Consider the following 225557-nt stretch of genomic DNA (forward strand, 5'->3'; position numbering starts at 1 on the left):
CTCGGTCAAGCCTTCACCCTCTCGTGCGACGGCACGGTGCGTCCGGCCTGATCATCGCAAAGCATATGCGAGGCATACGCCTCGTCTGCCCCCGCCCGGAAGAGCGGACGGCACGAAGCCGCCCGCCCGGAGGGGCGGACGGCTTCGGACTCGGGACGGGACCCGAACGGTGTGCGGGATCTCACGCCTCGACGCTCATACCCTTGCGCAACTGCTGGACGATCCGGCTGAGCAGCCGGGACACATGCATCTGGGAAACGCCCAGCTCAGCCCCGATCTGCGACTGCGTCATCTCCGCCCCGAACCGCATCTGCACGATCCGGCGCTCCCGGTCGTCGAGCTGCTCCAGCAGCGGGGCCAGGGTGTGCAGGTTCTCGACGGTCTCCATGCCCGGATCCGCCTCGCCGAGGACATCGGCGTACGCGCGCTGCTCCTGGCCGGAGTCACTGTCCGCGGACGGCGTGTCCAGAGAGCCGGCCGAGTAGCCGTTGGCGGCCACGAGCCCCTCGATGATCTCCTCCTCGGGGAGGTCGAGGTGGGCGGCCAGCTCCTTGACGGTGGGGTCGCGGTCGAGCTTGGCGGAGAGCAGTTCCTTCGCCTTGGCGAGGTCCACGCGCAGCTCCTGGAGTCGCCGCGGCACGTGCACCGACCAGGTGGTGTCGCGGAAGAACCGCTTGATCTCCCCGACGATGTAGGGCACGGCGAAGGTGGCGAACTCGACCTCGCGCGAGAGGTCGAACCGGTCGATCGCCTTGATCAGGCCGATCGTGCCGACCTGGATGATGTCCTCGGTGTCGTCGCCGCCGCGGTTGCGGAACCGGGACGCGGCGAAGCGCACCAGGGAGAGGTTCATCTCGATCAGGGTGTTGCGCGCGTACTGGTGCTCGTGCGTGCCCTCCTCCAGCGTCTGGAGGCGGTCGAAGAAGATCTTGGAGAGGGCGCGGGCGTCCTGCGGGGCCACCTTCCCGGCGTCCTCGATCCAGGGCAGCTCCCCCGTGACGTCCGTTGTCTGCGTGCCGATCCGGCCGTCGCTCAACGGCGTCGTGGTTCCGGTGGCTCGCGCCGACATCGTCGTCATGGTGACGCCCTCCCTGTTGACCAATGCATGTGTGTCGGATCAGCGCCTGCCCCGCCATCGCGAAGTCATGCGCATCTTTTTCGGATTTCTTCGATCGCCCTCCGGACGCCCCTCCTGCGGCACCCGTTCGCCCGAACGGAGCAGTGGCCCGCGCATGGCAAACTTGAGCGGGGTGTTTCGGCCTGCGGTGATCCACGACCCGCGGCGAGAAGATGACAGAGGAACGGCAATGACGGTGACAGAGGACAGCCCGGAGTTCGCTCCCGGGATCGAGGAGTTCGGTCCCGGAATCGACCCGGAGCGGCTGGCCGTCTGCCTGAGCGTGCTCGACGAGCTCGACAAGATCGAGGTGGACCACCCGGACGCCATCCTCGTCCGCCGCGCCACCGCAGGGATCTACCGCACCGTGAAGCAGCGCCGCCGCCAGGAGCGCCGCGCCGCGAAGACCGCCCACGACCGGGCCGTCACCGAGGCCACGGCGACCGGCTCGGCCGAGCGCATCGACGACGAGACGCAGGGCGTGCTGCCCTCCTCCTCCGCCCAGGCCGAGATCGCGGGCATCCTCCAGCGGCCCAGGTCCTGCTACATCTGCAAGACGCGGTACGTCGAGGTGGACGCGTTCTACCACCAGCTCTGCCAGCCCTGCGCCCAGGAGAACCGCGCCCGCCGCGACGCCCGTACGGACCTGACCGGACGCCGGGCGCTGCTCACCGGCGGCCGGGCGAAGATCGGCATGTACATCGCGCTGCGGCTGCTGCGCGACGGCGCGCACACCACCATCACCACCCGCTTCCCCAACGACGCGATCCGCCGCTTCAAGGCGATGGAGGACAGCGGCGAGTGGATCCACCGGCTGAAGATCGTCGGCATCGACCTCCGTGACCCGGCCCAGGTCGTCGCGCTGGCCGACTCCGTCGCCGCCGAGGGTCCGCTGGACATCCTGATCAACAACGCCGCCCAGACCGTGCGCCGCTCCCCGGGGGCCTACAGCGAGCTGGTGAGCGCGGAGTCGGCGCCGCTGCCCGCGGGCGAGCTGCCCGCCGCCGAGGTCATCGGCACGTTCAACAGCGGTTCGGTCGACCGGGTCGCCGCCCTGCCCAGCGCCCGCAAGGAGGGCCTGAGCGCTCAGGAGGTCACCGACCTCGCCCTGGTCACCGGCTCCGCATCACCGGCCCGGATCGCCGCGGGCACCGCGATCGACGCGGGCGGCCTCGTCCCCGACCTGCACGACACCAACAGCTGGATCCAGACGGTCGACGAGGTCGAGCCGATCGAGCTCCTCGAAGTCCAGCTCTGCAACTCCACCGCACCGTTCATCCTGATCAGCCGGCTGCGCCCGGCGATGGCGGCGACCGCCGCGAAGCATGCGTACGTCGTCAACGTCTCGGCGATGGAGGGCGTCTTCAGCCGTGGCTACAAGGGTGCGGGCCACCCGCACACCAACATGGCCAAGGCCGCGCTCAACATGCTGACGCGCACCAGCGCCCAGGAGATGTTCGAGAAGGACGGCATCCTGATGACGGCCGTGGACACCGGCTGGATCACCGACGAGCGCCCGCACCCGGACAAGATGCGCCTGGCCGAGGAGGGCTTCCACGCCCCGCTCGACCTGGTCGACGGCGCGGCCCGGGTCTACGACCCGATCGTGCGCGGTGAGGGCGGCGAGGCCCTCTACGGCTGCTTCCTCAAGGACTACGCCCCGGCGAACTGGTAATCCCGACGGCCCAACCGGCCCGACGGTCTCCGCGCGGCGGCAGGGAACCCGGCCCAGGATGATTCCTGGGCCGGGTTTTCGCTTACCCGGTGGCCGAAAGTGACCTACCGCACACGGTCTATCGAGCGTGGAGGCGCTCATTTGGTTACGCTGATGCGAACGGACGTCATCGAGGGGCCCACGAAGGTTCCTCGACCGTCCTGGGACACGGTCGGTAACCCGGCCGCTGTTCCGCCCCGAACCGGCGCCACCGCGACCGACATATCACCATCCCTGCCACGCTCGGGGCGGTCGTGCTCCGGCATCGGTGCCGGAGCGTCGGCGACGCCCTGGGTGACGCGACACAGAGGAGTGCGCGGTGACGACACCGGAACTGACCGAACGCGAAATGCGCCCCGCCGAACGGACCTCGGGGCGCCCCGGCCGCCCCGAGAAGCTGCGGAACATCGAGGTCTGGGCCAGGTCCGCCCCGATCCGGCTCGCCGGATACGAGGACGATCTCGCCGAGCCGCACATCCTGCCCGGCATCGACTGACCCCCGAGGCTCTCCAGCGCGTCCCGCGGCCCGTCCCTCCGCTCTACCGCTCCGGCGGCAGCGGCCGGGAGACGGGCCGCAGGAATTCCCGGACGTAGGTGCGGTGCCACCAGCATCCGCCGGCCCGCAGCTCCCGGAGCCCGGTGAACCGGTAGTGGAACACCCGGGCGCGCACCTGGCGGGGCGGTCCGTCCGGGAACGGGTTGTGGCCGAGCAGGCGGAGCGTGTCCCGGTCACCCTCCAGCAGCCGGTCGACGAAGGGCCCGAACCAGGAGCGCGCGTACGCGGGGGAGAGCGCCGCGAACCACATCATCCAGTCGAGCCGCAGGTGGTACGGGGCGAACAGGCGCGGCAGCCTGCGCGGGTCGCCCGGCTTGCCGCGAAAACCGTACTCCCGCCACTCGGTGCCCTCGTGCACCACCGGATCGGCGCTGCCCTCCACCACGACCTCCAGCCGCATCCGGCTGATCGAACCGAACGCGCCATAGGTGTTGACCAGGTGCAGGGGATCGTAGGACCGGTTCATCGCCTGCCGCCGCGAGACCAGATTGCGCGCCGGGCGGTAGCTGAGCACCAGCACCAGGGCGGTCACGGCGATGACGACCACCTCGTACCAGAGGGGCGGGGCGGCCTGGGCGGGCGGCGGCCCGGCCAGGGGAGTCCAGTCGATCACGGAGAGCGCCAGCGCGATCGTGAGCCAGTTCAGCCAGGCGAAGTTCCCCGAGAGGACCAGCCAGAGCTGGGTGAGGACCATCAGCCCGGCCGCCGCGCTCGCCACCGGCTGCGGGGTGAACAGCAGGAAGGGCACCAGCAGCTGGGTGACATGGTTGGCCGCCACCTCCACCCGGTGCACGGGCCGGGGCAGATGGTGGAAGAACCAGCTCAGCGGCCCCGGCATCGGCTGGGTCTCGTGATGGAAGTCCAGGCAGGTCAGCTCCCGCCAGCACGCGTCGCCCCGCATCTTGATCAGCCCCGCGCCGAACTCCACCCGGAACAGCAGCCACCGCAGCAGCCACAGCACCAGGACCGGCGCGGCGGTGTCCCCGGTGCCGAGGAAGACCGCCAGGAACCCCGTCTCCAGCAGCAGCGACTCCCAGCCGAACCCGTACCAGACCTGCCCCACCTGGACGATCGACAGATACAGCACCCACGGCAACGCCCAGAGCAGCATCCCGCCCCACAACGGCAGCAGACCGTCGAGACCGGCGATCAGCGCCACCGAGACGGCGCAGCCGCTCCAGGCGACGGCGGCAAAGAGGCGGTCCGAGTAGTGCAGCCGGAAGAGCCCCGGAGCGGCTCGCCACGGGGTGCGCCGCAGCAGGTCGGGGACGGGCAGCATGCCGCGCTCGCCGATCAGCGCCCGGAACTGGAGCGCGGCGGAGAGGAAGGCGACCAGATAGACCACGGCCAGGGCCCGCTGGAAGATCAGCCGGCTCAGCCAGTAGCCGTCGGCGGTGAACCATTCCATCCCTGCCAGTATCGGCCCGGGGGCGGCCTGGGGCTCCCCGCCGGTGCGGAGCGGGCGGTCCCGGGCCCTCGGTCTCCGGCTCGGGCGGCTCACCCCGCGGCGACGATCCGGCGGAGCGTACGGCCGAGCCTGCGCGCGTACCAGTGCTGCACGACCGGCACCAGCGGCCCGCCGAGCCGGGCGTACCAGGAGGCGGGGCGCGAGAATGCCAGGACGGTGAACCACACCGTGCCGTCGTCCGCGAGGTCCACCACGAAGCACTCCTCGCCGTGCTCCGGATGCCCGGCCAGGGTGCCGTAGCCGAAGCCCGTGCGGCCGTCCTCCCCGTACGCCGTCCAGATCACCTCGCACGGGGCGGTGAGGCGCAGCGGGCCCAGGCCCAGGGAGACCCGGACGCTTCCGCCGGGCTCCGCGCGCCGGGCCGAAGCCTCCACCCGGGCGCCCGACGCACGGTGCATCCGCCACTCGGTGATCGCCGCGCCGGCGGCCGCGAAGTCGGCCGGTCCCCGGCCGACCGCGCTGCGGTGGTGGAGGTGGTGGTAGCCCCGGGGAAGCGGGCCGAGCCGGGTCGCGCCGACCTCCGGGTAGGTGAGGGTGCTCATGCGGTCCTGCCTTCGGTGTGGGTGCGGACGACGGTGCGGGAGGCGTCGTGGGTGTGGATGCGCCGCCAGGCCAGCAGCGAGCCGAGCGCGAAGCCGAGCGCGTTGCCGAGACCGTGGGTGGCGGCCATCCAGGTCAGGGTGGGGTGGGGGAGCCCGGTGGCCTCACCGAGCGCCCAGCTCAGCGCGAGCAGCATCGTCGCCACCAGGACGGCGGCGGTGGAGAGCAGCAGGAGCCGCGTCGTCCGGTCCCGTCCCTCCTCGTGCCCCATGCGCCAGGTCAGCAGGCCCACCGTCCACATCCCGGCCGTCAGGACGACGGCCCCGGCGAGTTCGGCCCAGTCGCCGATGAAGTACCCGACGAGGACGAGGAGGGTGCCCAGCGGCACGCTCAGCGCGGCGAAGCCGCCCGCGGGACCGTGGGAGACCCGGCATACCAGCCCGGTGATCAGGGCGGCGGCGAATCCGGCGAAGTGGAAGTGCGGCACGGTCAGCGCCAGGATGCCGAGATCGAATCCGAACAGCTCGTGCCCCGAACGCTCGGCGACCAGGGCGGTCGCGGCGACGGCCGGGGTGACCAGCGCGGTGAGCAGGGCGATCCCGGCCGGGTCGAGGCTCCGGCCCCGGGCCGCCCGGCGTGGGGCGTGCAGGGCGAGCAGCGCGGTCCCTACGGCGTAGACGCAGGCGAGCGCCGTGGCCGTGGCGCCGCGCGGCAGCCAGAGGGCGAGCGCGCCCGGCGCGGCGAAGAGTGGCCAGAGCCGGCGGATCCGCTCCAGCTCCCGTTGCTCGGTCAGCCGCAGACCCGCCGGCACGACGACGAGCATGCCCAGCATGACGATGGTGTTGACCAGTGCGGACATGACTTCCCCCCCTCATTTGAACGTGTTCAACTCACTGGTGTGAGCGTAGAGGAACAATTGAACGCGTTCAAGACGGGGGGTGGCGGCCGCCTGTCCGCTTGCGGGTCCGTGCCCGGTGCGGCACAGATGGTGACACCGAACCGTTCCCCGGGACAGGCAGGAGAGCTCTGTGCGCTCACAACGACGTTTCCGGCGTACCGCGCTCGCCGCGCTGTCCGCCGGGGTGCTGCTCGCCGTCGCCGGCTGCGGCGAGGGCGGCGACCGCACGGCGAAGGGCACCACGGGCACCGCGGAGGCCACGGACGTCCTCCTCCAGCCGATCGCTTCCCCCGGCCCCGGACCGTTCACCGCGTCCACGGCGCGGGCGGCGGACTCCCCGTCCGCCACCGGCGCACCGGACGGCGAACCGGACTCCGGCACCCGTACGGTCCATCCGGTCTCCGGCGCTGTCCCCGGGCTCTACGGCGGCACCCGATCGGTCGCCGCCTGCGATGTCGAGAAGCAGACCACCCTCCTGACGGACGACAAGAAGAAGGCGAGCGCCTTCGCCGAGGCGGCCGGCATCGAGGCCGTACAGATCCCGGGCTATCTGAAGTCCCTCACCCCGGTCGTCCTGCGCGCCGACGCCCAGGTCACGAACCACGGCTACAGCGCCGGATCGGCCACCGCCTTCCAGGCCGTCCTCCAGGCGGGCACCGCCGTCCTCGTCGACAGCCGCGGAATGCCCCGGGTCCGCTGCGCCTGCGGCAACCCGCTGGGCCCGCCCGTGGTCGCCGACGGGAAGGTCGCCCACCGGGGCGAGCGCTGGCCCGGCTACGACCCCGCGCGCATCGTGGCCGTCGAACCGGGCGTCAAGGCGGCCACGAGCCTGATCATCGTGAACACCGACGACAACAGCTGGATCGAGCGGGCCATGGGCGACAGCGGCGGCCGTGACCGGGACCCGGACGACCCGCCGCCCTTCGAGCCCGACGCCGACCTGCTCTTCCCGTCCCCGGGCCGCCCCTCCGAGCCTCCGTCCCCGGACTCCACCCCGTCCGACCCGGCCCCCACCGAACCGGAAGCGCCGACAGACCCCGGACCCGACGAGTCGTCCGACGACTTCGGCGACACGCCGCCCGAGGAGCCGTGGGAGTACGAGGAGGGCGTCCCCGAGGAGGTGGCGCCGGAGCCGACCCAGGTCTTCCCCGCCGAGCCGGAGGAGCCGGACGGGCCGGACGCGCCCGCGGAGCCGGACGTGCCCATGGAAGCGGATCTCGGCGACGTGTTCGCGGGCTGACGGTCGCGGTCCGAGCGGCGGAATCGGACAAGAGGAATAGGAAAAATGGTGGCAGAGTGGCCCACATGGATGATCGGGTAGCGGGTGCCCTGTCGCTCCCCGAAGACTGGCCCGCCCACCCGGACCTCAGCCTCGCCCTGAACCGTATGGGCAGCTTCGACTGGGATCTCGACACCGGCCTCATGCACATGGACCGGACCGCTCTGGACGTGTTCGACCTGACCCCGGACGAATACGACGACCGGCCGGCCTCGCTGTCACCGCGCGTACCGACGGACGAGGCCCAGCGTCTGGACGGGCTGGTCTCGCACGCCCTGAAGAGCGGGCGCACCAACTACGGCGCGTACTTCCGCATCCAGCGGCGCGACGGCACCCTGCGCTGGACCCACACCCAGGGCTTCGTCCGCCGGGACGGGACCGGACGCCCCCGCCGCATCATCGGGATCGTCCGCGACGCCACCCAGGAACTGGCCGACTCCACCGCCCGCCGCGAACTGGACGAGGAGCGCCGCCAGCGCACGAGTCTGGTCGAGGGAACCACCGCCGCCCTGGCCCACGCCCGTACGGTCAAGGACGTCATCGCCGTCCTCAAGAACTCCCAGGGCCTCGCCCACCTCGGAGCCACCAGCCTCGTCATGGGCCTGCTGGAATCCGGCCGCATCCACCTGGTGGCCGACGGCCCCGAGGGCGCGTACGTCCCCGGCACCCGGTACACCCGGGTGGACGAGCAGTACCCGATGAGCGAAGTGGTCCGCACGCTGTCGCCGCGCTTCATCGAGTCCGCCGAGGACTTCGCCGCCTCCTATCCGATCCTGTGGCCCGACATCAGCCACCTCGGGATCACCTCCGCCGCCTACATGCCGCTGATCGCCCAGGCCCGCCCGATCGGCGCGCTCGGCCTGCTCTACCGGGACAAGGGCGGCTTCACCGCCGACGAACGCAACCTGCTGATGGCGCTCGGCACCTCGATCGCCCAGAGCCTCCAGCGCGCGATGCTCTACGAACAGGAGCACGACCTCGCCGAGGGCCTCCAGCAGGCCATGCTGCCCCGCCGGATCCCGTCCGTGCCCGGGGCGCAGGTCGCCGTCCGCTACCGCTCGGCCCGCCTCGGCCGGGACATCGGCGGCGACTGGTACGACCTCATCCCGCTGCCCGGCGGCCGGGTCGGCGCCGTCATCGGGGACGTCCAGGGGCACGACACCCACGCCGCCGCCGTCATGGGACAGCTCAGGATCGTGCTGCGTGCGTACGCCGCCGAGGGGCACAGCCCCGCCACGGTCGTGGCGCGCGCCTCCGTCTTCCTGCATGAACTGGACACCGACCGCTTCGCCACCTGCACCTACGCCGAGGTCGACCTCACCACGGGGGTCGTGCAGGTGGTCCGGGCCGGGCATGTGGACCCGGTGGTGCGGGACGTCGACGGGAGCTGCCGCCGCGTGGTCTCCGAGGGCGGTCTGCCGCTCGGCCTCTCGGCGGAGTTCGGCCGGCTGGAGTATCCGGTCTCCACGGTCGAACTGGACCCCGGCCAGACGATGATCCTGTTCACCGACGGTCTCGTCGAACTGCCGGGCTCCGACCTCGACGAAGGCATGCAGCGGCTCACCTCCCTCGTCGCCAACGGCCCCCAGGACCTGCAGAAACTGGCCGACCAGCTCTGCGACGCGGTCGACGGGCGCGGCGGCCAGGACGATGTCGCGGTCCTGCTGCTGCGCCGCCGGGCCGCGCACGCCCCGCAGCCGGGCGGCCGGCTCCAGCAGCACGTCGCCCAGAACGACCCCGAGGCGCTGAGCTCGTCCCGGCACATGATCCGGGCCGCGGTCCGGGCCTGGGGCGCGAAGGACCGGGCCGACGAGATCGAGCTCGCGGCCGACGAGCTGATCACCAACGCGCTCATGCACACCGACGGTGGGGCCGTCGTGACGATCCGGGTGCTCGCCGGAACCGAGCGACGGCTGCGCGTCGACGTCGAGGACCGCTCCAGCGCTCTTCCCCGGCGCCGCGACGCGGGGGAGGACGGGGTGTCGGGGCGCGGCCTGATGCTGGTCGACCGGCTGGCCGACGTCTGGGGCGTGGATTCGCGGGGCAGCGGCAAATGCGTGTGGTGCGAGTTCCTCATCCCGACCCGCTGAAGGCCGCCCCCCGGGCATTCGGTACGCGCGTGACCGACGCGCCGATGTAACAGTGCGTAATATGTCTGTGCTTGACCGTGACCGATCGCGAACGATTGACTGCGAGGGGCCCGCCCACCCGGCCCCGCCGCTTCGACGACATGAGGCCCCCGTTGAGTACCGAGCTTCTCGCCCCGCTCGACCTTGCTTTCTGGCACCTCGAATCAAACGCCCATCCGATGCACCTGGGCGCGCTCGCCGTCTTCGCCCCGGCCCCCGGCGTCGGCCCGGAGCTGATCCTCGACCTGCTCGGGACCCGCGCCGCCGCGATCCCCCGGCTGCGCATGGGCGTGCGGGACGTCCTGCTGCCGGTCGGCGGCAAGGCCTGGACGGTGGACAAGGACTTCGACGTGCACCGGCACGTCGAGCGGGTCGTCGTGGTCGACGGCGACTTCATGGCGGGGGCCACCCGGCTGGCCGGCGAACTGATGGAGCGGCCGCTCGGGCGCGGTCTGCCGCCCTGGCGGATGTACCTCATCTGCGGGGCGGAGGGCGGGCCCTTCGCCGTCCTGGTCAAGCTGCACCACGCCCTGGCCGACGGGATGCGGGCGGTCGCCATCGGGGCCGGGATCTTCGACGAGATCGCTGCCGCCACCAGCGCCCGCACGACCGCCCGGGGCCGCACCGCCGTTCCTCCCCGCTCCTGGCTGCCCGACCCCCGCGAGATGGCGGGCATGGCGCTCGGGCGGATCGGCGAGGTCGGCCGGGCGCTCGGCGTGGGGGCCTCCGTCGTCCGCGCCGGCCGCCTCGACCTGTGGGGTCCCTCCGCCCTCACCGCACCCTCCAGCGGCACCCGGCGCCTGGCCACCGCCGACCTCGACGCCGGGGACCTCCAGCGGATCCGGCGCGCCGAGGGCGGCACGGCCAACGACATCCTCCTGGCCGTCGTCGCCGGGGCCCTGCGCCGCTGGATGGCCGAGCGCGGCGAGTCCCTGCCCGCCGCCGACCCACGCGCCCTGGTGCCCGTCTCCCGGCGCCGGCCCGGCGGACCCACTGCCTCCGGTAACCGGCTCTCCGCCTATCTGCTGGGCCTGCCGGTCACCGCCGCCGACCCGCGCGAGCGGCTCCGGGCGGTCCGGACCGCGATGGACCGCAACAAGGCGGCGGGCCCCCTGAAGGGCGCCGGAGCCGTCGCCGTACTCGCCGACCAACTGCCGCCGCTGGCACACCGGTTCGGCGCACCGCTGGCGGCCAACGCCGCCCGCATGCTGTTCGACGTGCTGGTCACCAGCGTGCCGCTGCCCCGCTCCGCGCTCTCGCTGGGCGGCTGCCCGCTGACCGCCCTCTACCCCATGGCGCCGCTGGCCCGGGGCCAGTCCCTGGCGGTCGCCCTGTCCACCTACGGCGGGCGGGTGCACGTGGGCCTGGTGGCCGACGGCAAGGCCCTGCCCGACCTGGACCGGCTCGCCGCGGCGGTCGAGGACGAGTTCACGGAGCTGTACGCCCTCGTCGCTGGACCGGACCGCACACCGGTGTCCTGACAGGCAGCGGCGCACCGGCTGCGGCAGGCTTGAGCCATGCCCGAACTGCCCGAAGTCGAAGCCCTGCGGGTCTTCCTCGACGACCACCTGGCCGGCAAGGAGATCGCCCGTGTGCTCCCCCTGGCGATCAGCGTCCTGAAGACGTACGACCCGCCGCTGACCGCCCTGGAGGGCACGAGGGTCACCTCGGTCGCCCGGCACGGCAAGTTCCTCGACATCGAGGCGGGCGGACTCCACCTGTGCACCCACCTCGCCCGGGCCGGCTGGCTCCGCTGGAAGGACTCCTTCCCCGCCGCCCCGCCCCGGCCCGGCAAGGGCCCGCTCGCCCTGCGCCTGGTGACCACGGAAGGCGACGGCTTCGACCTGACCGAGATGGGCACCAAGAAGAGCCTCTCGGTCCACCTCGTCCACGACCCCATGGACGTCCCCCGTATCGCGACTCTCGGCCCCGACCCCCTCGCCGACGCCTTCGACCGCGACACGTTCGCCGCGCTGCTCGCCGGGGAACGCCGCCAGATCAAGGGCGCGCTGCGCGACCAGTCGCTGATCGCGGGCATCGGCAACGCCTACAGCGACGAGATCCTGCACGTCGCGAAGATGTCCCCGTTCAAGCGGACCGCCGACCTGACCGAGGACGACGTCACCCGGCTGTACACGGCGCTGCGCACCACCCTGCGGGACGCCGTGGACCGCTCCAGCGGGGTGGAGGCGGGAAAGCTCAAGGCGGAGAAGAAGACCGGGATGCGGGTCCACGGCAGGACCGGCGAGGCCTGCCCGGTCTGCGGGGACACGATCCTGGAGGTCTCCTTCAGCGACTCATCGCTCCAGTACTGCCCCACCTGCCAGACGGGCGGGAAGCCGCTGGCCGACCGCAGGCTCTCCAAGTTCCTCAAGTGACCCGGGGGCTCACCGCGTCACCGTCACCAGCCGCCGCCCGTCCGCCGTGCGCACCTCGAAGTGGTCGATGCCCTCCGGCCGCAGCGCCGCCCCGCCCGACATCTCCACCGGACCGTCCTCCGTGCCCCCGGCCGACCAGCTGCCCACCGTCTCCTCGCTGCCGTCCCGGCCCACCGCGACCAGCGCGCACACGCCCACCACCGGAACCCGCGCCACCTCCAGCGCGACCGCCGTCCCCCACTCCCGCCCCGCCGCGGTCACCACCGCGGCCACCCCCGACGCCCCGTCCGTCCCGGACCACCGCTGCGTGCCCGCCCCCTCCGCCGGACCTCCCGACAGCCCGGCCACCGCCGCCGGGCCGGACACCGCCAGCACCACCGCGGCCGCCACCAGGGCGAGCCGCCGCCGGCCCGCCCTGCGTCGCCCCGCCGCCACCGCGGCCGTCAGACGCTCCGCGAGCCCGGGCCCCGGGGCCACCGGCGGCCCCACCACCGCCAGACCGTCCCGCACCCCGGCGAACTCGCCGGCCCGCACCCGGCACCCGGGGCAGTCCGCCAGATGCTCCTCGAAGCGGAAGGTGTCGGCGCTCCCGAGCACACCCAGCGCATAGGCCCCCACCCGGACGTGGGGTTCGGTCGTCTGCATGTACTGCGGTACGGGAACAAGCCGCGCATCACTCACGCCATCGGCCGCCACAGGTCCTAAACTCCGGCCCATGCTGCGCGTACTCGCCGTCGACGACGAACAACCCGCCCTGGAGGAGCTCCTCTACCTCCTGCGCGCCGACCCCCGTGTCCGCAGCGCCGAGGGCGCCACCGGTGCGACCGAGGCACTGCGCCGCATCGGCAGCGCGGTGGACGCGGGCCCCGACGACCCGTCCGCGATCGACGTGGTCTTCCTCGACATCCACATGGCCGGTCTCACCGGGCTCGACGTCGCCCAGCTCCTCGCCGGATTCGCCGCGCCCCCGCTCATCGTCTTCGTCACCGCGCACGAGGGCTTCGCCGTCCACGCCTTCGACCTCAAGGCCGTCGACTACGTCCTCAAACCGGTCCGCCGCGAACGCCTGGCCGAAGCCGTCCGCCGGGTCGCCGAACAGGTGGGGGACCGGTCCGCACCCGTCCACGACACCGCGGGCGACCAGATCCCGGTCGAGCTCGGCGGCGTCATACGCTTCATCCCCATCGACGAGATCGCCTACGCCGAGGCCCAGGGCGACTACGCCCGCCTGCACACCGCCGGCGGCAGCCATCTCGTCCGCATCCCGCTGACCACCCTGGAGGAGCGCTGGCGCTCCCGCGGCTTCGTGCGGATCCACCGCCGCCACCTCGTGGCGCTGGGCCGGATCGACGAGCTGCGCCTGGACGCGGGCAGCATGAGTGTGCGCATCGGGGAGGCCGAACTCGCCGTCAGCCGCCGCCACACCCGCGCCCTGCGCGACCTCCTGATGCGCCAGGGCGGCCGCTGACCTGGGGAGACCTTCCGACAGCCCTTCCCAGCACCACCCGGCGACGCCTACACTCCGAGCCCATGTCCGCAGAGCCAACCCCCCGGCGCGAAGTGGTCACGGGAGAGCCGCGGCGGGTGCGCCCGCTGCCCCGCTACCGCACCCAGTCGGAGATCGACGAGCAGACCGCCCTCGGCGGTGCCTACGTACGCTCGCTGATGCGCGGCCAACTGCGTGCCGGGCTCACCGTCTTCGGAGTCCTCGCCCTCGTCGCGGGCACCCTGCCGCTCCTGTTCGCCGCGCTGAACAGCTCCACCCTGGTCTGGGCGGTCCTCGGCTTCGCCACCTACCCGCCGCTCACCCTCGCCGCCTGGTGGTACGTCCGCCGGGCCGAGCGCAACGAACGCGACTTCGCCCGGCTGGTGGAGGGCCGCCCCGCCCCGTGAGCGCCCCCGACCACATGGCGTCCTGGGTGGCGGTCGCCCTCGTCGTCCTCGCCACCGTCCTCGTCGGCGGCTTCGGCCTGCGCATCTCCCGTACGACCTCCGACTTCTACGTCGCCTCCCGCACCGTGCGGCCCCGCCTCAACGCCGCCGCGATCAGCGGCGAATACCTCTCGGCCGCCTCCTTCCTCGGCGTCGCCGGGCTCGTCCTCGTCCACGGCCCCGACATGCTCTGGTACCCGGTCGGCTACACCGCCGGATATCTGGTGCTCCTGGTCTTCGTCGCCGCACCGCTGCGCCGCTCCGGGGCGTACACGCTGCCGGACTTCGCCGAGGGCCGGCTCGAATCACGGCAGGTCCGCCGCCTCGTCAGCGCCCTGGTCGTCGGCGCGGGCTGGCTCTACCTCGTACCGCAGCTCCAGGGCGCCGGGCTGACGCTGAAGATCCTCACCGGTGCTCCGGGCTGGCTCGGCGACGTCCTCGTCGCCACCGTCGTGGCGGCCGCCGTCGCCGCCGGCGGCATGCGCTCCATCACCTTCGTCCAGGTCTTCCAGTACTGGCTGAAGCTCACCGCCCTCCTCGTCCCCGCCCTCTTCCTGGTCCTCGCCTGGCAGGGCGACGGCCGGCCCCGGGTCAGCTTCGACGACCAGCTCGCCGTCTTCCGCGCCGACCACCCGCTGTACGCGACGTACGGGCTGATCGTGGCGACCTTCCTCGGCACGATGGGCCTGCCGCACGTCGTCGTCCGCTTCTACACCAGCCCCAACGGCCGCGACGCCCGCCGCACCACCGTCGCCGTCCTCGCCCTGGTCGGCCTCTTCTACCTGCTGCCGCCGATCTACGGGGCGCTCGGCCGGCTCTACACCCCCGAACTGCGGTACGGGGGAGACGCGGACGCCGCCGTCCTGCTGCTGCCCGCCCGGGTCATCGGCGGTATCGGCGGCGACTTCCTCGGGGCGCTGATCGCGGGCGGGGCGTTCGCCGCCTTCCTGTCCACCGCCTCCGGGCTCACCATGGCCGTCGCCGGGGTCATCACCCAGGACGTCCTGCCCTCGCGCGGGGTACGCCACTTCCGGCTCGCCACCGTCCTCGCCATCGCCGTGCCGCTCGTCGGCTCCCTGCTGGTGAGCCGGGTGCCGGTGGCCGACGCGGTGGGCATGGCCTTCGCGGTCTCCGCCTCCTCTTTCTGCCCGCTGCTCGTCCTCGGCATCTGGTGGCGGCGGCTCACCCCGCCCGGGGCCGTCGCGGGGCTCCTGCTCGGCGGCGGGTCCGCGCTCCTCGCCGTGGCCATCACCGTCAGCGGCGCCGTACGTCCACCGGGCTGGCCGCACGCCCTGCTCGCCTGGCCCGCCGTCTGGTCCGTCCCCGTGGGCTTCCTCGCGATGATCCTCGTCTCGCTCGCCACCCCGGGGCGCATCCCCCCGGGCACCAACGCCGCCATGACCCGCTTCCACCTCCCCGAAGCCCTCTCCTCGGCGCGGGCCGCCGCGGGGAGGGAGCGATGACCGGGGCAGCCGTCGCCGTCGTGGTCGTCCTCGCCGCACTGCTGGTCGGCGCCGGCTATCTGCTGGGGCGCCGCACCGCCCGCCCGGTGCGCCCCAGCGATGTCGGCACGCCCGTCGAGCACGCCACCTTCGAGACCCTGCACACCGCGTCGCTGGCCGCCCCGCCGCTGCGGGCCGGGCTCACCGAGGAGAGCGCCCGGCGGGCCGCCCGCAGACTGCGCTCCCTCCTCGGCACCGACGCCCTCTGCCTCACCGACCGGGAGCGGGTGCTGGTCTGGGACGGGGCCGGGCACCACCACGGCAAGGACGTGATGGAGCATCTGAAGGTGCTCCTCGACAACGGCCGCGACACCGCCTTCGACAGCGGCTGCGGCGATCTCGACTGCCCGTTGCGCTGGGCCGTCGCCGTCCCGCTCACCGTGGAGAACCGGGTCCTGGGCGCGCTCGTCGCCTACGCCCCGCGCGAGTCGGCGGTACTGGCCCGGGCGGCGGGGGAGGTGGCGCGCTGGGTCTGCGTCCAGCTGGAACTGGCCGAGCTGGACCGCTCCCGTACGCAGCTGATCGAGGCCGAGATCAAGGCCCTGCGGGCGCAGATCTCCCCGCACTTCATCTTCAACTCGCTCGCCGCCATCGCCTCGTTCGTCCGCACCGACCCCGAGCAGGCCCGCGAACTGCTCCTGGAGTTCGCCGACTTCACCCGCTACTCGTTCCGCCGGCACGGGGAGTTCACCACCCTGGCGGACGAACTGCACTCCATCGACCAGTACTTGGCCCTCGTTCGCGCCCGTTTCGGCGAACGCCTCTCCGTGACCCTCCAGGTCGCCCCCGAGGTGCTGCCGGTCGCGCTGCCGTTCCTGTGTCTCCAGCCGCTCGTGGAGAACGCCGTCAAGCACGGACTCGAAGGGGCGATCACCCGCAGCCGGATCACCATCAGCGCCCTGGACGCCGGCTCGGAGGCCGAGGTGGTCATCGAGGACGACGGGACCGGCATGGACCCCGAGCGGCTGCGGCAGATCCTGCGCGGCGAGGGCGGCACGTCCACCGGCATCGGCCTGCTCAATGTGGACGAGCGGCTGCGCCAGGTCTACGGGGACGACTACGGGCTCGTCATCGAGACCGGGGTCGGGGCGGGCATGAAGATCACGCTGCGGCTGCCCAAGTACCGTGCGGGCGTGCACGGTTCCTGAAGAAGCCCGTCAGCACAGATGGACGGCCAGATGCCCCAGCGGCAGCCCCAGCTGCCAGGCGGGCGTCCAGATCCGGACCTCCTGGTCGTCGTCCGCCGGGTCGGCCGGGGCCTCCCAGGGGGCGGGGCCGATCGCGTCGAGGTCCGCCGCGAGCAGTTCGGTCTCCTCCAGCCAGCGCCAGGCGGCCCGGGCCAGCGCCAGATCGGGGTCGCCGGGCTCGGCACACCGCTCCGACTCCGCAAGACGCTCGCAGATCCAGCTGCGCCAGGTGCCCTCGTACGCCGTGAGCACGCGCAGTTCGTCGACCCGCGGCTCGGGCAGGGCCCGCGGGGCGGGCGCGTCCCGGGGGAACTCGCACAGGAACATCGTCAGGGCCAGGGCGTCACGCCCCGCCCGGAACTCCAGCGTCGTCGGCTCCATCAGATCGCCGGTGCGTAACAGCTCGTCGGCCAGATACTCGGTGGTCAGCCAGGTCATCGGCACCCGGAGCCCGTTCCCACCGGCCTCATCCGTATCCTCGGGACGCATCCCGTCTCGCCTCTTTCCTTGCTCGGTACCGGGCTTCACGCAGCATTGAACCGGGGGCGGGCGCCCCGCGTGGGCAGAAGGGGAGGATCGCCCAGGAGATGCGAGGCTGCGAATGAGTGCCGACCCCGGCGACGACCCGCATGTGCGCCTGCTGCTGGGGGCGTACGTCCTGGACGCCCTGGACGCCGAGGAGACCTGCCGGGTCGCCCGTCACCTCCAGGGCTGCGACGGCTGCGCCCGGGTCTATGTGGAGGTGGCCGAGGCCTCCGCCCTGCTGGCGCTGCTCCGGGCGGAGGACCTGCGGGAGTAGCCGGGCAGGGTGCGCGCGAGAACCCGCAGGGCGTAGTACGAACGGGACTTGACGGTCCCCGCCGGGATCCCGAGCACCTGGGCCGTCTCGCCGACGCTCAGCCCGCGGAAGTAGATGTGCACCAGCACCGCGCGGTGCTCGGGGCTCAGCGTGCGGACCGCCTCCCGTACGTCCAGGGTGCGCACCGCGCGGTCCGCGGTGTCCAGGGCGTCCGGGGTGGTCTCCAGCACCGTGTCGCTCACCTCGACGGGGCGGGCCCGGCGGGAGCGCCGTGCGTCGATGGCGAGGCGGCGGCCGACGGTGAACAGCCACGGCCGCATCGAGTCGTAGGGCGCGTCGAACGCCTCGGGGTGCTGCCAGGCGCGTACGAGGGTCTCCTGCACCAGGTCCTCGGCCCGCTGCCGGTCCCCGAAGGTGAGGCCGAGGAGGAAGTGGAACAGGGCGGGGCCGTGTTCCCGCTGCAACTCCGCCAGGGTCCGTTCGTCGGTCGTCGTGGTGGTCTTCATGAACGTCCTCTCCCGCCGAGGCCCCTGACGGCCGCGTTGCCGACTGGCGTATACGAACGCATTCGACGGCGCGGGAACAGGCGGTGCACCGAGGCGTGCGACGAGCGGTCGCTCAGTGCGGCGAATGGTGCGGTGAACGGTCGAGGGGCCGTCAGGGTCGGCCGGTACGACCAGTTCAGCTAGGTATGCGGCAATGCTCCTTGCTTATCCGGTATGAAAATCTGTGTAGTCGGATGGTCGTAATCATCCGAACATGGAGTCGAGCAGATGACGCAGCGCATCCGACCGGGCACCGTGGCCGCCATCGCTCTGCTGCTCGCCGCGGCCACCGGCTGCACCGGGCAGCAGCCCACGGCCCCCGCGCCGAGCGGACCGCCCGCCGCCCGGGGCGCGGGCGGCCAGGGCGCCGACGGGCCCCGCCCGTTCACGCTCCTCGCCGCGGGCGACGTTCTGCCGCACTCCTCCGTCATCGACCAGGCCGCCGCCGACGCGGGAGGCGCCGGCTACGACTTCGCCCCGATGCTGGCCGGTGTCGCCCCGGTCGTCTCCGGCGCGGACCTGGCGTTCTGTCATATGGAGACGGTGTACGGGCAGGAGGGCGGCCCCTACACCGGCTACCCGAGCTTCAAGTCGCCCCCCGAGATCGCCACCGCCCTGCGCACCACCGGGTTCGACTCCTGCTCCACCGCCTCCAACCACACCCTGGACGACGGGGCCGAGGGGGTCCGGCGCACCCTCGACGCCCTGGACGAGGCGGGCGTCCGGCACGCCGGATCCGCCCGCACCGCCGCCGAGGCCGCCCGGCCCACGATCCTGCCCGCCGGGCCGGGGAAGGGCGCGGCCAAGGTCGCCCACCTCGCGTACACCTACGGCACCAACGACATCCCGCTGCCCGCCGGCCGGCCCTGGACGGTGAACGTCACCGACGAGCGGAAGATCGTCGAGGAGGCCAGGGCCGCCCGCCGGGCCGGCGCCGACGTCGTCGTCCTCTCCGCCCACTGGGGCACCGAATGGCAGGACGAGCCCGACGCGCAGCAGCGGGAGCTCGCCGAGCGGCTCACCGCTTCCACGGACCAGGGCCGCCCCGACATCGACCTCGTCATCGGCACCCACGCCCATGTGCCCCAGGCGTACGAGAAGGTCAACGGCACCTGGGTGGTCTACGGCATGGGCGACCAGATCGCCGGAGCGATGATCAACTACGAGGGCGCCCAGGATCCGCGGGGCAACCAGAGCTCGATGGGCCGCTTCACCTTCACGCCGCCCGCGAAACCCGGTGAGCGCTGGAAGGTGAAGAAGGCGGAGTTCGTCCCGCAGTGGTACGACACCGTCACCGGACGCGCCGTCAACCTCAACGCCTCCCTCGACGAGGGGGCCGGGCATCTGCGCGAGGTCCGCGACCGTATCCGTACCGTCGTCCTCGGCCGGGGAGCGGACGAGGACGGGCTCCTCATGGGCAAGTAGCGGCAAGTAGCGGTCGTCGGCGGGGCCCTACGGCACCACGGTGACCGGCCAGCGCCCCGCCTTCACCAGACGTACGGCCACCGAACCGATGAAGCGGTGCCCGGCCGACTCCGAGGCCCCGACCACCACCGCGTCCGCCTTCAGCTCGTCGGCCGCCGTCACCAGCCCGTTGTAGGGGTCGCCCCGGAAGGTGTGGAACTCCCACCGCACGTCCCACGCGTCCCTGAAGCGCTCCGTCGCCTCCCGGATCTCGGAGACCAGGGCGTCCGCGACCTCCCCCGTCGCATCGCCGACCGGTACGCCCAGGGCGGCGCCCGCCGTCATGACCGGCTGGACGTACACCAGGGCCAGCATGGCGTTCTGGCGACGGGCCAGTCCGGCGGCGTAGGCCGCCGCGCGCATCGACGAATCGGAGCCGTCGAGCCCCGCGACGATCACCTTGGGGCCGTCCGTACCGCGTTCGAACTGATGAGGCTGCTGCTCTGTCACGGCTCCGAGGCTATCGGCTCGTCCGGAGGGGGAGTCGCCGGGCCGTCGGCGGGCACCGGCGAATATGAACATAATGCGTCGATCGGGTGCAAAACGGTCGGCATGCGGTGTCGACGGGCGGGGCGGACGTCCGGCCGTGCGAGCAGTTGGCCATGACACGTGATCACACCGGACCCGAGCGCCGCACCCTGCTGAGGATCGCCCTCGGCCTCGGAACCGCCGCCGCCGTGCACCTGGCCGTCGCCGATCCGGCGTCGACGCCCAGCCGCCCCGCCCGTACCGCGGGCACCCCGCCCGCGGGGGCCGCCGGGCCTCCGGCGAACGTCCGGGGCCGGCCCTCCCCGTACCGGCTCGACCCCATGACCGCGGGCACCCCGGCCCGGTTCAGGCCGGCCAGGCCGCCCGTGCGCACCCGGCCCTTCGAGCACCTTCCCGACCTCGGGCACTCGATGGTCCTCAGCTTCGACGACGGCCCCGACCCGAAGTACACCCCGGACATCCTGGCCACCCTGCGTGAGCACCGGGTCCGCGCGATGTTCTTCGTCTGCGGCGAGATGGCCGACGGCAACCCGGACCTGCTGCGCGAGATGGCCGACGACGGGCATGTGGTGGGCAACCACTCCTGGTCCCACCCGCTGATCCCGAAGCTCTCCCGCCCCGCGATCCGCGACGAGCTGGGCCGTACCAGCGACGTGGTGGAGCGGGCGCTCGGCGCCCCGCCGCTGTGGTACCGCGCCCCCTACGGCGCGTGGAACCGCAACTCCTTCGAGATCGGGGCCGAGTTGGGCATGGAGCCGATGGCCTGGACGGTGGACACCCTCGACTGGAAGGAGCCCGGAACCGGCACCATCGTCCGGAGGGTGCTGGACGGTGCGGCGCCCGGTGTCGTCGTCCTCTCGCACGACGCGGGAGGCGACCGCTCGCAGAGTGTCGCCGCCCTGCGCCGCTATCTCCCCCGGCTGCTGGAGGCGGGTTACCGCATCACGGTGCCGCAACGCGTCTGAGCGCGCACGCCCATGGCTGTGTCCCCGGCGATCCACCGGGGACACAGCCATGTCGGGACGCGTTCGGTCAGCGGGTGTCGACGAGCCGGGCGAAGACCACCACGTTGCCGTCGTAGCCGCCCGCCTTGGAGTAGCCTCCGCCGCAGGTGATCACGCGCAGCTCCGCGTGGCCGGTGTCGCCGTAGACGCGGGGGCCGGGGAAGTCGTTCTTGGCGAAGACCTCCACCCCGTACACCTCGAAGATCCCGACCCGGCCGTCGTAGCGGGAGACCTCGACGCGGTGTCCCTTCTGGAGCGAGCCGAGGCCGTAGAAGACCGCGGGTCCGGACATGTTGTCGACGTGGCCGACCACCACGGCGGTGCCCCGCTGGCCGGGGGCGATGCCGTTCTGGTACCAGCCGGCGAGGTTGGGGTCCTCGGCGGGCGGGGCGTCGATCCACCCGCCGGCGTCCAGGTTGACGTCGATGATCGGCGCGTCCACGTCGATGGAGCCGATCTTCACCCGGGAGGCGGGGGCGTAGGGCAGCGGCTGCACCGGCTCGCCCTCCACCGGCGGGCCCGGGGCGTCCTTGCTCAGATCCAGCGAGGCGGCGGCCGCGGGCTGCGGCGGGCCCTCCTCCGAGAACTCCGTGCCGTTGCGCATGAGAGCGAGGCCGCTGAGCATCACCAGAGCGATCGCACCCCATGGCACCCGTCTGGTCCGCTCGCCCCCGGTGTGGTCCCGGCCCATGGTTCTCCCTTCGTCGCGACGCTGTGAACGTTAAGGGCGTCGCGACGGGACGGCGATCAGGGAGAGGCGAACGGGTGGCGGCGGGCCGGTCCCCGCTGGGTTCCCCTGATGGCTGACTGCCCATCGGAGTAATGAGCAGATAAAACTTCTGACGGCCCGTGACCTGCGACTCCGTCAGATGCGGAGGCTTCCGTACGGCGTGTCGCGTCACCGGGGTGGAGCAGTGCCGAAGTGCGAGCCGCCAGTCCACTGGTGAGTGTTCGTCATGGGAGACGTTCTCGTCGATCCACCGGGGGACCAGCCCCCGGGGGCGTTTCCCGCTGGAGGTTCACACGATGCGTGCTTCACGCGCTCTCGCGGTCACCGCGACCGCTTTCGCGGCCGTCGGGCTCGCGGCCCCCATGGCCGCCGCCACCAACGGCCCGGTCAACGTCGCCGTCAACCCTCAGTCCGTCCACCAGGGTGGCACGCTGAAGATCACCGCGCAGGGCTGCGGCCACGGCGGCAAGGTCTGGTCGAACGCGTTCCCGACGACCACCCTCTCCGCGGGTGACAGCACCAACTACGCCCACGCCCGGGTCCGGGACAACACGACTCCGGGGCAGTACCACCTGTCCGTGAAGTGCAACGACAACAACCGGATCGCGACGCAGAAGTTCACCGTGCTCGCCGGCAACGGCGCGCAGGGCGGGCTCGGCGGCTCGATGGGCCCGAGCTCCGTCGAGATGCAGGTCGGCGGCGGTCTCGTGGCGGCCGCGGCCGTCGGCGGCGCGGTCTTCCTCGTCCGGCGTCGGCGGACCGGCCATGCGGCGTTCTAAGGCGTCGAATCTCCCGCCCGGCCCGATACGCCCGTCGCCCCGAGTCCTGGATCAGGACCCGGGGCGACTGCCGTGCGCCACATGCTCGCGGTCAGTGGCGGCGGTCGGCGTTACGGCGACGCGCGAAGTAGAGGGCTCCCGAGGCCGCCGCGACCACCAGGGCCCCGCCGGCGGCGACCTCCACCGTGTCGGTGGTGCCGGAGCTGCCGCCGAGGCCACCGCGCACCCCGCCCGGCACGAGCGCCGTCGAGCTGGCTGTCGGGACCGTGGTGGGCGTCGGGGTCGGGGTGGGCGTGGGGCTGCTCGTCGCACCGCCGGTGATCGTCAGGTTGACGTTCCGGGAGGTGCCGGTGGAGCCGCACGTGAACGTCACCGCGTAGACGGCGCCCCGCCGCGCGTCGGAGTCGACGGTGGCGGTGGCCGTCGTGCTGCCGCTCGGGATGGTGGTGGTGTCGAAGATGCCCGAGCTGACGGTCGTCTCGCCCGTGCAGCCACCGGCGCCGAGGGTGACCCGCCCGCCCGGTGCGATGACCGAGGGGGTGATCGTCGGGTTGAACGTGCTGGAGGCCCCGTCCGGGGCGGCGAAGGCGGCGGACGGGGCGAGGAGCGTCAGGGCACCGGCGCCGAGCAGGGCGAGCGGTGCGACACGTATCGCGCGCATGGTGGATCCTCCGGGTTCCCCGAGGGGCAGCTGCGGAACCAATTTCCACATAGCAGGAAAAATGCACCTCGATGCCCGACACGCTAGGAGGGGCCCCCCCGACCCGCGATCGGGGTCCGGCGAATGGGTCACGCTGTCCCCCGACCGGCGCACCGGCCCGCTGGTCGGCCGGGGGAGCGGCGCTCAGCGGGTGATGCCCGGGAACGTGTCGATGAAGGGGTCGGCGGTCGCCGAGATGCCCCGGCCGAAGGGCGCGTCGAAGTCCCAGATAAGGAAGAGCAGGAAGGCGATCAGCGCGCTGAACAGGCCCGCCAGGAGCAGTTCGCGGAACGTTCTGCGGATCTGGAGCGTGAAGATCAGTCCCACGGTCACCAGCGCCCCGATGATCAGCCCGAACCAGACCACCCCGGGCATCGTCGCCCCGGCGTTCTGCCCCCGAGAGCTGCGGGCGTCGTCCGCAGCCGCCACCTGGTCGACCAGCGGCTGGTAGGCCTGCCCCTCGTGGTCGGTCTTCGGCTCGTAGTCGGTGACGTCCGCCCGCACCTGGTCCAGCAGTTGGGTGCCGCGCTCCGTGAGCGTGTTCCGCTCCGACATCACCTTCCACTCGTCGTTCACGACATGGCTGACATAGGCGTCGACGTCCGCCCGGATACGGTCGCGGACCTCCGCCGGGTAGACGGACGCCCGCGCCTTCACCTCGTGCAGCGCCTGCGCCTCGATGCGTACGGACTCCTGGGCGGCGCTGCGCCCCTCCCAGACCCCGGCGATGGCGAGCCCCAGGACGATCGCGTAGACCACTCCGATCATCATCGTCATGTACTCGATGACGTCGGGGGTCTCGGAGGGATCGTCGTCATCCCCGACCCGCCGGTTGTTCAGGATGACGATGATGAGGACGACCGCGCAGGCGGACGCCATGGCAATGCTCAGTACGAGCCATTCGGACATGCATCTCTCCTGGTCAGCGGGATGACCGCGGCCGCAGAACGGCAACGGCGAACACCGCCGGGGCGGTGATGAGCAGCGTCAGCGACACCAGTGACGGTCCGTTCCGCGGCTCCTTGCGGGTCGGTTTGCGGTACGTCGGCAGCGCGACGGGCCGGGGTTCGGGCGGCTCGGTCCGCACCGGGGGCTTCGGTGAGGGCGAGGGCTTCGGTGCCGGTGCCGGTGCCGGTGCCGGGGACGGAGGGGGCGCTGGTGCGGGAGGCGGAGGAGGTGGTGGAGGCGGCGGTTCCGTCACCACGGGCCGAGGCGGCGGAGGCGGCGGAGGCGGTGGTGGTGGCGGGGGAGGGGGCGGCGGAGGCGGTGGTGGCGGTGGAGCCGGTTTCGGCGGGGGCGGCGGCGGAGGCGGCTCCGGCTCGGAGACCGCGACGCAGCCCCCGTCGCCCGCCACGGCGACCGCGGAAACGCTCCCGTCCTGCCCGATCGACGCCACCGCGCAGCTGTCGGCGGTCGCGGGCGGCGGCAGGGCCGTCAGCCAGAGGAGAGAAGCGACTGCCGTGAGTCGCGCGATGCGTGATGCGTACACGACGGGCAGCATGATCGACGTTTCCGGGGAACACGCGGTCGACGCAGGGGATTCGCCTGATCGTGGGATCAATAGGCCATCCGTGTTTACCGGGTCGGCCCGACCCGCCGCATTCTTCTCGCGGTTCCTTTGAACGCGACCCCGTCGGCGTCCCGTACCTAGGGCCACGAACGGCGCGGTCCCGCGCCGGAATCACCAGCGCTACGACGAAGCACCACGGGAGTCGACATGAACACCTGGCGCAACGCCTCGCTCGCGGTCACCGCGGCGGCTCTGTTGACGCTCACGACGGCGTGCGGTCAGGAGCAGGGCACGTCGCCGAACGGCCAGGCGGTGGGCAACGCCGCCCCGGCCCAGCAGCCCGCCGAGAGCGGGTACGGATCGGCCGGCGGGGGATACGGCTCCGGGGCCGACGCCGAGGCGGCGGAACCGAAGGAGGCCGGTCAACTCGCCGTGCAGGGAAGCAAGGAGCTCGGAAAGGTGCTCACCGACAGCGAGGGCTTCACGCTCTACCGCTTCGACAAGGACTCCGCGAACCCGCCGAAGTCGAACTGCGACGGCGACTGCGCCACCGCATGGCCGGTGGTGGCATCGGGCAACGCCGTCGCCGCCGCCGGCACCGACGAGGAACTGCTCGGCGAGGTCAGCCGCCCCGACGGCACCAGCCAACTCACCGTCGACGGCTGGCCGATGTACCGGTACGCCAAGGACACCGCACCCGGCCAGGTCAACGGACAGGGAGTCGGCGGCACCTGGTTCGCCGCGGCCCCGGACGGGAAGAAGGCGGCGAAGAACGCCGACAGCGAGGGGGTCGCCGAACCGGCCGATCCCGCGGGACTTTCCGTCCGCAAGGATCCGGAACTCGGCGACATCGTGGTGGACGGCCGGGGCATGACGGTTTACCGCTTCACCAAGGACTCCGCCTGGCCCATGAAGACGGCCTGCACCGGCGAGTGCCTCAAGAAGTGGCCGGTGGTCGAACCCGTGGCCAAGAATGCGGTGGACGGTGTCACCACGAAGGGATTCGTCACCTTCGACCGCCCCGACGGCATCAAGCAGCAGACCATCGACTGCTGGCCGATCTACACCTTCGCGGGCGACAAGAAGCCCGGAGACACCAACGGGCAGGGTGTCGGCGGAACCTGGTACGCCGTTTCACCGGATTCCAAACTCGTCGGCGCCACCAAGTAATCACGGACTCCGCAGAACAATCGCCCAGGAGCCCCAAGTGGCCCCGAACCACCGGGAAACGGCGCCCGGAGTGCCGGTCCGTCGCTGTCCGCACACGCGCAGCGACGGACCGGCCGGGTATGCCACCTGAGTGTGACCAATAACGGATCGCTAATTTCCGTTTCCACTCGCTCTCTTGGCGGCCGATCAGTAGCCTCTGGTCAACACTGACCATGAACATGGCCGGATCGCCGTGGCGAACTTGTTGGAGACATCGATGGAGCGTCCCGCCTGGGCACCGCAGGGCATAGACATTTCGGTGCCGAGCGTGTCCCGCATGTACGACTTCTATCTGGGCGGATCGCACAATTTCGAGGTGGACCGGGAAGCCGCGCGCAAGGCCATGGAGTTCCTCCCGGGCCTTCCCAAGATCATGCAGGCCAATCGCGCCTTTATGCGCCGGGCCGTCCGCCACGCCGTCGACTCGGGCATCGACCAGTTCCTGGACATCGGCTCCGGCATCCCGACGTTCGGCAACGTCCACGAGGTCGCCCAGGCCGCCGACCCCGGCGCCAAGGTGGCCTACGTCGACCACGACCCGGTCGCCGTCGCCCACAGCCAGGCCGTCCTGGAGGGCAACGACCGCGCGGTCATCGCCGCCGCCGACCTGCGCCGCCCCAAGGAGATCCTGGCGAACCCGGAGATCACCGGACTGCTCGACCTCGACCGGCCGGTGGCCCTGCTGCTCGTCGCGGTGCTCCACTTCATCGAGGACGCCGACGAGCCGTACGCCGCGGTCGCCGAACTGCGTGAGGCACTAGCCCCCGGCAGTCTCCTCGTCCTCACCCACGCCTCGTACGAGGGCATCCCGCTGCCCAAGGAGGAGGCGGCCGGCACGGTCGGCGTCTACAAGAACATCCGCAACCCGCTGATCATGCGCTCGCACGAGGAGATCGGCCGCTTCTTCGAGGGCTACGAGATGGTCGAACCGGGACTCGTGTCGATGCCCGAATGGCGGCCCGACACCCCGCAGTCGCCGGAGCAGGAAGACCCGTACGCCTTCTCGGGCTTCGGCGGGGTCGGGCGCAAGGCGTGAGCATTCCCGCCCAGGCGTCCGGAGAGCCGGACGCGGAACCCGACGGCCCCGAGGGCCGGCTCCGGAGATTCGCCAGAATCTGGAGCCGGGCCATCTTCCCTCTGACGGCCACCTCCCTCACCCGGCCGGAGTTCGAACAGCATCTGCTGCCCCTGGCACGCGAGCTGAACGACATCCTGCACGCGCACCCCTTCGACGCCTCGCCCGCCCAGCGGATCGGCGCGGCCCTGATCGACGCGCACTGCACCGATCCGGACGCCCTCAGCTCCACGCTCGGCGTGGTCGACTCCTACCTCGTCCTCTACTGCGGCGGCAACGGACCCGGCCCGCTGTCCACCGAGGACGGCCGGGCCCGCTGCGCCCGGATCCAGCACACGCTGGCCGCCGGGTTCACCGGGGCCCTGCGCGAGCGCACGCTCGCCGAGCAGGAGGCCATCGCCCGCTCGGCGCTGACGGCCCGCTCGCACGCCGAAGAAGCCCTGCACGCCACCGAGGCCCGGTTCCGCGCGGTCTTCAAGGACGCCGCCATCGGCATCGGCATCGCGGACCTGGACGGCAACATCCTGGAGATCAACGACACGCTCACCAGGATGTTCGGCGGTCTCGAACACCACGTCCGCAGCCACAAGGTGAACGAGTGGGTCCACCCCGAGGACTCGCCGCAGGTGTGGAAGTACTACGACGAGCTGGTACGCGGCGAACGCGAGCACTACCGGGTCGAGAAGGCGTACTACCGCAACGACGGCACCGTCCTGTGGACCAACCTCACCGTTTCGCTGCTGCGCGACTCCGAGGGCCGCCCCGAGTACCAGCTCGCGCTGATGGAGGACACCACCGAGCGCCGGCTGCTCAACCTGCGGCTGCGGTACGAGGCCACCCACGACGCGCTCACCGGCCTGCCCAACCGGACCCTGTTCTTCGAGCGCCTGGAGAAGGCCCTCGCCGCCCAGGAGGGTGTCCGCTTCGGTCTCTGCTACCTCGACCTCGACGGCTTCAAGGCCATCAACGACAGCCTCGGGCACGCCGCCGGCGACCGCCTGCTGGTCGAGGTCGCCGACCGGCTCCAGAGCTGCGCCACCGCGCCCGGCGAGATGGTCGCCCGGCTCGGCGGCGACGAGTTCGTCGCCCTGACAACCGGACCGGACACGGCCGAGGAGGTGCACGAACTGGCCGGCCGGATCCTGAACGCACTCGCCACCCCGATCCGCCTCGACGGGCGCGAGCTCTCCGTCCGGGGCTCGATCGGCATCGTCGAAGGGCCGTCCGGGGAGCGCAGCGCCGCCGAGGTGCTGCGCAGCGCCGACATCACGATGTACCGGGCCAAGGCGGCGGGCGGCAACCGTTTCCAGCTCGCCGACGCGGAGGCCGACGCGCGCGCCATCACCCGGCACGGGCTGACCACCGCGCTCCCGGCCGCCCTGGACCGGGGCGAGTTCTTCATCGAGTACCAGCCGCTCGTGCACCTGGGTGACGGCACGGTGCACGGCGCGGAGGCGCTCGTACGGTGGTGCCATCCGCAGCACGGGGTGCTCGGCCCCGACCGGTTCATCCCGCTCGCCGAGCACACCGGCCTCATCGTGCCGCTCGGCCGCTGGGTGCTGGAGGAGTCCGTACGGCAGGCGAACTTCTGGCAGGAGCGGCACAGCGACGGCGGCCCGCTGCGGATCAACGTCAACCTGTCGCCGACCCAGCTGCACCACCCCCGGCTGGTCGCGGAGACGGTCGACGTGCTGGAACGTTCCGGTCTGGAGCCGGGAGCGCTCTGCCTGGAGGTGACCGAGTCCGCCCTGATCGGGGCGGACGACGATCTCCTCAAGCCCCTGCGGCAGCTCGCGGAGATGGGCGTCGACATCGCGCTCGACGACTTCGGCACGGGCTACTCGAACCTGGCGAACCTGCGCCGGCTGCCGGTGAGCGTGCTCAAGCTGGACCGTTCCTTCACCCGGGGTATGCAGCAGCATCCGGCGGACCCGGTCGATCTGAAGATCGTCGAGGGCATCGTGTCGCTGGCCCACAGCCTGGAGCTGGCCGTCACGGTGGAGGGCGTGGAGACGGGCGCACAGGCCGAGCAGCTGCGCCGGATCGGCTGCGACACCGCCCAGGGCTGGTACTACGCCCGCCCCGGGGCTCCGGACCGCATTCACTCCCTGCTGCTGGCGGACGCGGTCTGATCCGTCGGCCGGGCGGGGACCCGCGCCGGGCGACGACCGCGCGCCCGGCCGCCGCCCGGCAGGCCGTGCGCCCGGTGCCGCCCGGTCAGCCGGGCACCGGCCGGTGCTCCAGCAGCATCCGCTGGAGCTCGCGCGAGGCCCGGGGCGGGTCCACGTCGCTGCGGTGCGCCAGCGCGATCGTGCGCCGCAGCCCGCCCCCGGCCAGCGTGGTCCTGCGCAGGTCGTGGCCCGCCCGGGCGGCGACCATGCTCGGCACCACGGCGATGCCGAGCCCCGCCCGTACGAAACCGAGCACCGCGTCCATCTCGCCGCCCTCGACGGTGAACGTCGGCTCGAAGCCCTCCGCGCGGCATGCGGCGAGTGTCAGCTCCCGCAGGTTGTACCCGTGCCGGAACATCACCAGCGGTGCTCCCTCCAGATCCGCGATCCGGATCGAGCCGTCCCGTCCCGGCGGAGGCTCCGTCGCGGCGGAGACCACCACCAGGTCCTCCCGCAGCAGCTCCACCGTGGTCAGCGCGGGCGAGGCGGCCGGCAGCGGCAGCACCACCAGCGCCAGATCGAGCGCCCCGCGCGCCAGCTGACGTACGAGATCGTGCGAGCCGCCCTCCTCCAGCAGCAGCCGCACCCCCGGATGCCGGTCGTGGAAGGCGCGCAGCAGGTCCGGCAGCAGCCCGGTGCACAGGCTGGGCGTCGCCCCGAGACGCACCCGGCCGCTGCGCAGCGAGACCAGCTCCTGGACCTCGTGGCGCGCCGTCTCCGCGTCGGCGAGGATCCGCCGGGCCAGCGGCAGCAGCGCCTCGCCCGCGTCGGTGAGGGTGATGTTGCCCCGGGCCCGGCTGAACAGATCCGCGCCCAGCTCCGCCTCCAGCGCCCGGATCTGCTGGGAGAGCGAGGGCTGCGACACATGCACCGCCTCGGCGGCCCGGGTGAAGTGCCGGGCCTCGGCGACGGCCACGAAGTAGGTGAGCTGCTGGAAGTGCATACGCCGACGATAAGCCTCACCGATAGGCGCTGCCTATGGAGATCAGCTGGACCATGTCTTGGACTGATCGGGCCTTCCGCCCCTACCGTCGTGTCCATGGCATTGGCAACGCGGACGGACCGACGGCCGTCGATGACGCGTACGCTCTGGGACTCGACCGTCGGCAAGAAGACGATCATGGCCGTGACCGGTCTGGTCATGCTCGGATATCTCGTCGCCCACATGGTGGGCAACCTGAAGATCTTCTTCGGACCCGGTGAGTTCGACGGGTACGCCCACTGGCTGCGCACCATGGGCGAACCGATCCTGCACTACGAGTGGGCGCTCTGGCTCGTCCGTGTGGGGCTCGTCGCCGCCGTCGTGCTGCACGGCGTCTCGGCTTACCAGCTGAGCCGCCGCGACATCAGGGCGCGCCCGGTCAAGTACGTCCACAAGAGGCCCCGCGCGAGCTACGCCACCCGGACCATGCGCTGGGGCGGAATCATCCTCGCGCTCTTCATCGTCTGGCACATCCTCGACCTGACGACCGGCACCGTGCACACGAGCTTCGAGGCCGGGCACCCGTACCAGAACGTCATCGACACCTTCTCCACCTGGTACGGCAACGTCATCTACATCGTCGCGGTGCTCGCCATGGGCCTCCACGTCCAGCACGGATTCTGGAGCGCCGCACAGACCCTCGGCGTCGGCAACGCGACCCGCGACCGCATCCTGAAGACCCTCGCAGGCGTCCTCGCGGCGGTGCTGACCCTGGGCTTCGTCTCCGTACCCGTCGCCGTCATGACCGGAGTGGTGAGCTGACATGCCCGACTACACGCAGTACCGCACGGGCGAGCCCGCCGTCGACACCAAGGCCCCCGAGGGCCCCGTCAACGAACGCTGGGACACCCGCCGCTTCCAAGCCAAACTCGTGAACCCCGCCAACCGGCGCAAACACACCGTCATCGTCGTCGGCACCGGGCTGGCCGGCGGCGCGGCCGGCGCCACCCTCGCCGAACAGGGCTACCACGTCGTCCAGTTCTGCTTCCAGGACTCGCCCCGGCGCGCCCACTCGGTCGCCGCCCAGGGCGGCATCAACGCCGCAAAGAACTACCGCAACGACGGCGACTCCATCCACCGGCTGTTCTACGACACCGTCAAAGGCGGCGACTTCCGCGCCCGGGAGTCCAACGTCCACCGGCTCGCCCAGATCTCCGTCGAGATCATCGACCAGTGCGTCGCCCAGGGCGTCCCCTTCGCCCGCGAGTACGGCGGCCTCCTCGACAACCGCTCCTTCGGCGGCGTCCAGGTCTCCCGTACGTTCTACGCGCGCGGCCAGACCGGACAGCAGCTCCTCCTCGGCGCCTACCAGGCGCTCTCCCGGCAGATCGCCACCGGCGGCGTCGAACTCCACGCCCGCACCGAGATGCTGGACCTGATCGTGGTCGACGGAAAGGCACGCGGCATCGTGGCGCGCGACCTCGTCACCGGAAAGATCGACACCTACTTCGCCGACGCCGTCGTCCTGGCCACCGGCGGCTACGGCAACGTCTTCTACCTGTCGACCAACGCCATGAACTCCAACGCCACCGCGATCTGGCGGGCCCACCGGCGCGGCGCCTACATGGCCAACCCCTGCTTCACCCAGATCCACCCCACCTGCATCCCGCGCACCGGCGACCACCAGTCCAAGCTGACGCTGATGAGCGAGTCGCTGCGCAACGACGGCCGCATCTGGGTCCCCAAGGCCGAGGGCGACACCCGCCCGGCCAACCAGATCCCCGAGGACGAGCGCGACTACTACCTGGAGCGCATCTACCCCGCCTTCGGGAACCTGGTGCCCCGCGACATCGCCTCCCGCGCCGCCAAGAACGTCTGCGACGAGGGGCGCGGCGTCGGCCCCGGCGGGCAGGGGGTCTACCTGGACTTCGCCGAGGCCATCCAGCGCATGGGCCGCAAGACCGTCGAGGCGAAGTACGGCAACCTCTTCGACATGTACCAGCGGATCACCGACGAGGACCCCTACACGGTCCCCATGCGGATCTATCCCGCCGTGCACTACACGATGGGCGGCCTCTGGGTCGACTACGACCTCCAGACCACCATCCCCGGCCTCTTCGCCATCGGCGAGGCCAACTTCTCCGACCACGGGGCCAACCGGCTCGGCGCCTCCGCCCTGATGCAGGGCCTCGCCGACGGCTACTTCGTCCTGCCCTCCACCATCAACGACTACCTCGCCCGCAACCCGCACACGGAGAACGTCGACGCCGAACACCCCGCCGTCGCCGAGGTGGTGGCGGAGACCGAGGACCGCATCAACCTGCTGCTCTCCGTCGACGGCGACCGCACCCCCGACTCCTTCCACCGTGAGATCGGTGAACTCATGTGGGAGTACTGCGGGATGGCCCGCACCGAGGACGGCCTGCGCAAGGCGCTCGCGAAAATCCCCGAGATCCGCGAGGAGTTCTGGCGCCGCATCAAGGTCCCGGGAACCGGCGAGCAGTTCAACCAGTCGCTGGAGAAGGCGAACCGCATCGTCGACTACCTGGAGCTCGCCGAGCTCATGTGCCTCGACGCCCTGCACCGCGCCGAGTCCTGCGGCGGCCACTTCCGCGAGGAGTCCCAGACCCCGGACGGCGAGGCCGAACGGCGCGACGAGGAGTTCTCCTACGCCGCCGCCTGGGAGTTCACCGTCACCGGCGGCGCCCCCGTCCTGCACAAGGAAGACCTCGTCTTCGAGTACGTCCACCCCACCCAGCGGAGCTACGCATGAAGCTCACCCTGCGCGTCTGGCGTCAGCGCAACGCCGAAGAGCCCGGCGCCATGGCCACCTACGAAGTCGACAACATCTCCGCCGACATGTCGTTCCTGGAGATGCTCGACACCCTCAACGAGGAACTCACCCTGGCCGGGGAGGAGCCCGTCGCCTTCGACCACGACTGCCGCGAGGGCATCTGCGGCGCGTGCAGCCTCGTCATCAACGGCGACGCCCACGGCCCGGAGCGCACCACCACCTGCCAGCTCCACATGCGGTCCTTCTCCGACGGCGACACGATCGACATCGAGCCCTGGCGCGCCTCCGCCTTCCCGGTCATCAAGGACCTGGTCGTCGACCGCTCCTCGTTCGACCGGATCATCCAGTCCGGCGGCTACATCTCCGCTCCCACCGGCACCGCCCCGGACGCCCACGCCACTCCGGTGCCCAAACCGGACGCCGACTTCGCCTTCGAGCACGCCGAGTGCATCGGCTGCGGAGCCTGCGTCGCCGCCTGTCCCAACGGCTCGGCGATGCTCTTCACCTCGGCGAAGGTCAACCACCTCAACGTCCTGCCGCAGGGCGCCCCCGAACGCGAGACCCGCGTCCTGGACATGGTGGCCCAGATGGACGAGGAGGGCTTCGGCGGCTGCACCCTGACCGGCGAGTGCGCCACGGCCTGCCCGAAGGGCATCCCGCTGCCGTCGATCGCCGCGATGAACAAGGAGTGGCTGCGGGCGACCCGCAAAGTCCGCCGCTGACCAGGTGAGTCGATCCCGTACGGCTCCGATCGCGTCCGGAGCCGTACGGGATCCAAGCTGTCAGCTGCCCAGCGCCTTCGCCAGATACGGGGCCGTACGGCTCCCGGCGCTACGCGCCACCTCGGCCGGGGTGCCGGCCGCGACGATCCGGCCGCCCCGGTCCCCGCCCTCCGGGCCCAGGTCGATGACATGGTCCGCGCCCGCCACCACGGCCATGTCGTGCTCCACGACCACCACCGTGCTCCCGCCGTCGACCAGCGCGTGCAACTGCCGCATCAGCACCTCCACATCGGCCGGATGCAGCCCCGTCGTCGGCTCGTCCAGCAGATACAGCGTGTGCCCGCGCCGGGTGCGCTGGAGCTCCGTCGCCAGCTTGATGCGCTGCGCCTCGCCGCCGGACAGTTCCGTGGCGGGCTGGCCGAGCCGCAGATAGCCCAGCCCCACGTCCAGCAGGGTCCTCAGCGCGCGCTCGGCGGCGGGCGTCCCGGAGAAGAACGACGCCGCCGACTCCACGGTCAGATCGAGGACCTGAGCGATCGTCAGGCCGTCCAGGGTGACGCCCAGGGTCTCCGGGTTGTAGCGCGCACCATGACAGTCCGGGCAGGGCGCGTACGTGCTGGGCAGGAACAGCAGTTCCACCGAGACGAATCCCTCGCCCTGGCAGGTCTCGCACCGCCCGCCGCTCACGTTGAACGAGAACCGCCCCGCCCCGTAGCCGCGCTCCCGAGCCTTCTCCGTGCGCGCGAACAGCTTCCGTACGGCGTCGAACAGGCCGGTGTACGTCGCCAGATTGGACCGGGGCGTACGCCCGATGGGCTTCTGGTCGACCTGGACGAGCCGGTCCACCGCATCGAGGCCGGTGACGGAAGCGCAGAACCGCTCGCCCGCCCCGGTCGCCTCCTCGCCCGGCTGCCGGTCCGCCAGCACCCCGGCGAGCACCTGGCCGACCAGGGTCGACTTGCCCGAGCCGGAGACCCCGGTCACCGCCGTGAACACCCCGAGCGGGAACGCCGCGTCGACGCCGCGCACATTGTGCCGCTCCACTCCGGTGAGCCGGATCCACCCGGACGGGGTGCGCGGCTCACGTACCGGTGCCGGGTCCCGGCCGTCCTCGGGGAACAGGAAGCGGCGGGTCGCCGACTCCGGCACCTGGGCGAGTCCCTGCGGCGGCCCGCTGTGCAGCACCCGCCCGCCGTGCTCCCCGGCCAGCGGGCCCACGTCCACCAGCCAGTCCGCCCGCCGCACCACGTCCATCTGGTGCTCCACCACGAAGACCGAGTTCCCGGCCTCCTTCAGCCGCCCCAGCACCCCGAGCAGCGCCTCCGTGTCCGCCGGATGCAGACCGGCCGACGGCTCGTCCAGGACGTACACGACACCGAAGAGCCCCGATCGCAACTGCGTGGCCAGCCGCAGCCGTTGCAGCTCACCGGAGGACAGCGTCGGGGCCGTCCGGTCCAGGCTCAGATAGCCGAGGCCCAGCTCCGTCACCGTCCCGATTCGCGCCAGCAGATCGGCCGTCAGCACCCGGGCCGTCTCCTCGCCGCCCGCGCCCGCCCCCGCCAGCACTTCCGCCAGCACGGACAGCGGCAGCCCGGCCAGTTCCGCGATGGTCCGCCCGGCGAACGTCACCGCCATCGCCTCGGGCCGCAGCCGGCTCCCGCCGCACACCGGGCACGGGGCACTGGTCAGGAAGCGCTCCGCCTTCGCCCGCAGCGACCGGCTCTTGGTGTCGGCGAAGGTGTGCAGCACATAGCGCCGCGCACTCATGTACGTGCCCTGGTACGGGCGTTGGATCCGGCCCGCGTCCCGCACCGGATGCACCGTCACCACCGGCTGCTCGTCGGTGAACAGGATCCACTCACGGTCCTTCGGATCCAGCTCCCGCCACGGCCGGTCGACGTCGTAGCCCAGCGCGTCCAGCACATCCCGCAGATTCTTCCCCTGCCACGCGCCCGGCCAGGCGGCGATCGCCCCCTCCCGGATCGACAGCGAGGGATCCGGGACGAGCAGCTCCTCGTCCGTCCGGTGGATCCGCCCCAGACCGTGGCACTCCGGGCACGCCCCGACGGCGGTGTTGGGGGAGAAGGAATCGGAGTCCAGCCGCTCGGCCCCCGGCGGGTAGTCGCCCGCGCGGGAGAAGAGCATGCGCAGCGAGTTGGAGAGCGTCGTCACCGTCCCGACGGACGACCGGGCCCCCGGGGCGGAGCGCCGCTGCTCCAGCGAGACGGCGGGCGGCAGCCCGGTGATCTCTCCGACGGCGGGCGCACCCACCTGGTGGATCAGCCGCCGGGCGTAGGGCGCCACGGACTCGAAGTAGCGGCGCTGCGCCTCGGCGTAGATCGTGCCGAACGCCAGTGAGGACTTCCCCGATCCCGACACGCCCGTGAAGACGGTCAGGCTGTCGCGCGGGATGTCGACGTTCACGTCCTGGAGGTTGTGCTCGCGCGCGCCGAGCACCCGGACGTACGGATCGTGGGGGGAGTGCATGAGGCTCGGCTCCGTACGGGTGGGGTTCTGACACCTTCGGACAAACAGTTCGATCCTAGGCGTCGGCCCCGACGGCGGCCGCCCGGGATCCGGCGGCCGTGCCTCACGGGGTGCAGGCGCGGACGACTGCGTCGGTGTCCCAGTAGAACGGCCGCACCTCGGTGATCCGGCCGTCCCGGACGGTGAGGGTCTGGAGGATGGGGAACGTCAGCTCCCGCCCGGTCGCCCGGGACCTGGCGCGGACGATCGTGCGCACCACCGAGGTCTCCCCGGTGGCCAGGAAGTCCTGGGCCACCAGCTCGAACTCGGCCCAGGTGTCGCTCATCGCCCGGAAGAACCGCTCCATGCCCCGGTGTCCGCGCCAGTCCCCGCCGTACGGGAGCGCGGCCGCCTGATGCAGGACCACATCGGGTGCGAAGCAGGGGGCCAGCAGGTCGAAGGAGACGGTGCCCGGCCCGCCGGCCGCCAGATAGCGGGCTTCGGCTGTGTACATGGCGGCGAGGACCGCCCGGGAATCCGTCGTCGGAGAGTGGGTCATGCCTCCCAGCGTTCCCGCTTCTCGTCGTTGGGTCCGGCGGCTATCGGACGTCGAGGCCCCGCTGCGGCGTCCGCTCGTCGCCCCGGGCCTGCGGGCGGGTGATCCGGGCGAGCCGCCGCAGTGAATCCACCAGCGCCCCACGGTCGTACGTACTCGTCGTCACGAGCACCTCGTCCGCCCCGGTCTCCTTGATCGCCCGCTCCAGTTGCTCGGTGACCTGGTCCTCCGTGCCGTGGATATGACCGTCGAGCCCGCGTTCGTAGAGCTCCCGCTCCTTCGCCGTCATCGCGCGGCTCTCGATCGCCTCGGCAGGGGCCAGCGGCGGGAAGTCCCCGTGCGTACGGGAGTACGCCATGGCCCACGCCTCCGGTACGAGCAGCCGACGGGCCGCCTCCTCGGTGCCGGCGACGGCCACCGTGCCCGCGACGATCACCTCGGGGCGCTCGGCGCGGGCCGACGGGCGGAAGTCGCGGCGGTAGACCTCGATGGCGCGCAGCACCTTGTCCCGGCCGCGCAGGTCGCCGATGACGAGGGGAAGCCCGGCGGCCGCGGCGACCGCCGCGCCCTCGCCGATCGCGAGCACGTACGCGGGGATCCGCAGGCCCTCCGCCGGATGGGCGTGCACCCCGGGGTGGGCCTGCTGGGTGCCGTCGATCCAGCCGAGCAGTTCGGTCAGCCGTCCGGGGAAGTCCTCGGCGTCCTCCTTGCCGTGGCCGAGCGCCCGGCGTACACCGTCGGTGAAGCCCACGGAGCGGCCGAGACCCATGTCGATCCGGCCGGGGAAGAGAGAGGCGAGCACCCCGAACTGCTCGGCGACTACCAGCGGCCGGTGGTTGGGCAGCATCACTCCGCCGGTGCCGACCCGGATGGTGGAGGTCGCGGCGGCGACGGCGGCGGCCAGCACCGTCGGCGCGGACCCCGCGACCCCCGGCACGCCGTGGTGCTCGGAGACCCAGAAGCGGTGGAAGCCGAGCGCCTCCGCCTCCCGGGCCAGATCGACGGTGTCGCGCAGCGCCCCGGCGGTCTCGTGCCCCTCACGGGTGCGGGAGCGGTCCAGGACGGAGAAGCGGGCCGACGCGATCACAGAGCTCACGTTCTGTTCAACGCGCTCGTTCCGCAGGGATTCCCGAGATGCTTCCTAAGCTGGGGGAGTGAGCAACGACGCACGGCCGCTGGCCGTATTCGACCTGGACAACACGCTCGCGGGCACCGCCCACCGGCAGCACTTCCTGGAGGGCGCCAAGCGCGACTGGGCCGGCTTCTTCGCCGCGGCCGTGGACGACCCGCCGCTCCCGGAGGGCGTACGGATGGTCCTCGCGAACGCCGAGGAGTGCCGGATCGTCTATCTGACCGGCCGGCCCGAGCGGTGCCGTCGCGACACGGTGCGCTGGCTGAGCCGTCAGGGGCTGCCCGAGGGCGAGCTGTTCATGCGGCGCAACGACGACCGGCGCCCCGCGCGCCGGACGAAGCTGGACATCCTCCGGCGGCTGGGGCGGACGGGGCAGGTGCGCATGCTCGTGGACGACGACGAACTGGTCTGCGATGCGGCCGAGGTGGCCGGATTTGCTGTGGTGCGGGCCCGTTGGGCCGACCCGTCGGACGCGCTGAAGGAGGCCCAGGAGCGCGAGGGGCGTACCTGATCAGCTGTTTTCGTCGAGCCGAAAGCCCACCTTCAGGCCGACCTGGTAGTGCGCGATTCGGCCATCTTCGATATGGCCGCGAACTTGATTAATCTCGAACCAATCGAGATTGTGCAACGTTTCCGCCGCTCTTGCGACGCCGTTCCGGATCGCCGCGTCGACGCCCTCGTCGGAGGTTCCTACGATCTCGGTGACCCGATAGGTGTGATTCGCCATTGTTTGTCTCCTCTCCTGTGACCACGGTGCCCCAATCCGCGGCGTCCCGCGAGGGGGACGGTGGGGTGAATCGGGAGAGGCGTCCGCCTTGACCTACCCATTGGTCCATACCAAAATTCAGCCAACCACCCGTGCGAGCGCCGCCCGCAATCCCCCCACACCGGGTCCGATTTCGTTGTGCCGTTTCGCAGAAGGTGACCACGTGAAGAACCGCATACTGGCTGGAGCCATCGCGCTTGTCTCGACCGTCGCACTCGGTGGATGCGGCTACATTTCGGGATCGGGCGGCGGTGACCGCACAGTGACGGTCTGGCTGATGAAGGACAGCGTCTCGCCCGGCTTCCTGGACAAGTTCACCCGCTCGTACGAGGAGGAGAACCCCTCGATCGAGCTGGACTTCCAGATCCAGGAGTGGAGCGGCATCGGCCCCAAGGTCATCTCCGCGCTGGAGGGCGACGACGCCCCGGACGTGATCGAGGTCGGGAACACCCAGGTCGCGCAGTACGCGGAGAGCGGCGGCCTGCGGGACCTTACCCTCGAATCGATGCGCGACCTCGGCAGTGAGGACTGGCTGCCCGGCCTGGCCCAGCCCGGCAGCATCAACGGCGTGCAGTACGGCATCCCCTGGTACGCGGCCAACCGCGTGGTGATCTACAACAAGGACATCTTCCAGGAGGCGGGCATCGACGGCGTCCCGAAGACCCGCGCCGAGTGGATCGCCGCCACCGAGAAGCTCAACAACAGCCAAAACCAAGGCATTTACCTGGCCGGCCAGAACTGGTACGTGCTCGCCGGATTCATCTGGGACGAGGGCGGCGAGCTCGCCGACGAGAACGGCGGCGACTGGCAGGGTGCCCTGGACACCCCGGAAGCCCTGGCGGGCATGGAGTTCTACCAGAAACTCCAGGCGCTCGGCGACGGCCCCAAGGACGCCGACGAGGAGAAGCCCCCGCAGACCGACGTATTCGCCAAGGGGGACGTCGCCCAGATCATCTCGGTGCCGGGCAGCGCCGCGCTCATCGAGCAGAAGAATCCCGAGCTCAAGGGAAAGCTGGGCTACTTTCCCATTCCCGGCAAGACCGCGAAAGTGCCCGGTTCGGTATTCACCGGCGGCTCCGACCTCATCGTCCCGAAGAACGCCGACGAGCGCAGCGCGGGCATCGCCGTCGTCAAGGCGCTGGCGAGCGAGAAGTGGCAGACGGAGCTGGCCCGGGGCATGAGTTACGTCCCCAACAAGCCGAGCCTCGCCCACGTCATCGAGGGCGAGGAGGGCACCGCGGCGATGGCGGAAGGCGCCACCCGGGGCCGCGCCACCCCCAACTCGGCCCAGTGGGCCAGAGTCGAGGCGGAGAACCCGATCAAGCCCTACATGACGGCCGTGCTCCAGGGCGGCGACCCGGCCCGCGAGGCCAAGTCCGCTTCCGAGCGCATCACCGCTCTGCTCACCGGCACCGGCACCGGCTGATCCCGCGCCCGGGGAGGCTGACGGCGGCTCACGCACCATCCGGACGGCGGCCCGGCGGACGCTCCGTCCCGGGGATTCAGCCGTCGCACATCCGCGCTCCCCGCTGCGGTCACGTCGAATCCAGCCGGTGACGGAAGAAGTAAGGGGTCGGTGCGTCGCACCCGCGACGGCCCGGCCCCTTACCGCTCCCGTCCCCGGAGACCGCCATGACCGTGCTGCCCGTCGCCCCGCACCACGCCGCCGCTCCCGCCTACGCCCCGAACCCCGCCCCCGAGCCCGCCACCGCCCCGAAACCGGCCTACCGGGTCTCCCTCGCCACCTCCCAGGAAGACGTACGCGCGGCGCAGCGACTGCGCCACCTCGTGTTCGCCGGGGAGCTCGGAGCCCGGCTGGAGGGACCCGAACCCGGTCTGGACAGCGACGTCTTCGACGCGTACTGCGACCACCTGCTGGTCCGGGAGACCGCCACAGGGGACGTCGTCGCCACCTACCGGCTGCTCCCGCCGGACCGGGCCCGCACAGCCGGACGCCTCTACGCGGAGAGCGAGTTCGACCTCGGCAACCTCGCCCCGATCCGCCACGACCTCGTCGAGGTCGGCCGCTCCTGCGTCCACCCCGCCCACCGCGACGGCGCGGTCATCGCCCTCGTCTGGGCCGGACTCGCCCGCTACATGGAGCGCACCGGCCACACCTGGATCGCGGGCTGCTGCTCCCTCCCGCTGGCCGACGGCGGCACGTCGGCCGCCCGCAGCTGGAACACCGTACGCGCGGCCCACCTCGCACCCCAGGAGTACTGGGTCACCCCGCTCCGCCTCTGGGACTCCTCCGCGCACGGTCCGGAAGCAGGCTCCCGGACCGACCTCCCGCCCCTGCTGCGCGGCTACCTCAGGCTCGGCGCCCAGGTCTGCGGGGCCCCGGCGTACGACCCCGACTTCAACGTCGCCGACCTGTACGTCCTGCTCTCGCTGCGCCGGACCGACCCGCGCTACCTGCGCCACTTCCTCTCCCTGGCACCGCTGCGATGACCGGCTGGCTGCCCGTCGCCCCGTGCACCCCGGACGGCTGCGCCCGGCACACCGGGACCGTACGCGCTCCGCTGTCCGCCGCGCTCCTTCTGCTGTCCGGCTGCGCCCTGGTCCTGCTGGGGGTGGCCTGCGTCCCGCTGGTCCGGCTGCTCGGGGCCGGTCCCCGCCGCCGGCTGACCCGGCGCTGGGCGGGCGCCGTCCCGCAGGCCTTCGGCGTACGCGTCAGGGTCCGGCTGCACGCGCCGGACCGGGCCCCGGGCGGCGGCGAACTGGTCGTCGCCAACCACATCTCCTGGCTCGACATACCGCTGGTCGCGTCCGTACTGCCCGGCCGGATGGTCGCCAAGCGCGAGATCCGGTGCTGGCCGCTCCTGGGGTCCCTCGCCGCGCTCGGCGGCACCCTGTTCATCGACCGCGACCGGCTGCGCGCGCTGCCGGCCGCCGTTCGGACCATCGCGACGGCCCTGCGCTCCGGCTCCCGGGTCGTGGTGTTCCCCGAGGGCAGCACCTGGTGCGGCCGGGGAGCCGGCGGCATGTTCCGGCCCGCCGTGTTCCAGGCGGCGATCGAGGCCGGAGCGACGGTCCGGCCGGTCCGCATCACCTATCGCACGGCGGCACACAGCACTGCGGAACACCCCGCAGGTTCCGCCGCGGGCGCGGTCGCGTTCGTCGGGGCCGACCCGCTGGCCGCCTCCTTGTGGCGGGTTGTCCGGGCGTCCGGGCTCACCGCCCACGTCGACGTGCTCGCGCCGATCCCCGCGGACGGCGAGGACGGTCGCCGCGCCCTGGCCCGCAGGGCGCGAACGGCCGTCCTCGGCCCCGAAGAGCCCCGTCAGACCGCCGTGGCCAGCGACAGGGCGAACCGGCCCGCCGAGTCCGTCCACCACTGAGCCAGCCGCATCCCGGCGGCGGCCAGCTCCTCACGGACGTCCTCCTGCCGGAACTTCGCCGACACCTCCGTACGCAGCTCCTCACCGGCCTCGAACGGCACCACGAGGTCCAGCTCCCGGATCTTGACGCTCAGCGCCCGCCGGGCCCGCAGCCGCATCTCGATCCACCGTTGTTCCGGATTCCACACCGCGCGGTGATCGAAGCCGTCGAGCGGGAAATCGGCCCCCAGCTCACGGTTGACCACGCTCAGGACGTTCTTGTTGAAGGCCGCCGTCACTCCGGCCGCGTCGTCGTACGCGGCCACCAGCGTCTCCTCCTCCTTCACCAGGTCCGTGCCCAGCAGCAGCGCGTCACCGGGGGAGAGGAGCGAACGCACCGACCGCAGGAACGTCACCCGCTCCTCCGGCAGCAGATTGCCGATCGTGCCGCCCAGGAACACCACCAGCCGGGGGCCCGGCGTCCCCGGCAGGACCAGGCCGGTGGTGAAGTCCGCGATCAGCGCGTGGACGGACAGACCGGGGTGCTCGGCGAGCAGCGATTCGGCCGCCCCCGTCAGCGCGCTCTCGCTCACGTCCACCGGGACGTAGGCGTGCAACTCGGGGAGGACCTCCAGGAGATGGCGGGTCTTCTCGGACGACCCCGAGCCCAGCTCGATCACGGTCCGGGCCCCCGAAGCGGCGGCGATCTCCTCGGCCCGGGTCTGCAGGATCTCCCGCTCCGCGCGGGTCGGGTAGTACTCCGGCAGCCGGGTGATCTCCTCGAACAGCTCGCTGCCGCGGGCGTCGTAGAACCACTTCGGCGGCAGCGTCTTGGGATGCCGGGTCAGGCCGCTGAGGACATCGGCGCGCAGCGCCGCGTCCGTCGCGTCCACCGGCAGGGTGCGGGTCAGCGAATAAGGACTCACGCGGGGGGCTCCTTGAGCGGGGTGAGCAGGACGTCCGAGGCGGTCGCGACCAGCAGGGTGCGGTCGGGGACCTCGCGCCAGAGCGGGTCGTCGTCGTACGGCTCCGAGGCGACCGCGGTGCGGCGGCCCGGGTCCGTGAGGTACCAGAGGGTGTCGCCCCAGGCGGTCGCCGTGATGGTGGCGCCGTCGGTGAGCAGCAGATTCAGCCGGGAGCCGGGCGCGGCGGCCGCGACCTCGCGGACCGTCTCCGCGACGGCACGCGGCACATCGTCCCCGGCGTCGGTACGGTGCAGGATCAGCGCCCAGACCAGCGCCGAGTCGTTCCGGGCGGCCAGCGACAGGAGCTTCTCGGCGGGCAGGGCGGCGGCCGCGCCGGCGAGCGAAGCGGGCCAGCCCTTCACCGCCCCGTTGTGGCTGAACAGCAGCCGCCCGGCGGTGTACGGCGCGGCTGCGGCCTCCCCGTCCGCACCCGCCTCGGTGGCATCCCGTACGGCGGCGAGCAGCGCGGTGCTGCGGACCACCCGGGCCAGATCGGTGAAGGTCTCGTCGCCCCATATGGGGCCCTGGCGGCGGTAGCGTCCGGGTGCCGGATCACCCTCGGCGTACCAGCCGACGCCGAAGCCGTCCGCGTTGACCGTGCCGTAGCGCTGCCGGCGCGGCTCCCAGGACTGTCGCACCAAGGAGTGCGGAGGCCCGACGAGCACCTCTCCCAGCGCCACTGGCTCGCCCACGTAAGCGATATGACGGCACATCAGGCATCCCTCGCTGTGCGGAAGCCGGAGAAGATCTGCCGCCGCACCGGAAGGTCCCAGTTGCGGAAGGTGCCCCGGCAGGCGACCTGGTCCACGGCGAACGACCCGCCGCGCAGCACCTTGTGCCCCGGACCGAAGAACACTTCCGAGTACTCGCGGTAGGGAAACGCCACGAACCCCGGATAGGGCAGGAAGTCGCTGGCGGTCCACTCCCACACATCGCCGATCAACTGCCCCGCTCCGGAGGGAGATCGGCCCAGCGGATACGCCCCGGCCCGCGCCGGGCGCAGGTGGCGCTGCCCCAGGTTGGCCCGCTCCGGCGTCGGATCCTCGTCGCCCCACGGATAGCGCCGCGAGCGGCCGGACGCGGGGTCGTGCCGGGCGGCCTTCTCCCACTCGGCCTCCGTGGGAAGTCGCCGCCCCGCCCAGCGGGCGTACGCGTCCGCCTCGTACCAGCTGACGTGCAGCACCGGCTCGTCGTACGGCACCTGCTCGGTCACCCCGAACCGGCGGCGCAGCCACTGGCCCGCCTCCCGCCGCCAGAACAGCGGTGCGGACAATCCGTGTTCACGGACCATGGCCCAGCCGTCGGGTGCCCACCAGCGCTCGTCCCCGTATCCGCCGTCCTCGATGAAGCGGAGGTATGCGCCGCAGGTGACCGGCGAGGCGTCCAGGTGGAACGCCGCCACCTCGCGCCGGTGCGCGGGGCGTTCGTTGTCCAGCGCCCACGGCTCGGCGGAGGTACCCATCGTGAACGGGCCACCGGGGACGAGGACTTCGCTCGGAACGACCTCGGTGCCGACGGGCCCGGGAGGGGCAGGAGGGGCGGGCGCGGTGAGCGCCGCCGGTCCGGCGCGCAGCTGATGGGTGATCAGCATGGTCTCGTCGTGCTGCTGTTCGTGCTGGGCGATCATCCCGAAGGCGAACCCGGATCGTGCCAGCGGCCCCCCGCCCTCGTGCAGAGGTGTACCCTCCAGCAGCTCCAGCGCCCGCCCCCGTACGTCGGAGGCGTACGTCCGGGCCTCGGCGGGGGCCAGCAGCGGCAGCGAGGGGCGCGAGGCGCGCGCGTGCTCGAAGGCGTTGTACAGCCCGTCGATCTCCGGGCGTATCGCCTCCCGGCCGCCGACGGCGCGCAGCAGCCACTGCTCCTCCTGGTTGCCGATGTGTGCCAGGTCCCAGACCAGCGGGGACATCAACGGGGAGTGCTGGGCTGTCAGTTCACCGTCATCCACGCTGTCGGTGAGCAGCGTGGTGCGGTCGCGCGCGGCCAGCAGAGCATCCAGGGCCCGCTGCCGCAGGGTCTCCGGATCGATCCCGGAGGCGAAGGGGAAACCGGCGGCGGTGGGACCGGAGACCTGGGTGGGGTCGAACGCGTCGGACAGCTCACGGGGCTCGGAGCCTTCGCGGTGCTCTTCGTGTTCACGGTGCTCGGTCATGCGGAGGCCGCCTTCCGGTCGGTCAGCAGGCTGAGATCGATGAGGTCGCCCGGCTCGGGCAGATCGTCGGCCGGACATCGGCCCCGGGCGACATAGCGGTCGGTGAAGACGGCCACCGTGTCACGCACCGCGTCGCTCGCACCCATCCGCTCCAGCGCCGGGAGCGCCGCCCCGAAGCAGGTGATGGCCGCGGCTCTCAGCTCCGGGTCGGCGAGCCCGTCGCGGGCGGCGGCCGTCCAGAGCGGATTGCGCGGGGCCGCCGACGCGCCCGCCGTCTCGGCCAGCGGCTTCACGGCCCGGTACACGGTCTCGGCGGCCTCCGGGTCGTCGAACAGGGCCGTGGCGACAGCGAGTGGCACCAGCCACCCGTCGGGCCCGCTCTGCGCGTCGATCATGCGCAGTTCCAGATGGCCGCGCGGCCGGATCGGCGGGAACAGCGTGGTGAGGTGGTAGTCGAGATCGGCCTGCACCGGTGGCCGGGGCGAACCGGTGCGGATCCACTCGCGGAAGGTGAGCCCGTCGGGGACGTCCCACGGGCCGCTCTCGCAGCGGATGCACAGCACGGTCGTGTCCAGGACATGGGCGGCCCAGGCCTCGCGGGGCGCGCGCCCGGTGCCCGGGGCGAGGGTCCGGCCCGGGTCGAGGTCGGCCCACAGCGACTGCCGGGTGGACGACCAGCCGGTCCGGCGGCCCCGCTGGAACGGCGAATTCGCGAACGCCGCCACCAGCACCGCGCCCAACAGGTGTGCGAGCTGCCAGCGCCGCCCGTATCCGAGCGGTCCCGGCTCCTCCTCGCCCGCGTCCAGACAGACCTGGACCGACGCGGAGGTGCACATCATGGCTCGCCCGGCCGGCCCCGAGCGGTCCAGAGCGGCCTCCATCGCCTCGTAGCGCGGCTCCCGCAGTCTGCGGTGAGCGGTCTGCCACGGATCCACGCCGAGCCCGACCGGCGCGAGCCCCGCCGCGCCGAGCGAGGCACGGACCGCCGCCAGATCGGCCGCGGTCGTCGCGACGCACTCCATCAACGAACCGGCCGGCTGCGAACTGAGCTCCAGCTGCCCGCCCGGTTCGAAGGTCAGCGCCGCGCTCAGGGGCAGCGCGCGGACCGCCTCGACGGCGCTGTCCAGCCGCTCCTGCTCGACCGGGACGTGCGGACGTTCCCGGTCATGGATGAGCCATTCGAGTTCCACGCCCACGGTCCGGGGCGGACCCGTCTTGAAACATATGCCGCGCAGTAAATCCTCTGCCCCGCTCTCGTCGAGCGGGGTGGCGTCCGGGCGCGAGCCGGTCACGCCGGGAATGTCCAAGGCCATGAGGGCCTCCTTCTCAGCTGTCTGCCTACCAGCCAAACCCGTACCCGGAGATCGCACAAGGGTGCCCCCGAGCCAGGAAAATCCGATTGCGCCCAGGCCGGGTTCCCCGTCAGCATGCCCCGTATGCACCACACGGGGGAGCGCCGGTGAGCGCGCGGCTGCGCGGGATCGCGCGCGAGACGGAAGCGGTCGTCGAGGCCGGGCGATATCGCAACGCAGCAGGTCAGGGCGTGTCCATCGAACAAGCGGTGGCCGCGGCACGCTCCGGCACCCGGCTCTACGGCCCCGATCCGGTGCCCGTCGCCGCCCTGGACACCGACCGCAGCCCGCACATCGAGGTCACCGCCGAGAGCAGCCTCGCCGCAGCCCGCCGGATGACCGGCGAGGCCCCCGGCCGGGTCGCCGTCCTGAACTACGCCTCGGCCCGCAACCCCGGCGGCGGCTATCTCAACGGCGCCCAGGCCCAGGAGGAGGCCCTGTGCCGTGGATCGGCCCTCCACACGACCCTCCTTCGCGCTCCCGAGTACTACGCGCACCACCGCGCGGAACGCAGCGCCTTCTACACCGACCGGGTGATCCACTCGCCCGGCGTGCCGGTCTTCCGCGACGACCGCGGCCACTTCCTGGACGCCCCGTACGCGGCGGGATTCCTCACCTCGCCCGCGCCGAACGCCGGAGTGATCCGACGGCAGACCCCCGAGGACGCCCACCGTGTCCCCGCCGCCCTGGCCTCCCGCGCCGAACGGGTCCTTGAGGTCGCGGCCGTACGGGGCTACCGCAGGCTCGTCCTGGGCGCCTGGGGCTGCGGAGTCTTCCAGAACGACCCGGGGCAGGTCGCGGAGGCGTTCCGGGCGCTGATCGGCGAGGGGGGCCGGTTCGGCGGCCACTTCGAGCAGATCGTCTTCGGGATCCTGGACCGGAACCCCGACTCCGCCGTCCGGGCCGCCTTCACCCGGACCTTCGCCTGACGCGGAGCCCGCCCGGGCCGCGCTCCGGGGTGCCGTCGCAGGCGTCGCACCCCCGGTCCTGACCGGCCGGACACGCCCCGGGGCCCTCAGCTTCCACCGGACACACGCCGGGGAGCCGCTCAGCTCCAGCCGTACCGCTCGCGCAGCCGCCCGACGACCCGGTCGAAACGCTCCAGGTCCAGCGCGCACGCCTCGCGGCGCATCCCGTCCTCGTGGACCCGCAGCACCCGGTCCAGATCCGCCCAGGACGGCCGCCCCGAGCTGTCCCACGGGCCCGCGCCCAGAGACACCCACTCGTGGTCCCGGTCGTGCTGCTTGCTGGAGAGCTGGACGGCGAGGAGCGTGCCCGCCTCCTCGCGGGCCACGACGAGCACCGGCCGGTCCTTCCCGCGCCCGTCGTTCTCCTCGAAGGGCACCCAGGTCCAGACGATCTCGCCGGGATCGGGATCGCCGTCGCGATCGGGGGCGTAGGAGGTGCGCACGGAACCCACCTCGGCCGGATCGGCCTGCACGGTGGCGGTCGGCCCGCTGCTGCCGGGCACGTCAAAGGGGTTGTCGGAACGGTAGGCGCTGTCGTGGAACGTCATCACCACACCGTAGAACCCCTGGCCCCGGATCCCGGGATCGGGGCGGCGGACCGGAACGGCGGGGCGGTGTTCCGGCCACCGTGACCGGACCTGCGGGCCCCGGGCCGAAACCCGCTCCCACGGGTCTGGAAGACTGCCCGACGCCATGAGCCAGTTACCCAAGCAGCCCGCCGAAGTCTCCGTCCCGACCAGCGCCGATGTGGCCCGCCTCGCCGGAGTGTCCCGGGCCACCGTGTCGTACGTGCTGAACAACAACGCCACCGTCCGGATCAGCGATCCCACCCGACGCAGGGTCAGGGAGGCCGCCCTCCAACTCGGTTACGTGCCGCACGCGGCCGCCCGCAGTCTGCGCGCGGGACACAGCCGCATGGTCCTGCTGCCCTCCGGCCACATACCCGGGGGCCCGCTGCACCAGTATTTCTTCGAAGAACTCCAGTCGGGGTTGCGCCGACTGGACTACACCGTCGTGCAGTACGGCAGCGTCGGCCTCACCGCCGACGAGGCGGCCACGGCCTGGGCCGAACTGCGGCCCGTCGCCGTCGTCGTACCGCCGGGCATCACCCTCACCCCGCACGGCACGGGCATCCTGACCCGCTCCGGGGCCAAAGCGGTGATCACCCTGGGGCCCGACCTGGTACCGGGGGCGCACGGCCTGGTCATGGACCAACGCCGGGTCGGGGAAAGCGCCGTGCAACACCTGCTGGCCCGCGGCCGCCGCCACATCGGCGTGGTCATGCCCCAGGAACCGTGCCGGGAGGCATTCTCCGAAACCCGCCTCGCCGGCGCCCGGCGCGCCGCCGAAGCCGACGCGGCCCGCGTCTGCCCGCTGCCACTGCGCTACGAGGAGGAGTCCGCGCAGCAGCTGGCCGCCCGCTGGCCGGAACTGGGACTGGACGCGGTGTTCGCGTACAACGACGAGTACGCCATGCTGATGATGCGCGCCCTCCAGGACGCCGGAGTGGACGTGCCCGCCGACACGGCGGTGATCGGGGCGGACGACTCCCTCATAGGCAGGCTGCTGCGCCCCCGGCTGAGCACCGTCCGGATGGAGCTTGCCATGCCGCAGCCCCTGGCGGAGACGATCGACCGCATGGTCCAGCACCCGGGCGGGCCACCGGTCCACCACGACCTGCTCCGCACCAGCGCCGTCCACCGGGAATCCAGCTGACCGCCTCCGGCGCTGGGCATGCGCCGCGCGCCGCGCGTGTCTAGCGTCGGAGGCATGAGCCACCCGCAGAGTTACGAGCTGCTCCTGATCCCCGACCACAGCCGGACGCGGTCCGGGGCCCCCGGACGGCCGATCCGCTCCGCGGTCGTCGCCGCCACCGGCGAGACGGGGGCCTCGGGCTATCCCCGGTACGCCGGCGAGGGCATGGAGGCCGACGTCGATCCGGAGACCCGGACGGTGGAGGCCGTGCTCATCGACGGCGAGGAACTCGACTACGGCATGTCGGTCCGCGTCGCGGGGTCCGAGGGCGAGCGTCGGCCGGGCGCCTGAGACAGCCGCCCGGCCCGACGGCTACTGAGCCTCGGGCTGGCCCTGCCCCGCCTCGGCCGCCCGCTTCTGCTCCTCGACCGACTTGCGGACCTCGTCCATGTCCAGGTTCCGCGCCTGTCCGATGACGTCCTCCAGGGCCGCCTCGGGCAGTGCGCCGGGCTGCGCGAAGACCGCGACGTTGTCCCGGACGATCATCAGCGTCGGGATGGAGCGGATATCGAAGGCAGCCGCCAGCTCCTGCTGTGCCTCGGTGTCGACCTTGGCGAAGACCAGGTCCGGGTGGCGCTCGGAGGCCGAGTCGTAGACCGGCGCGAACTGCCGGCAGGGGCCACACCAGGAAGCCCAGAAGTCGATCAGGACGAAATCGTTGTCGCTGACGACCTGATCGAAGTTTTCCTTGGTGAGCTCGACGGTGCTCATGCTGGGGATACCTCTTCCTGTGCCCGTGGGGTCCTGTCGGGCACAACGGTGACTGCACTTGCGCTATTCCGCCTGCCCATGTGGCCGGTGCGCACACCCGCGAGGAGACTGTTTCCATGACTGACGCAGGCAAGATCTCCGAGGGCTCGCCCTACGACGTAGTGGTCATCGGCGCGGGACCCGTGGGCGAGAACGTGGCGGACCGGGCCCGCGCCGCCGGGCTCACCACGGCGGTGGTGGAATCCGAGCTGGTCGGCGGTGAGTGCTCCTACTGGGCCTGCATGCCGAGCAAGGCGCTGCTGCGCCCCGTCGTCGCCCGTGCCGACGCCCGCCGGGTGCCGGGACTCAGCGTCGCCGTGCAAGGCCCCCTGGACGTGGGAGCGGTCCTCGCCAAACGGGACGAGGAGACGAGCCACTGGAAGGACGACGGCCAGGTCGCCTGGCTGGAGAGCGTCGGAGCGGACGTGTACCGCGGTACGGGCCGGCTCACCGGCCCCCGGGAGGTCACCGTCACCGGCCCCGACGGCACGGAGCACCGCCTCACCGCCCGGCACGCCGTCGCCGTCAGCACCGGCACCCGGGCCGTCGTACCCGCCCTCCCCGGCATCGAGGAGGCGCGCCCCTGGACCAGCCGTGAGGCCACCAGCGCCAAGGAGGTTCCCGGCAGGCTCGTGGTCGTCGGCGGGGGAGTCGTGGGCGTGGAGATGGCCACCGCCTGGCAGGCGCTGGGCTCCGAGGTGACCCTGCTGATCCGGGGCGGCGGTCTGCTCCCGAAGATGGAGCCGTTCGCGGGCGAGCTGGTCGCCGACGCGCTCACGGAGGCCGGGGCCACGATCCGTACGGGCGTCTCCGTCACCGCCCTGCACCGCCCCGCACCCGACGGCCCGGTCACCGTCGACCTGGACGACGGCGGCCGCGTCGAGGCGGACGAGATCCTCTTCGCCACCGGCAGGGCCCCGCGCACGGACGACCTGGGCCTGGAGACCGTCGGCCTCGAACCCGGCTCCTGGCTCACCGTGGACGACAGCTGCCTCGTCGAGGGCACGGACTGGCTGTACGCGGTCGGGGACGTCAACCATCGCGCCCTGCTGACCCACCAGGGCAAGTACCAGGCCCGGATCGCGGGCGCGGCGATCGCCGCCCGCGCCGCGGAGACCCCCCTGGACACCGCTCCCTGGGGCCCCCACGCCGCCACCGCCGACCATGCGGCCGTCCCCCAGGTCGTCTTCACCGACCCCGAGGCCGCCTCCGTCGGCCTGACCCTCGCCGAGGCCGAACGCGCCGGCCACCGGGTCCGCGCCGTCGACCACGACCTCGCCTCCGTCGCCGGCTCCGGCCTCTACGCCGACGGCTACCGGGGCCGCGCCCGGATGATCGTGGACCTGGACCGCGAGATCCTGCTCGGCGTCACCTTCGTCGGCCCGGGCATCGGCGAACTCCTCCATTCGGCGACGGTCGCGGTCGCGGGGGAGGTCCCCATCGCCCGCCTGTGGCACGCGGTTCCGGCGTACCCGACGATCAGCGAGGTGTGGCTGCGGCTGCTGGAGACGTTGCGAGGGTAGGCGCTGCCGCCGAGTACACACAGCGGGTGTGGCCACGGAACATACGCTGGAACCCCCTTCATGCCACCCAGGGAGCAGCGTGCCGCCGTTCGTCCACCGGATCACCAAGTACGACCCCGCCCACCGTGACGAGCGCGGTCACTACACCGGTGCCGAGGACACGGTCAGTGACCACGGGCCGGTTGAGGAGGCCTACCTCACGGCAGTTGCCGCCTTCGCGGAGGCTGCCGGCATCGACCAGCTGGAGATCCGCGAGCCGCAGATCGGAGGCTTCGTCCACTTCGGCCTGGAGCCACCGGTCGAGGGCTACGGCCGGGCCGACCTGTTCCAGGCCGGCCCGGCCGGGTTCCACGACGGCGCGCTGGTGCCGATCGCCGTCGGCCTGGAACTCGTCCGGCCCATGCTCCGCGACAACGGCGCCTGGTGCCGCCTGGAGGCGGAGGGAGCGTTCACGGTGCACGTCGGCCGGGACCAGTACCTCTGCATCGGCAGCGACCTGCCCTGCGAAACCGCACTGGCCCGCACCCGCGCACTCGGCCTGTTCCCGGAGCGAATAAGCGCCTCGCCCTACGACTTCACCCCTGATGACGCCGCGTACGTGCAGCGGCCGGCTGACGCCGACTTCTGGACCCGCCTTAGCTGGACCGTCAGTTGCCACCGCGAGGTGTTCCTGGAGGAGGTCTTCGCAGCCAATGCCTCCCGATGGCACCGCCTGACGCGCGACAGCATCGAGACTGTGCGCTCCCAACTGGCCCCACGCTCCCAGCTGGCGGTGCGGCCGGACCTGCTCACCGACGTCGGGGAGGCCGTGGCCGCTCTGCCCGACGAAGGCCTCGTGGAGATCGTCCGGGAGGACGAGGACGGGCAGATCACGAGCACCGTCGTGGACGAGACGCAGTTCGAGGCAGTGATCTCCCAACTCGCCGGTGCGCGTTCTGTCGGCGTCGTATCCATGTACAGCGGCGAAGATCTCCCCCTGTACACCGCTGTGCTGCCCGACAGCGACGGCGTTCTGCGTGCGCGCTGGCAGACCGAGCCGACGCCCGGTGACCGGGACTGGGCGTTCCTGAGGACCCTGCGGCGCGGCCAACTCGTCACCGGCACAGTGACGAACATCGCCGGCTTCGGCGTCACCTTCGTGGACATCGGCGGCTTTACCGCGATGATCAACATTCCGGAGTTGTCCTGGCGTCCCTTCGATCACCCGTGGTCACGGGGCCGGTCACCAAGATCGTGCCGTTCGGTGTCTTCGTCCGGATCGAGGAGCGAAAGGACGGCTTCGAAGGGCTCTTGCACGCCGACGAGCTGGATGAATCGTCCGGAGACGTCGTCGAGGTCGGTGACACCCTGACTGTGAAGATCATCGACGTCGATCTCGAATGCCGCCGTATTGTTCTGTCACACGTCCAGGCCCTTGGCTCTCCTGCAGACGGTTCGCCGGGTGACTGACGGCGAGAGGTATCCGGTGCAGGCCATGATGGTTACATGGCATTCAACTATCGAGCCCATGCGCTTCAGTACGCGGGGGACCGCGGCTGGGAACACGTAGAGGCAACGATGACTCTGGACTCGACGCGCGTGACAGTGGACGAGTTCCGCAAGGGCCGCAAGATCGTCGTCGCCACATTCATGAACTTCGGCGCGCTCCCCGAGTACGAGGACTACTGGACCTTGGGCCACTACGACTTCGGCGACGGACGTAAGGGTCGTATAGAAGCCGTTCAGTCCAACGCCCAGCAGAAGCAGTTCAGCCTGGAGAGGGCGTTGGACGAGCCGGATGATGCCGATGGCCCGGTAGTGGACCAGTTCAGGGCGTGAGCCACGACGGCCCCGGGGGTCAGGGCGACGTCGTCAGCCCAGGGGCGAAGTTTTGGCCGTCGGCCGGCTTGCCGGTCTGGACGAACTCCAGCTGCTCCTCGGCAGGCAGGTGTTGGCAGCGATCACTGCCCAGCGCTATGAAGAACCGCCGTTCCACCGATCAGTCCTCTGGGGCGCTGTACCGCAGGGTTGCTCGTGTTCCGTGCCGTGTTCTTCCCTCGCAGAGGCATGCGAGTGACCATCAAGGGCAGGAAGACATCGACGACATGAGGGGGACAGACGTGAAGGTGGGACTGCTGAGCCGGGAGTACCCGCCGGACGTCTACGGCGGCGCCGGTGTCCATGTCGAGTTTCTGGCGCAGGAGTTACGCGCACTCACCGACCTGCAGGTCCACACCTGGGGTGAAGTCCACTCCTGGGGCGAAGGCGCCTCGAACGGGGTGGTGAGGCACCGGCCCGGCCGGGAGCTGGACGGTGCCAACGACGCGCTGCGCGCCTTCTCCGTGGACCTGTCCATCGCCGCCGCGCTCGAAGGCCGCGACCTCGTGCACTCGCACACCTGGTACGCCAACCTCGCGGGCCACCTCGCCGGAATGCTCCACGGCATCCCGCATGTGATGACCGCCCACTCGCTGGAGCCGCTGCGGCCCTGGAAGGCCGAACAGCTCGGCGGCGGCTATGCGTTGTCCAGCTGGGCCGAGCGCACCGCCGTGGAGTCCGCTGACGCGGTGATCGCCGTCTCGCACGGCATGCGTGCCGATATCCTCGGCTGCTACCCGCAGTTGGATCCCGACCGGGTCAGGGTCGTCCACAACGGCATCGACACCCGCCTGTACCGGCCCGTTCCCGGAGTGGATGTACTGCGCCGGCTGGGTGTCGACCCGGACCGCCCCTTCGTCCTGTTCGTCGGGCGCATCACGCGCCAGAAGGGCGTTCCGCACCTGCTGCGCGCCGCCCACAGGCTCGACGCCTCGGCGCAGCTGGTGCTCTGCGCGGGCGCGCCCGACACTCCGGAGATCGAAGCCGAGTTCCGCGAACTCGTCGGCGAACTGAAGCGCTCGCGCGACGGGGTCCACTGGATACCGGACATGCTTCCGCGGCCCGACGTCATCCAACTCCTGAGCAGAGCGGCTGTGTTCGTCTGCCCTTCCGTGTACGAGCCGCTGGGCATCGTCAATCTCGAAGCGATGGCCTGCGGCACCCCGGTGGTCGCCTCCGCGGTCGGAGGGATCCCCGAGGTCGTCTCCGACGGCGGTACGGGACTGCTCGTCCCGTACGAGGCCGACGAGCCGGTCCGGTTCGAGGCGGATCTCGCCGAAGCGATCAACCAGGTGCTTGCCGATCGTTCGGCGGCCCGGCGGATGGGGGAGGCGGGCCGCGAACGTGCGGTGCGCGAGTTCGGCTGGGACATGGTCGCCCGGCGGACTCTCGAGGTGTACGAGGAGACCGTCCAAAAGGTGTAGCCGGAAACGGTTCGGTGTTTCAGGAGGGGGAGTGGCCATGCGCGCTGGACCTTCGGTGCTCGGGATCGTCCTTGCGGGAGGCGAGGGCAAACGGCTGATGCCGCTGACGGCCGACCGGGCGAAACCTGCGGTGACCTTCGGCGGAACCTACCGGCTGGTCGACTTCGTCCTGTCGAACCTCGTCAACGCCGACATCATGAGGATCTGCGTCCTCACCCAGTACAAGTCCCACTCGCTCGACCGCCATGTGACCACCACCTGGCGGATGTCCAGCCTGCTCGGCAACTACGTCACACCGGTCCCGGCCCAGCAGCGCCTCGGCCCTCGCTGGTACCTCGGCAGCGCGGACGCCATCCTGCAGTCGCTCAATCTCGTCCACGACGAACAGCCGGACTACATAGCCGTGTTCGGAGCCGACCACGTCTACCGCATGGACGCACGCCAGATGCTGGAGCGGCACATCGAGAGCGGTGCCGGCGTCACCGTCGCTGGTATCAAGGTGCCCCGTGCGGAAGCCTCCGCCTTCGGCGTCATCACCCCGGCCTCCGACGGCTCACGCGTCAAACGCTTCCTGGAGAAGCCCTCCGACCCACCCGGGCTGCCCGACGACCCGACCAAGGTCTTCGCCTCGATGGGCAACTACGTCTTCTCCACGAAGGTTCTCGTCGACGCTCTCCACCAGGACGCCGAGGACGAGAACTCCGTCCACGACATGGGCGGATCCATCCTGCCCATGCTCACCGAGCGCGGGGCCGCGCACGTCTACGACTTCGACGACAACCACGTACCGGGCGAGACCCAGCGCGAGCGCGGGTACTGGCGGGACGTGGGTTCCCTGGACAGCTACTACGAGGCCCATATGGACCTCATCTCCGAGCAGCCGCTGTTCAGCCTGTACAACCAACGCTGGCCCATGTACACCCACGCGAGCCACCAGGCACCGGCCCGCTTCGTCTCCGGAGGCATCGCCGGCGAGTCGATCGTCAGCCCGGGCTGTGTGATCCGTGGCCAGGTCACCGGGTCGGTGCTCTCGCCCGGTGTGATCGTCGAGCAGGGCGCGGTGGTCCAGGGCTCCGTGCTGCACCACGGTGTGCGTGTGGGCAGGGGAGCGGTGGTGCGCAACGCGATCCTCGACAAGAACGTCGACGTCCCGCCCGGGGCGACGATAGGCGTCAACCCCGAACGGGACCGCGAGCTCTACACCGTCTCGCGCAACGGCGTGATCGCCCTCGGCAAGGGCCGCGTGGTGTCCTAGGGGGTGGTGGCCTCCGCGGGTGCTGCCTCCTCGACGCTGCGGGAGTCCGTGAGGCTCAGCGCGCCGACCGTCGCGATCACGCCGACGGTGACGGCGAGTACGGCGTAGGCGATCCGCTCGCCGTGGAAGAAGGAGGCGACGAGGCCGCTGCTCCACACGCCGGCCGGAAGCTGGGTGGTGACCAGCGCGGCGATCAGCGTGCCGACCGCGGCGGTGCCGACGCTGGTGCCGACCTCCTGCGCGGTGTCGTTGAGCGCGGTGCCCATCGAGGTGCGGTTGGCCGGCATCGCGTCGACGAGCGCGACCGCGCAGATCGTCATGACGGTCCGCAGCCCGATCGTCATGAGCACCATGCAGAGCGCGATGACGAGGTAACCGTGCTCGACGCCCCAGGACAGTCCCGCCAGCGCCACGGCCAGGCAGGCCGCACCTACCAGGCAGGCGACGCGGTGGCCGTAGCGGCGGGCCAGCCCTTCGGAGAGGGGTGTCGCGAGGAGCATGGTCACGATCAGGGGCAGGTTGGCGAGGCCGGCCCGTACGGGGCTCCAGCCGTACGCGTACTGGAAGTGGAGGATGAGTCCGAACATCACGCCGGCCATGGCGATGGACGTACCGATCTGTGCCACGGCGGCTCCGCGGACCGTGCCGTCGGAGAACAGGCGGAGGTCGAGCATGGGGGCCGGGCTGCGGCGCTCGTGGAGGACGAAGGCGATCGCGGCGACGGCCGCGCCCGCGATCGAGCCGAGGGTGAGGACCGAGAGCCAGCCGTTCTCGACGCCGCTGGTCAGCGCGTAGCAGGCGAGCCCGATGGTGGCGACGCTCAGCGCGGCGCCCGGCACGTCGAGCCGGTCGCGGGTCAGGTCCTCGGGCCGGTCGGCCGAGACGCCCCGGCGGACGCCGATCCAGGCGATCACCGCGATCGGGGCATTGACGACGAGCAGCCACTCCCAGCGCACATGGGCCAGGGCCGTGCCGCCGATCAGCGGCCCGAGGATGAAGCCGGACATGCCGACGACGATCATCACCGTCATGGCGCGCATCCGCAGCGCCTTGTCGTCGAAGAGGCGGAACACCAGCGAGTTGGTGATCGGGGCCATCGCCGCGGCGGCGATGCCGAGCAGGGCGCGCAGGGCGATGAGCTCACCCGCGGTGGTGACCCAGACGGCGCACAGGCTCAGCGCGCCGAACACGGCAAGCCCGACGAGCAGGACGCGGCGGCGGCCGAGCCGGTCGGCCACGGAGCCCGCGGTGAGCAGCAGACCGCCGAAGGTCAGTGAGTACGCGCCGGTGACCCACTGCAGTGCGGTGGTCCCGCCGCCGAGGTCGCGCCCGATGGTGGGCAGCGCGATCGACAGCAGGGTGTTGTCGACCATCTCCACGAAGAAGGCCAGGCAGAGCGCGGCCAGCGGGATCCAGGCGGCGCGCAGGGAGGGATAGGCGCGGGAAGCGGGGGGTTTCAGTATCGCGGTCGTCATGGCGGCGCTCCTTTCGATCGAACGCCGCTCGGTTATCGAACGGTGTTCCATGAGGTACGATAGAACAGCGTTCGATAGCGATGCAAACGAAGGGGCAGGGGCCATGCCGCGCCACCAGAACCGGGCCGCCGCGGGCGGCCGCCGCCGGGCTTCGCACTCGATGGAGTCCGTGCTCACCGAGGCGGTGGCGCTGCTCGACGAGGCAGGCCCCACGGCGCTGACGTTCCGTGCGCTCGCGCAGCGCCTCGGGGGTGGCGTGGCCAGCATCTACTGGTACGTCGCGAGCAAGGACGAGCTGCTCGACCGCGCCACCGATCACGTCATCGGCGGTGTCCTCGCCGAGATCGAGGCGACCGAGCCCGGTGACGACCCGATCGACGACCTGCGGGCGATGTCGCTGACCTTGTTCGACGCGATCCTGGTGCGGCCCTGGCTCGGGAACTACTTCATGCGCAACACCGACGTCCAGGGCAACGCCCTGCGCCTGTACGAGAAGCTCGGGCAGCCGACTCTGCGGCTGAAGCTCACCGCGCGCCAGCGGTTCCACGCCGTCTCGGCGATCACGACGGTCGTCGTCGGCTCCGCGGTCGACCTGGGGCAGGAGCCGCCTCGGGAGGTTCTCGACGGCGCCCTCGGCCGCGACGAGTTCCTCGGCCGTTTCGCCGCGAGCTGGCGGGAGCTCGACGCCCAGGACTTCCCCTTCGTGCACGAGATCGTCGACGAGTTCGACGGGCACGACGACATCGAGCAGTTCCGGGCCGCGCTGGATCTGACCCTGGCGGGGCTGCGCCTCCAGGCCGGCGCCTGAGCGAATCGCCTGGGTGACCGCCTGGCCGAAAAGTGTGCCTTGCGGGGAGGGTTTCCTGTTCCCGACAATCGGATCGCTTTGACGGGTGCATGACTAGAGAGTCATCGCGCCCGTGTCGTGGTTCCCCCAGCAGCCCCCCACGAAAGAAGGCGGTCCGTGAAGCAACTCCTGCGTGCCCTCAAGAGATGTTCCGTCGTCGTCGCCACCGTCGCCATCGCCGTCGTCGGCCTCCAGCCCGTCACGGCCTCGGCAGCCCCCAACCCCGTCGTCGGCGGAACCCGCGCCGCCCAGGGCGAGTTCCCCTTCATGGTCCGGCTCTCCATGGGCTGCGGCGGCGCCCTGTACGCCAAGGACATCGTCCTCACCGCCGCCCACTGCGTGAGCGGATCGGGCAACAACACCTCGATCACCGCCACCGGCGGCGTCGTCGACCTCCAGTCGTCCAACGCGATCAAGGTCCGCTCCACCAAGGTCCTCCAGGCCCCCGGCTACAACGGCACCGGGAAGGACTGGGCGCTCATCAAGCTCGCCCAGCCCATCAACCAGCCCACGCTGAAGATCGCCACCACCACCGCGTACAACCAGGGCACGTTCACGGTCGCCGGCTGGGGCGCCAACCGCGAGGGCGGCAGCCAGCAGCGCTACCTGCTCAAGGCCAACGTCCCGTTCGTCTCCGACGCCGCCTGCCGCTCCGCCTACGGCAACGAACTCGTGGCCAACGAGGAGATCTGCGCCGGATACCCCGACACCGGTGGCGTCGACACCTGCCAGGGCGACTCCGGCGGCCCGATGTTCCGCCGGGACAACGCCAACGAGTGGGTCCAGGTCGGCATCGTCAGCTGGGGCTACGGCTGCGCCCGGCCCGGCTACCCCGGCGTCTACGCCGAGGTCTCGACCTTCGCCTCCGCCATCGCCTCCGCGGCTCGCACGCTCTGACGCCGCGCACCACCACCGTTCGATCGCCCTCGGGTGATCACGGCTGAACCACCCCCCGGGGGGTGCCCGTACGGACGGGCACCCCCCGGACCCGTCTCCCCGGACGGCCGCCTGATCCCAGGGCTCCGGACGCGTTGTCACTGGGGCCGCCTAGAGTCTCTCCCAATCGTCACGGTGCGTTGCCGTCGACGGGATTCATCAGCATGCCGCCACGGCGGCGGCTGTCCGGCACGACGGGGAGAACAGCGCATGGGGTGGGTTCCTGCGGGCGACTACGAAGTCGCTCTGGAGGCGGGCAAGGTGGTCTGCCGCAACGGGAAGGGCCGACGGCTCAAGTCCGTTCCGGCGAAATTGAAGGACGATCCGGCGGTCGTCGGTCTCCGGCAGCTGACCGAGTGGCTGGACCGGCACGAGAAGCGGTGCCTGAGCGACGTCGAGCAGTGGATGGTGCGTTCGCTGCCCGTTCCCACCGCCGTGCTCGCCCGGGTCTGGCCCGACCCGGCGTGGCAGGCCGCCCTGCGGGACGTCGTGGTCACCGGCGCGGACGGCGGAGTCGCCGGGTTCCTGCGCGACGTCGATCCCGAGCGCGGCCTCGGCCTCGTCGACCTGGACGGCGACACGGTCCGCATCACCCCGGACACCGTCCACGTGCCCCACCCCGTCCTGCTGGAGGACCTCGACGAACTGCGGGAGTTCGCGGTCGAACTGGAAGTCCGCCAGAACGTCGAGCAGCTGTTCCGCGAGGTGTGGCACCGCCCGGCCGGCCTCGCCCCGGACACCACCTCCGTGGACACCTACGCCGGCGGCGTGTTCAAGGAGCTGCGCTTCCTGCACGGCCGCGTCACCCAGCTCGGATACCGGTCGCGCGGCGGATACGCGGTCTGCCCGGTCGTCGAGGACGGCGTCGGAGTCGAGGCACGCATCTGGATCGGCGAGCACGACGGATACGACGCCTACGGCACCGAGACGGGCCCGTTGGGCTGGACCGACGCCTCGGGGCGCGCGCTGACGGCGGCCGAGGTCGGCCGCGTCGCGTGGTCCGAGGGCATGCGCATGGCGGCGGCGCTCTACGCCGGACGCGACGTGGAGGACGAGGAGCGGGCGGCATGAGCAACACGACGAACACCGAAGCGAACACGGCGGCCACGGGCTCGACGGCCCTTCCCGCCCAGAACCGGGGCCGCAGCGCCTCCGCCCTCGCCGCCGAGGCCCGCGCGGCGAGCCTGCTGGACGCGGGCGCGATCCTCCCGGCCGGCACCACCGACCGGGACGACGCCGACACGCTGACCGCGCGCACCTACACGCACACCGCCCTCGGGGACCGCGCGGTGGTCCGGCTCGTCCCGGGCACGCTCGGCGAGGCCGAGGACCTGGCCCTGGAGTTCCTGGGGCTGGCCCGGGCCGCCGAGGCCCCCGTCGTCGGGCAGGTCCGCCGTGAGACGCTGGGCTTCCCTGCCTGGGCCCTGGTCAACGACCCGGCCAACGGACACCACGCCCTCGCCCTGGTCAAGGACATCGAGCGGCTCGGCCGGCAGGCCAAGACCCGCGCCGGTGCGGCCAAGGAGGGCTTCGACGAACTCGGCACCCGCCTCGGCCGGGCCGTGCCGCACTTCCTCCCCACCTACTACGAGCAGGTGGCGCGCCTCTTCCTCCAGGCCGAGAACGCCACCTACGCCGCCTCGTTCTTCGGCAAGGCACGCGAGGCCGAGCGGGTCCACGGCCTGGTCGTGGACGAGGACCGGCAGCGCGCCGTCTTCCTGGAGTTCGCCCTCGCCGGCGCACTGACCGTCAAGGCCCTGCGCCAGTACGTGCGCGACCTGGTGGCCCGGCTCGCACCGGCCGACGCCTGGGGGCAGTTCCGCCGCCTGCTGGTGGAGCGCTGCGCCGCCGGTATGCCGCCGTACGCGGCACTGCCACAGGACGTACGCACCCTGGTCAAGGCCGCCGGACTGGACCGCGAGAGCGCCGAGCGCGAGCTGGTGGCCGACCTGATCGGCTCTCCCGGAGTTGTCCGCGCTCCCGCCTCCTTCTGGACGACCTACGGCTCCGCGCTCACCGCCCTCGCCCGGGAGGACGTGTCCGTACGGGCCCGGCTCCTCGGGTTCTTCCCCGAGACCTTCAGCGAGAACGGCCGCGACACGGACGGCGAATCCGGCTGGCTCGCCCTCCTGGCCGACTCCGGCGCCGAGGAACTGCTGACCGCACACCCGGCCTCCTCCGACCCCGCCGACACGGCCGTTTCCCCGGCGGACTGGCTCGCCCGCTGGGAGGCGTACCGACGCCGCAACCGGGCCACCTCGGGCCGCAGCCCCCGCACCCTGGACCTCACCGCCCGGATGACGGACTGGCTGCGCGCCGACGGACGCCCCGTCGAACTGTTCCAGGGCCGCTGGCAGCCCACCGCCGACCTGGACCTTCTCGACCTCTGCCTGGCCTCCGGAGTCCCCGTGGCCGAGCCGGACGACGCGGACACGACCCGTGGCCACGGGCGGTCGAACGGCTTCGCGCTGGGACAGTGGCTCGCCGACGACGAGCCCGGACAGCGGGATCTCGCCGCCGTCGCCGGGCACCCGGGCTTCCGCGACCTCCTGCGCCGCAACGTCGGCGGCCTCGGCGACGGGCGCGGCCAGCGGCTGAGCGACGCCGGGATGGCGAAGGTGGCCGCGCACCCGGTGCTCTCCGTCCTCCTGCGCGAGTGGCTGACCCGCTGCGCCGAGGAGTACACCGCCGCGCGCGGACTGCCCGGGCTGCGCATCGCCCTCAACAAGCTCTCGCCGTTCCGCGCCGTGGTCGCGGACGTCGCCCCGGACGCCGCGCGTCTGCTCGAAGAGCACGACGTCGTACCTCTGCTCCTCTCCACCCTGCGCACGGGCGTCTTCGACGAACTTGGCTGGCCCGCGCTCGACGAGACCTACACCGAACTGGCCGCGGAGGCCGCCACCGCGTCCCGGCGGGCGAACAACCGGTCGCAGAACGTCGGCGTCACCGGCGCCTGGCCCGCGCTGATCCTGAGTACGCAGGAGCGCGCCGTCGTCGTCGGCCCGGAAGGCGTTCTGCTGCGGCACACCCTGCGGCTGCCCCCTTCCACCGACCAGTGGCGGACACCCGCCTTCCGCTTCGTCGACGGGGAGTTGCTGGTGATCTGGTGGGAGGACGGCAAGCAGCACGGCTACTGGTCGCACCGCCCCGCCGAGGTCTTCACCGTCGGCGGCGAGCAGATCCCCCGCTGGGGCCGCCCCAGTCTCACCGACGAAGTCTCCGTGCCGCTGCCCGGCGGCGGCACCGCCACCGGCGGCAAGGCCCTGCACGCGGGCGACACCACCCTCCCGGCCCAGCGCGCCGTCCTCGCCGACGGCACCGGCCACTGGCGGGAGGGCCACCAGGGCACCCAGCGGGTGTGGCTGGAGTACGACCCGGTCAGCGGTACCCACGGCCGCGCCTCCCTGCCCGCCTTCCTCCGCTCCGGGGTGCAGGACGGCACCCGGCTGCTCGCCGAGCACTGCCAGGTGCTGCCCCTCCAGCCCGGCCTGGAGACCACCCCGTTCGGCACGGACGGCACCGTCCTCGGACGCTGGGTCCGCCGCACCGCCGCCGAACCCGGCACGGCCGCCCCCGCCGACGGGGACCGGACCGTCGCCGGCACCCCCGACGGGCACACGGTCGCCCTGCCGCACCCGCTGCCCGACGGCGCCACCGTCGTGCCGCTCGGCGCCCTCACCCTGCCCGGCGGGTCGCGGCCCGCCGTGGTCCTGCGCCACCGCTCCGTCGAGGCGCACCCGGCGGACACCGACGGCGCCGGCGGCGGTCTGTGGTCCGTCGGCACCGACTCCTCCGGCGGGAACGACGCGGCGGGCACCCCCTATGTGCCTCCCGCCGTCTACTGGCACGCCCTGCGCCCGAGGGACGAGCAAGGCTCCACCACCCTGCGCAAGCTGACGGAGGCCCGGGCCCACGAACTGTTCGACGAGGTCGCCGCCGCGGTCGTCCGGCACCTGAACGCGTTCCGGGCGGTCGAGGAGTACACCGGGCCCTCGTCGCAGGAGATGAGCCAGGAGGCCGTCGCCCGGATCCTGCCCGAGGTCTCCGACGCACGCCTCCTCGCGGGCGTCACCGCGATCGTGCGGAACGCCGTGGACCGGGCCGTCGCGGTCGCCCAGTATCTGGAACCGCCCGCCCCCGCGCAGCCGGTCACGCCCCGGAACACCGCACGCACCCAGGGCATGTTCTTCGACCACGAGCCCGAACACGGCGACGACACGACGCTGCGGGCCGCCACCGCCTGGGGCGCCGAGAAGGTGCGCGGATCCTGGTACGGAGGCGGAAGCCGGTGGACTGCCATCCGGCAGATCCTCGCCGTCAACCACGTCCTCGGCGGTGAGCCGGCGTTCGGCCCGGCCACACCGTCGAAGGTCCCCTTCACCCCCGTGGACGGCTGGCAGCGCGACGCGTACACGGTGCCCGGCGAGTCCCTCGCCTGGACCCCTCTCCTCGACAAGCTGCCCGAACTGGCCTACCGGGCCGCCTCGGAGGCCACCTCCGCCGAGCACCGCGCCGGGCTCATCGTCCTGCTGGAAGCGCTCGCCGCGGGCCCGCTGGCCGACCCGGCGGGCACGGTCCGGCGGGTCGAGCTCGTCGAACCGCTCGACGCGGCGACCCCCGGCCGGACGGGACGCCCCGAGGCCGTGCACCGCCTCGGCCAGGTGCTCCGCAAGGGCCCCCGCACCGTCTTGGTCCTGGCCAACCACGGCCGCAACTCCCGGGACGACGCGGCCCGCTGGCTCGCACTGGACCACGACCCGACCGGAGCCTTCGGACCCGTCCCCGGCTTCACCCTCGACCGCGAGCACGTCTACCGGCAGGGAATCGCCCGCGACCGGCTCACCCGGCTGACCGCCCTGGTACGTGACAAGGGCCCGGCTCCCTGGCGTCCGGAAGCCGCCGAGGCGTTCCACACGGCCACCGGAATCGGCCCCCTCCAGGCCACCGCGCTGTTGTCGGCGGCCGTCGAGGAACCCGGCGCCGAGGCGCTGGCCCTCCTCGGCGCGAAGAGCCGCGCCTTCGAGACCGCCCAGGACCGGCTGGACGCCCTGCCCCGCGACGAACGGCACACCGTGCTGCGGGCGCTGCTGCCCGCGGACCCGGCCGAGCTGTGGTCCACGGGCCCCGACGTCCGGGCCGCCGCCGAGACCTGGGGGGAACTCCTGGGGTCCCTCGTCCGCGTCCCCGAGGAACTGGACCTCGACCTCAGCGGCGCCACGGCCGCCTCCGTCGACCTGATCCTCAACGCGGGCACCCGCAGCTGGCTCGCCCACGGCACCCCCGTACCGGACGGCAGCGCCCGCCCGGCCCTCCACCGGGTCAGCGCGCGCGGTGCGGTCGCGAACGCCCTGACCGCCCTGCGCACCCTCGCGTACACGCTGCCGTACGGTCACCCCCTGCGGGCCCACCTGCCCGTCGGCCTCGCGGCGCTGCGCAGCCGTCTCGCCGACCCCGGATTGGTGCTGGACCTCGGTCTGGACTGGACCGAGTCCGGGACCTCGCTCGGCACCGCGATCCGCGCCGCCCACGCACTCCCCGAATCCGGCGGCGCCGAGGCCGACGGACTGGTCCGGGCCGGCACGGCGCTGCTCCTCGCCCCTGGATACGGCGACAGCGAGAGGCTGCTGATCCGCCCGGCGGGACTGGAGGGCTCCGACGATCCGGTGTTCGGCCTGGTCGAGGGCACCGTCGGTCCCCACCGGACCGGCGACCTCCTCGCCCTGCGTGCCCTGCTGGGATCGGAGTCCGACGCACTGGCCTCGGCGGGCGCCCCCGACGGCTCCGCGCACCACCCGGTCCAGGACCCGACGCGTACGGTGCCGGACGTGGTGGCCGAGGCGGCCGACACCCTCGCCCTGAGCGCGGACGCCGCCGCCCTGTATCTGATGATCCTCGCCCTGCCCGACCCGACGGACCGCAACTGCGTCCGCTGGACGGAGTGGAAGCCGGCCCGGATCAAGAAGGCCCGCGCGGAACTCGCCGCCACCGACCTCGTCGTGGAGGCGAAGCGCTCCCGCGCCGGCCGCACCCTGTTCCTTCCCTGTGGCTGGCTCGAACGCGGCGCCCCCGGGCTGCCGCTGGAGACCTGGAAGGAAGGCCTCTACCCCGTGGCGGGGTCCGCCCGGACCCTGCCCCACCTCCCCGTCCCCGCGCTGTACGCAGCCGCCTGGGCACGGGTCCGGGGCGGCGACGCCCCCGCCTTCGAAGAACTGAACACCCGCGCCACCCGGAAGGGCCGCCGCCGATGACGAACGACACCACGACCACCCCCGACAGCACCACGCCGGACAGCACCGTCGCGGGAGGCGTCCCCGTGCAGGCGACGGCGCCCGGCCACGGGCCGCGACAGATCACCCTGCCCGAGGACCGGTACGCCACCGAGCTGGCCTTCCTCGCCGCGCACGACTCCGGACCCCGCCCGCCCGGCTGGCTGCTCACCCCCCGTGCTGTCGTCACCTTCGTGATGGGCAGCGCGGGTGACGCCCTGAGCCTGCCGAAGGGGGCCCGGCCCGGCACCGGAGTGCCGCGCCGGCTGGTGATCGAGCAGAAGTTCGTCGGCGAACGCGCCCTGGTCGAACGGTGTGTCGTCACCCTCGCCGGGGAACGCGGGCTGCTCCTCGTCGGCGAACCGGGCACCGCCAAGTCCATGCTCTCCGAGCTGCTGTCCGCTGCCGTCTGCGGGACCAGCGCGCTGACCGTGCAGGGCACCGCGGGCACCACCGAGGACCAGCTCAAGTACGGCTGGAACTACGCGCTGCTGCTCGCCCAGGGACCCACCGAGCAGGCCCTCGTGCCCTCCCCGGTGCTCACCGCCATGACCCGGGGCGCCGTCGCCCGCGTCGAGGAGGTCACCCGCTGCCTGCCGGAGGTCCAGGACGCCCTCGTGTCCCTGCTCTCCGAGCGGCGGATCGCGGTGCCCGAACTGGCGGGCGGCGACGGAGCCCAGGTGCACGCGGCCCCCGGCTTCACCCTCATCGCCACCGCCAACCTCCGGGACAAGGGCGTCTCGGAGATGTCCGCGGCCCTGAAGCGGCGCTTCAACTTCGAGACCGTGGGCCCCATCGGCGACGTGGACGCCGAGACCGCACTCGTCCGGCGCCAGTCGCGGGCCGCCGTCGAACGCGTGGGCGCCGCCTACCAGGTGGACGACGCGGTCCTCGAAGCCCTCGTCACCGCCTTCCGCGACCTGCGCGACGGCCGCTCCGTGGAGGGCTGGGAGGTCGAACGCCCCTCCACGGTGATGAGCACGGCGGAGGCCGTCTCCGTCGCGGGCTCCCTGGGCCTGGCCGCCGCCTACTTCCCCGGCGACCGGGACGTGCTCTCCCTGCTGCCCGGGCATCTGCTCGGGGTCGTCCGCAAGGACGACCCCGCCGACGCGGCACGGCTGCTGGGGTACTGGGACGGGCCGGTGCGCAGGCGCGCGGAGCAGGGTTCGGCGACCTGGCGTGCGCTGTGGGACCTGCGCTCGGTGCTGGAGAGCTGACGGATGAACGAGTCGACCATGCGCGGGACGGGGACGATGGCGGGGGCCGGCACCTCCGCCGAGGCGCCGCCCGCCGCCGGCGTGCCCGCCGGTGCTCCCACGGCTCCCGTGGTTCCTGCGGTTCCCGGGCGTGGTCCGGCGGGCGGACCGGTCACCGCGGAAGCCGCGGTGGCGGCCCTCGCGGAGGCCGGTCCCGGGGCGCCGTTCCTGATCGGGGTGCGCCACCACGCGCCCTCGCTGGCGGCGGCCCTGCCCGCCCTGCTGGACGCGGCGGACCCCGACGTCCTCCTCGTCGAACTGCCCGCCGAGTTCCAGCCCTGGCTGGGCTGGCTCGCCCACGAGGAGACCGAGGCCCCGGTGGCGCTGGCCGCCGTGCCGGCTGCCGGGCCCGGAGCCGTCCCGGCGGGTGAACGGGGCCCGGCCTTCTACCCCTTCGCGGACTTCTCGCCCGAACTGGTCGCGCTGCGCTGGGCGGCGAGGAACGGCGTCCCGGCCGTGGCCTGCGATCTGCCTCTGGCCGACCGGGCGTGGGCGGAGGGCCGCGACGGGGCCCCCATCCCTGTTCCCGGCGCCGCCTCCGCACCCGTGCCGGGGGAGGGGCACGGGCTGTCCGCCGCGCTCCGGTCCCGGCTCACCGGCCGGGAGGGCGAGGACCTGTGGGACCGCCTGGTGGAGGCCCAGGCGCCCGGCTCGACACCCGAGGCGCTCCGCCGTGCCGCCCTGCTCACCGGCTGGGCGCTGCGTCACGAGGCCGAGGCTCGGGGCGGGGTGCACGGCACGGATCTGGTACGCGAGGCATGCATGCGCGGCCATGTCGCGAAGGCCCTGGCGAACGGACGGCGGCCCGCCGTGGTGGTGGGCGCCTTCCATACTCCGGCGCTGTTGCGGTCAGGGGCGGGGGCGGACGGGACAGCCTGCACTGCTGTTGCCGCCGAGGAGGCGGGATCGCCGGGCCCGTCCTCCGTGCCGGAGCCGAGCGCGGGCGGGCACGCCGACGGCGTTGCCGGGGCGGCCGCGTGCACGGTCTCCCTGATCCCGTACACGTACCCCCTGCTCGACTCCCGCTCCGGCTATCCGGCCGGCATCCGGGACCCGGAGTGGCAGCACACCGTCCTGGAGGCCGCCGGGGACCCGGCGGCCCTGCACGAGGCGCTGGTCCGCACCGCCGTACGCCTCTGCGCCGCCCTGCGCGAACAGGGCCACCCCTGCGGCCCGGCGGACGGCAGGGAGATCGTCCGGGTCGCCGGTGACCTGGCCCGGCTGCGCGATCTGCCGGCGCCGGGCCGCGGTGAACTCCTGGAAGCCGTGCAGACGGTGCTGGGGCGCGGCGAGACCTACGGCACGGGCCGCGCCGTCGCCCAGGCCCTCGAGCGCGTGCTCGTCGGAGCGCGCACCGGACGGCCCGCACCCGCTGCCCCGCGCAGCGGACTGAGCCCCGCCGTCGAGGCCGAGACCGCGGCGCTCGCGCTCCCCGGGCCGCAGGACGCGCACGAGAAGGCACCCCGCGACCTCCGGCTCGACCCGGCGCGCTCCTCCCTCGACCGCCGCCGCGAACTGCTGCTGCGCAGGCTGACGGTCTGCGGCATCCCCTATGCGCAGGAGCAGGAGGTGACGGGCCCGGCGGGGGGTGAAGGACTGACGACACGCTGGCGGGTGCGGTGGACCCCGGCGACGGCCGCGATGCTCACCGCGGCCGGGGCCCGTGGCGTCACCCCGGCCCAGGCGGCCGAGGGCGTGTTGCGGCAGCGCCACGCGGCCGAGCGTGCGGACGGCGGTCCGACGGCCGCCCAGGTCGTCCGCGGGCTCGCGGAGGCCGCCGCTTGCAGGCTGCCCGCCCTGGCCGACGAACGACTGGCCGAACTGGCGGCCGTGCTCCCCGCGAGCGGCACTCTTCCCGAACTCCTGGCCGGGCTCGACCTGCTGGACCGCATCGACGCGGGCCATCTGCCGGGCCTGACCGAGCCGGACGGCCCCGAGGTTCGGCCCGACGGCCCCGAAGTGCCGTCCGACGCTTCCGGTGAGCCGTCAGGCGGCCCCGAAGCCGACACCGCCAGGGCCGCCCGCACCGCCCACGCGGCGGAACTGCTGACCGCTGCCGCGGTGCGCCAGGTCGAGGGGCTGACCGGCTCCGAGAAGCCCGAGGACGCCCGCGCCCTGCTCGAACTGGCCCAGCGGGCCGACCGGCTGGGCGGCATCCGGCTCACCGACGCCCTCACCCGGCTGGCCGCCGACGGCGCCCCGCTGATCGCCGCGGCGGCCGGAGCGGTCAGGGTGCTCACCGGCCACGAAGAGGCCGAGGCCTTCGGCGAGCGCGTCGCCTCCTGGGTGGACGGAGCCGTGGACGGCACCTCCCGGGCCACGCTCACCGCCCGGCTCTCCGGCGTCCTGACGGTCGCGGGCCCGCTCCTGACCGTCGCCGCCGACGCCCTGGACCCGTTGCTGGACCGGGTCGTCGGGCTGGACGACTCCGCGTTCCTGGCCCGTCTGCCGGCCCTGCGCGGTGGCTTCGACACCCTGAGCCCGGCCGCCCGGGACCGCCTGCTGGGCACCGTCGAGGAGCGGCTGGGCGAACGGGTGGACGACCTCGACGCCGACGATCCGGCCGGACTGGCCCGCCGTACGGCCGCCGACCTCGCGGCGAGGGAACTGCTGACCAAACTCGGCCTCCCCATCCCGCCGACGCCGCACGACGGCCGGGTCCCACCGCCGTCGGACCACTCCGCCGCAGCCCCCGCGCCTCTCACCGCCGTCCCCCCCGCCGGCGCACCCCGGGCCGAGGCGCCCTCCGCCGGGACGGCACCCATAACCGCGCTCACCACCGAGGCGCCCCCGGCCGAGGCGACCCTTGCCACGACACCCTCCACCGAGGCGCCCCCCGCCCGTACCCTCGCACCCGCCGACCGATGGCGGCTCGTGCTCGGCCGGAGCTCCGACCGACTGCCGTCCGGCGCCGCCCGCCTGGCGACCGCGCTGGACGAGCTCTACGGCGCGGGTCACGGCGAGGGTTCCCGCGGCGGACTCCCCGGGCGCGACGGCTCCGGGGCCGGCGGGGGCCGGGAGCCGTCGTTCCCCGGTGTGCGCGAGTGGTCCGAGGAACTGGCCGCGCTGTTCGGCCCCGGTGTCCGCGAAGAGGTCCTCGCCGCCGCGGCCGTGACGGGGCGCCAGGACGTCCTGGCCGAACTCGACCCGGCGGCCGCCACCCCCTCCGTGGAACTGCTCCGGACCATCCTGCAGTACGCCGGCGGCCTTCCCGAGGCCCGCCTCGCGGCGCTCCGACCGCTGGTGCGTCACCTGGTCGAGGAACTGACCCGGCAGCTCGCCACCCGGCTGCGCCCCGCGCTGACCGGCGCGACGACGGCCCGGCCCACCCGCCGCCCCGGCGGCCGGCTCGACCTGCCGCGCACCCTGCACGCCAATCTGGCCACCGCCCGCCGGACGGTCGACGGCACGATCCAGGTGATCCCCGAGAAACCCGTCTTCCGCAGCCGTGCCCGCAGGTCGGCCGACTGGCGGCTGATCCTGGTCACCGACGTCTCCGGATCCATGGAGGCTTCCACGATCTGGTCCGCGCTGACCGCCTCCGTGCTCGCCGGGGTGCCGACCCTGAGCACCCACTTCCTGGCGTTCTCCACCGAAGTCGTCGACCTCACCGGCCATGTACGCGACCCCCTCTCCCTCCTGCTGGAAGTGAGCGTGGGCGGCGGAACGCACATCGCCGCCGGGCTCCGGCACGCCCGCGGCCTGATCGAGGTGCCCTCGCGCACCCTCGTCGTCGTCATCAGCGACTTCGAGGAGGGAGGGCCGCTCGCCGGACTGCTGGCCGAGGTACGGGCGCTGGTGAACACCGGCTGCCACGTCCTCGGGTGCGCGAGCCTCGACGACGCCGGCCGGCCCCGGTACTCGACGGGCGTCGCCGGGCAGCTCGTGGCCGCCGGGATGCCCGTGGCGGCCCTCAGCCCACTCGAATTGGCCCGCTGGATAGGGGAGAAGACCGCATGAACGCCGCTCAGTTGCCGTCCGTCGCACCTGAGGTCACGGCCACGCTCGTGGAAGGCCTCTCGCCCCGGCTGCGCAAGCGGCTGGACATGGCGGTCACCAAGCTCGCCGCCCGCCCCGCACACCGCGACGGGGACACCACGACGATCGAGGTCGACGACGAGACCGAGCTGCGCCTGCACGCGCCGGGCGGGGTGGTGGCGAAGGTGGAGGGCATCACCTGCGGCTGCCTCCTCGCCCCGTCCTGCGTCCACCGCGCGGCGGCGGCCTGCGCCGCCCCCGCCGCCGAACTGGCACCGGAGCCCGCCGAGCAGGCCACCCCGGAAGCCCCGGGACCGGCATCGGCGACGGCCCCGGCCGCCGCGCCCGGCCCCGACGCCGCCCGTGCCCCCGGCCTCGACGTCGCCTCCGGCCCCGCCCTCGCCCCCGTCACCGGCGTCGCCGCCCACGCGGCCTCCGGCCCCGCCACCGCACCCGCTCCGGGTCCCGCCGACGCAGCTCCCGGCCTCGCCCCCGACGTCGTCTCTCCGCCGGAGACGGCGAGCCCGGACCAGCGTGCCGCCGCCGACGTCCTCTGGTCGGCGGGCGCCGCCGTGCTGGAGGCCGGGGTGGACGGGGCGGGGGCCGTCACCCAGTCGGCCCTCCTGCGCGCCGCGCACACCGCCCGGCTCCGGCACCTGCCCCGGGCCGCCGGCGCCGCGCTCTCCGTCGTCACGCTGCTGCGCGCGGCCCGCGCCGGGGACCCGTCGTACCGCATCGCCGACCTCGTCACCGCCCTGGCCGAACTCCTGGGCACCGCCCGTCGCGTGGGGGCGGCGTCCGGGGCGGAGCTGACCGCCGTCAGAGGCCGGGTGCGCCGGCCGTACAGCCCGGACGGCTCGCTCCGCCTGTACGGCCTGTTCACCGAACCCGTGGTCACCGACTCGGGGCACGGCGGCGTCCGCACCTGGGTCGCCGGTGCCGACGGCCGCCTCTTCACCGTCGGCGACGTGGCGCCCGGCGGCGTGGGCCGGGCCCTCGGCGTGGCCGACCGGGCCGTGCGCCTGGGGGACAGCGCCCTCACCCACCGGGAGCTGGGCCGCGCCGGTCTTGCCGTTTCGGGCGCGACGGTCTCGCCGGACGGCAGACTGGGCGCGGGCAAGGCCGTGAAGGCCGTCACCGCCCGGGGTGCGGCGTGGACGGAGCCGCCGCTCGCCGCCCTGTGGGAGACGCCACCGGCCGAACAGGCCGCCCGCGCCTTGCGGTCCACCTCCCGCTACGCGGACCCGGACGGCACCGGCAGCGATCTGCTCTTCCTGGACGTCGAACTTCTCGGCGCGGTACGGGAGCCGGGCGGCGTGTGCCTGCTCGCGCAGTGCGAGGGAGGCGTTCCCGTCCGGCTCGCCGTCGCCGACGACGACCCGGCGCTCGCCCACCGCGACAACCTGGCTCTGCTGGCCGCCGCGCCGGGGACCCGGCTGAGGATCATCGGCCGCCTGACTCCCGCCACCCACCCCCGGCTCACCCTCCTCGCGTGCACGCACCCCACCGGCGAGGGCACGGTCGACCTCGGCCTCGACCGGCTGCGCCGCGCCGACCTCCCGGACCCGTCCGCCCCCGCGCACTTCGCCCCGCCGCAGCCCGCAGGCCCCGGCGCGCTGTCGCCCCTGTACCTCCTGGAGCGCCGGGTGGAGCAGACGGTTCCGGCGGGCCGTGCCGCCCTCGGCCTGCTGGGCGACGTCACCGCCGAGACCCGCCGGATCCGCCGCGGGGGTCTCCCCACGGCCGCCGCACTGCTCACCGCCCTGTGCGCCTCGGCCTCCCGGCGTGATCGCGACCTCTTCGGCCGTCTGCTCCCCGCCGACCCCGACGGCTTCGCCGCGTACTGGCTGGCGGCCGCCCGCTACACGGCCGCCGTGTCCGAATCGCTGTGCTCGGCAGCCTGGAACGCGCAGCGGGAGGACCCGGCCGCCGTGCCGCCGACGCCTTCATGAACTCCACCCCGGCGGGCCGGCCCGGGAGCATCCGGCCGTGTCCCGGGAGCGCACCGCCGGGACCCCGGGTAACGTCGGACGCGGCTGAGGAAGGTGTGGCCATGACGCAGGATCGCGGGGAGCAGACGTTTCAGCGGATCGTCCAGGCCGCCGGAATCGTGATCGACCGGGACGGCTACGCCGGTGCCTCGACCCCGGCGATCCTCCGGCTGGCCAACGTCTCCCGCAGCGGCTTCTACCACCATTTCGCGTCGAAGCAGGACCTCGGCGACGAGATCCTGGCCCGCCAGCACACGTACTTCCAGCAGGTCTCCGAGCAGATGGCGGCGGGCCCGGCCCCCGAGCTCTGGCTCCAGGCCCTGGTGGACATCAGCCACCACTACACCGCCGGCCTCCTGGAGGACCCCGTCCTGCGGGCCGCCGTGCGCCTTTCGATCGAGCCGGGCCCGTACCAGACCGCCGAGAGCTACGCGGGTTCGCTGGGTGCCGTCACCGCCGCTCTCGAATCCGCGCGCGAAGCCGCGGAGCTCCAGGACCACGTCGAGCCCGTGGAGACCGCGCGGACACTCGTCGGCTGCTACAGCGGCGTACAGATGCTGTCCCTCGCCCTGGCCGAGCGGGACGCACTGCACCAGCAGGTCAGCGCCATGTGGTCCCTCGTCATGCCCGGCATCGCCCGTCCGGAGATCTTCGCCCGGCTGCGTCTGGGGCCGCCGCGCTCCATGGGTACGTCCCCGCCGCGCTGACAGAGCGGCCCCGGACACGCCCTAGTCCGCCCAGTGGGGCGGGCGCTCCAGGGTCTGCGGGACCTTCGTGCGGGCGTCGCCCCGCGCGGCGTTGAGCTGGGGCTGGGTGAGAAACAGCGCGCCGCGCAGGTCCGCCCCGCACAGGTCGGTGTCCCGCATGTCCGCGCCGATCAGGTCGGCGTCCCGCAGATCGGCGCCGGACAGGTCGGCCGCGATGAGGAGGGCCCCGCGCAGGCTGGCGCCGCGCAGCTTCGCACCGCGCAGCCGGGATCCCATGAGGTGGGCGCCCCGGTGGTTCTTCTTGCGCCCGGGGACCGCCGCCCGGGTCAGCTCGCTGGCCCGCAGGAGCAGCGGGTTCACCTCGCCGCGCAGCGCGTCCGCGTCGACGGCGAGCAGCATCTCCGCCGTGTCCCGGGTGAGGGCGTCCAGCCGCTCGTGCGCGCGGCGCAGATCGCCGTGCACGGGCCCGGCCGCGGGCAGGTCCAGGGCCTGCGCGATGTACTTCAGAAGCTCATGGAGCTGCCGCACGACGGGGAAGACCTCATACATGGCGCGGGCCGAATCCGGCTTCTCACGCCAGCTGACGCCCTTGAAGGTGACCTGGGAGACCTTCTGACCCGCTCCGAAGCAGTCGAACACCGTGCAGCCGTTGTACCCCTGGTCACGCAGCCGCTGGTGGATGCCGCAGCGGAAGTCCTCCTGGAGGTTCCCGCAGGGTGTGCCCGCGGACTTGTCCACCGGGAAGTCCGAGGAGCGCGAGAAGGGCAGCGCCACGCAGCACAGCCCGAAGCAGTTCCCGCAATCGGCCTGCAGGTCGGGCTGGGCGGCGTACGAGGTGCGCTCGGACAAGACGGTGACTCCTGGAGGCGTGCGGGGCAGCCGACGGTGTGCCGGTGGCTGTACGCCCCCATTGTCCCGCGTGCGCCGAACGCGGCGTGCCAGGAGGCCGGTCAGCCCTCCGGACGCAGGAGACCACGCTCGTAGGCCTTCACCAGCCGCTGCGGCACCTGGTGGACGGTCCCGTCGATCGTGACGGGGACGAGCTGGGGCGTCGTCGCCTTCCACTGGGCGCGACGGTGACGGGTGTTGCTGCGGGACATCTTCCGCTTGGGGACTGCCATGGGGACCACCTTTGTCGTTGACCTCGAAGAACGTTATATGAAAACGATAGTCAATACCAAGTCGCCGCCGACTCGTCGGTCTGCCGCCGTCGAGAGGGCCGGAGGCCGCCTGGCCGGGGATCAGGCCGATGTCCCGCCCGTCGACGCAGCTACACCGCGCGGACGGAGGGTCATCAGCGAGTCCTCCAGGGCCGCGACCATGGCGAAGGGGAACCGGTCGACTTCGAGGCAGAGGGCGACGTCGTCGCGGTGGGCTCCTTCGCGGACGCCCTCCGTCAGCTCCGTGGCGGCGCGCGACTCCGCGGCGCGGCGCACGAACGCGGTCGCGTCCGCCCCGGCCCCGGTGACCCTCCCCGCGATGTACTGGGCGCACGCCAGGTCTTCCTCGGCGCGCCCGTCCTCGCCGGTGACCACGAACGTGACGTCGTCACAGCCGTGTTGGCGCAGGAGCCCCGCCGTCGCCTCCGCCACCACGAATCCGGCGCACAGCACCAGCGACGCTTCCTTGACCGCGAGGGCGCCCACCGTTCCCGCCGTGGTCTTCTGTATGACGGTACGTCCGCCCAGGTAGGCGGAGCGCAGCAGACCCGGTGAGTTGACGGCGTCGAAGCCGCGCGCCGGCGCACCGTCCTTGAGCGCCACCCAGTCCGGCCGGCGCGCCTTCAGTGCCAGGGCGTCTTCGAGCGACTCGGCGAGGACGATCTTCTCCGCCCCTCGGGCGAAGGCCCAGGCGGCCACCGTGCAGGCCCGCATGACATCGACTACGACCGCCACGGACGGCGTTTCGGTGAGCTCGGGGATGCCGAGGAAGCGAGTGTCCATCCGCTCATGATCGACTGCGCCCGTCCCGAAGTCCCCGACTTCGTGAGCCACTTCACACCGTCATGCGTGCGCGCCCCGGGTCCCTTGATCGGGGCATTGGTCCAGTCCAAACTGCCAGAACGGAGGAGGGGGATGCCATGTCGGATACGGCGTCGGCGACGGGGGGCCCGCAGGGCGGCCCGGGTGGGGAAGACGAACGTGGCACGATCGGCCCACGGATCCAGCCTTCCGCCGGCGGACCGGGCTGAGCCAGGAGGTGGCCGCGTCCCGGGCCGGGACCAGTACCAGAGCGCTGCGCGACATCGAGCGCGGCCGCGCCCGGCGGCCCCGGGTGCACACCCTGCGAAGCCTCGCCGGGACGCTGGGGCTGAACGACGACGAGCTGGCGGGCCTGCTGGCCGACGCCCGCACCGGGCCACCGCGCGACACCGGCCGGCCGAGCCTGCTGATCCTCGGCCCGCTCGTCCTGCGGCGCGGCCGGGCCCCCGTCCCGGTCGCCGGCCCGATGCTGCGCCGTCTGCTCGGGCTGCTCGCGCTCAAGCACCCCGAGCCCGCCACCCAGCAGGAGATCACCGACATCCACTGGCCGTCCGGGCCGCCACGCTCCCACCCGAGCCTGATCCACACCTACGTCATCCAGGCCCGCCGGCTGCCGGGCCCCTGCGGCCCCCGGAGCACCCGGCCGCCGACCGTCGTCCGGACGCCCACCGGTTACCGGCTGGAGGCGTCCCGGGACCGGATCGACCTCGGCCACTTCGACGAACTGCTGGCCCGGGCGGAGCTTCGCCATGACGCGAGCGACCTGGAGGCCCGGTACGCCTCGCTGACGGAGGCTCTGCGCTGCTGGCGGGGCCCGGTGCTCGCGGACGCCGACCCGGCGCTGCGCCGGCATCCGGCCGCGGTGGCCGCCGACGAACGGCGGGCCCGGGCGGTGCTGCTGCACGCCGACGCCGCTTTGCTGCTTCGCCGCTCCGGGGAAGTCGTTCCGATGCTGGCGGACCTGGTGAACACCGAGCCGCTGCACGAGGGCCTGCACGCCCGGCTGATCCTCGCCCTCGCCGAAAGCGGGAACAGGCCGCCGCGCTCCAGGTGTTCACCCGTCTGCGCGACCGGCTCGACGAGGAGCTGGGCATCGAGCCCGGTACGGAGATCCGCGAGCCCATCTGCGGGTGCTGCGCCGCCAACCGCCCGTCCCGCGCCGCACCGCCCACCACACGCCGGCCCACCGCGAGCCCGCTCACCCCACGGAGACCCACCGAACGGAGAGCCACCCCGCGGAGGTCCGTCGCACACCGGCCGATGGCATGCCGGCCGACGGCACAGCGGCCGCGCGCACGACAGCCCTGCGCCCAGCGCCCTTGGGCCCCACGCCGCTCCCGGCCCAACTCTCTTCCGGCGAGCGCAGCTTCGTCGGGCGGCGACCGCAGCTGCGCGTACTCGACACCCTCGTCGCGTCCGACCCCGCGCGGCGACCGCACATCGCGGTGGTGGTCGGTGCGCCCGGCGTCGGCAAGACCGCCCTCGCCACACACTGGGCGCACGCCCGGCGCGACCACTTCCCGGACGGGCAGCTGTACGCCGACCTGCGCGGCCATTCCCGGCTTCCGGCGCTGCGCCCCGGCGACGTACTCGCCCGTTCCTCCGGGCCCTCGGCGCCCCGCCCCACGCACTCCCCGAGCACCCGCCGAACGAGGACGAAGCGGCGGCGCTCTACCGCACCCTGCTCGCCGACAGGCGTCTGCTGATCGTGCTGGACAACGTGCGCGACGCCGAGCAGGTCCGGCCGCTCCTCCCCGGCGCCCGGGGCTGCACGGTCGTCATCACCAGCCGCAGCCGGCTCGCCGGGCTGGTCTCGTCCGACGGGGCGCGCCGCATCGCCCTGGACGTGCTCGACCCGGACGAGGGCCGCCAACTGCTGGGCAGCATCGCCGGATCCTGCAACGTCGCGGCCGAAGAGACGGCGGCCCGCAGGCTCGTGGAGCTCTGCGGCGGCCTGCCGCTGGCGATCAGGATCACCGGAGCCAATCTCGTGGCCCGCAACGCGAGCATCGCCGCGCACAGCGCCGAGCTGGCGGGCACGGGCGACGGCATCCTCGACCGGCTGCGCATCGAGGGGGACCGGCGTCCCACCGTACGGTCCGCCTTCGAGCTGTCCTACCGCACGCTTCCCGACGAAGCCCGGCGGATGTTCCGGCTCCTCGGCCAACTGCCCGGACCCGACCTCACCGTGGACGCCGCCGCAGCGCTCGCGGGCACAACCCCGGCCGTGTCGTAAGCACTTCTGGCGTTCCTCGCGGACACCCATCTGGTGCGGGATAGGGCGGGCCGTTTCGGGCTGGACGTCCTGCTGCGCGCGTACGCCCGCGAGCTGACCGGCACGGACGAGGAGCACACCGCCCGAAGGCGGCTCGTGCTCTCCCGGGCTCGCGGTCCCGCCCGGCGCGACAACGGGCGGGACAACTGCTCCGGCAGTTACGCCCCTTCTGCCGGTTCCCGCGCCCAGCCCGGCGAAGTGCGGAAGAACAGCAGGTCAACTCCCCTCCTCTCAAGCGGGTTCGGCCTCCCGGACGCCTCCGCCTGCTCTGGTCCGGCTGCAGGAGCCCGAACAGGCCCCAGCCGTACGGTTGGCCGCACCGCAGCCCTTCCCTGTGCCCAGCCACGGGAGTTGCGCGCATGCACCGGCACGAGTGACCGAAGGATGGAACGACGGTGGAAGAACATCGAGCAGAGCACGCCACAGCGGTCGCGTCGCCGCCCGCCCGGGACGGCTCCGGCGGGCCGCCGCCGTCGCCGGGCGAGCCCGCCCATCTGGTCCCGTAACTTCCGGTACTACTTCGTCGCCCGCAGCGCCGGCCTGCTCAGCTGGGCCATGATGCCGCCCGCCCGATCCGCACCCTGCGCCGGGTGCCGGACCGCCGCTGAGGGTCAGGCCCGGTCCCGCCGGGGATGCGGCGGCGGACCGTACGCCTCGACCAGCGCGTTGCGCACGGCGAGCCGTCCCGCGTGGCGGAACGCCAGGGGGTGGGAGTCCACCTCGTGCACCTTGATGGACCGCAGGACGACCGTGACGGCCACTGTCGTTCCGGGGGCCAGGGCCGCCAGCTCCTCGCGGACGCCGGAGCCGAACGCCTCGTGCAGTTCCGAGACCTCACCGGCCGACCAGCCCGGCGCCGCGCTCGTGTCCGCCACCTCGAACTCCACGCCCTGCTGCCAGGGTTCAAAGTCCGACACGGTGATGGCAACGGACGACGGGCAGCCCGCCTGCCGGATGTACGCGGCCTTGACGCCGCGCAGGGGTCGGGGAGGAAAGGTCCTCGGCTCGGTGGTCATGCGCCCCACGCTAACGGCGCGCCGACGGCCTCCCCACGGAAATTCCGCGGGGAGGACGTCCGTTCGTGCGTCAGGCGTCCCGGCGCAGCTCCAGGGTGCAGCACTTGACGCTACCGCCCGCCTTGAGCAGCTCCGAGAGGTCCACCCCGATCGGGTTGAACCCGCGCTCACCCAACTGCGCGGCCAGCTCCGTGGCGTTCTGCGGAAGGACCACGTTGTACCCGTCCGACGTCGCGTTCAGCCCGAACACCTCGGCGTCGGCGGGGGTGGCGAGGAGTGCGTCGGGGAACAGCCGCTCCAGCACGGACCGGCTGCCGGGGGAGAAGGCCGCCGGGTAGTAGGCGACCGTCTTCTCGTCGAGCACGGTCAGGGCGGTGTCCAGGTGGTAGTAGTCGGGATCGACCAGGGTCAGCCCGATCACCGGGCGTCCGAAGTACTCCTGTGCCTCGTCGTGCGAGCGGGGGTCGCTGCGGAAGCCGGTGCCCGCCAGCAGCCAGTCGCCCGCCAGGAGATAGTCGCCCTCTCCCTCGTTGACGAAGGCGGCCGTACGCAGCTCCGGAAAGCCGTTGTCGCGCAGCCAGTTGTGGTAGGCGGGGCCTTCGGCGATGCGCTCGGCGTCGCGGAACCGGGCCACGAGGGCCCGTCCGTCGACGACCGTGGCACCGTTGGCCGCGAAGACCATGTCGGGAAGGGAGGGGACGGGGTCGATCGTGTCGACGGTGTGCCCGAGGCTCAGGTAGACCTCGCGCAGCCGCTCCCACTGGGCGATGGCCAGCGGAGTGTCGACGGGCTTCGCCGGGTCCATCCACGGGTTGATGGAGTAGACCACGTCGAAGTAGGTGGGCCGGCACATGAGGTAGTGCCGGGCACGTGCGGTACGCATATGGGGTGGTCCCGATCGTCAGGGGCGGCCGGTGAGATATCCGCCCATCGAGGTGAAGTACTCGGTCGCGGGCAGCTCGCGGCCGTCTTCGGTCCGAACGCGGGTGATCGCCAGGCCGTGGTTGCGGCCGGTGCGGGCGTCGGCTCCGGCGACGATCACGACACCGTCACCCTCGCGGTAGAAGACGCGGCCCGGGGTGCCGCCGTAGCGGCCCTCGGACACGACGGCCGAGACGACTTCGATCCGCTGCCCCCGGTGGTACGTGAAGGCGGCCGGGTACGGGGCCGACTGGGCGCGGACCAGGCGCTCCAGGTCCTCGGCCGGCCAGTTCCAGTCGATGCGGATGTCCTCCTCGGCGCGCTTGTGGAAGAAGCTCGCCCTCGACCGGTCCTGCGGGGTGAACTCCTTCTGCCCGGAGGCGATCAGCCCGAGGGCCTCGACGGTGACCGGCGCGATCAGATCGACCGTGCTGTGGAAGAGGTCGGTCGCCGTGTCCGTCGGTCCCACGGGCACCGCCCGCTGGACGACGATGTCACCGGCGTCCAGCTCCTCGTCCATCATGTGGGCCGTGACGCCGACCTCCGGCTCGCCGTTGATGAGCGCCCAGATCAGCGGCGAGAAGCCCGCGTAGGCGGGCAGCAGCGAGTCATGGATGTTGAGCGTGCCATGGACCGGCAGTGTGAAGATCTCCGGCGGCATCCACGTCCGCCAGTTGTTGGCCACGATGATGTCCGGGGCCACTTCCCGCAGCTGGTCGACGAGTTCGTCGTCCGGCCGATTGCGGATGATCACGGGGACGCCGTGCTTCTCCGCGAGGTCGGCGACCGAGTCGCTCCAGATCTTCTCGTAGGCGTGCTCGCTCCGGGGATGGGTCACGACGGTCACCACGTCGTGCTCGGAGTCCAGCAGGGCTTGCAGGGTGCGATGGCCCCAGGTCTGGTATCCGAACATGACGACCCGCATGAAGGTGCCTCCTTGGAGAGCGATGACCGGCGCTTCAGTAAAGCAAGGCTTACCTAAGATCACAACGGCCCATGATTCACAGCGAGGTTGACAGCCGATCACGGCTGGAAACACACCCTGACGTCGACAGGCAGGGGCGAGCGGGTTAACTTGACCCGGCCCGCTCTCCGGCCGCGCGCCGTGGGTCCGAACGCGACGGGGAGGGACCTCCCATGCTCTGTACGAGGCTGACGAACGCGCGCTTCCTCACGATGGACCCCCGCCACCCCGTCGCCCACGACCTGGGGATATGGCGCGGCCGGATCGTCGGCGTGGACGACGCCGTGACCTCCCTGCCCGCCCGCGAGACCGTCGACCTGGGCGGGGCGACCGTGCTGCCCGGCTTCATCGACAGCCATGTCCACCTCGCCTGGGCCGGGTTGAAGGCCGGCACGCCGAGCGTCGCCCCGTGCGAACGGATCGAGGACATCCTCGCCGTGGTGGACACGGCGGCCCGGCGGCCCGCCCCTCCCGGCGCCTGGGTGGACGTGGCCGGATATGACCAGCGGGCCCTGGGCCGGCATCTGACCGCCGCCGAACTGGACCGGGTCAGCCACGGCCGCAAGGTCTTCCTGATGCACGACTCCGGGCACGCCTGCGTCGTCAACACCGCGGTGCTGGACCTGCTGCCGGACGGGACCCCGCACGAGGACGGCTTCCTCGCCGAGAGCGCCATGACCACCGCACGCCGGCTCCGGCTCCCGTACTCCCAGGAGGAGCTGGCCGACGCGATCGAGCTCGCCGCCCGCGCCTGCCTGGACGAGGGGATCACCGCCTGCGCGGAGGCGGGCATCGGCGGCGGACTCCTCGGCCACAGCCCCGTCGAACTGGGCGCCTACCAACTGCTCCGGGACCGCGGCCGGCTGCCCGTGCGGGTCCAGCTCATGGCCTCCGGCGACACCCTGCGCCCCCGCGCGGCACACGCCGACGACGGGTTCACCCAGGCCCTGGACCTCGGCCTGCGCACCGGATTCGGTGACGACTGGCTGTCGCTCGGCGCGCTCAAGATCTACACCGACGGCGGGATGATGGCCCGTACGGCGGCGCTCACCTCCCCGTACGAGGGGACGGGCGACAACGTCGGCCGCTTCCAGGACGACCCGGAACGCCTCACCGCCCTGATCGTGGACGGCCACCTCGCCGGCTGGCAGCTCGCCGTCCACGCCATCGGCGACCGCGCCGCCGACCTCGCCCTGGACGCCCTGGAGCGGGCGCAGAAGCTGCGGCCCCGCCCGGACGCGCGCCACCGGATCGAGCACGCCGGGCTGATCCGTCCCGACCAGCTGCCCCGGTTCGCCGCGCTGGGTGTGAGCGCGGTGGTCCAGCCCAACTTCCTGCGCTACTTCGGCGACGACTACGCGACCGTGATGGGCCAGGAGCGGGCCGGCTGGATGTACCGGGGGAGGGGCTTCCTGGACCACGGCGTCGCGCTCGTCGGCAGCTCGGACCGCCCCGTCACGGACGGCGCGCCCCTGCGCGCGATCCAGTTCATGGTCGAACGCGCCTCCGTCTCGGGCCGTCTCGTGGGCCCGGACGAGGCCGTCACCGTCGACGAGGCGCTGCGTGCCTACACGGTCGCCGGAGCCCACGCCTGCCGCTGGGAGGACACGGCGGGCGCCCTCGCGCCGGGAATGCGTGCCGACCTGGTGGTGCTGGGCGACGACCCGCACCGCGTGGACCCCTCCCGGATCGGGGATATCGAGATCGTCCGGACCTTCGTGGACGGCCGGGACACCCGCGCCGAGGTGTGACGCTACGCTCGACGCCATGGGTACGGAGACGAGGGGAAGCGGGACGGCCGCCGCGTGGGTGACCGTCGTGTCGTACGAGAACCTGCCGGGCTGCCAGCGGCCCCCGGCGGCCCTCCGCGCTTGACTGCGTGACCGCGGCATCGACTGGATGTCCTTCGCCGGGGAGCTGATCCACTGCGATCTCGCCTGCCGCATCGGCGCGGACGGGCACTGGCGCGGCCGGTACACCGTCCGGGTCGACGCCGACGCGCTGCGCACCCTGGGTCTGCACCCCGATCAGCCCACCTCGGTGATCACCGCGCCCTCCCCGCCGCCCTGGCGGCACGCCGCCGCCGAGCGCAACGCCGAACGGCGCCCCGGGGGCTGACGGCCCCTCCACCCGCAGTGCTTCCCAACTCCGCTCGTGCCGAAGCTCGTTGAGCTCCGTCGGCCGGTCGGCGCGCGTCGCCCCGCGAGCGGGTGGCAGAACAATGCGTCGCCCTTTTCGTGTTATTTAGGGTGAATCGGGGCATTGGCCCGTAGGTTGGGGAGAAACGCCACCCGGGTGGCGTCCTGTGTCCCCCGACCCGCCACCGGCAGGGGGTCGGGCGGCAGGTCATGAACGAGGAAAGGCAGGGCAGGTGAACGTGCTGGGGATCATCGCCTCCGGTGTGGCCGCGCTGTTCATCACGGTCGCACTCGCCAAGAGTGCCCGCCGCGTTGCGCTCCGCCCGCACGTCCCGAACGAACCGGGCGGGCGTGCGCCACGGGCCGAGGCACTGCGCAGGACGGGCGGCGCGACGGCCGTGCTCGGCGTCGGTACGGCGACCGGCGTGGCCCTGTGGCTCGGTGCGGCGGACGACGCGGCGGGCTCCGTAGGAGGGCTGCTCGCCGGGGCCGGGATCGTGGCGGCCCTCGGTCTCGTCCACGATCTGAAGCCGCTGCGGACCGCCCTGCGCCTCGGCGTCCAGATCGCCGCCGCGACCCTCGTCGTCTGCCTGGCCGGGCTCCCACCGGCGTCGGGTGTCCTGGCCGCGCTCTGGATCGTCCTCGTCACCAACGCCTTCGTCCTGCTCGACCACGCCGACGGGCTGCTCACCGCCGTCGGACTGGTCACCGCCGCCGGACTGCTCACGTGCGCCCTCGTCGGCGGAGCCCCCGCTCTCGCGCTGCTGCCGACGACCCTGGTGGCGGGCCTCGCCGGCTTCCTGCTCCACACCTGGCACCCCGCACGCCTCCGGCTCGGCGCGGCCGGTGCGCAGTTCACCGGATTCGCCCTGGCCGCCTCCGGCGCGCTGATCCAGGCGGCCGCGCCGTCGGGCCGCGCCGCGTGGGCCGCGCTGCCGGCCCTGGCCACGGTGGCCCTCGCCGACAGCGCCCTCGTCCTGATCTCCCGCCGCCGCGCGGCACGTTCCCCGCTGCGTGACACGGACGACCACATCGCGCACCGCCTGCGCCGGGTCCGTGTCACCGTGCCGGGCGCCGCGGTCCTGACCACGCTGTGGGCTGCGGTGCCGGTGGCGACCGGGACCCTGGTGTACGCGGACCTGCTGCACCCCGCGTTCCTCCTCCTGCCCCTCGCGGGGACGGCGGCCGCGGTGTTCGCCCTGCTGAGGATCCCGGCGTACGCCCCGCCCCGCACGGCCCCGCCCCGTACGGGCTCCTCTCGTACGGCCGCAGCCCGACGCACCCAGACGTCCGGCGTCGGCGCCGCGATTCCCGCCGCGGCCTCGGCACCGGGCGCCAAGGCCTCGGCTCAGGGCCAGGGCGCCCCCGCCGCCAGGACCGCAGCGGGGCACCCCACCGTCCCGCCTCCGCCCACCGGCCGCCCCGCGGCCGAAGCCGCCGCGGCCGCGGCCGAACGGGGCTGACAGCGCCCGGCCCCGATCACCCCCGCAGCCGTCCGACCGTCGCGCGGGCCGCGGTGCGCGCGTACGGGGAGACCATCAGATACGGCGCCCACGGCCAGGTGTGCCGCAGGCAGTACACCCACCACTGGCGCGGCGGCAGCTCCCGCACGGAGGTCACCCGGCGCAGCGCCTCCCGGACGCCGATCCCCGGCTCCCGGCTTGCCGGAGCCGCCGACCCGTCCACGCACTCACCGGCATGGCCCGGTGCGACGAACGCGGCCACTCCGGCCCGCCGTGCGCGCCGGCCGTGGTCATAGTCGCCCATCCGGTGGCGGAAGACCTTGTCGGGGTCGCCGACGAGGTCGTACACGGCACGGGGCACCAGGACCACTCGTCCGTCGTACGTGTCGCAGCGCTCGGGCCGGTGCGCGCCGGGTTCGACGAGCGTCAGGGACCGGCCCCGCCGTCCGGAGTACACCGTGTCCCCGTACGCGTTGCGCACCGCGCCGACGACGACCGCCTCGGAACCGGCCGCTTCCGAGGCGCGCAACAGCGTCGCGAGGGTGTCCCGGAACAGTTCCACGCCGTCGTCGAGCCACAGCTGATGGGTCCACGCGTGGCTCGGGCCGCCCGGGGTACCGCCGAGCGGGCCGCCGCCCCCGCCGCCGCTGCGGCTGTTCCGGCTCGCGATGCGCAGCGCCTGGTTGCGGGAGACGTCCGCGTCCACCGACATGACCTCCACCGCCGGATGGCGCAGCCGCACCGCCTCCGGCGTACCGTCGGTGCTGCCGGTGTCCACCAGATGCACACCCAGCGTCGTCCAGGCGGGGAGCCCGCGCTGCTCCTCGAGGGCGCGCAGCGCGGACAGCGTCCGCGCGCGGCGGTCGTGACTCGTCATCAACACGGCCAGGTGGACGGGGTGCACAGCGGGCTCCTCAGCTCCTGATTCTCATCATTCATGCATAAAAGCTGATATTCCGCATAGGCTGGGTGGGTGAGCGCCGAACCGATCGCGAACCCGCTCGGGCCCGTCCGGGGCCCTACGCCCCCGCGCCGGTCCGGCCGCCTCGTGCCGGTGCTCGCCTTCCTCCTCGCCGTCCTGTGCGTGAGTACCGTCGCGCTGACCGCGACCGTCCGCTCCACGGTCGCCTCACCCGGCTTCTACCAGGCGGTGCTGGACGAGGAGTCGGCTTACGACCGCCTCTACGGCGAGGTGCTCGTCGACCCGGAGATCTCGCCCGTCACCCGCGATCTGCTCGCCCAGCTGCCCGTGCCCGAGGCGCTGGTGACGTCGAACATCAAGGTCGTGCTGCCGCCCGCCACGGTCCGGGCGCTGACCGACCAGCAGATCGAGGCGGTGACCGGCTATCTGCGCGGCGACCGCGACGAGCTCCGGCTGACCGTCGACCTGGCCCCGGTGCTGGAGAACCTCGCCGATCTCGCACGCGTCTACTTCGGCGACCTGGTGGCCAATGTCCAGGGCCGGGACCAGCCGGACTTCGAACGGTTCTCCGCCGACCTGGCCGTGGGGCTCGACGACCTCAGGGAGGGCCGGGCTCCCGAGCTGCCCAGGCTGCCGCTCACCGAGGACCAGGCCGACCGCGCCGCCGACGCCCTCCTCACCGCCGTACCGGAGCAGCAGCGGACGGCGCTGCGCCCCGAGATCGAGGTGGCGCTGGGTGAGGGGGACGTGTCGACCGCGATCGCCGCCACCGCCGCCGCCGCGCTCTCCGACGGCTCCCGCAGCGCGGCCGCGGACCTCCGGACCACCCTCCAGGACGGTACGTGGGACCTCACCGGCACCCTGACCGCCGCCGGGGCGGACCTCACCGCCCTGGAAGAGGCCCGTGACACCATCAGGCTCCTGACCCTGCTCCAGGTCCTCGCCCTCACCCTCGCGCTCGCCGCCCTCGTGACCCTCTGGTTCACCGGCCCCGCCACCCCGGCCCGCAGGCTGATGCGGCTGGGTCAGGCGCTCGCCTGCGCGGGCGTTCTGACCGGCGCGGCCGTGCTCCTCGCCCGGCTGATCACCGGCGGGCGCCTGTTCACCCCACCCTCCTCGTGGGCCCCGAGCGTCAGCTCACTCGTCGACGACCTCCAGCGCAACGCCGTGAACCAGGCGGTGACCACCGGTCTCGGCGCCGCGCTCGCGGCCCTCGTCGGCGGCGTACTCCTCACGGGTGCGGGCTGGGTGCTGCTGGTGCGCCCCGACCGGATGCCGACGCCGACCCCGACGGCCGTGCGGACGACGGCGGCGGGCGTGGCCTGTGCCGCACTGGCCGGCGTCCTGGTCGTGCCACCCGTGTTCGGCCCGTCCGCACCCCGCCAGTGCCTGGGCAGCGGCCGCCTGTGCGACCTGCGCTACGACGAGGCCGCCTACCTCACCTCGCACAACGCCATGTCCACCACCGCCGACCGGTTCATCGGCCCGCTGCAGGACCCCGACATCACCACCCAGCTCAACACGGGGGTCCGGGCCCTCCAGCTCGACACGTACCGCTGGGAGAGCCCCCAGGACATCGCCGCCCGGCTCGACTCCCCCGAATTCACCCCCGAGCAGCGCCGCCTGATCACCGGTGCCATCGACAAGGCCAACCCGCCGCGCGAGGGCCTGTGGCTCTGCCACGGCGTCTGCCGCGCCGGGGCCATCGAACTGGTCCCGGCCCTGGAGGACATCGGCGACTGGCTACGCGCCCACCCCACCGAGATCGTGACGCTCATCGTCCAGGACGACATCAGCCCCGAGGACACCGAGAAGGCGTTCCACGCGGCCGGCCTGGACGACCTCCTGCACACCCCCGACGCGGACCCGGACGCCCCGTGGCCCACTCTGGGGGAGATGATCGACAGCGGCCGCAGGCTGGTGGTGTTCGCCGAGAAGGCCGACGGCCCGGCCCCCTGGTACCGCAACTTCTACCGGTACGGCATGGAGACCCCGTTCGCCTTCCGGAGCCCCTCGGAGATGACCTGCGCCCCCTACCGGGGCGGCACGGGCAAGCAGCTCTTCCTGCTCAACCACTTCATCACGAACGCCGGTGGCAGCCGCCTGGACGCCGGCCGTGTCAACGCCCGCGACTGGGTCCTGGAGCGGACCCGGGCCTGTGAGGCGGAGCGCGGCAGCCCGGTCACCTTCATCGCCGTCGACTACACGACGATCGGCGACGCGCTCGGAGCGGTGAACGAACTGAACTCCCGCCGCACACAGGACGACTGACGGCGCGGCGCCCGTACGACAGAACTCCCGGCAGCCGACGCGGCCGCGTCCGAAACCCCCGGGAGATCCTGGAGGGGAGCGTGAGAGGCTACGTTCCCAGGGGCTCCCCACCGTGCGGACGGAGCCGGACGACCGCCGACAGATCAGGAACCCAGCGCCCATGACTCCTCCGAGCGACCCGGCACCGCACGGTGCACCCGCCGCCGCACCGGCCCCCGGCGACCCATCCCCGCAGCCGGGCCGGGGCCGTCTGCTGGCCGTGAGCGACCTGCACGCGGCGGTGAGCGACAACCGGCCGATCGTCGAGTCCCTGCAGCCGACGTCCGACGCGGACTGGCTGATCGTCGCGGGCGATGTGGCGGAGCGGCCCGAGGACATCCGATGGGCGCTCGGGCTCCTCGCGGAACGCTTCGCCCAGGTGATCTGGACCCCCGGCAACCACGAGCTGTGGACCGTGTCCAAGGATCCGGTCCAACTGCGCGGGCAGGCCCGCTACGACCATCTCGTCGAGCTGTGCCGGGAGCTCGGAGTGACGACTCCGGAGGACCCCTTCCCGCTCTGGCCGGGCCCCGAAGGGCCGGTGGCGATCGCGCCGCTCTTCCTCCTGTACGACTACACCTTCCGCGCCCCGGGAACGCACACGAAGGAGGAGTCGCTCGCCGTGGCGCACCAGAGCGGCATCGTCTGCAACGACGAGTACCTCCTGCACCCCGACCCCTATCCGACCCGGGAGGACTGGTGCCGCGCCCGGGTCGCCGAGACGGGCCGCCGGCTCGCGGAGCACGACCCGCAGATACCCCTCGTCCTCGCCGGACACTGGCCGCTCGTCCGGGAACCCACGTCGGTGATGTGGTACCCGGAGTTCGCCCAGTGGTGCGGCACCGAACTGACCGCCGACTGGCACCGCCGCTTCAACGTCGCCGCAGTCGTCTACGGCCACCTCCACATCCCCCGTACGACCTGGTACGACGGAGTGCGCTTCGAGGAGGTCTCCATCGGCTACCCCCGGGAATGGCGCGAGCGGGGCCACCCGCGCGGCCTGCTGCGGCAGATCCTCCCGTACGAGGGTGAGCCCGCCCCACCGGAACGGACCGGGGCCGGACCGTCCGCACATCCGCGCACCCCCGGAGGCACCTCGTGATCGAGCTGCTGCTGCCCGCCGACGTCTCCTCGGCGTCCACCCGCGCGGAGACCGTCCCTGACGGAGCCCTCTTCCCCGAGGAGGAGGCGCTGATGGCCAAGAGCGTGGCCAAACGCAGGAACGATTTCGCGACGGCCCGCGCCTGTGCCCGGCGCGCCATGGCCGGACTCGGCCTGCCGCCCGCGGCCGTACTCCACGGTCACCGGGGGAGACCTCTGTGGCCCGAGGGAATCGTCGGCACGCTCACCCACTGCGTCGGCTACCGGGCAGCCGCGCTGGCCCGTGCGACGGACGTGCTGTCGCTGGGCATCGACGCCGAGCCGCATGCCCCGCTCCCCACCGGGGTGCGGGAGTTGGTGGCCCTGCCCGCCGAGCGCGAGCGGATCGGTCCGCCCGCGCCGGAGGGGACGGGCGAGATCCACTGGGACCGCATCCTGTTCAGCGCCAAGGAGAGCGTCTTCAAGACCTGGTATCCGGTCACCGGTGTCGAACTCGACTTCGACCAGGCCGATCTGACGTTCCATCGCACCGACGGTCCGGGGAGCGACCATGGGTCTCAGGGCCCCACCGCCGCCGAGGGCACCTTCGCCGCCCGTCTGCTGCTCACCGATCCGGCCCTGCCCACGACGCTGCACGGGCGTTGGCGGGTCGAGGGCGACATCGTCGCCACGGCGGTGCTGGTCCGGCCCGACTGGCGGGAGAGCAAAGGAATGTGACGGCCGGTCGGCCGTGAGGAGCGGTGGGCTGTGGTGGCCGGCCGGTGAGCGCCGGGCCGTGCCGGTCAGCCGGCCGGGGGAGCGGTGAGCGGGCGCCCGAGCCCCACGTTCCACCGGCCGGAGCGCCCGCTGAGTTCGGTCAGCATCAGCGGGGCGACGTCCAGCCGCCAGAACGCCTCCGCCGGCAGGCGCAGGCCGTGGACGACCGCCGCCCGGACGACGGCGGCCTCGGCCACCACCAGGAAACGAGCGCCGGGTGCGTCCGGCCCCCCGAGGGAGTCCAGCCACGCCCCGGTCCTGGTCACCAGGTCGCACAGCGACTCGCCGCCGTGCGGAGCCGCCGACGGGTCGCCGAGCCAGGCCGCCACCCCCGCGGGTTCGGCGGCGGCCACCTCGTCGAGGCGGCGGCCGGCCCAGTCCGCCAGGTCCCAGCCCCCCAGGGCCGGTTCGGTCCGGGCCGTCAGGCCGAGGGCCTCAGCGGTTTCGCGGCACTGGCCGGAGGGGCCGCTGAGTACCAGCCCGGCCGTCGGCACCGTACCGGCGGCGGCCCGCGCACTCTCCCGGCCGGACCGGTCCAGGGGGGAGTCGCCGTCGAAGCGCGCCTCCCGCAGCGCCGCGTTCATCGCCGGTGAGATCAACATCACCCGTACTGTCATGTCCCTGCTTTCAATCCGGCACCAGTGGCCCCGCAGCCCTGTCGCCCCAAGGAATTCGGCCCCCGTGACGCTGCACATTTGACCATGGCGGCGCCTGCGTACAGGCGGTATGGTCTCGTCGACCATGACGAGGGTGGGACGGAAGTCCGGTGAGAATCCGGCACGGTCGCGCCACTGTGAACCCGCCTTCGGGCGGGAAGTCAGACCCGGCACCTTCGTCTGAGGCACCACAACAGGGACGCGTGTTCCCACAGGAGGTTCTGCCATGGCACAGTCCGCCGTTTCCGCTACGGGGACATCCGAGATCACTCCGATCTCGGCGAAAGCCATTGCCCCCTGGGCGGTCTTCTTCGGCATTCTCATGCTCGTCCTGCTGTACTTCGTCGGCGCCGAACAGGGCGCCACCGCACTCATCTCGGGCGAAGGCGTCCACGAGTGGGTTCACGACGGCCGCCACCTGCTCGGCTTCCCCTGCCACTGAGACATCTGAGGAACCAGGCCCCGCCGGAGAGAACATCCGCCGGGGAATCAGCGGACGCGCCCGGCAGCGGCAAGCAAGAGAAATCAGGAAACCATCGTGAACCCCATATCTGTCAGAGCCCTGCTCGTGCGCGGCATGCTCGCGGGCCTGATCGCGGGCGCGCTCGCGCTCGTCGTGGCCTATTTCCTCGGCGAGTCCCAGGTGGACGCGGCCATCGCCCTCGAAGAGGCCCACAGTCATGACCACGGCGGCGGCGAGGAGTTGGTCAGCCGCACCATGCAGGCCACCGGGGGACTCGCCACCGGCGTCCTGGTCTTCGGCGTCGCGGTGGGCGGAATCGCTGCCCTCGTCTTCTGTTACGCCCTGGGCCGCATCGGCAACTTCGGCCCCCGGGCCACGGCGGCGCTGATCGCGGGCGCCGCCCTGCTCACGGTCTACGTCGTACCGTTCCTCAAGTACCCGGCGAACCCGCCCGCCGTCGGCAACCCCGACACCATCGGCAAGCGCACCACCCTGTTCTTCCTGATGGTCGCCCTCAGTGTGCTGCTGGCCGTCGCCGCCGTCATCATCGGCAAGCGGCTCGCACCCCGCCTGGGCAACTGGAACGCGAGCATCGCGGTCGTCGCGGGCTTCGTCCTGCTGATCGGTCTCGCCTACGCCTTCCTGCCCTCCTTCGACGAGGTGGGCAAGGACTTCCCGGCGACCCTGCTGTGGGAGTTCCGACTCTCGACGCTGGCGGTCCAGGCGACGCTGTGGAGCACCTTCGGCATCGTCTTCGGCTTTCTCACCGAGCGGCTTCTGACGCCCGCCCCCCGTGCGGCGGCGCCGCGTACCGCGAGTGCGGTGGGCTGAGCCCGCGCGTGCCGACGCGCGCACGTAGTGACTGATGTACACCACAGAACCCGCCGGGGAGCATCCGGCGGGTTCTGTGGTGTGCGGGCGGGCGCGGAGGCGGGTAGCGATGTTCAGTAGCATCGCTACGATCGAGGGGTAGCGTTGATAACGCGATGGTGTTAGCGTTGATCTCATCGGGTTTCACGGAACGGCCGCGACCCCAGTCGCCAGGAGCAATGCCATGACCGATCAGTCCGCAACCGCATCGACATCCGCCCCTCGCCGGGTGGCCGTGGTCACCGGAGGGTCCCGGGGCATCGGCCGCGAGAGCGCCGAACGGCTCGCCGCCGACGGCTTCGCGGTCGTCGTGAACTACGCGGGCAACCAGACCGAGGCCGAAGCCGCCGTCGCCGCGATCGCCGCCGCGGGTGGCGAGGCCATCGCCCGGCAGGCGGACGTGGCCGACGAGGTGGCGGTCGCCGCTCTCTTCGATGCCGCCGAGGATGCGTTCGGCGGGATCGACGTGGTGGTGCACGCGGCGGGGGTCATGGCACTCGCCCCGCTGGCCGAGCTCGAACTCGATACTCTCGACCGGATGCTCCGCACCAACATCCGGGGCACGTTCGTCGTCGACCAGCAGGCGGCGCGGCGGCTGCGCGCGGGCGGGGCCATCATCAACTTCTCCAGCTCGGTGCTGTCGCTGGCCCTGCCCGGCTACACCGCGTACGCCGCGACCAAGGGCGCCGTCGAGGCCATGACCCTGATCCTCGCCCGGGAGCTGCGCGGCCGGGACATCACGGTCAACGCCGTGGCTCCGGGGCCGACCGCCACCGCCCTCTTCCTGGACGGCAAGGACGAGGAGACCGTCGCACGGATGGCCGCCCAGCCGCCGCTGGAACGGCTGGGGACCCCGCAGGACATAGCCGAGGTGGTCTCCTTCCTCGCCGGCCCGGCCCGCTGGGTCAACGGGCAGGTGCTGCGGGCCAACGGCGGCATCGTCTGAGGGCCGCCGTGCCGCTTGATAGCGTCCCTCCGGTGAGCACGAGTACCCGGACACGCATCCTGGAAGTGGCCGCCACCCTGGTCAGGGAATCGCCCGACGGCGACATCTCCACGCGCGCCGTGTGCGAGGCCGCGAAGGTGGGCGCCCCGGCTCTCTACCGGCACTTCGGCGACAAGGAAGGACTGCTGTCGGCCGTCGTCGACCACGGCTTCGAGAAGTACCTGGCGACGAAGTGGGAGCGCGGTGAGACGACGGACGCCGTCGAGGACCTGCGGCGGGGGTGGGACAGCCACGTCGCCTTCGCCCTCGACAACCGCAACCTCTACCGGCTGATGAACTCGCCGGCGATGCGCACGCCGCCAGCCGCGGCGCTGGAGTCCCACCGGATCCTGACGGGGGACCTCGAACGGGCCGCCGCCCAGGGCCGGATACGCGTCGCCCCCGAGCTGGCCGCCCAGATGATCATGTCGGCCAACGTGGGCGTGGCGCTGATGCTGGTGTCCCGCCCGGCGACGTTCGACGACATCGAGGTCTCCCGCCGGGTGCGGGACGCGCTGTACGCGACGGTGCTCACGCCGGAACCACCGCGGGAACAGTCGTCGAGCGCACCCGCGGACGCCGAAGTCCCCACGGCGGCGGCCCGGTTGAGCGCCCTCCTGCGGAAGGAGCACGGGGCGGGGCTGAGCACCGCCGAGGCGGCGCTGATGAAGGAGTGGCTCGACCGGGTGGCGAACGCCTGATCCGGAGCGCCGAGAAACCTGCGAAGGGCATCGAGGCGTCAGGCGCCCTGGCGTCAGGGGGCGGGGGAGGAGGCGTCGTGGTTGCGTAAGCCGCCCTCGATGCGGCGGGCCGCGTTCCCGACGATCTGTTCGAGGTCCTTCCGTACCTCGCGTTCCGTGCTGCCGTGCGGTGCGTACGCGGACACCGCGAGCACCAGGTCACCGTTCCACAGGAGGAGGGTGCGGCCGGGGCGGCCCCGGTCGTCGGACGGTAGCGCGTAGGCGGTGTCGTGCACCTTCTGGGGACCGCGCCCGTGAGCGCGGTCGAGATCCTCCTTGACGCGGTAGGCGTGGCGGGCGGGCTCGGAGTCCTCGTACACCGATGCCGTGGCGCTGAGCTTCCAGAACGCGCCGTCCGGGCCCTTGAGATCCGCGAGGCAGCCGGTCCGCCGGTAGAGCGGCCGGCCGCCGCTCTCGCCGATGTCCTCCCGGGCTTCGGGGGAGGCGGAGTCGGTGGTGCTGCCGAGGGTGAAGCCTTCCGCGGGCGGTGCGCCCGTGAGCAGGCCGCACGGCTCGGCGGTCCAGCTGTGGACACCCGGCGGGCGAACGCGCAGCTCGGCTGCCTCCCCCTTCGTCCCGCCGCCGTCACCGCCGGAGCAGCCTGCCGAGACCACCACCGCAAGCCCGATGAGCGCGCCCGACCGCGCCCGGCGTAACGCGGCGCTCCCTGATCCCTTCATCCCCCACCCCTTCGTCCTGGAAATCCCATTGTCCGATGCCCGTACCGGCGGGTAAAGGAGACCGGGCCCGCACCGAAGGGTGCGGGCCCGGCAGGTGGCGCGGGGCGGCGGCTCAGGAGCGTTCGGCTCCGGGTCCGAAATCGCCGGTGAGGGCCGCGGCCGTCCGCAGGTGCGGCGCGGCGTCGGCGCTGCGCCCTTGGCGCTCCAGCGTCCGGCCCAGCATGAGGTGCGCGTACGTCTCCACCGGGTCCAGCTCCAGGATTCGCCGCAGCTCCTCCTCCGCCTTTCCCAGCCTGGCGGAGTGGTAGTAGGAGCGGGCCAGCAGCAGCCGCGGCGCGACCTGCTCCGGCACCTCCTCGACGAGTCCGCCCAGGATCCGCGCGGCCGTCAGGTACTCCTTCGCCTCGAAGAACATCTGCGCCCGGTCCCACCGGTCGGCGGCGGTGCCGAACTCGTAGTAGGTCTCGGTCTCGCTCACGTGTCCTCCTTCGTGTGGTGCGGCCCTCTCCGGACCGCCCCGCCGTACGTTCAGCCATGACAACAGCGCACACTGGTTGAACATTCCACTAAAATTCTGGCGTGGGACCCGGTGCTCCACGCCGCTACGGGAATAGGTTGAGCGCCATGAGCAATCTCGATCGCCAGGCCACGCCCTCCGTCTGTGGCGGGCGGGGTTTCGTCGTCGCCGAGCCCGTCCGTGAACTGCTGGCTCCCCGCCGCGTCCAGCTGGGCGAGTCCACCGAGGTCCGCCGTCTGCTGCCCAACCTCGGCCGACGGATGGTGGGCGCATGGGCCTTCGTGGACCACTACGGCCCCGACGACATCGCCGACGAGCCGGGCATGCAGGTCCCGCCGCATCCGCACATGGGCCTCCAGACCGTCAGCTGGCTCCACGACGGGGAGGTGCTCCACCGGGACAGCCTGGGCAGTCTGCAGACGGTACGCCCCCGCGAACTGGGCCTGATGACCTCGGGCCGCGCCATCAGCCATTCCGAGGAGAGCCCGAAGGAACACGCCCGGCTTCTGCACGGAGCGCAGCTCTGGGTGGCCCTTCCGGACGCGCACCGCCACGTCGAGCCGCACTTCCAGCACCATGTGGACCTGCCCGTCGTCACCGCCCCCGGCCTGTCCGCCACCGTCATCCTCGGCGAACTGGACGGGGCGGCCTCGCCCGGTACGGCGTACACACCGATCGTCGGCGCCGACCTCTCCCTGACCACAGGCGCCGAAACCCGCCTGCCCCTGGACCCCGACTTCGAGTACGCGGTCCTGTCCATGTCGGGGGAGGCCGAGGTCGACGGCGTACCCGTGCTGCCCGGCTCGATGCTCTACCTCGGTTGCGGCCGCACCGAACTGCTGCTGCGCGCCGTCTCCGACGCCGGTTTGATGCTCCTGGGCGGCGAGCCGTTCGAGGAGGAGCTCGTGATGTTCTGGAACTTCATCGGCCGTTCTCACGAGGAGATCGTCCAGGCACGAAAGGACTGGGAGGAGGGCTCGCGGTTCGGCGAGGTGCACGGCTACGACGGCGATCGCCTGCCCGCCCCGGAACTGCCCACGACCGTGCTGAAACCGCGCGGACGAGTGCGTTGACTTGGGAAAACCTAAGAACGGGCTAGTCGTGCTTCCGCTGGCGGCCGCTACGCCGGCTGCCCGAACACGGCGCCGCCGAGTGCTTGGCGCAGCTCGGCGGCCGGCGTGCTCTTCCCGCCTTCGAAGGGGCCGTTCAGTCAGCAGATCACGGGGCCTCCCGCACACTCGCAGCGGCGGGGGCGGGTGCGTGCGCCAGGGCGGTGAGCTGTGAGCGGGCGCCCCGGCCGGGCCAGTCGAAAACCAGGCGGCAGGCCGGGGTGTCGACCAGGTCGCCCGGTGGCAACTGGTCGTCGGGAGTGCCGGCCGGGTGGATGCTCAGGGGCGGGTACCAGCTCTCGCGCACCCCCCGGTCCCAGGTACGGACACACGAGGCGAACCGCCCGGCCAGCTCCGGCCCGGCGGTCCCGTAGGCGTGGATGAAGAACTCGGCGCGCCGGTCGGCGGTGTCGGGCCCTTCGGAGACCTGGATGTGGGTCAGGTAGGCGAGGGAGCCGTCGGCGACGATCGCTGCCGCGTCCCGCTGGGCCACGAGCTCGGACTTCTCGGGCACGCTCAGGCGGCAGAACCCGCCAAGGGTCGTTGCGGCGAAGAGCTGTAGCGTCTCGAAATTGAACTGCCCGGCGACGACCAGGCCTGTGCTGAGCTCGTAGCGCTCACCGCGAAGGGCCTCTTCGAGGCCGGTGGTGTCCCCGGCCGTCCCCAGCTCCCACCGCACAGTGACTTCCCCGCCGGCCAAGGAGGTCGTGGGGACGGTACGGGCGGCGCCACCGCGGTCCCGGACGAATCCGCAGTACGTCCAGTGCTCCGCGTGCAGGACATCGCCCCGCCGGACCAGGGTGATCGAGCGGGTGTAACCGCCGACGTCCAGCGGTACGACCAGCCGCCTCGCCTACCTGCGCCACATCACCGGAACCGACCGGACCGACTGGGACAACGCCCAAGCGGCCCTCACGGAACATCCGTTGGGGCACCTCGAAAGCAAGTGAGGGCTTTCGCGGCTGCATCAGGGCAACAGTCCGCGTCGGTGCGTCGCGGTCGGGGCACGAGGAGGCGAGACCGCTGACCCCAACCCGTCCTGTCGATGTCTGCCTCCCGCCGTCGTGGATCATGGCCCACTTGCCGTTCCGCCGCTGGAGCACGCGCGTGCCTCGTGACCAGGACTCCGTGGTCGTGCCGTCAGCTTCCCCAGCGGTCATGTGGTTCAGACCCCAGACAACGGCGATGTCGCCGCGGATCAGCACGCGCATGTCGGGAACATCCCAGGTCAGGGCTACCGGAGCCCAGTCCAGACCCTGTCGGCAGACCCCCCGCACCTGGTCGCGCCCCACGTACTGCAGAGGCGTGTCGTGCTCGTAGGAGACGATGTCGTCCGCGAAGTGCTGCATCATGCCGTCCAGATCTTTCGCCGCGGTTCTGTCGAACTAGTTCTCGTGGACGGCACGGACCTCGGCCTCGGCGCCGGGATCGCTCAGGTCGGGGAAGGAATGGTGCTCGTGCGCGATCACCCAGCGGTCTGCCTCCCTGCGCAGCCCGAGGGTGAGCCGCAGCCGGAGCCCGGGGAGAGCCGTGAGTTCGTCCTCCGTGCCGCATCGCACCAGGGCGTGGGCGAACGCGACGTCCTCACCTGCCGTGACCTCCAACTCCTCGATGTCGAAGGTCGCCCCCTGAGCCAGCCACTCGAAGAAGGCCGGCCAGACCTTGCGGTAGGCATCGGCCCCTCGTACGCCCCGGTAGGGCGGCGGGACGTCGAACATCACGATGTCCTCGGCATGATCCGCAACGACTGTGTCGATCCGGCCCTGGCGCACCGCTTCAGCCCACCCCTCGATGAGCGCTCGGATCTGCTCGGTGTTGTCCCGCATGGTTCCTCAGTCCTCTCGGCTTCCGTCTGCACGCACGCAGTGCCGGTCCGGCATCGGTGTCGAAGCTTCTTTCCCATGAGACGTCGGAGCCGACGGCGTTCGCTCGACATGCGGCAGCCGCAGTGGCGTGGCGGCATTCGAGTGACGTGACGCCGCGTTGCCGGGTCGGCCGGCAGCTTGCGCTGAACCCGCGGACGACATGCAGAGGGCTGCCGCGGCCCTCCCTGCGGATGCGGGGGCATTCCGCCCCCCCCGGACGATCCCCGCGCGGCTCAGCCCCCGTGAGCCCCGGCCGAGCGGGCTACCAGTGCCTCCGCGTTGCCGGAGAGCCAGGCGGTGACGATGTCGTCCGGTAGCGGCAACTCGGCCAGCTCGTCCGCCAGTGGCCCGGTCGGTCCCGGATTGACCCAGGTCGAGGTGCCGAACATGACCCGGTCGCGGGCCAGACCCCGGGCGTGGTGGAGCAGCGGCTCCCAGCCCGAGCCGGGTTTGGCCATGTGCCGGGGGCGGTGCGAGGAGAACTCCAGGTGGACCCCCGGGTGCCGGGCGGCCGTCAGCAGTGTCTCCCGTACGTCGGGCCACCCCGCGTGCCCGGCCACCAGCAACAGCTCGCGGTGGCGTGCCGCCAGCGCCTCGACCGTGCGCCAGCTGCCCAGGCCGGTGGGCCGGCTCCGGGCGAAGTGGTGGCCGGTGTGCAGCCAGACCGGCAACCGGGCGGAGGCCGCCGCGTCCCAGACCGGGGCGAACCGCGGGTCCGCCGGGTCGGTGCCGTCCAGGAAGGGGATCACGCACAGGCCGGACGCCCCCGCCGCCAGCGAACCCTCCACCTCGCGCAGTGCGGCGGCCGGGTCGCGCAGCGAGATCCCGGCCCAGACGTGGATCCGGTCGCGGGCCTCCCGGACGGTCTCCAGCAGCCACGCGTTGACGGTACGGCCGTCCGGCAGCCGCTCCGCCGAGCCCATCGCGAACTCGGCCGTCACGCCCTGCCGCTGCCGGTCCGCAAGATGCGCGGCGAGGTCGAACGGCGGTCGGCCGGGCGGCAGCAGCACGTCCACCGCGTCCTGCCACCGGACGGCCAGCGCCTCGCGGTACGCGGCGTGCGAGGCCCCGAAGTACCGGCAGAACGAGGCGGAGAAGACGTCCAGGTACTCGGGGGCGTTCTCGCCCAGCCGGTTCAGGTAGGCCCGCCAGCCCGCGTCGTCGTACACCAGCGAGCAGGCGTCCATCACGCTCCGCCGTGCCGGGGCCGCGGGGTCCGCCTCGGCGGTCGCCGCCGCTGTTCCGTTGCGCGGCGCCAGGTCGTACGACACGTTCACGATCACTCCGTCGGGGTCGGGAAGTTCGGGAAGTCGGGACTCTGGGGAAAGGGAACCTGGTTCGGCAGCGGGGAGCCGGAGGAACGGGGCGGCGGTCCGGCGGGAAAGATCAGGAGGCGGCGGTGCGGCGGGCCTCCCAGTCGGCCACCAGCGCCTCGGTCTGCTCCACGTACCCGTTGAACAGCTCGGCCAGCGACGCCAACCGGTCCCGCGCCTCGCCACGCGCCACCGGGACGCCCGAGGTGAGCGTCTCGGTGAACTTGCGCATATGGGCGTTGTTCACCAGCAGCAGGTGCTGGAGGTCGCCCACGGCCTCGTAGTCGATCCGCCTGCTGCCGGGGCGGGTGGAGCGCCGCACCAGCGTCCAGGCCTCCAACTGGCGGGCGGCGACGCTCAGTCCGCTCTTCGCCTGGCCGAGTTCGCGGGTCATGGTGTCGAGGTCCACCGGCTTGTTGCGCAGCAGGAGGTAGCCGAAGAGGCGTCCGGTGGCCTGCGGGAGGCCCCACCGCTCCATCAGCGAACCCATCTCGCTGATGAAGGACGCCTCCGCGGCGCTGAACTCCCCGGAACCGGTGGCGGGGAGGGTCCCCGGGCCGGACGTGAGGTCGTCGTCGTGCATGGTCTCGTCGGCAGTCATGGTCTCGTCGGGTCTCAGGCCTTCAGGAAGGCGACGGTCAGCCGGTTGACCTCGTCGGGTCGGTCCAGATTGGCGACGTGTCCGGCACCGGGGATCACATGGAACTCGCTGTGGGGATCGCGTTCGCTCCACCGCTCCATCGCCGAGCGGATGTTACCCGTGCCGTCGTGTTCGCCGCAGATCAGGAGTTCGGGCTTCGCCACGCGGTAGCCGGGCGACGGGTCGATCGCCCGGGTCATGCCGTCCCAGGTGGTGAGGAAGGCGCGCCGTCCGTTGGCCGCGAAGGTCTCCCGCAGATACGTGCGGGCCCCGGCGTCCTCGGCCGACGCCAGAGCCATCGACCGGGTGAGACGGCGGTAGGGGACAAGCCGCATGAGGGCGCGCGAGAGGGCCAGGGCGCGCCGTTCGCGCCGGGTGATGGGCAGGGTGCTGGACGTGGAGCCGATCACCACGAGCGCGGTGACCTCGTCGGGCCGGCGGCGCAGGTACTCCTGGGAGATGTTGCCGCCCATCGACTGGCCCAGCAGCACCAGCGGCCGGGGCATCCCCGCCGCGTCCAGCAGTGCCGCCAGGTCGTCCGCCGCGTAGACCGTACGGAATCTGCCGGTGCCGGAGGCGGACGCGCCGTGGTAGCGCACATCCCAGCGCAACGTGCGGAAGCCGGCCTCCACCAGGGCCGGGATCTGCGGATCGAACATGCGGTGGTCGGCCCCCGCACCATGGGTCAGTGCGATGCCCGGACGGTCCGGCGCACCGGCGGTCCAGTAGTGCAGCCGGGCGCCGGAGACCTCGGCGCTGTGCGCCGTCTCCACCACTCGGGAACCGGCGATGGTGCGGCTCTCGGGGCCGGTCATCGTACGGGCTCCTCGTCGTGGCCGGTGGCGTACGGGGGGAGGGACGGCGAGGCGTACGCGGATGCGGGCAGAGGCGGAGGAGGGGGCGGCGAGGCCGCCGGGCGGGGGTGCCGCAGCGCTTCGATCATCAGAATCAGAATACTCTCTCCGTCGCGGCCGCAAAGGCGGACGGCTTCGCCGGGCCGGCCGACGGCCGTGACGGAGCCGTCCACCGCCCCTCAGTCGCCGGTGAAACGCGGCGGCCGCTTCTCCGCGAACGCGGCCATGCCCTCACGGGCGTCGGCCACCGTGCCATGTGTCTTGAGGTGGTACGCGTCCTGGAGCCGCAGCCCGTACTCGGCCGGCTGACCCCAGCTCCGCTCCCGCAACTCCTTGAACAGGCCCACCGATGCGGTCGGCAGCGCGGCGAACCGGCCTGCCAGCTCCGCCAGTTCGCGGTCGAAATCCTCCGGCGCGCAGAGCTTGTCGAACAGGCCCAGCCGCACCGCCTCGTCCCCCGAGACCATGCGCCCGGTGAGATAGATCTCCGTCGCCCGCGCCGGTCCGGCCAGCCGGGACATCAGCACCACGTTCCCCACGTGGCCGACCCCCGCCAGGCAACTGCCGATCGAGGCCCGGGTGTCCGCCAGCCGGAAGTCGGCGGCGCAGGCGATTTCCGCCCCGGCGCCCGCCGCCGCTCCGGTCAGCCCCGCGATCACCGGCTTCGGCAGGTGCAGGAGCGCCTCGCAGACCCGCAGGTAGTGCGCGTCCGAGGTGATCGGGTCGAAGGGTGTGTCCGTCCGGTCGCCCAGCCGCCATCTCCGTACGCTCTCCACATCGTCGCCCGCGCAGAACGCCCCGCCGCTTCCGGTGATCACGACCGTGCGCACCCGGCGGTCGTCGCCAGCGCACATCAGGCCGAGCAGCAGATGGCGGGAGAGCGTCAGATCGAGGCTGTTGCGTCGGCGCGGCCGGTCCAGCGTCAGTGTGGCGACCCCGTCCGCCAGGGAGGCCCGCAACGGTACGTCGTCCTTGCCGTCCACCCGGTCCGCGAAGTCCGCGAACGACTCGGTCGCCGCCCGCGCCCACTCGGCCGCGAACTCCTGCCCCGCGTCGGGTATGTCCTGGCTCATACGATCCTCTCCCTGCGGACGCGGACCCCGGCGGCCTCGCGGTCCCACGTACCCGCCACCACTCCGTCGGCGCGCAGCGTGTGCTTGGTCGGCTTTCCGGTGGGGGTCTTGGGCAGTTCGGGCAGCACCCGGATGTACCGCGGCAGCATGAAGTGGGCCAGCCGCTCCCGGAGGAACTCCAGCAGCGCCGCCGGACCCACCGGGTCCGCCGGGTCGCGGTCCGCCACCACCAGCAGCACCTCGTCCTCGCCCTCGTCGCCGGGGACCGCGACCGCCGCCGCCTCCAGTACGCCAGGGTGGGCCACGGCCTGGGCCTCCACCTCGAACGACGAGATGTTCTCGCCGCGCCGGCGGATGGCGTCCTTCTTGCGGTCGACGAAGACCAGTCCGCCGTCCGGGGCGCGCCGGAACGCGTCCCCGGTGTGGAACCAGCCGTTGCGCCAGGCGGCGGCCGTTTCGGCGGGACGGCCGAGATAGCCGGTGAGGAAGGACCAGGGGCGATCGGGCCGCAGCACCAGTTCGCCCGCCGCGCCCACCGGAACCTCCCGGTCGTGGTCGTCGACGACGCGGGCGGTGATGCCCGGCCGGGGCTGCCCGCAGTGCATCGGAACGCCCGGGTGCTGGTCCGGCGCGGAGAGCACCGGGCACGCGACCTCGGTCATGTTGAACAGCGCGCGGACCTGGACGCCGAACCGCTTGGAGAACTCCGTCGCGCCTTCGGTGAACGGGATGACGTAGGCCGCGCGCAGCGGATGCCCGGTGTCCTGCGGAAGCGGTGGCTGCTTGAGGAGATAGGTCGCCATCACCCCGAGCAGGGTGCACAGCGTCGTCCCCGTACGGTGGATCAGCGGCCAGAACTCGCTGGTGGTGAAGGCGGGGACGACCGTCACCGATCCGCCGTGCACCAGCATCCCGTACGCGCCGATCGTGCCGCCCGCGTGGAACAGGGGCAGTTGGAGCAGATAGCGGTCGTCCGGACCGGCCATGCCGTGGAAGGCTGCGGTGCAGCTGGAGTACAGGTGCGCGTAGGAGGAGACCACCCCCTTCGACGGGCCGGTCGTACCGGAGGTGTAGATCACCGTCTGCGGGTCCCACGGCTGCGGGGCGGGCACCGGCTCGGTGAACTCCGCCCGGTCCGAACGCAGTCCGGTCTCCACCCGGTAGCGCCCGGCGAGCCGGCCGGCGAGGGCCGCCACCTCCTCCGGCGCGTCCTCGGGCCCGGGCAGCAGCACCACCGTGCGTACCGCCCCGACCCGCTCACCCCCCTCCTCCAGCCGGGCCGCCAGCGTCGGCCGGCAGACCAGCACGCCGGCTCCGCTGTCAGCGATCACCTGGCGCAGGATCGCGCCCCGGTAGGCGATGTTCAGCGGTACCAGGACCGCGCCCGCCAGGTTGACCCCGTACCAGACGCGCAGCGCGTCGGGCCCGTTGGGCAGCCAGCTCAGCACCAGCTGGCCCGGAGCGACGCCCAGGGCCTGGAGGGCGGCGGCCGACTCCTCGGTCTCCCGGAGCGTCCGGGCGTACGTCCGGATGTCGCCGTCCGGCATCAGCGCGTACGGAGCGTCCGGCGTGGCGGCGGTACGGCGGCGCAGCAGCGGGCCCAGGACGCACTGCTCGGCGGTGGGCACGGCGGCGGACGCCGGGTCGAGTATGTCGTCGCTCACGCGGTCCCCCCGGTGCTCGGCGCGGGCAGTACCCGCAGCCGCAGCACGCTCTCGTACGGGCCGCCGTACCAGACGGTCTGCCGCGCCGGCCGGCAGTGTTCCGCCTCGCCCACCGGGCCCGGCACATTCGGATGCCGGTCCAGGTGGGGGAAGTTGCTGCTGGTCACGTGGACGCGCAGCCGGTGCCCGGGAGCGAAGCGCCAGGCGGTGTCCCCGAGCAGCAGATCGGCGTCGTACGGCTCGTGCGGCGGGGCGCCGTCCTCGGTCTCCAGCCGGAGACTCGCCTCGGCCACCAGCAGCGAGCGCCCGTCCGGGTGGACGTCGGTGAGCTTGGCGACGACGGCGGTGGCGGGCGCGTCCGAGCCGAAGCGGAGCCGCAGCCGCTGCCGGCCGACGACGTCCAGCGGTTCGGTGAGCGGCTCCGAGGTGTAGAGGACCACGTCCGGCCTGGCCTCCAGGTGGGCCTGGTTGAGCGGGCCCGCCGCGAGCCGGCCGAGCTGGAGCACCCGCCCGCCGTGCGAAGGCACCGGGTTCTCCGGGTCGTAGGTGAACGCGTCCTGCCTGAAGCCCTCCTGCGGAGGTTCCGGGAGCAGCCTGCCGTCCTCCTCGCCGCCCTCCGGACCCGCCAGGTACCACGGGCTGTCCACGGCCTCGGGCGGCGGCCAGCTCTCGGCACGGTGCCAGGTGTCGTCGCCGAAGAGGAAGTACCGGACGTCACCGCCCCCCGCCGTCCCGCTGTCCTCCGCGGACGGACGCAGATGGCGGTCGAAGAAGTCCAGGTGCAGATCGGCCAGCCGCGCGCCCTGTGCCGAGCCGTACGGTCCCGTGTTCACCTCGCCCTGCACCTGCGGAAGCTGGCCGGAGTGAACCCAGGGACCCACGACCAGCTCGTGCCGTCCGGCCACCGGATCCTGGGCGCGCATCGCCCGGTGGAGCTCGATCGTGCCGTGGGAGAACACGTCGTACCAGCCGCCCACCGAGAAGGTGGGCACACCGACCTCGCCGAGGCGGTAGTCGGCCACCGTCGCCACCCTCCCCGCGAAGATGTCCCGCAGCCGTCCGGGAAACCCCTCGAAGTCGAGGATCGTCGACAACGGCCAGCGCCGCAGCGGTACTTCTGGCGTGGTGAGCAACTGCACGACCTCGGCGACGACCGCCCCGTCCACCGGATCGCCCGCCGCCGCCCGGCGCTGCACCCACTCCAGGGCCGTCAGACCGAGCCAGCTCGTGAGGTGGTCGAGCCGCAGCGAGCCGCCCAGCTGCTCGGCGTCGAAGGGCGCGGAGGTGGACATCGTCGGCGCGATCGCCCGCAGGTGCGGCGGCTTCTCCATCGCGGCCAGCCACTGCACGATCGCCTGGTACGAGGTGCCCGCCATGGCCACGTTCCCGTCGCACCACGGCTGTCCGGCGGTCCACTCGACGGTGTCGTACCCGTCCGGGCCTTCCCGCGACCAGTCCAGCGGGGCCCACTCGCCCTCCGAGCCGAACCGGCCCCGGGTGTCCTGCACGACCGCCGCGTACCCCCGGTCCACGCACTGCGCCGGGGTCAAGGTGGCAAGGCCCAGCGGGGACTTGCCGTACGGCGTGCGGAACAGGACGGCGGGCGAGGGCGGCCCGTCGGCGGGCCGCCACACATCGGCGCGCAGCACCGTTCCGTCGCGCATCTCCACCGGCACGTCGTGCTCGACGAGAGTGGTCCTGCCCATCAGCGGTTCTCCTCAGCAGCCCGTCCGGCGCCCTCGGCGCGGGAGCGGTTCAGATGGCGGGTCATGGCGTCCCCGGCGGCCGCCCGGCTCGCCGAGGGCTCGACGCGGATCAGGGGGCCGACGCTCATCCGGGCCGGCCGGTCCAGCAGCCAGGCGACGGTGTCCGCGATGTCCTCCGCGTCCAGCACCTCCTCCTCGGGGACCCCGAGGTCGGCGGGGCGGGCCGCGAGCCGCGTGGAGACCCAGCCCGGTGCGACGGTGACCGCGCGGATGCCCCGGTCGCGGTTCTCCTCGTGGATCAGCTCGGTGAGCCGGTGCACGGCGTGCTTGCTGACGCCGTAACCGCCGCTGCCCGGCACCACCTCCGAGCCCACGCCCGAGCCGATGTTCACGACCCAGCCGCAACCGCGCTCCCGCATCCCGGGCAGCACCTCGCGGGCCAGCAGGAACGGCACCGTGAGATTCACCCGCAGCTGCCGCTCCCAGTGCCGCTCCTCCGTCTCGTGGACGGCGGCCAGCCGGATCGCGCCCGCGCTGCACACCAGCAGCCCCACCGGCCCCAGCGCGGCGGTGGTCATGGCGACCGCGTCGGCGGGCGCGCCCGGCTCGGCCAGGTCCAGGGTGAGCGGCAGGGCGGTGCCCCCGGCCGCGCGGATCGACTCCGCGACCTCCTTCAGCTCGGCCTCCCGCCGGCCGACCAGCGCCACGGCACTCCCGCGCGCGGCCAGTCGGCGGGCGACGGCGGCTCCGATACCGGAGGACGCCCCGGCGACCAGAGCGACCGGCGGCGCACCCGTCCCTCCTGCGGCGCTCACCGGCCCTCCCCCCGCGCCTTCTCCGAACCCGCCGGTGCCGGCTCCGGATAGCCGGGCCGCAGCGGGGCCACGTCCCCGAGGCCGAAGCCTCCGTCCGCGCGCAGCACCGCACCGGTCACCCGGGCGGCCGCCCCGCTCAGCAGATGGCCGAGGACGGCCGCCACCTCGCGCGGTTCGCCGACCCGCCCGGCCGGAATCCGGCTGATCCAGCCGCGCCGGTGCTCGGGCCCGGCCGCGTCACCCATCGGCGTCTCGATGATGCCGGGAGCCACGCAGTTGGCACGGATGCCGTGGCGGGCCACCGAGACCGCGAGACAGCGGATGTACTGGGCCATCGCCGCCTTGCTCGCCCCGTAGTACTCCAGCCCGGCGACCGGGCTGAGCGTGGAGCTGACCGAGGAGACCCCGACCACCGCGCCGGGCACCTTCTCGTCCCGCCAGCGCGCCGCCAGGTACTCGGTGACCGCGACGAAGCTGTGCAGGTTCACCGTGAACGTCCGGGCGGCGGAGGCGGGGTCGCCGCCGACCGCGCTGAAGCCGAGGTGCCCGGCCGCGTACAGCAGCGAGGTCACCCCGTCGGCCGTCTTCCAGGCGCGTTCACCGAGCGACGCCGCGTCCTCGGGGTCGGAGAGGTCGCAGCGCAGGGTCCATGCCCGGCGGCCCGCCGCCTCGATCTCGGCGGCCACCTCCTCCAGCGCCCCGGTCCGGCGCGCGGCCAGCACCACGTCCGCGCCCCGCCCCGCCAGATGCAGGGCGGCGGCCCTCCCGATACCACTGCTGGCCCCGCCACCAGGACCGTGTGGCCCAGCAGGTCCGGGCCGGTGACCGGTGCCGGGGCCGGCTGCTCCGCCGGGGTGCTGCGCGGCGCGGGGACGGCGGCCGGCGGCCCAGGGGGCAGCGACGGGATCTGGCCGAGACCCGCGCCCCCGTCGACCGGCAGGGTCTCCCCGACCAGGTACGAGCACCCCTCGGAGACCAGGAAGGCCACCGAGGCCGCCACATCCGCCGCCGTGGTCGCCCGGCGCTGCACGAGATAGCGCAGCAGCCCGGCCTCGGCCACGGGCGCGAGGAGATGGCCCAGGCCGGGGGAGTACCCGGTGACCAGGGTGTTGCCGACGACACCGCGCCCGGCGACCTCGGTGACCAGGTGCTGCCACCAGGCCCGGTCGGCGGCGAGCCGGGCGTGCCGCTCGGGGTCGGTCCCGGCGTGCGTCTCGCCCGTCGCGTCGGTCACCAGGACCAGACGGCCCCGGCCCGCCGCCGCCATCGCCAGGGCGGCGGCCCGGACGCGCTCGCGGTCCAGGCCCGGCGAGCGCTCCGCGCCGTACGCCTCCTCGCCCAGCAGCAGCGCGCAGTAGGCGGCGGCGTCGCCCGTACCCGGGGCCCCGGTCGTCTCCGGTGCCAGGCCGAGGGCGGTGAGGGCGCCGGCGAGGGCCTCGGCCGATGTCCCCGGGGCCCCGGCCGCGTCGACGACCACCCGGGTGCCGACCGGCGAGCGCAGCGGGTCTCCCGCCACGGGCCGTGGAGCCGTGTTGTGTAGATGGGTCATGGCAAGTCGCCGCCTTCGTATTCGATGAGCATGCTGGTGGCGTCGCCGCCCGCCCCGGAGGCGAGCACCAGCGCGCTGTCGCCCCCGGTCGCCAGGCCGCCCGCGAGCACCGGTTCGCCCGGCAGACCCGCGTACGGCTTCAGGGTGTTGGCGCTCGGGGCGATATGGCCGTGGCGCAGCATCAGGAGACTGCCGAGGAGCTTGACCAGGCCGCCCGTCCCGGCGACATGCCCGAAGACCGCCTCCTGGTTGGTCAGCAGCAGCTCGCCGCCGTACCCGGCCGCCTCCCGCACCCCGGCCAGCGCCTCGCACAAGTGGTCCTCGACGAACCGGTTGCCGTCCGCGTAGTCGTTGACGAACGCGAGATCGCCCGGACCGCGCCCGGCCGACGCCAGCGTCGCCAGCACATCCCCCACCACATTGGCGGGCGGCCCGGTCGCGACGGTGGAGGGACCGTTGGAGCGGGAGGTGCGCAGATGGGCCCGGTGCAACAGCCCAGGCCGGTCCCCGGTGGTCGCCGGGTTCTCCAGGACGACGGCGAGCGCGCCCTCCCCGGTGGCGTTGCCGGTCTGGATCTCGTCGTGCGGCCGCACGTCGGAGGGGTCGTCGGAGAGCGAGGAGGCGCGGTAGCCGCTGCGCCCGGTGTGGCTGGTGCCGGCGACGAACACCGGGTCCACGGTGGTGTCCACGCCGACGACGACCGCCCGGTCGATGTCCCCGCACCGGAACATCTGCTGGACCAGGTGGAGTGTCCGCAGCGCCACGTTGCAGGAGCCCGCCACGCTCAGCGTCTGGCACGGCAGCCCGAGCCCGGAGGCCACGGTGCCGACCACGCTGGGCGGGGTCCCGTTGAGCCAGTACTCCATGCCCAGGGCGGCGAAGCCCTCGGCATGGGCCACCCGGTAGTAGCGCTCGGTCTCCGGGAAGGCGAACTGGAGCGAGCAGGCGACCAGCGCCGTGCGCTCGGGATCGAGATCGTCGGCGGTGAGCCCGGCCTGTTCCAGGGCGCCGTGCACCGCGCCCGTCGCCATCAGCCCGGCGCGGGAGGAGCGGCGGATCTGCCGCTCCGACAGCGGGAGTTCCCGCTCCGGGTCCCAGCCCTCCACCGTTCCGGCGATCCGGAGGGGGAGCTCGGGGTGGGAGTACGGGGAGAGGCAGCTCACCCCGTCGCGCACCACGCGCCAGAAGGTGTCCGCGTCCAAGCATGCGTGGCCGTCCGGCCCCGGGAGAACGAACCCGGCGCCGGAGAGACGCAGCAGCGGTATCTCAGCGGGCATCACCACCTCCCAGCAGCAGCGCGCTGTTGGCCCCGCCCACCTGGTAGTTGAAGCTCAGCGCCCGGTCGAACTCCAGGGCGCGGGTCTTCGTCCCCGGCACCGGGGCGAACGAGCAGACCGGCGACGGGACCGTGCAGTTGGCGGTGGGGCAGACCTCGCCCTCGCGCATCATCATCAGCGTCAGCGCCGTGCCCAGGTTGCCGAGCGGCGCACCGCTGTGGCCGAAGCACGCCTCCTGCGAACTCACCATCACCTGGACGGACTTCTCACCCCACAGCGAGCGCACGGCGTTGGACTCGATGCGGGTGAACAGGGCGTCGCCCTCGCCGCCCCCGTTGACGTACGGGATGCGTTCCAGAGAGGTGTGGTCGCCCAGGGCGCGGCGGGCCGCCTCCGCCAGACCCGTCCCGCCGGTGTCGATGGCGACCGCGCTGTTCAGCCCGGAGCGGGTGGTGGCCTGGCCGAGGACCGCCCCGTGGGAGCGGGCGCCGCGTGCGGCGGCGTGGGCGCGGCTCTCCAGGATCAGGGTCACCGAGCCGTCGCCGTAGTTCATGCAGTCGCCCGCCGTGTCGTACGGGCGCATCGGCCGGTCGTGGCGGGGCGCGGCAGGCGGGTCGTCGTTGTGCCGCACGACGACGGCCTCCCGCTCGACGACCTCCCGCAACCGGTGTCCGTGCAGCACCCGTTCGGTGTCGAAGCGGTCCACTCCAGTGACGACGACGAGGTCGCTCTGGCCGGAGGCGATCATCGTGCGCGCGATGCCGAGGAGCACCGAGGAGGAGGCGCAGCCGCAGCTCACCGTGTAGTTGGCGCCGGTGGAACCGAGCAACGCGGCCTGGACCGGGCCGACATCGCTCGACGTGCCCGCCACCAGGAGCCGTACGAAGAGGGACTTGGCGTCCCTCGGGCTGATCGTCGCCGGATCGGCGTCGTGCCAGGCGCGGTAGCTGTCGTAGTTGCTGTCCACCCCGGCACGCGCGGTCAGGACGTCCGCACCGCGCAACGCCCCCGCCGCGTGGTCGAGTCCGGCGTCCCGGCAGGCTTCGACCAGCGAGACCAGACCGTAGAGGTGGACGTCGGCGTAGCTGCGCAGATAGCGGGACGGGATGTCGGGCAGCAGCTCCCCGAACGCTTCCCGCGCCCCGCGTACGGTGCCGTGGTGGAAGCCGTCGCGTTCGACGTGGCTGGTGCCGACGGCGGCGGTCGCCCAGACCTGCCCGGCCGTGCGCACCGGCTCGTCGCCCGCGCCGGGCAGGCAGAAACCCATGCCGGTGACCAGCGCGTCCCGGGGCCCGGGGGCCCAGGGGCGGGCCGCCGGGGCGAGCAGCCGCCCGGGCGCCGGTGCCGCGTCCCGCTCCTGGCCGTACTCCTCGCTCACAGAGCCCCCGCGTCCACGTTGACGGCCTGGCCGGTCATCCCGCCGGAGAGGTCCGAGAGCAGGAACAGCACCTGGGCCGCGATCTCCTCGGGGCGCACCAGACGGCGCAGGATGGTGCTGTTCACCGCCCGCTTGAGGTACCGCTCCCAGGTCAGGTCCGGCGGGCCGTGGTGCTTGGCGATGGCCGCCATGAACGGGTCACCGTAGCGTTCACCGTCGGTGGCGGCCGGGCTGTCGGTGAGCCCGGGGCACACCGCGTTGACCCGCACGCCGAAGGCGCCCAGCTCGGAGGCGAGCGCCTGTGTCATGCCGTTCAGGCCGAACTTCGATGCGCAGTAAGAGGTGTTGGCGGGCAGGCCGCGCTTCCCGGCGATGGAGGAGACCATCACGATGTTGCCCTCGCGGCGCTCCATCATTCCCGGCACGATCGCCCGCGCGACCCGGAAGGCCCCCAGCAGGTTGATGTCGATGGTGGCCATCCACTGGTCCTCGTCCTGGTCGCACAGGAACGCCTGGTTGCGGGCCTCGCCCGCGCAGTGCACCAGCCGGTCGATCGGGCCGAGCCGCTCCTCGGCCTCACGGACGGCGGCGCGCACGCTCTCGGCGTCGGTCAGGTCGCCGGGGACCGCAACCGCGCGCCCGCCGTCCGCCTCGATGCGCTCGGCGAGCAGCCGCAGCTCCTTCTCGCTGCGGGCCATGAGCGCCACGCGGGAGCCGTGCGCGGCGAGCATCGTCGCCAGGACGGCGCCGATGCCGCTGCTCGCGCCGGTCAGGAAGGTTGTCCTGCCTTCGAGCAGGGTGGGTGCGAAGCCGCTCGTCATGCTGTGTTCTCCGCTTTCTCGGGGAGGTCCGCCGTCGCGGCCGTCGTACGTGTCCCGGTGGTCCGGCCGACCGGGGGCAGGACGCGGGCGGGCAGTCCGCCGGCGTCGATCTCCAGCACGGTGCCGGTGACGGAGGGGTTGTCGGCGGCGAAGGCGACCGCCTCCGCCACGTCCTTCTCGTCGCACCAGCGACGCAGCGGCACATGGCGCCGGAGGTCGGCCATGTACGCGGCGTGCCGCTCGCTCGCCTCCGAACGGCGGCGCAGCGCCTCGCCGTCGACGACTCCGGGGGCCACCGCACTGACCCGGATGCCGTACTCGCCCAGTTCGATCGCCCAGGTGCGGGTCAGCGCCTCCACCCCGGACTTGGCCGCGCAGTAGGCGGACTGCCCGTACGCGCCCCTGCGGACGGTGGAGGAGATGTTGACGATCGCGCCGGGAGTGCCGGCGGCCAGCATCGCCTGCGCGGCGTTCCGGCCGACCAGGAAGGTACCGATGAGCAACGAGGTCACCACCCGTTCGAAGTCCTCCAGCGGGTGCGGGGAGAGCACCGGCGGCCCGTCGGGCCGCTCCCTGACGCTCACCAGGCGGCGGGAGAAGTTGTTGCCCGCGTTGTTGACGCAGAGGCCGAGCGGCGGGACGTCCTCGGCCAGCCGCTCGAAGAGTCCGGCCACCGACCCCTCGTCGGTGACGTCCGCCCGTACGGCGTGCAGGGCGATCCCGTCGTCCGCCGCCGCCTTGACGGCGGCGTCCAGGCTGTGCGGGTCGCGTCCGCAGATCACGGTGTGCCAGCCCACGGAGGCGAGATGGCGGGCGATGGCCGAACCGAGGCCCCGGCTGCCGCCGGTGACCAGGGCCGTACCCCGGACACCGCCCGTGTGCAGAGAAGGTGACGACTGATCAGGCACGGAAGAGCAGCCCTCCGTAGTACCAGCCGGAGCCCACCGTGGGCGTGTAGCAGAGGTCGCCCGGCTTCAGCCGGCCGTCGAGCGCCATTTCGGAGAGAACGATGGGCACCGAGGCGCTGCCGGTGTTCGCCCGTGTCTCGTAGTTGGTGATGAAGCGCTCCTCCGGGATGGAGAGGCGTTCCCGTACGGCGGTGTGCAGTTGGCCCGTCCCCGGGTGCGGCACCACCCAGTCGATCTCCTCCATCTTGGTGCCCGAACGCGCCAGCATCCGGGTGGCCAGATCGGCGTGGGAGCCGGCCGCGACGGAGACCAGCTCCCGGCTGCTTCTGATCCACCCGTTGGGCGGGTACACCGTCACCGTCTCCCGGCCGGAACCGTCGCTGATCAGCAGCGAGTCCCACAGCCCCGCGTCCGGCTCCGCGCCGCGTGAGAGCACGGCCGCCCCGGCCGCGTCGCCCACGATCAGCTCACCCTTGCTGCCGGGCCGGACCCGGCGCGAGAGCGCTCGCTGGAGACGACGAGCGCGTGCCGCCAGTCCGCGTGCGTGCCGAAGTACGCCGCAGCCGTCTGGACCCCGTGCACGAAGCCCGTACAGGCGCCGCACACGTCGAAGGCCAACGCCCGCTCCGCGCCCAGCAGATGGGCGGTGTACGGGGCCCACTCCGGGACGAACTGGCGGTCGGTCCAGTTGCTGAAGACCACGAGGTCGATCTCGCCGGGCGTGACGCCCGCCTGCTCCAGCGCCGCGCGGGCCGCCCGCACACCCATGTACGCGGGGGTCTCCTCCTCGTCCGCGACATGGCGGCTGCGGACGTCGAGCCGCCCGATGACCGCCTCGTCGACCGCGTTGCCCGCGGGGTCCTCGGCGCTCCCACAGCGCCCGAGCGTCCCCTCGTCGGCACTCCCTACCTGGCGAGCGGTCCCGACGACCTGATCAGCCGCTTCGTCCGCGCGCCCCGACGGCGATGGCGGCCAGGGTGGCCGGGCAGCCGGCCAGCCCCGACCCGGCGACGGCCCACCTCAGGCCGCTGCCCCCGACCGCCCCCGGCGAGTACCACGTCGGCGCTGCCCGACCGCAGTTCGCGCAGGGCGATGCCGATCGCGTGATGGCCGCCGACACAGGCACTGCTGACCGTGGTGACCAGGCCCTTCGCACCGCGTCCTCGGTACCCAGCGGCTGATGGCCGGGGCGCTCGGCCAGCCGGTCTCGGCGGTCGTGGTCATCGGTAGAAGCCTTCCGGGTCCATGGTGCGCAGGAGCGAGAGTTCTTCGCTGGTGACGGGCTTCTCGTCGCGCCGGGAAGATCCGCTCCGGCGATCTCGTCGCGACCATCGGCATCGGGCGCCGTCGGGGAAGTCCCAGCCGGTGAGGTCGCGGACCGCCGCCTCGGGACGCCGTCGGTCGCCGCGTACGCGGCCCAGGCGCCCTCGCCCAGCGGCGGACACGCCACGACGTTGCCCCGGCGGTCGGCGACGACGCGTAGCTCAGCAGCGACCACATCTCCATCTCGAACGGCCTGCCCTCGGCCAGTTCGCGGTAGAGGCGGTTGGGGCGCGGCGAGGGGTAGGTGTCCCCGACGAAGCCGGAGGGCGGCGACCTCCACAACCACCTCTCGGGCGCGGTCACCACCGAGCACCTGATCCAGCTCGCGGGCGAGAACGGCCTGTGCATCGACGCCACCGACACCGCCGTGCGCCCGCCCTGCGGACCGGGCACCCGGCCGGCCGCCGACGCCCGCACGGACGCGGAGTTCCGGCAGCGGATCGTCCGCGCCTGGTCCATGCAGGACTTTCCCGCCGACCAGCCGGGCCACGACCACTTCTTCGACACCTTCGGCAAGTTCGGCGAGGCGACCCGCGACCGCGGCAAGATGCTCGCCAACGTCGCCGACACCGTCGTGGAGCAGAACCAGTTCTATCTGGAGACCCTGGTCACCCCCGCATCGGACGCCGCGAAGAAGCTCGCCGAATCCGTGGGCTACGACGCCGACCTCGCCGCCTTCCACCGGAAGCTGGTCGCCGGCGGAAAGCTCGACGGGGTCGTACGGGAGGCGGACGCCGCCGACGCCCAGTTCCGGGAGACGGCGCACTGCGACACCGGCCGCCCCGCCCCCGGCTGCCGCCTGCCCGTCCGGTGGATCTCCCAGGTCTCCCGCGGCAGTTCGAACGAGCGCGTGTTCACGCAGATGGCCGTCGGTATGCGCCTCGCCGAGCGCGACCCGCGGTTCGTCGCCGTCAACCTCGTCCAGCCGGAGGACGGCGAGAGCGCCCTGCGCAACTACCGCCTCCAGATGCGGATGCTCCAGTACCTGCGCACCCAGTACCCGGACGCCCGCCTCACCCTGCACGCCGGTGAGCTGACCCCCGGCCTGGTCAAGCCCGAGGACCTGACGTTCCACATCCGCGAGGCCGTCCAGGTCGCCGGAGCCGAACGCATCGGCCACGGCGTCGACCTGGTCCGCGAGGACGACTGGCAGCAGCTGGCCCGGACGATGGCCCGGCGCGGTGTCGCCGTCGAGGTGCCGTTCAGCAGCAACAAGCAGATCCTGGGTGTGGCGGGCGACGACCACCCGTTCAACGCCTACCGCCGCTACGGCGTCCCGGTGGTCCTCGCCACCGACGACCCCGGCGTCTCGCGCATCGACATCAGCCACGAGTACCAGTACGCCCGCGCCACCTACGGCCTGAGCTACACCGAGCTGAAGGACCTCGCGCGCGCCTCGCTGGAGCACGCCTTCCTCGACGGCCACAGCCTCTGGGCCTCCGGCTCCGCGCGCACCGGCTACCGCCCGGTCCGCGCCTGCACCGGTTCGCGGCCGGGCGTCGCCCCGCCCGCCCCGGCCTGCGCCCGCCACCTCGCGGACAACGCGAAGGCGGCGACCGAGTGGCGCCAGGAAGCCGCGTTCGCCGGATTCGAACGCCGCCAGGGCGGAGCGCGCTGACCCCGCGCCACCGCTGAGACGCCGAGGGCGGGGCCCGCGCGGCCCCGCCCTCAGCCATGACGCGCGACGCACGCGGCCCGGGGCTAGGCTCGCACCATGGCAGAGAGCGGAGAGGAACAGACCCCCGGACCGCCCCCGGACCGGGGAACAGCCGACGTCGGCCATGCCCGGCTCACCGCGATCGTCGACGACTGGGCCGCCGCGATCGTCGCCAACGAAGCCGACCGGATCGGCTCCTTCATGGCCGACGAGTGGGTCATCGTCTCCGGGTCCGGCATCGCGGACCGGGAGGAGTTCCTCGGCTACGTACGGTCCGGTGACCTGACCCATTCGGCCATGGAAGCGGTCGTCCCACCGAGGGTCCGGGTCCACGGGGACACCGCCGTCGTCACCGCCCGGATCATCAGCACCGCCCACTACGGCGGTCAGCGCTTCGACGCCGACGAATGGACCACGGACGTGTTCGTACGGCGCGACGGGCACTGGCGGTGCGTGCTGAGCCACATCACCCCCGCGGCCCCGCCCGCCGGTTCATGACCCGTCCGCATCGGAGCGGGAAGCGCCTCGGCTACCCGGCCGCCGCGGCCGTCTTCGCCGTCGGCATGGCGGGCACCACGCTGCCCACCCCGCTCTACGGTCTCTACCGGGAGCAGCTCGGCTTCTCCGAGCTGATGGTGACGGTGGTCTTCGCCGTCTACGCCCTCGGAGTGATCGCCACCCTGCTGCTCGCCGGGAACGTGTCCGACGAGGCGGGGCGGCGGCCGGTTCTCCTCGCCGCCCTCGGCTTCTCGGCGGCCAGCGCGCTCTGCTTCCTCTTCGAGGGCGGGCTCCCCGCCCTGTTCGCCGGCCGGCTCCTCTCCGGGTTCGCCGCCGGACTGCTCAGCGGCGCCGCGACGGTCACGGTGATGGAGCTGGCCCCGGCGGGGCGCGCCGCACGCGCCGGGCTCGCCGCGACCGCCGCGAACATGGGCGGCCTGGGATGCGGGCCGCTCCTGTCGGGGCTGCTCGCCGAGTACGCCCCCTGGCCCCTGCGGCTGCCCTTCGTCGCGCACCTGGCTCTGATCGCCGTGGCCGCCGTGCTGACCTGGTTCCTCCCCGAGACGGTCGCCTCCGCCCGGGTGAGGGGGCTGCGGCTGCGGCCCCAGGGCCTGGCCGTCCCGCCCGCGATGCGCGGCGTCTTCACCACCTCGGCGGTGGCCGCCTTCGCCGGGTTCTCCCTGCTCGGCCTGTTCACAGCGGTCGCCCCCGCGTTCGTCGCCGAGACACTCGACGTGCACAACCTGGCCCTCACGGGGCTCGTCGTCTTCTCCGTCTTCCTCGCCTCGACGGCCGGACAGGCGCTCATGGGGCGGGTCGGCGAGCGCCGGGCCCTGCCGGGCGGCTGTTTCGTCCTCGTCGCCGGACTCGTCCTGGTCGGCGCCTCGCTGGTGTTCACCTCGCTGCCCCTGCTGGTCGCCGGGGCCCTGTGCGGCGGCCTGGGCCAGGGGCTGGCGTTCCGGGGTGCGGTGGCGGCGATCAGCGCGGCGGCCCCGCCCGAACACCGGGCCGCGACCGTGTCCGCGTTCTTCGTCATCGCCTACCTGGGCATCTCGCTGCCCGTCGTCGGCGTGGGCGCCCTGACCCTCGGCATCGGACTGCGGAACGCCGGACTGACCTTCTCCGGCTGTGTCCTGGTCCTCGCCCTGGGCGTCGGCCTGTACCTGGCCCGCAGGCCTCCCGAGCCCCGGTGACGTAACGCTGCCCGTGGGAAACAGGTCCTCGTCGACGTACACGAAAACCCTTGTCGTACCCGCCGATCACGGTGCGAGACTGGCCCGGTGGACACAGCGACGCGCTTGAGGCAGACGGTCATCTCCTGGGCCGCGGACGACAGCGACACGCCGACGCCCGCCGAGGCCGGGGCCGCCCGTGAACTGGCCGCCGGACTGGGCCTGCGCACGGTGGTGCTCGTCGAGGGCGTCAGCGACCGTGCGGCGGTCGAGGCGCTCGCCGAACGCCAGGGCCGCACCCTGACCGCCGAGGGCGTCGTGGTCGTGCCGCTCGGGGGTGCTACCAGCATCACCCGTTTCCTGCGCCTCCTGGGTCCCGACGGCCTCGATGTCCGGCCCGCCGGTCTCTGCGACGCGGCGGAGCAGCGCTTCTTCCTCCAAGGGCTGGAGCGCACCGGCTTCGGCGCCGGTCTCGCCCCCGACGACCTGGAGACCGTGGGCTTCTTCACCTGCCACGCCGACCTGGAGGACGAGCTGATCCGGGCGCTCGGCACCGACGGCGTCCAGCAGGTCATCGACGACCAGGGCGACCTGCGGACGTTCCGGCTCTTCCAGAAGCAGCCCGCCCAGCGGGAGCGGCCGGTCGAGGCGCAGCTGCGGCGCTTCATGGGAACCATCGGCGGACCTAAGGAGCACTACGCCCGAGCGCTGACCGAGGTCCTGGACCTCACCCGCCTGCCCCGGCCGCTGGACGGGCTCCTCGCCCACCTCTGACCACCGGGCGCGTAGGCCCACCGGCGGCCACCCCGCTACGTTCCCAGCGCCTTCGACTCAGCGAGCGGCGAGGCTCGACCGCCGCACCACCAGCTCCGGCTGCAGCACGACCCGCCGGTGCTCGTGCGCCCCCGCCGAGGCCCCCGCCCCGGTCTCCTCCAGCAGCAGACCGGCCGCCAGCGCCCCCATCGTCGCCGCCGGCTGCCTCACCGACGTGAGCGGCACCGCGGCCGCCGCCGCGAACTCGATGTCGTCGTACCCCACCAGGGCCAGGTCATCGGGTACGGAGACCCCGGCGGCGAACAGCGACTGCAACACCCCCAGCGCGAGCAGGTCGTTGGCGCAGAACACCGCGGTCGGCCGGTCGGAGAGCCCCAGGAGCCGGGCCCCCGCGTCCCGCCCCGCCGCCACGTCCAGCCGTTCCGTGGGCAGTTCCCGCAGGGCCTCCGGGCCGAGCCCCGCCTCGGCGAGCGCGGCGAGCGCCCCCGTACGGCGGTCCCGGACCTGGTTGAAACCGGGCGGCCCGCTCACGTACGCGATGGAGCGGTGCCCGGCGTCCAGCAGATGCCGCACCGCCAGCGTCCCGCCCGCCACGTCGTCGACCGACACCGAGCACTCGGTGGTTCCCTCCGCGACCCGGTCGACGAGGACGAACGGGATGTCGTGCCGCCGGAACGCCGCGATGTTGCGCCCGGTCGCGTCGGCGGGGGTGAGCAGCACCCCCCGGACCCGCTGTTCCGCGAAGAGCGACAGATACTCCGCCTCCTCGCCGGGGCTCTGCGCACTGTTGCAGACCATGACGCCGAGCCCCGCCTCCCGCGCGGCCCGCTCCGCACCGCGCGCCACGTCCACGAAGAACGGGTTGCCCATGTCGAGGACCAGCAGCCCCATGATCCGGCTGCGCCCCGCCCGCAACTGCCGCGCCGACTCGCTGCGGACGTAGCCGAGCCGGTCGATCGCCGACAGGACGCGGGCACGGGTGTCGGGACCGACCGTGTCCGGGCGGTTGATGACGTTGGAGACCGTGCCCACCGATACTCCGGCGACCCGGGCCACGTCCTTGATACCCACCGACTGGGCCATCAGACGGAGACCTCCAGAGGCGCGAGGGACGCGGGACGGACCCTCAGCCTATCCGCGACCATCAGAAGTCGAAGTCGTCGATGTTGTCCTTGTCGAACACCGTCGGCTTGCCCAGGTCGACCACCCCGTCCTTGCCGATCGTGTAGGTGCCCAGTTCGCCCGCCTCGAACGTCTGGCCCTCCTCGCCGGTGATCTGCCCGGACGCCAGGGCGACCGAGGCGTGGCCGGCCAGTTCGCCGAGCTTCGCCGGGTCCCACAGCTCGAACGCCTCGACCGTGCCGTTCTTCACGTACGACCGCAGATCGTTGGGGGTGCCGAGGCCGGACAGCTTCACCTTGCCCCGGTACTTCGAACCGGACAGGTACTGCGCCGCCGCCTTGATGCCGACGGTGGTCGGCGACACGATCCCGGCGAGCTTCGGATACTCCTGGAGCAGCCCCTGGGTCTGCTGGAAGGACTGCTGGGCGTCGTCGTTGCCGTACGCCACCTTCACCAGCTTCACGTCCTTGTACTTCGGGTCCTTCAGCTCGTCCTTCATGTAGTCGATCCACAGGTTCTGGTTCGTCGCCGTCTGGGCGGCGGACAGGATCGCGATCTCGCCCTTGTAGCCGATCTGTTCGGCGAGCAGCTGGACCTGCGTGCGGCCCAGGTCCTCGGCCCCCGCCTGGGACACGAAGACGTTGCGGCAGTCGGGCTTGGTGTCGGAGTCGTACGTGACGACCTTGACGCCGTTCTTCATGGCCTGCTTGAGCGCGGTGCACAGGGCGCCCGGGTCCTGGGCGGACACGGCGATGGCGTCGACCTGCTGCTGGGTCAGGGTGTTGACGTAGGAGACCTGGCCGGAGGTGTCGGTGGCGCTGGTCGGGCCGACCTCCTTGAAGGTGGAACCCAGCGCCTCGACGGCCTTCTGCCCGCCCTTGTCGGCGGTGGTGAAGTAGGGGTTGTTGACCTGCTTGGGCAGGAAGCCCACGGTCAGCCCCTTCTTGGTGGGAGCGTTCGGGTCCGCCGTGCCGGCCGAGGCGGCTGCCCCGCTCTCCTTCTTCACATCGCTCTTGGTGGTGCCCCCGCAGGCGGTGACGGCGAGCGCGAGGGAGGTGACGGCGGCGAGGGCCGCACAGGTACGGCGGATCGATGACGTACGCATGGCAGGGTCCTTTGCGGAAGAAGGGCGGGTTACGGGCACGGGGTCGTCAGGGAGTCGGGGCCGAGACGGTCCGCCGCCCCGCCCTCGCGACGGAGATCTGGCGGGCGACGCGCGGGCCGAGCACGGAGAGCACGAGCAGCACGCCGGTGACGACGATCTGGGACTGCGCGGAGACGTCCCCGAGGCTCATCACGTTCTGCAGCGCGCCGAGCAGGAACACGCCCGCGATCGCGCCACCGAGCGTGCCCTTGCCGCCGTCGAAGTCGATGCCGCCCAGCAGAACGGCCGCCACCACGGACAGTTCGAGACCGGTGGCGTTGTCGAATCGGGCGCTGGCGTAGTGCAGCGCCCAGAACACGCCGGTGAGTGAGGCCATCAGCCCGGTCACCGTGAACAGGATCAGCTTCTGCCGCTTCACCCGTACGCCCGCGAACCTGGCCGCCTCCTCGTTGGCACCCGTCGCGAACAGGGAACGCCCGAACGGCGTTGCGTGCAGGGCGAGTACGGCGACGGCGAGGAGCGCCAGGAAGGGCAGCAGGGCGTAGGGAACGAACGTGTCGCCGATCCGCCCGGCGGCGAAGTCCAGGTAGGGGGACGGGAAATCGGTGACGGCGTCCGACCCCAGCACGATCTGCGCGATGCCCCGGTAGGCGGCGAGCGTCCCGATGGTGACGGCGAGCGAGGGCAGTCCGAGCCGGGTCACCAGCAGCCCGTTGACCAGCCCGCACACCACACCGAGCAGCAGGCAGAGCGGGATGATCGCCTCGATGGGCAGGCCCTGGTTCCACAGCGCCCCCATCACCGCCCCCGAGAGGCCGGCCGTCGACGCCACCGACAGGTCGATCTCCCCGGAGACGACCAGGAGGGTCATCGGCAGGGCGATGAGCGCGATGGGCAGGGTGTTGCCGATCAGGAACGACAGGTTGAGGGCGTTGCCGAAACCGTCGACGAAGCCGAAGGACAGCAGCAGCACCACGATCAGGAGGGCGCCGACGACCGTGTCCCAGCGGACGGCGCGCGCGAGTGCGGAGTCAGCCATGGCGGGCGTTCCTCTTCTTCAGGGCGGACGCCACGCGCAGGGCCACGATCCGGTCGACCGCGATGGCGAGGATGAGCAGGATTCCGTTGATCGCGAGCACCCACACGGAGCTGACGCCGAGCGCGGGCAGCACGCTGTTCACCGAGGTCAGCAGCAGTGCGCCGAGCGCCGCCCCGTACACCGTGCCGGAGCCCCCGGTGAAGACCACTCCGCCGACCACGACCGCGCTGACGACGGTGAGTTCGTAGCCGCTGCCCGTACCGGAGTCGACGTTCCCGAAGCGCGCCAGATACAGCGCGCCCGCGAGTCCGGCCAGCGCCCCGCAGAAGGTGTAGGCGAGCAGGATCCGCCGGCGTACGGGAATCCCGGCCAGCCGCGCCGCCTCGGGGTTGGAGCCCAGGGCGTACAGCTCGCGCCCGCTTCCGAAGTGCCTCAGGTAGTACGCCGTCGACGCCAGCACCGCCAGGGCGATCAGCGCGAGCCACGGGACCGCCGAGATCCCGCCGGAGCCGAAGTCCACGAAACCGTCGGGGAGATCGGCCGCCGTGATCTGCCGGGAGCCGACCCAGATCGAGTCGACGCCCCGGATGATGTAGAGCGTCCCGAGCGTCACGACCAGGGCGGGCACCTGGCCGAGGCTCACGAGGAGCCCGTTCAGCAGGCCGAAGCCGACGCCGAGCAGCACGGCCAGGACCACGGCCACCACCGGGTGCCCGCCGCCCTGGAGATACGTCCCGGCGGCGAAGGCGCTGATGCCGAGGGTCGAGCCGACCGACAGGTCGACGTTGCGGGTGATGACCACCAGCGCCTGGCCGGTGGCGACCAGCACGAGGATCGTGGCGTTGAGCAGCAGGTCCTTGATGCCCTGCTCGGAGAGGAACGTGCTGTTGCCCAGCTGGGTGAGCGCGAGCATCGCCAACAGAAGTACGAAGATGGCGAGTTCACGCATCTTGAAGACGCGGTCCACCAGCCGGGTGCTGCTGGAGGCGGGGATCGGCGCGACGGGCGCCGGTTCCGTCGTCGTCACCGTCATGCGGCGGCCCTCCCGGTGGCTGCGGCCATCACGGTCTCCTCGGTGGCGTCGGAACGGGGGATCTCGGCGGTGAGGCGGCCCTCGTGCATCACCAGCACCCGGTCGGCCATGCCGAGGATCTCCGGCAGATCGGACGAGATCATCAGCACCGCCACCCCGTCCGCCGCCAGCGCGCTCAGCAGCCGGTGCACCTCCGCCTTCGTTCCGACGTCGATCCCGCGTGTCGGCTCGTCGACGATCAGCACGGCGGGCCCGGTCGCCAGCCACTTGGCCAGCACCACCTTCTGCTGGTTGCCGCCGGACAGGGTGGAGACGGCATCCGCGATGCGGGCGTACTTCACCTGGAGCCGGACCGCCCAGTCGAGCGAGCGGCTGCGCTCCGCACCCCGGTCCATCAGCCCCGCCCGCCGGGTGGCGCGCAGCCCGGTCAGCCCGATGTTCCGCTCGATGGACATGCCCGTCACCAGGCCCTGGGCCCGCCGGTCCTCCGGGACCAGGGCGAGCCCGGCGGCCATGGCGGTGGACGGGGCGCCGTTGACGAGCGCCCGCCCGGCCACCTCGACCTCGCCCGCGTCCCACCGGTCGACGCCGAAGACGGCCCGCGCCACCTCTGTACGCCCGGCACCGACCAGCCCCGCCATGCCGACGATCTCGCCGCACCGCACCTCGAAGGAGACGTCGGTGAACACGCCCTCGCGGGTGAGCCGCCGGACGCTGAGGGCGACCTCGCCCGCCTCCACGTGCTGCTTCGGATACAGCTCGTCCAGGTCCCGGCCGACCATCCGGCGGACCAGGTCCTCCTCGGTCATGCCGGCCAGCGGTTCACTCGCGATCAGCGCCCCGTCCCGCAGGGTCGTGACGCGTTCGCAGATACGGAAGATCTCCTCCAGCCGGTGCGAGATGAACAGCACGGCGGCCCCCTGCTCGCGCAGCGCCCGGACCACGCCGAACAGGCGCGCCACCTCGCTGCCGGTCAGGGCGGCGGTCGGCTCGTCCATGATCAGGACCCGGGCGTCGAAGGAGAGGGCCTTGGCGATCTCCACGATCTGCTGGTCCGCGATCGACAGGCCGCGCGCCGGGCGGTCGGGGCCGAGCTCGACGCCGAGCCGGTGCATCAGCGCGGCCGTGGCGGTCCGGGTGGCCCGGTGGTCGATGCGGCCGAGCGCCCGGCGGGGCTGACGGCCCATGAAGATGTTCTCGGCGATCGACAGGTCGGGGAAGAGCGTGGGCTCCTGGTAGATGACGGCGATACCGGCGTCCCGGGCGTCGGCGGGACCGTGGAAGGTGACCGGCTCGCCGTCCAGCAGGACCTGGCCGGTGTCAGGCCGGTGCACTCCGGCGAGCGTCTTGATCAGGGTCGACTTGCCCGCGCCGTTCTCCCCGGCGAGAGCGTGGACCTCGCCGGGGAACAGGTCGAGGGACACGTCCCGCAGCGCGCGCACGGCGCCGAACGACTTCGAGATGCCCCTCAGGGCCAGCACGGGGGCCGGATCCTTGGCGGACCGGTGGGTCATCGGTGGCTCCTCGACGATGCGGAGGGCGTCCTCACGGCATTGTGAAAGGTTTCAAATGAGTTGCCGGGACGTTAGGCAGGTCCCTCGGGGCGCGTCAATGGGGCTGAACGGAAATTCTCAACTGCCCCTTGCGTTCATAAGGTTCTGCGCCGTCAGGTCTGCCGGAAGGGTTGACAGCTCTCAGGGGCGCTCCTACCTTCAACCCCGCATGAATCGTTTCAGATTCATGCGCGTTCACACCGACGTCACAGGAGCGACGAAGTGACCGAGCACGCCACGGTGAAGGCCGCCCTCACGTCCCAGGCCATCGAGACGCCCTCCTGGGCGTACGGGAATTCGGGGACCCGCTTCAAGGTCTTCGCCCGGCCGGGCGTGCCCCGCACCCCCGAGGAGAAACTCGACGACGCGGCGAAGGTGCACGAGTTCACCGGAGCCGCACCCACCGTCGCCCTCCATATTCCCTGGGACACGGTCGACGACTACGCGGCCCTCGCCGAGCACGCCCGCGACCGGGGCCTGGCCGTCGGAGCGATCAACGCCAACACCTTCCAGGACGACGCCTACCGGCTCGGCAGCGTCTGCCACCCGGAGGCCGCCGTACGGCGCAAGGCCCTGGATCACCTGATGGCCTGCGTCGACATCATGGACGCGACAGGGTCCCGGGACCTCAAGCTGTGGTTCGCGGACGGCACGAACTACCCCGGCCAGGACGACATCCACGAGCGGCAGGACCGGCTCGCCGAGGCGCTCGCCGCCGTGTACGAACGGCTCGGCGACGACCAGCGCATGCTCGTGGAGTACAAGCTGTTCGAGCCCGCTTTCTACACGACCGACGTCCCGGACTGGGGGACGGCCTACGCCCACTGCCTCAGGCTGGGCCCGAAGGCGCAGGTCGTCGTGGACACCGGGCATCACGCGCCGGGCACCAACATCGAGTTCATCGTCGCGACCCTGCTGCGCGAGGGCCGGCTCGGCGGATTCGACTTCAACTCCCGTTTCTACGCCGACGACGACCTGATGGTCGGGGCGGCCGACCCCTTCCAGCTCTTCCGCATCATGTACGAGGTCGTCCGCGGCGGCGGGCTCACCGCGGACGTGGCCTTCATGCTCGACCAGTGCCACAACATCGAGGAGAAGATCCCTGCGATCATCCGCTCGGTGATGAACGTCCAGGAGGCCACCGCGAAGGCGCTCCTCGTGGACCGCGCGGCCCTGGCCGACGCCCAGCGCACGGGCGACGTCCTGGAGGCCAACGCCGTCCTGATGGACGCCTACAACACCGACGTACGCCCCCTGCTCGCCGAGGTCCGCGAGGGACAGGGCCTCGACGGCGATCCGATGGCCGCCTACCGGCGCTCCGGCTGGGCGGTGAAGACCGCAGAGGAGCGGGTCGGCGGACAGCAGGCGGGGTGGGGGGCGTAGGCCCTCCCGCGCCCCCCACCGCGCGCCGACCCGCCGCACCCGACCCCCCTCTCCGCCCCTCCCTTCGCGAAGGACACCGAGGAACCCCCATGGCACTCCACCCCGAAGCCGCAGCGCTCCTGGCCCGCTCCCACCGGCTCGGCTCCGACCCCCGCAACACCAACTACGCGGGCGGCAACGCCTCCGCCAAGGGCGTGTCGCCCGACCCGGTCACCGGCGACGACGTCGAGCTGATGTGGGTCAAGGGCTCCGGCGGCGACCTCGGTACCCTCACCGCCGAAGGACTCGCGGTCCTCCGCCTCGACCGCCTCCGCGCGCTGCACGGCGTCTACGCGGGCGAGGAGCGCGAGGACGAGATGGTCGCCGCCTTCGACTACTGCCTGCACGGCAAGGGCGGCGCGGCCCCCTCCATCGACACCGCCATGCACGGGCTCGTCGACGCCCCGCACGTCGACCATCTGCACCCCGACTCCGGGATCGCCCTCGCCTGCGCGGCCGACGGCGAGAAACTGACCGCCGACTGCTTCGGCGACACCGTCGCCTGGGTCCCCTGGCGGCGCCCCGGATTCCAACTCGGCCTGGACATCGCCGCGGTGAAGGCCGGCAACCCCGAAGCCATCGGCTGCGTCCTCGGCGGCCACGGCATCACCGCCTGGGGCGCGACGTCCGAGGAGTGCGAGGCCAACGCGCTCCACATCATCCGCACCGCCGAGACCTTCCTGACCGAGCACGGCAGGCCCGAGCCGTTCGGGCCGGTGATCGAGGGGTACGCGGCGCTGCCCGAGGCCGATCGCCGTGTGCGGGCCGCAGCTCTCGCCCCGTACATACGCGCCCTCGCCTCCCGGGACCACGCCCAGGTCGGCCACTTCGACGACTCCGACGCCGTGCTGGACTTCCTCGCCCGCGCCGAACACCCGAGGCTGGCGGCCCTGGGCACCTCCTGCCCGGACCACTTCCTGCGCACGAAGGTCAGGCCCCTGGTCCTCGACCTGCCTCCGACCGTCGAACTCGCCGAAGTCGTCGACCGCTTGGGTGAACTGCACACCGCCTACCGGGAGGAGTACGCCGCCTACTACACCCGGCACGCGGAGCCCGGCTCGCCTCCGATGCGGGGCGCGGACCCGGCGGTCGTGCTGATCCCCGGGGTGGGGATGTTCAGCTTCGGCAAGGACAAGCAGACCGCGCGCGTGGCGGGGGAGTTCTACCTCAACGCGATCAACGTGATGCGCGGCGCGGAAGCCGTCTCCTCCTACGCCCCGATCGAGGAGTCGGAGAAGTTCCGCATCGAGTACTGGGCCCTGGAGGAGGCCAAGCTCCGGCGGATGCCACCGCCCAAGCCGCTGGCCACCCGGGTCGCCCTGGTGACCGGCGCGGGCAGCGGCATCGGCAAAGCCATCGCACGCCGCCTCGTCGCGGAGGGCGCCTGTGTGGTCGTCGCCGACCTGGACGCGGTGAGCGGGGCCGCCGTCGCCGAGGAACTGGGCGGCCCCGACCGGGCGGTGGCCGTCACGGTCGACGTCACCGGCGAGGAGCAGGTGGCCGGCGCCTTCGCGGCGGCGGCACTCGCCTTCGGCGGCGTCGACCTGGTGGTCAACAACGCGGGCATCTCCATCTCCAAGCCGCTGACCGAGACCACGGTCCGGGACTGGGATCTCCAGCACGCCATCATGGCCAGGGGCTCTTTCCTCGTCGCCCGCGAGGCCGCGCGCGTCATGCGGGCCCAGGGCCTCGGTGGCGACCTTGTCTACATAGCCTCGAAGAACGCGGTCTTCGCCGGTCCCAACAATGTGGCGTACTCCGCCGCCAAGGCCGACCAGGCCCACCAAGTACGTCTGCTGGCAGCAGAGTTGGGCGGCGACGGCATTCGCGTCAACGGAGTCAACCCGGACGGTGTGGTGCGCGGCTCCGGCATCTTCGCCGGTGGGTGGGGAGCGCAGCGCGCCGCCACGTACGGGATCGAGGAGGAGAAGCTCGGCGAGTTCTACGCCCAACGCACCCTCCTCAAGCGGGAGGTGCTGCCCGAGCATGTCGCCAACGCCGTCTTCGCGCTCACCGGGGGCGAGTTGACCCACACCACCGGCCTGCACATCCCGGTCGACGCCGGGGTCGCCGGGGCCTTCCTGCGATGAGCGCCGCCGGTACGAAGACCTTCGCGGCCGTCGACCTCGGCGCGTCCAGCGGGCGGGTCATGACCGGCCGGGTCGGCCCGGACACCCTGCGCCTCACCGAGGTCCACCGCTTCCCCAACCGGCCCGTGCACCTTCCGGAGGGCCTGCGCTGGGACATCCTCGGCCTGTACGGGGGAGTGCTCGACGGGCTGCGCGCGGCGGGCCCGGTCGACTCCCTGGGCATCGACAGCTGGGCGGTGGACTACGGACTCCTCGCCGCCGACGGATCCCTGCTCGGCAACCCCGTCCACTACCGAGACCGGCGTACCGAAGGCGTCCCGGAGCAGGTGTGGGCCACGGTCCCACCCGATGACCTCTACCGGGCGACCGGAATCCAGTACGCCCCCTTCAACACGCTCTACCAACTCGTGGCAGCACAGGGAACACCGCAACTCGCATCTGCCCGAAGCCTGTTGTTGATCCCGGATCTGATCGCGTACTGGCTCACGGGGGAGCGGGGCACCGAGCTGACCAACGCCTCCACCACCCAGCTCATCGACCCGCGCACCGGCGACTGGAACCGCCCCCTGGCCGACCGCCTCGGCATCGACCTGGCCCTCTTCGCCCCGCTGCGCCGCCCGGGCGACCCGGCGGGCACGCTGCTCCCGGCGGTCCAGGAGCAGGCCGGGCTGCCCGGCCCCGTACCGGTGACGGCCGTCGGCTCGCACGACACCGCCTCCGCCGTCGCCGCCGTCCCCGCCGGGCGGCGGGAGCGGTTCGCCTACCTCTGCACAGGAACCTGGTCGCTGGCCGGCCTCGAACTCGACGCGCCCGTCACCACCGGGGCGAGCCGCGCCGCGAACTTCACCAACGAGCTGGGCGTCGACGGCACCGTACGCTTCCTGCGCAACATCATGGGCCTGTGGCTGCTCCAGGAGTGCATGCGCACCTGGGAGCTGACCGACGTCACCCCCCTGCTGGCCGAAGCCGCCCGCATGCCCGCTCTGCGGTACGTGGTGGATGCCGCCGCACCCGAGTTCCTGGCCCCCGGAAACATGCCCGGACGCATCGCGGCCGCCTGCCGGGCGAACGGGGGGCCGGTGCCCCACAGCCCGGGGGAGATCACCCGCTGCGTCCTCGACTCGCTGGCCCTCGCCCATCGGCGGGCGATCCACGAGGCGCAGCACCTGGCCGATCGCGAGGCCGACGTCGTGCACCTCGTCGGCGGCGGGTCGCGCAACGCCCTGCTCTGCCAACTCACCGCCGACGCCTGCGGGGTGCCCGTGGTCGCGGGCCCCGCCGAAGCGGCCGCGCTCGGCAACGTCCTCGTCCAGGCGCGGGCCCACGGCCTGCCCGGCGACCTGGCCTCCACACGCGAACTCATCGCCCGCACCCAGCCCTTGACCCGCTACGGACCGTCGGGCGACCCGACGGCCTGGGAGGCGGCGGCGCGCCGAACCGAAGACCCCCGCCCCCTGCCTGCCTGACCGACCGACCGCATTCCCTGCCCCATCCCCCTTCCCCTCGCCGAATCGGAGCCGAGTGTGATCAGCCGACGACGACTGCTCAGCACGACCGCCACCGCCCTGGGAACCACCCTCATCGCCGGAGCCATCCCACCCGCACAGGCCGCGGAACGCGGTGCGCCAGGGGCCAAGGGCCTCCGGGTGGGCGGCTCGACCGCCGAGTACGTGAAGAACCCGCTCGGCCTCGGCGCCGCCCGGCCGCGCCTCGGCTGGCCGCTCACCGCCACCGCACCGGGCCGCACGCAGAGCGCGTACCAGATCCGCGTCGCGCTCAGCGAACGAGCCCTGGAACGGCCCGACGTGTGGGACAGCGGCAAGGTCGAGTCCGCCGACTCCACCCAAGTCCTCTACGGGGGTCCGGAGGTGCGCTCCCGTACCCGTTACTGCTGGACCGTGCGGGTCTGGGACGACGAAGGCCGGGTCTCGGGGTGGTCCGAGCCCGCCTGGTGGGAGACCGGACTCACCGAGGCCTCGGACTGGTCCGCCCGCTGGATCGGTGCCCCGGCCGCCCTCGTCGGCGCACCCGCCCTGGACAAGGCGTCCTGGATCTGGTTCCCGGAGGGCGACCCGGCGACCAGCGCCCCCGCCGCGACCCGCTGGTTCCGGGGCGCGTTCGACGTACCGGACGGGGTGACCCGGGCCCGCCTCGTGCTCACCGCCGACGACGGATACGTCGCCCACCTCGACGGTACGGAAGTGGCGCGGGCCGAACCGGACGAGGTCGCCCGGGCCTGGAGCCGCCCCTCCGTCACCGACGTCACCGAACGGCTGGCCCCCGGCCGTCACGTCCTCGCCGTCGCCGCGACCAACGAGGTCACCGGCCCCGCCGGACTGCTCGGCGTCCTGGAGCTGACCACCGCCGACGGCGTACGTACCGTCACCACCGGCGACGGCTGGAAGGCCACCGACACCGAACCCGCAGGTGACTGGCGTGCGTTGGACTACGACGACGGCGCCTGGCCCGCTGCCAAGGTCCTCGCCCCGTGGGGCTCGGGCCCCTGGGGCGAGGTCGCCGCCGCCTACGCCCCCGTCGCCCAGCTGCGTCACGAGTTCCGGCTGCGCCGCAAGCCCGTCGCACGGGCCCGGCTCTACTCCACGGCCCTCGGCCTGTACGAGGCCCATCTCAACGGCAAGAGGGTCGGGACGGACCGCCTCGCACCCGGCTGGACGGACTACGCCAAGCGCATCCAGTACCAGACGCATGACGTCACCGAGCTGCTCGCCTCCGGGTCCAACACCCTCGGCGTAGAGCTGGCGACGGGGTGGTACGCGGGCAACGTGGGGATGTTCGGCCCGTATCAGTACGGCGAACACCCCGCTTTCCTCGGCCAGTTGGAGGTGACCTATCGGGACGGCACCACCGAGCGGGTGCTGTCCGGGACCGACTGGCGGGCCGCCACAGGACCCATCACCCTGGCGGACCTCCTCACCGGCGAGAACTACGACGCCCGCCTGGAAACCGAAGGCTGGCTCCGCACCGGCTTCGACGACTCGGCCTGGGGCAGGGCCGTGCCCGCCGAGGAGGAGGTCACCGGCGAACTGGTCGCCGAGCCGGACGGGCCCTGCCGTGTCATCCAGGAGCTCAAGGCCCGGAAGATCACCGAACCCCGCCCGGGCGTCTTCGTCTTCGACCTCGGCCAGAACATGGTCGGCACCGCCCGACTGCGCGTCACCGGCCGGGCCGGCACCACCGTACGGCTGCGCCACGCCGAGGTGCTGAACCCGGACGGCACCGTCTACACGACCAACCTCCGTACCGCCGCCGCGACCGACCTCTACACCCTCAAAGGCGGCGGGCGGGAAACCTACGAGCCGCGCTTCACCTTCCACGGCTTCCGCTACGTCGAGGTGACCGGCTACCCGGGCAAGCCGCCGCTCGACGCGATCGTCGGGCGGGTGATCCACACCGACGCGCCGCTCACCATGGAGTTCGAGACGAACGTCCCGATGCTCAACCAGCTCCACAGCAACATCACCTGGGGTCTGCGCGGCAACTTCCTCTCCATCCCCACCGACACCCCCGCCCGCGACGAGCGCCTCGGCTGGACCGGCGACATCAACGTCTTCGCGCCCACCGCCGCGTACGCGATGGAGTCGGCCCGCTTCCTCTCCAAGTGGCTGAGCGACCTCCAGGACGACCAGACCGCCGACGGGGCCTTCACCGATGTCGCACCCCACGTCGACGGCCTCGGCGCGGGCTCGGCCGGCTGGGGCGACGCGGGCGTCACCGTCCCCTGGGCCCTTCACCAGGCGTACGGCGACACCCAGGTGCTGGAGCGGGCCTGGCCCTCGATGCTGAAGTGGCTCGACTACCTGGAGGAGAACAGCACCGGACGGCTGCGGCCCGCCTCCGGCTACGGCGACTGGCTCAACATCGCCGACGACACCCCCAAGGACGTCATCGCCACCGCCTACTACGCCCACAGCGCCGACCTCGTGGCCCGTACCGCCCGGGTCCTGGGCAAGGACCCGGCCCCGTACACCGCACTGTTCGCGGAGATCCGCGACGCCTTCCGTACCGCCTATGTCACCGACGGCGGCCGGGTGAAGGGCGACACCCAGACCGCCTACGTCCTCGCGCTCTCCATGGACCTGCTGACCGGACAGGAGCGGACCACGGCCGCCGACCGGCTGGTCGCCCTCATCGAGGCCAAGGACTGGCACCTGTCCACGGGCTTCCTCGGCACCCCGCGCCTCCTCCCCGTCCTCACCGAGACCGGGCACACGGACGTGGCGTACCGCCTGCTGCTCCAGCGGACTTTCCCGAGCTGGGGCTACCAGATCGACCGCGGGGCCACGACCATGTGGGAGCGCTGGGACTCCATCAAGCCGGACGGAAGTTTCCAGGACGCGGGGATGAACTCCTTCAACCACTACGCGTACGGCTCGGTCGGGGAGTGGATGTACGCCCACATCGCGGGCATCGCCCCCGCCGCCCCCGGCTTCCGCAAGGTCACCGTGCGGCCCCGCCCCGGCGGCGGCATCACCCGCGCCCGGGGCCGCTTCGCCTCGCTCCACGGCCCCGTCACCACCGACTGGAAGACGGAGAAGGGCCGTTTCCACCTGACCGTGGGCCTGCCCGTGAACACCACCGCCGAGGTCTGGATCCCGGCAGCCCGCGCCGAGGACGTCACCCACCCCGGCGCCCGCTTCCTGCGGATGGACGACGGCTGCGCGGTCTTCGCGATCGGCTCGGGGCAGTACCGCTTCACGGCCTGAGCAGGCCAGGACGAGCGACGCGCGCCGTACCGGCGGTCAGAAACCGCCGGTACGGCGCGCGCGTTCCCGGGACACCGCACCGCCCGTCAGCCCTCGCGCCTCGACCGCCAGAGCAGCCAGATGAAGTACGGGGCGCCGATCACGGCCGTGAGCAGGCCGACCGGGATCTGCGCCGGGGCGATGACCGTCCGGCCGACCGTGTCGGACACGACCACCAGCAGCGCTCCGAGCAGCGCGCTGACCGGAAGGACCCGCGCGTGGCGGCGGCCCACCAGGGCGCGTGCCGCGTGCGGGGCGACGAGGCCGACGAACCCGATCACGCCGACCGCCGCCACGGCTCCCGCCGTCAGCAGGACGGCGAGGCTCAGCAGGCCCAGCCGGGTGGCCCCGATCCGCACGCCGAGCAGGGCGGGCGTCTCGTTGTCCAGCCCGATCAGGTCCAGTTCACGGCGCATCAGCACCAGGACGGGCAGTGCGACGACCAGCGCCACCAGCACCGGAATCAGCTCGGGGAACGTCCGCCCGTACGTCGAACCACCCAGCCAGGCCAGCGCCTTCGTCTCGTTGTACGGGTCGGTGAGCACGATCAGCAGACTCACGACCGCGCCCGCACCCGCGTGCACACCCATGCCGATGAGCACCAGACGGTTCTGCTCCAGACCACGGCGTGAGGCCAGACCGAACACCAGTGCCGCGGCCGCCGCCGCACCGGCCAGCGCGGAGCCGCCGATCAGCCAGAAGCTCGCCAGCGGTACGACGGTGAGCACGGTGACCGCCCCCACCCCCGCGCCGCTGACGACGCCGAGGACGCCCGGCTCCGCGAGCGGGTTGCGCGACACCGCCTGGACGGCGGTTCCCGCGACCGCCAGCGCCGCACCGGCCAGCAGAGCGGCGGCGACCCGGGGGACCCGGGTGTCCAGGACGTAGCTGACGAACTGCCCCGACCGGCCCGCGAGCCAGTTGCCGACATCGCCCAGCAACAGCGTCGCGTCGCCGAAGAGCGTCGCCACCACCACCGCGCCGACCAGCCCCACGACCGTCGCCACCAGGGTGAGGACGAACGCGCGCCGGCTGCGCAGCCGGGAGAACGCCGTCGATCCGCCGTCCGTGCCCATGTCGCGCGACCGGTAGGCGAGGACGATCAGGACGAGCGCCCCGAAGCAGGTCGTGACGATGCCGGTCGGCACCTCCGCCCCCGCCTGGGCGCCGAACACCGCGCGCAGCAGCACATCCGCGCCGAGCACCACGAGCACGCCCGCGAGCGCCGACGCCGGGAGGAACGCGCGGTGCCGGACCAGGCCCGGGATCCAGGTGCTGAGCAGCCGGACCGCCGCGGGCGCGCACAGGCCGACGAAGCCGACCGGCCCCGCGACCGCCACCGACACCGCCGCCAGCAGCACCGCGAGGGTGACCGCGATGCTCCGCGTCAGCCGGGGGCTCACTCCCACGACCGCAGCGCCGTCGTCGCCGAGGGCGAGGATGTCGAGGCGCCGGCCTATCAGCATGAGCCCGGCGAACGCCACGAGCGCGACCGGGGTGAGCCGGTCGATGGACTGCATGCCGATCTGGGCGAGCGAACCCTCGCCCCAGGCGAACAGCCCGGTGGTCTGCTGGGAGCGCAGGAGCAGCATCGTGCCGCTCAGGCCGGACAGCGCGAGGGTGAGCGCGGATCCTGCCAGCACCAGCCGGATGGGTCCGGCCCCCGCCCGGGACAGGCCGAGCACGACGGCCGCCGCGATGAGCCCGCCGAGGAACGCCGTGGCCCCGGCGGGCAGCGCGGGCAGGGAGATGCCGAACGCGGCGACGGTGACCACCGCGAAGTACGCGCCCGCGTTCACGGCGAGCGTGTCGGGGGACGCCAGCATGTTGCGCGACACCGACTGGAGGGCAGCGCCGGCCGCGCCGAGCGCGCAGCCGACCAGCAGCCCCGCGGCGAGCCGGGGCAGCCGGGAGTCCAGGACCACGGCGGCCGTCTGCTCGTGCGCGGTCCGGTCGGACGACGAGCCGGTGGCCAGGTTCCAGAGCGTGTGCAGATCGACGGCGGCGGTGCCCTGGCTCACGTGCGTCAGCGCGAGGGCGCCCAGGGCGAGGAGCCCCGCGAGCCCGAGGAGGAACATCCGGCCCCGACGGGCCGGCGGGCCGGCCGCCGCCGGGGACGCGGCCCCGGCAGGACCGGCCGCGCCCGCCACCGTCTTCACGGGGGCGGGCGGGGCGGTTGTGGTGCGGGTGCTCATCGTCAGGCGGTCAGCGCGCCGACGAGGGCGTCGATGTACTCGCGCATCGACGCGGTGCCGCCGAACATCCAGATGCCGTCGGGCAGCCGGTGGACCTCGTCGTTCTTCACGAACGGGAGGGACTTCCACACCGCGTTGTCCTTGAGGCCGTCGGCGAACGGGTCACCGCCGTCGGAGTCGTTGGCGATGTAGGCGAACTGGGCGTCGCCGATCTTCGTGAGGCCCTCGACGTCGGTCGCGGCCAGGCCGTAGGCCTTGTCGCCCTTCAGCTTCCACGGGTCGACGAGGCCGAGTTCGGTGTTCACGTCGGAGAGCAGCGATCCCTTGACGTACGGGCGCACCGAGACCTGGTTGCCCTCCTGCCAGCCGTCGGCGAAGGCGACCTTCTCGCCGTCGAGCCCGGCGTCCGCCAGCTTCTTCTTGCCGTCGGCGACCGCCTTGCGGAAGGAGCCGATCTCGGACTCGGCCTTGTCCTCGGTGCCGGTGGCCTGGGCGATGAGGTTCACGGTGTCGACCATCTGGTCGATCTGCCGGCTCGCGTCGGCCGAACGGACCACGGCGACCGGGGCGGCCTTCGACAGCTGCGCGATGGCCGAGTCGGACAGGTCGGTGGTGGCGACGATGAGGTCGGGCTTCAGGCTCGCCACGGTGGCGACGCTGGGCTCGCCCCGGGTGCCTATGTCCTTGACGCCCTTGGTGAGCGGGGCCGCCGTGTCGTACGCGGTGTAGCCCTTGACGTCGGCGACGCCGACCGGCTGCACGCCGAGGGTCACCAGCGTCTCGACGACGTTCCACTCGGTGCCGACGACCCGCTTGGCCGGTCCGTCGAGCGTGATCTTCTTGCCGCGAGAGTCGGTGACCGTCACGGCGGTGTCCCCGGCGGACTCCTTCTTCGGCGCCTCGGTGGTGCCGCACGCCGTCAGGGCGAGCGCGGCCGCGGCGGCGAGGACGGGCCACGTCAGGTGCTGGTTCTTCATGAGGGTGTTCAGGGCCTTTCGGTACGAAGGTGGTGGCGGCCGACCGCGCGGGTGCGCGGGATGCCGGTGGGGGAGTCGAGTTCGACGTCGATACGGATGCCGTACGCGTCGGTGAGCCGCTCGGGGGCGTACACCTCGGCGGGCGTTCCCGCGGCGACGATCCGCCCGGACGAGAGGAGGACGACCTGGTCGGCCACGGCGGCGGCCTGGTCCAGGTCGTGGAGCACGACCCCGACGGTGACGCCGTGGGTGTCGGCGAGATCCCGGACGAGGTCGAGAATCTCCACCTGGTAGCGCAGGTCGAGGAAGGTGGTGGGCTCGTCGAGCAGGAGCACGTCGGTGTCCTGGGCCAGGCAGCAGGCGAACCAGACGCGCTGCAACTGCCCGCCGGAGAGGCTCTCCACCCCGCGGTCGGCGAACTCGGTGAGGTTCGTGACGGTCAGGGCGTGCTCGACCATCCGGGCGCCGTCCGGATCCGTTCCGCGGATCCGGCCCCGGTAGGGGTGCCGGCCGAATCCGACCACGTCGCGCACGCTGAGCCCGGCCGGTGCGTTGCGGCTCTGCGCGAGCAGGGTGACACGGCGGGCGAAGTCGGAGCGGGACAGGGCGAGGGCGTCGACGGGCGCGCCGTCCTCGGCCCCGGCCGCGACGGTCACGCTGCCGGTGCGGGCCTTGTGCAGCCGGGCCACGGCCCGCAACAGGGTGGACTTCCCACTGCCGTTCGGCCCGATGAGGGCGGTGACACGGCCGCGCGGCAGCCGGAGGTCGGCGCCGTGCACGACGTCGGTGCGGTCGTACGCGATCGTCATGTCGCGGGCGTCGAGGCCCGCGTCGTCGGCGGGCAGTGCGGCGGCACCGGCAGCGGGCGCGGAGGGCCGTGGCGGCGGGTCTTCTCGGTCGAGGGCAGGAGCGATCACGAGCGTGAGGTTAGCCTATCCTAAATTGCCCTGGTCAAGGGGGATTCGGAATCGTGTCCTCCGCGTGACCCCCGAACGGGTCGCCGACCGGTTGCCTGCAGGGGTGTTGCGGGTGCCGAGATCGTTCGCGACCCCGGATGGCGGTACTTTCCGGCCGAAGCGGCGGTTTGGCGCATCGAGCCGCTCCAGCGTATTTGCAGGTCAGGCGGTCGTTTCGGATTGAACCGCCGAAATCTGTCCATATGCTGGACGCTTCACGCGGGGCCTCTGAGCTGCCCGAATGACCATTCGGTCGGTTCGAGCGTCCGTCTGCGGCTGGAAGCTGGCTGTCGATGTGCGCCTACTTTCCGCATGCGTAAGACTCCTGACCGCAATCAGGCACCCGAGCAAGGAGTTTTCACCAATGCGACGCAACCCTCACGCCATCTTCGCAACCATCACGGCGAGCACCCTTCTCCTCGGTGGTTTCGCGGCCGCCACCGCGCAGGCCGCGCCGGCGAAGGCGGAGAGTCTCTACGCACCCTCGGCGCTCGTCCTCACCGTCGCCCGCGGCGAGGACCCGATGACCGCCACCGTCGAGCGGGCCGTGACGCTCGCCTGCGCCCCCACCGCCGAGGGAACCCACCCCGACCCCGCCGCGGCATGCAAGGAACTGGCCGCGGTCCAGGGCAAGTTCGCCGAACTCGCCGCGGGCCCGTCCAACCGGACCTGTACCCGCCAGTGGGACCCGGTCGTGGTGACCGCCCACGGCGTCTGGCAGGGCAAGCCGATCCAGTTCAGCACCACGTACGGCAACGCCTGCGAGATGGCGGGCAGCATGAACGACAACGCCGTCTTCGCCTTCTGATCCACCGGGGCGTGCCGACGCCGGGCTGACGGGACACGACACCGTCCCGCCCACCGCGTCCGGCCTTCTGGCCCCGCCCGGCGTGCCCCGCACACGCCCCCGTCCACGACGACCGGGATCCTGCGGTCGCCCCAGCCGTTTCCGCCGCGGCCGGCAGCGATCCGCCCCGGTCGATTGGTCACGAACCCCTCGACCCGCTCACTGCCCGGACGGCTCCTCCTGCGTCACCCGGGTTCCCGGATGGCGCAGCGAGATCAGGAACGCGATACCGAGCGCGATGGCCATCCCGTAGAAGACCCACTGGTTCGCCTCGGCGAAGTCCATCCGGATCGCCGACATCGAGTCCCGTACGGTCTCGGCCACCGGCCCCGAACCGGACGGTCCCCGGGAGTCCCCCTGACCGGTCACCGACTGCGCGATGGACTCGGCGGCATCCCGCGACGCCCCCTCCGGCACTCCCTTGTCCCGCAGCGTCTCGTCCACCTCGGTGATCGTCGTATGGGTCAGCAGGGTGCCGTAGACGGCCAGTCCGATGCTGGCCGCGAAGTTCCGCACCGTCTGGGTGATACCGGTGACCTCGCCGTAACTGGCGTCGATGGCCCGGTTCACCGCGTCCGTCGAGGCCGGCGCCAGCAGCAGTCCGATCCCGGCGCCCGCCATGGCCGCGTACAGCCACTGGTCGTGCATGGAGAGCGTCGTCAACTTCCCCGCCCACAGGGCGAACCCGACCGCCCCGAGCGCCGTGCCGAGCTTCATCGCGGGGCGCGCGCCCCGTTTGTCGAGGATGCGGCCGCCCCACTGGGAGGCCAGCCCGAAGCCGATGAAGAAGTACAGGAGATACAGCGCGGCCTGGTTCGGCGACGCGCTGAGCGAGACCTGCGCGTACACGGAGGCGAAGAAGAACACCGGGACGAAGGCCATCATGGCGAAGAACAGCACGGCGTTGTCGACGCTGAACGCCAGGTCGCGGAAGACCCGCAGTTTGATCAGCGGGAAGCCGGTGCGCAGCTCGAACCGGCAGAAGACCGCCAGCACCACCAGGCCGACCGCGATACAGGCCCAGGTGGCGACGGAGTCCCAGCCCCAGGTGGAGGACTGCTGCAGCCCCAGCACGGTCAGCCCCATGCCGACGGCGACCAGCGCCGCCCCGGGCAGATCCAGCGGTTCGCGGCGGGACCGCTCCGGGATCCGGGCCAGCAGCGCCAGGACGACGGCGATGACGGCGACGGGGACGTTGACCCAGAAGATCGCCCGCCAGGTCCACGCGGTGAGCCAGCCGCCGAGCAGCGGCCCGATCGCGGTGAGCGCCCCGGAGATGCCGAAGAAGAGCGCCAGTGCCCGCCCGCGCCGCTCCACGGGGAACACGGCGATGACGACGGCGAGCGCGGCGGGGAACATCAGGGCCGCGCCGATGCCCTGGACGGCCCGGAAGCCGATCAGCCAGGCCTGGGCGAAGTCCCCGTCGGGCACCGCCCCGCACAGTGCGGAGGCGATGACGAAGGTCAGCGTGCCGATGAGCATCACGCGGCGGTGCCCGAAGATGTCGGACAACCGCCCGCCCAGTGCGAAGAAGGCGGCCAGCGTGAGCAGATAGGCGTTGACCACCCACTGCATCTGCGAGGAGGTGAGCCCGAGTTCGTCGATGATGTCCGGGGCGGCGATCGCGACGATGGTCTGGTCGATGAACGTCATCGACACCGCGAACAGCATGGCGGCGAGCGCGAGGCCCTGGTTCGGCGGACCGCCCGGTCGGCCCGCTGTTCCCGGGTCCGACGTCGTCGGACCCGACGACGTCGGACCCGGGGCGCCCTTCTCCGGGATGTCTCTGCCCATGCGTCCATGGTCGCCGGGCAGCCGCCGTGCTGCATCCCGAGCCACGCACGCGGCCCCCGCCGCAGGCCGGGGGCGTCGCGCGCTACTTGCTCGCGGCGGTTGCGGAGTACGGCAGCAGGGCCATCTCGCGGGCGTTCTTGATGGCCGCGGCCATCTGGCGCTGCTGCTGGGCGCTGATCCGGGTGACGCGGCGGCTGCGGATCTTCCCCCGGTCGGAGATGAACCGGCGCAGCAGATCGGTGTCCTTGTAGTCGATGTAGGTGATCCCAGCGGCATCCAGGGGGTTCGGCCGGGTCTTGAGCGGCTTGCGGGGGTTCTGCTGACGTGCCATGAGGCTTCCTCGTGCTCGGTGGGCTGAGTGGGCTGGGTGTCTGATCGGTGGATACGGTCCGGGGGCTGCGGAGTTACGGGCGTGGGCCGGCCGGTCTCAGTGCACCGGGTCGAGGAGCGCGTCGAACGCGGCGGGCAGGCTTTTCCACGCCTCCCGGCCCGACCCGTACTCCTCGTCCGTGAGGAGGCAGGAGTCCAGCAGACCGGTCAGCCCCTCGCGGTCGAGGCCGGGGGAGACGAAGACCAGGTGCTGGCAGCAGTCGCCGTGCTCGGGGTGCCAGTCGAGCGCGGCCGCCGCCTGCCGGTAGGGCGGCACCATGGACCAGGCCGCGTCCGGGAGCGAGGCGAGCCAGGGGCCGGTGTTCTCCACGCAGAGCGCGCCGCCCGCCGCGTCCCAGGAGAGCAGGGTGTCGGGCCGGTCCGCGAGCCAGAACCGGCCCCGGCTGCGGGCCGCGGCGCAGCTCAGGTCCTCCAGCGCGTCGAGGAGGCGCTCGGGGTGGAAGGGCCGGTGCCGCCGCCAGACGAGCGTGCCCACCCCCGCCTCCTCCGCCTCCTGCGGCAGCAGCGCGCAGGCCGGGTGCTGGCCCGCTGCCGCCGCCTCCACGTCGAACCCGGCGAACGCCAGACGGGCCAATTCCGCTGATCCGGACGCTGCCTGACGTGCCGTCGGGTTCAACTGCCGGATCAGGGCGCGGTCCTCGTCGTCGGCCGCCGGGTTCGGCGCCACGGCCAGGACAGGGGCGTACTCCACCTGCCGGGCCCAGGTGTCGCCGATCGTCCGCCGGTCGGCCGGGGCCGCAGCGAGACCGGCCTCGGCCAGATCGTCGCCGTTGGAGAGGCAGGGCAGGACGAGCGTGGGGTCGATCGCCGTGAACACGTTGGTGACCTCGGCGGCGTCGGTGTGCGCGGCGATCACCTCGGCCATGGACTTCGGCTCGACGGAGTCCCAGAGCTCCAGGACGGCGAGCCGGGTCACCCCGTCCCCCGCGAGCCGTTCGAGTTCCGGGACGAGGTCCTCGCGCAGCGCGCAGCAGGCGCATTCGTTCACCAGCGGGGTGTCGCAGGAGGCCAGCTCGCCGCCGGCGTCCCGCAGGGAGCGCCGGACCGTCCCGCCGGTGGCCGTCGACAGGTCGTGGTGCAGCGCGACGCTGTGCGGTACGTCCCGCAGCAGCCCTTCCACGACGTCGCCGCGCGCCTCGGAGTGCAGGCCGCAGACGATGACGACGGGCAGTTTCGCGCGGCGCCCGCTCACCGGGCCTCACCGCGTCCGTAGCGGCGCTCGAAGCGCTCGACGCGTCCGGCGGTGTCCATCACGCGGGCGGTGCCGGTGTAGAAGGGGTGGCTCGCGGAGGAGATCTCCACGTCGACCACCGGGTAGGTGTTGCCGTCCTCCCAGGTGACGGTGCGATCGCTGGTCATGGTCGAGCGGGTCAGGAACGCGAAGTCGGCGGCCTTGTCGCGGAAGACGACGGGGCCGTAGGCGGGGTGGATTCCGGGCTTCATGACGGTGTCCTCGGGTGGGGCTTCAGGGGGGTGCGGAGTGTGCGGGGCGCCGGGCGAGCCTCAGCGGTCCTCGCGGAAGTCGACATGGCGGCGGGCCACCGGGTCGTACTTGCGCAGCACCATCCGGTCGGGGTCGTTCCGCCGGTTCTTACGGGTGACGTAGGTGTAGCCGGTCCCCGCGGTGGAGCGGAGCTTGATGACCGGACGTACTTCATTGCGAGCCATGGGCGCTACTATATGGCAATGGTTTCCATTTTCAATAATGGATGCGTCGAAGGAGAGGTAGGTAACTTTTCATGTCCGCCCACTGCCAACTGACCGGCTCGAAGCCGGGATTCGGCAACAAGATCTCCCACTCGCACCACCGGACGTCCCGCCGGTTCGACCCGAATGTCCAGCGCAAGCGGTACTGGCTGCCCGGTGAGGGACGCTTTGTGCGCCTCACGCTGAGCGCCCGGGCGATCAAGACCGTCGACAGCATCGGCATCGAAGCCGCGGTCGCGCGGATCCGTGCGCGGGGGGAGAAGGTCTGATGGCGAAGAAGAGCAAGATCGCGCGGAACGACAGCCGCCGGGCGACCGTCGAGCGGTACGCGGCCCGCAGGGCCGAGCTGAAGGAGATCATCCGCCGGCCCGGCACCCCGGAGCGTGAGCGTCTCGCCGCCGTGGAGGAACTGCGGCGGCAGCCGCGTGACGCCAGCGCCACCCGGGTCCGTAACCGGGACAGCGTCGACGGCAGGCCGAGGGGGTATGTGCGCAAGTTCGGCCTCTCCCGGGTCCGGATGCGGGAGCAGGCCCACGCGGGATTCCTGCCCGGAGTGACCAAGTCCTCCTGGTGACACCGGGCTGAACGGGGCGGGTGGTGGCGCGGCAGGTTCCGCCGCGCCACCACCCGAGCCTCCGGCCTCGGTCGGGCGCGGCGGGATCCGTCGCGCCATCGCCCCGGGCCTCCGGTCTCGGCGGGGTGCGGCAGGTCCCGCCGTGCCACCGGTCTCAGCGGCCGACCGGGTCCGCGTGTGCCCCGTCCCCGGCTGTCACGAGGGCGAGGTGGCCCCCGTCGTCCAGCGGTGTCGGGACGGTCAGGGTCGAGACCGGCGCCGCCTTGTCCGCATCGAAGACGTGGATCTCGCCATGGCCTCCCCGGCTGACCGCGACCAGGCTCCCGCCGGGAGAGGCGGCGACCGCCCGCCGTTGCACGCCGTCCCACGGGGTCCCGCCGCGCCGGGGCGCACCGGACATGGCGGGCAGGGGCAGTCGTGCGCCGACCTCCGGGCGGGATCCGGCGGTCGGGGGAGCGGTGAGCAGGATCAACTCGTCGCCGTCCGGGTGGACGCGGGTGAACGCGATGTGGCGGGCGGTCACCGCGAGCCGGAAGACCAGCCCGGGCCCCAGGCCGAGCCTTCCCGTCTCGCCGGTGTCGAGGTGATGCCACCAGGCGTCGTTCGACCAGTCCGGCCACTGTCCGGGGTCGCCCGGCCCGCCGCGCACGCACGACCAGAGCATCCGCCGTACGGGATCGAGCCGCAGGTAGTAGCCGCGCCCGCCGGAACGCCCGTCCGCGGACCAGGGCAAGGGGGCCTCGCGGGTCAGGCCGTCCCCCTCCCGTCGTGCGCGGTGCACGCCCGAGCCCGCTGCGGCGAACAGCCGCCCGGTGAGCGGGTCGTGGGCGTCGCCGTGCCCGTCGTCGTCCGGCAGGTCGATCCGCTGCACCGGGACCGCCGGCGGGCAGGAGGGGGCCGACCGCATCAGCTCGCGGTGCCGGTGGACCAGGAGTTCGCCCGGCTCCCGGTGGCGCACCACCACGAGCGGGGACGCTCCGCCGAGGACCGTGACCCCCGGCTCGCCGGTCCGCCCCCGTACGCGTACGGCGACGGCGCCGTCCGGTGCGTCGAGGTCGACGGCCGTCAGCAGCCCGGTCCATGCCTCCTCGTTGCGGCCGAGGCCGGTGGTCACCGCGAGCCGCCGCCCCTCGGGGTCCGCCGCCAGATGCTCGGCGGGGACCGCGACCGGTATCCGCCGCCGGACCAGCGGCCGCCCGGTGTCAGGTCCGTACGGATCGAGGGCCAGCAACTCGCCCGCCCGGTCGTCGACACAGGCGACGAGCCCGCCGGGCAGCGCGAGGAAACCCGCGTGCTCGGCGAGGTGCCGGTGGTTCACCTCCGCCCGCTCCGTGCCGTCCGGGAGGTCGAGCAGGCTGACCCGCCCCGCGACGTGGTCGGAGACCAGCAGGCGCGGCGGCGCGTGGGGGGCGGGGGGCGAGGTGTGGGGCATGGCGAACTCCTGGGGCAGGCAGGGCCGGTGAGGGCGGCGGGGGTGCTGGGGCGTTTCGGAGGCCGGTGCATCCCGGCGGAAACCCCGCTCACTTTATTGGAAATGATAATCATGTGTAAGGTTTCGGCTTGTGGCGGGGATCGCTCCCGGGGCTCCGCCGCCCGCTCTGCCGCATCCCCGGGACCGCACAGGAACGTTGAGGGACCCGTCGATGCCACGAACCGCGCTGAGAGTCCGCCGCTGGGCCGCGATCGCCGTACTGGGAGGCCTGCTGGCCGGCTGCGGTACCGAGAACGCCGACCCCGACCCCGGGGCGCCGGCCGCTGCGGCCGGCGCCGGAGCCCGTACGAGCACGGAGGTGCGGCCCATCGAGGCCGCCACCCGGATCACCGACGCCAAGGGCGTCCAGGTCTCCCTGCCGAAGCCGCCGGAGAAGATCGTCTGCCTGGTCGCCCTCTGCGACGACATCCTCGTCGAACTGGGCATGACCCCCGCCGCCACCAACTCCCAGGTGCTGGCGCACCCGGAGTTCCTCGGCAAGGAGAGGTCGGCGAAGATACCGGTCGTGCCCGGCGGCTTCCTCAGCCCCGAGGTCGAGGCGATCCTCGCCCACAAGCCCGATCTGGTCATCGGCCTGGAGGACACGCACGGCAAGCTGGCCCCCGCGCTGAAGGGCGCCACGGCCTTCTGGCCGCTCCAGCCCGGATCCTGGCAGGACAGCGTCGGCTACCTGCGCGACCTCGCCGCGCTGACCGGCCGCACCGCACAGGGGGAGAAGGCGGAGAAGGTGTTCCGCACCCGCCTGGCGGACGCGGAGCAGCAGAAGAGCGACAAGACCGCGCTGATCGTCTACGGCAGCGACGAGAACTTCGGTGTGGCCACCCCGGAGACCGACGTGGCGGCCGGACTGTTCCCGAAGATCTCCCACTACCCCTGGAAGAGCCGGGGCGTCGACGGCAGTTACAGCCTGGAGGAGATCCTCGCCCGGGATGTCGACGTCCTGTTCGTGGAGACCCTGTCCTTCGGCGCGCCCGACGGGAAGCTCTCGGACAAGCTGGCGAAGAACCCGCTCTGGTCCCGGATCCCGGCCGTGAAGAACGGCAAGGTCATCGAGGTCGACTCCGAGGTGTGGGCCAAGGGGCGCGGCACCCGGTCCCTGGGCCTCGTCCTCGACGAGGCGACGGCCGCACTGCGGTGAGGCGTCCGCCCGTGGCGCTGCTCTGCCTGGGTGCGGCGGCCCTGGCGGGCGTGGTCTGCGCGCTCAGCCTCGGCACGCCGTACGTCCCACCCGTCCGGCTCCCGGCCACGCTGGGGTCCGACGGGCTCGCGGGGCTCGTCGTCACCGAACTGCGGCTGCCCCGCATGGTGCTGGCGCTGATCGCGGGCGCCTGCCTGGGCGCCGCGGGCCTCGTCCTCCAGGAGGCCCTGCGCAACCCGCTGGCCGTGCCCGAGATGCTGGGGGTCTCCTCCGGGGCCGCCCTCGGCGTCGCCGCACCGCTGGTGCTGTCCCTCGCCGTCCCGCTCGGGCTCCAGCCGTTCCTCGCCCTGGCCGGGGCGGCGCTCGGCGGTCTGCTCACCCTGGTCGCCGCCGGATTCGGGCGGAGCCCCTCGGCGGTCCTGCTGACCGGGGCCGCCGTCGCCGCCGCGCTCCAGGCCGCCCTGCTGGTGCTCATGGTCATGGCCGACCAGCTCGACCTCCAGCTCATCTACCGCTATCTGCTGGGCAGTCTGTCCGCCCGGACCTGGGACGACGTCACCGGTCTGCTGCCCTGGCTCGCCGTGGCCGTCCCGGCGCTGGTGCTGTGCGTGCCGGTGCTCGGTGTGCTGCGGCTCGGCGACGACGACGCCCGCGCGCTGGGCGTACGGGTGGAGAGGGCGCGGGTGGCCGCGCTGGGCATCGCCGTCGTCCTCATCGCCCCCGTCGTCGCGGTCTGCGGGCCGGTGGCCTGGGTCGGGTTCCTCGCCCCGCACCTCGCCCGGCGCCTCCGCCCGGACGACGGCGCGGCCGGGTGGCTCGTCCGGTCCGCCGTGTGCGGCGGGATCGTCGTGCTCTGCGCCGACCAGCCGGCCCGGCTCGCGCTCGCCCCGGTCGAGACGCCCGTCGGCGCCTGGACGGCCCTGGTCGGCGTCCCGGTCGGGGTCCTCCTGCTGAAACGGGGGAGACGGCCCGCCCGGGACCGGGGGCCCGTGTCCCTGCCCGCACCGGTGATGTCGCCGGACGTCCCCGCTCCCGTCCTGCGGAAGGCGGAACGATGACCTTCGTCGACACCGCGCCCGTCCCGGCCGGCCGCGTCCGCCGGGCCCTGCGCGCACCGGGTGTCCGGATCGGCGGCCTGGCGCTGCTCGTCGCCGTCGTCGCCTGTGCCGGACTCTTCGCCGGCCGGGGCGTCACCCCCGAAGGCGTGCGGGCCGTGCTGCTCGGGGCCGGCGGGGACCGCACCGCCGAGCACATCGTGCTCCAACTCCGTTTGCCCCGGATGCTGGTGGCCCTGGTCGCCGGGGCCTGCCTCGGGGTGGCAGGGCTCGTGCTCCAGTCGGCCCTGCGCAACCCGCTGGCCGGACCCGAGGTCACCGGCGTCACGCCCGGCGCGGTGCTCGGCGCGGTGACCGCGACCGGCCTCGGCCTCGCGGGCTGGGAGTCCCCCACGGCCGTGGTCGTGGCGGCCTGTATCGGCGGCTTCGCCGGGGCGGGACTGCTGTGGCTGCTCGCCGGGCGGGACCGGGGCGACCCGGAGCAGACCGCCGTCTACGGGGTCCTCGTGTCGGCGGTGCTCGCCGGGCTCACCGCGGTCGTCCTCCTGGTGGCCCCCGGTGAACTCGGCAGCGTCGTCCAGTGGTTGATCGGTTCCACCGAGGGCCGGGTCTGGCAGCACTGGAATCTGCTCTGGCCGTGGGCCGCCTTCTGGGGTGCGGCGGCCTGGCTGCTCGCCGGGCCGCTGACCCTGCTGCGCTGCGGCGACGAACAGGCCGCCGCCGCGGGTCTGTCCACCGGCCGGGGCCGGGGAGCGGCACTGGTGTGCGCGGTGGCGCTGACGGCCGGCGCCGTATCGGCGGTGGGTGCCCTCGGGTTCGTCGGGCTCCTGGTGCCCCATCTGGCGCTGGCCGTCTTCGGCGCCGATCTGCGCGTCACCCTTCCGGGCGCCGCGCTGCTCGGTGCCGCTGTGGTGTGCGGGGCGGATGCCGCGGCCCAGCTGCTGTCCCGGCTGCTGGCGACGGCGCTCGACGCGGACCGGCTGACCCTCCCGGTCGGCGCCCTGACCACCTGCGTGGGGGCGGGGCTGCTGATGGTCGTGGCACGGCGGCGGGCGGACGAGAGATGAGGGAGAGAGCAAGGGAGAGAACAGTGGAGAAGAGCGCGATGACGAGTGCGGCACCGAAAACCCCGGACGTCGTCCGGGCGGAGGGGCTGGCCTTCGGCTACCCCGGGCGTCCGGTGCTGCGCGGGGTGGACCTGAGTATCCGGGCCGGTGAACTGGTCGCCCTGATCGGGCTGAACGGATGCGGCAAGAGCACCTTCCTCAAACTCGCCGCCGGACTGCTCGCCCCGAGCGGCGGGCGCGTCCTGCTCGACGGCGACGACGTGGCGCGGCTGCCCCGCCGCACCGCCGCCCGGCGCGTGGCGCTGCTGCACCAGTCGGCGCCCTCCGTACCGGGGCTGACCGTACGTCAGCTCGTACGGCAAGGCCGCTATGCGGCCCGGGGGCCGCTCGGGATGCTGCGGGAGGGCGACGACGAGGTGACATCCCGGGCGCTCGCGGACGTCGGTGTCACCGCCTGGGCCGACCGGCCTGTGGACGCGCTGTCCGGAGGTGAACGCCAGCGTGTCCGGCTGGCCATGGCGCTGGCCCAGGACGCCCCCGTGCTGTTCCTCGACGAGCCGACCACTTACCTCGATCTGCGGCACCAACTGGAGGTGCTCCAGACGGTCGTACGGCTGCGCGCGGAACGCCGGCTGACGGTGGTGATGGTGCTGCACGACCTCAACCACGCCGCCCGGTTCGCCGATCGGATCGTCGCGCTCCGGGAAGGCCGCATCGCCGCCGACGGGCCTCCGGCCGAGGTGGTCACCCGGCATCTCCTGGCCGAAGTCCTCGGCGTGGACGGCCGGGTGGGGATCGACGAGGGCGGCTGGCCCGTCTGTTACCCAGATCACCCTCTCGATTCACTCCAGCTATTGCGGAATGAAAATCATATTCATTAGTGTCTGTGCTGCGGCACGCACCAACGCCGCGACCCACACCCATCCGATCTGAATGGAGGCTTCAACTCATGGAGCAGAACAAGGTGTTCAGCCCGATCGCTGACCAGGGCCAGCTCGCCCACCTCTCCGCCACCCACTCGAACGCCCTCGTCGAGAACCCCTTCGACGACGCTGTCGAGGCCGACACCGCGGCCGAGAAGTAAGCGACTCCTGCCGCTGAAGGCAGGTCTCCCGCGTGGCGCGGGGGCGGGCCCGCCCGGTGACCACCCGGGCGGGCCCGCCCCGTTCGACCCCAGGCATCCCGTTCCCGTCTTCCCCCTTCCTTTCCGACCCGGAGGATTCCGTGACCCGCAGTCGACTCGCTCCCGGCACCGGGATCGTCACCGTTCCCGGCGCCGCCCCCGTGCTCCGGACCTCGGGAGGGGAGTTCCTGCGCATCGACACCGGCGGGGTCACCGGGGAAGCGCTGGTGCGTCGGCTGGCGGGCGAGCAGGATCCAGGCGGGGAGCCGTCGTGCGACGAGCCGCTGACCGCCGAACTGGCCCGACTCGTCGAGGCGTTCGAGGCCGCTGGACACGCGGTGTCCGTTCCGTCCCGGGCTCCGCTCGCCGGCCGCACGGTTCACGTCGTCGGCGACCCCGTGCTCACCAGTCCTGTGGCGCGCTGCGCCGGGGCGGAAGGGGCCGAGGTCCGCCGGATCACGCCCGACCAGGTTGCGGAGCTCGCCCGGGCTGCGAACCCTGACCACCGCACCGAAGGGCGTGTCGCCGTGGTGTGGTGCCTGGACTCGCCCGTTCCCGAAGGGCTCTGGGACACGGCGGACCGGCTGCCGGGCCGCCGTATCGCCTGGCTGCGCTGTCACCGCGAGGGCTCCCACAGTTGGATCGAGCCCCTCGCCGCGGCCCCGGGGGACGTCACCTCCCGGCATATCCGCCTCCGTAGACTCGCGGCCACGCCCGCCCACCGTGAACTCGCGGCGTACTGGGCCGGACACCGCACCCCCGACACCGGTCCCCACCCCACCGAAGCGTCCGCCGCCCTGATCGCCGCGCTGCTCACCGCCGATCTGATCGCCTGGGCCGAAGCCGAAGCCGAAGCCGAAGCCGAAGCCGAAGCCGAAGCCGAAGCCGAAGCCCCGGGTGCGGGCGGGACGGGTCGGCAGCCGTCCGGCCTCCCCGCCCGCCGTCGGCTGCGGCGGATCGACCTGCGCGATCTCACCTTCACCGAGCACCCCGTGCTCCCCGTTCCGGACGTCGCGCCCCTGCCCGCGCCGACCCCGGTCGGGACGTGTGCCGGAGCGGGCGCCGCCGAGGCCCGCCCGTGAACACCCGTACCGTGTCCGTCCCCGCGCCGGACGGCACCCTGCTCGCCACCGACGTATGCCTCCCGGACGGGAGCCGCCCGCGTCCCGCCGTCCTGATCCGCACCCCGTACGGGCGCGAGGCCCACCGCGCCGAGCTGCGCGGCTGGGCGGCACACGGATTCGCCGCCCTCGCCCAGGACGTACGCGGCCGCCACGGCTCACCGGGGCAGTGGCACCCGTACCAGGATCAGGAGAAGGCGGACGGTGCGGCCACGGTCGCCTGGGCGCGCGCCCAGGCGTGGAGCAGCGGGGAGGTCGTCGCCGTCGGTGCCTCCTACGCCGCGTACTGCGCCCTCGTCACCGCACTCGACGCCCCCGACGCGGCCCCCGGTGTGGTGCAAGGCGACGGAATCCCCGACGCCGTCATCGCCGCCGTTCCCGCGCTCGGGCTCACCGAGACCGCGCGCGAGCCCGGAGGGCCGGAGCGGTTGTGGGCCCGGGCCGGCTGGTGGGCGGCCCACGGCGACCGTCGTGACTCCGACCCCGACGCCCTGGAACGCGCCCTGGCCGGCGACCCCCGGCTGCTCGAACACCTCCCGGTCGTCCGTCTGGCGGAGCGGCTGGCCACGGGTCTCGGGCGTGAACTGCCGTCCTGGCCCCGGCTCTGGGCCGACCGGGAACGCGGCCGCCTCGTCTCGCTCGGCTCCACCGCCCGCCTTCCCCTGCTCGCCGTCGGCGGCACCCGTGACCCCTTCGCTGAGGACACCGTGGCCCTCTGGCGCGGCTGGGGCGGACCGGCACGTCTGCTGCTCGGACCCTGGGGGCACCGCCTCACCGCCGACCGTTCCGTGCCGGCCCGTTCCCGTCTCAACCTCGGCGCGCTGTACGTACGGTGGGCCCACGCCGCGCTCGCCGGGCGCCTGGAGTCGACACGGCACGGGGTCATCGCCCTGGGCGACAGCGGCCGTTGGCACACCACCCGGCTGCGCGGCACCCACCGGCTCGAGACCGCCCCCGAGGCGGAGCGCCGCTGGCCCTTCGGCTCGTCCACCGGCCTACGGCTGCTCCACGGAGCCGAGTTCAGCGCCGACCCGGAGCGCCCCGTGCGCTCCGACGACCTCGCTGTCCCGGTCGACGGCGATCACGCCGACCGCTGCCTGCTGCTCTCGCCGCCGCTGCCCCGCCCGCTCGATCTGGCAGGGGCCGCCGTCGCCCGGATCGCGGTCACGGCCGACACCCCCTCGGCCGACTGGGCCGTACGCCTGACCGCGCTCGACCCGTCCGGCCGAGCCGACCCGCTGGCCTTCGGCATCGTCCGGCGCACCGGCCCGCCCGGCGAAGCCGCCGACATCACCGTGCCACTCGGCATCCTCGGGCGCAGGCTGCCCGCCGGGACCCGGCTGCGGGCCGAGATCGCCGGACACCACTTCCCCGCCCACGCCCGCAACCCGCACACCGGCGACGACCCGGTCACGACCACCCGGCTCGTCCCCTCCCGCCGCACCGTGAACCCCCGGGGCAGCGCCCTCCACCTGCCCGTCGTCGCCCGACGCCGCTACGTCGAGCCCGTACCGGAGATATGCCGTTGACCAGCGCCCTGCCCCTCGAAGCCCTCGTCGACCCCGTCAGCGGGATCGTCCGCGCCGTCGCCCCCGTCGAGCACCCCGCCGGTGCGCCGCCCCGCTACACCGCGATGACCGCCGACGTCGCCGACGCCCGCCGCCTCGGCGCCTGGCCCGCCGACCGGGTCTCGCTCGGCACCACGTTCGGTGACCCCCGGGGCGCCTGGACCGCCGCGGTGGCCGAGGCCGTGGAGCGCTACTGCGGCAACCGCCTCCCGCCGCCCGGCCACCCTCAAGAGCCCCGGCGGGCCACCGCGGCCGAGCTGACCGCCGAGGGAGCCCGCCTCTACGGGCCCGGCGCGCTGCCGGCGTACGCACCGTGGCAGTACGGCCGACCTGGATTCCCGTACGCCGAATTCACCCCCGACACACCGGCGCTGTGGACCCGGGCCGTCGAGAACGGGGAACCCTGCTGGGCACCCGTCGCCCTCACCTATCTCAACTGGCGTCAGGGAGAGGTGCGTTCGCTGCCCCGCACCCACCACCTCAACTACGCCGGCGTCGCCACCGGGCAGGGCCTCGACGACGCCGTCGAGCGCGGGCTCCTCGAAGTCGTCGAGCGTGACGCGCTGGAGCTGTGGTGGCACCTGGACGGACCCACCCGCGGCATCGACCCGGCGAGCGTCCCCGGCCTCACCGAGGACCTGGCCGGATGCGAGCTGGACGTCCACATCGTCGAGATGCCCTCCGAGTTCGCCCCCTGCGTCGCCGCCCTCGTGCACGATCCCGGGCGCGGTATGTACGCGGCGGGGTTCGCCTGCCGGTACGACCCGGCGGAAGCGGCCCGCAAGGCCGTCCTGGAGGCCGTGCACACCTGGGTGTTCACACAGGGCGCGGTGGATGCCGACGGGTGGGTGTACCGGGCGATCGAGGCCGGGATGCTCGCCCGTGGCCTCTACCTCGACCACCGGGCCGACCGGCGCTATCTCGACGGCTGCGGGGCCGAGTTCGCCGCCGTCCGGGACCTCGGCGCCCATGTCCAGGTCTGGCTGGACGACCGGATGGCCCCGCTCGCCCGCCGCTTCACCGACCCCACCCTGGGGGTCGTCCCGGTCACCGCGATCACTCCCGGCAGCCGCACCGCGCTCGACGCGGCACTCGCCGCCGGGGGGCACCGGGTCATCACCGCGGACCTCACCACGGAGGACGTCGCCGAGACCACGCTGCGCGTCGCCCGGGTCCTGGTCTCCGGACTGATACCCAACGCCCCCGCCGCCTTCGGCTACTTCGGCTGCCCGCGTTTCGCGGAAGCGGCGCTCGCCCGGGGCTGGCGCACCCGACCGCCCGCAGCACCCGAGGACTTCACCCTCGCACCGCCGCCGCACATGTGATGGAGCACGCCACCATGCCCGACACGACGGAGCGAGCCGCCGCGCCCGGTCGCGAGGCGGTCGCCGTCCTGCCCGCCGCACCGGACCTCCTGCGCGCGGCGCTCGCGGACGCCCGGTCGCCGCGTGCCCCGGAGCTCTCCCCGTACGTTCCGGAGCGCCCGTTCCCGTGGAACGCGCCCGCGACGGCGAACACCGGCGAGCCCGGGACCGCGATCGACGTGGACCGTGTGCTGCGGCTCTCCCTGGCAGCGCCCGCCGGCACACCGGGCCGGCTGCGTCCCGTTCCCTCGGCGGGTGCGCTGCACCCGGTGCGCGCCCATCTGCTGGTCGGTCCGGGGTGTTCGCTGCCGCCCGGACGGTACGCCTACGCCCCGCGCACCCACCGCACCCACCGGCGTGGCCCGGCCCCCGACGGCGTACCCCCGGGAGCTCTCGTCGTCCTCACCGTGGCCGCGTCCCGTACCGTCGCCCACTACGGCCACCGGGCCTGGCCGCTGCTGCTCCTCGACGCGGGACATGCCGCCGCCGCCCTGGCGCTGGCCGGTGCCACGACCGCCGACGTGCTGGTCTCCCTCGACGCGGACGGCTCCCTTCTATCCGCCGCAGCCGGACTGCCGGGCGCCCCGGACTGGCAGGACATCTGGCCCGGCACCGAGCCGGAACTACCGCTCGCAGCCGTACGGTTGACGGCCCCGTCCAGTCCCGTCGAGGCCGAACCGCCGCTGGGCGCCTGGGCCGCTCTGCCCCGCGCCTCGGCTCCGACGCCACAACCCGGAGCCGACACCACCCCACCCCGTGAACTCGCTGCGGCACGCCATCTGTTGCACCAGATAGCCGAAACACCCGGGCTACCCGACGGCACTTGGCACCCGGCCCGGCGTCCCGGAGAGCTGACCGACGAGACTCTGGAGACGCGCCGGAGCGCCCCGCCCGAGGACCTGAGCCGCCCGCCCGAGAAGGAGTTGCTGACTCGGATCCTGGCCACCGCCGAGGGGGCGCTGCCGGAAGTGCCCGCTTGGACCGTGGCCCTGGGCGGTGTCACCCCGGCCCTGCACGCGGCGACGCCCGGCAGGGGCCTCGACGTCCGCGCCGTGGGCGACGCGCGTCCGACCCTCGCCCACTGGGCCGCGGGCCAGCACTGGATCGGTACCGCAGGCGCGGTGCTCCTGGCCCACGGGTGCCCCGAGGACGCCCCCCGGGCCACCGTCCGCAGCAGCCACCTCGCCGCCGGATACGCGGTCGGCGCGGCCCAGGCGCACGCCAGCGCACTGGGCCTGCGCTCACGCCCCATCGGCTCCTGGCAACAGGCCGACCTGGGCGCGGCCCTCGGCGACACCCCCGGCCGCGACTGGATCGTGCACGGACTTGCCCTCGGCGCACCCCTGACGCCCGCTGCCACCCCGGCCACGCCAACGACCACGGCGGAAGTCACTTCAGTCCCCACACCAGCCACCCCACCCACGGCATCCGCCGCCCCGGCGGCCCCGCCCGGTGAGGAAGAATGCCCATGATGCTCCACCCCGAACTCCTGCGTGCAGCGAGCACCGCGCGGCGCCCGCTCGGCCTCGCCACCGCACTGCTCGCGGCGGTCACCGCCACCCACCTCGCCCAGGCCGTCCTCCTCGCCCTCGTGCTCTCCCGGATCGCCCAGGCGGAGACGGCCGCCCTCGCCCCGCTGCTCACCGCCGTGATCACCGTCGTCCTCGTCCGCGCCGCCCTCGGTCGCGCCCAGCGCCTGATCGCCGTCACGGCCGGTGCCACCGTACGGGTGAGGCTGCGCGACACCCTGCTGGAGCGGCTCGGCGCGCTCGGCCCCACCGCGATCACGGGTGCGCGGGCCGGAGCCGTACGGGCCACACTGGTGGACGGGGTCGAGGGCGTCGACGCGTACATCTCGCGCTACCTGCCGCAACTCCTCATCACCGCCGCCGTACCGCCGCTGCTGCTCGTCGCCGTCGCTCTCGTCGAGCCCTGCGCGGCCCTCGCCCTCGGGCCCGCCCTGCTGCTCGCCCTCTTCGGTCCGCGCTGGTGGGACCGGCTGCTGGCGCGGCGCGGCAAGGAGCACTGGGACACCTACGAAGCCCTCGCCGCCGACTATTTGGAGGCCCTCCAAGGGATGCCGACGCTGCGCAACGCCGGTGCCGTCGGCCGCGTACGGGAACGGCTGGAGCGGCGGTCGGCCGCCCTGCACCGGAGCACCGTCGCCAAACTGCGGGTCTCGCTCGTCGACACCGGCCTCACCGACCTGGCCGTCCAGGGCGGCACGGTCGCCGCCGTCCTCGTGGCGTGCTCCTCGGCCGCCACCGGTCGCACCGCCGCCACCGGCACCTACCTCCTGCTCCTGCTCGCCTCCGAGTGCTTCCGCCCCGTCCGCGACCTCTCCCGCGAGTGGCACGCCGGCTACCTCGGGGTGTCGGCGGCCGACGGAATCGCCGCCCTGCGCACCGCCGAGGCCGCCGTTCCGGACCGGGGCACCGTGACCGCCGCCTGGGAAGGTGCGCCCGAAATCCGTTTCGAAGACGTGCACTTCACCCACCCGGGGAGCGCCCGGCCCGCCCTCGACGGCGTGTCCTTCACCGCCGCCGCCGGACGCACCACCGCCGTTGTCGGCCCGTCCGGCGCCGGGAAGTCGACGGTGCTGAGCCTCCTGCTGCGGCAACGGGACCCGGACGGGGGCCGCGTCACCGTATCCGGGACGGACACCGCCGCGTACGCCCTCGCCTCGCTGCGCCGGGGCATCGCCGTGGTCTCGCAGGAGACGTACCTCTTCCACGCCACGATCGCGGAGAACCTGCGCATCGCCCGCCCCGCCGCCACCGACGAAGACCTGCGGACCGCGGCCCGGACCGCCGGGATCGACGAGGAGATCGCCCGGCTGCCCGACGGTTACGCCACCCTCGTCGGCGAACGCGGCGCGACGCTCTCCGGCGGTCAGCGCCAACGGCTGGCCCTGGCCCGGGCGTTGCTGGCCGACGCCCCGGTCCTGATCCTGGACGAAGCCACCAGCGCGGTCGACGAACGCGGCCAGGCGCGCATCGTCCGGGAGCTGGCGGCGGCCGGCCGCGGCCGTACCTGCATCGTCGTCGCCCACCGGCTCGACGCCGTCCGCCACGCCGACCACATCGTCGTCCTCGACGCCGGCCGGGTGGCCGCTGCGGGCGACCACACCACCCTGCTCGCGGGCGGCGGCGTGTACGCCTCGCTCGTCGCGGCCGGACGCACCGCACAGGAGGGGCGCGCCGCATGACTCCGAACCCCCGCGCGACCGAGTCCCCGGACTCGCCCCCGCCCCCGCACACGACCCAGGCTCCGGACCCGGCCCCGCCCCCGATCCCACGCAGGACCCAGTCCCCGGACCCGGCCCCGTCCGGCGCCCTGCGCTCGCTCCTTCCCGTCCTCGGCGCGCACCGCGCGACCGTGGCGCGCACCTGCCTGGCCGCCCTCGTCGACCAGGCCGCCCTGGTGGCCCTGGTCACCCTCGCCGCGTACACGGTCGGCACAGCCGTCACCGAGCACCGGCCGCCCGCCCCCGGGACCGTCGCCGTCCTGATCGGGCTCGTCCTCCTCCGGGCGCTCGCCACCTGGCGCGAGATGGACCTCTCGCACGACCTCGCCTACCGGGTCCTGGCCGAACTGCGCGTCCGGGTCTTCGACGGGATGGCCCGCAGCGCCCCCGCCCGGATCGCGGGCCGGCGCAGCGGAGACCTCGCGGCCACCGCGCTCGGGGACGTCGAGGCACTGGAGTTCTTCTACGCCCACGCCATCGCCCAACTCCTCGCCTCCGGCGTGGTCTTCGCGGTGTCGGCGGCCGTGCTGGCTGCTCTCGGGCCCTGGCTGCTGCTCGCCGTCGTACCGGCCGCGCTGCTCCTGATGTGGTCGCCGCTCCTCGAAGCGCGCGGGCGGGCCGAACGCGGGCACCGCACCCGCGGCGCGCTCGCCGAACTGTCGTCGGAGACTGTGGAGAGCGTCGACGGACTGCGCGAGCTCCTGATGACGGGGTCGCTGAACCGCAGGCGGGCCCGGCTCCGGTCCGCCGGGCGACGGCTCGCCCGCGCCCAGCGCGCCGAACAGTCGTGGGAGACCGGTGCGGGTGCGGCCCGCGACCTGCTGGTCGTCGCCGCCGTCATCGGGGTCGTGGCGGCCGCCGCCCACGCCGCGTCCGCCGGACGTCTCGACGGGGCATGGGCCCCGGCCGCCATGGCGCTCGCCCTCGGCGCCCTGGCCCCGGTCGCGGAATCGGCGGCCGCGCTCGGCCGGGCGGGTGGTCTGCGCGCCGCCGCGGCCCGGGTCAGGGCCGCCGTGCACGCTCCCGCAGGAGCGCCTGCCTCCGCCGCTCCCCGCCCGGTCCCCCCGGGCCCGCTCGGCCTGCGGCTGCGCGGCGTGCGGTTCGGCTACGGGGGAGAGGCTGTGCTGGACGGCGTCGACCTCACCGTCCGGCCGGGTGAGACCGTGGCCCTCGTCGGGGCGTCCGGGGCCGGGAAGTCGACCTGCGCCCACCTTCTGGCCCGCTATTGGGACCCGGCCGAAGGGGCCGTGGAACTCGTGCCCGTCGGCCCGGCTCACCCCGTCGACCTGCGGGACCTCGCAGAGGACGACCTGCGCGCCGCCGTGTCCGTGGTGGGGCAGGAGGCCCCGCTCTTCCACGGCACCCTCGCCGAGAACCTCCGCCTGGGCGCCCCCGGCGCGACGGCGGACGAACTCGACGCGGTGGCCCGGATCTGCGGCGTCGACACCGTCGCCGACGCCCTGCCCGACGGTCTTGACACCGCAGTCGGGGAGCGCGGCGCGACCCTCTCCGGCGGCCAGCGCGCCCGGGTGGCCCTCGCCCGGGGGCTGCTCAGCGACCCGCGCGTCCTCGTCCTGGACGAGACGACCGCCCATCTGGACCACCGGGGCGACGCGGAACTGGCCCGGGCGCTCGCGGCCGGCTCCGCCACCCGGGCGACCCTGGTGATCGCCCACCGTCCGGCCACCGTCCGCAGGGCCGACCGGATCGCGGTCCTGGACGGCGGGCGCATCGTCGAGGAGGGCACCTGGGACGAGCTGATCCGGGCCGACGGCCCGCTGACCCGCCTCTTCGCCCACGAGCAGACGCCGGACGCGATGCTCAGGGAATCGGCTGCTCCGCCCAGATGATCTTCCCTTGGGGTGTGTAGCGCGTGCCCCACCGATGGGCGAGCTGCGCGACGAGGAACAGGCCGCGCCCGCCCTCGTCCGTCGTCCTGGCGTGCCGCAGCCGCGGTGAGGTGTTGCTGGCGTCGGACACCTCACAGGTCAGCGCCGACTGGAACAGCAGCCGCAGCCGCACCGGCCCGGAGGCGTACCGGATCGCGTTGGTCACCAGCTCGCTGACGATCAGCTCCGTCGTCATCGACAGCTCCTCCAGCCCCCACGCCTCCAGCTGGCGGGAGACGTTCGCCCGGGTCTCCCCGACCGCCGCGGGGTCCACGGGGACGTCCCAGGACACCAGGTGCTCCGGGCTCAGGACATGCGTCCGGGCGAGGAGCAGCGCGATGTCGTCCGGCTGCGGCACGGGCAGCAGTTCCTTGACCACTGCCGGACACAGGTCGTCCAGCGGCAGTCCGCCCCGGGACACCTCCCGGCCCAGCCGTTCCATACCGCTCTCGACGTCCCTGTCGGTCCCCTCGATGAGCCCGTCGGTGTAGAGACCGAGGAGGCTCCCTTCGGGCAGGACCACCTCCAGCGACTCGAAGGGCAGCCCGCCGAGTCCGAGCGGCGGCCCGGAGGGAAGGTCCGGGAAGGTGACGGCCCCGTCCGGCGTGACGACCACCGGCGGGGGGTGGCCCGCCCGCGCCATCGTGCAGCAGCCGCTCGTCGGGTCGTAGACGGCGTACAGACAGGTCGCCCCCACCACCGTCGAGCCGCCCCGCTCCGCCGGGCCCCCCGCACGCTCCTCCTCGCTGAGCCGCAGGACGAGATCGTCCAGGCGCGCCAGCAGTTCGTCCGGCGGCAGATCCATGTCGGCCAGCGTCTGCACGGCGGTACGCAGCCGGCCCATGGTCGCGGCGGCCCCGATGCCGTGTCCGACGACATCGCCGATGACCAGGCCGACCCGGGCGCCGGACAGCGGAATCACGTCGAACCAGTCACCGCCGACCCCGTCCTTCGCGTCCGCCGGGAGGTACGACCACGCCACGTCCAGCGCCGTCCCGCCCCGCAGGGTCTGCGGCAGCAGGCTCCGCTGGAGCACCAGGGCCGCGGTGTGCTCCCGGGTGTAGCGGCGGGCGTTGTCCACGCACACGGCGGCCCGCGCGACCAGCTCCCGGGCGGGCGCCACATCGTCCTCGTCGAACGGCACCGGGTTCTGCGACCGCATGAAGGTGGTCAGCCCCAGCACGGTGTCGCGGGCCCGCATCGGTACGGAGATCAACGAGTGCAGCCCGAACTCCCGGATCCGGGCGGCCCGCGCCGGGTGTTCCACCGTCCACCCGTGGCTGTCCGGGTCGAGCGACGGCAGCAGCACCGGGGCGCCCGCCAGCAGGAAGTGCGCGTCGTGCGGCGGCGGCACGAAGTCCACCGCGTCCCCGACCCGGACGACCGCCTCCGGGCAGCCCTCGCGCACCGAGCTCATGCCCGCCCGGCGCATGGCGGGCCGCTCGCCCTCGGCGGGTGTGGCCGACCCGGGCCGGTCACCGCCGAACGGGTTCTCCAGCAGGTCGACGAAGACGAAGTCCGCGAACCGGGGCACCGCGAAGTCGGCGAGTTCCTGCGCCGTACGCTGTACGTCCAGGGTGGAGCCGATACTCGCCCCGGCCTCGTTGACCAGCGCGAGCAGCCGACGCGCGTTCCACCGGTCGGTGACGTCGCGGACCATGTAGCCGATGCCGATCCGCCGGTCCTGGGCGTCTGCCAGCGGGAAGAACGAGCTCGCGTACGCCCGCCTGCGGTGCGGATCGGCCCAGCTCCAGCCCAGGTACTCGTAATCCGTGATCGCCTCGCCCGTTGACAGGACCTGCCGCATCAGCCGCTCGATCGGCGCCGCCAGAGCGGTCGGCAGCACTTCGGACGGCCGGCGCCCCATGCGCTGCTCACGCGGTACGCCGCCGAACCGCTCCAGGGTGTCGTTGAGCCAGAGGTAGCGCAGACCGGGGTCGAGAACCGCCATCCCGACGGGTGACCGGGCCATGAAGTCGTCCAGCACGGACCCGCTCATCGTCCAGTGCGGGGTGAGCTCCCGTCCGGACACGAGGAAGACCTCCTGCCCGGCGATCTGGAACGAGGCGGTGGCCCGCACATCGATGTCCAGGGACCGGCCGTCCCGGCCCCGCAGGGAGACCAGCCCGCTCCACGCCGACCCGGTCCGGCAGCGGGCGGCCACCGCGGCCGTGCGGCGGGGGTCCGGCGGGCCGGTCAGCAGGAGCGCGGCGGACCGGCCGACCACCTCGGCCGCCGGATACCCGAGCAGCGCCTGGGCCCCGCGCGTCCAGCCGATCACCGTGCCGTCCCCGGCGATCACCGCGGCCGCGTCGTCGGCCATCCGCGCCGGTCCCCGCCCGTCCCCGGAGGACAGCGGGCCGGGCTCCGCCGGGAAGCCCTCATCGGCGGATGCCATTGCACCTCACCACCCTCTGTAGGTTTCCATGGTCGCGCGTCGGCCCGGACCGCGCCCGGTGCGGCGTGCGCGGTACGCGCGCGAGCTGTCCCTCGTTCGGCGGCGTGACGCGGCGGGACGTGCCCGCGTTGGTGGGGTGACAAGCGGTTGCTCGTCCCCCTGCCCCCGCGCTGGACCCGTGTGGGTGAAGTGCTCCGGCCCCCGACCGGGGGCCGGAGCCGTTTCCATGCCCGGGGTCAGTAGCGGAAGCAGATCTCGCGCTCCGGCAGCCACGGCCCCAGCCACTCGGCGGACGGCAGGGTGACGCACCACCTGCGGCCGGGCGGAGTACCGGCCCCCGGCGAGGTGGGCGAGGGGGACACCGGCGGGGAGGGCTGGACGGACGGCGGGACGGTCGGAGACGGACTCGGGTCCGCCGGAGTGGGGGTGGGCGTCGGTGTCGGCGTCGGTGTCGGGCTGGGGGAGGGCTCGGCGGGCGCGGCCATCTCGGTCATCATCGTCCGGAACACCTGCGAGGACCGCGGATTGCTCCCGCACTGCCAGACACCGTGCGGGCAGTAGTCCGTGACCGTCTGGTAGAGCGGCTCGTGCCGGTCGATCCACTCCAGCATCCGCCGCATGTACTCGGGGTTGTCGCCGTTGCGGAAGAGCCCCCACTCCGGGAACGAGATCGGCTTGCCGCGCTCCGCGGCGAAGTCGACGTGCTTCTGGAGCCCGTACGGGTCGGTGATCTGGTCGTCGAAGGTCTCACCGGGAGGCTGGTCGTAGGAGTCCATCCCGATGATGTCGACGACGCCGTCGCCCGGGTAGCAATCGGTCCACGGCACCGCGTCCCGCCCCCGGCTCGGCGTGAAGTCGAAGCGGAACTCCTGACCGGGCACCGCGCGCATCGCCGTGACGATCCGCTCCCAGTACGCCTTCCAGGACGTGGGATCGGGACCGCACCGGTGTGTGTACGTCGTGCCGTTCATCTCCCAGCCGAGCACGATCACGGTGTCCGGCACGCCCAGCTCCACCAGGCGCTCCGCGAGCCGGGTGAAGTGCTGGTCGTAGTCGCCCGCCGCACCCGCCTGGAGCAGGGTGCGGACCTCGCCGTCCGGGACCCGCTCCTCGTTGCGCTCCAGCATCGGCACGTTCAGGACGAACATCCGGTCCGGGTCCGCCCGTCTCCACTCCGCCCAGGAGTCGAGGAAATCGGGGGAGCCCTCGATGTTCACCCACAGGTCGCCCGGCAGATACGTGTGCCCCACCCGCAGCTCCGCCCCGCCCAGCCAGCGCGAGAACTCGGCCATCCTGCTGACCCCGGCGGGCCCGTAGTCCAGATAAGCCCCGTGTGCCGTACTGCTCCCCGCCCGCGGCCCGCCGGGGGCCGCACCGTCGACGGAATCGGTGCCCGGTGGCGACTGGCCCGCGATGCCGCCACCCGCCAGGAGGCTGAGAGCAAGCGCCGCGATGCAGGAAACGAAGAGTCGGCGCTTTGCCGGCATTGCTCCTCCTGGCTGTGATGAATTCCGGTCGATTCGGCCCGGTGGGGAGAGCGTTTCATCATCATGCCCCGGCGGCATGCGGAGGGAGTCCATTTATCGTATTCGGCGTTGCGGGCGTGCCGTTCAGGTGAATGTGGGGCCGAACGTGAACGGCAGCGAGCCGACGCGGTTGTCGAAATTCGAATCGACGAGTCCAGGGTCGCCCAGATCCCGCATGACGGGACGTCGGTCGATCAGCTCCCGGAACAGGGCCGTCATTTCGAGGCGGGCCAGATGCGCGCCCAGGCAGTGGTGCGGGCCCCCGCCGCCGTATCCCAGATGGGGATTGGGTGAGCGGGTGATGTCGAAGCGATCCGGATGGGTGAAAACCGCCTCGTCGCGATTGGCGGAGGCGTAAATGAGTGCGACTTTCTCGCCCGGGAGGAATGTGCGGCCGCCCAGTGCGCATTCTTCGGTGACCGTTCTGCGGAACTGGATGATCGGAGTCGAATGCCGCACGATCTCGTCGACGGCTCCGCCGATGTACCGGTCGAAGTCGGACCGCAGCAGTTCCCGCTGCTCCGGATTCCGGTCGAGCAGGAACAGCCCGTGCGCGATGGCGTTGCGCGTGGTCTCCACCCCGGCCACCAGCAGCAGTGAGAAGAAGGCCCCCAACTGCCGCCCCGACAGCGCCTCACCGTCGATGTCCGCACACACGAGCGCCGAGACGAGGTCGTCCCCGGGACGACGGCGGCGCTCCGCGGCGAGCCGTCCCATGCCCCACTGCATGCGGGCCAGCGACGCCAGCCCCCGACCGGGGATCCGGATCCGGGCCCGGCCCCGCCGCTCGACGCCGACATGCTCCGACGCCTGGTCGATCTGCTCGGAGATCCGCGCCCGGTACGCCTTCGGGATGCCCATCAGGTCGCAGATCACCTCCAGCGGCAGCCGCGAGGCCGCCGACGGCACGAAGTCCCGGGGCCGCTCGGCGATCAGCTCGTCCACCAGCCGTCCGGCGAGCCGTCCGACGTTCTCCTCGACGCCCGCCAGCAGCCGCGGCGTGAACCGTCGCGAGATGATCCGGCGCAGCGCCGCGTGCTCGGACCCGTCCATGTTGACCATCGAGTTCCCGAACAGCGCCTTCGCCCAGCCGGCCGGCTCCGGAGTGGTCACCCCGGGAGCGCTGGCGAACACCCCGGGCGTACGGCTCGCGGTCCGCACATCGGCATGGCGTACCAGCGCGTAGAACGGCTTTCCGGCGGTACGCGCGGTACCGGGCCGGGGTGTGAACAGCACCGGCGCTTCCAGCTCCCGCAGCAGCGCGAAGGCCCCGAGCCGCTCGGGGCGCGGCAGCCGCCAGAACGCCGGGTCGGCCAGATCGACGTCCGCCGCGCGCAGCACACGGTCCCCGGACGGCTGATACGGAACGGTCATGCCCACCACCTCCACGGTTCGCCAGGCCATGTTCCGGTCAGCAGGCCACGGGAGCCGCCGCGACGCGGCCCGCCGCCGCCGATCGCCCCGCACCCTCACGCGTTTGCCGGAACGCCACCACCGCGTGTGCGCCGTACGCCGCACGCACGAGAACTGTTTCGCCACCGCCTCGTTGTCAACATCGCCATCAGAAGCACCTCGGACGAGTTAACGAGAGGCAGGTCGTCATCTCATGAGCCCCACCCCCGCGAAACCGGGCGGCACCCGCATTCCCTCCCGCCGGACCGTCCTGCGCGGAGCCTTCACCGCCGCCGTGGTCACGGGCACCGCCGGCGCCCTGTTCCCGCTGCTCGAGCGCGACCCGGCCGCCACGGCCCGGCCCGCACCGGCGCCGGGCCCCGGATCCCGGGCCACGTCGGAGGAGTTCGCCGAGATGTACCGGGGCCGGGAGATCCGGGGGACGGCGACCGTCGTCCCCGCGGGCGCCCCGGCCGACGACCGGGTCGCGGTCGCCGCCGAACCGGTCACCGAGATCCGTATCGACGGCAGGCCGCTGCACGTCATGAGGCGGGCGGACGGCACCTATCTGAGCGACGTCCGGCACTACGAGTCGTATCCGACGCTGCTGGAGACGGCCCGTGCCGCCGTCGACGAACTCGGCACCGCCCGACTCGCACCGCCCGCCGCGCACCACATGTGAACCAGGAGGACCAGCACCGGTGTACACCCGCAAGAACCAGCGCGACCTCACGCGCACCGAGAAGCGCCGGCTCATCGACGCGATCCTGAAACTGAAGCGCTCGGGCCGCTACGACGACTTCGTCGTCATGCACCGGGAGTACTACGTCATGGACACCGAACGCCGGCCGCGCCCGGCGCACATGACGTCCTCGTTCTTCCCCTGGCACCGCCAGTACCTGCTGGAGTTCGAGAAGGCGCTCCAGCGCGTCGACGCCGGTGTCAGCGTCCCCTACTGGGACTGGACCCAGGACAACAGGCCGACCTCCTCGCTCTGGGCGGAGGACTTCCTCGGCGGCAACGGCAGGTCCGGCGACCGCCGGGTCACCACCGGCCCGTTCGCCTACGCGGCGGGAAACTGGAGCGTCGGCAGGGGCGTCACCGACGAGCACTACCTCACCCGCAACTTCGGCAGGCCGGGCAGCGACCCGGTCTCCCTGCCCACCAAGAACGACCTGGCGCGGGCCCTCAAGGACCCCGTCTACGACACCGCGCCCTGGAACAGCGTCTGCACCGAGGGCTTCCGCAACCGCGTCGAGGGATGGGGCATCCGGGGCGTCCGCACGGTCGGCCTGCACAACCGGGTCCACCAGTGGGTCGGCGGGCCCATGGCGGGCGCGGCCTCCCCCGAGGACCCGGTGTTCTGGCTCCACCACTCCTTCATCGACCTGATCTGGGACCGCTGGCGCAAGGCCCATCCCAAGTCCGCCTACCGGCCGGGCCGCAAACCCGCCTCACCGGGCCCGGATCGCGACTACGTCTTCGGCCTCGACGACGCGATGCCGCCCTGGAGGGTGACCCCGAGGAAACTCCTCGACCACAGCAAGATCTACCGCTACGCCTAGGGCGGACGGAGGAACGGCCGGCCCCCTCCGAGCGGAGGGAACCGGCCGTTCCGGAAATACAGCGGATCAGCGGCCGTAGCCGTAGTCGCCGCCGTTGTCGTGGCCGCCGTCGACGTTGGCGCAGGTGTTCCCGAAGGTCGGGTTCAGCAGGCCGATCACGTTGATCGTGTTGCCGCAGACGTTCACCGGGACGTGCACGGGAACCTGGACGGCGTTGCCCGAACCGACGCCGGGGGAACCGGCCGCGAGGCCCTGCGCACCGGCGTCCGCGGACGCCATGCCGGCGCCGCCGGCGATCAGGGCGCCGGTACCGGCCATGACAGCGGCGACCTTCGTCATACGAGACATGGAGAACTCCTTGTAAAGAAGGGGGTTGTGCTGCGGACACGAGGACCGCACCCCCTGACAACGCGAAAGACGCCGGACGGTAACGGATCTGCTCATAGGTGATATCTCCGACGCCGCCGTCCGGCGTACGCCCCGCGCGTCAGCGTCCGATCACCGGCAGCCCCGACAGCCGCTCGTGCCAGTCCCGCGCCGCCGGGAACCGGGCCTTCACGGTCTCCACCGCCCGCTCCCGCACCGCCACCTGCGACTCGCGCAGCCGCAGCAGCGGCTCCAGACCCGGCCGGGCCAGCAGCAGCCGCTGATTGACCACCGGCACCGGCCCCCAGTGGTTCTTGTAACTCTCCGCGCCGCGCAGCAGGCTCAGCACCGTGCGCCCGCCGTCCGAGGCCTGCTGGGCGACCTCGCGCAGCAGCATCGTCGACACATCGACCTTCTTCTCGCGCAGCGCCGGATCCGAGCCGTACAGATAGCCGCCCGTCAACCGCCCGGACTGCAACGACAGGTTGGACGCCACCACCTCGCCGTTCAGCCGGAACTCGGTCATGGCTGCCGTGCCGTCCCCCACCATCCGCCCCACCGACCGGATCAGATGGTCCGAGAACCGTGCCCGCAGATGCTCGGGGTTGACCGTCCGGCCCTCCCACTGCCGCTCGTGCAGCCGCAGCAGCGTGCCGATCGCGGCGGGCACCCCGTCCTGCGGAATCCGGTGCGCCTCGATGCCCAGGGCGTCGACCTTGCGCAGCTTGGACCGCAGCCGCTGGCCGCGTGAACCCGTCAGCCGCGCCACGCGGTCGTCCAGCGGCTCGGCCGGCAGCTCCATGCACGTCGAGTCCGTGAGCCTGCTCCGGGCCCCCGGCCACCGCCCGAACAGCAACTGCGCCGACGCGTCAGGACGGACCTCCCGCAGGTCCACCACGGTGTGCCGGGCCGCCCGGTCCAGACCGCGCCCCAGCGCCCCCACCGCGTACCCGGCCTCCTCCTGATCCAGGAGGATGTCGAAGAAGTCGGAGACGGCTCCGCCCATCGGGACGAGCAGCGGCATCGGACGGTGCACCAGCATCAGCGGGGCCGCCCCGATCAGCCGGCCCGCCCGGCGGACCAGCAGCACCCGCAGCCGGCCCTCCTGGCCGTAGGAGATCCACCACGAGTGCAGCCAGGCGTGGCTCTGGAACGGGGTGGGGGTGGCACAGCGGCGGTGCAGCGCGTCCCACTCGCCGGCGAGCGCGCCGAACTCCCGGAAGTCCCGGCACAGGGTCACGGCCAGGCCGCCCGGCCGGTGCGCCGTCATCGGACGAGCTCCCGCTCGTCCTGGGCGACACCGGTGTCACCGGCCGCCGGACCGGGCACCTGGGCCGAGACGCTCCAGCCCTCCCGGCGCGGCCGCACCAGCAGCACGAGACCGCCCAGCAGACCGCCCGCCGCCGCCCCCACCGCGGCACCCAGCGGCACCGACGGCGAGACCGGCTGGTCCGGTGTCATCGCATGGGTGAACTTGATCAGCTTGACCCCGGTGTCCTTGGAGACATGGCCGCTGCTCACGATGACGGCCTCGATGACCGCGTTGGCGATGTCGGCCGCCTTGTGACGGTCCGAGGAGGTGCCCGTCACGGAGATCATCGGCGAGTCGGGGGAGGTCTCCGACGTCACGTGGGACCGCAGTTCGCGCACCGGCTCGCCCGCCGCGCCCTGCGCGTACGAGAGGGTCGCGTCGCTCGTCGTCAGCCGCCCGTAGGACTGGGCGTACCCCAGGGCCGCCGCGGGGTCCGTCTCCCCCTCCGCGACCGCCATCGCATAGCTGGTCGCCTCGTACTGCGGGGTGGCGAACGCCCCGTACGAGAGCCCGGACGCGGTGCCGATCAGCACGCTGACGGGCAGAGGCCACCAGTGCGGCAGCCGGGTGAGGGCGGTGCGCAGCCGACGGACGACGACGTGTCGCTGCTGCTCGGGTGAGTCGGTCATGAGAGGGCTCTCCGGTTCGGTGGGGCGGTGTCGAGGGCGTACGCGTACACGTCCATCAGGCGCTCGCTGCTGCGCCGGATGTCGTAGTGGCCGACGGCCCGGGGCGGCGGCCGGCGATCCGGACCGGCCTGTATCCGCTGCCGCAGCCGGGCCGTCAGCTCCTCGGGGCTCCCGGCGATCCGGATCGCCTCCGGGGCGTGGGCGGCGGGCAGGTCGTCGATGGCGGGGCAGGCGTCGTGGAGCACGGGGAGTCCGGCGGCGAGCGCCTCCACGGCGGCCAGCCCGAAGGACTCCTCGCGGGACGTGGACACGAAGACGTCCAGGGCGCTCAGCAGCGCCGGAACACCCGGGACCGGCCCTTCCCCGTCCTCGTCGCACTCCCCGAGGAACCGGATCCGGTCCACCGCCCCGAGGCGCAGCGCGAGCGCCCGCAGCGCCCCGGCCTCGGGCCCGTCGCCGGCGAGCAGCAACCGGGCCTCCGGCAGGGCGGCGACCGCGCGGATCAGCACGTCGAACCGCTTGCCCGGCACCAGCCGGCCGACCCCGCCGACCACGAACGCGTCCTCGGGGATCTCCAGCGCGCCCCGGACCTCCGCCCGCCGCCGCGCGTCGAAGCGGAACCGGTCCGCGTCGATGCCGTTGGGCACCAGCCTGATCCGCTCGGCGGGCACCCCCCAGTCCCGCAGCCGTCCGGCCACGGTGGAGGAGACGGCGACGGTCGCCGCGCCGAGGCGTTCGGTGGAGAGGTAGAGGGCCCGGATGGACCGGGTGAGCGGCCGGCCCTCGATCTCGGCCCGTCCCAGGGAGTGCTCGGTCGCGACGGTGGCCCGCGTCCCCGCGAGGCGCGCCGCGATCCTGCCGTACACACAGGCGCGGTAGAGATGCGTGTGGACCAGGTCGTAGCGGCCGTCCCGGATGAGCCGGGCGAGGCGTCCGACGGCCGACAGGTCCCGGTTGCCGCGCATCCCGAGGTGCGTCACCCGGATCCCGTCGGCCCGCAGCTCCTCGGCCACCGCCCCCGGGTTGGTGAGGGTCACCACATCGCATTCCACCGGCAGATGGCGCAGCAGCAGCCGCAACTGCCGCTCGGCGCCGCCGACCCCGAGCCCGGTGATGACGTGCAGCGCCCTCACCGGGGGCCGCCCGCCCGCACCGGCGCCGCGGTCCGCGCGCCCGCACCGGGATGCGCCACCTGCCGCAGCCCGTGCCGCAGGTCCTTCGCCCACAGCCGCACCCCCCGGTCCGCCTGGCTGATGTGGGTACGGGGCAGGGCGAACCGGCTGAGCAGCGGACCGGGGATCAGCGCACACGCGTGGCCGTAACCCGCCGAACGCGCCGCCTGGGTCACCCGGCGGTCGAGGATGCCGTACGGATAGCAGAAGCCCTCCGGGAGCGAGCCCGTGAGGTCACCGATCAGCTCCCGGCTGTCGCGGGTCTCCCGGCGCAGCTCCTCGTCCGACAGCCCGGTCAGGTCCCGGTGGTACAGGCCGTGCGAGCCGACCTCCATGCCCGCGGCGGCGACCCGCCGGACGCCCTCGTGGGTGAGCAGTGGCTTGCGCGGGCCCAGCGGATCCCACTCGTTGACCCCGCCGGGCCGGCCCGGCAGGACGTACACCGTCGCCCGGAAACCGTGCTTGCGCAGCACCGGCAGCGCCTCGTCGAGGAAGTCCGCGTACCCGTCGTCGAAGGTCAGGCCGACCAGGCCGCGCCGCTCCGACGCCCCCGTGCGCAGCAGCTCCGACACGCCCACCCCCGTCAGCCGCCGGCTGCGCAGCCAGGACAGCTGCTCGTCGAGCCGCTCGGGGGACACCGTGATGCCGTACGGATCGTCGCTGGGGTCCGTCACCGAGTGGTAGGTGAGGATCCACGGCTGACGGCGGGTGTGCGGGCGGAGCCGGGACGAGCGAGCGTCGGCGCGATGTGCCGAGGATTCAGCGGCCATCAAGGAACCTCCGTCGGGTGAGTGCCAGCAGGGAGACGACCTCGGGCGAGCGCAGGGCGAGGCCGGTCAGGAAGAACACGGCGGGGACGAGGAGACACCCGGCGGCCAGGCTCAGCACCGGATCGGGGACGAGCGGGGCGCACGCCCAGCCCGCCGCCCCCGACGCCAGCGACGCCCCGGCGAGCCGGCTCAGCGAGAGCGCCACGTCCCGGGCCCTGATCGGCACCACCCGGGTGCCGAGGCCCATCAGGAGCAGCAGGGCCGTGGAGCTGATCCCGATCGCGTTGGCGGTCGCGATGCCGTCCACGCCGAAGCGGTACGTCAGCGCGTACCCGGCCCCCATCGTGACGAGCAGCCCGGTCCCCATCGCGAACGCCGGGAACCAGGTGGGCCGCCCGGACGAGAAGAACGGCCGGCTCAGCGCACCGACCAGGCAGTGCCCCAGCAGGCCCACGGCGTAGACCCGCATGACCTGGGCGGTGGACGCGGTGTCGGCGGAGTCGAACGCGCCGCGCTGGAAGAGCACTTCGACGATCTGGGGCGCGTAGCCGAGGACGACGGCCGTGCCGAGCAGCACCACCATCCCGGCCAGACCGAGATCCCGTTCGACCCGCCGCCGGGCCTTCTCGTGCTCCCCGGCCGCCATGGCCTGCGCGACGACCGGGAAGGTCACCGTGCAGATCATCAGCGACAGCACCATCGGCATCTGCGCGACCTTCTGCGCGTAGTTCAGATGCGAGATCGCCCCGGCGGGCAGGGTGGAGGCCAGGAACCGCTCCACCAGCACCTGGGACTGACGGCTCACCACGAACACGACCACCGGGGCCAGCACCGCGAACCCCAGCAGCGGAGCACTCCGCGCCGCCCGCCGCCCCAGCTGCCCGAACCGGGGCAGCCGTGGCCGGGCGAGCGGCACCAGCCGCAGGAACACGGGCAGTTGGGTCAGGATCATCAGCGCACTGCCTACCGCGACCCCCGCCGCGGCCGCCCGCACCCCCCACGCCGTGTGCAGGGCCAGCGTCATCCCGATGATGCCGAGGTTGTAGGCGACGTAGACCCCGGCGGGCGGCAGGAAGCTGCCGTGCGCGCGCAGCGCGGCGCTGAAGTAGCCGGTGATCCCGAAGGTGAGGACGGTGACCGCGGTCAGCCGGGTGCAGTCCACCGCGAGACGGGGGTCGGCGAGCCCCGGGGCGAGCACGCCCACGACCCACGGCGCGCCCGCGATCAGCAGCGCCGCCCCGCCGGAGAGCAGCAGGAACAGCCGGGGGAGCGTGGCCGCCACGAGTTCCCGGACGGGGTCGGCGCCTCCCTCGGCCTCACCCGAGGCGCGACGGGTGAGGGCGAGGCTGAACGCCGGGACGAGGAGGAGCGCCATCCCGTCCTCGATCAGCAGCGTCGCCGCCATCTCGGGCACGGTCCAGGCGATCAGGAACGCGTCGCTCGCGTCGCTCGCTCCGAAGTACCGGGCGATGGCCTGGTCCCGCACCAGGCCGAGGACGGCCGCCAGCACGGTCAGCACCGCCGTGCCCGCCGCCGCCCGGGCGAGGAAGGCCCCGAGCCGGGGCGCCTCGCCGCTCGCCGTCTCGGGTGAGCCGCCGGCGGATCGGGGCCCTTCCGGTCCTGACCCCGGCGCCGGGAGCAGCGAAGGGCCCGCCGCCGCGTCCGCCGGACGCGCCTCGGCCTCCGTGCCCGTACCGGTCTCGTTCATGCGGCGCTCACCCGGTCCGGCTCGGCCAGCGCCCACCAGGCGGCCAGCCCCAGCACGACACCTCCGAGCACCGTGGTGGGACCGCCGATGTCCGCGTACAGGAAGTTGACGCTCTGCCAGGTGATCAGGGCGACCGCCACCAGACCGCAGTCCAGGGCCGCGTTCGCGCGCGAGCGGGCGAGCCACAGCCGGCGGATCGCGCCGACCAGGATCGCCGCCCAGCTCCCGACCAGCGCGGTCAGTCCGATGAGGCCCTGCTCGCCTAGGACGAGGAGATACATGTTGTGCGGGGAGAGGAGGGCCTGCCGGCGGAACTGCTGGCCCGCCCCGGCGGTGTCGCTGCCCGACGAGAGCCCGATCGAGGCGTGCCCGTCGCGGTGGCCGGGGAAGCCCTTGAGGCCGACCCCGGCGGCCGGCTGCTCGCGCCACATCGCGCCCGCCGCGCTCCACATCGCGTACCGGTCGCTGACCGACCGGTCCGGGGTGCTGGTCACCTGGGTCACGCTCGCGGCCCGGTCCGCGATCATCTCGGAGCCGACGCCGAACCCGCCGACCAGCACCACGCCCGCCGCGCCCAGCACGGCCAGCGAGGTGAGCGCCTGGCGCCGACCGCTCAGCGCCAGGGCGACGAGCACCGCGGCGGCCGTGGCGATCCACACGCCCCGGCTGAACGACAGCGTCAGCGGCACGATCAGTACGACGGCGAGGACGGCGGCGCACGGCCGCAGCCAGGCCGGGGCGCTCCTGGGCGTGCGCAGGGCGCAGGCCGCAGCGGCGAGCAGCCCGTAGGCGACGATGGTCGCCATCCCCATGACGTCGCTGGGCCCGAAGGTGCCGACCGCCCGGACGTCCTCGCCCATGTACGAGGCCCCGGTCCCGGTGACGTACTGATGGACGCCCGTGACGCCCTGGACGACCGCCAGGAGGACCAGCGAACCGGCGACGATCCGGAATCCGTACGCGTCCCTGAGCAGCAGGAACACCGCGGTCGGCACCAGGACGAAGACCTGGAGGTAGCGCACGAGCCCCGGCAGGGCGGCCGCCGGGTCCGCCGCCGTGACCGTGGCCACCGCGAAGCCCACCGCGGGCAGGCCCAGGACCAGCGCGGCGGTGGCGCTCAGCGGCCGCTGCCGCAGATACAGCAGCCGCCCCACGCACACCAGTACCGCGATCCCCGAGGCCACATCGGCCGGCCCGCCCCCGCCGGACGTCCCGTACGGGAGGGCGGGCAGCAGGACGGTCGCGACCAGCGGCAGCAGCGGCCAACGGCCGCGCCAGGCGGCCCAGGGGGAGCCGGCGGCGGCGCGCGGCTCGGCCGCCGGTGACGGCACGGGCGGGGTCAGGACAGCGGTCATGATCAGCTGCCTCCGAGCCGGAACAGGGAACCCGCCGTCCGCGCCAGCACGCACGCGTCCTGCCACAGCGACCAGGTCTCGATGTAGTGGTTGTCGAAGCGGGCCCGCTCCTCGATCGAGGTGTCACCGCGCAACCCGTTCACCTGGGCAAGCCCCGTGATGCCCACGGGCATCCGGTGGCGGGCCTGGTAGCCGGGGTGGGCGCGGCTGAACTGCGTTACGAAGAAGGGGCGTTCGGGGCGCGGGCCGACCATGCTCATATCGCCGCGCAGGACGTTCCACAGCTGCGGCAGCTCGTCGAGGGACGTCCGGCGCAGCATGCGGCCGACCCGGCTCATGCGCCCGTCGGACGCGACGTTCCAGCGGGTGGCCGACTCCTGGACGTCGGCGGGGCGCAGCGTACGGAACTTCAGCAGGACGAAGGGGCGTCCGTGCCGGCCGACGCGCTCCTGCCGGAAGATCACGCCCGGCCCGTCGGAGAGCCGCACGGCCAGGGCGCAGACCGCCATCACCGGGGCCGCCAGCACCAGCCCGACCGCGGCCAGGACGGCGTCCATCGCCCGCTTCACCCCGTGCCCGACGGGACGGTCGGTCCCGTCGCGCAACGGCTGCGCGATGAACCCCCACAGATGGTCGGGCCGGCCGCCCGCCGGGGTCCCCGCGACGGCGCCGGGCCCGGTGATCAGCCACACCCGGCAGCCGTGCCCGGTGAGGAGGGTGAAGAGGGCGGCGCCGTCCGGGGTGGCCTCGGGCGGGGCCGTGAACACCGCGTGCCGCACACTGTTCTGCACCACGGCCCGCCCCACCTCCTGGGGCGAGGACAGGACCGGCAGCGGCACGGCGTCGGACCCCGTCACCTGCTGCTCGTCACCGTCAGCCGGGGCGGCGACCAGGCCGACCGGTCGCAGTCCGTACGCCGGGTGGTCGTACAGCGTGGCCGTCACCTGACGGGCCGTCGGCCCCTGGCCCACGACCAGGGTCGACTGCGGGCGGCGCACGGCGGCCCGCCGCCGCGCCCGGTGGGCCGCCGCGCGCCCGGCGCAGGTCAGCGCGGTCTGCGTACCGGCCCCGTACGCCAGCACCGTCCAGCCGAATCCCTGCTGCGGGGCCCAGGCGTCCAGCACCTCCATCGTCACGTACCACTGGAGGAGGGTGAGGCCGAGGAGCGCGGGCAGATCGGACAGGACCGAGGGGGACAACCGCATCCGGTACAGGCCGCGCCAGGCGAACAGCAGTACCTGCGCCACCGCCTGGACGGCCATCAGCAGCCAGGGCCACGCGACCGGGACCACCAGGGCGAACGTCACGGCCGGGGCCAGGGCGTCCACGCACAGGAGCGGGACGGGACGGCCGTACCGGACGGCCCGGCGCTCACCCGGCCGCGCCTGCGCACCACCACCGCTTCTTCGCGGCGGATGAACCGTGTGAGCCTGCACGGCTGTTGCCTGGCCGGCTCCGGGAACCGGTGCACTCTCCATCGTCATCGCTCGGTGCGCTTCCTCGTCGTGGGGCCGGACATGGAGACAAGTTCCTGGTAGAGACCGGCAACCGCCCCCGCGGTCCGTCGGACGTCGAAGGCCGCCCGGGTGTGGCGCAGGGCCCGGCGGGACACCGCCTCGCGCAGATCCGGGTCGGTGAGCAGGGTGGTCAGGGCGGCGGCCAGGGCCGCCGGATCCTCCGGTGGTACGAGACAGTGGTCCTCGTGGCCGGGCGGCAGGCTCTCGCGTGCGCCGTTCACATCGGTGAGGACGACGGCGCGTCCGCAGGCCATCGCCTCCAGCGGGGCCAGCGCCATGCCTTCCCAGCGGGAGGGCAGGACGAGGACGTCCGCCGCGTGGATCCACGGCCGCACGTCCTCGCAGGCCCCGGTGAACAGCACGCCCGGCGGGGCCGAGGCCTCAAGACCCTCCCGGTCGGGCCCGTCGCCCACCAGGACCAGCCGTGCCCCCGGCACCGCCATCCGGCGCCAGGCCCGGAGCAGGACGTCCTGGCCCTTCTGCCGGGTCAGGCGGCCGACGCAGACGACCAGCGGGGCGTCCGCGGCGACTCCCTCCAGTAAGGGCAGGGAAGCGCGGGCCTCCGCCCGGACCGTGTGGTCGCCGGGACGGAACCGGTCGAGGTCGATGCCGTTGTGGATGACCGACCAGCGGGCGGCGATGCCCGCATCCTGCCCGGTACGGCGCTCGGACTCGCTGACGCACAGGATGTGATCGGCCCAGCGTGCGCCGAACCGTTCCCAGCCGAGCGCGAGTTCTGCGGTGCGTCCGCCGACGGCCTCGAAGGACCAGGCGTGCGGCTGGAACACCGTGGGGACCCGGCCGCGTACCGCGATCCGGCCGGCGAGGCCCGCCTTGGCGCTGTGGGCGTGCACCACGTGCGGTCGGCTCGCGCGGACGATGCGGCGCGCGGCCGCGACCTCACCGGCCAGCCCTGGCCCGGGGGAACGGGTCGCGGCCCAGCCGTGGACCTCGGCACCCGCTGCCGCCGCCCCGAGGGCCAGCGGGCTCCCGGGGGGACAGGCCACCACGGGACGCAGTCCGGCGCCGGCCTGGGCCCTGACGAGATCGGTGACGACCCGGGCCACTCCGCCGTCCACGGGCTGAACCACATGAAGGACCGTCAATTGTCTTTCTGGAGTACGACGCATGTGCAGCACGCACGGCTCTCTTCGCTCAATACGGTGAGTAAAGCCGAGGTGCACTTTGGCAGATATGTGGCGAAATGGTGCGCGTGACTCGCTCATACGACCACATGGGGATTGCGCGTCCGGGTAGGCCGTCCGGGTGGTCGCGCGGCAGACAGGCGCAGGCCGGGGTGGACTTCGCGGGCCGGTGGTGAAAGGGCTGTCGGGGGTCCGGCGCGGGGAACGGGCCGGATGTTCCGTGCGCCGTCAGCCGGTTATACCGTCATCCTTTTCCGGGAAAGCCCACACCGCCGAACGCCGCACCGGATGGCGGCACCATCCATCGGCGCCGTCGCCGAAATGCCTGGAGCGCCCCGGACGGTGTCCGGGGCGCTCCAGGCGGCAGGTCGGCCGGTGCGGTCGACGCGGCACCGGTCTCAGCCGGTGCGGTCCACGAGATACGGGATCAGCGTGAGCAGATCCCCTCGGGCCCCCTCGGCGAGCGGCACCCGGTCCAGACAGGCACGGGCCGCGGTCAGGTGCTCGTGCGCCTCGGCGATCGTGGCCTCGCGCCCGCCGGCCTCGTCGATCAGCTCCGCCGCCCGCCGCGCCGCCGCGTCGTCGAGCGGCCCGGCGGAGGTGAGCAGCGCGTCGAGACGCCCGGCCGCCGGGTGGTCGGCGGACAGCGCCGCGAGCACCGGGTACGTCTTCTTGAGCCGCCGCAGATCGCTGTGCACGGGTTTTCCCGTCACCTGCGGATCGCCCCAGATCCCGAGCAGGTCGTCCACCGCCTGGAACGCCACCCCCACATGCCGCCCCGCCAGGTCCAGCGCCTCGGCGGTGGACGCCGGAGCACCCGCCAGCACCGCGCCCAGGGCGGCCGCGCACCCGAGCAGGGACCCCGTCTTGTGCGTGGCCATCGCCCGGTACTCGTGCGGCAGGACCGCCCCGGGCCCGGACCACGGCCGGGACTCGAAGAGCAGGTCCTGCGCCTGACCGTGCACCAGGTCGCCCAGCGCGCCGGCCAGGTGCCGCACCGCCGCGGGACCGCCCGGCCCCGGGGCCTCCGCCAGGGTGGACACGGCCAGCGCGAACAGGGCGTCCCCCGCGAGGACCGCCGGGCCGGTGCCGTACGCCTTCCACAGCGTCGGCCGGCGGCGACGGGTCTCGTCGCCGTCCATGATGTCGTCGTGGATCAGCGAGAAGGTGTGGATCAGCTCGACGGCTACCGCGCCGAGCACCGCGTCCTCCCCGCTGCCGCCCGCGGCTTCTGCGCCGAGCACCGCGAGCGCCTGGCGGACCCCTTTGCCCTGCGAACCGGGCAGCGGCTCGCCGCCCGTCCCGCGCCAGCCGAGCGAGAAGGCCGCCGTCTCCGCATGCCAGGGGTGCAGCCGGCCCACCGACTCCACCAGGGCCGGGCGCACCAGCTCGCGGCACCGGTCCAGTATCTGCGGCGCGCTCGCCCGGCGGGTCGTGGAGAGCGTCATCGGCGGCCGTCCCCGGCTCCGGCCGACGCGGGTGCCACGCCGAGTTCGGCGTACGCCTTCTCGACCATCTCGCGGGCGTTCAGCAGCCCGATCCGGTCGAGCCTGCCCCGCAGTTCGTCCAGGTCGGCGGCGGTGGAGTCGCGGTCCCGGCCGAGCCTGGCCCGGGCCTTCACCAGGCCCAGCGAGGCCAGCGCCTCGCCCCGCGGCTCGTCCATCGCGCGGAACTCGCCGAGCGCCTGCTCGTACACCGCGCGCGCCTCCTCGTACCGCCCGGAGCGGAACAGCACGTTGGCCCGCATCTTGTGGTTGTACGCCAGGGCGCTGGAGAGGTTCATCTCGCGGCAGGTGACCTCGGCCTCGGTGAGCAGATCGAGCGCGCGAGCGGTCGCCCCGTCCCGGAGGGAAACGATGTCGGCGATGCCGCGCAGCGCCCAGGCCCGGCCCCGCCGGTCGTCCGCGTCGCCCGCTAGGACCGCCGCCTCCTCGAACATCTCCAGGGCGGTGTCGAGCGAACCGGTGTTGCGGTGGATCTGCGCGATGCCCTCCAGCGCCCAGACGGTGTGCCGGGCCTCGCCCCGGGCGCGGGCCTCGGCCAGCAGCTGTTCGTGCAGCGTCGCGACGGTCGCGTAGTCGCCCTGGATCCGTCCGGTCTCGGCGAGTCCGGCCAGCGAGTAGCCGCGGGCGACCACGTCGCCGCCCCGCTTCCCCGCCTCCGCGGCGAGGCCGAGCAGCCGGAACGCGAGGCGCAGCGCCCCGCGTTGACGCGCCAGCGTGCCACCGCTCCACAGCGCCCAGGCCATCGCCCCGGTGTTCCCGGCCGCCCGCGCCGCCCGGTAGCTCGCCTTCCAGGCCCGGTCGGCCTCCGCCACCTGCCCGAGCCTGCGGTGCGCCTCGGCCACGGCGAGGCCGGAGCGCGCCACCTCCTCCTGCGATCCGGAGAGCTCGGCCTGCCTCAAGTGGCGTATTCCCTCGGTCAGTACGTCGGTGAGGGAGGCGTTCACCGACATCTTGGTGAGAGCTCCCTGGTACTCGGGCGCCAGTGCCTTGGTCTGCATGGGTGCCTTCCGCGCGGTGCCGGGCCCGGAACCGGACGACTATAACCTCGATGTATACATGGGGGGTATAGTCGGCCGGTCCTGCACGCCCGGATCATGTGGGGGTGGGGCGCCGCTCGTCCTGCGCGGCGAACCGTCCTGTCGTCGATCAAGACGGCAGGTGGATGCGGAGGGTTGCTCGGGCGGCCCAGGTCGTTCCGGACCGCCCCGGCTATGTCCCGTTACGCCCCGCCCTGCACCTTCTCCGTACGTCGCAGCCGGTGACGTACCGCGCGCCGGGCCACCGGCCCCAGCTCGTCCAGCACCCCGGCCAGCGCGGCGAGCTGCTCCAGCGCCTCGAAGGCCCGCTCCGCGCCCTCCGGATCGACGCCCTCGTACATCTCCAGGCCCACGAACGCCCCCGTCACGGCGCGCGCCAGGCCCGCCGGATCGGTGAACTCGCCCAGCGGCGAGTCCGCCAGGATCCGGACGAGGACCTGCTCGATCTCGGCGGTCCACAGGTCGAGCCCGGCCGCGGTCGCGGGCGCCAGCCGGGGCTGGGTCTGGGCGCCCGCGAGCACCTGAGCCAGGAAGGCGACATGGCCGCCGGCCCGCTCCTCCTCGTGCAGCTCACGCCCGCAGCGCAGGAGTTCGGCGAGGGTGGTGACGCCGGCGAGCCGGTCGCGGTGGCGGGCCACCCGCTGCTCGGCACCGTACCGGCAGGCCGCTGCCAGCAGTTCGTCGACCGAACCGAAGTGATAGAAGACCAGCGCCTGGTTGACCCCGGCCGAGGCCGCCACCGAACGGGCCGACGTCTTCGCGATGCCGTGCTCGGCGAGCGTGCGCAGCGCGCCCTCCATGAGCTTCGTCCGGGTGTCCGCCCCGGTCGCGCCCCCCGTCACGCCCGCGCCTCTTCGCGGACCGGGCGCAGACCGGCGCGTACGCCGTGGCGGAGCGCGTCGACATAGCGGGCGCGGAACGTTCCCTCGTACCCGAACAGCGGGCCGAAGCGGCGGTTGGTGACCGCGACCCGGATACGGAAGCGGCCCGTGGCGTCGTCGAAGGACTCGCGGACCTCGGCCTCGCCGCCGATCAGCTCCGGGACCCGCAGGTCGAAGGGCCCCTCGCGGAAACGGTGCTCCCCCGAGCGGATCAGCAGCGAGCCGTCGGGCTCCGCGCTCAGCCGCAGGTCGGTGGCCAGGTGCTGGTGCGTCCCGAGGTAGTCCAGTACGCAGGACCGCTCCGGGCTGTGCACCATCGTGGCGTCGAAACGGCGCGGCCCGCCCGGCAGGGCGAAGGTCCGGACGAAGGTCACGGTCTCCCGGCCGAAGGCGTCGGTGTACGGGACGTTCTCGATGGTGAACGGGACGTCGCGCCCGGTCCTCGGCACCAGGATGTTGCGCGTGGCGCCGAGCGCGAGGAACGGCTTCACGAACGCCCGGCCGTGCCAGATCCGGTCCATCGAACCGCGCCCCACGCAGGCCTCGCCGCTCTCCAGCCCGACCGAGAAGCGGCGCTGCAACCGGGGGTGGAGCCGCGCGAGATCGTCTCCCATCGCACGGGCGAATATCGAGGTCACGGGCGCTCCAGTCGGGCGAGGAGGGACGGGGCGAAGGCCGGTCGGCCGGGTGGTCTGCGCAGGCAGCGCCGGGCGGCGGGCGTGAGCGGCGACGGAGGGACCAGCAGCGCGGCGAGGGCAGCGGGCAGAACGGCCATCGGGCCGAAGGTGAGGGCTGCCGCCACGAGCAGGAGCCGTACCAGCACCTCCGCCAGGGCGTGCGCCAGCGACCGGGCCGGGCGGACGCCGCGCTCGCACCACAGCCGCAGCCGGTCGAAGGACCAGGCGGTCGCCCAGCCCATCAGCGGCCGGAACACCAGCCGGTCCGCGACCGCGCCGAAACGGCCCCAGCGCGTCCGGTAGTCGTACCCCGTCAGAAAACGGATGCCGTCGGCGGTGGGGACGTAACGCCAGTAGCCGCTGCCCTCGGCCAGCAGCGACAGCCGCTCCGGCGAGGCGAACCGCAGGGCGGACACCCGCTCGCCGTCGGCCCGCTCCCGCTCGCCCACACTCGTCCCGGTCCCTGCCACGGTCAGGAAGGGAAGCACCCGGGTCGCGTACCGGAACCGCTGGGCGGAGCCGGCCGGGCCGGGCAGCGGGCTGATCTCGGTGAAGCGCAGATCCCACCGCTGGTGCTGTGCGGGATCCTGGGTCCGGTCCCACAGGCGCTCCGGATCGGTTCGGATCAACGCCTCTATGTACAGCCCCATGCCCCCCCCGTCGTCACGCGTGTTTGAGCGAGTGCTCAACCCCCTCTGACGGTTCGTTCTCAGGCCGCGGCCGGGGGCCAGGGCACCTCCGCCAGGAGGGGCAGGATGTGCTCCTCCTCGTAGTCGAGGTGGGCGGTCAGCTCCTCGGTCATCCGGGCCAGTTCGGCACGGAAGCGGTCCGGTTCCGCGATGGCCACATCGGCCAGCAGGTCCGCGAGCGCCGACTGCACGGCCCCGATGGAGCGGTGCTCCACCCGTAGCCGGTCGAAGACGTCCCGCAGGTGGGGGTGGTAGCCCTCCATCGTGGGGAACATGTGCCCGTCCTCGGCCGTGTGGTGGAACTCCAGCGCCTGGCAGAACGCCAGACAGCGCTGCCGGATCTGCAGCCCGAGACCGGGGGCGGGCGGTTCGCCGTCGCCCCCGTGCCCGGCCCGCGCGGCGAAGTGCGCCTCGGTCTCCTCGTGCACGCGGCGGAGTTGGCCGCGCAGCCAGGTGTGCACCTCCACCAGCTTGTCGGCGAGCGAGGCGATCGGGGGAGCCGCCGCATCGGGGTCGGGAAGCTCCAGCACCACGACCGGCAGCACCCGGTCGGTGGCTTCCTGATACTCCGCGTACCCCGGCGCCTCGGCGGCGATCCGGGCGAAGAGCCCGTCGCGCAGGGCCCCTTCGGCGGGTACGGCGAGGGACTCGAATGCGTCACCGCCCAGCTCGACCCGCACGGTGGGATGGGCGAGGAGGTTGCGGTACCAGTCGGGGTGGAGCGGGGCGCCGAGGTTGGAGGCGACGACGAGGAGGCGGTGCCCGTCGCGGACATAGCCGAGCGGGGTGGTGTGCGGCTTCCCGGAGCGGGCGCCGGTGGTGGTGAGCAGGAGGAGGTCGGTGCCCTCGAAGGGGCCGCCGACCTTCCCCGTGTTGGCACGGAATTCGGTGATGACGGACTGCTGGAAGGTCTGGGGCATGGAGGTTCTGGGTCTCCCGGAAGGAATGCGGGCAGGGGAAGGCCCGGCGCGTCGCGGAGTGTCGGCCGCTGGGCGCGCGAAGGTCGGCGGGTTGCCGAGGACAGTGAGGCCCGAGGGCGGAGATGCTCAGATGCAGGGGGCGATGAAGGGACTCATGGCGTCATCCCTGGAAGAAGGTGCTGGCTTGACCGCCGGCCGGCCCAGATCTCTTTGGCCGACGTCACGCTGCACAGACAGCATCAGAACCCGATCCGCTCGTTCCTGTCAACGCGAGGGCGGGCAACGTCGACGCGAGGGCGGGCAACGGAAAGGCGGGCAGCGGAAAGGCGGGCAACGGAAAGGCGGGCAACGGAAAGGCGGGCAACGCCGCGAAAACGCGTTGCCCGCCCGGCGTATGCCTGCGACGCTTCCGGCCATGCCCACGGAACAACGGACTCTCGCGCCGCCGGCCCGGACCCCTCGTACGCACCCGGTGGAGGCCCTCTTCTCGCACGGCCGCCTCGTCGCGATCCCGCGCAAGGAGGCCCGCCGGGAGCAGCTGCTCGTGCACCTCGCCGACACGCTGTTCGAGCGGGAGCGCTCGTACACCGAGCGCGAGGTGAACGAGGCGCTCCTCACCGTCCACGAGGACTGCTCCGCCCTGCGCCGCTGTCTCGTCGTCGCCGGGCTGCTGGTCCGGCCCCGGGACGGCAGCAGCTACCGCCGAGGCCGCTGACCGGCAAAGGCGGTCGGCGCAACGGCCGACCGCCCGGAGTCAGTTGAGGGTGTCGGGGTCCGGTCCGGTGCGCATGCCCCGGTCCAGGGCGGCGACGGCGTCCAGGTCCGCGGCCGACAGCTCGAAGTCGAAGACGTCGATGTTCTGCCGGATCCGCTCGGGCGTGACCGACTTCGGGATCACGACGTTGCCGAGCTGGAGGTGCCAGCGCAGGACCACCTGGGCCGGGGACTTGCCGTGCCGCTCCGCGATGGAGACCAGGGCCTCCTCCTTGAGCAGAGCGCCCTGGGCCAGCGGGCTCCAGGCCTCGGTGGCGATGCCGTGCTCGGCGTGGAAGGCGCGCAGCTCGCTCTGCTGAAGGCCCGGGTGCAGCTCGATCTGGTTGACGGCGGGGACGAGCGTGCCCGTCTCCAGCACCCGGCTCAGGTGGGCGGGCTGGAAGTTGGAGACTCCGGCCACGCGGATCCGGCCGTCGGCGGCCAGCTTCTCCAGGGCGCGCCAGCTCTCCGGGTACAGGTCGTGGGCGGGTGTCGGCCAGTGGATCAGGTAGAGGTCCACGTGGTCCAGGCCGAGCTTGGCCAGGCTCGCGTCGAACGCGGCGAGCGTGGCCTCGTAGCCCTGGTCGGCGTTCCACAGCTTGGTCGTGACGAACAGCTCCTCGCGGGGGATCCCGGAGGCGGCCAGCGCCCGGCCCACCCCGACCTCGTTGCCGTAGATCGCCGCGGTGTCGATGGACCGGTAGCCGGCCTCCAGCGCGGCGGAGACGGCCGCGGTGGTCTCGTCGTCGGGCACCTGGAAGACGCCGAAGCCGAGCTGGGGGATGGTCACGCCGTTGTTGAGCGTGACGGTGGGAACGGTGGGGGCGGTGGACATGGGGGACCTTCCGTGGCGCGGTGCGCGCCTATATTAACGGCGTGCGACGTTTACTGGCGTCCACAATAGTTGCACACGCGGGCTATGGGTAAACGCGGGCAAGGTGTGGGCGGAGTCTCCCGGTCGGTGTCCGCCTGCGGGCATGCCCCCTTCGCCGGACCGGTGCGGTCATGTGCTGGACTGGCGCTTTCGCCCGGATCGGTCAGCACCCCGGATTCAGGAGTTCTTGTGAGCAGTTACCGGCAGCCCGGCGTCGTTCTCACCGACCGCCGCTTCACCGTGCCCCTCGACCACAGCGACCCCGGCGGCGAGCAGGTCGAGGTGTACGGCCGGGAAGCGGTCGCCGCCTCCCGGGCCGGCGAGGAACTGCCCTGGCTGGTCTATCTGGAGGGCGGCCCCGGCTTCGGCGCACGCCGCTTCGTCGGTACGGAGGCCTGGCTCGGCCGGGCCCTGCGCGAGTTCCGGGTGCTGCTCCTCGACCAGCGGGGGACCGGCCTCTCCACCCCGGCCAACCGGCAGACCCTGCCGCTGCGCGGCGGCCCGCGCGAGCAGGCCGACTACCTCGCCCACTTCCGCTCCGACTCCATCGTCGGCGACTGCGAGCTGATCCGGCCGCGGCTCACCGGCGGAGCGCCCTGGACGGTCCTCGGCCAGTCCTTCGGCGGCTTCTGCGCCGTCCGCTACCTCTCCGCCGCCCCGGAAGGGCTGAAGGAGGTCCTGATCACCGGCGGGCTGCCCTCGCTGGACGCGCACGCGGACGACGTCTACCGGGCCGCGTACCCCCGCATCGAGCGCAAGGTCGCCGCCCACTACGCCCGCTACCCGCAGGACGTCGAGCGCGCCCGCGCGATCGCCGCGTACCTCGCCGAGCACCGGCCCGAGAGCGCCGGACACCGGCTCACCCCCGAGGGCTTCCAGTCGCTCGGCATCCTGCTCGGCACCGGCAGCGGCAGCCACCAGCTCCACTACCTGCTGGAGAACGCGTTCGTCCGCACCCCGCACGGCACCGAACTCTCCGACACCTTCCAGGAAGCGATGCGCTCCGCCGCCTCCTTCGCCGGGCACCCGCTCTACGCCCTGCTGCACGAGGCCATCTACGGGCAGGGCGAGCGCGCCACGGACTGGGCCGCCGAGCGCGTACGGGGAGAGTTCCCGCAGTTCGACGCGGCGACCGCGCTCAAGGGCGACGGCCCCGTCCTCTTCACCGGCGAGACCATCCATCCCTGGCACTTCGACGTCGATCCGGCGCTGCGCCCGCTGCGCGAGACCGCCGAACTCCTCGCGCAGCGCACCGACTGGCCGGTGCTGTACGACCCCGAGCGGCTCGCCGCCAACGAGGTCCCGGTCGCGGCGGCCGTCTACCACGACGACATGTACGTCGACACCGCGGACTCGCTGCGCACGGCGTCGGCGATCCGGGGACTGCGGACCTGGGTGACGAACGAGTACGAGCACGACGGGGTCCGCGCGGGCGGCCCCCGCGTCCTGGACCGGCTGCTGTCCCTGGTGCGCGACGAGGCCTGACCCGGACGGGCCCCGCGCGCCCGCTTCGGGGCCGGTCGCGGACCGGCCGGCCCCGCCGGATCAGCGCTGGAGCTCCTCTAGCGTGGCGTCCAGGTCGCCGGCGGAACGCGGGGCCCGGTTGTGCGGCAGCTTCGAGAGGACCGCCGCCATGCCGCAGGTGTTGCTGAGCGCCGAGTAGACCAGGCCCGTGCCGACGCCCGCGGAGAGCCAGCGCGCCGCCGGGAAGCGGATGCCCACCACCAGCCCCGCCACCACCAGCGAGCCCGCCGCGAGCCGGACCTGCCGTTCCATGGCCCACGTGGTGCGCGCACCCTCGGGGCGGTCCAGGCCGCGGCCGTCACCCTCCCAGGCGGAGGTGCCGCCGGTCAGCGTCACGGCCTCGATGTCCGCGCCCGCGAGGATCTCGCAGGCCCGCGTGGACCGGACCCCGGAGGCGCACACCACCAGCAGCGAACCGCGCGCGGAGGCCGACTTCAGCGCGGGCAGCGCGTCCGGCAGCTTGTCGAGCGGGATGTTCAGGGCACCGGGGACATGCCCGGCGGCGTACTCGCCCGGAGCCCGTACGTCGATGACGGTGAACTCCTCCAGACGGGCGGCGGCCTGGGCGGGGGAGAGGGAAGCGGGGCTGGGCACGGGGCAGGTCCTTTCGTTCGGCCGGACTCCAGCGTCGCACGCCCGCCGCCGGAGCCGGGGGTAGCCTGCCCGTATGACGCCGCAGCGACTCCAGCCCATGCCCGGCGACTGGCAGCGTGCCCTGGCCGTGGTCGCCCACCCCGACGATCTGGAGTACGGGGTGGCCGCCGCCGTGGCCGAGTGGACCGATGGCGGCCGCGAGGTCGTCTACCTCCTCGCCAGCCGAGGCGAGGCCGGGATCGACACCCTGTCGCCCGAGGAGTGCGCACCGGTGCGCGAGCGGGAGCAGCGGGCGAGCGCCGCCGTCGTCGGCGTACGCACCGTGGAGTTCCTGGACCACCGCGACGGTGTCATCGAATACGGCACCGGGCTGCGCCGCGACATCGCCGCGGCCATCCGCCGGCACCGCCCCGAACTGGTCGTCACCCTCAACCACCGGGACACCTGGGGCGGGGTCGCCTGGAACACCCCCGACCACCGCGCCGTCGGGCGCGCCACCCTGGACGCCGTCGCCGACGCGGGCAACCGCTGGATCTTCCCGGAACTCGGCGAGCAGGGGCTCCAGCCGTGGGGCGGGGTGCGCTGGACCGCCGTGGCGGGCAGCGACCGGCCCACCCACGCGGTCGACGCGACGGCCGGCCTCGAACGCTCGGTCCGGTCCCTGCTGGAACACCGTACGTACATCGAGGCGCTGACCCAGGAGGACCCGGAGCGGTACTGCCGGACCTTCCTGACGGGCATGGTCGATGCCGCCGCCGAGCAGTTCGGCGGCCGGCCCGCGGTCACCTTCGAGGTCTTCGCCCACTGAGCCCGGCGGTTTCGGCCGTATTGACAAACCGGCTTGCCGATTCTGCAATGGCCCGATGAAGGAACACGACCGGGACGATCCGGAACTGGAATCCGTCCTCTCCGGCGTCGGCCCCCGACTGCGCCGGCTGCGCAAGGACCGCGGCGTCACCCTCGCCGCCCTGTCGGCCGCCACCGGCATCTCCGTCTCCACGCTCTCCCGGCTGGAGTCCGGCGGCCGTCGCCCCAGCCTCGAACTGATGCTGCCGATCGCCCGCGCCCACGAGGTGCCGCTCGACGACCTCGTGGGCGCCGCACCGGTCGGCGACCCCCGGGTGCGGGCCAAGCCGATCGTGCAGCACGGCCGGACCATGCTGCCGCTCACCGCCCGGCCGGGAGGCCTCCAGGCGTACAAGCTGATCCAGGAACCGGGCAGCGGCGGCCCGCCGGAGCAGCGCACGCACGAGGGGTACGAGTGGCTGTTCGTGCTCTCCGGGAAGCTGCGGCTGCTGCTGGCCGAACACGATCTCGTGCTGGAGCCGGGGGAGGCGGCCGAGTTCGACACCCGGCTGCCGCACTGGTTCGGCCCGGCCGACGACGAGAGGGTGGAGTTCCTCAGCCTCTTCGGCCCGCAGGGCGAGCGTATGCACGTACGGGCGAAGCCCAAGCGCGGCTGAGGCCCGAGGCGTCCCAGGGGCGGGGCCGGGGTGTTCCCAGATCGGCAAGCGACCGCTTAGTATGCGGCGCAGCAGTGGTAACGCCGACCGCTCCGGCGGTTGACGCCGACAGCGTTGTGGAGGCCCCTCATGCAGGCATGGCGAGTGCACCGGAACGGCGAGCCGGGCGAGGTGATGCGGCTGGAGGAGACGGACCGGCCGATGCCCGGCGACGGGCAGGTGCTCGTCGAGGTCCGCGCGGCGAACGTCAACTTCCCCGACGCCCTGCTCTGCCGGGGCCAGTACCAGGTGCGGCCGCCGCTGCCGTTCACTCCGGGCGTCGAGGTGTGCGGCACCACCGAGGACGGGCGGCGGGTCCTCGCCACCCCCGCCCTGCCCCACGGCGGCTTCGCCGACTACGTCGTCGCGGACGAGGCGGCCCTGCTGCCCGCCCCCGACGCCCTGGACGACGCCGAAGCGGCCGCCCTCCACATCGGCTACCAGACCGGCTGGTTCGGCCTGCACCGCCGCGCGCACCTCCAGCCCGGCGAGACCCTCCTCGTCCACGCGGCGGCCGGCGGCGTCGGCAGCGCCGCCGTCCAGCTCGGCAGGGCCGCGGGCGCGCAGGTCATCGGCGTCGTCGGCGGTCCCGACAAGGCGGCCGTCGCCCGCGAACTCGGCTGCGACCTGGTCATCGACCGGCGGAGCGAGGACATCGTCGCCGCCGTCAAGGAAGCCACCGGCGGGCGCGGCGCGGACGTCGTCTACGACCCGGTCGGCGGCGACGCGTACGCCAAGTCCACCAAGTGCGTCGCTTTCGAAGGGCGCATCCTCGTCGTCGGCTTCGCCAGCGGCGTCATCCCCACCCCGGCTCTCAACCACGCCCTGGTGAAGAACTACTCGGTCGTCGGACTGCACTGGGGCCTCTACAACACCAAGGATCCGGCCGCCGTCCGCGCCTGCCACGAGGAGCTGACCAAGCTCGCCGAACAGGGCATCGTCAAACCCCTGATCAGCGAGCGTGTCGCGATGGCCGGAGCCGCCGACGCCGTCCAGCGCGTCGCCGACGGCACCAGCACCGGCCGCATCGTCGTCCTGCCCGGAGGCGCCCGATGAGCCCCGCCGTGGACGCCGCCGAGGTCCGCCGCCGCACCCGCGAGCTGCTCGCCGCGCACCCGCCCGCCACCACCGGCCGCACCGACTTCCTGAAGGCCCGCTTCGACGCCGGCCTCGCCTGGGTCCACTACCCGGAGGGCCTCGGCGGGCTCGACGCGCCCCGCTCCCTCCAGCAGGTCGCCGACGCCGAACTCGCCGCCGCCGACGCGCCGGACAACGACCCGCGCCGCATCGGCATCGGCCTCGGTATGGCCGCGCCGACCATCCTCGGCTTCGGCACCGACGAGCAGAAGCGCCGCTTCCTTCGCCCGCTGTGGGTGGGGGAGGAGGTCTGGTGCCAGCTGTTCAGCGAGCCGGGCGCCGGATCCGACCTCGCGGCCCTGGCCACCCGGGCCGTGAGGGACGAGACCGGCGGCTGGATCGTCGACGGCCAGAAGGTCTGGACGTCCAGCGCCCACCTGGCCCGCTGGGCCATCCTCATCGCCCGCACCGACCCGGACCTGCCCAAGCACCGGGGCATCAGCTACTTCATCTGCGACATGACCGACCCCGGCGTCGAGGTCCGGCCGCTGCGCCAGATCACCGGCGAGGCCGAGTTCAACGAGGTCTTCCTCACCGGCGTGCGCATCCCCGACAGCCACCGGCTCGGGCCCGTCGGCGAGGGGTGGAAGGTCGCCCAGACCACCCTGATGAACGAGCGCGTCTCCATCGGCGGCTCCCGCATCCCGCGCGAGGGCGGCCTGATCGGCCCGGTCGCGACGACCTGGCGCGAACGCCCGGAGCTGCGCACCCCCGACACCCACCAGCGGCTGCTGACCCTCTGGGTCGAGGCCGAGGTCGCCCGGCTCACCGGTGAACGGCTGCGCCAGCAGCTCGTCGCCGGACAGCCCGGACCCGAGGGCTCGGGCATGAAGCTCGCCTTCGCCCGCCTCAACCAGGAGATCAGCGGCCTGGAGGTCGAACTCCTCGGCGACGAGGGCCTGTTGTACAGCGACTGGACCATGGTCCGCCCGGAGCTGGTCGACTTCACCGGACGCGACGCCGGGTACCGCTATCTGCGCTCCAAGGGCAACTCCATCGAGGGCGGCACCAGGGAGGTCCTGCTGAACATCGTGGCCGAACGGGTCCTCGGGCTGCCCGCCGAGCCCCGCAACGACAAGGACGTCGCCTGGAAGGACCTGAGCCGATGACCGCGCCCACCCAGCCCCCCGCCACCCCCGACCTGCTCTACTCGCAGGACGAGGAGGACCTCCGCTCCGCCGTGCGCGCCCTCCTCGCCGACCGGGCCGACGCGCCGACGGTGATCGCCGCCACCGAGTCCGACACGCCGTACGACCCGCGGCTGTGGTCCTCGCTGGCAGCCGGCATCGGCGCGGCCGGACTCCTCGTCCCCGAGAAGCTCGGCGGCCAGGGCGCATCCCATCGCGAGGCCGCCGTGGTCCTGGAGGAGCTGGGCCGCAGCGTCGCACCCGCCCCCTACCTGGCCAGCTCCGTCGTGGCCACCGAGACCCTGCTCGCGCTCGGTGCCGAGGACGGACCGGCCGCCGCGCTCCTCGGTGAACTGGCCTCCGGCGCGCGTACGGCCGTGCTCGCCGTGCCCTTCGCGACTCCGCCCGCCGGGGCGGGGCCGGTCCTCGCCGGGCTGGACGGAACGGTGCGGGGCGTCGCCGACGCGGCGGTCGCCGATGTCCTGCTGGTGCCGACCGCCGAAGGGCTGTACGCGGTCCAGGCCCCTGGTCCCGGTGTCACCGTCGAGGCGCTCGTCCCGCTCGACCTCACCCGCCCGCTCGCCGCCGTCACCCTGACCGGGGCGACCGGGACCCTGCTGGCCGACGCGGACGCCGGCGCCGCCGCCGTACGGCGCGGACTGCTCGCCGGGGCCGGACTGCTCGCCTCCGAACAGCTCGGGATCGCCGAGTGGTGTCTGACCGAGACCGTCCGCTACACCCGCGAACGCCACCAGTTCAACCGGCCGGTCGGATCGTTCCAGGCGCTCAAGCACCGGATGGCACAGCTCTGGCTGGAGGTCGTCTCGGCCCGCGCCGCCGCCCGCAACGCCGCCGACGCACTGGCCACCGGCAGCCCCGACGCCCCGCTCGCCGTCTCGGTGGCCCAGGCGTACTGCTCGGGCGTCGCCGTGCACGCCGCCGAGGAGTGCGTCCAGCTGCACGGCGGGATCGGCATGACCTGGGAGCACCCCGCGCACCTGTACCTCAAGCGGGCCAAGGCCGACTCGATCGCGTACGGCACGGCGGGCAGCCACCGCCAGGCCGTCGCGGAGCTGGCGGAACTTCCGGCGCCGTAGCGCCTCCGCCCGGATCGGCCGCGGAAGCCCGCCGCGTTTGTCGCGGCGGGCTTCCGGGGCCGTCCGCGTCTCCTCAGCCGGGCTCCTCCGTCGCCTCCTCGGTCACCGGAGGGCGGGTGGCGCTCAGCCAGCGCTCACTGCGGGCGATGTGCGCCGCCGCCGCGCTCGCCGCGGCGGCCGGATCGCGGTTCGCCAGAGCGGCGACGATCGCCCGGTGGTCCTCGTCGCCCGCGCGCTTGAACTCCGGGCCCTCCGGCAGCGCGAACACGCGGTAGTGCCGGGACCGGGACCGGAAGACCGTGAGCAGCGCCTCCATGGAGGGGCTGCCGCCGATGCGGGCGATCTCCGCGTGGAACCGGTGGTCGTAGTCGGCGAACTCCGCCGGGTCCTCACTGGCCTCGATCGTCTCCAGCCAGCCCTGGAGGGTCTCCAGCTCCTCCGGGGTGATCCGGGCGGCGGCCTGGGCCATCACGTGCGCCTCCAGCACGCGCCGGATCTCGAAGAGCTCCAACAGGCCGTCCAGGGGCAGCAGTTCGACGGTCAGGGACAGCCGCCCGAGCAGATCCTCCGGCCGCAGTGCCGAGACGTACGTCCCCGAGCCGTGCCGCGCCTCGGCCGCCCCCAGCGCCGCCAGCATCCGCACCGCCTCCCGCAGCGACCCCCGGGAGACGCCGAGCTCCTCGCAGAGGTCCGCTTCCGGTGGGAACCGCTGGCCGGCCGCGAGGCGGCCACTGGAGATCATCCGGCGCAGGCCGTGGAACGCCTTGTCGACTGCGGACATCGGGCCCTCTCTCCGTATCGGCCCGGTGTCATGCCGAGCAGGGCGCCAGTTTAGGCGAGTCGTTGTATGTCATCGCAACGTAACCACAAGTCATTGGATAACTTACGCCGAACTCTTGCCCACTGAGCGGGAGGAGGGCAGTATTCCGGCCAAGTCATCACACCTCTTCTCGTCCATGTCTGATGTCCTGCCGCTTCTGGGAGCTCTGTGCCCACCATCGACCTCGCCCCCGCGCCCCGGCCACTGGCCCTTCCCGACGGCCGCCCGGCCGCCGCCGCCTGGTCCCTCGATCCCACGGTCAAGCACCTGAACCACGGATCGTTCGGTGCTGTGCCGCTCGTGGCCCAGCGGGAGCAGGACCGCCAGCGCCGGCTGATGGAGGCGTCACCCGTGCAGTGGTTTCCCGCTCTGCCGGGGAAGATCGCGGCCGCGCGGAGCACGCTGGCCGGCTTCCTCGGAGTCGCGGTCGACGACCTCGCCCTCGTCCCCAACGCCAGCGCCGGTGCGAGCGTCGCCTACAACAGCCTTCCGGCCCGCCCCGGCGGGGAGGTGCTGGTCACCGATCACGGCTACGGCGCGGTCACCATGGGGGCCGAACGCCTCGCCCGGCGGTGGGGCGGCACCCTGCGTACCGCCCACGTTCCGCTCGACGGCGACGAGGACACCGCGTACGCGTGCGTGACCGCCGCGATCGGCGAGGCGACCGGGCTCGTCGTGATCGACCACATCACCTCGGCGACCGCCCGCTGGCTGCCCGTCGGGCGCATCGCCGCCGAAGCGCGCCGCCGAGGCATCCCCGTCCTCGTCGACGGAGCCCATGTGCCCGGGCTCGCGGCCGACCCCCTCGCCGGAGTCGACTGCGACATCTGGGTCGGCAACCTGCACAAGTTCGGCTGCGCCCCCCGGGGCACGGCGGCGCTGGTCGCGCGTACCGCCCTGCGCGACAGCCTCTTCCCCCTCATCGACTCCTGGGGTGCCCGCGACCCGTTCCCCCAACGGTTCGACACCCAGGGCACCGTGGACGCCACCAGCTATCTCGCGGCCTCCACCGCGCTCGACTTCGTGCGCGACACCTGGGGCTGGGACGCAGCCCGCACCTACATGGAGGAGCTGGCGGACTACGCGGAGCGGATCGTCGCCGACGCGTTCTCCGAACTCACCGGCGAGGACTGCCGCGTGGACGTCGGCATGCCCGTCGGCGCCCTGCGGCTCGTACGCCTTCCCGCCCCGCTCGCCGCCACCCACCCCGAGGCCGACGCGCTCCGCGACCGCGTGATGCGGGAGCTGGGCGTGGCGGCCGCGTTCACCAGCTTCGGCGGCGTCGGCTACCTGCGCCTGTCGACGCACGTGTACAACACGCCCGCCGACTTCGAGTACTTCGCCGAGCACTGCGTTCCCACACTCGGCGCCTGGTCCCGCAACGACTCCCACGGAGGACATCGATGAAACGCAGGAACACGGTCGTCGCTCTGGGCCTGGCCCTCGGACTGACGGCGACGGGCTGCTCCGCCATGGGCGGCGGATCCGCCGACGGAACGGTCACCCTGAACATGGTCGAGAGCCTGACAAACCCCGCGCGCACGGAACTGCTGCAGCGGCTCATCGGCGACTTCGAGGAGCAGAACCCGAAGATCAAGGTGAACCTGGTCTCGCCGCCGACCGCTCAGGCCGACCAGAAGATCCAGCAGATGCTGCAGTCCGGCAGCGGGGTCGACACCGTGGAGGTCAGGGACATCACGGTCGGCCCCTGGTCGAACAACAAGTGGCTCCACGACATGGGCCCGGACCTCAAGGGCTGGTCCGGCTGGCCCCAGCTCACCGAGAACGCCGCCGCTGCCGCCAAGGACGAAGAGGGCCGCACGTACTTCGTGCCGTACGGCTTCTACGGGCTCAGCCTCTTCTACCGGAAGGACCTCATAGCCGAGGCCGGGTACGACAAGCCGCCCGGCACCTGGGACGAACTCCTCCAGCAGGCGAGCGCCGTCCAGGACAAGGCCAAGCGGCGCTACGGCTACGCCTTCCGCGGCGGGCCCAACGCCGTCAGCAACGTCACCGCGGTCATCGAGGCGTACGTCGCCGACCGCATCGACCCCGCCGACGGCTACCGGCTGACCGACGGCAGCACGATCTTCTCCGCACCGGAGGCGGCCGAGGCGCTCAAGACGTACATCGAGATCTTCAAGAAGGCCGCGCCCCCGTCCTCCGTGGCCTGGGGCTACCCCGAAATGGTCGAGGGCTTCTCCAACGGATCCACGGCGTTCCTCCTCCAGGACCCCGAGGTGATCGCCACCCTGCGGAAGTCCAAGGCGATCAAGGAGGAGCAGTGGACCACCGCCCCGCTGCTCGCCGGCCCGGGCGGGAAGGCCGTACAGCCGCTGGCGACCGCGGGTTGGGGAGTGGCCAAGGGGAGCAAGCACAAGGCGCAGGCCGTGAAGCTGGTCGAGTTCCTGTCGGAGGGCGAGGCGTCGACCACGTTCGCTCAGGAGAACAGCCTCGTACCGATCCTGAAGGAGGCGGCCGAGGACTCCTTCTACAAGACCGGCCCCTGGGCCAGCTACGTCACGATGAACGAGAACCCGGACCGGTATCTCACCGCCACCCAGCCCCGGGACGTGCCGTGGTTCACCGAGTGGACGCAGAAGGCCGACGCGGACGTCCAGCGCGTCCTCCTCGGCAAGATGACGCAGGAACAGCTCCTCGCCGACTGGGACGCGTACTGGACCGCGAAGCGGAAGAGCGAGAAGAGCTGACATGCGCGCAGGTACGGCTCCACCGGCCCCCGAGAAGGTACGGCGACGCTCCGGGGGCCCGCGCCGGGCGCAGCCGGCGGACGGCGGGCGGCGCAAGCGGGAGTTCACGACGCGCAGAGGCCTGACCATCGCGGCGTTCATGATGCCCGCGGCTCTCTTCGTGGCGTTCTTCACCTACTACCCGATGGTCGCCGGCAGCCAGATGGCCTTCCGCCACTGGAACCTCTCCGACCTGACCGACACGTCCTTCGTCGGATTCGGCAACTTCAAGGCCGTCTTCGGCGATCCGCTGTGGGGCACCGTACTGAGCAACACCGCCCTCTGGGTGGTCGCCTCGATCGTCCCCCAGCTGGTCATCGGCTTCGCGCTGGCCCTGTGGCTGCGACGCCGCTTCCGGTTCCGCGGTCTCTACCAGGCGCTGATCTTCTTCCCCTGGGCGATCTCCGGCTTCCTGATCGGGATCCTGTTCCGCTGGATGTTCAACAGCGAGTTCGGCGTCGTCAACGACCTGCTGATGAAGGCGTCGCTGATCGACGAACCGGTGGCCTGGCTGGCCGACCCGAAGACGGCCATGGTCGCGATCATCGTCGCCAACATCTGGTACGGGGTCACCTTCTTCGCGATCATGATCCTCGCGGCGCTCCAGTCGATCCCCGACGAGATCTACGAAGCCGCCGCGCTCGACGGCGCCGGGAAGGTGCGCACCCTCTTCCAGATCACCATCCCCTACATCCGGGCGACGCTGGCTCTCACGGTGCTGCTGCGGGTGATCTGGATCTTCAACTTCCCGGACATCATCTTCGGCACCACGGGCGGCGGTCCGAACAACGAGACGCACATCGTCACCACCTGGATGATCACGATCATGCAGCAGGGCGACTACGGCAGGGCTTCCGCCCTCGGGCTGCTGATCGTCGCCGGGCTCCTGCTGTTCTCCGTCTTCTACCTCACGGCCACCAAAGAGAAGGGGGTGCGGCGGTGAACACCCGCGAGTCCCGGGCCGGCAGGACCGCGAGGATCGGCTTTCTCACGCTCTGGCTGATCTTCACGATCTTCCCGCTGTACTGGATCACCATCACGTCCTTCAAACCCGCCGGGGACATCTTCACCTTCCCCCTCGCCTACTGGCCCGAGGACTTCTCCCTGGAGAACTACTCCGGCCTGTTCGGCGCGTCCCAGTTCGGCACCTACCTCCTCAACAGCCTGGTCGTTTCGGCGGTGGCCGGGACCGTGGCGACCGTGATCTCGATGCTCTCGGCCTACGTACTCGCCCGGTTCGAGTTCCGGACCAAGACCGCGCTGCTGATGGCGGCCCTGGTCACCCAGATGATCCCCAGCTTCATCGCGTTGGGGCCGCTGTACCTGCTGATGACCGACCTGCGGCTCGTCGACAACCGAATGGGACTCGTCCTCGTCTACATCGCGGTCTGCATCCCGTTCTGCACGGTCATGCTCCGCGGGTTCTTCGCGAACATCCCGGACACCCTGGAGGAGGCGGCCATGATCGACGGCTGCTCACGGCTCGGCGCACTGTTCCGGGTGCTCCTGCCCGTGATGAAGCCGGGCATCGTGGCAGCCTTCATCTTCAACTTCGTCAACTGCTGGAACGAGCTCTTCCTGTCCGTCACGCTGATGAACAGCGACGACAACAAGACCGTGCCGACGGCTCTCAACGGCTTCATCTCCAGCTTCAACATCGACTGGGGTTCGATGTCCGCGGCCGCCGTCCTGACGATCCTCCCGACCATGGTGCTGTTCGCCTTCGCCAGCCGGCACATCGTGCAGGGCCTCACCGCGGGTGCGGTCAAGGGGTGACCCGGGCCGGGGCCGTCGCCGCCGCGATCACCGGTCGGAGAACTGCGGCGACGGAGCGTGCTGTTTAATTGCGTACTGCTCGCAATTACAGTCGATCTTGAACAGGGATGTGCAGAGTATGACGGCCCGATCCATACGGGTGGCGGTCGCCGCCACACTGGCGACCGCCCTGTCCCTGACCGCGGCGGCCTGCTCGAACCCGGACAGCGCCAAGAGCGGATCCGGGTCGGGCTCCACCTCGGCCGTCGTCGGCATCGCCTACGAGCCCGACAGCCTGAGCCCGCTCCTCGGCTACGGCAAGGACGGCAACTCCAAGATCTTCGACGGGCTGCTCGCCCTGGACGCGGACATGAAGCTCCGCCCCGCCCTCGCCGCCGAGCTCCCCGAGGTCAGCGCCGACGGCCTGACGTACACGTACAAGCTGCGCCAGGGCGTGAAGTTCAGCGACGGCAAGGCGTTCGGCGCCAAGGACGTCGTCTTCACCTACCGCACCATCCTCGACGAGAAGACCAACAACCCCTCCCGCACCGAGCTGGACGCCGTCAAGGACGTCACGGCGAAGGGCGAGGACACGGTCGTCTTCACGCTCAAGTACCCCTACGCGCCGTTCGCCCAGCGCACCGTCCTGCCCATCGCCCCCGAGCACATCGCGGGCAAGCAGGACGTCAACACCGGGGCCTTCACCACCAAGCCGGTCGGCACCGGGCCCTACGTCCTCACCAAGTGGTCCAAGGGCGAGAAGCTCAGCTTCACCGCCAACCCCGACTACTGGGGCGGCGCACCCGAGGTGAAGAAGTTCACCATGGCGATCATCAAGGACGACGACGTGCGCGCCACCCGGCTGCGCTCCGGCGACCTCGACGGCGCGATCCTGCCGCCCAACCTCGCCAAGGGCTTCGCCGACGACCAGGGCAAGAAGACCTACGCGGCGAACAGCTACGACTACCGCACGGTGACGCTCCCCACGAACAACAAGGTCGCGGGCGACACCGCCGTGCGCCGCGCCCTCGATGTGGCGGTCGACCGGCAGACCATGGTCGACGCCATCCTCAACGGCAGCGGCAAGCCCGCCTACGGCCCGGTCCCCACCGACAGCGAGTGGTTCACGAAGGGCACCGAGCGCGAGCACGACCTCGCGGCGGCGGAGAAGATCCTGGACGAGGCCGGATGGAAGCCCGGCAAGGACGGCGTCCGCGTCAAGGGCGGGGTACGCGCCACCTTCCCCCTCTGGTACCTCAGCGGTGACAAGCTCCGCCAGGAGCACGCCCTCGCCTACGCCTCTGACGCCAAGAAGGCGGGCATCGACATCCGCACCGAGGCCGGGACCTGGGAGGTCATCGAGCCCCGCATGAAGCACGACGCCGTGCTCGCGGGCGGCGGCTCCCCGGCCGACCCCGACTTCGACCAGTACACCCTGCTCAAGTCCTCCCTCGCGGGCGACGGCTTCAACAACATGGCCTGGTACGACAACAAGGCCGTCGACGCCGCGATCGAGGCCGGCCGCAGGAGCGGCGACAAGGCCGAGCGGAAGAAGGCGTACGACACCGTCCAGCGCGAGCTGGTGAAGAACCCGGGTTACACCTTCCTCACGCACATCGACCACCTCTACGTCGTCGACGACCGCTTCGGCGCCCTCACCACCCAGGTCGAGCCGCACGACCACGGGCTGGCCTCCGGCCCCTGGTGGAACGTCGAGAAGTGGTCCACCAAGAGCGCCGGGGGCTCGGAGAAGTGAGCCGTCGCCTCCCCTGGGGGCCGATGGCGCGGATGGCGGGACGGCGGGCCCTGTTCGCCGTTCCCGTCCTCGGCGTCGTCACCTTCGGCGTCTTCGCCGTCGCCGCCGCGTCCCCCTTCGATCCGGTCAAGGCCTACGCGGGAACCGCCGGGCTCACCGCGTCGCAGGAGAACCTCGACCAGCTGCGGGCCAACCTCGGCGTCGACCAGCCGCTCGTCGCCCGCTGGTGGGACTGGCTGACCTCCGCCCTCCGGGGCGACTTCGGCGACTCCAGCGTGATGCGCCAGCCCGTCGCCGACGTCATCGCGGAGCGCATGGGCTGGTCCGTGCTGCTCGCCGCCACCGCCTTCCTCGTCGCGATCCTGCTCGGCACCGGACTCGGCGTCCTCGCCGCCCGCAGGCCCGGCGGCTGGCTCGACCGGTGCGTCAGCTCCGTCGCGTACACCCTGGAAGCCGCCCCGGCCTTCTGGCTCGGGCTGCTCGCCATCTGGTTCTTCGCCCTGAAGCTCGACGTCCTTCCGGCCGGCGGACTCACCGACGCCGCCAGCGACGTCGTCACCTTCGGCCAGGTCGCATCCCACCTCGTGCTGCCCGCGGCGGTCCTCGGCATCTCGCAGCTGCCGTGGTTCTTCCTGTACGTACGCCAAGGGGTCGCCGACGCGCTGGCCGAGGACCCGGTCCGCGGCGCCCGGGCCCGGGGACTGAGCGAACGCACCGTGCTCCTCGGCCACGCCCTGCGCTCCGGGATGCTGCCGATGCTCACGCTCATCGGCTCCCGCGTCCCCGAACTCATCACCGGCGCCCTGCTCGTCGAGACGGTCTTCAGCTGGCCCGGCATCGCCGCCGCCACCGTCCAGGCCGCCACCTCGGTGGACTTCTCGCTGCTCGCCGCGCTCACGGTGCTCGCCACCGCCGCCGTCCTGCTCGGCAACCTGCTCTCCGACCTCCTCTACGGACTCGCCGACCCCCGGGTGGCCTTCGATGGCTGAGACCGCACTCGCCCGGCCGGGGCGCACCACCCGCCGCGTCCGGGTCGTCACCTCGGCGGTGATCGTCACCGCCGTCGCGCTCGCCGTCCTCGTCGTGCCGCCGCTGGCCCAGCTCGACCAGCAGGCCGTCGACCTGGCCAACAAGCTCGACCCGCCGTCCCTCGCCCACCCGTTCGGCACCGACGACGTCGGCCGCGACCTCCTGCTGCGCTGCGTCTACGGGCTGCGCGTCTCCCTGCTCGTGGGCCTGGTCGCCGCCCTCACCGCCACCGTCATCGGCACCGCGATCGGCGCGCTCGCCGGGGCGTTCGGCGGCTGGACGGACCGGGTCGTGATGCGCGTCGTGGACGCTCTGTCCTCCATCCCGCACCTGCTGCTCGGCATCTTCATCGTCGCGATGTTCCGGCCCGGCGTCTGGCCGGTGATCGTCTCGGTCGCCCTGACGCACTGGATCTCCACCGCCCGGATCGTCCGCTCCGAGGTGCTCTCGCTGCGCTCGCGCCCCTTCATCGACGCGGCCGTCTCCGGCGGCGCCTCCCGCACCCGGGTCATCGTCCGCCACCTCCTGCCCGGCGTGCTGCCGCAGGCGGGCCTGGCGGCGGTGCTGATGGTGCCGCACGCCATGTGGCACGAGTCCGCGCTGTCCTTCCTCGGGCTCGGCCTCCCGGCACACCAGGCGAGCCTCGGCAACCTCGTCCAGTCCGCGCGCGGTTCGCTGCTCGCGGGGGACTGGTGGCCGACCCTCTTCCCCGGCCTCTTCCTGATCATCCCGACCCTCGCGCTCGCGGGACTCGCCGGAGCCTGGCGCGACCGGATCAACCCGCGCCGGAAATCGGAGCTGATGCTGTGACCGCCGAGCCCCCTGTCCTGGACGTCCGGGACCTCTCCGTCCGCTTCCGGATGCGCGGCGGCCGGGACATCGCCGCCGTCACCGACGCCCGCTTCTCCGTCGCACCGGGGGAGTGCCTGGCCCTGGTCGGCGAGAGCGGCTGCGGCAAGTCCGTTCTGGCCTCCGCCCTGCTAGGCCTGCTGCCCGCCAACGCGGCCACCACCGGCAGCGCGCTGCTCGGCGGGAACACGGACCTGCTCTCCGTCGGCGAACGCACTCTCGCCCGCACCGTACGGGGACGGCGCATCGGCCTCGTACCGCAGAGCCCCGCCGCCCACCTCACGCCCGTGCGCACCGTCCGGGCCCAGCTGGAGGAGAGCCTGCGCGAGCTGACCGGAGCGCGGGGAAGCGAGCTGCCGAAGGCCGCCGTCGCTGCCGCCGCCCGCGCCTCGTTCCCCGAGGGCCACCTCGACCGCTACCCGCACGAGCTCTCCGGCGGTCTCGCCCAGCGCGCCGCGACCGCCCTCGCCCTGATCGGCGACGCCCCGCTGCTGCTCGCCGACGAACCGACCACCGGACTCGACCGCGACCTCGTCGAGCGGACCGTGGACGAACTGCGCCGCCACACCGACGAGGGCCGGGCGCTGCTGATCATCACCCACGACCTGGCCGCCGCCGAACGCATCGCGGACCGGGTCGCCGTGATGTACGCGGGCCGGATCGTCGAGATCGCGGACGCGGAGGACTTCTTCGGCGCACCCGGCCCCCGCCACCCGTACGCGAAGGGCCTGCTGGACGCCCTGCCCGAGCGGGAGTTCACCCCGATCCCCGGGATGCCGCCGGAGCTGGGGGCGCTGCCCGAGGGCTGTGCCTTCGCCGAGCGCTGCGCGTACGCCGATGCCCGCTGCACCGGCGAACGCCCGGCCTTCAGGGCGGGCCTGGCCTGTCACCACGGGCCGGCCGGCCGGGCATCCTCCCCGTCGAAGGAGTCCGCCGATGCTTGAGCTGAACCGGATCACCGCCGGATACGACCGGCGCGACCCCGTCGTCCGCGATGTGTCCCTGCACGTCGGAGCGGGCGAGGCGGTCGGACTGCTGGGCCCCAGCGGCTGCGGCAAGTCGACCCTGGCCAAGGTCGCCGCCCTCCTGCACCGCCCGGACGCCGGAACCATGACCCTCGACGGCACGGTGATACGCGGCTGGCGGCACCGCGCCCCGCGCGAGCAGCGCACCGCCGTCGGCGTGGTCTTCCAGCAGCCCCGGCTCTCCGCCGACCCCCGCCTCAGCCTGCGCGAACTGATCGCCCAGCCGCTGCGGTCCACCGGCCGCCGCCGGGAGGTCCCCGAGCGGGTGGCGGAACTGGCCCGGTCGGTCGGCCTCTCCGACGAGCTGCTGGAGCGCCGCCCGCACGCGGTGAGCGACGGCCAGCTCCAGCGGGCCTGCCTGGCCCGGGCCCTGGTGCTGCGGCCCCGGCTGCTGATCTGCGACGAGATGACCGCGATGCTCGACGCGTCCACCACGGCCGCCCTGGTCGCCGTCGTCGAGCGCTACCGCGCCGGGTCCGGGGCGGCCCTGCTGGCCGTCGGCCATGACCGGGTGCTGCTGGAGCGCTGGTGCGACCGTACGGTCCGCTGGGACGAGCGCGAGACCGAGAAGACACCGGCCGGGACCGTCACAGCTGGTGGCGGACCCCGGCCTCCTGCTGCGCCTCGGTGAGTTGCTCGCGGAGGTCGCCCTCGATGGACTCGCGGGCCTTGCCGCGGCGGAAGAGGGGAAGCACGGTGCGCTGCTTGCTGTCCTCGACGAGCAGAGCCAGCCCGCCGTAGAGCGCGAAGACCCCGATGCCGAGACCGGTCCAGCCGGCCGCCGTCTGGAAGAAGGTGCCCAGGTCCGCCTCGTACAGGCCCGTGAGGGCGAAGCGCACCGCGGTGAGGGTGAGGAGGACGGCGAACAGGGGCTTGGACTGCACGGCCGCCCCGGCGAGCGCGAGCACGAAGGGGACGAGCGCCAGGAGGAAGACGGCCTGGGCCACCACCGGCTTGCCGGGCGGTGAGTCCAGGGACGTCACGCTCGTGCCCGCCCAGGCGGCGCCGAGCAGCAGCAGCGCCGTGCCCGCCCCGGCGTCGCGGGCCAGGAAGGCGAAGACTCCGCCGACGAGTTGGAGCGGCACGACGAAGATGAGGACGAGGAGCAGCAGGATGCTGCTCTGCGCGGCCGGCACCCAGCCGAGTTGGAGGGAGGACAGCACCGTGCTGCCCATGCCGAGGGCGAAGAAGCCCAGCGGGAGCGGGCTGGCGATCGGTCGCAGCACGATCCGCGTCACGGCGTCGGTCGTCAGCGGCTCTGAAGGGCTGTCGGGGCGGGGTTCCTGAGTCACCGCGCAAGCGTACGAGTTTCGGAGGCGCCCGTGGTCACCGGCCCAGGCGCTCGGCCGGACCGAATCGGGTGCGTGGACCGGGGCCCCCGGTCCACGCACCCGATTCGGTCCCCGCCCGCTAGGAGAGCGAGTCGACGACCACGGAGGCCGCTTCGGCGATCAGCCGGTCGTCCGGCTCCGCGTCCTTCGTACCGCGGTGCGACAGGACGGCGATCACGATGGGCGCGGAGTCCGGGGGCCACACCACGGCGATGTCGTTGCGGGCCCCGTAGAAGCTGCCGGTCCCGGTCTTGTCGCCGACGACCCAGTTCTTCGGCACACCCGCCCTGATCACCGCGTCCCCGGTGGTGTTGGTCCGCAGCCATGTCGTCAGCTGCGCCCGCTCCGGTGCGCGCAGGGCCTTGCCCAGGACGAACGCGCGCAGATCCCCGGCCAGCGCCCGGGGTGTGGAGGTGTCCCTCTTCTCGCCGGGGACCCAGCGGCTCAGTTCCGGCTCCTCCCGGTCCATCCGTGTGACGTCGTCGCCCAGCTTCTCCAGCGAGGCGTCCAGGCCCTTGGGCCCGCCGACGTGGTCGAAGAGGAGGTTGGCCGCGGTGTTGTCGCTGTAGCGCACGGAGGCGTCGCACAGCTCCTTCAGCGTCATGCCGGTGTCGACGTGCTTCTCGGTCACCGGGGAGTTGGCGACCAGGTCCTCGCGGGTGTAGGTCACCCGCTTGTCCATCCCGTCCAGGGAGTAGGTGCTGAGCACGACCGCGGCCTGGAGCGCCTTGAAGGTCGAGTTGTAGGCGAAGCGCCCCCGGTCGTTGTGGGTCACCTCGCGTCCGGTGCCGGTGTCGATCGCGTAGACGCCGAGCCGCGCGTCGAACTTCCGCTCCAGCTTCTGGAAGTCGCCGGTGTACGGCTTCACGGAGGCAGTGGCGGCCGACGTGCTCGCGGCGGGCTTGGCGGAGGAGGGCGGCGCGGTGGAGTCGCTCTGCCCGCAGGCCGCCAGCGGCACGAGGGACAGCGCGGCGGCCAGACCGGCGACGGCGGTCCTGACGCGGGGGTGATGCATGGGCGAAACCTCCTGGCGCTCCGGACCGGAGCGCATCGGGGACGGGGCCGCACGACTCCGTCCCGGTACGTGATCATGCCTGCCGAAGCCACCTTCGTCGCCTCCGGTCATGCGGTCCAATACGCTCATGCGCGTTTCCATGCCGAAACCGCATAGGCTCGGGGTATGGATCTGGTCGGAGCATGCCGGGCGTTCGTCAGCGTCAGTGAGTACGGCGGCTTCACCGACGGGGCGGCCGCCGCGGGGATGTCCCAGTCGGTGGCGAGCCGCCGGGTCGCGGCCCTGGAGGAGCGCTTCGGCGAGCCGCTGTTCGAGCGCACGTCGCGGCGGGCGGTGCTCACCCCGTTCGGGCGCGACATGCTGGCCGCCGCCCGGCAGCTCGTCCAAGCGGCCGACGTGCTGCTGGAGGAGGCCGAAGCCGTCAAGGACAAGCCCTGGCGACTGGCCGTCCCCGCCATCTGCTCCGCGTCCGCCCTGGCGCGCCTGGTCGCCGAGGCACGGGGGCACGGGGTCCGTCTCGACCTCCGGACCGCCGGACCGGCGCGCCGCAGGGAACTCCTCCAGGCCCAGCAGGTGCGCGCCGCTCTGCTCGCCGTACCCGCCGAGGGGGCGCCCTGGTCCGTGCCGCTGGGGCTGGCCGGGGCGCGGGACGGCGGGGTGCGGCGGATCTACGTCGAGACACTGCGGCTCGGACGGGGTACGCCGGACCCGGCCCGCCGTATCTGGATCCAGCCGGAGGACGACGTACCGCACATCCGCGACCCCCTGACGCGGCTGCGGGACGCGGTGGGCCTGCGGCCCGCGCAGGTTCTCGCCGCACCGGACCTGACGGCCGCCGCGGCCGAAGTCCTCTGCTCCGAGGACCTGCTGCTGTGCTCCCGGGCCCAGGCGGAGGAACTCGCCCTGGCCTGGCACCCCATCGGAGAGATGACGCCCCGCCGGGGCTACGCCCTCACGGTCGTGGCGGACGGCAACCCCCTGCCCATGGAAGCGCGGCTGGGCGAGGCCATCGCCCGCTGCCTGGGCGCGGACGACCCGGCCGGCGCCGGGGGAGGGAAGGCGGCATGAACACCGAGGCCCTGCTGCGGGACGTGCGCGCCCGGCTGTCCGAAGGCGGCCTGCGCGCGTGCCTGCTGGTACGGGACCTGGACACGGGGGAGGAGCTGGGCATCGAGCCGGACACCGACCTGCCGTCGGCCTCCCTGGTCAAGGTTCCGCTCGCGCTCGCCACGCTCGAACGCATCCGGCGCGGTGAGCTGGACGGCGCGGCCCTGCTGGACGTGGCGCCCGGGCGCGTCACCACCCCGGGCCCGACCGGCCTCAGCCGCTTCCGGCACCCCGCCCGGATCGCGATCGACGACCTGCTCTACCTCAGCACCTGTCTGAGCGACGGGACGGCCGCCGACGCGCTGTTCGACCTCACTCCGCCCGACCGGGTCGCCGACCTCCTCCAGGAGGCCGGCCTGCGCGGGATCACGGTCCGGCACCGCACGGAGGAGCTGTTCGACACACCCGTGGAGCGTTTCGACGCCGACCAGGTGCACCTCGCCCACGCGCTGGCCATCGACGCGGGCACCAGCGGCCGCGGCCACCGGGTGCCCCAACTCGACTCGACCCGCGCCAACACCGGCAGCGCCCGCTCCTTCGTCGACCTCCTCCAGGCCGTGTGGATCCCGTCGAAGATCCATCCGGAAGTGGCCGAACGGCTCCGCGACCTCCTGGCCCACAACGTGCTGCGCCACCGGCTGACCCCGGACTTCAGTTCCGACGCGAGCCGCTGGTCCTCCAAGACGGGCACCCTGCTGAACCTGCGACATGAGATCGGCGTCGTGGAGCACGCCGACGGACAGACCTTCGCCGTGGCCGTCCTGACCGAGTCGTCGGTCCCGGCGGGCGCACAGCCCGGCGTCGACGGGCTGATGGCCGAAGCCGCCCGGCGGCTGCGCGACCATCTCCGACAGCTGTAGGTCTCCCTCCGGTCGTGTCCGGCCGCCGATCCGCCCCGGAGGTGGCCAGGGCGTGAAACATCGCCGAACACCTGTCAGGTACCTGACGGGAATGCCGGTCGTGCCCCCATACTCGACGCGACCCCGTCCGCCGCTCAGGGAGTCCCCATGGCCCACCCCACCCGCCGCCGCGCGCTCACCGTCGCCCTCGCCGCCGCCGCGGGCGTCGCCGTCCCCACCGCGACGGCGGCCGCCGCACCCGCCCGCCCGCGCGGCCCGCGTCCGTTACGCCACGCCCACGCGCACAACGACTACCTCCACCCGCGCCCGCTGCACGACGCGCTGGCCCACGGGTTCACCAGCGTCGAGGCGGACATCTTCTTGGTCGACGGCGAACTGCTCGTCGCCCACGAACCCGCCACCCTCGACCCCAGCCGCACCCTCGCCTCGCTCTACCTCGACCCGCTCGCCGCCCTCGTCCGCGCCGGACACGGCAGCGTCCACCCGCACCACCGGGCCCCGCTGCAGCTCCTCATCGACATCAAGGCCGACGGCGTCGCCGCCTACCGCGAGCTGGACCGGCAACTGCGCCGCCACCAGCGCATGTTCACCCGCTACCAGCGCGGCCGCGTCGTCCCGAAAGCCGTCACCGCCGTCATCTCCGGCGACCGCGCCGCCCGGGCCCCGATGGAGGCCCAGCGCACCCGCCTCGCCTTCTACGACGGCCGCCTCGACGACCTCGGCACCCCGGCCCCCGCCTCCTTCGCCCCGCTCGTCAGCGCCAACTGGACCCAGAACTTCAGCTGGCTCGGCGCCGGCCCCTTCCCTCTGGCCGAGCGCGACCGGCTCCGCACCCTCGTCACCACCGCCCACCGCGAAGGCCGCCGCATCCGCTTCTGGGCGACCCCGGACGTGGCGGGCCCCGAACGCGAGGCCGTCTGGTCCGAACTGCTCGCCGCCGGGGTCGACCACCTCAACACCGACGACCTCGCAGGGCTCGAAAAATTCCTGCGGGCCCGCAGTGCGCTGATCTCGTAACGCGCCACCTCCCGGAAGTACCCGTTCGGCGGACACGCCAGTGCGCCGAACGGCCCCTCCGCTGCGCCACACTGGCGGCCGAAAGCCGCAAATCAGGCGCGGCGGAGGAGGTTGGTCATGGCCGTTTCGATCTCACTGGTGCTGCTCCTGGTGATCCTCGCGGTGATCTTTCTGCGCAACGGCGGACTGAAGGTCTCGCACGCCCTGGTCTGCCTCCTGCTGGGCTTCTTCCTCGCGGGTACGAGCATGGCGCCGACCATCCACGACGGCGTCGGGGCCACCGCCGACCTGGTCAGCAGCCTGCACCCCTGACCGTCCGCATCCGCCCCGGACATCCCGCACAATGGGCAGATGTCTTTTCCGCCCCCCGGCCGGCACTCGGGCGCCGCCCACCACGAGTACTGCAACACCGCCCTGTGCTGCCGGTGCCAGATGCGGACCTGGACGACCAAGGCGGGCAACGAGCGGCTCTGCGGCCCGTGCGCGGCCTGCTGCCACGAGTGCGGCCGGGCCCCAGCCCCTCATCTGGACGGCCTCGACGGCGGGCTGTGCGCCGAGTGCCGCGGCCTGTGCGGCCGCTGCCACGCCCCCAGGCGCCCCGACGGCTCCTGCTCCTGCGACCGCTGGCGGGAGAACGCGCGGAGCAACCCCCGCGGCTATGTCCTCCAGGCCCTGCCGCACCAACTCCTCCAGGCACTCGGCGGCAGGGTGCCCAGCACCGTCCACGACCTCATCCACCAGGAGATCGCCGTCCGCAGCGCCGCCCAGCTCCGCGAGCGGATCGAACGACGCTGGAACCTCCGCTGGGCCCACGCGCTGGGTGAGCTGGACGAGGACGGCCGCCGCCGGTGGAGCGCCCAGGACATCGCCGAACAGCTCCTGCGGCCCGGCTCCTGCACCGACCCGCTGTGCGAGGACGGCTACCACCTCACGACCGACGCCCCGTGCGCCCACTGCCGGCAGCCGCTGCACCGCTTCGTCACCTCGGTCGCCGACCACACGGCCACCTCGGAGCACGCACGCTCCACAGCCGCGGAGATCCGCCGGGCCATGCAGGAGAACCGCTCCCGCCCCAAGCGCCCGCAGCGCTGAGGAACCCACCCCGGCCCGGGCATGTTGCGGCAGCGTGTCGGGCCCGCGAAACCCTCCTTGTTTCCATGGACACTTCACGGACCTCCTCCTAACGTCGGGCGGCGGCGCGACCCCCGTCCGTAACCGAGGAGCCCGATGCCCCCGCCGTACCGCAGAGCGCTCGCCCGCGCCCTGGCCCTGACGCTCGCCGTCGCCACGCTCACCCTGGCCGGGCCCACGACCCCGGCCCTGGCCGACGACATCCCCAAGGCCCCCGGCCACGGCCTGGTCAAGGGGTACGAAGGCGCTCCCGCCACCGCGTCGCCGGTCCCCGGGCAGGCGCCGCCGCAACACCCGTACCTCGCCCCCAACGGCCGCAGCGGCATGCACGCGGACGCGGCGGGCAGCGGCACCCACCCGTACGCCGGACCGCTCGGCCGGAGCCCGGAGGTGACCAGCGAGAAGATCGCCCCGGTCGGCGGCGAGTGCGCCACCGCGACCTTCGACGCGGCCGGCCGGCTGATCACGGTCTGCGGGACGTTCACCGGCTTCCTGCTCAAGCTGCTCGACCCGCGCACGCTCGACACCCTCGCCGAGTACCAGTTGCCGCAGCGCTCCTCAACGGTCGAGGCGATCACCCGGCTCGACTTCTCGAAGATCTTCAAGGACACGTCGGGCGGCGCCTACTTCTACCTGGACGACCAGGACCGGGTCGTCCTCGCCGACGCGCGCCAGCACGTCCTGCGCATCGCCCACCGCCAGGACGCCGACGGCCGCTGGGAGTTCGTCGTCGAGGACGACTGGGACCTCACCGGACACGTCCCGCACGACTGCGTGTCCTGGACCAACCTCTTCCCCAGCGGCGTCTGCGATCCGGTGACCTCCGTGATGCCCGACTGGCAGGGCCGGATCTGGTGGGTCACCCGGCTCGGCCGGGTCGGCACGGTCGACCCGGACACCTCGGCGATCCGGTCCCTCCGGCTCGACGGCGAGGAGATCCAGAACTCGTTCTCCGTGGACCGGGAAGCGGTCTCCATCGTCTCCGACCACGCCCTCTACAGCTTCACGGCCGAGGCGGACGGCACCCCGCGCATCCGGTGGCGGCAGACGTACGACCGGGGCACCGGCACCAAACCCGGCTCGGTCAACCAGGGCTCCGGCACCACCCCCGACCTCTTCGGCACCGACGAACAGTACGTCGCGATCACCGACAACGCGGACGACCGGATGAACGTCCTGGTCTTCCGCCGGGGCGCGGACGTCCCCGCCGACCGCCGCCTCGTCTGCTCGGTCCCGGTCTTCGGCCCCGGCCGTTCCACCACCGACAACTCGCTGATCAGCTGGGGCGACAGCCTCGTCGTCGAGAACAACTACGGCTACGAGAACCCCACCTCCCTGCTGCTGGGGCGCAGCGTCGTCGGCGGCGCCACCCGTATCGACGTACGGCCCGACGGCAGCGGCTGCGACACCGTCTGGGAGAGCGCCGTCCGCTCGCCCTCCACCGTGCCGAAGCTGTCCACGGCCAACGGGCTCCTCTACTTCTACGAGAAGGAACCCAACGCCCTGGGCATCGACGCCTGGTACCTGACCGCCGTCGACTTCCGTACCGGCGAACGCCGCTGGCGCACCCTCACCGGCACCGGGCCCGCCTACGACAACAACTGGGCGCCCATCACCATCGGCCCTGACGGCACCGCGTACGCGGGTGTCTTCAACGGCATCGTCGCGGTGCGCGACACCGCCTGACGGGCAGCACGCCTCCTCATCCGTTCCCCTCCACCAGTCGGGAACGGATGAGGAAGCGCACCCCTTCCGGGGCCTCCAGCGAGAAACCGCTGCCGCGGCCCTCCACCACGTCCACGATCAGCCGGGTGTGCGCCCACACCGCGTACTGGCTCCGCGACATCCAGAAGGGCACCCTTTCGGACATGCCTTCGACGGCGAGTTCCGCCAGCAGCACATCGGCACCCCCGGTGCGGAACTCACCCGCCGGGTAGCACATCGGCGCGCTGCCGTCGCAGCAGCCGCCCGACTGATGGAACATCAACGGACCGTGGTCCGTCCGCAACCGCCGCAGCAGACCGGCCGCGGCAGGTGTCAGCTCGACGGCGGGTGATTTCGGGTCACACTCCATGGACCTGCCCCTTTCCGGCCGTGGCGGCGCTGCGACAACCGGAGGCAAGTCCACTCGACCGGACGTTGCGACCGGGTTGCACACCCTAGGCTGGCGCCCATGGAGCAACGGGAAGTCGTGAAGCGCGTGATCGGCATCCTCACAGAGGCGCGCGAAATGCAGCGCCTGCTGGAGGCGGACCTCGAACGGGAAGATCTGGACGCGGGAGCGGGCGCCGTCACCGCCCTGCTGAACGAGACGATGCCCCACATCGCCATCCCCGACGACTTCTCCGTCGAGGAGGTGGTCGCCGTCGTCGGGCGCGAGGTCGGCGGGGCGGTCGAACAGCTCGTGAGCGCCTTCACCCTCGCGTTCACGATGCTCGCCCAGGTCCACGACTCCGGGCAGACCGACGTGTCGTCGGCCGACGTCCTCCAGGATCTCGCGCTGCGGGTCGAGGGCGGCGGTCCGGACGACGACGACAATCCGCTGCTGTAGCCCCCTGCGTTTCACGGCGCCGCTATGCATAGTGGAGGGAGGAAGCGCGTATCTCCCTCGCGGCATGGAGGCAGCTGTGGGAAAGAGCACCGACATAGCCCGCGCCAAGGCGCGGCGGCTCAAAGGCATGATCAAGGAATCGGACGGCATCGCCCTCGAGGACGAGCGGCTGAAGGCCGAGGGCAGGAGGGAACAGGCCGAGGCCCGCCGCGAGGAGGCCCTGGCACGCGTGTCGCGGGCTGCTTCCGGCCGCTGAGAGTGAGCTGGGCGCCTGTGCCGTCACCGTACGGCCGGGCGCCCTCGCCGTGGCCCGCGGCGTGACCGTACGCGCGGCCCGCGCCGTCACCGTACGGCCCGGGCGCCTTCGCTACGACCCGCGCGCCATTGCGAGACCGGGCGCCTTCGCCCTGGTCCGTGCCTTCGCGAGGCCGGATGCCTTGGCCCTCGCCCGCCTTGGCGACGCGCGCGGGCGTCACGTCCGGGCGAGGGCCGTCCCCCGGACCCTCTCGGCGGTCTCCCGGTCGAGAGCCGCCCTGACCAGCGCCGCGGCGAACGCCGCCCGGTCCCGGTCGCGCGCCACGCCGGAGAGGCGTCCGGTGGAGGTCGGCAGACCGAGCCGCTCGGCTCCTTGAAGGCCCTTCGCACCGACCCAGAACCCGGTCTCCGGCCACACGGCCTGGACCTCGCGTACGAAGATGTCGGCACCCGCCGGTCCGATCCCCTGGACACGCCGGAGCCCCGCCCGCAGCGCCTCCGTGTCGCCGTCCGCCTCCGCGCGCAGCCGCCGCAGGTCGCCCTTCCAGACGTCGAGGACGAGGTCGGCGCCCTCCCCGAGCTGGGTGGAGGTCCGCTCGTCGTAGCGGCGGTAGCCGCCCTCGCCCAACGCGTCCACACGCTCCCGCCACGTCGCGTCCGCCATCCGGCGCGGGGTGCGCATCCCGTGCGCGAACAACGCCCGCGCGGCGGCCACGGCGACCGAGGCACGGATCCGGGCGCTCAGCAGATGGCTCAGCACCAGAAGCTGGTAGAGCGGCTGCGGGGTGTCGCGCAGCCGGATCCCCGCCTCCGCCGCATACGTCCGCCCGCACTCCTCCATCAGCGCGTCGGTGATCCGGCGCGCCGATGCGGACACCGTGCCGGTCATCCGTAGCCGAAGATCCGGGCGAGGAAGAATCCGGCGACCATGAGCGCTCCCAGCACGATCAGGGCGGTCCAGACGCCCGGGTGCTCCCACAGTCCTCCGTCCGCGCGTTCCTCGTGGGCCTCGCCGATGGAACCCTCGGCCGGCGGTGTCTCTCCTGGGGGATTCAGTAGTACAGCCATGCCTCCAGGGTCTCTCCGACCACGGCCCCGCGCACCCCGTCCGGTTCCCGCAGCCGGATGCGGGGCCGTACGGCGGAGCCCGGCCGGAGGGAGCGCTGCGGCGGGGCGAATCGGGGCACCGTCAAGGAATGCCCCGAGTCTCCGCCCCCGTCGTCAAGCTCGTGCAGCGCACCACCGAACCCGCCGGGGTGCAGACGCTGCGCTCGACGGCCGCCGCCGTCATCGCCTACTCCGTGGCTGTCTGGCTCCTGCCCGAACCTGCCCCGCTCACCGCGCCCCTCACCGCGCTCCTGGTCGTCCAGGTGACCCTCTACGCGACCCTCACGACCGGCATCCGCCGCGTGAACTCGGTCATCGTCGGCGTCCTCATCGCCATCGGCTTCAGTTCCCTGGTGGGGCTGAGCTGGTGGAGCCTCGGCCTCACCATCTTCACCTCGCTGCTGATCGGACGACTGGTCCGCGTCAACGAGTTCGTACCGGAGGTGGCGATCAGCGCGATGCTCGTCCTCGGCGTCTCCCAGGTCGCCGACACCGCCTGGGACCGGGTGTGGGAGACCCTCATCGGCGCTGTGGTCGGGCTCCTGTTCAACCTGCTCCTCGCCCCGCCCGTCTGGGTCGACTCGGCCGGCTCCTCCATCGAGTCGCTCGCCGCCCGGATGGGCACGATGCTGCGCAGCATGGGCGAGGAGGTCGTGGGGAACAACCCCGTCTCCCGGGCCGCCGCCCGGTTGCACGAGGCCCGCAGGCTCGACCACGACATCGTGGAGGTCGACGCCTCGCTGCGCCAGGCGGAGGAAAGTCTCACCCTCAACCCCAGGGTGAGACAGGGGCTGCTGCACCGGGTCGTCCTGCGGACCGGGCTCGACACCCTGGAAATCTGCGCCGTCGTCCTGCGCGTCCTCTCCCGCACCCTCACCGACCTGGCGAAGGCCCGTACCGAGGAGTCGCTCTTCCCTGCCGACGTGGCGGAACTGCTCCAGGAACTCCTCGGCCATCTCGCCGAGGCGATCGAGAGCTTCGCCGTTCTGGTCACCACCCAGCTCGCCGCCGACGCGGAGGCGGCCGAGGAACGGCTCGCCGAAGCGCTCGCCCGCAGCCGCGCCACCCGGGACCTGGTGGCCGACCTGCTGCTGGAGGACGTCCAGGAGCACCCGCGCCAGTGGCAGCTGCACGGTGCTCTGCTCGCCGAGATCGACCGGGTGCTGGCCGAACTCGACATCGAGGAGCGCACCAAACGGCTCGGCGAGGAGCTGGGCCGCCGCGCGGGCGAGGCGCACGCGCGCCACCCCCGGCTGCGCGCGCTCCTGCGACGTCTCGGGCGGCAGCCCGCCTGACCGGCCGCACCGCTGCGGCACCGCCGATTCCGGTGACCGGGCCCCGGCCATGCGGGATGCGGAGGCGGCCGGTCGCTGGTTCGCTGGGGGCAGAGGTCCCGTACCCGGCGTCCAAGGAGTGGTGATGAGCGGTTCGGACGAACCCGCCGACCTGGCTCGGCAGATGCGTGAGAAGGCCCAGCAGCTCCACGAACAGGCAGAGCGCGCGAGCGACCCGCAGGAGCGCGAGCGGCTGGAGAAGAAGTCCCGGACGATCCGGGACCGGAGCGAGCAGCAGAGCGCCATGGAGGCCGGGGACATCTACCCCCAGAAGTAGCCCGGCCGACGCCTGCCCATCCGCCCGCCCCGGAGGACGTACACACCTCCGGCGGCGGGCGGGCGCGTGCGGTGCCGAAGGGGCGGGCAGGCCCGTGCGGCTCCGCGGAAGCAGCCGGGTACGGGTCAGCCGGCCCATTCCAGGAGCCGTTCCGCGCTCCAGGTCGTCACCACCCGGTCCGCCGGGACCCCGCACTCCTCGGCACGGGCACACCCCGACCGCTGCCAGTCGAGCTGCCCCGGAGCGTGCGCGTCCGTGTCGATCGCGAACAGCGCTCCCGCCGCGACGGCCGCGCGCAGCAGCCGCAGGGGCGGGTCCTGCCGCTCCGGGCGGCAGTTGATCTCCACCGCCGTTCCGGCCTCGGCGCAGGCCGCGAAGACCCGGTCCGCGTCGAACCGCGACTCGGGCCGGCCACGCCCGTCCAGCAGGCGTCCCGTGCAGTGGCCGAGCACATGCGCCCGCGGATGGCGCACGGCCGCTTCCAGCCGCCGTGTCATCGGGGCCGGGTCCATCCGCAGCTTGGAGTGGACCGAGACCACCACCACGTCCACCCGTTCCAGCAGCTCCTCCTCCTGGTCGAGCGAGCCGTCCGGCAGGATGTCGCACTCGATCCCCGTCAGCAGCCGGAACGGGGCCCACTCCTCGTTGAGCCGTTCCACCACGTCCAGCTGCTCCCGCAGCCGTTCCGGCGACAGCCCCTTGGCCACCGTCAGCCGCGGCGAGTGGTCGGTGAGGACGGCCCACGCGTGGCCCAGCTCCGCGGCGGTCCGGCCCATCTCCTCGATCGGGCTGCCGCCGTCCGACCAGTCCGAGTGCATATGACAGTCGCCCGTCAGCCGCGCGAAGAGGTCCTCGCCCCCCTCGACGGGCGGCTCGGCCGCGGCCTCCTTCTCCAGCCGGTCCAGATATCCGGGCGTCTTGCCCGCCAGGGCCTCACGGATCACCTCGGCCGTACGCGGCCCGATGCCGGGGACCCGCTCCAGGGACTTCGCGGCCACCCGCTCGGCCGCCTCCCCGGAGGACATGGCGTCCACGGCGGCGGCAGCCGTACGGAAGGCCTTCACCCGGTAAGTGGCGGCCTGCGAGCGTTCCAGCAGGAACGCGATCCGCCGCAGCGCGGTGACGGGATCCATCGGCACCTCCACCAGAAGCCTCTGCGGCCGACCCGGGCCCGCCGGGCAGGCCGCCCGCCCTCACCAGCATGAGCGCCCCCGGCCCCGCCCGCCTCCGCGCCCCCGTTCACCGGCTCAGGACGCGGCCTCGCTGCCGTCCACCGCAGGCACCCAGCGCCCGGCGGTCGTGTCGTAGTCCAGTACGGAGTGCCCCCGTACCCCGTTCGTACGGAACGGCCGCCCGCCGTCGTCGATGCGCACCGTGCCGGACCGGCCGCCGCTGCTCCAGGCCAGCTCCGCCACCCAGGAGCAGTCGCAGCCGACCGTACGGCCGGTGATCAGGAAGACCTCGGGATCGGTGACCGAGACGCGGTACGGGAAGGCGACGGCCTCGATGGGCTCGCCCGAGTCGTTGCCCGCGACGGAGCGGGCCACCGGGCGGTCGGCGTCGAGATCCACGTCGAACATCCTCGGGGTGAGGGACCCGCCGCAGCCGGAGCTCATCCGGTAGACCCGGCCCTCGGCCGGTGAGCTGCGCTCGACCACCCGGATCCGCAGGGACTCCAGCACGACGGCCCGGTCGTCCCGGCCCTGCAAGGTGATCCGGACACCGGTCTCGCCGGCGTGCACCGCGCCGAGCGCCCCTGCCCAGGACGCCGCGTCGGCCTCCACCGGGGGCGGCGGGACGGCGGCGGGCGCCCGGTCGAGGAGGTAGGCGTGGTCGCAGCCGTTCTTCCAGACGTGGTCGTCACCGGTCCAGGTGAACGGCACCCGCCCGGCTACCGGGCCGGACGAGGGCCCGGAGGACCGGGGCAGGCCCTCCTTGCGCGGCCCGATCCCGGGCGACGTGGTCGGCGAGGGGCTGCCCGACGGCGTCTTCCGCGGGGACCCGGTCGCGGTGCCCTGAGGCTTCTCGGGCTTCGGGGAGCCGGAGGTGGGAGACCCCAGGGAGTCCGCGGGAGGCCCACCCGGGACCTGGGCCACCGACGAGCGCCCGTCGGGGCCCGAGGACCAGGGCCGTCCGAAGGCTGCGACCAGGGCGAGGACGAGGACCGCCGCGGCGAGGACGCCGAGCCCCTGCCCGTACCGGCGTGCACGAAGTGACCGGATTACCGGCATCCGGGAAGCGCGGTGCTCGGCCGAGCCGGACTGCGCGGGACCGGGGCCGGAGGCTGGGGTGAGGGCGGGGACGGGCGTGGCTTCGGGGGCTGTGCCGGGGAGCGGCACCGCGTGCGGCGGCTCCCCGTCGGGCGGCCCGGACCGCCCGGACAGGGCCCCGGGCGCACGCGGCATGGCCACAGCGCCTTCCGACGGCGCCCCGGCCACCTCCGCCTCCGCTCCCTGCTCCGCCTCCGCGCCTTCCTCCGCCTCCGCTCCCTGCTCCGCCTCCGCGCCTTCCTCCGCCTCCGCTCCCTGCTCCGCCTCCGCGCCTTCCTCCGCCTCCGCTCCCTGCTCCGCCTCCGCGCCTTCCTCCGCCTCCGCTCCCTGCTCCGCCTCCGCGCCTTCCTCCGCCTCCGCACCCTGCTCCGCCGCCGAGCCTTCCTTCTCCTCCGCCACCCCCTGCCGGTCGAGCCGCTCGCCGTCCGCCAGGAGCCACAGGCGGTGCAGCGCCTCCCGTTCCTCTGCCGGTGCGCCGCACAGCCGGGCCAGCCGCTCCACCGGGGCGAACTCCGCGGGCACCGTCCGCCCCGTGCAGTACCGGTGCAGCGTCGAGCCGCTGACCCCGATGCGGCGGGCCAGCGACGCGTACGTCCGGCCCGACCCCTCCCGCAGTGCGCTCAGCCGCTCCGCCAGCACCGCCCGTGCGGCCCCCTCGGCGTCACCCGACACGCTCGTCCTCCCCTGCCGCTGTTCCAGGGCGTTCCAGCCCTCCGGGAACACCCACGTCACCAGGGGTGGGACGGTTCCAGCCCGGCCGGAAGCCGTGCCGCGCTTGTCCGCATCCGGGGCTGCGGCCCAGGCTGGTGCCCGTTCCACTCCGCCGCCGTTACGGACCCCACCGGGCTCCGTACGCCTCGGCGCGACGCCGTACGTACGAACGAGCCGTACTAACGAACGGCCGCACGGTACGCACCACCTGACCGCACCATCCGAAACGGGGAACCTCACCATGCGCAACCTCCGCACCGCCCTCCTGACCGTCCTGGCCACGGGCCTGGCCGTCACCGCCCTGGCCCAGGTGCCCGCCGCCGCGGCCCCGGCGCCCGCTCCCGCCCAGCCGAAATTCCTGAGCGCGAGCCAGCTGCCCGCCTCCCCCACCCCCTGGACGGCAGGCCCGGTCCGCAAGGGCGTGCCGGCCGACGGGTCCGTCTGCACCACCGGGATCGCCCTGGCGGCCGGCAGCCGCCACCGGGACTTCCGCACCGAGCTGGACACCAACGCCCGCCAGACCATCACGGTCGCCCCCACCACCGCCAAGGCCAGGAAGCTCGCAGCCGAGCTGCGGAGCGCCCTGGAGACCTGCCTCGACCGGCTGAAGGAGCAGGACCCCGGCCTGGAGGGGGAGGCGTTCTACCAGGGCCGGATCAACGTGGAGGAGGGCGCGCACGTCTACAGCATCGACACGTCGTACCCGGAGGTCGGCTCCACCGACATCGCGCTCTACTCCGTCGGCCGCGACGGCAGGACCGTGACCGTCGTCGAGTGGGGCCAGATGGGCGAGCTGGACGGGGCTCCGCTGGAGGGCTTCAAGAAGACGACCCGCACCGCAGTCGCCAAGCTGCACTGATCCCGCTTCCGCGACCGGCCGCCGCGAGGGGAGCAGCCGGTCGCGGAGGTGCGCGGTACCCCGGATCGGGAGCATGCTGGCTGTGTGACCCGGCACGATACGCCCCGGTCTGCCCCGCCCGCCGGACATGGGACCGTCGCCGGGGCGGCCGACGCTGGCCGTGTGCCCGACGAGCTGTCCCTCGTTCTCGCCCAGGCTCTCGTCAGCGCTGTCGAGTCGAGCGACGGCTTCGCCGGCGGCGTCTACCTGCGCAGCCGGACGCCCGGACTTCTCCGGCTCGCGGTGCTCGCCGGGCTGCCGGGCCCGCTGTTCCGGCCCTGGTGGCGGATGCATGTGAACCGCCCCTTCCCGGTGTCCGAGGCCTACCGTTCGGGTCGGCCCGTGCTGCTCTCCGACGCGGAGGAGGCCATGCGCCGCTTCCCGCAGCTGATGGCCGGGCTACCTTTCCCTTTCGGTTCCCTGTGGGTGCCCATCACCGGGCCCCGGGGGAGTATGGGCGTGCTCGTGGTGATGCGTTCCTCCACACCGGGACGGCCCGTCGCCACCGCCGACGGCGAACGGCTCCGCCGCCTGGGCCGCCGGCTCGGCGCCGCGCTCACCAATCTGGAGCGACGGGGTGTCGACTGCGTGTGGGAGGCGGAGCCGGTCCCGGTACAACTGCCCGCCGCGACCACGCCGCCGGTGCGCGTCGGACGCTTCGACTGGGACCTGCACTCCGGGCAGGTCGCCGCCGACGACGAACTCTGCGAGATCCTCGGCTTCGAGCCCGCCGCGTTCCCGGGCACCGTGGACGCGCTCGCCGAACGGCTGGTCCCCGAGGACGTGTACGGGCTGTGGGCCCTGGCCCGGCAGACGGTGGAGTCCGCCGAGCCGGTCGTCCGCCGGATGCGGCTGCGCGGCCCCGACGGCCGGTCCCATCTGCTGGAGCTGTCCGGCCGCTGGACGCACCCGGACGGCGATGTGTCCGCCAGCCATCTGACCGGCTTCCTGGTCGACCTCGGTGCGGGGCCCGTCGTACCGGAGGCCGCCGATCGGCTGCCCCGGGGAATCCTCTCCCTGGACCGGCTGGGCCGGATCACGTACGCCAACGGCCTCGCCGAGGAACTGCTCGGCCACTCCCGCACCGAGCTCGTGGGCCATCCGGTGTGGCAGGCCCTGCCGTGGTTCGGGCACGAGGCCTACGAGGACCACTACCGGGCGGCCCTGCTCGCCGACGAGCCCGTCCACTTCCTCGCCCGCCGGCCGCCGGCCCTCTGGCTGTCGGTGTCCCTGTACCCGGGGCACGACGGGGTGAGTGTCGTCCTCCAGGCGACCGATCAGCCGGCCTACGCTCCCGGCTCCGTCACCACACCGGGCCTGGGCATCGGTTCGACCGCCGACCGTTCCTCCGCGCTGTACCGGCCCGTGGCCCTCGCCATCGCGCTGACCGAGGCGGTCACGGCCCGTCAGGTCTCCTCGGTGGTCACGGACGAGCTGCTGCCCGCGTTCGGCGGCCGTCAGCTCGCGATCTATCTGCTCAACGAACGCCATCTCCATCTGGCCTGGGAGACAGGGTTCCCGAAGGGTTTCCTCGACCGCTTCGACGGGGTCGGTCTCGACGTCAGCATTCCCGGGGTGGAGACCCTCACCACGGGCCGTCCGATCTTCTTCGAGTCCATGCAGCGTCTGGCCGAGGCCTATCCGGGCATCCCGATCGACGCGGACGTCGGGGCGCGGGCGTTCCTGCCGCTCATCGCCTCGGGACGGCCTGTCGGCTCCTGCATCCTCGGCTTCGACCGGCCGCGCGGCTTCAGCCCGGAGGAGCGTACGGTCCTGACGGCCCTGGCCGGCCTGATCGCGCAGGCCCTGCAGCGCGCCCAGCGCTACGACAGCGAGTCGGCGCTCGCCCGCGGCCTTCAGGACGCCCTGCTGCCGCACCGGTTGCCCGAGGCGGACGGGGTGGACACGCTGGGCCGCTATCTCTCCGGCACCCAGGGCATGGACGTGGGCGGTGACTGGTACGACGTCATCGAGACCGGCCACGAACTCGCCCTGGTCATCGGGGACGTTCAGGGCCACGGTGTTTCCGCCGCTGCGACGATGGGCCAACTACGCAGTGCGGTGAGGGCGTTCGCGCTGAGCAAGCACGATCCGCAGGAGGTGATGAGCGGCACGAACCGGCTGCTCATCGACCTGGATCCGGGCCAGTTCGCGAGCTGTTGCTACATCGCGCTCGACCCGGCGACCGGTGTGGCCCGTGCCGTACGGGCGGGGCACCCGCAGCCCGTGCTGCGGCGGCCCGACGGGCGGACGGAGGTGCTGGACCTGCCCGGCGGCATCGTGCTGGGGATCGACGGCGACGCGGCCTACCCGGTCACGGAGATGCGGCTCGAACCGGGGGCGATGCTGGCCCTGTTCACGGACGGGCTGATCGAACGCCCGGGGACGGACATCGACGAGGGCATCGAGCGGTTGCGCGCCACCGTCGAACGCATCGGCGCGGTCCCCCTGGCCGAGACGGCCGACCAGGTCATCGGAGAGGCGAGAGCGGCGACAGACCGCCCCGACGACATCGCGCTCCTGCTCGCTGCCCGCTGGGCCGAGGCACCCGTCGCCCGTCGGCGCCGGACGGCACAGGAGCCCGGGCCCGGGCCCGATCTGTGGCGCACGTTCAGGAGGCCCGACCCGGGGCATTCGACGGGTGCCCCGGATCCGGCCTCCTAGAAGGTGCCTGGAAAGCGCCGGTCAGGCGCCGGAGGCGCCCAGCATGCCCTCGCGCTCCACGACCTTGATCCGCTCACGGCCCTGGGCCGCGCCCAGCGCCTGCTCGTGGGCGTCCAGCTTGTGCCAGCCCTCCCAGGTCGTGTAGCGGACGCCCCGGCCTTCCAGGAACGCCTCGACAGCCTCCGGAGCGGGCGTGGCCGGCTCGGGCAGACGGCCGGCGGCACGGTCCTCCAGGACGCAGGCGACCGTCTCGTTGGCGTCGCCCTTGGTGTGTCCGATCAGACCGATCGGGCCGCGCTTGATCCAGCCGGTGACGTAGACCGAGGCCATGTGCTCGTCCCCGGCGATGACGCGGCCCGCCTCGTGCGGGACGGTGCCGGAGGTGACGTCGAAGGGGAGCTTGGGCAGCTCCTCGGAGTAGTACCCGACGGCACGGTAGACGCTCTGCATGTCCCAGTCGGTGAACTGGCCGGTGCCCCGGACGTTCCCGGTGCCGTCCAGCTCGGTGCGCTCGGTGCGCAGCGCGGTGACCTTGCCGTCCTCGCCCAGGATCTCGACCGGGGACTCGAAGAAGTGCAGGAACAGCTTGTGCGGGCGGTCGCCGACATCGCGGATCGCCCAGTTCTCCAGGGTCTGCGCGACCATGTTGGCCTGCTTGTTCTCGCGGCGGGTCGCGATGGAGCCCTCGTCGTACTCGATGTCCTCGGGGTTGACGATGACCTCGATGTTGGGGGAGTGGTCCAGCTCCCGCAGTTCCATCGGGCTGAACTTGGCCTGCGCCGGGCCACGCCGCCCGAACACATGCACCTCCAGCGCCTTGTTCTGCTTGAGACCCTGGTACACGTTGTCCGGGATCTCGGTGGGCAGCAGCTCGTCGGCCGTCTTGGCCAGGACCCGGGCCACGTCCAGGGCCACGTTCCCGACGCCGAGCACGGCGACCTTCTCCGCGGTGAGCGGCCAGGTGCGCGGGACCTCGGGGTGCCCGTCGTACCAGGAGACGAACTCGGCCGCTCCGTAGGACCCGTCCAGCTCGATGCCGGGGATGTCGAGCGCGCGGTCGGCCTCGGCGCCGGTGGAGAAGATCACCGCGTCGTAGAACGACCGCAGGTCGTCCAGGCCGATGTCGTGCGGGTAGCTGACGTTCCCGAAGAGCCGGATCTGGGGCTTGTCCAGCACCTGGTGCAGGGCCTTCACGATCCCCTTGATCCGCGGGTGGTCGGGGGCCACGCCGTAGCGGATGAGGCCGAAGGGTGCGGGCATGCGCTCGAAGAGGTCGATGGAGACCCCAGGGTCCTGGCAGACCTCGGATTTGAGCAGCGCGTCCGCAGCGTAGATACCGGCGGGGCCGGCTCCGACAATGGCGACGCGGACGGGGCGTGTCATGGCGTGGTGATCCTTCGGGGCGGGCGAACGCGGGCAGGTACAGCGTACGTCGGAGGTAAGGGTTGGCTTACTAGTCTCCACCCCACACCGTAAGCGATCGCCGCGCGGGCCCTTCGACCGGCCCCGCCTGGAGTGCCCGTTTAGTCGGTTTCGTTATTCCGAAATGGTCGATTTGACCCCTATGGGGCTCCTGGTTAATAAAGGGCTTATATGGGTTGCTGGGGTATTTGCTGGGGTGTGATTTCGCCACCTACGCGAGGGAGTGGTGAGCGTCACGTCCGCGAGGGCGGACGTCGAAGCGGACGTATCGGTTCCCTTCTGTGCGAGGAAAGTTGACGCCACGACGGCGCGGCCCGATCCGGGAATTCCGTTATTCGATCATGCGCGGAATAGGGAATCCGGAATGCGGGGCTTGTTCCGTCCGATGTTTCTCGCCTACGGTCACCGTCAATCCGGATGGAACGCCGAATCCTGCCGCCGTCCGGGAATCCGAAACCCACTCACGTACGGCAGGAGCGGGGGACCCAGGTAAGTCGCCGATCCGTAACCGGAACGGCTTGGGGTGAAGTCGCACGACCATGCGGCCAGACATCTCCCGTCTGAACCCGACAGCTCACCTCGCAGGCGCCGGAGAGGAAATCCCCCATGCCCGCACAGGGTAAGCACCGTCGTCCCAAGTCCACCTCGCTCGGCCGCGGCCTTGCCGCCGTGACCACCGGTGGAGCCGTCCTCGCTCTCCCGGTGATCGGTGCCACCAGCGCCTTCGCCGCTCCCGCGCCTGCCGCCGCACCGCAGGCCGTGGCGCCCGCCGCGGTGGTCGCCCAGGCGAATTCCGCAGCGAAGGCCGCCCCCGCCAAGCATTCCGTGGTGGCCGGCGAAACCCTTTCCAAGATCGCCCGTGAGCATTCCGTCAGCGGCGGCTGGGAGAAGCTGTACGAAGGCAACCGGAAGATCATCGGATCGAATCCCGACCTCATTCACCCGGGTATCAAGCTGGTCATCGGGGCCAAGTCCGCCGCCTCGTCGGACGGCAAGGCATCCAAGGCTTCCCCGTCCGCCGCGCGCGGTGCTTCGGCGGACCGCGCGGACCGTTCGGAGCGTATCGAAGCAGCCCCCGTGGCAAAGGCTGCTCCGGCCGCCGCGAAGGAGGCCGTCACCTACACGAACGACCTCGACGGCTGGATCAAGGAATCCCTGGCGATCATGGCCGAGCAGGGCATCCCCGGCACCTACGAGGGCATCCACCGCAACATCATGCGCGAGTCCTCCGGCAACCCGGCCGCCATCAACAACTGGGACTCCAACGCGGTCAAGGGCACCCCGTCCAAGGGGCTGCTCCAGGTCATCGACCCGACGTTCCAGGCCTACCACGTGCCCGGCACCTCGACCGACAGCTACGACCCGGTCGCCAACATCACGGCCGCGTGCAACTACGCCGCGGACCGCTACGGCTCGATCGACAACGTCTTCGGCGCCTACTGATCCTCCCGCGACCCGACAGCACGAAGGGGCCCCGGACCGCACGGTCCGGGGCCCCTTCGTGCTGTCGGGGTGTCGCCGGGAAGTTACCCCCAAGTTTCTCGTGACTTACCACGCGAACGGCAGTAGAACCTGTTGCACTCTGCCGAAAGTGAGAGAGGTCACATGAGCGACACTGCCATACAGGACAGCGGGGCCAAAGGTGTTTCGCGTCGAAGATTCATCACTGGAACAGGTTCTCTTCTGGGGGCCGCGGCGATCGTCGGAAACGCTCCACGGGCGTGGGCGGGCGTCCGTGCGGCTGCGGCGCCGATCGGGTCCGGGGCCCATGTGGCGGTCCTGGTCATCGGCACCGGATACGGCGGCTCCGTGGCCGCCCTCCGGCTCGCCGAGGCGGGCACGGACGTCCACATGGTCGAGATGGGCATGGCCTGGGACACCCCCGGCGCGGACGGCAAGATCTTCGCCAACACCACCAGGCCGGACGACCGCTCCTTCTGGCTGCGCACCCGCACCAAGCAGCCGCTGAGCAACTTCCTCGGCTTCCCCATCGACAAGAGCGTCAACCGCTACACCGGCATCCTCGACGCCGAGGAGTTCGGCGGCATCACGGTCTACCAGGGCCGGGGCGTCGGCGGTGGATCCCTGGTCAACGGCGGTATGGCCGTCACCCCGCGCCGGGAGAACTTCGGCGCGATCCTCCCGACGGTGAACGCCGCGGAGATGTACAGCACCTACTACCCGCGCGCCAACAGCGGGTTGGGCGTCACCACCATCGACCCCGCCTGGTTCGACAGCGTCGACTGCTACCAGTACGCCAGGGTCGGCCGAAAACACGCCCAGCGCTCCGGCTTCCCGTTCCTCTTCGTGCCCGCCGTCTACGACTGGGACTACATGAAGCAGGAGGCGGCCGGAACCGTACCCAAGTCAGCGCTGGACGCCGAGATCCTCTACGGCAACAACTACGGCAAGAAATCGCTCCAGAAGACCTACATCGACCGGATCAGAGCCACCGGACGGGTCACCATCTCCCCGCTCCACAAGGTCACCACCGTCACCCCGGCCCCCGGCGGCGGCTACACCGTGCTCATCGACCAGCTCGACACCGGCGGCCGGACCACCGTCACCAAGACCGTCACCGCGGACAAGGTGTTCTTCGCCGCGGGCAGCGTCGGCACCAGCAAACTGCTCGTCGGCCTGAAGGCCACCGGCGCACTGCCTCTCCTCAACGACGAGATCGGCAGGGGCTGGGGCGACAACGGCAACGTGATGTGCGGCCGGGCCAACCACCTCTGGGACCCGACCGGGAAGGTCCAGTCGTCCATCCCCACCGGCGGCATCGACAACTGGGACGCCGGGGGAGCGTTCGCCGAGGTCGCCCCCCTGCCCACCGGCATCGAGACATGGGCGTCGTTCTACCTCTCCATCACCAAGAACCCCCACCGCGCCCGGTTCACCTGGAACGCGGCGGCGGGGAGGGCGGAACTGGACTGGCAGACGGCGTGGAAGCAGCCGTCCATCGACGCCGCGAAGACCATCTTCGACAAGATCAACAAGAAGGAGGGGACGATCTACCGCACGGACCTCTTCGGGACCTACAAGATCTGGGGCGACCACCTCACCTACCATCCGCTGGGCGGTGCCGTCCTGGACAAGGCCACCGACAACTACGGTCGGCTGCGCGGCTACTCCGGCCTGTACGTCATCGACGGTGCGCTGATCCCCGGCAACACCAGCGTCAACCCGTTCGTCACCATCACCGCGCTCGCCGAGCGCAACATCGAACGGATCATCGCGACCGACCTGTAGGCGGCCCGCGCACGTCGGGGAGCCCACGGAGAGCCCGGGGCCGGGAGTGCCAACCCGGCGGCCCCGGACTCCGTCAGTGACCGGGCAGAACGCAGACCGCGTCGATCCCCAGCACATGGTTGAGCCGCCCGAACGCCAGCCACGAGCCGATGCTCATCGTCAGCTCCACGATCTCCGCCTGGCTGTAGTGCGCGGTCATCCGCTGCCAGAAGGCGTCGTCCAGACCGTGGTGGTCGAGCGTGTACCGCTCGGCGTACTCCGCAGCGAGCCGGGTCCGCTCGTCGAAGGCCTCGGTCGTACGCCACCGGGTCACCGCCTCGGTGAACTCCTCCTCGACCTTCGCCCCGTCCCGCTCGGTCCGCCAGTCCAGGCAGAACAGGCACCCGTTGATCTGCGCCACCCGCAGCCGGGCCGCCTCGAACTCCCGCAGCCCCAGGGTCGTGTGCTCGTAGACGGACATCGAGAACGTGGCGGCCGCCACGCCGATGCCGGGGACCATTTCCCCCCACACGTAACCGATGGGCTCCTGGCCCTCCGGAATGTCGATGATCATGCCGGTCTCCTTCCCAGCCTGCCGACCGCAGGCCGCAGCGGAACGTCCAGTGCGTCGTACAGCCCCGGCTTCGCGTCCACCAGCCAGTCGATCGCCGAGACGAGCCGCCCGACCGCGGTGGCGTTGCCGCCCGCCGACCGGTTCTCGCCCTCGTCCGAGGCCTCGACCGTCACCTCGATACGGGGCCGCCCCTCGATCACCACCCGGTGCGCGCCCACCCCGTCGGGCGGGGAGGGCCAGTCCGGGGCGCACGAGGCGTGGATCCGGGTGATGTGCTCGATGACGATCCGGGGCTCGCCGCCCACGATGCCCTGCACCTCGAAGCGCACGGCGCCCTGGGTGCCCGCCGCGAACGCACCCATCGTGCGCGTGGTCACCGCCGTCTCCAGCGCCCGCCGGTCCAGCGTCTCGCGGATCTCGTCCAGTTCGACGCCCAGCGCCCGTGCCATCAGACGTATCTGACCGCCCCACACCATCGTCGGAATACTCTCCGCCAGCATCAGCGGCTGGTAGTCCATCGGATGGCCCATCCCGATGAGATGGCGTACCGAATCCTCCTGCTCGTACGTGGAGTAGTCGAAGATCTCCTGGCAGCGGATGACGTCCACCTCGGTACCGAGGCCGCTGACCAGCAGGGGCAGGACGTCGTTGCCCCAGCCGGGGTCGACACCGGAGACGAAGAGGGAGCCGCCGCCCTCGGCGACGGCGGCCAGGACCGGGTCCCGCAGCTCGGGCGGGGCGTTGCGCTGGTCGTAGAGCGGATAGAGGGAGGGCGTGACGACCACCGCACCGGACCGGATCGCCCGGCCGATGTCGGCCAGTGCGTCATCGGGACGGATGTCGCCGGACGCCGCGTAGACCACCGCCCGGGGGCGGGCGGCCAGGACGGCGGCGATGTCGTCGGTGGCCGCGACCCCGAGCGTGCGCCCGAGACCGCCGAGTTCGCCCGCGTCGCGGCCGGCCTTGGCGGGATCGTGCACGAGGACGGCGGCGAGTGTCAGTGCCGGATGGGCCTCGACGGCGCGGATCGCCGCGCGGCCGACGTTGCCGGTACCCCAGACAACCGTGGGAATCATGCGCGGAGGGTAGCCCCGGGGCCTTGCACTTCCCAGAGCCGTGCACCACCGAATCCACCGGGGAGAAAGGGTGTTCCCGGGCCGGCGGGGGATCCGCCGGCCCGGGAACCGTTCAGGGGGTTCAGCGCTTCGCGCGGGCGCCGTTCGGGGCGCCGGAGATCGTGAACTGCGAACCCGGCTCGATCAGCACATGGCCGTCGCGCGAGTCGGTGATCGTCACGCCGGTGAGCGTCGCGTTGCCGCGTGCGCCGCCCATCGCGAGGATGCCGGAGCCGTTGTTGGACTTGTCGATCCGCACGTTCTGGATCTTGACGTCCGGCATCAGGCCACCGCCCGTCTTGAACTGGATGCCGTCATAGGTGGAGTCGACGATGTCCGTGTCGCGGATCGTGACTCCGGGGATCGGCAGGTTCTGCGGGAAGAGGGTGATCGCACCGAACTCCTGGTCCTCGTTCCAGAAGGCTCCGCCGGTGCGGTAGAGGCCGTTGTTGGCGATCAGCGTCTGCCCGGAGAAGGGCAGCGGGTCGTGGTCGGTCGCCAGCATGATGGCCGGGTAGTTCATGGTGTCCGAGATCAGGTTGTTCTCGATCTTGTTGCCGTAACCGCCGTAGATCGCGATGCCGTTGGCGCGCCACGGGAGCTGGATGGTGTTGTTGCGGAAGCTGTTGTCGTGGCCGATGTCGACGGACTGGTCCTTGACGTACTTGCTGGACCAGACGGCGAGCGCGTCGTCGCCGGTGTTGCGGAACGACGAGTTGTAGACCGTGGAATTCCGGGTGCCGTTGGCGAAGTTGATGCCGTCCGCATACGTGTTGCGGATCCGCATTCCGGTGAACTCGACGCCGTCGCCCGGGTTCCACAGCTCCTGGATGTTGTCGAAGTCGCGGCCCGCCCAGACGCCCACGTTGGCGTGCTCGATCCAGACGTTGCTGATCTTCGTGTCCTTGCCGAACCGGCCGTTGAGCGCGACGCCACCCTCGTGGTTGCCGTCACCGCCGCGGATCGTGCCCGAGCCGAAGATGGCGATGTCGGAGATTTGCGTGTTCTCGTCGATGTCGAAACCGAAGTTGCCCTCGTGCGGGTGGTTGATGCCGCCCGCCTCGTGCGGCGGGGTCAGCGTGTAGAGCTGGGAGTGCCACATGCCCGCGCCCCGGATCGTCACGTCCCGGATGCCGACCTGGTTCCACTGGCCCCGGTCGAGCGGGTCGTCGGTGAGGATCTTCTGCTCCTGGCGCCACTGGCCCGCCGGGATCCAGACGCAGTCGATCTCACCGTTCTGGTTCGCCGTCACCGCGCGCTGGATGGCGGCCGTGTCGTCGAGCCCGTCGTTCGCCACCGCGCCGTACGTCGTGATGGGGACACAGCCGGACGGCTGCGAGGAGGGCGCCGCCACCTGCTCCAGGTCGATCAGGTCGATGATGTAGAAGGCGGCGTTGTCGCTCGCGTCCCGCTGGAGGCGGAACTTCGTTCCCACCGGGTAGGTCTCGGTGAGCAGGGCGTGGGACTCGTCGAACAGCCGCCGTGCGTCGCCGCCCGGCGTGTTGGTGAGCCCCTCGGGGCTGTCGGTGTTCCCGTACAGCCAGCTGTGCTTCGAGGAGAGGTCGAGCTTGCGGACGAACTTGCCGTCGGCGTACAGGCTGATGGTCGCCTCACGGCCGCCGCCGCCCGGTGCGTCCGGGATCGAGTTGCGGACGACGATCGAGTTCGCCGGGGCGGTCGAGGTGAACTCCACGTACTGGCCCGTGGAGTTGAGCCGCACCGACTCGCGGCCGGAGGACTCGGTGGCGAAGTTGGTGTGCCCGAAGGTGCGTTCGGCGTCGGACTGCAGCAACGTGCCCTGGTAGTTCGCCTTCTCCGCCTCCAGTTCGGTGTACGGGACGGCCGCGCCGCGTCCGACCACGATGGACCGGGCGAAGGTGTTGTTGGTCTCGCTGGTCTCCGCGACCAGGTTCGTGGCGTCGGCGGTGGCGCTCAGGGTCGCGCCGCCGCTCGCCGCCGTCCAGCTGCCGCCGACCGTGACGTTCGCGGTCGCGCCCGCGGCGATGGCCGGGGTGGTGCCGTTGAGCGTGGTGGAACCGACGGTCAGCCGGGTGACGGTGCCCGCGCTCACCGCGCTGGTGCCGCGGTTGTGCACGGCCACGGTGAAGGTGACCGCCGCGCCGACGGCCGGGTTGGCCGGGCTGGAGGTGATGGCGCGGACCTCCAGGTCGGGGCCGGGGCTCTGGCCGACCACCAGCGGGGAGGCGGTGGTGCGGCTGTTGTTGGTGTTGTCCGACTCGACGACCGTGTCGGTCGGGTCCACCAGCGCCGAGACGGTGTACGACCCCTGCGGCCGCTTGCCGACCGAGACCGAGACCGGGGCCGAGGCCCCGGCCGCGAGGGGGCCGACCGGCGCGCTGCCCACGACCACGCCGCCCAGGCTCACATTGACGGTGGTCGCGGGGGAGGCGGCCGAGCCGGCGTTGCGGACGGTCCCCTGGACGGTGATGTCGTCCGTCTCGGACGGTGACGTCGGGCTCCAGGACAGTGCGCTGACCGTCAGATCCGGGTTGGGCGCGGCCGTCCCGAAGACCTGGATCTCGGCGACCTGGGCGCCGGGCGCCTCGGTGTTGGAGAAGAACTTCAGCTGGAGGTCGGCGACCCGGCCGGCGACCGGGATGGTCACCGTGTTCCGGTTGGAGCTGGGGTTGAACACATAGCCGGCCCGGGCCCGCAGCGAGCTGAACGCGGTGCCGTCCTGCTTCCGGCCGAGCACTTGGATGTCCTGTGTCCGGGTGGCCCAGATCGGGTCCGGGTTGAGCTTGACGACCACGGACTGGACATCCGCGTCGGCGCCGAGCTTCACGGTCAGGTCGGCGGGATGGCCGTTGGATTCCCAGTAGCTGTCGACCTTGCCGTCGTTGGCGTTGGCGGCCGGGTATCCGCCGTGCGATCCGCTGGCGGTGACGGTCTTGCCCCGCGCGAGGTCCGTGGCCTCAGCCGCGCTCGCGGTGACGGGCAGGAGTCCGGCGGAGATCAGTCCGGCTGTCAGGAGCCCGGCGACCGTCCGTCCGGTGAGTCGCTTCCATCTCATGATGTCCTCTGCTTCCACAATATTTGAGTCCACAAGTCAATCTTTTGCGGCCAGAGGTTCACAGATTTCTGCGCTGTTTCGGATTTGTCAACGGTCTTCGCATGGTCATGTCATCCGGACGCGTAACTTGACGCAGTGTCAGGCAGCTCTCGGCGCGGGCCCGTTCAGCCAGCCGCCACGCCCCGGACCAGCAGCAGCGCCAGATCCACCGCCGCCACGGCCACCGCTCCGGCCAGTGCCGCCTTGCGCCACCGGCGGCCGAGCGCCGGACCCGCGAGCGCCGCCGCACCGGCCAGGGCAAGCGCTGCCGCACCCCCGGCGTCCACCGGCCCGGGCGGCCCGAACGCCAGCACCGCCGTCGCGCCGAGGAGCGGCAGCGGCAGCAGCAGCCGGGTCCCCCGGTCGCCCAGCCGGTGCGGAAGGCCCCGGATCCCGGCCGCCCGGTCCTCCGCGATGTCCGGGAGCGTGTCGGCCAGATGTGCCGCGAACCCGAGCAGGGCCCCTGCCGCCGCCGTCCACCACCGGGGCGCCGGCCCGCCGGGCGCCGAGAGGGCGACGGCGGCGGGCAGGGCGCCGAATCCCGCCACGTAGGGCAGCCAGGACAGGGCGGTCGCTTTGAGCCGCAGGTTGTAGAGCCAGGCGGCCGCGACCGCGGCGAGGTGCACCGTACCGGCGAGAACCCCGCAGCCCAGCGAGAGCGGTACGCACACGGCCAGCGCGACCGCTGCCGCCGCCCACACCGCACCCGCCCCGACCGTGCCGTCGGCCGCGGGCTTCCCCGGGCGGCCCGCCCGGGCGTCACGCCGCGCGTCGTACGCGTCGTTGCACCAGCCGACCGACAACTGGCCGGTCAGCACGGCCGCAGTGACCAGCGCGGAACGGGGACCGCCGAGGCCGGAGCCCAGGGCGAGGACGCAGGCGAGCGCGGTCACCGCGAGCGCAGGGCCGGGGTGGCAAGCGAGCGTGAGCCCCAAGACCCATCCGCCCCGCCGCCCGGCACCGGCAGGAGCGGCGTCGACCGGAACGGAACCCGCCGGGCTCACCCTCTCCGTGGCGTCCATCGGGCGATCGTAGGCGGCTGTCGCCCCGTCAATGCCACGACCTGGCGGGTCTTTTGCGCCGTTTCGCACCACCTTGTGGGCAGGATGGGGGCATGACGCCACCGAAGCAGGAGGCAGGATGACCCGCATCGCCGCGGTGCACGGGGCTCTGCCACCGCACCGTCACACCCAGCGCGAGGTCACCGACATGGAGGCCCGGACCTGCCTGCCGCCCGGGGCCGACCGCCGCGTCCTCGACCGGCTCCACGAGAACGCCCGGGTCCGCAGCCGGCACACCGTGCTGCCGCTGGACGGCTACGGCGGCCTCGACGGCTTCGGCCCGTCCAACGACGTGTTCATCCGGTCC

Annotated in this window: 208 protein-coding genes, 4 pseudogenes and 2 riboswitches (2 of these 214 only partly in view); of the genes and pseudogenes, 111 read left to right on the forward strand and 101 right to left on the reverse strand. The window is 72.7% G+C overall.

Going from position 1 to position 225557, the window contains the following annotated elements:
- A protein-coding gene (locus WQO_RS31490; protein ID WP_010058888.1) for a PP2C family protein-serine/threonine phosphatase crosses the window boundary here: on the reverse strand, positions 1-9 show its 5' portion. It extends 1257 nt beyond the left edge of the window; only the first 9 of its 1266 coding nucleotides appear in the window; its start codon is at positions 7-9; its stop codon lies off the left edge, out of view.
- A gap of 172 nt (positions 10-181) precedes the next feature.
- Positions 182-1078: an RNA polymerase sigma factor SigF gene (locus tag WQO_RS31495; protein ID WP_010058889.1), complete on the reverse strand. Its 897-nt coding sequence runs from the start codon at positions 1076-1078 to the stop codon at positions 182-184.
- Between the two features lie 229 nt (positions 1079-1307).
- Between WQO_RS31495 and WQO_RS31500 the strand changes: the two genes are divergently transcribed.
- Positions 1308-2792 (forward strand): SDR family NAD(P)-dependent oxidoreductase, encoded by a 1485-nt coding sequence (locus tag WQO_RS31500; RefSeq protein ID WP_010058890.1) that lies wholly within the window; start codon positions 1308-1310, stop codon positions 2790-2792.
- Positions 2793-3150: 358 nt separating this feature from the next.
- Entirely contained in the window at positions 3151-3327 is a 177-nt protein-coding gene (locus WQO_RS36180; RefSeq protein ID WP_010058891.1) for a hypothetical protein, read from the forward strand.
- Between the two features lie 43 nt (positions 3328-3370).
- Here the strand turns inward: WQO_RS36180 and WQO_RS31505 are convergent, their stop codons facing one another.
- The 3 genes from WQO_RS31505 to WQO_RS31515 all read right to left on the reverse strand — a co-directional run bounded on the left by WQO_RS31505 (position 3371) and on the right by WQO_RS31515 (position 6254).
- Positions 3371-4795 carry a lipase maturation factor family protein gene (locus tag WQO_RS31505; RefSeq protein ID WP_010058893.1) on the reverse strand — a complete coding sequence of 475 codons (1425 nt, stop codon included), beginning with the start codon at positions 4793-4795 and terminating at the stop codon, positions 3371-3373.
- A gap of 89 nt (positions 4796-4884) precedes the next feature.
- Entirely contained in the window at positions 4885-5397 is a 513-nt protein-coding gene (locus WQO_RS31510; RefSeq protein WP_010058895.1) for a DUF1990 family protein, read from the reverse strand.
- Complete coding sequence (locus WQO_RS31515; RefSeq protein WP_010058897.1) at positions 5394-6254, reverse strand: YndJ family protein; 861 nt, start codon at positions 6252-6254, stop codon at positions 5394-5396. Before WQO_RS31515 ends, WQO_RS31510 begins: the two co-directional genes overlap by 4 nt.
- A gap of 169 nt (positions 6255-6423) precedes the next feature.
- On the opposite strand from WQO_RS31515, the gene WQO_RS31520 reads away from it, so the two are divergent.
- The 4 genes from WQO_RS31520 to WQO_RS31535 all read left to right on the forward strand — a co-directional run bounded on the left by WQO_RS31520 (position 6424) and on the right by WQO_RS31535 (position 12079).
- Complete coding sequence (locus WQO_RS31520) at positions 6424-7533, forward strand: DUF6777 domain-containing protein (protein ID WP_010058899.1); 1110 nt, start codon at positions 6424-6426, stop codon at positions 7531-7533.
- A 65-nt stretch (positions 7534-7598) separates the two neighbouring features.
- A complete protein-coding gene (locus WQO_RS31525) occupies positions 7599-9662 on the forward strand; it encodes a SpoIIE family protein phosphatase (RefSeq protein WP_010058900.1) in 2064 nt (687 codons plus the stop codon).
- 152 nt (positions 9663-9814) lie between these two features.
- Complete coding sequence (locus WQO_RS31530; RefSeq protein ID WP_029182128.1) at positions 9815-11182, forward strand: wax ester/triacylglycerol synthase family O-acyltransferase; 1368 nt, start codon at positions 9815-9817, stop codon at positions 11180-11182.
- A 36-nt stretch (positions 11183-11218) separates the two neighbouring features.
- Complete coding sequence (locus WQO_RS31535; protein WP_010058902.1) at positions 11219-12079, forward strand: Fpg/Nei family DNA glycosylase; 861 nt, start codon at positions 11219-11221, stop codon at positions 12077-12079.
- 9 nt (positions 12080-12088) lie between these two features.
- Here WQO_RS31535 and WQO_RS31540 read toward each other — a convergent pair whose 3' ends face one another.
- Positions 12089-12724, reverse strand: coding sequence for a zf-HC2 domain-containing protein (locus WQO_RS31540; RefSeq protein WP_029182129.1), 636 nt, complete (start codon positions 12722-12724; stop codon positions 12089-12091).
- Between the two features lie 70 nt (positions 12725-12794).
- Between WQO_RS31540 and WQO_RS31545 the strand changes: the two genes are divergently transcribed.
- From WQO_RS31545 to WQO_RS31560, 4 genes are all read left to right on the forward strand, one after another.
- Positions 12795-13547 carry a LytR/AlgR family response regulator transcription factor gene (locus WQO_RS31545; protein WP_010058904.1) on the forward strand — a complete coding sequence of 251 codons (753 nt, stop codon included), beginning with the start codon at positions 12795-12797 and terminating at the stop codon, positions 13545-13547.
- Positions 13548-13609: 62 nt separating this feature from the next.
- Positions 13610-13972 carry a hypothetical protein gene (locus WQO_RS31550; protein WP_050992281.1) on the forward strand — a complete coding sequence of 121 codons (363 nt, stop codon included), beginning with the start codon at positions 13610-13612 and terminating at the stop codon, positions 13970-13972.
- Positions 13969-15474 (forward strand): sodium/solute symporter, encoded by a 1506-nt coding sequence (locus WQO_RS31555; protein ID WP_058954167.1) that lies wholly within the window; start codon positions 13969-13971, stop codon positions 15472-15474. Before WQO_RS31550 ends, WQO_RS31555 begins: the two co-directional genes overlap by 4 nt.
- On the forward strand, positions 15471-16661 hold the full coding sequence (locus WQO_RS31560) for a sensor histidine kinase (RefSeq protein WP_010058908.1): 1191 nt from the start codon (positions 15471-15473) through the stop codon (positions 16659-16661). The genes WQO_RS31555 and WQO_RS31560 overlap by 4 nt, the downstream gene beginning before the upstream one ends.
- Positions 16662-16670: 9 nt before the next feature.
- Here the strand turns inward: WQO_RS31560 and WQO_RS31565 are convergent, their stop codons facing one another.
- A complete protein-coding gene (locus WQO_RS31565) occupies positions 16671-17189 on the reverse strand; it encodes a hypothetical protein (protein WP_010058910.1) in 519 nt (172 codons plus the stop codon).
- A gap of 112 nt (positions 17190-17301) precedes the next feature.
- On the opposite strand from WQO_RS31565, the gene WQO_RS31570 reads away from it, so the two are divergent.
- Positions 17302-17499, forward strand: a complete 198-nt coding sequence (locus WQO_RS31570; RefSeq protein ID WP_006129163.1) for a zf-HC2 domain-containing protein — start codon at positions 17302-17304, stop codon at positions 17497-17499.
- On the opposite strand, the gene WQO_RS31575 is transcribed toward WQO_RS31570, so the two are convergent.
- Positions 17433-18005: a sigma-70 family RNA polymerase sigma factor gene (locus WQO_RS31575; RefSeq protein ID WP_010058911.1), complete on the reverse strand. Its 573-nt coding sequence runs from the start codon at positions 18003-18005 to the stop codon at positions 17433-17435. The two genes, WQO_RS31570 and WQO_RS31575, sit on opposite strands and share 67 nt — an antisense overlap.
- Positions 18006-18272: 267 nt before the next feature.
- Here WQO_RS31575 and WQO_RS31580 point away from each other — a divergent pair, with 267 nt between their 5' ends.
- Positions 18273-19469, forward strand: coding sequence for a CapA family protein (locus WQO_RS31580; RefSeq protein WP_010058912.1), 1197 nt, complete (start codon positions 18273-18275; stop codon positions 19467-19469).
- A 27-nt stretch (positions 19470-19496) separates the two neighbouring features.
- Here the strand turns inward: WQO_RS31580 and WQO_RS31585 are convergent, their stop codons facing one another.
- The gene (locus tag WQO_RS31585) at positions 19497-19958 is read right to left on the reverse strand and encodes a universal stress protein (RefSeq protein ID WP_010058913.1); all 462 of its coding nucleotides are present in this window, start codon (positions 19956-19958) and stop codon (positions 19497-19499) included.
- A gap of 152 nt (positions 19959-20110) precedes the next feature.
- Between WQO_RS31585 and WQO_RS31590 the strand changes: the two genes are divergently transcribed.
- Positions 20111-20962 carry a polysaccharide deacetylase family protein gene (locus WQO_RS31590; protein ID WP_010058914.1) on the forward strand — a complete coding sequence of 284 codons (852 nt, stop codon included), beginning with the start codon at positions 20111-20113 and terminating at the stop codon, positions 20960-20962.
- A 67-nt stretch (positions 20963-21029) separates the two neighbouring features.
- Here WQO_RS31590 and WQO_RS31595 read toward each other — a convergent pair whose 3' ends face one another.
- Positions 21030-21692, reverse strand: a complete 663-nt coding sequence (locus WQO_RS31595) for a class F sortase (protein ID WP_010058916.1) — start codon at positions 21690-21692, stop codon at positions 21030-21032.
- Between the two features lie 335 nt (positions 21693-22027).
- Here WQO_RS31595 and WQO_RS31600 point away from each other — a divergent pair, with 335 nt between their 5' ends.
- Complete coding sequence (locus tag WQO_RS31600) at positions 22028-22510, forward strand: hypothetical protein (protein WP_010058918.1); 483 nt, start codon at positions 22028-22030, stop codon at positions 22508-22510.
- A gap of 91 nt (positions 22511-22601) precedes the next feature.
- Here WQO_RS31600 and WQO_RS31605 read toward each other — a convergent pair whose 3' ends face one another.
- Together WQO_RS31605 and WQO_RS31610 are read right to left on the reverse strand one after the other, a co-directional pair.
- Positions 22602-23171: a hypothetical protein gene (locus WQO_RS31605; RefSeq protein ID WP_010058919.1), complete on the reverse strand. Its 570-nt coding sequence runs from the start codon at positions 23169-23171 to the stop codon at positions 22602-22604.
- 183 nt (positions 23172-23354) lie between these two features.
- On the reverse strand, positions 23355-24119 hold the full coding sequence (locus WQO_RS31610) for a bestrophin-like domain (protein WP_010058920.1): 765 nt from the start codon (positions 24117-24119) through the stop codon (positions 23355-23357).
- A gap of 808 nt (positions 24120-24927) precedes the next feature.
- On the opposite strand from WQO_RS31610, the gene WQO_RS31615 reads away from it, so the two are divergent.
- The 3 genes from WQO_RS31615 to WQO_RS31625 all read left to right on the forward strand — a co-directional run bounded on the left by WQO_RS31615 (position 24928) and on the right by WQO_RS31625 (position 29136).
- Entirely contained in the window at positions 24928-25890 is a 963-nt protein-coding gene (locus WQO_RS31615) for an SCO0930 family lipoprotein (protein ID WP_010058922.1), read from the forward strand.
- 256 nt (positions 25891-26146) lie between these two features.
- The gene (locus tag WQO_RS31620) at positions 26147-26965 is read left to right on the forward strand and encodes an SAM-dependent methyltransferase (RefSeq protein WP_010058923.1); all 819 of its coding nucleotides are present in this window, start codon (positions 26147-26149) and stop codon (positions 26963-26965) included.
- Positions 26962-29136, forward strand: coding sequence for a putative bifunctional diguanylate cyclase/phosphodiesterase (locus WQO_RS31625; RefSeq protein WP_010058925.1), 2175 nt, complete (start codon positions 26962-26964; stop codon positions 29134-29136). The genes WQO_RS31620 and WQO_RS31625 overlap by 4 nt, the downstream gene beginning before the upstream one ends.
- 85 nt (positions 29137-29221) lie before the next feature.
- Here WQO_RS31625 and WQO_RS31630 read toward each other — a convergent pair whose 3' ends face one another.
- Positions 29222-30118: a LysR family transcriptional regulator gene (locus tag WQO_RS31630; RefSeq protein ID WP_010058927.1), complete on the reverse strand. Its 897-nt coding sequence runs from the start codon at positions 30116-30118 to the stop codon at positions 29222-29224.
- A 132-nt stretch (positions 30119-30250) separates the two neighbouring features.
- On the opposite strand from WQO_RS31630, the gene WQO_RS31635 reads away from it, so the two are divergent.
- Genes WQO_RS31635 through WQO_RS31645 form a run of 3 tightly spaced genes read left to right on the forward strand, consistent with a single transcriptional unit; the run spans position 30251 to position 33613 of the window.
- Positions 30251-30919, forward strand: coding sequence for a cytochrome b subunit (locus WQO_RS31635; protein ID WP_010058929.1), 669 nt, complete (start codon positions 30251-30253; stop codon positions 30917-30919).
- Between the two features lies 1 nt (position 30920).
- The gene (locus tag WQO_RS31640; protein ID WP_010058931.1) at positions 30921-32870 is read left to right on the forward strand and encodes a fumarate reductase/succinate dehydrogenase flavoprotein subunit; all 1950 of its coding nucleotides are present in this window, start codon (positions 30921-30923) and stop codon (positions 32868-32870) included.
- Positions 32867-33613, forward strand: a complete 747-nt coding sequence (locus WQO_RS31645) for a succinate dehydrogenase/fumarate reductase iron-sulfur subunit (protein ID WP_010058932.1) — start codon at positions 32867-32869, stop codon at positions 33611-33613. Before WQO_RS31640 ends, WQO_RS31645 begins: the two co-directional genes overlap by 4 nt.
- Positions 33614-33673: 60 nt before the next feature.
- Here WQO_RS31645 and uvrA read toward each other — a convergent pair whose 3' ends face one another.
- The 3 genes from uvrA to WQO_RS31660 all read right to left on the reverse strand — a co-directional run bounded on the left by uvrA (position 33674) and on the right by WQO_RS31660 (position 37731).
- A complete protein-coding gene (uvrA, locus tag WQO_RS31650) occupies positions 33674-36100 on the reverse strand; it encodes an excinuclease ABC subunit UvrA (protein WP_010058933.1) in 2427 nt (808 codons plus the stop codon).
- Positions 36101-36203: 103 nt separating this feature from the next.
- On the reverse strand, positions 36204-36638 hold the full coding sequence (locus WQO_RS31655) for a nuclear transport factor 2 family protein (RefSeq protein ID WP_010058934.1): 435 nt from the start codon (positions 36636-36638) through the stop codon (positions 36204-36206).
- Between the two features lie 40 nt (positions 36639-36678).
- Complete coding sequence (locus WQO_RS31660; RefSeq protein WP_032748087.1) at positions 36679-37731, reverse strand: MsnO8 family LLM class oxidoreductase; 1053 nt, start codon at positions 37729-37731, stop codon at positions 36679-36681.
- Positions 37732-37789: 58 nt separating this feature from the next.
- On the opposite strand from WQO_RS31660, the gene WQO_RS31665 reads away from it, so the two are divergent.
- Positions 37790-38278 carry a phosphatase domain-containing protein gene (locus tag WQO_RS31665; protein ID WP_010058936.1) on the forward strand — a complete coding sequence of 163 codons (489 nt, stop codon included), beginning with the start codon at positions 37790-37792 and terminating at the stop codon, positions 38276-38278.
- Here the strand turns inward: WQO_RS31665 and WQO_RS31670 are convergent, their stop codons facing one another.
- Positions 38279-38494 carry a dodecin gene (locus tag WQO_RS31670; RefSeq protein ID WP_010058938.1) on the reverse strand — a complete coding sequence of 72 codons (216 nt, stop codon included), beginning with the start codon at positions 38492-38494 and terminating at the stop codon, positions 38279-38281. It lies immediately after the preceding gene.
- 202 nt (positions 38495-38696) lie between these two features.
- Between WQO_RS31670 and WQO_RS31675 the strand changes: the two genes are divergently transcribed.
- The 3 genes from WQO_RS31675 to WQO_RS31685 all read left to right on the forward strand — a co-directional run bounded on the left by WQO_RS31675 (position 38697) and on the right by WQO_RS31685 (position 41874).
- Positions 38697-39959 carry an extracellular solute-binding protein gene (locus tag WQO_RS31675; protein WP_029182130.1) on the forward strand — a complete coding sequence of 421 codons (1263 nt, stop codon included), beginning with the start codon at positions 38697-38699 and terminating at the stop codon, positions 39957-39959.
- 206 nt (positions 39960-40165) lie between these two features.
- Positions 40166-40984: a GNAT family N-acetyltransferase gene (locus WQO_RS31680; RefSeq protein ID WP_010058942.1), complete on the forward strand. Its 819-nt coding sequence runs from the start codon at positions 40166-40168 to the stop codon at positions 40982-40984.
- Positions 40981-41874, forward strand: a complete 894-nt coding sequence (locus tag WQO_RS31685) for a lysophospholipid acyltransferase family protein (protein ID WP_010058944.1) — start codon at positions 40981-40983, stop codon at positions 41872-41874. The genes WQO_RS31680 and WQO_RS31685 overlap by 4 nt, the downstream gene beginning before the upstream one ends.
- On the opposite strand, the gene egtD is transcribed toward WQO_RS31685, so the two are convergent.
- The 4 genes from egtD to egtA are packed head-to-tail and all read right to left on the reverse strand — an operon-like array spanning position 41817 to position 46280.
- Positions 41817-42779: an L-histidine N(alpha)-methyltransferase gene (gene egtD / locus WQO_RS31690; protein WP_010058945.1), complete on the reverse strand. Its 963-nt coding sequence runs from the start codon at positions 42777-42779 to the stop codon at positions 41817-41819. The genes WQO_RS31685 and egtD overlap by 58 nt on opposite strands.
- Complete coding sequence (gene egtC, locus WQO_RS31695; protein ID WP_029182131.1) at positions 42776-43531, reverse strand: ergothioneine biosynthesis protein EgtC; 756 nt, start codon at positions 43529-43531, stop codon at positions 42776-42778. The genes egtD and egtC overlap by 4 nt, the downstream gene beginning before the upstream one ends.
- Positions 43531-44967, reverse strand: a complete 1437-nt coding sequence (gene egtB / locus WQO_RS31700) for an ergothioneine biosynthesis protein EgtB (RefSeq protein ID WP_010058947.1) — start codon at positions 44965-44967, stop codon at positions 43531-43533. The genes egtC and egtB overlap by 1 nt, the downstream gene beginning before the upstream one ends.
- The gene (gene egtA / locus WQO_RS31705; RefSeq protein ID WP_010058948.1) at positions 44964-46280 is read right to left on the reverse strand and encodes an ergothioneine biosynthesis glutamate--cysteine ligase EgtA; all 1317 of its coding nucleotides are present in this window, start codon (positions 46278-46280) and stop codon (positions 44964-44966) included. The genes egtB and egtA overlap by 4 nt, the downstream gene beginning before the upstream one ends.
- Before the next feature lie 146 nt (positions 46281-46426).
- Between egtA and WQO_RS31710 the strand changes: the two genes are divergently transcribed.
- Entirely contained in the window at positions 46427-47248 is an 822-nt protein-coding gene (locus WQO_RS31710) for a TIGR02452 family protein (protein ID WP_010058949.1), read from the forward strand.
- A 119-nt stretch (positions 47249-47367) separates the two neighbouring features.
- On the opposite strand, the gene WQO_RS31715 is transcribed toward WQO_RS31710, so the two are convergent.
- A complete protein-coding gene (locus WQO_RS31715) occupies positions 47368-47835 on the reverse strand; it encodes a type II toxin-antitoxin system PemK/MazF family toxin (protein ID WP_029182132.1) in 468 nt (155 codons plus the stop codon).
- A 145-nt stretch (positions 47836-47980) separates the two neighbouring features.
- Between WQO_RS31715 and WQO_RS31720 the strand changes: the two genes are divergently transcribed.
- Positions 47981-49003, forward strand: coding sequence for a LacI family DNA-binding transcriptional regulator (locus tag WQO_RS31720; protein ID WP_010058952.1), 1023 nt, complete (start codon positions 47981-47983; stop codon positions 49001-49003).
- 54 nt (positions 49004-49057) lie between these two features.
- Positions 49058-49333 carry a hypothetical protein gene (locus tag WQO_RS31725; RefSeq protein ID WP_010058954.1) on the forward strand — a complete coding sequence of 92 codons (276 nt, stop codon included), beginning with the start codon at positions 49058-49060 and terminating at the stop codon, positions 49331-49333.
- Positions 49334-49354: 21 nt separating this feature from the next.
- Here WQO_RS31725 and trxA read toward each other — a convergent pair whose 3' ends face one another.
- Positions 49355-49753, reverse strand: coding sequence for a thioredoxin (gene trxA, locus WQO_RS31730; protein ID WP_010058956.1), 399 nt, complete (start codon positions 49751-49753; stop codon positions 49355-49357).
- A gap of 116 nt (positions 49754-49869) precedes the next feature.
- Between trxA and WQO_RS31735 the strand changes: the two genes are divergently transcribed.
- The 6 genes and pseudogenes from WQO_RS31735 (at position 49870) to glgC (ending at position 55851) form a co-directional block, all read left to right on the forward strand.
- Complete coding sequence (locus WQO_RS31735) at positions 49870-51315, forward strand: dihydrolipoyl dehydrogenase family protein (protein ID WP_010058959.1); 1446 nt, start codon at positions 49870-49872, stop codon at positions 51313-51315.
- Between the two features lie 79 nt (positions 51316-51394).
- Positions 51395-52666, forward strand: a complete 1272-nt coding sequence (locus WQO_RS31740; protein WP_010058960.1) for a S1 RNA-binding domain-containing protein — start codon at positions 51395-51397, stop codon at positions 52664-52666.
- Positions 52582-52764: pseudogene (locus WQO_RS36995) on the forward strand (S1 RNA-binding domain-containing protein); the annotation flags it as partial. The gene WQO_RS31740 and the pseudogene WQO_RS36995, both read left to right, overlap by 85 nt.
- Before the next feature lie 36 nt (positions 52765-52800).
- Positions 52801-53133: a hypothetical protein gene (locus WQO_RS31745; protein WP_029182133.1), complete on the forward strand. Its 333-nt coding sequence runs from the start codon at positions 52801-52803 to the stop codon at positions 53131-53133.
- Positions 53134-53414: 281 nt separating this feature from the next.
- A complete protein-coding gene (glgA, locus tag WQO_RS31750) occupies positions 53415-54596 on the forward strand; it encodes a glycogen synthase (RefSeq protein ID WP_010058963.1) in 1182 nt (393 codons plus the stop codon).
- Between the two features lie 37 nt (positions 54597-54633).
- Positions 54634-55851, forward strand: a complete 1218-nt coding sequence (gene glgC / locus WQO_RS31755) for a glucose-1-phosphate adenylyltransferase (RefSeq protein ID WP_010058964.1) — start codon at positions 54634-54636, stop codon at positions 55849-55851.
- Here glgC and WQO_RS31760 read toward each other — a convergent pair.
- Positions 55848-57326, reverse strand: coding sequence for an MFS transporter (locus WQO_RS31760; protein ID WP_010058965.1), 1479 nt, complete (start codon positions 57324-57326; stop codon positions 55848-55850). The genes glgC and WQO_RS31760 overlap by 4 nt on opposite strands.
- Positions 57327-57486: 160 nt before the next feature.
- On the opposite strand from WQO_RS31760, the gene WQO_RS31765 reads away from it, so the two are divergent.
- The 8 genes from WQO_RS31765 (at position 57487) to WQO_RS31800 (ending at position 73307) form a co-directional block, all read left to right on the forward strand.
- Positions 57487-58134, forward strand: a complete 648-nt coding sequence (locus WQO_RS31765; RefSeq protein WP_029182135.1) for a TetR/AcrR family transcriptional regulator — start codon at positions 57487-57489, stop codon at positions 58132-58134.
- Between the two features lie 156 nt (positions 58135-58290).
- A complete protein-coding gene (locus tag WQO_RS31770; protein ID WP_010058968.1) occupies positions 58291-59070 on the forward strand; it encodes a S1 family peptidase in 780 nt (259 codons plus the stop codon).
- Positions 59071-59319: 249 nt separating this feature from the next.
- Positions 59320-60180 (forward strand): DUF4132 domain-containing protein, encoded by an 861-nt coding sequence (locus tag WQO_RS31775; protein WP_010058969.1) that lies wholly within the window; start codon positions 59320-59322, stop codon positions 60178-60180.
- Positions 60177-65357 carry a hypothetical protein gene (locus tag WQO_RS31780; protein ID WP_058954168.1) on the forward strand — a complete coding sequence of 1727 codons (5181 nt, stop codon included), beginning with the start codon at positions 60177-60179 and terminating at the stop codon, positions 65355-65357. The genes WQO_RS31775 and WQO_RS31780 overlap by 4 nt, the downstream gene beginning before the upstream one ends.
- Positions 65354-66592, forward strand: a complete 1239-nt coding sequence (locus WQO_RS31785) for an AAA family ATPase (protein WP_010058972.1) — start codon at positions 65354-65356, stop codon at positions 66590-66592. Before WQO_RS31780 ends, WQO_RS31785 begins: the two co-directional genes overlap by 4 nt.
- Positions 66593-66595: 3 nt before the next feature.
- Positions 66596-70591 carry a vWA domain-containing protein gene (locus WQO_RS31790; protein WP_058954169.1) on the forward strand — a complete coding sequence of 1332 codons (3996 nt, stop codon included), beginning with the start codon at positions 66596-66598 and terminating at the stop codon, positions 70589-70591.
- Complete coding sequence (locus WQO_RS31795) at positions 70588-72561, forward strand: hypothetical protein (RefSeq protein WP_010058974.1); 1974 nt, start codon at positions 70588-70590, stop codon at positions 72559-72561. Before WQO_RS31790 ends, WQO_RS31795 begins: the two co-directional genes overlap by 4 nt.
- A gap of 101 nt (positions 72562-72662) precedes the next feature.
- Positions 72663-73307 carry a ScbR family autoregulator-binding transcription factor gene (locus WQO_RS31800; RefSeq protein ID WP_010058975.1) on the forward strand — a complete coding sequence of 215 codons (645 nt, stop codon included), beginning with the start codon at positions 72663-72665 and terminating at the stop codon, positions 73305-73307.
- Positions 73308-73328: 21 nt separating this feature from the next.
- Here WQO_RS31800 and WQO_RS31805 read toward each other — a convergent pair whose 3' ends face one another.
- From WQO_RS31805 to WQO_RS31815, 3 genes are all read right to left on the reverse strand, one after another.
- Complete coding sequence (locus WQO_RS31805) at positions 73329-74156, reverse strand: pentapeptide repeat-containing protein (protein ID WP_010058976.1); 828 nt, start codon at positions 74154-74156, stop codon at positions 73329-73331.
- A 101-nt stretch (positions 74157-74257) separates the two neighbouring features.
- The gene (gene rpmF, locus WQO_RS31810) at positions 74258-74428 is read right to left on the reverse strand and encodes a 50S ribosomal protein L32 (RefSeq protein WP_010058977.1); all 171 of its coding nucleotides are present in this window, start codon (positions 74426-74428) and stop codon (positions 74258-74260) included.
- Between the two features lie 120 nt (positions 74429-74548).
- Positions 74549-75250, reverse strand: a complete 702-nt coding sequence (locus WQO_RS31815; protein ID WP_010058979.1) for a 2-phosphosulfolactate phosphatase — start codon at positions 75248-75250, stop codon at positions 74549-74551.
- A 256-nt stretch (positions 75251-75506) separates the two neighbouring features.
- On the opposite strand from WQO_RS31815, the pseudogene WQO_RS37000 reads away from it, so the two are divergent.
- The 3 genes and pseudogenes from WQO_RS37000 to WQO_RS37010 form a co-directional block, all read left to right on the forward strand.
- A pseudogene (locus tag WQO_RS37000) lies at positions 75507-76348 on the forward strand (BTAD domain-containing putative transcriptional regulator); the annotation flags it as partial.
- Positions 76349-76554: 206 nt separating this feature from the next.
- Entirely contained in the window at positions 76555-76995 is a 441-nt protein-coding gene (locus tag WQO_RS37005) for an AAA family ATPase (protein ID WP_029182136.1), read from the forward strand.
- A gap of 5 nt (positions 76996-77000) precedes the next feature.
- A pseudogene (locus WQO_RS37010) lies at positions 77001-77525 on the forward strand (BTAD domain-containing putative transcriptional regulator); the annotation flags it as partial.
- A 650-nt stretch (positions 77526-78175) separates the two neighbouring features.
- Here WQO_RS37010 and WQO_RS31830 read toward each other — a convergent pair.
- The 3 genes from WQO_RS31830 to WQO_RS31840 form a co-directional block, all read right to left on the reverse strand.
- Positions 78176-78580 carry a hypothetical protein gene (locus tag WQO_RS31830; RefSeq protein ID WP_237274186.1) on the reverse strand — a complete coding sequence of 135 codons (405 nt, stop codon included), beginning with the start codon at positions 78578-78580 and terminating at the stop codon, positions 78176-78178.
- 70 nt (positions 78581-78650) lie between these two features.
- The gene (gene ddaH / locus WQO_RS31835) at positions 78651-79463 is read right to left on the reverse strand and encodes a dimethylargininase (RefSeq protein WP_010058985.1); all 813 of its coding nucleotides are present in this window, start codon (positions 79461-79463) and stop codon (positions 78651-78653) included.
- An 18-nt stretch (positions 79464-79481) separates the two neighbouring features.
- Positions 79482-80426, reverse strand: coding sequence for a methionyl-tRNA formyltransferase (locus WQO_RS31840; RefSeq protein ID WP_010058986.1), 945 nt, complete (start codon positions 80424-80426; stop codon positions 79482-79484).
- A 212-nt stretch (positions 80427-80638) separates the two neighbouring features.
- Between WQO_RS31840 and WQO_RS31845 the strand changes: the two genes are divergently transcribed.
- From WQO_RS31845 to WQO_RS37210, 3 genes are all read left to right on the forward strand, one after another.
- Positions 80639-82216, forward strand: a complete 1578-nt coding sequence (locus WQO_RS31845) for an amidohydrolase (RefSeq protein ID WP_010058987.1) — start codon at positions 80639-80641, stop codon at positions 82214-82216.
- Positions 82217-82364: 148 nt separating this feature from the next.
- Positions 82365-82583 (forward strand): hypothetical protein, encoded by a 219-nt coding sequence (locus WQO_RS31850; RefSeq protein ID WP_010058988.1) that lies wholly within the window; start codon positions 82365-82367, stop codon positions 82581-82583.
- A 253-nt stretch (positions 82584-82836) separates the two neighbouring features.
- Entirely contained in the window at positions 82837-84066 is a 1230-nt protein-coding gene (locus WQO_RS37210) for an MraY family glycosyltransferase (protein ID WP_010058989.1), read from the forward strand.
- 16 nt (positions 84067-84082) lie between these two features.
- Here the strand turns inward: WQO_RS37210 and WQO_RS31860 are convergent, their stop codons facing one another.
- Positions 84083-84970: a glycosyltransferase family 2 protein gene (locus tag WQO_RS31860; protein ID WP_010058991.1), complete on the reverse strand. Its 888-nt coding sequence runs from the start codon at positions 84968-84970 to the stop codon at positions 84083-84085.
- 69 nt (positions 84971-85039) lie between these two features.
- Here WQO_RS31860 and WQO_RS31865 point away from each other — a divergent pair, with 69 nt between their 5' ends.
- The 3 genes from WQO_RS31865 to WQO_RS31875 all read left to right on the forward strand — a co-directional run bounded on the left by WQO_RS31865 (position 85040) and on the right by WQO_RS31875 (position 89116).
- Positions 85040-87259, forward strand: a complete 2220-nt coding sequence (locus WQO_RS31865; RefSeq protein ID WP_010058994.1) for a phosphoinositide-specific phospholipase C-related protein — start codon at positions 85040-85042, stop codon at positions 87257-87259.
- Positions 87260-87419: 160 nt separating this feature from the next.
- Complete coding sequence (locus WQO_RS31870; RefSeq protein ID WP_010058996.1) at positions 87420-88400, forward strand: metallophosphoesterase family protein; 981 nt, start codon at positions 87420-87422, stop codon at positions 88398-88400.
- A complete protein-coding gene (locus WQO_RS31875; RefSeq protein WP_010058997.1) occupies positions 88397-89116 on the forward strand; it encodes a 4'-phosphopantetheinyl transferase family protein in 720 nt (239 codons plus the stop codon). The genes WQO_RS31870 and WQO_RS31875 overlap by 4 nt, the downstream gene beginning before the upstream one ends.
- 65 nt (positions 89117-89181) lie before the next feature.
- Here WQO_RS31875 and WQO_RS31880 read toward each other — a convergent pair whose 3' ends face one another.
- Positions 89182-89772, reverse strand: a complete 591-nt coding sequence (locus WQO_RS31880; RefSeq protein ID WP_029182137.1) for a histidine phosphatase family protein — start codon at positions 89770-89772, stop codon at positions 89182-89184.
- A 126-nt stretch (positions 89773-89898) separates the two neighbouring features.
- A riboswitch (adenosylcobalamin (AdoCbl) riboswitch) is annotated at positions 89899-89992 on the forward strand.
- A gap of 45 nt (positions 89993-90037) precedes the next feature.
- Here WQO_RS31880 and WQO_RS31885 point away from each other — a divergent pair.
- From WQO_RS31885 to WQO_RS31900, 4 genes are all read left to right on the forward strand, one after another.
- Positions 90038-90253, forward strand: coding sequence for a CbtB domain-containing protein (locus WQO_RS31885; RefSeq protein ID WP_010058999.1), 216 nt, complete (start codon positions 90038-90040; stop codon positions 90251-90253).
- 96 nt (positions 90254-90349) lie between these two features.
- Positions 90350-91105: a CbtA family protein gene (locus WQO_RS31890; protein WP_029182138.1), complete on the forward strand. Its 756-nt coding sequence runs from the start codon at positions 90350-90352 to the stop codon at positions 91103-91105.
- A gap of 223 nt (positions 91106-91328) precedes the next feature.
- Positions 91329-92090: an SDR family oxidoreductase gene (locus WQO_RS31895; RefSeq protein WP_010059001.1), complete on the forward strand. Its 762-nt coding sequence runs from the start codon at positions 91329-91331 to the stop codon at positions 92088-92090.
- Positions 92091-92122: 32 nt separating this feature from the next.
- Positions 92123-92830, forward strand: coding sequence for a TetR/AcrR family transcriptional regulator (locus WQO_RS31900; protein ID WP_029182139.1), 708 nt, complete (start codon positions 92123-92125; stop codon positions 92828-92830).
- Positions 92831-92883: 53 nt separating this feature from the next.
- Here WQO_RS31900 and WQO_RS31905 read toward each other — a convergent pair whose 3' ends face one another.
- Both WQO_RS31905 and WQO_RS31910 read right to left on the reverse strand, forming a co-directional pair.
- Positions 92884-93549 (reverse strand): hypothetical protein, encoded by a 666-nt coding sequence (locus tag WQO_RS31905; protein WP_058954171.1) that lies wholly within the window; start codon positions 93547-93549, stop codon positions 92884-92886.
- Between the two features lie 112 nt (positions 93550-93661).
- A complete protein-coding gene (locus WQO_RS31910; protein WP_010059008.1) occupies positions 93662-94027 on the reverse strand; it encodes a tetratricopeptide repeat protein in 366 nt (121 codons plus the stop codon).
- A gap of 146 nt (positions 94028-94173) precedes the next feature.
- On the opposite strand from WQO_RS31910, the gene WQO_RS31915 reads away from it, so the two are divergent.
- Entirely contained in the window at positions 94174-95139 is a 966-nt protein-coding gene (locus WQO_RS31915; protein ID WP_010059009.1) for a pirin family protein, read from the forward strand.
- Between the two features lie 145 nt (positions 95140-95284).
- Here WQO_RS31915 and WQO_RS31920 read toward each other — a convergent pair whose 3' ends face one another.
- From WQO_RS31920 to WQO_RS37300, 12 genes and pseudogenes are all read right to left on the reverse strand, one after another.
- Positions 95285-95854: a DNA mismatch repair protein MutT gene (locus tag WQO_RS31920; RefSeq protein ID WP_010059010.1), complete on the reverse strand. Its 570-nt coding sequence runs from the start codon at positions 95852-95854 to the stop codon at positions 95285-95287.
- Positions 95793-96545: pseudogene (locus WQO_RS37020) on the reverse strand (YybH family protein); the annotation flags it as partial. The pseudogene WQO_RS37020 and the gene WQO_RS31920, both read right to left, overlap by 62 nt.
- Before the next feature lie 15 nt (positions 96546-96560).
- Positions 96561-97001, reverse strand: coding sequence for a YybH family protein (locus WQO_RS31925; protein WP_050992282.1), 441 nt, complete (start codon positions 96999-97001; stop codon positions 96561-96563).
- 272 nt (positions 97002-97273) lie between these two features.
- Positions 97274-98317: an amidohydrolase family protein gene (locus WQO_RS31930; RefSeq protein WP_010059011.1), complete on the reverse strand. Its 1044-nt coding sequence runs from the start codon at positions 98315-98317 to the stop codon at positions 97274-97276.
- A 109-nt stretch (positions 98318-98426) separates the two neighbouring features.
- Positions 98427-98954, reverse strand: a complete 528-nt coding sequence (locus WQO_RS31935; RefSeq protein ID WP_010059012.1) for a GbsR/MarR family transcriptional regulator — start codon at positions 98952-98954, stop codon at positions 98427-98429.
- 14 nt (positions 98955-98968) lie between these two features.
- Positions 98969-99808: an alpha/beta fold hydrolase gene (locus WQO_RS31940; RefSeq protein WP_010059013.1), complete on the reverse strand. Its 840-nt coding sequence runs from the start codon at positions 99806-99808 to the stop codon at positions 98969-98971.
- Positions 99805-99936 (reverse strand): hypothetical protein, encoded by a 132-nt coding sequence (locus tag WQO_RS37185; RefSeq protein WP_257721869.1) that lies wholly within the window; start codon positions 99934-99936, stop codon positions 99805-99807. The genes WQO_RS31940 and WQO_RS37185 overlap by 4 nt, the downstream gene beginning before the upstream one ends.
- 90 nt (positions 99937-100026) lie before the next feature.
- Complete coding sequence (locus tag WQO_RS31945) at positions 100027-100920, reverse strand: enoyl-CoA hydratase/isomerase family protein (protein WP_010059014.1); 894 nt, start codon at positions 100918-100920, stop codon at positions 100027-100029.
- Positions 100917-102584 (reverse strand): ATP-dependent acyl-CoA ligase, encoded by a 1668-nt coding sequence (locus WQO_RS31950; RefSeq protein ID WP_010059016.1) that lies wholly within the window; start codon positions 102582-102584, stop codon positions 100917-100919. Before WQO_RS31950 ends, WQO_RS31945 begins: the two co-directional genes overlap by 4 nt.
- On the reverse strand, positions 102581-104290 hold the full coding sequence (locus WQO_RS31955; protein WP_010059019.1) for a CocE/NonD family hydrolase: 1710 nt from the start codon (positions 104288-104290) through the stop codon (positions 102581-102583). Before WQO_RS31955 ends, WQO_RS31950 begins: the two co-directional genes overlap by 4 nt.
- Complete coding sequence (locus tag WQO_RS31960) at positions 104290-105105, reverse strand: SDR family oxidoreductase (protein WP_010059020.1); 816 nt, start codon at positions 105103-105105, stop codon at positions 104290-104292. The genes WQO_RS31955 and WQO_RS31960 overlap by 1 nt, the downstream gene beginning before the upstream one ends.
- Positions 105102-106262 (reverse strand): SDR family NAD(P)-dependent oxidoreductase, encoded by a 1161-nt coding sequence (locus WQO_RS37300; RefSeq protein WP_335339665.1) that lies wholly within the window; start codon positions 106260-106262, stop codon positions 105102-105104. Before WQO_RS37300 ends, WQO_RS31960 begins: the two co-directional genes overlap by 4 nt.
- Here WQO_RS37300 and WQO_RS37305 point away from each other — a divergent pair.
- Positions 106253-106645, forward strand: coding sequence for a hypothetical protein (locus WQO_RS37305; RefSeq protein WP_335339666.1), 393 nt, complete (start codon positions 106253-106255; stop codon positions 106643-106645). The two genes, WQO_RS37300 and WQO_RS37305, sit on opposite strands and share 10 nt — an antisense overlap.
- Positions 106646-106650: 5 nt before the next feature.
- Here WQO_RS37305 and WQO_RS31970 read toward each other — a convergent pair whose 3' ends face one another.
- The 7 genes from WQO_RS31970 to WQO_RS37190 form a co-directional block, all read right to left on the reverse strand.
- A complete protein-coding gene (locus WQO_RS31970; RefSeq protein WP_010059025.1) occupies positions 106651-107931 on the reverse strand; it encodes a beta-ketoacyl synthase in 1281 nt (426 codons plus the stop codon).
- Positions 107921-109309, reverse strand: a complete 1389-nt coding sequence (locus tag WQO_RS31975; protein ID WP_058954172.1) for a beta-ketoacyl synthase N-terminal-like domain-containing protein — start codon at positions 109307-109309, stop codon at positions 107921-107923. The genes WQO_RS31970 and WQO_RS31975 overlap by 11 nt, the downstream gene beginning before the upstream one ends.
- Positions 109306-110130, reverse strand: coding sequence for an SDR family NAD(P)-dependent oxidoreductase (locus WQO_RS31980; protein ID WP_010059027.1), 825 nt, complete (start codon positions 110128-110130; stop codon positions 109306-109308). Before WQO_RS31980 ends, WQO_RS31975 begins: the two co-directional genes overlap by 4 nt.
- Positions 110127-111038, reverse strand: a complete 912-nt coding sequence (locus WQO_RS31985; RefSeq protein ID WP_010059028.1) for an SDR family NAD(P)-dependent oxidoreductase — start codon at positions 111036-111038, stop codon at positions 110127-110129. Before WQO_RS31985 ends, WQO_RS31980 begins: the two co-directional genes overlap by 4 nt.
- Entirely contained in the window at positions 111031-111498 is a 468-nt protein-coding gene (locus WQO_RS37030) for a 3-oxoacyl-[acyl-carrier-protein] synthase III C-terminal domain-containing protein (RefSeq protein WP_237274188.1), read from the reverse strand. Before WQO_RS37030 ends, WQO_RS31985 begins: the two co-directional genes overlap by 8 nt.
- A gap of 2 nt (positions 111499-111500) precedes the next feature.
- A complete protein-coding gene (locus WQO_RS37035) occupies positions 111501-111806 on the reverse strand; it encodes a beta-ketoacyl-[acyl-carrier-protein] synthase family protein (RefSeq protein ID WP_237274189.1) in 306 nt (101 codons plus the stop codon).
- 137 nt (positions 111807-111943) lie between these two features.
- On the reverse strand, positions 111944-112183 hold the full coding sequence (locus WQO_RS37190) for a beta-ketoacyl synthase N-terminal-like domain-containing protein (RefSeq protein WP_335339695.1): 240 nt from the start codon (positions 112181-112183) through the stop codon (positions 111944-111946).
- A gap of 422 nt (positions 112184-112605) precedes the next feature.
- On the opposite strand from WQO_RS37190, the gene WQO_RS32000 reads away from it, so the two are divergent.
- The 4 genes from WQO_RS32000 (at position 112606) to WQO_RS32015 (ending at position 116462) form a co-directional block, all read left to right on the forward strand.
- Entirely contained in the window at positions 112606-113979 is a 1374-nt protein-coding gene (locus tag WQO_RS32000; protein ID WP_010059031.1) for an adenosine deaminase family protein, read from the forward strand.
- Between the two features lie 96 nt (positions 113980-114075).
- Positions 114076-114516 (forward strand): nuclear transport factor 2 family protein, encoded by a 441-nt coding sequence (locus WQO_RS32005; RefSeq protein WP_010059032.1) that lies wholly within the window; start codon positions 114076-114078, stop codon positions 114514-114516.
- Positions 114513-115709, forward strand: coding sequence for an MFS transporter (locus tag WQO_RS32010; protein WP_010059033.1), 1197 nt, complete (start codon positions 114513-114515; stop codon positions 115707-115709). The genes WQO_RS32005 and WQO_RS32010 overlap by 4 nt, the downstream gene beginning before the upstream one ends.
- An 87-nt stretch (positions 115710-115796) precedes the next feature.
- Positions 115797-116462 (forward strand): ATP-dependent endonuclease, encoded by a 666-nt coding sequence (locus tag WQO_RS32015; protein ID WP_029182142.1) that lies wholly within the window; start codon positions 115797-115799, stop codon positions 116460-116462.
- A 57-nt stretch (positions 116463-116519) separates the two neighbouring features.
- On the opposite strand, the gene WQO_RS32020 is transcribed toward WQO_RS32015, so the two are convergent.
- The 5 genes from WQO_RS32020 to WQO_RS32040 all read right to left on the reverse strand — a co-directional run bounded on the left by WQO_RS32020 (position 116520) and on the right by WQO_RS32040 (position 122275).
- Positions 116520-117545 (reverse strand): LacI family DNA-binding transcriptional regulator, encoded by a 1026-nt coding sequence (locus tag WQO_RS32020; RefSeq protein ID WP_010059035.1) that lies wholly within the window; start codon positions 117543-117545, stop codon positions 116520-116522.
- Between the two features lie 61 nt (positions 117546-117606).
- Positions 117607-118689, reverse strand: a complete 1083-nt coding sequence (gene rhaS / locus WQO_RS32025; protein WP_010059037.1) for a rhamnose ABC transporter substrate-binding protein — start codon at positions 118687-118689, stop codon at positions 117607-117609.
- A gap of 46 nt (positions 118690-118735) precedes the next feature.
- Positions 118736-119728 carry an ABC transporter permease gene (locus WQO_RS32030; RefSeq protein ID WP_010059039.1) on the reverse strand — a complete coding sequence of 331 codons (993 nt, stop codon included), beginning with the start codon at positions 119726-119728 and terminating at the stop codon, positions 118736-118738.
- Complete coding sequence (locus WQO_RS32035; protein ID WP_010059041.1) at positions 119721-120761, reverse strand: ABC transporter permease; 1041 nt, start codon at positions 120759-120761, stop codon at positions 119721-119723. The genes WQO_RS32030 and WQO_RS32035 overlap by 8 nt, the downstream gene beginning before the upstream one ends.
- Positions 120758-122275: a sugar ABC transporter ATP-binding protein gene (locus WQO_RS32040; RefSeq protein WP_010059043.1), complete on the reverse strand. Its 1518-nt coding sequence runs from the start codon at positions 122273-122275 to the stop codon at positions 120758-120760. Before WQO_RS32040 ends, WQO_RS32035 begins: the two co-directional genes overlap by 4 nt.
- Before the next feature lie 261 nt (positions 122276-122536).
- Here WQO_RS32040 and rhaI point away from each other — a divergent pair, with 261 nt between their 5' ends.
- The 4 genes from rhaI (at position 122537) to WQO_RS32060 (ending at position 130550) form a co-directional block, all read left to right on the forward strand.
- Entirely contained in the window at positions 122537-123697 is a 1161-nt protein-coding gene (rhaI, locus tag WQO_RS32045; protein ID WP_010059044.1) for an L-rhamnose isomerase, read from the forward strand.
- Positions 123698-123786: 89 nt separating this feature from the next.
- On the forward strand, positions 123787-125826 hold the full coding sequence (locus WQO_RS32050) for a bifunctional rhamnulose-1-phosphate aldolase/short-chain dehydrogenase (RefSeq protein ID WP_010059045.1): 2040 nt from the start codon (positions 123787-123789) through the stop codon (positions 125824-125826).
- Positions 125823-127292 (forward strand): rhamnulokinase, encoded by a 1470-nt coding sequence (locus WQO_RS32055; RefSeq protein ID WP_010059046.1) that lies wholly within the window; start codon positions 125823-125825, stop codon positions 127290-127292. The genes WQO_RS32050 and WQO_RS32055 overlap by 4 nt, the downstream gene beginning before the upstream one ends.
- Before the next feature lie 57 nt (positions 127293-127349).
- Positions 127350-130550, forward strand: coding sequence for an alpha-L-rhamnosidase (locus WQO_RS32060; protein ID WP_058954173.1), 3201 nt, complete (start codon positions 127350-127352; stop codon positions 130548-130550).
- Between the two features lie 86 nt (positions 130551-130636).
- On the opposite strand, the gene WQO_RS32065 is transcribed toward WQO_RS32060, so the two are convergent.
- From WQO_RS32065 to WQO_RS32075, 3 genes are read right to left on the reverse strand one after another with little or no spacing between them, the layout of a single operon-like run.
- Positions 130637-132784, reverse strand: coding sequence for an iron ABC transporter permease (locus WQO_RS32065; RefSeq protein ID WP_010059048.1), 2148 nt, complete (start codon positions 132782-132784; stop codon positions 130637-130639).
- A gap of 2 nt (positions 132785-132786) precedes the next feature.
- Positions 132787-133761 (reverse strand): iron-siderophore ABC transporter substrate-binding protein, encoded by a 975-nt coding sequence (locus WQO_RS32070; RefSeq protein WP_010059050.1) that lies wholly within the window; start codon positions 133759-133761, stop codon positions 132787-132789.
- Between the two features lie 8 nt (positions 133762-133769).
- Positions 133770-134570, reverse strand: coding sequence for an ABC transporter ATP-binding protein (locus tag WQO_RS32075; protein WP_032748124.1), 801 nt, complete (start codon positions 134568-134570; stop codon positions 133770-133772).
- Positions 134571-135081: 511 nt separating this feature from the next.
- On the opposite strand from WQO_RS32075, the gene WQO_RS32080 reads away from it, so the two are divergent.
- A complete protein-coding gene (locus WQO_RS32080) occupies positions 135082-135525 on the forward strand; it encodes a subtilase-type protease inhibitor (RefSeq protein ID WP_010059054.1) in 444 nt (147 codons plus the stop codon).
- 198 nt (positions 135526-135723) lie between these two features.
- On the opposite strand, the gene WQO_RS32085 is transcribed toward WQO_RS32080, so the two are convergent.
- The 5 genes from WQO_RS32085 to rpmG form a co-directional block, all read right to left on the reverse strand.
- Complete coding sequence (locus WQO_RS32085) at positions 135724-137358, reverse strand: MFS transporter (RefSeq protein ID WP_010059056.1); 1635 nt, start codon at positions 137356-137358, stop codon at positions 135724-135726.
- 82 nt (positions 137359-137440) lie between these two features.
- Positions 137441-137689, reverse strand: coding sequence for a 30S ribosomal protein S18 (gene rpsR, locus WQO_RS32090; RefSeq protein WP_010059058.1), 249 nt, complete (start codon positions 137687-137689; stop codon positions 137441-137443).
- Between the two features lie 96 nt (positions 137690-137785).
- Positions 137786-138940: a CobW family GTP-binding protein gene (locus tag WQO_RS32095; protein ID WP_010059060.1), complete on the reverse strand. Its 1155-nt coding sequence runs from the start codon at positions 138938-138940 to the stop codon at positions 137786-137788.
- Entirely contained in the window at positions 138937-139191 is a 255-nt protein-coding gene (locus tag WQO_RS32100) for a type B 50S ribosomal protein L31 (RefSeq protein ID WP_010059062.1), read from the reverse strand. The genes WQO_RS32095 and WQO_RS32100 overlap by 4 nt, the downstream gene beginning before the upstream one ends.
- A gap of 60 nt (positions 139192-139251) precedes the next feature.
- Entirely contained in the window at positions 139252-139416 is a 165-nt protein-coding gene (rpmG, locus tag WQO_RS32105; protein WP_006129270.1) for a 50S ribosomal protein L33, read from the reverse strand.
- Between the two features lie 71 nt (positions 139417-139487).
- Here rpmG and rpmB point away from each other — a divergent pair, with 71 nt between their 5' ends.
- Together rpmB and rpsN are read left to right on the forward strand one after the other, a co-directional pair.
- Positions 139488-139724, forward strand: coding sequence for a 50S ribosomal protein L28 (gene rpmB, locus WQO_RS32110; RefSeq protein WP_010059063.1), 237 nt, complete (start codon positions 139488-139490; stop codon positions 139722-139724).
- Positions 139724-140029, forward strand: coding sequence for a 30S ribosomal protein S14 (gene rpsN, locus WQO_RS32115; protein ID WP_010059064.1), 306 nt, complete (start codon positions 139724-139726; stop codon positions 140027-140029). Before rpmB ends, rpsN begins: the two co-directional genes overlap by 1 nt.
- Positions 140030-140183: 154 nt before the next feature.
- Here rpsN and WQO_RS32120 read toward each other — a convergent pair whose 3' ends face one another.
- Positions 140184-141461, reverse strand: coding sequence for a YncE family protein (locus WQO_RS32120; RefSeq protein ID WP_010059065.1), 1278 nt, complete (start codon positions 141459-141461; stop codon positions 140184-140186).
- Positions 141462-141672: 211 nt separating this feature from the next.
- Here WQO_RS32120 and WQO_RS32125 point away from each other — a divergent pair, with 211 nt between their 5' ends.
- The 11 genes from WQO_RS32125 (at position 141673) to WQO_RS32170 (ending at position 155054) form a co-directional block, all read left to right on the forward strand.
- Positions 141673-142659, forward strand: coding sequence for an ABC transporter substrate-binding protein (locus WQO_RS32125; protein WP_010059067.1), 987 nt, complete (start codon positions 141673-141675; stop codon positions 142657-142659).
- Positions 142656-143717, forward strand: a complete 1062-nt coding sequence (locus WQO_RS32130) for a FecCD family ABC transporter permease (RefSeq protein WP_029182144.1) — start codon at positions 142656-142658, stop codon at positions 143715-143717. Before WQO_RS32125 ends, WQO_RS32130 begins: the two co-directional genes overlap by 4 nt.
- Positions 143714-144781, forward strand: a complete 1068-nt coding sequence (locus WQO_RS32135; protein WP_010059070.1) for a FecCD family ABC transporter permease — start codon at positions 143714-143716, stop codon at positions 144779-144781. The genes WQO_RS32130 and WQO_RS32135 overlap by 4 nt, the downstream gene beginning before the upstream one ends.
- A gap of 38 nt (positions 144782-144819) precedes the next feature.
- The gene (locus WQO_RS32140; RefSeq protein ID WP_010059071.1) at positions 144820-145662 is read left to right on the forward strand and encodes an ABC transporter ATP-binding protein; all 843 of its coding nucleotides are present in this window, start codon (positions 144820-144822) and stop codon (positions 145660-145662) included.
- 68 nt (positions 145663-145730) lie between these two features.
- Complete coding sequence (gene amiA, locus WQO_RS37085) at positions 145731-145865, forward strand: streptamidine family RiPP (RefSeq protein ID WP_006129278.1); 135 nt, start codon at positions 145731-145733, stop codon at positions 145863-145865.
- Between the two features lie 140 nt (positions 145866-146005).
- Complete coding sequence (locus WQO_RS32145) at positions 146006-146986, forward strand: hypothetical protein (protein ID WP_058954174.1); 981 nt, start codon at positions 146006-146008, stop codon at positions 146984-146986.
- The gene (locus tag WQO_RS32150; RefSeq protein ID WP_010059074.1) at positions 146983-148554 is read left to right on the forward strand and encodes a CocE/NonD family hydrolase; all 1572 of its coding nucleotides are present in this window, start codon (positions 146983-146985) and stop codon (positions 148552-148554) included. The genes WQO_RS32145 and WQO_RS32150 overlap by 4 nt, the downstream gene beginning before the upstream one ends.
- Entirely contained in the window at positions 148551-149918 is a 1368-nt protein-coding gene (locus WQO_RS32155; RefSeq protein WP_010059075.1) for a YcaO-like family protein, read from the forward strand. The genes WQO_RS32150 and WQO_RS32155 overlap by 4 nt, the downstream gene beginning before the upstream one ends.
- 14 nt (positions 149919-149932) lie before the next feature.
- Positions 149933-151429, forward strand: a complete 1497-nt coding sequence (locus tag WQO_RS32160) for a nitroreductase (RefSeq protein WP_050992289.1) — start codon at positions 149933-149935, stop codon at positions 151427-151429.
- Positions 151426-153165, forward strand: a complete 1740-nt coding sequence (locus tag WQO_RS32165) for an ABC transporter ATP-binding protein/permease (RefSeq protein ID WP_058954175.1) — start codon at positions 151426-151428, stop codon at positions 153163-153165. The genes WQO_RS32160 and WQO_RS32165 overlap by 4 nt, the downstream gene beginning before the upstream one ends.
- Positions 153162-155054: an ABC transporter ATP-binding protein gene (locus tag WQO_RS32170; protein WP_010059079.1), complete on the forward strand. Its 1893-nt coding sequence runs from the start codon at positions 153162-153164 to the stop codon at positions 155052-155054. The genes WQO_RS32165 and WQO_RS32170 overlap by 4 nt, the downstream gene beginning before the upstream one ends.
- Here WQO_RS32170 and WQO_RS32175 read toward each other — a convergent pair.
- The 3 genes from WQO_RS32175 to WQO_RS32185 form a co-directional block, all read right to left on the reverse strand.
- The gene (locus tag WQO_RS32175) at positions 155026-157491 is read right to left on the reverse strand and encodes a SpoIIE family protein phosphatase (protein ID WP_010059081.1); all 2466 of its coding nucleotides are present in this window, start codon (positions 157489-157491) and stop codon (positions 155026-155028) included. The two genes, WQO_RS32170 and WQO_RS32175, sit on opposite strands and share 29 nt — an antisense overlap.
- A gap of 236 nt (positions 157492-157727) precedes the next feature.
- Positions 157728-158978, reverse strand: a complete 1251-nt coding sequence (locus tag WQO_RS32180) for a glycoside hydrolase family 26 protein (RefSeq protein WP_029182146.1) — start codon at positions 158976-158978, stop codon at positions 157728-157730.
- A gap of 123 nt (positions 158979-159101) precedes the next feature.
- Positions 159102-160391 (reverse strand): cytochrome P450, encoded by a 1290-nt coding sequence (locus tag WQO_RS32185; RefSeq protein WP_058954226.1) that lies wholly within the window; start codon positions 160389-160391, stop codon positions 159102-159104.
- 232 nt (positions 160392-160623) lie between these two features.
- Between WQO_RS32185 and WQO_RS32190 the strand changes: the two genes are divergently transcribed.
- On the forward strand, positions 160624-161091 hold the full coding sequence (locus WQO_RS32190) for a tyrosinase family oxidase copper chaperone (protein WP_010059086.1): 468 nt from the start codon (positions 160624-160626) through the stop codon (positions 161089-161091).
- Between the two features lie 19 nt (positions 161092-161110).
- Entirely contained in the window at positions 161111-161974 is an 864-nt protein-coding gene (locus WQO_RS32195; RefSeq protein ID WP_010059087.1) for a tyrosinase family protein, read from the forward strand.
- 66 nt (positions 161975-162040) lie between these two features.
- Here the strand turns inward: WQO_RS32195 and WQO_RS32200 are convergent, their stop codons facing one another.
- The 15 genes from WQO_RS32200 to WQO_RS32270 form a co-directional block, all read right to left on the reverse strand.
- A complete protein-coding gene (locus tag WQO_RS32200; protein WP_029182147.1) occupies positions 162041-162322 on the reverse strand; it encodes a chaplin in 282 nt (93 codons plus the stop codon).
- Positions 162323-162461: 139 nt separating this feature from the next.
- Positions 162462-163610: a GNAT family N-acetyltransferase gene (locus WQO_RS32205; protein WP_010059089.1), complete on the reverse strand. Its 1149-nt coding sequence runs from the start codon at positions 163608-163610 to the stop codon at positions 162462-162464.
- Positions 163607-164281, reverse strand: a complete 675-nt coding sequence (locus WQO_RS32210; protein WP_010059090.1) for a YveK family protein — start codon at positions 164279-164281, stop codon at positions 163607-163609. The genes WQO_RS32205 and WQO_RS32210 overlap by 4 nt, the downstream gene beginning before the upstream one ends.
- Positions 164278-165414 carry a glycosyltransferase gene (locus WQO_RS32215; RefSeq protein WP_010059091.1) on the reverse strand — a complete coding sequence of 379 codons (1137 nt, stop codon included), beginning with the start codon at positions 165412-165414 and terminating at the stop codon, positions 164278-164280. The genes WQO_RS32210 and WQO_RS32215 overlap by 4 nt, the downstream gene beginning before the upstream one ends.
- Positions 165411-166223, reverse strand: coding sequence for a polysaccharide deacetylase family protein (locus WQO_RS32220; RefSeq protein WP_010059093.1), 813 nt, complete (start codon positions 166221-166223; stop codon positions 165411-165413). Before WQO_RS32220 ends, WQO_RS32215 begins: the two co-directional genes overlap by 4 nt.
- Positions 166213-167931: a murein biosynthesis integral membrane protein MurJ gene (gene murJ / locus WQO_RS32225; protein WP_010059094.1), complete on the reverse strand. Its 1719-nt coding sequence runs from the start codon at positions 167929-167931 to the stop codon at positions 166213-166215. Before murJ ends, WQO_RS32220 begins: the two co-directional genes overlap by 11 nt.
- Positions 167928-169286: an O-antigen ligase family protein gene (locus tag WQO_RS32230; protein WP_010059095.1), complete on the reverse strand. Its 1359-nt coding sequence runs from the start codon at positions 169284-169286 to the stop codon at positions 167928-167930. Before WQO_RS32230 ends, murJ begins: the two co-directional genes overlap by 4 nt.
- 2 nt (positions 169287-169288) lie before the next feature.
- The gene (locus tag WQO_RS32235) at positions 169289-170614 is read right to left on the reverse strand and encodes a sugar transferase (protein WP_010059096.1); all 1326 of its coding nucleotides are present in this window, start codon (positions 170612-170614) and stop codon (positions 169289-169291) included.
- Between the two features lie 152 nt (positions 170615-170766).
- Positions 170767-171942: a glycosyltransferase gene (locus WQO_RS32240; protein ID WP_079055617.1), complete on the reverse strand. Its 1176-nt coding sequence runs from the start codon at positions 171940-171942 to the stop codon at positions 170767-170769.
- 404 nt (positions 171943-172346) lie between these two features.
- Positions 172347-173396 (reverse strand): polyprenyl synthetase family protein, encoded by a 1050-nt coding sequence (locus tag WQO_RS32245; RefSeq protein ID WP_058954176.1) that lies wholly within the window; start codon positions 173394-173396, stop codon positions 172347-172349.
- Positions 173393-174451, reverse strand: a complete 1059-nt coding sequence (locus WQO_RS32250) for a tetratricopeptide repeat protein (RefSeq protein ID WP_010059101.1) — start codon at positions 174449-174451, stop codon at positions 173393-173395. The genes WQO_RS32245 and WQO_RS32250 overlap by 4 nt, the downstream gene beginning before the upstream one ends.
- A gap of 221 nt (positions 174452-174672) precedes the next feature.
- Entirely contained in the window at positions 174673-175332 is a 660-nt protein-coding gene (locus WQO_RS32255; RefSeq protein WP_010059103.1) for a TetR/AcrR family transcriptional regulator, read from the reverse strand.
- Positions 175329-176009: a DUF4166 domain-containing protein gene (locus WQO_RS32260; protein WP_010059104.1), complete on the reverse strand. Its 681-nt coding sequence runs from the start codon at positions 176007-176009 to the stop codon at positions 175329-175331. Before WQO_RS32260 ends, WQO_RS32255 begins: the two co-directional genes overlap by 4 nt.
- Complete coding sequence (locus WQO_RS32265; RefSeq protein WP_010059105.1) at positions 176006-176698, reverse strand: hypothetical protein; 693 nt, start codon at positions 176696-176698, stop codon at positions 176006-176008. The genes WQO_RS32260 and WQO_RS32265 overlap by 4 nt, the downstream gene beginning before the upstream one ends.
- 59 nt (positions 176699-176757) lie before the next feature.
- Positions 176758-177657: a nitroreductase/quinone reductase family protein gene (locus tag WQO_RS32270; RefSeq protein ID WP_010059106.1), complete on the reverse strand. Its 900-nt coding sequence runs from the start codon at positions 177655-177657 to the stop codon at positions 176758-176760.
- A gap of 415 nt (positions 177658-178072) precedes the next feature.
- Between WQO_RS32270 and WQO_RS32275 the strand changes: the two genes are divergently transcribed.
- Positions 178073-178372, forward strand: coding sequence for a DUF2087 domain-containing protein (locus tag WQO_RS32275; protein WP_050992284.1), 300 nt, complete (start codon positions 178073-178075; stop codon positions 178370-178372).
- Between the two features lie 39 nt (positions 178373-178411).
- Here WQO_RS32275 and WQO_RS32280 read toward each other — a convergent pair whose 3' ends face one another.
- Positions 178412-179245 carry an aldo/keto reductase gene (locus tag WQO_RS32280; protein WP_010059108.1) on the reverse strand — a complete coding sequence of 278 codons (834 nt, stop codon included), beginning with the start codon at positions 179243-179245 and terminating at the stop codon, positions 178412-178414.
- 228 nt (positions 179246-179473) lie between these two features.
- Here WQO_RS32280 and WQO_RS32285 point away from each other — a divergent pair, with 228 nt between their 5' ends.
- Positions 179474-180769, forward strand: a complete 1296-nt coding sequence (locus WQO_RS32285; protein ID WP_010059109.1) for an alpha/beta fold hydrolase — start codon at positions 179474-179476, stop codon at positions 180767-180769.
- 60 nt (positions 180770-180829) lie between these two features.
- On the opposite strand, the gene WQO_RS32290 is transcribed toward WQO_RS32285, so the two are convergent.
- Positions 180830-181402: a rhodanese-like domain-containing protein gene (locus WQO_RS32290; RefSeq protein ID WP_010059110.1), complete on the reverse strand. Its 573-nt coding sequence runs from the start codon at positions 181400-181402 to the stop codon at positions 180830-180832.
- Positions 181403-181475: 73 nt separating this feature from the next.
- On the opposite strand from WQO_RS32290, the gene WQO_RS32295 reads away from it, so the two are divergent.
- From WQO_RS32295 to WQO_RS32315, 5 genes are all read left to right on the forward strand, one after another.
- A complete protein-coding gene (locus tag WQO_RS32295; protein ID WP_029182150.1) occupies positions 181476-182210 on the forward strand; it encodes a PIG-L deacetylase family protein in 735 nt (244 codons plus the stop codon).
- Between the two features lie 55 nt (positions 182211-182265).
- Entirely contained in the window at positions 182266-182865 is a 600-nt protein-coding gene (locus tag WQO_RS32300; protein ID WP_010059114.1) for a helix-turn-helix domain-containing protein, read from the forward strand.
- A 129-nt stretch (positions 182866-182994) separates the two neighbouring features.
- Positions 182995-183960 carry an NADPH:quinone oxidoreductase family protein gene (locus WQO_RS32305; protein WP_010059115.1) on the forward strand — a complete coding sequence of 322 codons (966 nt, stop codon included), beginning with the start codon at positions 182995-182997 and terminating at the stop codon, positions 183958-183960.
- Positions 183957-185150 (forward strand): acyl-CoA dehydrogenase family protein, encoded by a 1194-nt coding sequence (locus tag WQO_RS32310; RefSeq protein ID WP_010059116.1) that lies wholly within the window; start codon positions 183957-183959, stop codon positions 185148-185150. Before WQO_RS32305 ends, WQO_RS32310 begins: the two co-directional genes overlap by 4 nt.
- On the forward strand, positions 185147-186265 hold the full coding sequence (locus tag WQO_RS32315) for an acyl-CoA dehydrogenase family protein (protein WP_010059117.1): 1119 nt from the start codon (positions 185147-185149) through the stop codon (positions 186263-186265). The genes WQO_RS32310 and WQO_RS32315 overlap by 4 nt, the downstream gene beginning before the upstream one ends.
- Before the next feature lie 73 nt (positions 186266-186338).
- On the opposite strand, the gene WQO_RS32320 is transcribed toward WQO_RS32315, so the two are convergent.
- Positions 186339-187046: a FadR/GntR family transcriptional regulator gene (locus WQO_RS32320; RefSeq protein ID WP_058954177.1), complete on the reverse strand. Its 708-nt coding sequence runs from the start codon at positions 187044-187046 to the stop codon at positions 186339-186341.
- A gap of 207 nt (positions 187047-187253) precedes the next feature.
- Here WQO_RS32320 and WQO_RS32325 point away from each other — a divergent pair, with 207 nt between their 5' ends.
- The 9 genes from WQO_RS32325 to WQO_RS32365 all read left to right on the forward strand — a co-directional run bounded on the left by WQO_RS32325 (position 187254) and on the right by WQO_RS32365 (position 196880).
- Positions 187254-188492, forward strand: coding sequence for an aminotransferase class V-fold PLP-dependent enzyme (locus tag WQO_RS32325; protein ID WP_010059119.1), 1239 nt, complete (start codon positions 187254-187256; stop codon positions 188490-188492).
- Positions 188489-189796, forward strand: coding sequence for an ABC transporter substrate-binding protein (locus WQO_RS32330; protein WP_010059120.1), 1308 nt, complete (start codon positions 188489-188491; stop codon positions 189794-189796). The genes WQO_RS32325 and WQO_RS32330 overlap by 4 nt, the downstream gene beginning before the upstream one ends.
- Before the next feature lies 1 nt (position 189797).
- The gene (locus WQO_RS32335) at positions 189798-190778 is read left to right on the forward strand and encodes a carbohydrate ABC transporter permease (protein WP_010059122.1); all 981 of its coding nucleotides are present in this window, start codon (positions 189798-189800) and stop codon (positions 190776-190778) included.
- Positions 190775-191611, forward strand: coding sequence for a carbohydrate ABC transporter permease (locus WQO_RS32340; protein ID WP_010059124.1), 837 nt, complete (start codon positions 190775-190777; stop codon positions 191609-191611). The genes WQO_RS32335 and WQO_RS32340 overlap by 4 nt, the downstream gene beginning before the upstream one ends.
- Positions 191612-191729: 118 nt before the next feature.
- Positions 191730-193346, forward strand: a complete 1617-nt coding sequence (locus tag WQO_RS32345; protein WP_010059126.1) for an ABC transporter substrate-binding protein — start codon at positions 191730-191732, stop codon at positions 193344-193346.
- A gap of 23 nt (positions 193347-193369) precedes the next feature.
- Positions 193370-194335 carry an ABC transporter permease gene (locus tag WQO_RS32350; protein ID WP_010059127.1) on the forward strand — a complete coding sequence of 322 codons (966 nt, stop codon included), beginning with the start codon at positions 193370-193372 and terminating at the stop codon, positions 194333-194335.
- The gene (locus tag WQO_RS32355) at positions 194328-195185 is read left to right on the forward strand and encodes an ABC transporter permease (protein ID WP_010059128.1); all 858 of its coding nucleotides are present in this window, start codon (positions 194328-194330) and stop codon (positions 195183-195185) included. Before WQO_RS32350 ends, WQO_RS32355 begins: the two co-directional genes overlap by 8 nt.
- A gap of 50 nt (positions 195186-195235) precedes the next feature.
- Complete coding sequence (locus WQO_RS32360) at positions 195236-196168, forward strand: ABC transporter ATP-binding protein (protein WP_237274235.1); 933 nt, start codon at positions 195236-195238, stop codon at positions 196166-196168.
- Positions 196161-196880 (forward strand): ABC transporter ATP-binding protein, encoded by a 720-nt coding sequence (locus WQO_RS32365; RefSeq protein WP_010059130.1) that lies wholly within the window; start codon positions 196161-196163, stop codon positions 196878-196880. The genes WQO_RS32360 and WQO_RS32365 overlap by 8 nt, the downstream gene beginning before the upstream one ends.
- Here the strand turns inward: WQO_RS32365 and WQO_RS32370 are convergent.
- Both WQO_RS32370 and bla read right to left on the reverse strand, forming a co-directional pair.
- Positions 196837-197487, reverse strand: a complete 651-nt coding sequence (locus tag WQO_RS32370) for a GPR1/FUN34/YaaH family transporter (RefSeq protein ID WP_010059131.1) — start codon at positions 197485-197487, stop codon at positions 196837-196839. The genes WQO_RS32365 and WQO_RS32370 overlap by 44 nt on opposite strands.
- Before the next feature lie 172 nt (positions 197488-197659).
- Positions 197660-198595 carry a class A beta-lactamase gene (gene bla / locus WQO_RS32375; protein ID WP_010059132.1) on the reverse strand — a complete coding sequence of 312 codons (936 nt, stop codon included), beginning with the start codon at positions 198593-198595 and terminating at the stop codon, positions 197660-197662.
- Between the two features lie 165 nt (positions 198596-198760).
- Between bla and WQO_RS32380 the strand changes: the two genes are divergently transcribed.
- The 6 genes from WQO_RS32380 to WQO_RS32405 all read left to right on the forward strand — a co-directional run bounded on the left by WQO_RS32380 (position 198761) and on the right by WQO_RS32405 (position 204396).
- A complete protein-coding gene (locus WQO_RS32380) occupies positions 198761-199663 on the forward strand; it encodes a LysR family transcriptional regulator (protein WP_010059134.1) in 903 nt (300 codons plus the stop codon).
- Complete coding sequence (locus WQO_RS32385) at positions 199660-200562, forward strand: serine hydrolase (protein WP_010059136.1); 903 nt, start codon at positions 199660-199662, stop codon at positions 200560-200562. Before WQO_RS32380 ends, WQO_RS32385 begins: the two co-directional genes overlap by 4 nt.
- A gap of 147 nt (positions 200563-200709) precedes the next feature.
- Positions 200710-201579, forward strand: coding sequence for a phosphatidylinositol-specific phospholipase C/glycerophosphodiester phosphodiesterase family protein (locus tag WQO_RS32390; protein WP_058954178.1), 870 nt, complete (start codon positions 200710-200712; stop codon positions 201577-201579).
- Between the two features lie 117 nt (positions 201580-201696).
- Positions 201697-201891: a hypothetical protein gene (locus tag WQO_RS32395; protein ID WP_010059139.1), complete on the forward strand. Its 195-nt coding sequence runs from the start codon at positions 201697-201699 to the stop codon at positions 201889-201891.
- A 39-nt stretch (positions 201892-201930) separates the two neighbouring features.
- Positions 201931-202671 (forward strand): hypothetical protein, encoded by a 741-nt coding sequence (locus WQO_RS32400; RefSeq protein WP_058954179.1) that lies wholly within the window; start codon positions 201931-201933, stop codon positions 202669-202671.
- Between the two features lie 135 nt (positions 202672-202806).
- Positions 202807-204396, forward strand: a complete 1590-nt coding sequence (locus WQO_RS32405; protein WP_010059141.1) for a hypothetical protein — start codon at positions 202807-202809, stop codon at positions 204394-204396.
- 16 nt (positions 204397-204412) lie between these two features.
- Here WQO_RS32405 and WQO_RS32410 read toward each other — a convergent pair whose 3' ends face one another.
- Positions 204413-204784 carry a DUF779 domain-containing protein gene (locus WQO_RS32410; RefSeq protein WP_010059142.1) on the reverse strand — a complete coding sequence of 124 codons (372 nt, stop codon included), beginning with the start codon at positions 204782-204784 and terminating at the stop codon, positions 204413-204415.
- A 99-nt stretch (positions 204785-204883) separates the two neighbouring features.
- On the opposite strand from WQO_RS32410, the gene WQO_RS32415 reads away from it, so the two are divergent.
- Complete coding sequence (locus WQO_RS32415) at positions 204884-205261, forward strand: hypothetical protein (RefSeq protein WP_010059143.1); 378 nt, start codon at positions 204884-204886, stop codon at positions 205259-205261.
- Between the two features lie 76 nt (positions 205262-205337).
- Positions 205338-205517, forward strand: coding sequence for a CsbD family protein (locus WQO_RS32420; protein WP_010059144.1), 180 nt, complete (start codon positions 205338-205340; stop codon positions 205515-205517).
- Positions 205518-205733: 216 nt separating this feature from the next.
- On the opposite strand, the gene WQO_RS32425 is transcribed toward WQO_RS32420, so the two are convergent.
- From WQO_RS32425 to WQO_RS36185, 3 genes are read right to left on the reverse strand one after another with little or no spacing between them, the layout of a single operon-like run.
- A complete protein-coding gene (locus tag WQO_RS32425) occupies positions 205734-206405 on the reverse strand; it encodes a hypothetical protein (RefSeq protein WP_010059145.1) in 672 nt (223 codons plus the stop codon).
- On the reverse strand, positions 206402-206584 hold the full coding sequence (locus tag WQO_RS32430; protein ID WP_010059147.1) for a DUF6480 family protein: 183 nt from the start codon (positions 206582-206584) through the stop codon (positions 206402-206404). The genes WQO_RS32425 and WQO_RS32430 overlap by 4 nt, the downstream gene beginning before the upstream one ends.
- On the reverse strand, positions 206569-206709 hold the full coding sequence (locus WQO_RS36185; protein ID WP_158073229.1) for a hypothetical protein: 141 nt from the start codon (positions 206707-206709) through the stop codon (positions 206569-206571). The genes WQO_RS32430 and WQO_RS36185 overlap by 16 nt, the downstream gene beginning before the upstream one ends.
- Before the next feature lie 3 nt (positions 206710-206712).
- On the opposite strand from WQO_RS36185, the gene WQO_RS32435 reads away from it, so the two are divergent.
- Together WQO_RS32435 and WQO_RS32440 are read left to right on the forward strand one after the other, a co-directional pair.
- Positions 206713-207918 (forward strand): FUSC family protein, encoded by a 1206-nt coding sequence (locus WQO_RS32435; protein WP_010059149.1) that lies wholly within the window; start codon positions 206713-206715, stop codon positions 207916-207918.
- A gap of 124 nt (positions 207919-208042) precedes the next feature.
- Positions 208043-208234: a DUF6381 family protein gene (locus tag WQO_RS32440; RefSeq protein ID WP_010072978.1), complete on the forward strand. Its 192-nt coding sequence runs from the start codon at positions 208043-208045 to the stop codon at positions 208232-208234.
- 125 nt (positions 208235-208359) lie between these two features.
- Here the strand turns inward: WQO_RS32440 and WQO_RS32445 are convergent, their stop codons facing one another.
- Both WQO_RS32445 and WQO_RS32450 read right to left on the reverse strand, forming a co-directional pair.
- A complete protein-coding gene (locus tag WQO_RS32445; protein WP_029182155.1) occupies positions 208360-209367 on the reverse strand; it encodes a PHP domain-containing protein in 1008 nt (335 codons plus the stop codon).
- 114 nt (positions 209368-209481) lie between these two features.
- On the reverse strand, positions 209482-211176 hold the full coding sequence (locus tag WQO_RS32450) for a helix-turn-helix domain-containing protein (RefSeq protein WP_058954227.1): 1695 nt from the start codon (positions 211174-211176) through the stop codon (positions 209482-209484).
- Positions 211177-211456: 280 nt separating this feature from the next.
- On the opposite strand from WQO_RS32450, the gene WQO_RS32455 reads away from it, so the two are divergent.
- Positions 211457-212074 carry a hypothetical protein gene (locus tag WQO_RS32455; protein WP_010059155.1) on the forward strand — a complete coding sequence of 206 codons (618 nt, stop codon included), beginning with the start codon at positions 211457-211459 and terminating at the stop codon, positions 212072-212074.
- A gap of 162 nt (positions 212075-212236) precedes the next feature.
- Positions 212237-214777: a SpoIIE family protein phosphatase gene (locus WQO_RS32460; RefSeq protein WP_010059156.1), complete on the forward strand. Its 2541-nt coding sequence runs from the start codon at positions 212237-212239 to the stop codon at positions 214775-214777.
- A gap of 21 nt (positions 214778-214798) precedes the next feature.
- Here WQO_RS32460 and WQO_RS32465 read toward each other — a convergent pair whose 3' ends face one another.
- The gene (locus tag WQO_RS32465; RefSeq protein ID WP_010059157.1) at positions 214799-216160 is read right to left on the reverse strand and encodes an FAD-dependent oxidoreductase; all 1362 of its coding nucleotides are present in this window, start codon (positions 216158-216160) and stop codon (positions 214799-214801) included.
- A gap of 483 nt (positions 216161-216643) precedes the next feature.
- Positions 216644-216802, forward strand: a riboswitch (cyclic di-AMP (ydaO/yuaA leader).
- A gap of 3 nt (positions 216803-216805) precedes the next feature.
- On the opposite strand from WQO_RS32465, the gene WQO_RS32470 reads away from it, so the two are divergent.
- The gene (locus WQO_RS32470; protein ID WP_010059158.1) at positions 216806-217642 is read left to right on the forward strand and encodes a transglycosylase SLT domain-containing protein; all 837 of its coding nucleotides are present in this window, start codon (positions 216806-216808) and stop codon (positions 217640-217642) included.
- Positions 217643-217804: 162 nt separating this feature from the next.
- On the forward strand, positions 217805-219448 hold the full coding sequence (locus WQO_RS32475; protein WP_193407249.1) for a GMC oxidoreductase: 1644 nt from the start codon (positions 217805-217807) through the stop codon (positions 219446-219448).
- Positions 219449-219521: 73 nt separating this feature from the next.
- Here WQO_RS32475 and WQO_RS32480 read toward each other — a convergent pair whose 3' ends face one another.
- The 4 genes from WQO_RS32480 to WQO_RS32495 form a co-directional block, all read right to left on the reverse strand.
- A complete protein-coding gene (locus WQO_RS32480; protein WP_010059161.1) occupies positions 219522-220001 on the reverse strand; it encodes a carboxymuconolactone decarboxylase family protein in 480 nt (159 codons plus the stop codon).
- Positions 219998-221077, reverse strand: a complete 1080-nt coding sequence (locus tag WQO_RS32485; protein WP_010059163.1) for an NAD(P)H-dependent amine dehydrogenase family protein — start codon at positions 221075-221077, stop codon at positions 219998-220000. Before WQO_RS32485 ends, WQO_RS32480 begins: the two co-directional genes overlap by 4 nt.
- Before the next feature lie 121 nt (positions 221078-221198).
- Positions 221199-224150, reverse strand: coding sequence for a CARDB domain-containing protein (locus tag WQO_RS32490; RefSeq protein WP_010059165.1), 2952 nt, complete (start codon positions 224148-224150; stop codon positions 221199-221201).
- A gap of 164 nt (positions 224151-224314) precedes the next feature.
- Positions 224315-225211 (reverse strand): UbiA family prenyltransferase, encoded by an 897-nt coding sequence (locus tag WQO_RS32495; protein ID WP_029182156.1) that lies wholly within the window; start codon positions 225209-225211, stop codon positions 224315-224317.
- 118 nt (positions 225212-225329) lie between these two features.
- On the opposite strand from WQO_RS32495, the gene WQO_RS32500 reads away from it, so the two are divergent.
- On the forward strand, positions 225330-225557 hold the beginning of the coding sequence (locus WQO_RS32500) for a type III polyketide synthase (protein WP_010059168.1). The gene runs 825 nt beyond the window's last position; 228 of the gene's 1053 nt are visible here — the first part of the coding sequence; its start codon is at positions 225330-225332; its stop codon lies off the right edge, out of view.

The organism is Streptomyces globisporus C-1027 (assembly GCF_000261345.2).
GTDB lineage: Bacteria > Actinomycetota > Actinomycetes > Streptomycetales > Streptomycetaceae > Streptomyces > Streptomyces pakalii.

Excerpts from the sequence above, each read along its gene's own strand:
- WQO_RS31760 (WP_010058965.1), bottom strand. The coding sequence starts at position 57,326 with ATGACGACCGCGATACTGAAACCCCCCGCTTCCCGCGCCTATCCCTCC.
- WQO_RS31925 (WP_050992282.1), bottom strand. The coding sequence starts at position 97,001 with ATGCGGGACAACACCGAGCAGATCCGAGCGCTCATCGAGGGGTGGGCT.
- WQO_RS31815 (WP_010058979.1), bottom strand. The coding sequence starts at position 75,250 with ATGGACACTCGCTTCCTCGGCATCCCCGAGCTCACCGAAACGCCGTCC.
- WQO_RS31580 (WP_010058912.1), top strand. The coding sequence starts at position 18,273 with ATGACGCAGCGCATCCGACCGGGCACCGTGGCCGCCATCGCTCTGCTG.
- WQO_RS32050 (WP_010059045.1), top strand. The coding sequence starts at position 123,787 with ATGGCACTCCACCCCGAAGCCGCAGCGCTCCTGGCCCGCTCCCACCGG.
- WQO_RS32135 (WP_010059070.1), top strand. The coding sequence starts at position 143,714 with ATGACCTTCGTCGACACCGCGCCCGTCCCGGCCGGCCGCGTCCGCCGG.
- WQO_RS31720 (WP_010058952.1), top strand. The coding sequence starts at position 47,981 with ATGAGCCAGTTACCCAAGCAGCCCGCCGAAGTCTCCGTCCCGACCAGC.
- WQO_RS31655 (WP_010058934.1), bottom strand. The coding sequence starts at position 36,638 with ATGACCCACTCTCCGACGACGGATTCCCGGGCGGTCCTCGCCGCCATG.
- WQO_RS32320 (WP_058954177.1), bottom strand. The coding sequence starts at position 187,046 with ATGTCCGCAGTCGACAAGGCGTTCCACGGCCTGCGCCGGATGATCTCC.
- WQO_RS32055 (WP_010059046.1), top strand. The coding sequence starts at position 125,823 with ATGAGCGCCGCCGGTACGAAGACCTTCGCGGCCGTCGACCTCGGCGCG.
- WQO_RS31845 (WP_010058987.1), top strand. The coding sequence starts at position 80,639 with ATGCTCTGTACGAGGCTGACGAACGCGCGCTTCCTCACGATGGACCCC.
- WQO_RS37005 (WP_029182136.1), top strand. The coding sequence starts at position 76,555 with ATGCCGGCCGACGGCACAGCGGCCGCGCGCACGACAGCCCTGCGCCCA.
- WQO_RS32395 (WP_010059139.1), top strand. The coding sequence starts at position 201,697 with ATGGCCGTTTCGATCTCACTGGTGCTGCTCCTGGTGATCCTCGCGGTG.
- WQO_RS32250 (WP_010059101.1), bottom strand. The coding sequence starts at position 174,451 with ATGCAGACCAAGGCACTGGCGCCCGAGTACCAGGGAGCTCTCACCAAG.
- uvrA (WP_010058933.1), bottom strand. The coding sequence starts at position 36,100 with ATGCACTCCCCCCACGATCCGTACGTCCGGGTGCTCGGCGCGCGCGAG.
- WQO_RS32030 (WP_010059039.1), bottom strand. The coding sequence starts at position 119,728 with ATGGCTGACTCCGCACTCGCGCGCGCCGTCCGCTGGGACACGGTCGTC.
- WQO_RS32410 (WP_010059142.1), bottom strand. The coding sequence starts at position 204,784 with ATGGAGTGTGACCCGAAATCACCCGCCGTCGAGCTGACACCTGCCGCG.
- WQO_RS31635 (WP_010058929.1), top strand. The coding sequence starts at position 30,251 with ATGACGCGTACGCTCTGGGACTCGACCGTCGGCAAGAAGACGATCATG.
- WQO_RS31545 (WP_010058904.1), top strand. The coding sequence starts at position 12,795 with ATGCTGCGCGTACTCGCCGTCGACGACGAACAACCCGCCCTGGAGGAG.
- WQO_RS32175 (WP_010059081.1), bottom strand. The coding sequence starts at position 157,491 with ATGGCATCCGCCGATGAGGGCTTCCCGGCGGAGCCCGGCCCGCTGTCC.
- WQO_RS31620 (WP_010058923.1), top strand. The coding sequence starts at position 26,147 with ATGGAGCGTCCCGCCTGGGCACCGCAGGGCATAGACATTTCGGTGCCG.
- WQO_RS32140 (WP_010059071.1), top strand. The coding sequence starts at position 144,820 with ATGACGAGTGCGGCACCGAAAACCCCGGACGTCGTCCGGGCGGAGGGG.
- WQO_RS32430 (WP_010059147.1), bottom strand. The coding sequence starts at position 206,584 with ATGGCTGTACTACTGAATCCCCCAGGAGAGACACCGCCGGCCGAGGGT.
- WQO_RS31885 (WP_010058999.1), top strand. The coding sequence starts at position 90,038 with ATGGCACAGTCCGCCGTTTCCGCTACGGGGACATCCGAGATCACTCCG.
- WQO_RS31870 (WP_010058996.1), top strand. The coding sequence starts at position 87,420 with ATGACTCCTCCGAGCGACCCGGCACCGCACGGTGCACCCGCCGCCGCA.
- WQO_RS32200 (WP_029182147.1), bottom strand. The coding sequence starts at position 162,322 with ATGTCTCGTATGACGAAGGTCGCCGCTGTCATGGCCGGTACCGGCGCC.
- WQO_RS31610 (WP_010058920.1), bottom strand. The coding sequence starts at position 24,119 with ATGTCCGAATGGCTCGTACTGAGCATTGCCATGGCGTCCGCCTGCGCG.
- WQO_RS31715 (WP_029182132.1), bottom strand. The coding sequence starts at position 47,835 with ATGACGTTCCACGACAGCGCCTACCGTTCCGACAACCCCTTTGACGTG.
- WQO_RS32005 (WP_010059032.1), top strand. The coding sequence starts at position 114,076 with ATGGCAGAGAGCGGAGAGGAACAGACCCCCGGACCGCCCCCGGACCGG.
- WQO_RS31560 (WP_010058908.1), top strand. The coding sequence starts at position 15,471 with ATGACCGGGGCAGCCGTCGCCGTCGTGGTCGTCCTCGCCGCACTGCTG.
- bla (WP_010059132.1), bottom strand. The coding sequence starts at position 198,595 with ATGCATCACCCCCGCGTCAGGACCGCCGTCGCCGGTCTGGCCGCCGCG.
- WQO_RS32415 (WP_010059143.1), top strand. The coding sequence starts at position 204,884 with ATGGAGCAACGGGAAGTCGTGAAGCGCGTGATCGGCATCCTCACAGAG.
- WQO_RS32310 (WP_010059116.1), top strand. The coding sequence starts at position 183,957 with ATGAGCCCCGCCGTGGACGCCGCCGAGGTCCGCCGCCGCACCCGCGAG.
- WQO_RS32475 (WP_193407249.1), top strand. The coding sequence starts at position 217,805 with ATGAGCGACACTGCCATACAGGACAGCGGGGCCAAAGGTGTTTCGCGT.
- WQO_RS32330 (WP_010059120.1), top strand. The coding sequence starts at position 188,489 with ATGAAACGCAGGAACACGGTCGTCGCTCTGGGCCTGGCCCTCGGACTG.
- trxA (WP_010058956.1), bottom strand. The coding sequence starts at position 49,753 with ATGAGCACCGTCGAGCTCACCAAGGAAAACTTCGATCAGGTCGTCAGC.
- WQO_RS31935 (WP_010059012.1), bottom strand. The coding sequence starts at position 98,954 with ATGACTGCCGACGAGACCATGCACGACGACGACCTCACGTCCGGCCCG.
- WQO_RS31765 (WP_029182135.1), top strand. The coding sequence starts at position 57,487 with ATGGAGTCCGTGCTCACCGAGGCGGTGGCGCTGCTCGACGAGGCAGGC.
- amiA (WP_006129278.1), top strand. The coding sequence starts at position 145,731 with ATGGAGCAGAACAAGGTGTTCAGCCCGATCGCTGACCAGGGCCAGCTC.
- WQO_RS31615 (WP_010058922.1), top strand. The coding sequence starts at position 24,928 with ATGAACACCTGGCGCAACGCCTCGCTCGCGGTCACCGCGGCGGCTCTG.
- WQO_RS31565 (WP_010058910.1), bottom strand. The coding sequence starts at position 17,189 with ATGCGTCCCGAGGATACGGATGAGGCCGGTGGGAACGGGCTCCGGGTG.
- WQO_RS31735 (WP_010058959.1), top strand. The coding sequence starts at position 49,870 with ATGACTGACGCAGGCAAGATCTCCGAGGGCTCGCCCTACGACGTAGTG.
- WQO_RS31955 (WP_010059019.1), bottom strand. The coding sequence starts at position 104,290 with ATGGGCAGGACCACTCTCGTCGAGCACGACGTGCCGGTGGAGATGCGC.
- WQO_RS31680 (WP_010058942.1), top strand. The coding sequence starts at position 40,166 with ATGACCGTGCTGCCCGTCGCCCCGCACCACGCCGCCGCTCCCGCCTAC.
- WQO_RS32360 (WP_237274235.1), top strand. The coding sequence starts at position 195,236 with ATGCGCGGCGGCCGGGACATCGCCGCCGTCACCGACGCCCGCTTCTCC.
- WQO_RS31915 (WP_010059009.1), top strand. The coding sequence starts at position 94,174 with ATGAGCAATCTCGATCGCCAGGCCACGCCCTCCGTCTGTGGCGGGCGG.
- WQO_RS32120 (WP_010059065.1), bottom strand. The coding sequence starts at position 141,461 with ATGCCCCACACCTCGCCCCCCGCCCCCCACGCGCCGCCGCGCCTGCTG.
- egtB (WP_010058947.1), bottom strand. The coding sequence starts at position 44,967 with ATGACCGAGCACCGTGAACACGAAGAGCACCGCGAAGGCTCCGAGCCC.
- WQO_RS32185 (WP_058954226.1), bottom strand. The coding sequence starts at position 160,391 with ATGACCGTTCCGTATCAGCCGTCCGGGGACCGTGTGCTGCGCGCGGCG.
- WQO_RS37185 (WP_257721869.1), bottom strand. The coding sequence starts at position 99,936 with ATGATCGAAGCGCTGCGGCACCCCCGCCCGGCGGCCTCGCCGCCCCCT.
- WQO_RS32345 (WP_010059126.1), top strand. The coding sequence starts at position 191,730 with ATGACGGCCCGATCCATACGGGTGGCGGTCGCCGCCACACTGGCGACC.
- WQO_RS32070 (WP_010059050.1), bottom strand. The coding sequence starts at position 133,761 with ATGAAGAACCAGCACCTGACGTGGCCCGTCCTCGCCGCCGCGGCCGCG.
- WQO_RS31510 (WP_010058895.1), bottom strand. The coding sequence starts at position 5,397 with ATGAGCACCCTCACCTACCCGGAGGTCGGCGCGACCCGGCTCGGCCCG.
- WQO_RS31605 (WP_010058919.1), bottom strand. The coding sequence starts at position 23,171 with ATGCGCGCGATACGTGTCGCACCGCTCGCCCTGCTCGGCGCCGGTGCC.
- WQO_RS32465 (WP_010059157.1), bottom strand. The coding sequence starts at position 216,160 with ATGACACGCCCCGTCCGCGTCGCCATTGTCGGAGCCGGCCCCGCCGGT.
- WQO_RS32380 (WP_010059134.1), top strand. The coding sequence starts at position 198,761 with ATGGATCTGGTCGGAGCATGCCGGGCGTTCGTCAGCGTCAGTGAGTAC.
- WQO_RS32365 (WP_010059130.1), top strand. The coding sequence starts at position 196,161 with ATGCTTGAGCTGAACCGGATCACCGCCGGATACGACCGGCGCGACCCC.
- WQO_RS32210 (WP_010059090.1), bottom strand. The coding sequence starts at position 164,281 with ATGACCGACTCACCCGAGCAGCAGCGACACGTCGTCGTCCGTCGGCTG.
- WQO_RS32385 (WP_010059136.1), top strand. The coding sequence starts at position 199,660 with ATGAACACCGAGGCCCTGCTGCGGGACGTGCGCGCCCGGCTGTCCGAA.
- rpmB (WP_010059063.1), top strand. The coding sequence starts at position 139,488 with ATGTCCGCCCACTGCCAACTGACCGGCTCGAAGCCGGGATTCGGCAAC.
- WQO_RS32480 (WP_010059161.1), bottom strand. The coding sequence starts at position 220,001 with ATGATCATCGACATTCCGGAGGGCCAGGAGCCCATCGGTTACGTGTGG.
- WQO_RS31850 (WP_010058988.1), top strand. The coding sequence starts at position 82,365 with ATGTCCTTCGCCGGGGAGCTGATCCACTGCGATCTCGCCTGCCGCATC.
- WQO_RS32080 (WP_010059054.1), top strand. The coding sequence starts at position 135,082 with ATGCGACGCAACCCTCACGCCATCTTCGCAACCATCACGGCGAGCACC.
- murJ (WP_010059094.1), bottom strand. The coding sequence starts at position 167,931 with ATGAACGAGACCGGTACGGGCACGGAGGCCGAGGCGCGTCCGGCGGAC.
- WQO_RS32315 (WP_010059117.1), top strand. The coding sequence starts at position 185,147 with ATGACCGCGCCCACCCAGCCCCCCGCCACCCCCGACCTGCTCTACTCG.
- WQO_RS32265 (WP_010059105.1), bottom strand. The coding sequence starts at position 176,698 with ATGGGGCTGTACATAGAGGCGTTGATCCGAACCGATCCGGAGCGCCTG.
- WQO_RS31800 (WP_010058975.1), top strand. The coding sequence starts at position 72,663 with ATGACGCAGGATCGCGGGGAGCAGACGTTTCAGCGGATCGTCCAGGCC.
- WQO_RS31980 (WP_010059027.1), bottom strand. The coding sequence starts at position 110,130 with ATGACGAGCGGCTTCGCACCCACCCTGCTCGAAGGCAGGACAACCTTC.
- WQO_RS32160 (WP_050992289.1), top strand. The coding sequence starts at position 149,933 with ATGCCCGACACGACGGAGCGAGCCGCCGCGCCCGGTCGCGAGGCGGTC.
- WQO_RS31745 (WP_029182133.1), top strand. The coding sequence starts at position 52,801 with ATGGCATTCAACTATCGAGCCCATGCGCTTCAGTACGCGGGGGACCGC.
- WQO_RS32435 (WP_010059149.1), top strand. The coding sequence starts at position 206,713 with ATGCCCCGAGTCTCCGCCCCCGTCGTCAAGCTCGTGCAGCGCACCACC.
- WQO_RS31495 (WP_010058889.1), bottom strand. The coding sequence starts at position 1,078 with ATGACGACGATGTCGGCGCGAGCCACCGGAACCACGACGCCGTTGAGC.
- WQO_RS31630 (WP_010058927.1), bottom strand. The coding sequence starts at position 30,118 with ATGCACTTCCAGCAGCTCACCTACTTCGTGGCCGTCGCCGAGGCCCGG.
- WQO_RS31540 (WP_029182129.1), bottom strand. The coding sequence starts at position 12,724 with ATGCAGACGACCGAACCCCACGTCCGGGTGGGGGCCTATGCGCTGGGT.
- WQO_RS32245 (WP_058954176.1), bottom strand. The coding sequence starts at position 173,396 with ATGACGCTCTCCACGACCCGCCGGGCGAGCGCGCCGCAGATACTGGAC.
- WQO_RS31780 (WP_058954168.1), top strand. The coding sequence starts at position 60,177 with ATGAGCAACACGACGAACACCGAAGCGAACACGGCGGCCACGGGCTCG.
- WQO_RS32010 (WP_010059033.1), top strand. The coding sequence starts at position 114,513 with ATGACCCGTCCGCATCGGAGCGGGAAGCGCCTCGGCTACCCGGCCGCC.
- WQO_RS31830 (WP_237274186.1), bottom strand. The coding sequence starts at position 78,580 with ATGACCACCGAGCCGAGGACCTTTCCTCCCCGACCCCTGCGCGGCGTC.
- WQO_RS32075 (WP_032748124.1), bottom strand. The coding sequence starts at position 134,570 with ATGACGATCGCGTACGACCGCACCGACGTCGTGCACGGCGCCGACCTC.
- WQO_RS31575 (WP_010058911.1), bottom strand. The coding sequence starts at position 18,005 with ATGAAGACCACCACGACGACCGACGAACGGACCCTGGCGGAGTTGCAG.
- WQO_RS31840 (WP_010058986.1), bottom strand. The coding sequence starts at position 80,426 with ATGCGGGTCGTCATGTTCGGATACCAGACCTGGGGCCATCGCACCCTG.
- WQO_RS31775 (WP_010058969.1), top strand. The coding sequence starts at position 59,320 with ATGGGGTGGGTTCCTGCGGGCGACTACGAAGTCGCTCTGGAGGCGGGC.
- WQO_RS31785 (WP_010058972.1), top strand. The coding sequence starts at position 65,354 with ATGACGAACGACACCACGACCACCCCCGACAGCACCACGCCGGACAGC.
- WQO_RS32220 (WP_010059093.1), bottom strand. The coding sequence starts at position 166,223 with ATGGCCGCTGAATCCTCGGCACATCGCGCCGACGCTCGCTCGTCCCGG.
- WQO_RS32355 (WP_010059128.1), top strand. The coding sequence starts at position 194,328 with ATGGCTGAGACCGCACTCGCCCGGCCGGGGCGCACCACCCGCCGCGTC.
- glgC (WP_010058964.1), top strand. The coding sequence starts at position 54,634 with ATGCGCGCTGGACCTTCGGTGCTCGGGATCGTCCTTGCGGGAGGCGAG.
- rpmG (WP_006129270.1), bottom strand. The coding sequence starts at position 139,416 with ATGGCTCGCAATGAAGTACGTCCGGTCATCAAGCTCCGCTCCACCGCG.
- WQO_RS32440 (WP_010072978.1), top strand. The coding sequence starts at position 208,043 with ATGAGCGGTTCGGACGAACCCGCCGACCTGGCTCGGCAGATGCGTGAG.
- WQO_RS31725 (WP_010058954.1), top strand. The coding sequence starts at position 49,058 with ATGAGCCACCCGCAGAGTTACGAGCTGCTCCTGATCCCCGACCACAGC.
- WQO_RS32485 (WP_010059163.1), bottom strand. The coding sequence starts at position 221,077 with ATGATTCCCACGGTTGTCTGGGGTACCGGCAACGTCGGCCGCGCGGCG.
- WQO_RS32300 (WP_010059114.1), top strand. The coding sequence starts at position 182,266 with ATGAAGGAACACGACCGGGACGATCCGGAACTGGAATCCGTCCTCTCC.
- WQO_RS32100 (WP_010059062.1), bottom strand. The coding sequence starts at position 139,191 with ATGAAGCCCGGAATCCACCCCGCCTACGGCCCCGTCGTCTTCCGCGAC.
- WQO_RS31645 (WP_010058932.1), top strand. The coding sequence starts at position 32,867 with ATGAAGCTCACCCTGCGCGTCTGGCGTCAGCGCAACGCCGAAGAGCCC.
- WQO_RS31525 (WP_010058900.1), top strand. The coding sequence starts at position 7,599 with ATGGATGATCGGGTAGCGGGTGCCCTGTCGCTCCCCGAAGACTGGCCC.
- WQO_RS32405 (WP_010059141.1), top strand. The coding sequence starts at position 202,807 with ATGCCCCCGCCGTACCGCAGAGCGCTCGCCCGCGCCCTGGCCCTGACG.
- WQO_RS31895 (WP_010059001.1), top strand. The coding sequence starts at position 91,329 with ATGACCGATCAGTCCGCAACCGCATCGACATCCGCCCCTCGCCGGGTG.
- rpsN (WP_010059064.1), top strand. The coding sequence starts at position 139,724 with ATGGCGAAGAAGAGCAAGATCGCGCGGAACGACAGCCGCCGGGCGACC.
- WQO_RS32390 (WP_058954178.1), top strand. The coding sequence starts at position 200,710 with ATGGCCCACCCCACCCGCCGCCGCGCGCTCACCGTCGCCCTCGCCGCC.
- WQO_RS32335 (WP_010059122.1), top strand. The coding sequence starts at position 189,798 with ATGCGCGCAGGTACGGCTCCACCGGCCCCCGAGAAGGTACGGCGACGC.
- WQO_RS31790 (WP_058954169.1), top strand. The coding sequence starts at position 66,596 with ATGAACGAGTCGACCATGCGCGGGACGGGGACGATGGCGGGGGCCGGC.
- WQO_RS32490 (WP_010059165.1), bottom strand. The coding sequence starts at position 224,150 with ATGAGATGGAAGCGACTCACCGGACGGACGGTCGCCGGGCTCCTGACA.
- egtA (WP_010058948.1), bottom strand. The coding sequence starts at position 46,280 with ATGGCCTTGGACATTCCCGGCGTGACCGGCTCGCGCCCGGACGCCACC.
- WQO_RS32400 (WP_058954179.1), top strand. The coding sequence starts at position 201,931 with ATGTCTTTTCCGCCCCCCGGCCGGCACTCGGGCGCCGCCCACCACGAG.
- WQO_RS32275 (WP_050992284.1), top strand. The coding sequence starts at position 178,073 with ATGCCCACGGAACAACGGACTCTCGCGCCGCCGGCCCGGACCCCTCGT.
- WQO_RS32495 (WP_029182156.1), bottom strand. The coding sequence starts at position 225,211 with ATGGACGCCACGGAGAGGGTGAGCCCGGCGGGTTCCGTTCCGGTCGAC.
- WQO_RS32270 (WP_010059106.1), bottom strand. The coding sequence starts at position 177,657 with ATGCCCCAGACCTTCCAGCAGTCCGTCATCACCGAATTCCGTGCCAAC.
- WQO_RS32305 (WP_010059115.1), top strand. The coding sequence starts at position 182,995 with ATGCAGGCATGGCGAGTGCACCGGAACGGCGAGCCGGGCGAGGTGATG.
- WQO_RS31595 (WP_010058916.1), bottom strand. The coding sequence starts at position 21,692 with ATGGGCCGGGACCACACCGGGGGCGAGCGGACCAGACGGGTGCCATGG.
- WQO_RS32170 (WP_010059079.1), top strand. The coding sequence starts at position 153,162 with ATGACTCCGAACCCCCGCGCGACCGAGTCCCCGGACTCGCCCCCGCCC.
- WQO_RS32125 (WP_010059067.1), top strand. The coding sequence starts at position 141,673 with ATGCCACGAACCGCGCTGAGAGTCCGCCGCTGGGCCGCGATCGCCGTA.
- WQO_RS31590 (WP_010058914.1), top strand. The coding sequence starts at position 20,111 with ATGACACGTGATCACACCGGACCCGAGCGCCGCACCCTGCTGAGGATC.
- WQO_RS32350 (WP_010059127.1), top strand. The coding sequence starts at position 193,370 with ATGGCGCGGATGGCGGGACGGCGGGCCCTGTTCGCCGTTCCCGTCCTC.
- WQO_RS32445 (WP_029182155.1), bottom strand. The coding sequence starts at position 209,367 with ATGGATCCCGTCACCGCGCTGCGGCGGATCGCGTTCCTGCTGGAACGC.
- rhaS (WP_010059037.1), bottom strand. The coding sequence starts at position 118,689 with ATGCGTACGTCATCGATCCGCCGTACCTGTGCGGCCCTCGCCGCCGTC.
- WQO_RS31880 (WP_029182137.1), bottom strand. The coding sequence starts at position 89,772 with ATGACAGTACGGGTGATGTTGATCTCACCGGCGATGAACGCGGCGCTG.
- WQO_RS31685 (WP_010058944.1), top strand. The coding sequence starts at position 40,981 with ATGACCGGCTGGCTGCCCGTCGCCCCGTGCACCCCGGACGGCTGCGCC.
- WQO_RS31945 (WP_010059014.1), bottom strand. The coding sequence starts at position 100,920 with ATGAGCCAGGACATACCCGACGCGGGGCAGGAGTTCGCGGCCGAGTGG.
- WQO_RS32205 (WP_010059089.1), bottom strand. The coding sequence starts at position 163,610 with ATGACGGCGCACCGGCCGGGCGGCCTGGCCGTGACCCTGTGCCGGGAC.
- WQO_RS31670 (WP_010058938.1), bottom strand. The coding sequence starts at position 38,494 with ATGGCGAATCACACCTATCGGGTCACCGAGATCGTAGGAACCTCCGAC.
- WQO_RS31795 (WP_010058974.1), top strand. The coding sequence starts at position 70,588 with ATGAACGCCGCTCAGTTGCCGTCCGTCGCACCTGAGGTCACGGCCACG.
- WQO_RS31535 (WP_010058902.1), top strand. The coding sequence starts at position 11,219 with ATGCCCGAACTGCCCGAAGTCGAAGCCCTGCGGGTCTTCCTCGACGAC.
- WQO_RS32295 (WP_029182150.1), top strand. The coding sequence starts at position 181,476 with ATGACGCCGCAGCGACTCCAGCCCATGCCCGGCGACTGGCAGCGTGCC.
- WQO_RS31970 (WP_010059025.1), bottom strand. The coding sequence starts at position 107,931 with ATGCCCGCTGAGATACCGCTGCTGCGTCTCTCCGGCGCCGGGTTCGTT.
- WQO_RS32040 (WP_010059043.1), bottom strand. The coding sequence starts at position 122,275 with ATGACCCACCGGTCCGCCAAGGATCCGGCCCCCGTGCTGGCCCTGAGG.
- WQO_RS32020 (WP_010059035.1), bottom strand. The coding sequence starts at position 117,545 with ATGGCCCAGTCGGTGGGTATCAAGGACGTGGCCCGGGTCGCCGGAGTA.
- WQO_RS32230 (WP_010059095.1), bottom strand. The coding sequence starts at position 169,286 with ATGACCGCTGTCCTGACCCCGCCCGTGCCGTCACCGGCGGCCGAGCCG.
- WQO_RS32165 (WP_058954175.1), top strand. The coding sequence starts at position 151,426 with ATGATGCTCCACCCCGAACTCCTGCGTGCAGCGAGCACCGCGCGGCGC.
- WQO_RS32180 (WP_029182146.1), bottom strand. The coding sequence starts at position 158,978 with ATGCCGGCAAAGCGCCGACTCTTCGTTTCCTGCATCGCGGCGCTTGCT.
- WQO_RS32280 (WP_010059108.1), bottom strand. The coding sequence starts at position 179,245 with ATGTCCACCGCCCCCACCGTTCCCACCGTCACGCTCAACAACGGCGTG.
- WQO_RS37035 (WP_237274189.1), bottom strand. The coding sequence starts at position 111,806 with ATGGGTGTGCGGGCGGCCCGCGCGGCGCTGGAGCAGGCGGGCGTCACG.
- WQO_RS31500 (WP_010058890.1), top strand. The coding sequence starts at position 1,308 with ATGACGGTGACAGAGGACAGCCCGGAGTTCGCTCCCGGGATCGAGGAG.
- WQO_RS31600 (WP_010058918.1), top strand. The coding sequence starts at position 22,028 with ATGCGTGCTTCACGCGCTCTCGCGGTCACCGCGACCGCTTTCGCGGCC.
- WQO_RS31570 (WP_006129163.1), top strand. The coding sequence starts at position 17,302 with ATGAGTGCCGACCCCGGCGACGACCCGCATGTGCGCCTGCTGCTGGGG.
- WQO_RS32190 (WP_010059086.1), top strand. The coding sequence starts at position 160,624 with ATGAGCCCCACCCCCGCGAAACCGGGCGGCACCCGCATTCCCTCCCGC.
- rpmF (WP_010058977.1), bottom strand. The coding sequence starts at position 74,428 with ATGGCAGTCCCCAAGCGGAAGATGTCCCGCAGCAACACCCGTCACCGT.
- WQO_RS32455 (WP_010059155.1), top strand. The coding sequence starts at position 211,457 with ATGCGCAACCTCCGCACCGCCCTCCTGACCGTCCTGGCCACGGGCCTG.
- rpsR (WP_010059058.1), bottom strand. The coding sequence starts at position 137,689 with ATGGCACGTCAGCAGAACCCCCGCAAGCCGCTCAAGACCCGGCCGAAC.
- WQO_RS31940 (WP_010059013.1), bottom strand. The coding sequence starts at position 99,808 with ATGACCGGCCCCGAGAGCCGCACCATCGCCGGTTCCCGAGTGGTGGAG.
- WQO_RS31550 (WP_050992281.1), top strand. The coding sequence starts at position 13,610 with ATGTCCGCAGAGCCAACCCCCCGGCGCGAAGTGGTCACGGGAGAGCCG.
- WQO_RS31505 (WP_010058893.1), bottom strand. The coding sequence starts at position 4,795 with ATGGAATGGTTCACCGCCGACGGCTACTGGCTGAGCCGGCTGATCTTC.
- egtC (WP_029182131.1), bottom strand. The coding sequence starts at position 43,531 with ATGTGCCGTCATATCGCTTACGTGGGCGAGCCAGTGGCGCTGGGAGAG.
- WQO_RS31515 (WP_010058897.1), bottom strand. The coding sequence starts at position 6,254 with ATGTCCGCACTGGTCAACACCATCGTCATGCTGGGCATGCTCGTCGTC.
- WQO_RS32065 (WP_010059048.1), bottom strand. The coding sequence starts at position 132,784 with ATGAGCACCCGCACCACAACCGCCCCGCCCGCCCCCGTGAAGACGGTG.
- WQO_RS32085 (WP_010059056.1), bottom strand. The coding sequence starts at position 137,358 with ATGGGCAGAGACATCCCGGAGAAGGGCGCCCCGGGTCCGACGTCGTCG.
- WQO_RS32470 (WP_010059158.1), top strand. The coding sequence starts at position 216,806 with ATGCCCGCACAGGGTAAGCACCGTCGTCCCAAGTCCACCTCGCTCGGC.
- WQO_RS31640 (WP_010058931.1), top strand. The coding sequence starts at position 30,921 with ATGCCCGACTACACGCAGTACCGCACGGGCGAGCCCGCCGTCGACACC.
- ddaH (WP_010058985.1), bottom strand. The coding sequence starts at position 79,463 with ATGCGTACCGCACGTGCCCGGCACTACCTCATGTGCCGGCCCACCTAC.
- WQO_RS32035 (WP_010059041.1), bottom strand. The coding sequence starts at position 120,761 with ATGACGGTGACGACGACGGAACCGGCGCCCGTCGCGCCGATCCCCGCC.
- WQO_RS32425 (WP_010059145.1), bottom strand. The coding sequence starts at position 206,405 with ATGACCGGCACGGTGTCCGCATCGGCGCGCCGGATCACCGACGCGCTG.
- WQO_RS31905 (WP_058954171.1), bottom strand. The coding sequence starts at position 93,549 with ATGAAGGGATCAGGGAGCGCCGCGTTACGCCGGGCGCGGTCGGGCGCG.